Raw genomic sequence first — 216,748 nt, forward strand, 5'->3', positions numbered from 1 at the left:
GCCGGCGGTAATGGCGCGGCTGGCGATTGCGCCTTTCGTATGATCCGCCGCCGGTTTTTTGCTGCAATGCGTCAAATTGGCCATGGCCGACGCAATTTTGGGCTTGTCAACGCGCCGCGCGTCGACAAGATAGCGCTCCCGCCGCCTGGGATGGCCGGCGAGCATAAAAAGCGCCTGTGAAGCGGCGATGACGGGAGCCACCATAGAATGATCGGACTCGTGCTTGTAACGCACGGTCAACTGGCCGCCGAGTTCCGCCATGCCGTGGAACATGTCGTGGGGCCACAAGACAATTTCGAAACCGTGGCAATCGGCGCCGACGACGATATGGAGCAGCGTAGGCGCGATATCGTCGACGCCGTCGGCCGCGTCGACACCGGGACCGGCGTCATCGTTCTGACCGATATGTTCGGCGGCACGCCTTCCAACCTCGCCATTTCGGTGATGGAATCCGGTCGCACCGAGGTCATCGCCGGCATGAACCTGCCGATGCTGATCAAGCTGTCGTCGATCCGCAAGGGCGACAACATGGCGACCGCGCTCGACGAGGCGCAGGCCGCGGGGCGCAAATACATCAACGTCGCAAGTCAGCTGCTGAGCAGCAAATGAACGCGCTGTCGCCCGGTGAGATCGTGCGCGAGTTCCCGATCGTCAACCAGCGCGGCCTGCATGCGCGCGCCTCGGCGAAGTTCGTCCAGGTCGCCAGCGGCTTCGACGCCACCGTCCATGTCGAGAAGGATGGTCTCAAGGTCGGCGGCACCTCGATCATGGGGCTGATGATGCTGGCGGCGAGCCCCGGTTATTCGATCCGCGTCACCGCCAGCGGCGCTGAAGCCGCAGCGGCGATGGACGCGCTGGAGCAGCTGGTCGCCTCGCGCTTCGGCGAAGAGTGCTGAAGTTTTTGCTTTGGACGCCGTTGTCCCAAAACCGCCGGATACTTTTGGGCGGCATGCATCCCCGTAAACACATACGCGCATAAAGATTTCTTTATATCCCATTGTCGTCTTGGCGGCGATCTGCTAGTCAGGCCGGCATTCCGCGCCCTTCGACGCGCCGTGTGGCGCAGGCGCATTCTGAAGACAAATCACACCGGAGCACTGCCATGACAGGTAGCAAGGACTATGTGGTCGCCGACATCTCGCTTGCCGGCTGGGGCCGCAAGGAACTCGATATCGCCGAAACCGAAATGCCGGGCCTGATGGCCTGCCGCGAGGAATTCGGCGACAAGAAACCGTTGAAAGGTGCGCGCATCACCGGATCGCTGCACATGACCATCCAGACGGCGGTGCTGATCGAGACGCTGAAGGCGCTTGGCGCCGATATCCGCTGGGCCTCGTGCAACATCTTCTCGACCCAGGACCATGCGGCCGCGGCCATCGCCGAGGCCGGCATCCCGGTGTTCGCCGTCAAGGGCGAGTCGCTCGAGGAGTACTGGGACTACACCGACAGGATCTTCCAGTGGGCCGATGGCGGCCTCTCCAACATGATCCTCGATGATGGCGGCGACGCCACGATGTACATACTGATCGGCGCCCGCGCCGAAGCCGGCGAGGACGTGCTGTCCAACCCGCAGAGCGAGGAAGAGGAATACTTCTACGCCCAGGTCAAGAAGCGCCTGAAGGCTTCGCCCGGCTTTTTCAGCAAGCAGAAGGAAGCCATCCGCGGCGTCACCGAAGAGACGACGACGGGCGTCAACCGGCTCTACCAGTTGCAGAAGAAGGGCCTGCTGCCCTTCCCGGCGATCAACGTCAACGACTCGGTCACCAAGTCGAAGTTCGACAACAAATATGGCTGCAAGGAATCGCTGGTCGACGGCATCCGCCGCGGCACCGACACCATGATGGCCGGCAAGGTTGCGGTCGTCTGCGGCTATGGCGACGTCGGCAAGGGCTCGTCGGCTTCGCTCAAGGGCGCCGGCGCCCGCGTCAAGGTCACGGAAGTCGATCCGATCTGCGCGCTGCAGGCGGCGATGGACGGCTTTGAAGTCGTCACGCTGGAAGATGCCGCACCAACCGCCGACATCGTCATCACCACCACCGGCAACAAGGATGTCGTCACCCTCGACCACATGCGCTCGATGAAGGACATGGTGATCGTCGGCAATATCGGCCACTTCGACAATGAGATCCAGGTCGCGTCGCTGCGCAACCTGCAATGGACCAACGTCAAGCCGCAGGTCGACATGATAACCTTCCCGGACGGCAAGCGGATGATCCTGCTGTCCGAGGGGCGCCTGCTCAACCTCGGCAACGCGACCGGTCATCCGAGCTTCGTGATGTCGGCCTCGTTCACCAATCAGGTGCTGGCGCAGATCGAACTCTACACCAAGCCCGGCCAGTACCAGAACCAGGTCTATGTGCTGCCCAAGCACCTCGACGAGAAGGTGGCGCGTCTGCATCTCGACAAGCTTGGAGCCCGCTTGACCGAACTTTCCGGCGAACAGGCCGCCTATATCGGCGTGACCCCGCAGGGTCCGTTCAAGCCGGAACACTACCGCTATTAGCCAAAGCGGCGTTTACCACTAGATATTGAAGCCGGGCGATTGACTTTTCGCCCGGCTTCTTTTTTGCGCGGATGATTCTTCACGCCGATTCCAGCACGCGCTATTGTGCTGATTCGTGGGCCGGGGACGAGGCCGGCGTACGCATCGAGAGCATGATTCGAACCGAAGGACCGCGTCAGCGAAAAGTGGGAAGCGGTTTTCGGAAAAGATCATGCTCTTTAGAAAAGAGTTAGGTCAGAAGGGCGTTTCCATCAAACGTGATCCTGATCTAGGCGGTCTTGCATTCAGGCGGCGAAGAGGACCAAGGCATGCCGGGGGAAAACCCGCCTCGCGCGGGATCGGCCGTTTCCGGCGGCCATGACGATTCCGATAGCAATGGCTCCGTCACGACAGGCGGTGGCCTGAAGAGGCGCGTTGGCGCCCGCACCGCCGGCTTTCTTGCCACCTCAGCTCTTGCCGGCCCGCTTACCTCGTTTGCCGCCCATGCCGAGCCGGCCATTGCGCAGAAGGCCGGACTGTCGGTCAGCGCGGTCGAAGTCATCCAGCTCGCCATGTTCGTCGGCGTCATGGGCGCGGCACTGGTCTCGGCCATCTTCCTGATCCGCGAAAGAGCCCGCACCTCGGCGCAGAATGTCGAACTCAGAGCCCGCATTGCCGACATCAATGCGGCGCTGCAGCGCTCCGAGGCGCTGCTCAATCTGCGTGACCAGCGCGTCATCGTCTGGGCGTCGGAGAACAAGAAGCCGGAGCTGATCGGCACGCTGCCGCTGGAAAGCGGTGCGCCGGACGACCGTGCAGCCTTCCTCGCCTTCGGCCGCTGGCTGATGCCGCGCTCGGCGGCGGCGCTCGAAAATGCCGTCGCTGGTCTGCGCGAGAAAGCGAAACCCTTTGATCTCGTGATCGAATCGCAGGCCGGGGCGCCGCTTGAAGTGCATGGCCGCAAGAGCGCCGCGCATGTGCTGGTGCGCTTCGTCTCGCTGTCGGAAACTCAGAGGAGCCAAGCCAGGCTGAAGATCGAGAACCAGCGTCTGGCCGCCGACTACGAGACCATGATCGGCCTGCTCGACGCCTTGCCGATGCCGGCCTGGCTGCGCGCCACCGACGGGCGGCTGAAATGGGTCAACCGTGCCTATGCCGGAGCGGTCGAGGCACCGAACGCCGAGACCGCCGTGCGCGAAGCCAAGGAATTCCTCGGCGGCCAAGCGCGCGAACAGATCGCCGCGCAGCACAAATCGCGCCCAATCTTCGAACAAACGCTGTCGACAGTGATCGAGGGCGACCGCCGCGTGTTCGCCGTCACCGACTTCGCCGGTGCGGACGGCTCGGCCGGCCTTGCCTGCGACACCAGCGCCACCGAAACCATTCGCGGCGAATATGAGCGCACGGTGCGCAGCCATGCCGACACGCTCGACCAGCTCAACACGGCGGTGGCGATCTTCGATGCCAACGAGAAGTTGCGCTTCTTCAACCAGGCGTTCCAGAAACTGTGGGGGCTGGACCCGGGCTTCCTGCACAGCGCGCCCGACAATGCGCTGCTGCTCGACCGGCTGCGCAGCGAAGGCAAGATCGCCGAGCAGCCGGAATGGCGGCGCTGGAAAGAAGGCCTGCTTGGCGCCTACCGCGCGGTGGAATCGCAAGAGCATTGGTGGCATCTGCCCGACGGCAAGACCATCCGCGTGGTGGCCAACCCGCAGCCGAAGGGCGGCGTGACCTGGGTGTTCGAGAACCTGACCGAGAAGATGGACCTGGAAAGCCGCTACCAGACGGCGGTGCGGGTCCAGGGCGAAACGCTCGACAATCTGGCCGAAGGCGTCGCGGTGTTCGGCCCCGATGGGCGGCTGCGCCTGTCGAACCCGGCCTTTGTCGCGCTGTGGGGACTGAGCCAGGATGTGATCAAGCCCAACGTCCATGTCTCGGCGATCCGCGATCTCAGCGACCAGCGCGCCGTCGACAGCCCGTGGGGCGGGTTCGTCGCCGCCATCACCGGTTTCGACGACGAGCGCCGCGACCGCCATGGCCAGACCGAACTGAAGAACGGCACAGTGCTCAGCTACGCCGTCATCCCGCTGCCCAACGGCCAGGTGATGATGACCTTTGTGGACGTCACCGACAGCGTCAATGTCGAGCGCGCGCTGAAGGACAAGAACGAAGCGCTGCAGAAATCCGACCAGCTGAAGAACGAGTTCGTGCAGCACGTCTCCTACGAGCTGCGCTCGCCGCTGACCAACATTATCGGCTTTACCGAGCTTCTGTCGCTGCCGGCGACCGGGCCGCTCAGCCCAAAGCAGCGCGAATATGTCGAGCATGTCGGCTCGTCATCCTCGGTGCTACTCACCATCGTCAACGACATACTCGACCTCGCCACCGTCGACGCCGGCATCATGCAGCTCGACATTTCGGAAGTAAGCGTCGAGCGCACCATCGAGGCCGCGGCCGAACTGGTCGCCGACCGGCTGCAAGAACATTCGATCAAGCTCCGGATCGACGCCGCTGCGGCGCCGAAGAGTTTTCACGGCGACGAGACCCGGGTTCGCCAGATCCTCTACAATCTGCTCAGCAACGCCGCCAATTACGCGCCGGAGGCGAGCACTATCACGCTTGCCTGCCGGCATTTGGAGCAAGGTGTGGAATTCTCCGTCCATGACAACGGCCCCGGCATGCCGCCGGACCTGCTCGATTCGGTGTTCCGCCGCTTCGAGCCGCGCACCAATGGCGGGCGCCGGCGCGGTGCGGGCTTAGGCCTGTCGATCGTCAAGAGCTTTGTCGAGCTGCACGGCGGCAGCGTGCGCATCGAGACCGGCAAGGACAAGGGCACCACCGTCATCTGCACCTTCCCCGATGCACCGTCGGGCATCCGCGCCGCGGCCGAGTAGCGCGCTCGATGACTGTTGTTGTGCTGGAGCGTTTTCTCGCCGACGAGGCTGCGACCGCAAGGCTCGGCGAGGACCTGGCCATGGCGCTGCGGCCGGGCGACGTGCTGGCGCTCAAGGGCGATCTCGGCGCCGGCAAGTCGACGCTGGCGCGGGCCCTGATCAGGGCGCTGGCCGATGATGCCGGCCTCGATGTGCCGAGCCCTACCTTCACCTTGGTGCAAAGCTACGACACGCGCATCCCCGTGCACCATTTCGATCTCTATCGCCTGTCCTCGGCCGGCGAGATGGACGAGCTGGGTTTCGACGAGGCGCTGCTGCAGGGCGCTGCCCTTGTCGAGTGGCCGGAACGGGCGGAGGCCGCTCTTCCGAGAACGTCGATCTGGATCGAACTCGTCCATCAGGACGAAGGACGATTGGCGAAACTATCGGGCCAAGGCGTTGCCTTCGAACGCGTGGCGCGATCGCTGGCGATGCGCGATTTCCTCAAAACGGCCGGTTGGGGCGACGCCGCGCGGCGCCATTTCGTCGGCGACGCCTCGGCGCGCTCTTACGAGATTGTTTCGCTCGCCGGCCTTGCGCCGCGCGTGCTGATGAATTCGCCGCGGCTGGTGCTGGGGCCGCCGGTGCGCGACGGCAAGCCCTATGCCGTGATCGCCCACACGGCGCAGTCGGTCACCGCTTTCGTCGCCATCGACAAGGCGCTGCTGGCGCAAGGTGTCAGTGTCCCAAGAATCCATGCCGAGGATCTCGAACGGGGCTTTCTGCTGCTGGAGCATCTGGGCTCGGAAGGTTTTCTCGACGGCAATGATGAGCCGGTGGCCGAGCGCTACGCGGCAGCGGCCGAATTGCTGGCGATGATGCATGGGAAGACCTGGCCGCAGCGCATGGAGGCCGTGCCGGGCGTCTTCCACGAGGTGCCGCCCTTCGATCGCGCCGCCATGCTGATCGAAGCCGATCTCTTGGTCGATTGGTATGTGCCGATGGTGACCGGCAGCCCGGCAAGCGAGGCTTTACGCGCCGGCTATCACAGGGAATGGAACGCGGTTCTCGACCGGCTGGACACACAGGAATACACGCTGATGCTGCGCGACTTCCATTCGCCCAACATCATCTGGCGCGGTGACCGCAAAGGCCACGACCGCCTCGGCATCGTCGACGTCCAGGACGCGCTGATGGGTCCGGCGGCCTATGATGTTGCGTCGCTGGCCATGGATGCCCGCGTCACCGTTTCGCCCGATATCGAGCAGCGGACCGTGGACGCCTATGTCGCTGCGCGCCACGCCGCCGTCGGCTTCGATGAGGACGCCTTCCGCGCGGCCTATGCGATCATGGCGGCGCAGCGCAATTCAAAGATCCTCGGCATTTTCGTGCGGCTCGAAAAGCGCGACGGCAAGCCCTATTATCTCCGACACCTGCCGCGCATCCGCGATTATCTCAGGCGGGCGCTGGCGCACCCGGCGCTGGCTCAGCTGAAGGAGTTTTACATGGCACATGGCCTGCTGGAGGAACGGCTCCCGTGACCTTGACCACAGCGATGGTGCTGGCGGCTGGTCTTGGCAAGCGCATGCGGCCGATCACCGACACCATGCCGAAGCCGCTGGTGCGGATAGCCGGCAGGACCTTGCTCGACTGGGGGCTGGACAGTCTCGAAGCGGCCGGCGTCGAGAAAGCCATCGTCAACGTGCACTATCTGCCGGACCAGATCGTCGCCCATATCGCCCACAGGCGGGCGCCAAAGATCGTCATTTCCGACGAGCGCGACGCGCTGCTGAATTCGGCGGGTGGCATCGTCAAGGCATTGCCGCTGCTGGGTGCCGGACCCTTCTACATCATCAACGCCGATACGTTCTGGATCGACAGCGGCCAGCCCAGCCTCGAGCGCCTTGCCCTTGCATGGGACGGCGCGAAAATGGATATTCTGCTGATGCTTACCGATCTCGACTCGGCCACCGGACACGGTGTCGGCACGGATTTCCTGATGGCGCCGGATGGCGGCCTGCGGCGCTCGAAAGGCGATCCGGCCGGGTTGATCTATGCCGGAGCGGCAATCGTCAATCCCGCCATCTTCAGGGATGCGCCGGCCGGGGCGCATTCGCTCAACACCTATTTCGACAAGGCAATCGCCTCTGGCCGTCTGTTCGGCATGCAGATGCGCGGAAGCTGGATCACCGTCGGCACTCCCGACGCCATTCCGCAGGCGGAAGCGGCGGTCGCCGACGCTCTCGCGAAGGTGGTATGAGCGGCGCGCGCCGCGTTCTTTCGATCCCGCCCGGAGCGCCATTCCTGCCGACTCTGGCCGAGGCCTTGCTGGCCGGACGGCTGGTGCCCGGCTTCCGGTTCGACGGCGATCCGCTGGCGCTGGCTGATGTCACCATCTATGTGCCGACACGGCGCGCGGCCCGTGCGCTGCGCGGCGCTTTTGTCGACGCGCTTTCGGGACCGGGAGGGAGCCGCCGTTCGGCGATCCTGCCGGTCATCCGCCCGCTCGGAGAGTTCGACGAGGACGAAGCCGCCTTCGACGCCGGCACGCCGACCGAGCTTGAAATGGCGCCGCCGATCGCAGCCATCGAACGCCTGCTGCTGCTGGCGCCGCTGGTGCGGGCCTGGAAGCGCACCTTGCCGGCGCATGTCCTTGATATGTTCAACGAAGAGATCGTCGTGCCGGCCTCCGCCGCCGATGCGATCTGGCTGGCGCGCGACCTCGCCCGGCTGATGGACGAGATCGAAACCGAAGGCACGGACTGGACCAGGCTTGCCGATCTGGTCACCGGCAATCTTGCCGGATGGTGGCTTGTGACGCTCGATTTCCTCCGTATCGTCACCGAGGCCTGGCCGAAATTGCTGGAGGAGCGCGACCGCTCCAACCCGGCCGCGCACCGCAATGCGCTGATCCGGCGCGAGGCGAAGCGGCTGGAACGCAACCCGCCCAAAGGCCCGGTGATCGCCGCCGGCTCGACGGGCTCTATTCCCGCCACGGCCGAACTGCTTGCCACGGTCGCCAGCCTGCCCAACGGCGCCGTGGTGCTGCCCGGGCTCGATGGGATGCTGGACGAACCGTCTTTTGCCGCGATTGGGGCGCCCGGTGCGCGGCCGGCACTGCTTGGCCACCCGCAATACGGCATGGCCAAGCTGATCGGCAAGATTGGCGTGCTGCGTGGCGATGTCGAGGAAGTGGTCTCCGCCGAGCCCGCACTGGCGCTCCGCGCGGCCCTTGTCGGCGAGGCGCTGCGGCCGGCCGAGACCACGGAATTATGGGCCGAGACCCGCATATGCTTCAACGCCGTAGACATCGCCGAGGCCTTCGCCCACGTGACGCTGGTCGAAGCCGCCAGCGAACGCGACGAGGCGGCGGCGATCGCCATCGCGCTGAAAACCGCCGTGGAACAGCCGGGGCACAGGGCAGCGCTCGTTACCGGCGACCGCGGGCTGGCGCGGCGCGTCTCGGCCGAGCTGTTGCGCTTCGGTGTGATCGCTGACGATTCCGGCGGCACGCCGCTCGCCAACACGCCTGCAGCCAGCCTGCTGCGGCTCACACTTCACGCGGTATTCCGGCCCGGCGATCCCGTCGACCTTTTGTCGCTGCTCAAGCATCCGCTGCTCGGGCTCGGACTTGAGCGCACCGGCGTGCGCCATGCCGCCGAGCTCATCGAACTCGTGGCGCTGCGCGGCGGCACCGGACGCCCCGACATCGCCGCCTTGCCAGCACTGTTCGAGGAGCGTCTCGCCGGGCTGAGCGGGGACAAGCGCCAGCCCTTCTGGTTTTCGCGCCTGAGCGTGCGCGGCATCGACGATGCCCGCGATATGCTGAGCCGGCTTGTGGCGGCGCTGGCGCCGCTGACTGCCTTTCGCGGTGAAGAGAATGCCGATCTCGTCGCGTTGACCAGAGCGAGCGTCGCCGCACTGGAAAATCTCGGCCGCACGGCGGAGGGCAGCCTGGCTGAATTTTATGCCGGCGACGCCGGCGAGAAACTCGCCGAGCTGCTGCGCGGTGTGGTCGCCGCGTCTGCATCGTTAGACTTCCCGGCCGACGAATGGCCTGATGTGATGGACGCGCTGGTAGCACCGGAAACGGTCAAGCCGGGGCAAGGCACAGACCGCAACATCGCGATATGGGGCGCGCTGGAGGCACGGCTGCAGAGCGTCGACACGCTTGTCATTGGCGGGCTGAACGAAGGCGTGTGGCCACGCAAGCCGGAAAGCGATCGCTTCATGTCGCGGTTGATGAAGACCGGCATCGATCTCGAGCCGCCGGAGCGGCGCATCGGCCTTGCCGCCCACGACTTCCAGATGGCGATGGGGGCGAAAAAGGTGGTGCTGACGCGCTCCGCCCGCGCCAGCGACGCACCGGCGGTGCCGTCGCGCTGGTTGCAGCGCATCCTCACCTTCATCGGCAAGGATCCTGCAGCCGCACTGCGCGGACGCGGCGACGAATTGCTTGCCTGGGCGCGCGCGCTCGATGCCGGCGAGCGGCAGCATTTCGCGCCGCGACCGCAGCCGAAACCGCCGCTGAGCATGCGGCCCACCCACTTCTCGGTGACCGAGATCGAGACGCTGCGCCGCGACCCCTATGCGGTCTATGCAAGGCGTATTCTGAGCCTTCTGCCGCTCGAACCGGTGATCCGCGATCCCGGTGCGGCCGAGCGCGGCACGCTGTTTCATGACATCCTGCATCTGTTCTCGACAGAGGTTGCCGACCCGCGCGCGCCGGAAGCTCTGGAGAGACTCATCTCGGCTGGCCGCAGGTGCTTTGCCGACATTGCCCTACCCGCCGATGTCGAGGCGGTGTGGTGGCCGCGCTTCGAAAAGCTCGCCGCCAACATCATCGAATGGGAGCGCGGCCGCGCCCCTGCCGTCGCCCGGCGGCATGCCGAGGAGCGCGCCGAAAAGACGGCTGTCGGCCGTACCGGTGTGACGCTGTCCGGCTATGCCGACCGCGTCGACCTTTTGGCCGGTGGCATGGCCGACATTCTCGATTACAAGACCGGCTCCTCGCCATCCAAGGCGCAGGCGCACACGCTGCTGGCGCCACAGCTGGCGCTCGAAGGGGCGCTGCTCCGGCGCGGCGCCTTCAAGGGGCTTGGCGCGCGCGAACCCTCGCAGCTTGCATTCGTGCGGCTGAAGCCGAATGGCGAAGTGTTCGAGGAATCCATCCTCGACTACAACCGCCAGCCCCGGACCGCCGAAGACCTCGCCGAGGAGGCCTGGGCGCGGCTGGAAAAGCTGCTGGTCCATTATGCCGATCCGACGACCGGCTACCTGTCGCGGGCGCTGCCGTTTCGCGAGGGCGAGAGCGATGGCGATTACGACCATCTGGCGCGCGTGCTCGAATGGTCGGCCGGTGGCGACAGCGATGACGAGGCGGGGGAGGCATGAAAAAAGCCTATCCCGTCCCGAGCGAAACCGCCGCCAACCAGGCGCGCGCTTCCGACCCGAAGAACTCGGCCTGGGTGTCGGCCAATGCCGGCTCGGGCAAGACGCATGTGCTGGCCCAGCGCGTCGTCCGGCTGCTGCTCAACGGCACCGATCCGTCGAAGATCCTGTGCCTGACTTATACGCGGGCGGCCGCCGCCAACATGTCGAACCGCGTGTTCTCGACCCTGTCGGAATGGACAGCGCTCGGCGATGCCGAGCTTGCCACAAAGATTGAGGCGGTGGACGGCCGCCGGCCCGACCGCGACACGATGCGGCGGGCGCGCCGGCTGTTTGCCGAAGCGCTGGAAACGCCGGGCGGGCTGAAAATCCAGACCATCCACGCCTTTTGCGAATCGGTGTTGCACCAGTTCCCGCTGGAGGCCAACATCCCGGCGCATTTCGAAATGCTCGATCCGCAGATGGAGGCCTCGCTGTTCGCCGCGGCGCGACGCGACATGATTTCGGGCACGTCAGCCGGAGACACCGGACTGGCCGAGGCCTTTGCCACCGTGCTGGAGCGCGGCGGCGAACACGGGCTCGACGCGCTGCTCGCCGAAATCGTGCGCAAGCGCGACGGCTTACGCGGCTTCATCGATGCGGTCCGGCGCGACGGCGCCGGCTTTCGGGCCCTGTTCGACGAATTCCATTTTCGCCCCGGGCAGAACGCCGAAGACATAGCGGCATCGGTATGGCCGCTGCCGGGTTTCCTGCTGGACTTCTTTGCAGTGTTCGCCAGTGCCGCCGAGGCCGCCGACGCCCGCACCGTGCTCAACAATCTCTTGCCCTATGCCCGCTTGGCCTTTGCCGAGACGGACCCGACCCGCCGGCTGCAGATGCTCGGCAAAGCCTTTCTCAAGGCCGATGGCGACCCCTATGATCCCTCAAAGTTGTTCAAGAAGGCGCTGCTCGGCCGGCTGCCCGACCTTCCCGAGCGCTATCTGGCGGCCGTCAAGGCGATAACAGAGGTCTCCGACCGGCTGGCGCTGTTCCGGATGCTGGAAGGCACGGTCGCGGCGTTGACCATAGCCGACTGGCTGATCGTGCGGTACGAGCGCCTGAAGCGCAGCCGCGGCTTTCTCGACTTCAACGACCTCATCACCCGCACCGTCAACCTTCTGGCGCGGCCGGATGCCGGACCCTGGGTGCAGTACAAGCTCGACCAGGGTATCGACCACATCCTGCTGGACGAGGCGCAGGACACCAGCCCCGACCAATGGGAGGTGGTGAAGCGGCTGGCGGAGGAGTTCTTTGCCGGCCACGGCCAGCGCGGCACGACCAATCGCACGGTGTTCGCCGTCGGCGACGAAAAGCAGTCGATCTATTCCTTTCAGGGTGCCGCGCCGGATTCCTTCGCCGACAGCCGGCTCTTGTTTTCCGGACGCGTGAACGCCGCCAATGCTTCGTTTGCCGACCTGAAACTGACCTGGTCGTTCCGGTCGACCGACGACGTGCTTGCCGCCGTCGACCGCGTCTTTGCCGATCCGGGCGTGCGGCGCGGCATCAGCCATGACCCCGATCCGCTCGACCATAAGGCGATCCGCAACGACGCGCCTGGCTATGTCGAGGTCTGGCCGTCGCTCGGCTCTGACGCCGTCGAGGAGCCCGACGACTGGACGTTGCCGGTCAACCATGCCAGCGCGCCGGCTGTGCGGGTGGCCGAGCACGTGGCTGCGACCATCCAGGCCTGGCTCAAGGACCGCGAGATCATCGAGGGCAAGGGACGCAGGCTGAGGGCCGGCGACATTCTTGTGCTGGTGCGCAAGCGCGACCGCTTCGTCCATGCGCTGTCGCGCGCGCTGAAGGACCGCGATATTCCCGTCGCCGGCGCCGACCGGCTGAGCCTGCCCGGCCACATCGCGGTCAAGGACCTGATCGCACTCGGCCATTTCCTCATCCAGCCGCAGGATGACATGTCGCTCGCCGCCGTGCTGCGCAGCCCGGTTTTCGACGTGTCGGAGGAGACGCTTTTTACGCTTGGCGCCGGACGGCCAGCCGGAACATCGCTGATCGCCTCATTACGCCAGCATGCTGGCGACAATACCGCGCTGACCGATGTCGTTGCCCGGCTCGACGGCTGGGCCAACGAGGCGGCGTTCCGGCCGGTGTTCGAATTCTACGCCGGGGTGCTGGCGCGCGACGGCCTGCGCAAGAAGATGATCGCCCGGCTTGGACCGGAAGCCGGCGATATTCTCGACGAGTTCCTGAGTTTCTGTCTGGCCGAAGAACGCACCGGCTTGCCGGGGCTGGAGGCTTTCCTGGCGACGCTGGAAAACACCGGCCCGGAGATCAAGCGCGAGATGGACCAGACGCGCGACGAGGTCCGCGTCATGACCGTGCATGCCGCCAAGGGCCTGGAAGCGCCTGTTGTCTTCCTGGTCGATGGCGGTTCGGCGCCGTTCAGCGACCAGCATCTGCCGCGGCTCATGCCGTTCGACGCTTCGGGCCGCAATTTCGACGGCAAGGGCTATCTCTGGCGCTCGGCCGCCGATGTCGCCAACGGCTTCTCCAAGGCGGCCTCGGCCAGGGCGCGGGAGCTTGCCGACGACGAATACCGGCGGCTGCTCTATGTCGGCATGACGCGCGCCGAGGACCGGCTGATCGTCTGCGGCTATCACGGCAAGCGTCAGCCCAGCACCGGCACCTGGCATTCGATCGTCAGCCGCGCGCTGACAGGTGCACCCGAAAGCACCGAGCGCCGCCACCCCGCCAGCAGCGAGCCGGTGCACCGTTTCGTCATGACCAAGCTTCCGCCGGTGGCGCAAGCGGCAGCCGACGAGTCGCGGCTGCCGCAACAGGTGCCGCCGCTGCCGGTGGGCTTGTTCCGGCCCTTGCCGCCTTATGAGGAGCTGCCGCGCCCGCTGTCGCCTTCCGGCGCGTCGGCGCTGATCGACGAGGGCAAGGAGGCGGTCGTCGATACGCGTTCGCCGGTGCTGGACAGCGAAGCGGAGCCCGGTTTTGCCGTGATGCGCGGGCTGGCGCTGCACAAGCTGCTGCAGATGCTGCCCGGTTTTGCCGAAGACGAACGGCAAGGCGCGGCGGCGCAGTATCTCATTCGAGCCGGCGCCGACTGGCCGGAGGCCGAGCGCAACAAGGCGCTGGCTTCGGTGATGGCGATCCTCAGAGATTCGCGTTTTGCCGGGCTGTTTTCGCGCTCGTCCCGCGCCGAAGTGGCCGTCATGGGCAGTATCGAGGTCAAGGGCAGGCTGCGCTCGATCTCCGGCAAGATCGACCGGCTGGCGGTGACGCCCGGGCGCGTATCGATCGTCGACTACAAGACCAACCGGCCGGCGCCCGCAGGCCTGGCCCAGGTGCCGCCGGCCTATATACTGCAGCTGGCGCTCTACCGCGCGCTGCTCAAGCCGCTTTACCCCGGCCGCGCAGTGACGGCGGCGCTGCTGTTTACCGAGGCGCCGAGGCTGATCGAACTGCCGGCGCAGGCGATGGATGACGCCCTTGCCCGACTCACGGGAGCGTGACACAAGTTCTGCTTGAAGAAGGGCTGCTCAACCACCACATTTGGTGCGAGATAAATTTCGAAAGGATTTCGCATGGCCACCGTCAAGGTCGACAAGAGCAATTTCCAGGCCGATGTGCTCAACGCCTCGCAGCCCGTCGTCGTGGATTTCTGGGCCGAATGGTGCGGCCCCTGCAAGATGATCGGTCCGTCGCTGGAAGAGATCGCCAACGAACTCGGCGACAAGATCAAGATCGCCAAGCTGAACATCGACGAGAACCCCGAGCTTGCCGCCCAGTTCGGCGTGCGCTCGATCCCGACGCTGATGATCTTCAAGGGCGGCGAAGTCGCCGACATGAAGGTCGGCGCCGCCCCGAAGACCGCGCTGTCGCATTGGATCAACGGCAGCCTCGCCTGAGCTGACTGATTTCCGAGATCCGAAGCCCGGCCCTCGCGCCGGGCTTTTTCTTTGGCGTCATCGCCCGACCGCCTCTGGCCCTCGCATCGGCGCACTCCATGTCATCTGCTTGTTGCAGGACAGGAGAGACAAATGACCGGATCCGCCAAGGCCACCGTCTTCATCGACAATGAGCGCGTCATCGTCACCGAATATCGCTTCCAGCCCGGCGACAACACCGGCTGGCACCGGCATGGCCATGACTACGTCGTGGTGCCGCTGATGGACGGCAAGGTGAAGCTGGTGACCAAGGACGGCGAGAGTTTTGCTGAAATGAAGAAGGGCGCGCCCTACTTCCGCAAGGAAGGCGTCGAGCACGACGTCATCAGCGCCAATGACGGCGAGTATGCCTTCATCGAGATTGAGCTAAGGTGATGGCTTGCCATCCTCTGCCATCTTGATGGCTCGTCCTAAATGGGGGATATATTTTCTCGAAGGCATTTTTGAAATGGCCGAACCCCGGCTTTCCGTCCGCAGCGCAAAAGCACGAGATCTTGCGCATCGTCTTGCTCATCGCGAAAACCGCTCGATAGCGGATATCGTCGAACGCGCGCTTGAATCCTATGAGATTCGGGAGGCGGGGCGAGAACCGGCGTCCACCTTCTACTCCCGCCTGACGGCAAGCAGTGGCGCGGATATCGATCTGGAAGAAATCATCCGGAAAAGCCGCAAGGTCCATACAGGGCCGGAGCTTTGATCCTCGTCGACACCAACACAGCTCACCAGTCGGCGATGCGGTCGCCTCCGGTAAATTGCGCGCTTTTGGCGGTGTATTCGAACAGCTCTATCTTCACGCCGTTGGGATCGCGGATCCAGGCCTGAAAAGTGTCGTCGCAGGCGTGCTTCTTGGCGGTAACGTCGATGCTCTTCGATTTAATGTGGGCGATCGCCGCGTCTAGATCTTCGACCTCAAGGCAGAAATGATTGATCTGGTTCTGCTCGCTATATGCAGTGCCGTCCTTCTGGAACACCTCGACATGGCTGCGGCCGCCGCAATTGAGGTAGAAGCCGAAGACCTTGTCGTCGCGCAGGAAATTGAACTGCGTGTCGAGGCCAAGCACGTCGCGGTAGAAGCTTCGCGTCGCCTCCAGATCATGCGCGAAGATGCAGACATGGGCGAGTTGCTTGACCTTGATCATGATGGGCTCCTCGCAGTGAAATGGCTTCAGGTTGGCGGCGTGCCGTTTTCGGCCAGCACCGCGCCGGCGAGATATAACGACCCCCCGATCAGGATGCGTGGCGCCGGCCCGTCCCAGGTGTCGCGCAGCAGCATCAGCGCACTGGCGACGGAACTGACCGGTTCGGCCGTGAGGCCGGCTTCGGTCGCCCGCACCGCCAGCTCGTCATTCGGCACGCCGGCATCGCTCATGCTCACCGGCACGGTGTAGACGTGCCGAGCCAGGCCCTTGAAGGCGTGGAAGTAGCCGCTCTGGTCCTTGGTGTTGATCATGCCGGAGATCAGAAACAGCGGCCGCGGGTTCTTTTCCTCCTGCTCGGCCAGCGCCTCGGCAATGACCATGCCGGCGCCCGGATTGTGGCCGCCGTCGAGCCAGATGTCGGCGCCCTTGGGCGCCAGCTCCATCAGCCGGCCCTGTACCAGTTTCTGCATGCGGCCCGGCCATGCGACGCTCGCCATCGCCTTCTCAGTGGCGCGATGACTGATTTCGAAACCGGTGGCCTTGACGGCGGCAATCGCTGCCGCCGCATTGGCGAACTGGTGGCGCCCGGGCAGGCGCGGTGGCGGCAGGTCCATCAGCCCGTCCTCATCCTGATAGACCATGCGGCCGTTTTCCTCGAAGGCGAGAAAATCCTGGCCGTAGACGAAGGTCGGGCAATCCAGCCGCTCGGCGGTTTCGATCAGCACTTGCAGCGCCGTCTCGCTCTCCTGCGCGCCGATGACCACCGGGCAGCCGCGCTTCATGATGCCGGCCTTTTCGGCGGCGATCAGTTCGACCCGGTCGCCGAGATAGGCTTCGTGATCCATCGACACCGGCATGATCACCGACACCGCCGGCCGGGCAACGACATTGGTGGCGTCGAAGCGGCCGCCAAGGCCGACCTCGATGATGGCGGCGGCAGCCGGATGCTCGGAAAACAGGATGAAGGTGACGGCGGTTAGGATTTCGAAGACGGTGATCTTCTGGCCGGCATTGGCCCGGGCGACGCGGGCGATGGCCTCGGCGAAGGTCTCGTCGTCGACCAGCCGGCCGCCGCCCTCGGCCGCCAGCCGGTAGCGCTCGGCCCAGTTCACCAGATGCGGCGAAGTGTGGACATGGACAAGGTGGCCGCCGGCTTCGAGCAGCGCGCGCGAAAAGGCCGCGCACGAGCCCTTACCGTTGGTGCCGGCGATATGGATGACCGGCGGCAGCCGCTCCTGCGGATTGCCGAGGCGTTCGAGCAGCCTTGTGATGCGGTCGAGCGAAAGGTCGAAGCCTTTCGGATGCAGCGCCATCAGGGCTTCGATTTCACGATCTGCGGCAAGCGTTGTCATGAGCGAATCCTACGCATGCGCGCAGGTGCACGCAATCGCGGTTTGCGGCCAGAAATGTCGCGTCAGGCCTGCGGGCGGGCTTCCGTCGGGATGACCGACGGCGGCAGGATTTCCGGCTCCAGCGGCTTTTGCTCCTGCGGCAGTTTGAGCAGGATTTTCAACAGCCGTGAAATCGTCTCGCGCAGTTCCAGCCGCGACACCACCATATCGACCATGCCGTGCTCCATCAGATATTCGGAGCGCTGGAAACCGTCCGGCAGTTTCTCCCGGATGGTCTGCTCGATGACGCGCGGGCCGGCAAAGCCGATCAGCGCGCCGGGCTCGGCAATGTGGACGTCTCCCAGCATGGCGTAGGAGGCGGTAACGCCGCCGGTGGTCGGGTTGGTCAAGACGACGATGTATGGCAGGCCGGCTTCCTTCAGCCGGTCGACGCCGATCGTGGTGCGCGGTAACTGCATCAGGGACAGAATGCCTTCCTGCATGCGCGCGCCACCGGAGGCGGCAAACAGGATCAGCGGCCGCTTGCGCTGCAAGGCGACCTCGAAACCGTGCACAATGGCGTCACCCGCGGCCATGCCGAGCGAGCCGCCCATGAAGGCGAAATCCTGCACCGTCACCACAACCGGCAGGCCTTTGACCGTGCCCAGCGCGTTGATGATGGCGTCTTCCAGGCCGGTCTTGGCCTTGGCGTCCTTCAGCCGGTCCGTGTAGCGCTTCTCGTCGCGGAACTTGAGCGGGTCCTGCATGACCTTGGGGTTCTCAAGCTGCTCGTATTTGCCGTCGTCGAGGAAGAATTTCAGCCGTTCCTTGGCCGAAATCTTCATGTGATGGCCCGATGACGGGATGACGAACTGGTTGGATTCCAGGTCCTTGTGAAACACCATCTCGCCGGTCTCGGGATCCTTGATCCAGAGATTCTCGGGCATGTCGGTGCGCCGACCGAGCATCGAATTGATCCTCGGGCGAACGTAATTGGTGATCCAGTTCATCGCTTCGGCTCCTGTCCTGACGAAGAGTTGGCTCGTGCATGTCGCCCAAAAGTGGGAACCGGTTTTGGGATAACGACTTGCACAAGGCCTAAGTAGGGAAACTATTCGGCAGCAGCAAGGCGGGCCGAACGCACGCCCTGAGACAGTCCGCTGACCAGGGTGGCGACGGCCTCGGCCGGGTCGGCGGTCTTCTCGCCCTTCGGTCCCAACACATTGGCGACCGCGTTGACGATCGCGGTGCCGACGACGACGCCATCGGCATTGGCGCCGATAATGCGCGCCTGCTCGGCGGTCTTGACGCCGAAGCCGACGCAGACCGGCAGATTGGTGTGGCCCTTGATGCGCTTGACCGCGGCGGCAACCTTGCCGGTGTCGGCCAAAGCCGAGCCGGTGATGCCGGTCATCGACACGTAATAGACGAAGCCCGACGTATTCTGCAGCACCTTGGGCAGGCGCTTGTCGTCGGTGGTCGGCGTTGCCAAGCGGATGAAGTTGATGCCGGCCTTCAGCGCCGGAATGCAGAGTTCTTCGTCCATCTCCGGTGGCAGGTCGACGACGATCAGCCCGTCAATGCCGCTGGCGATGGCGTCCTTGAGGAAGCGATCGACACCGTAGATGTAGATCGGGTTGTAGTAGCCCATCAGCACGATCGGCGTTTCATTGTCGGTGGCGCGGAAATCAGCCGCCGTCTTCAGCGTCTTGACCAGGGTCTGGCCACCTTTCAGCGCCCGCAGGCCAGCGGCCTGGATCGCCGGGCCGTCGGCCATCGGATCGGAAAACGGCATGCCCATTTCAATGATGTCGGCGCCGGCCTTGGGCAGCGCCTTCATGATCGACAAAGCGGTGTCATAGTCGGGGTCGCCGCTCATGAAATAGGTGACGAGCGCCGGGCGGCCCTCGGCTTTCAGTTTTGCCATGCGGCGGTCGATGCGGGTCACCATGATCAGATCTCCATGCCCAGCATCGAGGCCACTGTGTGCACATCCTTGTCGCCGCGTCCCGACAGGTTGACGATGACGATCTGGTCCTTGTCCATATCAGGCACGATCTTCACCGCATGCGCGATGGCGTGGGCGGATTCCAGCGCCGGGATGATGCCTTCGACGCGCGTCGTCAGCTTGAAGGCTTCCAGCGCCTCGTCGTCGAGGATCGGCACATATTCGACGCGGCCGGAATCGCGCAGCCAGGAATGTTCGGGGCCGACGCCGGGATAGTCGAGGCCGGCTGAGATCGAATGGCCGTCGAGGATCTGGCCGTCGGCGTTCTGCAAGAGATAGGTGCGGTTGCCGTGCAGCACGCCGGGCGCGCCGGCATTCATCGAGGCGCAATGCTCGATGCCGTCAAGGCCGCGGCCGCCGGCTTCGATGCCGATGATGCGGACTTCTTTGTCATCCAGGAACGGATGGAACAGGCCGATGGCGTTCGAGCCGCCGCCGACAGCCGCGATGATGGTGTCGGGTAGCCGGCCTTCCTGTTCGAGGATCTGGGCGCGCGCCTCGATGCCGATCACCGACTGGAAGTCGCGCACCAGCTCCGGATAGGGATGCGGGCCGGCGGCAGTGCCGATCAGGTAATAAGTGTCCTCGACATTGGTGACCCAGTCGCGCAACGCTTCGTTCATGGCGTCCTTCAGCGTGCCGTGACCGGCGGTCACCGGCCGCACTTCGGCGCCGAGCAGCTTCATGCGGAAGACGTTGGGGCTTTGGCGGGCGACATCGGTGGCGCCCATATAAACGACGCAGGGAAAGCCGAAGCGCGCCGCGACCGTGGCCGCGGCAACGCCGTGCTGACCAGCGCCCGTCTCGGCGATGATGCGCTTCTTGCCCATGCGCTTGGCCAGCAGGATCTGGCCGAGGCAGTTGTTGATCTTGTGCGAACCGGTGTGGTTCAAATCCTCGCGCTTGAAGTAGACTTTGGCGCCGCCCCCGAGGCCCTTCGCCGAGGAAACCTCACGAAGGTGTTTTGTGAGCCCTTCGGCGAAATACAGCTTTGATGGCCGACCGGCATAATGGGTCGACAGGTCGGTCAGTTCGGCCTTGAAGTCCGGATCGTTCTTGACCTCGTTCCAGTGCCGTTCGAGGTCGAGGATCAGCGGCATCAGCGTCTCGGCCACGAAGCGGCCCCCGAAGATGCCGAACATGCCCTGTTCGTCGGGTCCCGTGCGGAAGGAATTGGGTGTCGCCGGCTTGTTCATCGCCGATCTCCTGGTCTTGGTTCTGAGCATGTCTTATCGGAAAACCGGTTCCCACTTCTCCGGAACATGCTCGGGTTCGAAAGAAGTGCCTCAGGCAGCGCGGTCGTCGCGCGCGGCCCTGACGGCCCGGAAGAACTGCTCGATCAGCGCCGGATCCTTGACGCCCGGGCCGCTTTCCACCCCCGACGAAATGTCTATCGCGGGCGGATTGGCTGATATCAGGGCGTCGCCGATATTGGCGGCGTTGAGCCCACCGGAAAGCATGTAATCGAGCCCGGCGTCAAGGCCGGCCAGGATGCGCCAGTCAAAGGCGACGCCATTGCCGCCCGGAAGTTGCGAGCCCTTTGGTGGCTTGGCATCGAACATGAAGCGATCGGCAACGCCGATGAACGGCTTTAGCCGCTCGAGATCGGCTACCTCACTGACGGAGAACACCTTCATGACAGGCAGGCCGTAGCGAGCTTTCACCTCGGCCACCCGCTCGGGCGTCTCCGTGCCGTGCAACTGCAGCATGTCGGGGCGCATCTTTGCGACGATCTCATCCAGGAACGCGTCATCGGCATCGACCGTCACGGCGACCGCCCTGGCCTTGCCGATTGCCGCCTCGCGCAGGCGGCCGGCTGCCGCAGGCTCGACATAGCGCGGGCTTTTAGCAAAGAAGATGAAGCCGACATGGCTGGCGCCGCCGGCCAGGGCCGCGGCCATTGCCTCATCGGTCTTCAATCCACAGATCTTGATATCGAGCGCCATGGCGCGGGGCTTGGCACGAAACCGGCCAAGAGTCGAGAAAAAGCATGCTGTTTGCCGGCAACGCCAAAGGCGCTACCTATTGATGGGAGAAGCAAGGCGGAGCAGACGAATGGCCGACCAGAGCATAGCCGAACTCAGGCAGAAGATCGCGCAAGCGCGCGACGTCATCGCCCATCTGATGCAAAAGGCCGCCTTCGACGGGGCGGAAGCGCACCGGGTCCTGGATTATTTCGGCAGCGATGCGTTCGAGCAGAATTTCCTGCCATGGCCGCGCCATGGCGACGAAGGGCTGCGGCCTGAAGAGCTTAATGCGGCCAATGATGATTGAGCGCGCCGCCGGCGAAGGCTAATCGAACACAATCGCCTGCAATGCCCCACCATTCCGCTTCAGCCAGTCCTTGCAGCGGTCGGTGTCGGGGCAGAGCTGCTCGCACAGTTTCCAGAATTTCGGGCCGTGGTTCATCTCCTTGAGATGCGCCACCTCATGCGCGACCAAGTAGTTTATCACCGGCGTCGGCGCCATCATGATGCGCCATGAGAAGGACAAATTGCCGTCGGAAGTGCAGGAGCCCCAGCGGCTCGACGTGTCCTTGAAGCGGATAGCCTTGGCGCGCTTGCCGATGGCCTCGGTATGCTTGACCACCAGCTTCTCGATGTCCTTCTTGGCCTCGCGCCTGAGGAAATCGGCGATGCGGCGCGGCAAATGTATGCGCTCGCCATGGACGATCAGCAGCGGACCGCGCTCGTCGCGCGACACGGTGACGGTGCCGCGTTTCGACGGTTCGTGGACGATGCGATGCGCGACGCCGCGTATCGGGATCTTGATGCCGGGGCGCACTTGCGGCCGTGTCGGTACCTTGGCCAGACGCTGCTCCAGCCAGCCCTGATGGCGGTGAAGGAATTTCTCCACCTCGCCGCGGCGCAGGCCCGGCGGCACGGTGATGCGCAGCCCCTGGCCGCCCGAATCGATGCGCAGCGTCAGCCGCCGTGCGCGGGCGCTCTCGACGATCCTGAGCGGCAGTGTGCGGCCGGCAACGACGTGCTCTCGCTCTTCGACAGGCGAGGGTTTTGGTTTGGTCAGGTTGCGGAAAAAGCCGAAGGACATGGCTGAACGATACGCGATTCGAGGAAAACGACCAGAACAAAAAAGAAACGGCGCCGCTCGCGCGACGCCGTCCATCATGCCAAGGCCTGTCTTAGAGCGCCGCGCGTCTCTGACGCGCAAAGGACGCTGTAGCACTCTAATTCGGCGCATGAACCTTTCCGAAAATCGGTTTCGATTTTCGGGGTCATGCGCGCAGCCTCAGTCGTCAAGCAGGTTCGGGCCCTTGCGCTTGGGCGTCGCGGGCTTGGCCGTTTCGGCCGAGCCTGTCTTCGCAGGCGCTGTCGACTTGTTGCGGTTGGCCATGAAGCGGTCGAACTCGTCCTGGTCCTTGGCGCGGCGCAATTCGCGGGCGTACTCGTCGAACTCGCTCAGCATCTCATCGAGCTTGCGACGCTCTTCGGCGAGGCGTTCGAGTTCCTTCTCGCGCCAGTCGTCGAAAGCGACATTGCCGGTGCGGGCCGAACCGTGGCCCCAGCGCGCGGCCTTGTCGGAACCGCGACGGCAGCCGGCGAAGATGCCGTCGGTGGCCCGGTTGACGTCGCGCTTGAAGCCGTCAAGCCGGTCGCCCCAGATGATGTAGGCGAGCATGGCGAAGCCAAGCGGCCAGAACACCATGAAGCCGATCACCATCAGCGCGATGGTCGCCGGCGTCCAGGCCGGGCGGATCAATGCGGATGTGTTCATTTTCTCCCATTCCTTCGGTTGGAGACAGCCAAGAGCGGCTGCGTGGATTCGAAATGGGATGAGAAAAACGGCGATTCAAGACAACGTCCGCCAAAACCGGATAAGGTCCTGAATTGATTATCGCTTTTTGACCGCTTCGAGGAAAAGCACGACCAGGCCGGCGACCAAGCCCCAGAAGGCGGCGCCAACGCCGAACAAAGTCAGCCCCGACGCGGTGACAACGAAGGTGACAGTAGCCGCCATGCGCTGGTCCTCGTCCTTGAGCGCGATCGCCAGCGCGTTGGCCAGCGACCCCATCAACGCCAGGCCGGCCACCAGCACGATCAGGCTTTGCGGCAGCACTGCGAAGATCGCCACCAGCGAGGCGCCGAAAACCGCGAAGATCAGATAGGCAAGTGCATAGAAGGGTCCGGTCTTCCAGCGCTCGGCCGGGTCGGGATGGACGTCCGGCCCGGTGCAGATCGCCGCAGAGATCGCGGCCAGATTGGTGGTCGAGCCGCCAAACGGCGCCGACAGCAGCGAGAACAGGCCGGTGACGCCGATCAGCGGGCCGGGTTCGGGGTGATAGCCGGCGGCGCGCAAGACGGCGAGACCCGACAGGTTCTGCGACGCCATGGTGACGAGGTAGAGCGGCAGCGCCAGGCCGATGACAGCTGCGGCGCTGAAATGCGGAGCAATCAGCGTCAGCGTCGACAGTTCCGGTGCCGGCAGTCCGCCGACGCGGCCTGTCAGGAAGGCGGCGATGCCGCCGCCGATCAGCACCGCCAGCACCGACAGCGCCGGGTTGAACAGGCGAATGACGAAGAAGGCCGCGATCAGCGGCAGGATCAACCAGGGGTCGACCGGAATGGTCTTGACGGCATTGAGCGCGAAGGTGACGACGATGCCCGCCAGCATGCCGGACGCGACTGACGCCGGTATCCTTGATATCAGCTGGGTCAGCGGCTTGAACAGGCCGGTGGCGATCAACATTAGGCCGGTGACGATGAAGGCGCCGACCGCATCGGCCATGGTAAACCCGCTCGATGCCGCCATCAGCGCCAGGCCCGGTGTCGACCAGGCGGTGATGATGGGTATTTTCGTGCGCCAGGACAGCCACAAGCATTCGATCGCCATCGCCACGCACACTGCCGTCACCCAGCTCGCGGTTTCGGCTTGCGTGGCGCCAACCGCCTTGGCGGCGGCAATGACGACGGCCAGCGTGCCGCCGAAGCCGACGATTGCCGCGACAAAGGCGGATATCGGGATGGAAATGCGCATTCTCGCCTACCCCGCCCGCTGAACCATGTCGCCCACCGCCCTCAGCAGCATGTCGAGATCCTGCGGCCGCGACAGGCGGTGGTCGCCGTCGGGAATGAGCGACAAGGTGACGTCGTCGGCCGGCAGCAGCGAGACCAGCTTCAGCGCATGGCTTGCCGGCACATCGGCATCGGCCAGGCCCTGCAGGATGTGGACGGGGCAATGGGTATCGATCGGCCCGGTCATGACCCGGTTCGCCCTGCCGTCCTCGATCAGCGCGCTTGTGTAGATGTAAGGCTCGGCGGAATAGTCCGAAGGTTCTTCGAAAAAGCCTTTCTCCCGGAGGTCGCGCCTCTGTTCCTCCGTCAGAGCCGGCTCGACCAGCTCGGCGGTGAAATCCGGCGCCGGCGCGAGCAGCACCAGGCCAACCACATTGCTGTCGCCCGCCTTGCGCAGTTCCTGCACCATGCGCAGCGCGATCCAGGCGCCCATCGACGAGCCGACCAGGATTTGCTTGCCCTCGGTGAAACGCCGGAAGACGGCGAGGCTCTCGCCAAGCCATTTCGAAATGGTGCCGTCGGCAAAGGCGCCGCCGGATTCGCCATGGCCGGAATAATCGTGGCGCAGATACGCGCGGCCTTCCCTTGCCGCCCAATCCGACAACGTCTGCGCCTTCGTGCCCAGCATGTCGGATTTATAGCCGCCGAGCCAGACGATGCCGGGCGTTGCGCCCGAGGAATGGCGAACCGCGATATCAATGCCGTCGACATCCAGCAGGGTTGGGGTGGTCGCGGTCATGGCTGTGGATCAATCCTGGTTCTGGGGGCCTGATTGCGGGAGCCTGATTTTACTCGCCGGTCTTTTGACACAGGCACAGGCGAGGCGGAAAGTGCTCGCGACATCCTTTGTTTGGTGCAGGCCTGCGATCAGGGTGATTTTCTGTCAGCGCTGTGCTATTGACTCCGCCCGCGCGCTCACCACATTGGCGCGTCCTGAACATTTCTAGATTGAAACCCTGAACGAAACGGCCAAGGAGACCACGACCATTCGCAGACCTTTCAAAGCAGCGGCGCCCACCAAAGATGGCCCGCGCTCCAACCGTGATATCCGGGTTCCCCGGGTCCAACTGATCGACGCCGATGGCCAGAACCGCGGCGATATTTCCATCAACGACGCATTGCTGCTCGCCGAAGAGGCAGGGCTCGATCTGGTCGAGATCTCGCCCAATGCGGTGCCGCCTGTCGTCAAAATTCTCGATCTCGGCAAATTGAAATACGCCAACCAGAAGAAGGCGGCCGAGGCGCGCAAGAACCAGAAGGTCATCGAGATCAAGGAGATCAAGATGCGCCCGAACATCGACAGCCATGACTACGAAACCAAGATGAAGGCCGTGCGGCGCTTCTTCGAGGAAGGTGACAAGGTCAAGCTGACGCTGCGCTTCCGCGGCCGCGAGATGGCGCATATGGAACTCGGCATGCAGCTCCTGAACAAGGTGCGCGAGGAGACGGCTACCATCGCCAAGGTCGAAGCCGAGCCGAAGCTGGAAGGCCGCCAGATGATGATGGTGCTGGCCCCGCGCTAGATCAGTTCGGGCGTTGCGCTCTAAATCCGCCTGAATCCTGTCTCATGGCGTCCCGGCGATCGGCGGGACGCCGATTCTCCTGTCCAGACGCCGCGATCGCCGGCAAAGCTTCTCGACGATCGGATTCCCGACATGGCCAATGAAATCAACCCTGCGCCCATCAAGGAGCTGGGCGGCTACCAGCACATGCGCCGGATGGTGCTTGCGGTGCTGGTGGTGGTGCTGTTTGCGGCACTGCTGTTCGGCCAGTCGACCTTCCCGCCCGATACCCCGGTGCATGAAACGATCGAGATGGTCGGCGTGCTGCTGATCTTCCTTGGCGTCGTCGGCCGCTTGTGGTCGACACTCTATATCGGGGGGCGCAAATCCTCCGAAGTGGTCACCGGCGGACCCTATTCGATCACCCGCAATCCTCTCTACGTGTTCTCGACCGTTGCCGCCGCCGGCGTCGGGGCGCAGATCGGCTCGTTCTCCGGCATCGTCCTGTTTGCGCTTTTGTGCGCCGGCGCCTTCCACATCGTCATCCTGCGCGAGGAACGGTATCTCAAGGAGGTTCTCGGCGCGCCCTACACAGCCTATCTGGCGCGGGTGCCGCGTTTCTTCCCCCAGCTGTCGCTCTACCAGGAAGGCGACACCGGCAGCTTCAAGCCGCGCCTCTTGCTGACCACCTTGCTCGACGGGCTGGTGTTTCTGGTGGCGTTGCCGGTGTTCGAGACCATCGATGGTGCCCAGCAATCGGGCATTCTGCCGGTGCTGTTCAGGCTGCCCTGATCGCGGAGAGAGCGTCGCAGCCGCTCGGGTGTTGCGCGCCAGCCCGCTTTGACGTATAGGACCGCCGTTCCAAGAAAACCGCCCGGCAGGGCATGCCGTGGCGGTTTCATTTGCTTTTCGGGCTTTTGGTCCGCCCGAAGCGAACAAGAAGCGCGATTGTGCGCCACCAATACGGAGTAGCAAAATGCCCAAGATGAAGACCAAATCGGCCGCCAAGAAGCGGTTCAAGATCACAGGTACGGGTAAAGTCCTGTCGGCTGCGGCCGGCAAGCGTCACGGCATGATCAAGCGTTCCAACAAGTTCATTCGAAATGCCCGCGGCACGATGGTTCTGGCTGAACCGGATGGCAAGAAGGTCATCAAGAATTTTCTGCCGAACGGCCTCTGAGCATTCGGTTTCAGGAACAGCGTTTAAGGAGATCATGACATGGCACGCGTAAAAAGAGGCGTCACCTCGCACGCCAAGCACAAGAAGGTCCTGAAAGCCGCGAAAGGCTTCTACGGCCGCCGCAAGAACACCATTCGCATCGCCAAGCAGGCGGTCGAAAAGTCGATGCAGTATGCGTATCGCGACCGCAAGAACCGCAAGCGCTCGTTCCGCGCGCTGTGGATCCAGCGCATCAACGCCGCGACGCACGAGCATGGCCTGACCTATGGCCGCTTCATCGACGGCCTCAACAAGTCCGGTATCGAGATCGATCGCAAGATCCTGTCCGACATGGCCATCCATGAACCGCAGGCGTTCGCCGCACTCGTGGCCAAGGCCAAGGTCGCGCTCGAATATCTGAAGAACACCACCCCGAATGCTTTTGAAAGCGCTGTCGCCTAGAGCATGATGCCAAAAAGTTGCTGACTTTTTGGACAACATCATGCTCAGGGAAATTTAGCGAGGAGCGCGATCTTTCCGAAAAGTCTGCAACTTTTCGGGATCGGCCTCCGAGCCCAGCGCTTCCCAGCATTCGCAATTCTGATTGGGGAACCCGCGCTGGCACGGCTGGCGCGGGTTTTTCTTATGGCTGAACTTTCAACTTGAAAGTGACTTTCACCTCAAAGTTGACTCCCAACACAGCGAGTTTGACCGTGAACGACATAGCTACCGGCTTGGATACTCTCGAAAACTCCCTGATGGCCGACGTCGCGTCGGCCGCCGATGAGGCTGCTATCGAAGCCGTGCGCGTCGCGGCTCTCGGCAAAAAGGGGTCGATCTCGGAATTGCTGAAGACACTGGGCGCGATGAGCGCCGAGGAGCGCCAGGTCAAGGGCCCCGCGATCAACGGCCTGAAGAACCGCGTCACCGAAGCGCTGACGACACGCAAGGCCGAGCTGAAGGATGTGGCGGTCACGGCGCGCCTTGCCGCCGAGACGGTCGACGTGACGCTGCCGGTGCGGCAATCGCCGGCCGAGCGCGGCCGCATCCATCCGATCAGCCAGGTCATCGACGAGATCGCGGCGATCTTCGGCGATCTCGGCTTTGCCATCGCAGAAGGTCCCGATGTCGAGAGCGACTATTACAATTTCACCGCGCTGAATTTCCCCGAAGGGCATCCGGCGCGCGAGATGCACGATACCTTCTTTTTCCAGCCGGACGAAAAGGGCGAGCGCAAGCTGTTGCGCACGCACACCTCGCCGGTACAGATCCGCACCATGGAGAAGCAGAAGCCGCCGATCCGCATCGTCATTCCCGGCAAGACCTACCGGCAGGATTCCGACGCTACCCACTCGCCGATGTTCCATCAGGTCGAGGGGCTGGTGATCGACAAATCGGCCAATGTCGCCAACATGAAGTGGGTGCTGGAAGAATTCTGCAAGGCTTTCTTCGAGGTGCCGCAGGTCAAGATGCGCTTCCGGCCGTCGTTCTTCCCGTTCACCGAGCCAAGCCTCGAGGTCGACATCCAATGCGACCGCTCGCGGCCCGGCGAAGTGCGCTTCGGCGAAGGCTCCGACTGGATGGAGATCCTCGGCTGCGGCATGGTCCACCCCAATGTGCTGCGCGCCGGCGGGCTCGATCCCGACGAATATCAGGGCTTTGCCTGGGGCATGGGAATCGACCGCATCGCCATGCTGAAATACGGCATGCCGGACCTGCGCGCCTTCTTCGACGCCGATGTCCGCTGGCTGTCGCATTACGGTTTCCGGCCGCTCGACATGCCGACGCTGTTCGGAGGTCTTTCCGCATGACGGCGCCGCACGCCGGTGGCTGCCGCTGCGGCGCGGTACGGTTCGAGGCCTCGGTCGAACCGCACCATGTCAGCTATTGCCATTGCGGCGATTGCCGGCGCGCCAGCGGCGCGCCGGTGTCGGCCTTTGTCGGCTTCCTTACCGAGCAGGTGGCTTTCACCGGCAAGGCACTGAAGATGTACGAGAACGGCCCGGTTACACGCTCGTTCTGCGGCATTTGCGGCTCGCCTATCGCCTATGTCGACGAGCGGCTGGAAGACCACATCTATTTCATGCTGGGCGCCATGGACATGCCGGCTTATTTCCGGCCGACGCACCATGCCTATGTGCGCGAGCAGCTGCCCTTCGTGCATATGCCCGACGACTTGCCGCGCCATTTGAAGACAAGCGTGCCCAGACCCGATGGACAAGGTCCGGGCGGGTACAGACAAAACGGAACATAGTGATGAAACTCACCCTTTCCTGGCTCAAGGATCATCTCGACACCGACGCCACGCTCGACGAGATCGTCGAGAGGCTGACCTCGATCGGCCTCGAAGTCGAGCATGTCGACGACAAGGCCGGCCTGAAGCCGTTCGTCATCGCCAAGGTGCTGACGGCGGTGCAGCATCCCGACGCCGACCGGCTGCGGGTGCTGACCGTCGACACCGGCAATGGCGCAGCCCCTGTCCAGGTGGTGTGCGGTGCGCCGAATGCCCGCGCCGGCTTGATCGGCGCCTTCGCCGCGCCCGGCGCCTATGTGCCCGGTATCGACGTGACGCTGACCGTCGGCAAGATCCGGGGCGTCGAGAGCCATGGCATGATGTGTTCCGAGCGCGAGCTGGAGCTGTCGGATGAGCACAATGGCATTATCGACCTGCCGGCCGATGCGCCTGTCGGCACCAGCTTCGCGGCTTACGCGCATCTCGACGATCCGGTGATCGAGATCAATCTGACGCCGAACCGGCCGGATGCGACCAGCATTTACGGCGTCGCCCGGGACCTGGCGGCCAGCGGGCTTGGCCGGCTCAAGACCGCGCCGGTCGAAGCGGTCCTTGGCAAAGGTGAAACGCCGGTCAAGGTGACCATCGAGGCGCCGGAGCTCTGCCCCGGTTTCGCGCTGCGCCTGGTGAAAGGCGTGAAGAACGGGCCGTCGCCGAAATGGCTGCAGCAAAGGCTGATCGCCATCGGCTTGCGCCCGATCAGCGCGCTGGTCGACATCACCAACTACGTCACCTTCGACCGTGGCCGGCCGCTGCATGTGTTCGATGCCAAGAAGGTCGCCGGCAATCTCGTCGTGCGCCGCGCACGCGACGGCGAGAAGGTGCTGGCGCTTGACGGGCGCGAATACACGCTGACGCCGCAGATGTGCGTGATCGCCGACGACAATGGCGTCGAATCGATCGCCGGTGTCATGGGCGGCGAGCATTCCGGCTGCGACGAGAACACCACGGACGTGCTGATCGAATCCGCTCTTTGGGATCCGATCACCACGGCCCGCACCGGCCGTACGCTCGGCATCATCACCGATGCCCGTTACCGTTTCGAGCGTGGCGTCGACCCGGAATTCATTGTGCCCGGCGTCGAGCTGGCGACAAAGCTGGTGCTGGAGTTCTGCGGCGGAGAGCCGACCGAGACGGAGGTGGTCGGCTATGCCGGCTACAAGCCGAAGATCGTTTCCTTCCCGATCTCGGAAGTGAAGCGGCTGACCGGCATCGAGGTGCCGAAGGCGGAAAGCCTCGACATCCTGACCCGCCTCGGCTTCAAGCCGTCAGGCTCGGGCGACGTCGTCGATGTCGCTGTGCCGTCCTGGCGTCCTGACGTCGACGGCAAGGCCGACCTGGTCGAGGAAGTGATGCGCATCCACGGCGTCGACAACATCGCGCCGCAGCCGCTCGGCGCGCATGACGCGGTCAACTCCAAGATACTGACGACGCTGCAGGTTCGCACCCGCACTGCCAAGCGCTCGCTCGCCGTGCGGGGCATGCTGGAGGTTCTCACCTGGTCGTTCATCCCGGCCAAACACGCCGAACTGTTCGGCGGCGGCCAGACGGCGCTGAAGCTCGCTAATCCGATTGCAGCCGACATGTCCGATATGCGGCCCTCGTTGTTGCCCGGCCTGATCGTCGCCGCGCAGCGCAATGCCGACAAGGGCATCGGCGATGTCGCGCTGTTCGAGGTCTCCGGTACCTATGAGGGCGACGGCCCCGACCAGCAGCGGCGCGTTGCCGCCGGTGTGCGCCGCGGCACCGCCAAGCTCGACGGTTCCGGCCGCAGTTGGGCCGGCAATTCCGGTCCGGTCGGCGTGTTCGACGCCAAAGCCGACGCGATTGCAGCGCTGGAAGCCTGCGGCGCGCCGGTCGACAGGCTGCAGATCGAGCCAGGCGGTCCGGCCTGGTATCATCCCGGCCGCTCCGGCACGATCAAGCTCGGCCCGAAGACAGTGCTCGGCACGTTCGGCGAGTTCCACCCGAAGACGCTGGAGGGGTTGGACGTTTCCGGACCGATCTGCGGTTTCGAGGTCTATATCGACGCCGTGCCCGAGCCGAAGGCCAAGCCGACGAAAACCAAGCCAAAGCTGGAGCTGTCCGCCTTCCAGGCGGTGAAGCGCGACTTTGCTTTCGTCGTCGACAAGACGGTGGAGGCCGGCGCGCTGGTGCGCGCGGCGCTCGCCGCCGACAAGAAGCTGGTCACCGGCGTTTCGGTGTTCGATGTGTTCGAGGGGGCATCTCTCGGGACCGCCAAGAAGTCGATTGCCATCGAAGTATCTATCCAGCCGGTTGAAAAGACGCTCACCGACGAGGATTTCGAGGCGCTGGCCAAGCGCATCGTCGACAATGTTGGCAAGCAAACGGGCGGCATGCTGAGAACGTAGAGCGGCTAACGCCGCCCTACGTATTTCGACTTCACGCAATTCTTAGGGAAAGCGCGTCTTAGGGAAAGCGCGGCGCGCTTTCCCAGTAAAACCGCTACACACCTTTCCTGGAATTGCTTCTGAGGATTGCCGGCAGTTGCGAATCGCTCTCCAAAGGGCGATGGACCATCTGCGCTATTCCGGTCTGCCGTTCGAAGCCCAGCGCGAAGCGTTTCTCGCCATGGTGTTGGCGGATGCGCTCGTCAGCGACGCGCTGGAGCGGGCCCGCACGCTGGCGTTGCCGGACTGGCTGGTGGTGTCCGGTGCGCTCTACAACAGCGTCTGGAACCACCTGACCGGCAAGGCGCCGGGCTACGGCATCAAGGATGTCGATCTCTTCTACTTCGATGACAGCGACCTGTCCTACGAGGCCGAGGACGCGGTCATCCGTCGAGCCGCGCAGCATTTCGAGGGGCTGGCTCTGCCGGCCGAGGTGCGCAACCAGGCACGGGTGCATCTGTGGTATCCGCAGAAATTCGGCCAGCCCTGCCCGCGCTATACGAGTTCCAGCGAGTCGGTGAGCTATTTTGCTTCGAAGACGCATGCGGTCGGGGTGCGATACGATGCAGATGGGCAGCTTGAGGTCGTGGCGCCGTTCGAGCTGGATGACCTCTTCGCGTTTCGCATCACGCCCAACCGGCTGATGGATAACAGGCGCACGCATGAGGCCAAGGGGGCGAGGGCGAAGGCGTGCTGGCCGGAGATTACGGTGGTGCCGTGGTGAGACTTACCCTCCCCGTTGTGGGGAGGGTCGGCTCGCTGTCGCAGCGAGGCGGAGACAGAGAGACGGGGTGGGGGTGCGCCTCACGAGGACCCCCACCCCGATCCGCTTCGCGGATCGACCCTCCCCACAAGGGGGAGGGTAAAGGCACTCACCCATTCACCAGCGCCAACAGCTCCTCCGTATAGCGCTTGCCAACCACCTTGTCCGGCGACAGCGCATCGCCGATCGCCGCGACCTCAGCCGCGCTCAGCTCGATCCCGACCGCCGCCGTGTTCTGCTCGAGATGGCGTATCTTTCTTGCGCCGGGGATCGGCACGATGAAGTCGCCCTGGTGCAGCACCCAGGCCAGCGCCAGCTGGGCCGAGGTGACGCCTTTTTCCACCGCCAGCTTTTCCAGCGTCGCAACGACCTTGGCATTAGCGGCCATGGCGTCGGCCTGGAAACGCGGCAAGGTCCGGCGCCAGTCGTCGTCGCTGAGGGCCTCGGGCTTGGCGATGGTGCCGGTGAGCAGGCCGCGACCGAGCGGGCTGTAGGGGACGAAGCCGATGCCGAGTTCGCGGCAGACATCGAACACTTCGTCTTCGGGGTCGCGGCTCCAGAGCGAATATTCACTCTGCACGGCAGCGATCGGATGCACGGCGTGCGCCCGGCGGATGGTGGTGGCACTGACCTCCGACAGGCCCAGCGCCCGCACCTTGCCGTCGCGCACCAGTTCCGCCATGGCGCCGACCGTGTCCTCTATCGGCACGCCGGGATCGACGCGGTGCTGGTAGTAGAGGTCGATGACATCGGTATCGAGCCGTTTCAGCGAGGCTTCCGCCACTGCCTTGACGTGCTCCGGGCGGCTATCGACGCCAACCATACGTTCGAGGCCTGAGCCTTCCTCGGAAATCTTGAAGCCGAATTTGGTGGCGATCGTCACCCTGTCGCGCACCGGCTTCAACGCCTTGCCGAGAAGGATCTCGTTCTCAAAGGGACCATAGACTTCGGCGGTGTCGAAAAACGTCACGCCGATCTCGACAGCGCGGCGCAGCGTGGCGATTGCGTCCGCCTCGGCCTGACCGCCATAGGCGAAGCTCATGCCCATGCAGCCGAGGCCGACGGGGAAGACTTCGAGTTCAGTACCAAGTTTGCGGGTTTTCATGGCGCGTCTCCTTGTTGCGATGAAAGAGAGATAGCGCTTGGCTTTACGTTCGATAATTGGCTGTCATTCGCACGGGCTGTTCTATAAAATAGAGCAATGAACCGAGCGCATCTTTCTCAACTCGCTGTACTGGCAACAGTCGCCCAATGCGGTAGTTTTCGTGGCGCGGCGCGCGAACTGGCCATCGCGCCCTCGGCAGTGAGCCATGCCGTGTCCAGCCTGGAGGCGCGGCTCGGCGTGCGGCTTTTGGCGCGCAGCACCCGCAGCGTGGCACCAACGGAGGAGGGCGCGCAGCTGCTCGAACGGCTGCGGCCGGCGCTGTCCGAGATCGATCTGGCGCTGGAAACGGCGATCGAGGCGCGCGACCGGCCGGCCGGCAACCTGCGGCTGACCGTGCCGCGCACCGCGGCCCACCTGGCATTGACGCCCAGGCTCGGCGGCTTTGCCGCGGCCTATCCCGACATCGTGCTGGAAATCGTCATCGAGGATCGCTTCACCGACGTCGTCGAAGGCGGCTTCGATGCCGGCGTGCGGCTCGGTGAGAGCTTGCAGCGCGACATGATCGCGGTGCGCATCGGACCGGACCTTCGCGGCGCCGTGGTCGGCGCGCCATCCTATTTCGCGACCATGCCAAGACCCCGCCATCCGCGCGATCTTGCCGACCACCGCTGCATCCGCTTCCGTTTTTCCAGCGGCATTCTTTACCGCTGGGAATTAGAGAAGGATGGCGAAGAGATCGAGATCGCGGCGCAAGGGCCGCTGATCCTCGACGAAGACCATCTGATCGCCCAGGCGGCGGTCGACGGCGCAGGGCTCGCCTTCGTCTTCGACGATTATGTGCGCGCACCGCTCGCCGACGGCCGCTTGATCCGCGTGCTGGAAGACTGGTGTCCGCCCTTCGACGGTTTCTTCGCCTACTACCCCAGCCGCCGCCAGATGCGCCCGGCGCTGCGGGCGTTTGTGGATTTCTTCAAGGCCGGTGCTTAGCCACCTCCCCCTTGTGGGGAGGGTCGATCCGCGTAGCGGATCGGGGTGGGGGTCTTCGTAGGGCGCTACCCCCCACCCCGTCGCTTCGCGCCGACCCTCCCCACAAGGGGGAGGGTGGAAGAAAGCCCAGCTGCCATTCGTTCACCAGCCATGCCGGCATTCATCACCAACAACTCAACCCGCTACGGCTGGGCGGCGATCGTCCTCCACTGGCTGATCGGCATCCTGTTCATCGGCCAGTTCATGCTCGGCTTCATCATGGTGCGGTTGACCAGCCAGCGCACCGCCTTCGAGCTGATCCAGCTGCACAAATCCTTCGGCTTCCTGCTGCTCGGCCTCCTCATCCTGCGCTTTGCCTGGCGGCTCGGCAATGCGGCCCCGGCCTTGCCGGCCTCGGTCGGAGGCCTGGAGCGTCGGATGGCGCCGCTGGCACATCTGGCACTTTATGGCTTCCAGCTCGCGCTGCCGCTGTCCGGCTGGGCACTGGTTTCGGTGTCGATGCTGGAGATCCCCAGCATGCCGTTCAACCTTTTCGTGATGCCGAACCTGCCGCTCGGCGTGTCCGATGCGGCGGAAAACTTCTGGGCGGTAGCACACTGGTATCTCGCCTATGCCGGCATTGCCTTGGTTGCGCTGCATGCACTGGCGGCGCTGCGCCATCATTTCTGGCTGCGCGACAGCGTGCTCACGCGCATGATCACGCCTTCGTCAGATCAGGACATGGAATAGCGCGCGCCGCGCATTCGTTCATTGGAGTGAGGGCGCAACACTTCGCCTGCCCCAGAAGGACAAAACCCATGTATGCGCGCATCTTCGGATTGGCGGCTGTTGCCGCTTGCCTTGCCATGCCTGTCTCCGCCGCTGTGGACCTCGGCGACGCTGCCGGCAGCTACACGGTCAACCCGGCCAGCTCCAGCATTCGCTTCTCCATCGGCAAGGTCGGTGGCGGCGGCCTCGACGGCGCCTTTGGCCGCTTCAAGGGCTCCATCCGCATCGACAACAGCGATGTCGGCCGTTCCGCGGTCAACTTCACCATCTATCCCGAAAGCGTCGGCACCGGCCAGGGCCGCATCGACGCCTTCCTGCGCTCCGATGCGGTGTTCGACGTGGCCAACAGCCCCGAAATCCAGTTCCGCTCGACCAGCGTAACCCGAACCAGCGACACCACGGCGCTGGTCAGCGGCCGGCTGACGGCGCGCGGCAAGACGTTTGCGGAAAAGTTCACTGCCGAGCTCGGCGGGCTGAAGGGTGGCGTCATTAAATTCCACGTCACCGGCAAGGTGCTGCGCTCCCGGTACGGCATGGATGTCGGCACGCCGATCTATTCGAATATCGTCAATTTCGACATGACGCTGACGGGCAAGCGAGGCTAGCAGGACCAGCGATCCGCATTGGCTTTTCCCGCAATTTCGGGCAAACCTCCTCGCCTGTAAATCGATAGGAGAAGCCTGATGTTCCGATGGGGTGTTTTGTCGACGGCCAAGATCGGCCGCGAGCAATTGTTGCCGGCAATCGTCGAGGCCGAGAATGGCGTTTTGTCCGCGATCGCCAGCCGCGACCTGTCGAAGGCCGAGGCCCTGGGCGAGCGGTTCGGCGCCAGACATGCCTTTGGTTCGTATGAGGAGCTGCTCGCTTCGAAAGACGTCGACGGCGTCTACATCCCGCTGCCGACCTCGCAGCATGTCGAATGGACGGCCAAGGCCATCGAAGCGGGAAAACATGTGCTGGTGGAGAAGCCGCTGGCGCTCGACGCCAAGGACATCGCGCCGCTGATCAAGCTGCGCGACAGCAAGAAGGTGCTGGTCTGCGAGGCCTTCATGGTCATCTACCACCCGCAATGGATCAAGGTGCGCGATCTCATCGCCTATGGCGCCATCGGCCGGCTGCGCCATGTGCAGGGCGCCTTCTCCTATTACAATGTCGATCCCACCAACATGCGCAACCAGCTCGATCTCGGCGGCGGCGCGCTGCCTGATATCGGCGTCTATCCGACGGTGTCGACGCGGTTTTCAACCGGCAAGGAGCCGCTCCGCGTGCAGGCGACGATCGAGCGCGACAAGAAATTCGGCACCGACATCTACTCCTCGATCCGCGCCGATTTCGGCGACTTCGAACTGTCCTTCTACCTCTCGACGCAGATGGCGGCGCGGCAGGTGATGGTGTTTCACGGCGAGAAGGGTTTCATCGAGGTGTTCTCGCCGTTCAATGCCGGGCTCTACGACCATCACCGCATCGAACTGCACAACCAGAACCATACGGAGGCGCAGGTGTTCCGCTTTCCCGGCACGCAGCAATACCGGCGCGAGGTCGAGACGTTTGCCAGGGCGGCACAGGGCGGCAAGGAGCGTATCTTCACGCTGGAGGAGTCCGTACTCAACCAGAAGGTCATCGACGCCATCTTCCGCGCCGGTGCCAAGGAAGGCTGGGAGGCCGTCTGATACACCAATCTTAGCCGGTAATTTCATGGGAGAAGGGCATTGTGCATGCGGACGCCCTTCCTGTTGAACTGACGATCTCACGCGCCTCTGAGCGTCAGGTGCAAGGTCTCGGCGAAGCGGTCGGGATAGGGCGCAAAGCCCATATGGTCGCCGGGGAAGGCGGCGCGCTTGCTGCCGAGCCTGTCGGCCAGCGCCTTGCCCATGCCGTCGATCGGCTGGCCGATGGACTCTTCGCCGATGCCGACCACGACCGGGCGGCCGCGCAGCGCCTCGATATCAGGACGGTAGAGCGACAGCGGCATGACGCCATGCGCCAGCCAGTATTCGAAATTGCCGCTGACCCTGGCAAACGTCTCGGCCTCCTCGGGCGACGGTTCGAACGAAGGCGGTCCGTCCTGCGGCCCGGCTTCATCCTGACCCGGCCCTTCCGACAGGCTGTTCTCGCTGAAGAATTTCTGCATCGCCGCCTCGACACCCTGGCTGCGATAGGTGTCGTGCAGGTCGCGCATGCCGGCCAGTGACGGCGACGGGTCGTCGAGCAGCATCATGCTGGGCGGCTCATGCGCGACCAGCGCACGAACCCGGCCGGGATGGCGGGCGGCGAGGTTGAGCCCGATCTGGGCGCCGCCGCTGGTGCCGAACACATAGGCCGGCCGGCGCCAAGCGCCTCGATCAATCGCGCGGCATCGTCGCCATGGACATCGAGGTCCTGCTCTTGCGGCTCTCCGTCAAAGGTGCTGCGCGAACTGCCGCGCGGATCATAGGCGACCACCGTGTAGCGGTCGGCGAGGTGGCCCGCGACATCGGCGAAGACGCCGGCGTCCTGCGGTCCGCCGGGGATTATCAACAGTACGGGGCCGGAACCGCGCATCTCATAATAGAGGCTGGCGCCCGGTACTTTCAGCGTCGACGTTTGGGGGGTCATGTCCATCTCTCCTGTTGTTCTCATGTCAAAGTTCGGGTTTGCGCCGGGTCCGATCATTTGCCGGTCACAACCATGAGGTTGCCCTCGCTGTCGCGGAATTCGGCGACCGTGCGGCCCGGCTGCCAAGGCGCTTCCTGCGGCTCGGTGATGATTTCGACGCCGCGCGCCTTCAGGCCCGCGACCGTTGCCTCGACATCGCCATCAACGAGCACCAGCACGGGCTCAGTGCCCGGCGTGTCATCGGGGCGTTTGACGAAATGCAAATTGGTGACGGCGCCGGGAAATGTCAGCTCGATCCAGCGCCAGCCGGTGTCGCCCATCAGCTGGTCCGCCGACACCTGGCAAGCAAGATGGCCGGTGTAGAAGGCCTTGGCGCGGTCCTGGTCGAACACCGGCAATTCGGCAAACTGGATGTGCATGATGGGTCTCTCCTGCTCCTGGACGGCTGCCGCGCAGCCGTCGACGGGAAAGACGATCCGGACGATCGAAAAGATTCGCCGGGCGACGAATCTTTTCGAGGCCGCGAAACGTCTTCTCCGTGCAGAGTTGAAAAACAGGAGACGACAATGGGCTACAATCTCATCCGCTACGGCGTGAAGGACGAAAGCATCGCCGAGAACCGTATGCTGGTTGCACAGGTGTTCGAGGCACTCGACGACACGAAGCCGCAATCCGTGCGCTACCTCGTCCTGGAACTGGAGAATGGCGAGTTCATCCATCTTGTCAGCCAGGATGGCGACGGCCTGACGGGGCTCGCAGCCTTCAAGGCCTTCAGCGCCGATCATGCCGGGCGCCGCTCGACGCCGCTTGCCAGATCGCCGGCAAAGATCGTCGGCAATTATCGTATGCTGGCCGGCGAGGTCGTGCCGGCTTGAATGCGAAGACCGGCATTTAGGGAACGGACAGGATGAACACAGCAAAACTCGACCGCGTTGCCCTGGAGGCGATGCTCGGCTCCTTGCGACCGAAGCTGCACCGCTACTGCGCCCGCATGGCCGGCTCGGTGATCGATGGCGAGGACATCGTCCAGGAGACACTGATCAAGGCACTGCAGGCCATCGACGGCGACGCCGCCGTCGAGCATCCGGAGCAATGGCTGTTCCGCATAGCCCACAATGCCGCGCAGGATCATCTGCGCCGGCGCCAGCGGGAGCAGGCGCGCATGAGCGAGACCGACATGACGACGATCGAAGACCCCTCCGCCAGCGCCGATGCGAGGCTCGCCACCGCCGCCAGCCTGCGAAGCTTCATGCAGCTGGCAACAGTGCAGCGCAGCGCCGTGATCCTTATCGACGTGCTTGGCCTCAGCCTGCACGAAACCTGCGAAGTGTCCGGCGCGACGCTGGCCGCGACCAAGGCAGCGCTGCATCGCGGGCGGTCGCAGCTGCGCCTACTGGCGTCACAGGACGAGCAGGCGCCTGCCCCAAAGCTCGACGCCGGTGACGAGCGGCGCCTGCGCCGCTATGTCGACCTGTTCAACGCGCGCGACTTCGACGCCGTGCGCGCGTTGATCGCCGAGGATATCCAGCTTGAAGTCGTCAACCGCACCCGCATGCGCGGCAAGGCGCAGGTTTCCAACTATTTCGGCAATTACGACCGTGTCCAGGACTGGGCGCTGTCGCTCGGCTTCGTCGACCGCAGGCCGGCCATCCTGATCCGCAACCCGCAAACGGGAGATGACGCCGTGCGCGGCTTCATGCTGGTCGACTGGCAGGATGGAAAGGTCAGCCATATCCGCGATTTCCGCTACGCGCCCTATTGCCTTGCCGATGCGGACATCCGCTTCATCGACGAGTAAGCATCGGCCAGAGAGCGCGGACTTCGCGCCTCAGGCGAAGCTTTGCAAATTGGCGTCCTGCAGCTTGGAGCCGGCGAGCAAGGCCTCGAGCACCTGCTTCTTGAGCGACAGGCACTGCGAGCGGGCAAGCTTTGCGATGGCCGAGACTTCGGCCAGCTCGCAGGCAAGCACCAACTCCTTCTGCTGGCCGATGATCGCTTGCGTGAAGTCGCGCGATTTGAAGCCGAGATGGAGGACACGCTCCGACTGGTCGAGCGTTTGGTCGAGCAGGCGAACCAGCCGCAGATTGCCGGAGAGTTCAGCCAGGGCCAGGCGAAAGGCGCGGTCGGCCGCCAGAAAGGCGACATGGCTGCGCAGCGTCTCCGGCTTCAGCACCTTCTGCGCCGCCAGCCTGATGTCGTCGAGCCCGCGTTCGGTGAGGTTTGCCGCGGCCACCCGGAACACTTCCGGTTCGATCAGGCTGCGGAGGTCGAAGATCTCGTTGACGTCGCGCAGGCTAAGCGGTGCGATGACATAACCGCGGCGCGGCTCGCTCTTGATCAGCCCTTCCTGCGTCAGGCGGGCCAAAGCCGAGCGGATCGTCGCCTTCCTGATCTGGTAGCGGTCGCCGATCTGCTTTTCGGTCAGGCTTTCGCCGGGTTGCAGGACGCAGGCGACGATGTCGCTCTTCAGCTGCTCATAAGCTTCCTCGCTGCGCAATATGTCGGCGGTCGACGGCGCCTTGACGGCGGACGGTGACACTGATTTCGGAAGAGCCATATCTGCCTGCCCGTTTGGTCTGCCCGTTTGGTCTGCCCGCGTGGTCTGCCCGCGTAGTCTGCTTGCCCGTTTCGACCATCCGGTTGACGGGTCTGTCGGCATTCGCTAGACTGAGCATCTCAGCTGTATTGGTTGAGCTTCCCAATGGAGATGACGACAAATGTCTCTTGCCGCCAACTCGCCTCTCTACGCCGTAACCGCCGGTATCGTCAACGCAGCCAAAGGTGCTCATGCCATCGAACGGGTCAAGGCGGTGCTGCGCGAACACACCGACCGCTTCCATGCATCAGGCGTGCTCGCGCATGAGGAAGACGACGATGAGGTGCTGCTGCATGCCAGCCCTGACTTGACCATCTACCACATCACGCTGTCGCCCGGCCTGCGGTACCCGCCGCACAACCATCTGATGGATGCGCTGATCGGCATCTACAAGGGTAGCGAGACCAACTTCATCTATCCCGTCGACGGCAGCGAGATCGATGCGCCGGAACGCCACGACATCGCGGCGCCCGCGGTGGTGCACATGACCCCTGATACTGTGCACGCGGTGGCCAACACCGGCAGCGCCCGCTCAGGCGCACTGCATGTCTATCTCGGCAATCTGACGGAGACCCACCGCCACATGTGGAGCCCGGACAGCACCCACGCCGAGCCGTTCGACAATGAGCGGTATCTGGCTGGGGCGAGGCCGATTGGGCCCTGACCGGGAAAGCGGAAGAAAAGTGAGCCTGCTGCGCAGCGGCGCGAGCGAGCGTTCTGCGTCGCCGCGCCCAGATAACAGTCCCCGCGTACCGGCCATTTCAAGACATCGCAGCGAGTTTATAGCGCAGTCAGGCTGACGACTGGGGTAATAAATGAAGAAGCCCGGAGGCGGCGTCCAGTTCTCCAGCACTCGAATGAGGCGGTGCTCGGCAACGTGTTCCGCGACCTGCTCTTCATATGTGAGGCCAAGACCGGCTAGCGGATCGCAGGAAATCACAGTTTCGGCGGAAATGGCGCGCCCGAAGAGATTCGAACTCCTGACCCCCAGATTCGTAGTCTGGTGCTCTATCCAGCTGAGCTACGGGCGCGCAACAGGCCATGCTTTACATAGCCCCGCTAACCGATCCTGACGACCGGCCGCGACAAGACGTGTTCCCTAGCGACTGAATTTCCGAAAAGCAAGCCAATCCGGCAAAAGTTTTGTCGCAGCTGCTTTCGACGGTGCCGATCAAGGTGTGCTGAGATTCAGCTCAGTCCGGCTTCGGCTGAATATCAAATACAGCTCAGGCCGGGCGGCGCAGGCCGCTGCGGGCCTGGTCGAGGCGGACCGGCTGGTCGGGGATGGTGACGGCGAAGGTGGTGCGTCCGCCGATCGATTCGACCAGCTCCACCGTGCCGCCATGGGCGCGGATCAGTTCGTGCGCGATGGCCAGGCCAAGGCCGGTGCCGCCGCTGCGGGCCGAGCCGCGAAACGCCGCGAACAGATTTTCTCGAGCCTTCGCCGGCAGGCCGGGACCGGTGTCGGTGACAATGATGCGGCTTACGCTGCCTATGCGCTCGGCCGATACGGCGAGCCGGCGCACCAGCGCGCTCTCGGCGTCGGCCGCCATCGCCTGGACCGCGTTGCGACAGAGATTGGTGAGCACGCGAAACAGCTGGTCGGAATCGGCATCGACCTCGAAAGCGAGCTCGACGGCATTGACGAACTCGATGCCGTCCTCGATGTCGAGCAGGCCGTGGACGTCGTCGACCAGCTGGCGCAGCCGCAAGCGGCGGCGTGAGGGCGCCGGCTCCTGCGTGCGACCATAGTGGAGCACGCCTTCGGAATAGGAAACGGCTCGGTCGAGCGCGCGCAACAGCTTTGGCGCGAAGGCCTGCACCGTCGGGTCCTTGACCAGGCGCAAGCGGTCCGACATCAGCTGCGCCGAGGCCAGGATGTTGCGCATGTCGTGGTTGATCTTGGAGACGGCGAGGCCAAGGTCGGCAAGGTGCTTCTGCTCCGACAGCATCTTTTGCAGCCGTTCCTGCATCTGCGACAGTTCGCGCTCGGCAACGCCGATCTCGTCGGCACGGGCGGCCGGGTGGATGATGCGCCCTGGATCGTCGGGCGCCTCGGAAAAGGACAGCATCGAGCGCGTCATGGTGCGGATCGGGCCGATCATGATCAGGTCGATCGCGGCATAGACCAGCATTGCGGTGAACAGCGAGATCAGCAGCGAGACGAAGGCGACGTTGCGCGAATAGCGCAGCATGGCGTTGCGCAGGGAATAGTCGGGCATGATCAGCTCGAATTCCTTGTCGCTGTCGCCGACCGGGCCGAACACCCGCAGCATGCGCTTGCCGCCGAAGAACAGCGTATCCAGCGCCCCGGTCATGCCCTTGATCATGCCGACATTGGCGATATCGATATGCTCGTCGACCTGCGGCGGCATCTCGGCCACCACCAGCAGGCGCGACACGCCGCCGTCGCGCACCGCGATCGCCTTGGCGCCGATTGCCATCAGCACGTCGTTCTGGGCGGCGCGGGAGAGCGAATTGGGCTCGCCCTGCACCAGCACGATCGACACCGCGGCAGCGGTGCTTAGCCTCTCCTTCAGCCAGGCCAGGCGGTAGCTGGCGATCCAGGGCAGGAAAATGAGGACTTCGGCCAGGAGCACGAAGACAATGGTGAGCAAGAGCAGCTTGGTCGACAGGCCGCGCGCCAAGGGCACTGAACGATTGGGCACCGAACGGCTCGCAACCGGGCGAACGGTCGCCGGGCTGGCATCGGCTGTCGACGGGCCGCTCCCTTCATCCGCTGATGCAACTTCGCTCATTAAGGCCTGTCTTCACAAACGCTTGATCGGTTGAGATTAGGCGATTGCGGCTTTTTTGCCAATTTCATCCTTCGTTGGACAATGGTACCAGCAATAAAGATCGCCTCGAATTGGGTTTTCGCGCTGCGACGAACTGGCGTTCGCGCTGCGACGAACTCATAGTTCGCGCTGGATTGACTCCCAAAACCCTTCTTTCTATAAGCCGCTCACGCTCGGGCCATTCGTCCCGGCGCGGTTTCGATCGCGCCAATGCCGGCCCGGCAAAGCTCCTGTTACACAGTGACAGAATCAAGAAGGGCCGCACCCCGCGGTATTAAAACAAATGAAGCGTACCTACCAACCGTCCAAACTCGTCCGCAAACGCCGGCACGGTTTCCGTGCTCGCATGGCCACCAAGGGTGGTCGCGGCGTCGTCGCAGCTCGCCGCAACCGCGGCCGCAAGCGGCTCAGCGCCTGAACGGAAGACGAGATCGTTGCCCGCAACCGGCAAGCCAGTGGGACCAAACCCCAAGCGGCTTCTGAAACGTGCGGAATTCCTGGCCGTCCGCCGCGGTGAAAAGCGGCGCGGGCGGCTTTTTCTCGTTGAAGTTCTCGATCGCAATGACGGCCTGCCGCCGCGCGTCGGCTTCACCGTCACCAAGAAGGTCGGCAATGCGGTTGTCCGCAACCGCGTCAGGCGGCGGCTGAAAGAAGCCGTGCGCACCCATGCCGCAAGTGACATGGCGCCCGGCAATGACTATGTCATCGTCGGGCGTGAAGACGTGCTCACCATTCCGTTCGGCCAGTTGAAGGCCGAACTCTCCCGCCGTCTCAGCGGAACACGATAGGCCAAGGGCTTTCGATGGAAAACAACCGGAACTTCTACATCACCATCGTCTTGTCGGTGCTGATCCTCGGGCTGTGGCAATATTTCTATGTGCTGCCGCGCAGCGAACAGCAGCGCGAGGCGGCCCGCATCGAAGAGCAGCGGGCGGCGGAGCAGAAGAAGGCGGCCGAGGCCGCCAACCCCGGCGGCACGCCGGCGCCCGCAGCGCCCGGCGCCATTCCAAACGCGCCCGGCACCTATGTCACGACGCCGGAAGGCCGCGCGCAGGAAGTGGCCAAGACGGCCCGCGTCAACATCGACACGCCGAGCCTGTCGGGCTCGATCAACCTCACCGGCGCCCGCCTCGACGACCTAAAGCTCAAGCACTACACCGAGACGGTCGACAAGACATCGCCGCAGATCCAGCTGCTCAATCCGCAGGCGCTGCCCACCGGCTATTATGCCGAGATCGGCTTTGTCGGCAGCGACACGACCGGCACGGTGCCGGGCCCGGAAACGGTCTGGAGCGTCGACGGCAATGCGACGCTGACGCCGGCGACGCCAGTGACGCTGACCTTCACCAACGACAAGGGCCTGACCTTCAAGCGCACGATCTCCGTCGACGGCGACTACATGTTCACCGTTTCCGATGCGGTGCAGAATTCAGGCTCGGCCCCCGTCACGCTGTCCAATTACGGCCGCGTCATCCGTTTCGACAAGCCAGCCATTGCCAGCTCCTATGTGCTGCATGAAGGCCTGATCGGCGTCACCGGCACGGAAGGCCTGCAGGAGCACAAATACGCCGACATCGAGAAGAACAAGCTGTATACGCCGAGCAAATCGACCGATGGCTGGCTTGGCATCACCGACAAATACTGGGCGGTCACCCTGGTGCCGACCGAGAAGCAGCCGTTCCAGCCGCACTATGCCTATTACGACAATGGTCGCCCGCGCTACCAGTCGGACTTCCTCACCGACCCGATCACCATTGCCGCCGGGCAGTCGGCGACGGTCGAGACCGAGATCTTCGCCGGCGCCAAGGAAGTCAACAAGATCAACGCCTACGCCCAGGACCGGCAGATCAGGCTGTTCGACCGGCTGATCGATTGGGGGTGGTTCATCTGGATCACCAAGCCGATGTTCTACCTGATCGACACGCTGTACAAATTCTTCGGCAATTTCGGTCTGGCCATCCTTGCCACCACCGTCGTCGTCAAAACCCTCTTCTTCCCGCTCGCCAACAAATCCTATGCGTCGATGGCGAACATGAAGAAGGTGCAGCCCAAGATGCTCGAGATCCGCGAGAAATACGCGGACGACAAGATGAAGCAGCAACAGGCGATGATGGAGCTGTACAAGACCGAGAAGATCAATCCGCTCGCCGGCTGCTGGCCGGTGGCGCTGCAGATCCCGGTGTTCTTCTCGCTCTACAAGGTGCTCTACATCACCATCGAGATGCGGCACGCGCCGTTCTTCGGCTGGATCCAGGATTTGGCCGCGCCCGATCCGACCTCGGTCTTCAACCTGTTCGGCCTGCTGCCCTTCGCGCCACCGGCATTCCTGCCGCATATGGGCGCCTGGGCGGTGGTCATGGGCATCACCATGTTCCTGCAGATGCGCATGAACCCGACGCCGCCGGATCCGACGCAGGCGCAGATCTTCACCTGGATGCCGGTGATCTTCACCTTCATGATGGGCAGCTTCCCGGCCGGCCTCGTCATCTACTGGGCCTGGAACAACACGCTGTCGATCCTGCAGCAGGGCGTGATCATGAAGCGCCAGGGCGCCAAGATCGAATTGTGGGACAATCTGACGGCATTGTTCCGAAAGAAACCCTCGCCGGCTGAATAAAAGGCGTGGCAATCAAAGCCCCGGCTCGTCCGGTGTTTTTGTGGACGAGGCGCGCATCACGTTCCCGTGAGGCGCGAAACTTGCGGCGTGCAACCGGCGTGGCTGCTGCTTGTACCGCCAAGGCCGATCAACACCGATCAGCCCTAATCCGAAGACCATTGTTTTGGATCCGTGACCCCGTCATGTCCACCGCGGGGATGCGGCGCGTGGAATGGGCATTCGCCTTTAAGTATTTGTTATCATTATCATTTTTTACTCACCGAAACTTTCCCGCAATTGCCGCGTAACTCTTCCCGACAATCGAATCAACAATTGTCGCACCAGAAGGGTTCTCCAATGGCAAAGTCCATCCTCAAGGCATTATGCTTTTCCGCCGGCCTGGCTCTATCGGGCCTCGCAGCTACGACGGCCTATACGCTCGCCAATCCCGCCGTTGGCGGCGCTGCGATGCTGACCTCCAAGAACATCGTCGAGAACGCCCTCAACTCGCCGATCCACAAGACGCTGGTTGCCGCCGTCAAGGCCGCCGGCCTGGTCGACACGCTGGAAAGCGCGGGACCCTTCACGGTGTTTGCGCCGACCGATTCCGCCTTCAAGAAACTGCCGGCCGGCACCGTCGCCACGCTGGTGAAGCCCGAAAACAAGGACAAGCTGACCAAGATCCTGACCGCCCATGTCGTGGCCGGCAAGATCTCGGCCAAGGAGATGATGACCAAGGCCAAGGCGATGGGCGGCAAGTATGAGATGAAGACCGTTAGCGGCGACACGCTGATCGCCGAGGTCAAGGGCGGCTCGCTCTACATCGTCGACGAGTCCGGCGGCGCCGCCAAGGTGACGGTCGCCGACGTCAACCAGTCGAACGGCGTCATCCACGTCGTCAACAAGGTGCTGTTGCCGAAGTAACGGTTTTAGGGAACGGCGGATGACGGCGGGCTGCGACTGGCTTTCTCGGTCTGCCTTCCCCACCTCACGGCGAGGTGCCATTCTTTTGAAGCCGCCTTCGCCACCACGGGGTCCTGCTTGTCCTTCGCAGGGCCCCGTTTTTCGTTTCAGGGCGCCTTAGCCGACGGCGCTGCGGTCGACCTGATCGCGATCTGCCGCGGCACCAAGTGAACATCGAAGCCCAGCAGGGCTCGCTCATCGGGCGATTGGTGCTATAGGGCGGATCACGCCATCTAGAATGGCGGCTTTAATTTGCGCCACTCTCGACGGATCTCGCCATGGACGGACCCAACCCAGACATCAAACACCCCATCCCGATGCACACCCGCGTCGGCTTCCTCAAGCCCCTGGTCACCGCGCCGAATATCGAGATCGGCGAGTTCACCTACTATGACGATCCTGACGGACCGGACAAATTCGCCGAGCGATGCGTGCTGCATCATTATCCCTTCATCGGCGACAAGCTGATCATCGGCAAGTTCTGCGCCATCGCGGAGGGCGCGCGCTTCATCATGAACGGCGCCAACCATGCCATGTCCGGCTTTTCCACCTATCCGTTCAACATTTTCGGTCATGGCTGGGAGCAAGGCTTCGACCCGAAGACGTGGTCGCAGGAAGTGCGCGGCGACACGGTGGTCGGCAATGATGTATGGATCGGCATGGATGCGGTGATCATGCCCGGCGTGTCGGTCGGCAATGGCGCCATCGTGGCGGCGAAATCGGTGGTGACGCATGACGTGCCGGCCTATGCGATCGTCGCCGGCAATGCGGCAAAGGTGGTGAAGATGCGTTTCGACGACAGGACGGTGCGGCGGTTGCTGGCTGTGGCGTGGTGGAATTGGCCGGTGGACAAGATCGGCCGCAACCTCAACGCCATCCGGGGCGCCGATATTTCGAGGCTGGAGGCAGCAATTTGAACGCGCTGGGCAACACCGTCATCGGCACCGACCTGTTCACCAAGGGGTGGATCTTCATCCGCGGCGTGCCGGCGATGAAGTTCCTGCCGCCGGAGGGGCCGCCTGAGATCGCCTTTGCCGGCCGCTCCAATGTCGGCAAGTCGTCGCTGATCAATGCGCTCGTCGGCCATAACGGGCTGGCGCGCACCTCCAACACGCCGGGGCGCACGCAGGAGCTCAACTATTTCGTGCCGGGCGGGTTTTCCGGCGAAGGCGCCGACCTGCCGCCAATGGCGCTGGTCGACATGCCGGGCTACGGCTATGCCAGCGCGCCGAAGGAAAAGGTGGACGACTGGACCAAGCTGGTCTTCGATTATCTCAAGGGCCGCGTGACGCTGAAGCGGGTCTATGTACTGATCGATTCCCGGCATGGCATCAAAGCCAAGGACGACGAGGTGCTGTCGCTGCTCGACAAGGCGGCGGTGTCCTACCAGATCGTGCTGACCAAGACCGACAAGATCAAGGCCGCCGGCGTGCCGCGGCTGATCGAAGAGACATTACTGAAGATCAAGAAGCGACCGGCGGCGTTTCCGTTCGTGCTCGCCACGTCGTCGGAAAAGGGCGAGGGTCTGGACGAACTGCGCGCGGCGATCGTGCTGGCCGCCAATGGCGGCTGAGCAAACCAGCTAGGCCTTTCCCTTCGCCTCCACGGCGATCATCTAGTGGCTTTCTTCCTCGGCAAGCTTTTCGGTGCCGTAGGACTTCAGGAACAGGCTGACGCCCGACCGCACGATGTGGTCGATTTCATCCTGGCTCGGCGCCGTGGTGCGGTAGGCGAAGATGCACTGGCGAAACAGGCCGGCGAGGCACAGTTCGGTGAATTGATAGGCGGCAAGATCGACATCATCGATCTTGAGCAGGCCGCGTTCGATGGCTGCATTGAGGAACTTGACCACCTTGTCGTGGCCGCGTTTGGGGCCACGTTCGTAAAACCGCGCGCCCATGTCCGGTATCCTGTCGGAGGCGCCGATCACGGTGCGTTGCGCCTGGATGACCTTGGCCGAGGTGATCTTCATCGACAGCACCTTGCCGAATTTCACCAGCGTCTGGCGCAGATCGTCGGCGCGGTCGAGCATGTCGTACATGTTCTTGAAGATGGTGCCGCGCTCTTCCTCGATCAGCGCCTCGAACAGCTCTTCCTTGTTGGCGAAGTAGACATAGATCGTGCCCTTGGAGACGCCGGCCTCGCGGGTAATGTCGTTCATCGACGCCGCTTCGAAGCCCTTGTCGATGAACACGCGCCGCGCGCCCTCGATGATCTGGCTGCGCTTGACCGGATCCTGGCCCGCCGCCGGGCGGCCGCGACGCGCACTATCCAGCACATCGCACCGATCATTTTCGACGTCGGGTAACGTGTCGGCCATTAAAGTCACACCTCGCGAAATAATTCGAACCGAGCGGTTCGATTGCTCTTGATATGGGCCTGCTTTAGCGCTATGTCAACGTTCGCATCGAACCGAACGGTTCAGTATAACACATTTTCCTTATGTAGCTACGGTAGCGAGATATCATGTCCTCGAACACGCCAACCACCGCCGAAGTCCGCCCCTTTCCCAACGCCAAGGTCTCGCCGGTTATCGAAGCGCCGGAAGCGCCCATCAAGCCTGCCGCCGAAGTTTTGGCCGAGGTGCCGGCCAAGAAGAAGCGGTCGGCTCGCTCGTTCATGCTGCCGATCGTCGGCCTCGCTCTGCTCAGCGCCGGCGCCTGGTATGGCTATGATTACTGGACCGACGGCCGGTTCCTGATCTCGACCGACGATGCCTATGTCCAGGCCGACATGTCGTTCGTCTCGCCGAAGATTTCCGGCTATGTCGATCAAGTCAAGGTCTCGGAGAACCAGCAGGTCAAGGCCGGCGATCCGCTGCTGACGATCGACGACGGCGACTACAGAATAGCCGTTGCCCAGGCGGAGGCGCAGATCGCCACGCTGGCCAAGACGCTCGACCGTATCGACGCGCAGACCAAGGCGGCGCACGCTTCGCTGCAACAGGCGCAGGCGCAGAAGGTCGCCGACCAGGCGGCAGCCGACAATGCCGCTCGTGCCCAGCAGCGCGCCGCGCAACTGGTCAAGACGCATGTCGGCACGCAGGCGCAACTGGACGACGCCCAGACCGCTCTCGACCAGGCCAATGCAGCCCTTGTCGGCGCCGACGCGCAGATTGCAGCCGCACAGGCCAATATCGGCGTGTTCGAAGCGCAGCGCGCCGAATCGGCCAGCACGCTGGCTTCGCTGCGGCTGAACCGCGACAAGGCCGCGCGCGATCTGTCCTTCACCGTGCTCAAGGCGCCTTATGACGGCGTCGTCGGCAACCGCTCGGTCGAGCAGGGCGACCTCGTCAGCCCCGGCCAGAAGCTCGCCGTCGTGGTGCCGCTGGACAAGCTCTACATCGTTGCCAACTTCAAGGAGACGCAGCTGGCCAAGCTGGTGCCCGGCGAGAAGGTGCGGGTCTCGGTCGACGCCACGGACGGCCATGATTTCGAAGGCACGGTGTCGTCGCTGGCGCCGGCTTCGGGTGCGGTGTTCTCGCTGCTGCCGCCGGAAAATGCCACCGGCAACTTCACCAAGGTGGTGCAGCGCATCCCGGTTCGCATCGACGTTCCGGCCGATGTGCTGAAGGCAGGCAGGCTGCGCGCCGGCCTGAGCGTCGTTGTCGCCGTCGACAGCCGCACGGCTCCGGCCGCGGCGAACTGAGCGAACGCCGGGAGCAATGCCATGGCAACCGCAACCATAACAGCAGGAGCGGCGCCGGTGCCTGCCATGCCGGCGGTACCGACGACCATCTCGACGCGCCGCCTCATCGCCTTCCTGGCGATGGTGTTCGGCATGTTCATGGCGATCCTCGACATCCAGATCGTCTCAGCCTCGCTGGCCGAGATCCAGGCCGGCCTCAGCGCCAGTTCCGATGAAATCCCATGGGTGCAGACCGCCTATCTGATCGCCGAAGTGGTGATGATCCCGCTGTCGGGCTTCCTCAGCCGGATGCTGTCGACGCGCGTGCTGTTTGCAGGCGCCGCGGCCGGCTTCACGGCGGCCAGCGCGCTGGCCGCGACCGCCACCAACATCGACCAGATGATCGTCTACCGCGCCATCCAGGGCTTTATCGGCGGCGGCATGATCCCGAGCGTTTTCGCCGCCGCCTTCACCATCTTCCCGCCGTCGCGCCGCGCCATGGTGTCGCCGATGATCGGCCTGGTGGCGACGCTGGCGCCGACCATCGGCCCGACCGTCGGCGGCTATATCAGCCATGCCATGTCGTGGCACTGGCTGTTCCTCATCAATGTCATTCCAGGCATTCTGGTGACGGTCACGACCTGGACCCTGATCGATTTCGACAAGCCCAATCTCGGCCTGTTCAGCAAGTTCGACTGGTGGGGCCTTGCCGGCATGGCGGCGTTTCTCGGCTGCATGGAATATGTGCTCGAGGAAGGTCCGAACCATGACTGGCTGCAGGAACAGGCCGTGTTCATCTGCGCCATCATCATGGTTGTCGGTGCGGCGCTGTTCTTCTGGCGTGCCTTCACCGCCGAGGAGCCTATCGTCGATCTCAGGGCCTTCACCAACGTCAATTTCGCCTTCGGTTCGCTGTTCTCCTTCGTCATAGGCATCGGCCTGTACGGTCTGACCTATCTCTACCCGGTGTTCCTCGGACGCATCCGCGGCTACGATTCCTTGATGATCGGCGAAGCCCTGTTCGTCAGTGGCCTGGCGATGTTCGTCACTGCGCCGATTTCCGGCATCCTGTCGAGCAAGATGGATTTGCGCATCATGATGATGATCGGGCTGTTCGGCTTCGCTGCCGGCACATGGTGGATGACGCATCTGACCGCCGACTGGGATTTCTGGGAATTGCTGATCCCGCAGATCCTGCGCGGCAGCTCGATGATGCTGTGCATGGTGCCGATCAACAACATTGCGCTCGGCACCTTGCCGCCGGACCGGCTGAAGAACGCGTCGGGCCTGTTCAACCTGACCCGCAACCTCGGCGGTGCGGTCGGCCTTGCCGTCATCAACACCGTGCTGATCGATCGCAGCGCCTTCCACTACGCCAGGCTGGCCGAGCATGTGGAATGGGGCAGTGCGGCGGCGCAGACCAAGCTGCAGAACATGACGCTCGACTTCCAGCAGACTCCCGGCCTCGACGCCACCAAGGCGGCGATCTCCAAACTGTCGGGCATGGTCCAGCAGCAGGCGTCGCTGCTGTCGTTCATGGATGTGTTCACCATGCTGACCGTGCTGTTCGCGACCATGGCGGTCTTCACCCTGGTCATCGCCAAGCCGGCGCCGCCCGCGGGCAGCGGTGGCGGAGGCCATTGAGCGCGCCGGACCCCCCGCCTGGCGCCCTCGTGTGTGACCCCGGAAATCACCCCCGATTTCCGGGGTCACGCTTAAGCATCGATCGTTATCAAGCTCCTTGGTCGAACACCCGGCGCGCTATGCTGCGGCAGGCGGCCCAAACCATTTGGTCAGCGAGTCGGTTAGCCCGGCTGCTTCAGGGCCGCCGACCCAGGCCACATAACCGTCAGGCCGGACCAGCACTGCGCGTGGGGCTTCGACTGCCCCCAGCACCGGAAGCTCCCATGCGCCATCGTAGCTGGCGTCGACCAGCTGAATCCGCTCCACCCACGGGCCGATACCAAAAGCGCCGGGCTCACCAAGATTAAGCAGCAGCGGCCGAGCGTCGTGCAGCAGGGCGAAAACCGGCAGCGGACCGGCAGCGGTGACGAGGTCGAGATCCGGCATGCGACGCCCCAGCAGCGGATGCCCCTCGCCAAGATCGTAGTGGATGTCCAGGCCGGATAACATGCCGGCAAAACGCTTGCGCGGTTCTTCCATGCCGAGAAGTTCCGACACTGTATCGCGCAGCGCTTTGGTGCGCTCGTCTTCGCGACGGAGCACGACCGACGCCATGGTGTTTTTCATCACACGCGCGGCAATCGGGTGGCGCTCTGCCTGGTAGCTGTCGAGCAGGCTTTCGGGCGCAGTTTTCCTGACCACCTGGGCAAGTTTCCAGCCCAGATTGACCGCGTCCTGCACGCCGGTCTGCAGCCCCTGTCCACCGTCCGGTGGATGCACATGCGCGGCGTCGCCGGCCAGCAGCACCCGCCCCTTGCGGTATGCGGCTGCCTGCCGGGTCATGTCGGTGAAGCGGGCCAGCGATGTCGGATTGTGGACGCCATAATCGGTGCCGTAGACGGCAATGAGCGCCTCGCTGAGATCGCGCAAAGTTGGCTCGCCGCCAGCCCCGACCTCGCGCTCGGTCACCAGCACCCGTACCGTATCGTCTTCCAGTCTGCTGAGGCCGTGAATTCCGATGGCATCGCGGTGGATACCCCATTGCGGCTCTTCTGTTACCTCGATCTCGGCGATCAAATTGCTGGTTGTCGGCTCGGAACCGGGGAACTCTATGCCCCCCGCCTTGCGCACGAGGCTTCTGCCGCCGTCGCAGCCGACGAGATAATCGGCACGAAGCGACCCGCCATCGCTCAGCGCGACATCGACGCCGCCGCCATCCTGCACGAAGCCTGTCACCTCGCGGCCACGGTAGACCGTGACGCCAAGTTCATCGACCCAGCAGGCAAGGATGCGCTCTGTGTGCTTTTGCCACAGCGCCAGCCCGTAATTGTGGCGGGTGGGGAAGTCGCTGATATCAAGCGAAACGCCGGCGAAGCCTGCGACCTGTGCGGTCTGGCCTTGCGACAGGAACCGATCGGCAATGCCGCGCTGGTCGAAGATCTCGATGGTGCGCGAATGCAGGCCGCCCGAGCGCGCGCCGGCGAGGTCCTGGTTCTCGCGCCGCTCGACGATGGCGACATCGATGCCGGCCAGGGAAAGCTCGCCGCCCAGCATCAACCCGGTCGGGCCGCCGCCGGTGATCACCACGGAATGGGATATTCGCGGCCGGTCCGCATCAACACCGTCGGTCGATTTGGCGCTCGATTTGGGCTCGCCGTCGCGAGCCCGTGCTTTGGTTGGTTGCATAGGTTCTGGCCCTCTCGTTGGGGCTGCGGAATCTACGCATAAAAAGCCGTCTGCCAATTCTTGAAGTTGACTGTTTTCGCCCCAGTTCAAGAGATAAGAGGCGGTCGTCACGCCGGCTCCAAATCCCCACCCCGCTAAAGACGCCGAACGGTCAGGCAGTGGCCGGCTTGAAGCTGAGCGCAACGCCGTTGATGCAATGGCGCAGGCCGGTGGGTGCGGGACCGTCATCGAAGACATGGCCGAGATGACCGCCGCAGCGGCGGCAATGGACCTCGGTGCGGGTCATGCCCAGCGAACGGTCCTCGGTCTTGCCGACGGCGTTGGCAATCTCCTGCCAGAAGCTCGGCCAGCCGGTGCCGGACTCGAACTTGGTGTCTGAGGGGTAGACCGGCAGGTCGCAACCGGCGCAGGCGAAAATGCCCTTGCGATGCTCGTTCAGCAGCGGGCTGGTGCCGGGATACTCGGTGCCTTCCTTGCGCAGCACGTTGAAGGCTTCGTCGGACAGGATGGCGTGCCATTCGGTGTCGGTCTTGGTGACCTCGAAGGTTTCGGCAGCCTTAGCGGGCCCGCCCATGCGCAACGTTGCCGCCGCGCCGGCCACGGCAGCGAGGGCGGCGCCGCTCAAAAGCAAATCTCGACGGTTCATGACAGAAATCCTCCTGCGGGTTGTTTTGCCAAATTTGGCCGCCACTGGAAAATCAAAAGCCGGTGACGGTTGTCCTGCAAACGAACGCTCCACACCGGCTCCGCGCTTGTTGCGGACGGGATGGAGCGCTCGGTCGTTTGCTCGGCCCACGGGGGCGGGGCCGCGCAATCTGCAGGAGCTTACCGCCTGTTCGTCGGCGGCAGGGGCTTTGTTACATCTTCGGCAGCAGGACCTTGTCGATGACGTGGATGACGCCGTTCGACTGCTCGACGTCGGCGATCGTCACATTGGCGACATTGCCGTTCTCGTCGGTCACGGTGACCTTGCCGCCATCAGCCTTGAGCGACAGCTCGCAGCCGCCGACCGTCTTGACCTTGTGGGTGCCGCCATCGGCCTTGGCCATCGAGGCGACATCGGCGCCCATCGCCTTGGCGCCGATGACATGGCAGGTCAGGATCTTGGTGAGCTTGTCCTTGTTCTCGGGCTTGAGCAGCGACTCGACCGTGCCAGCCGGAAGCGCGGCGAAGGCCTCATTGGTCGGCGCGAACACGGTGAACGGGCCGGCGCCCTGCAGTGTCTCGACCAGGCCGGCAGCCTTGACGGCGGCGACCAGTGTCGTGTGATCCTTCGAATTGACGGCGTTCTCAACGATGTTCTTGTTGGCGTACATGGCGGCGCCGCCAACCATCGGATTCTCGGCATAGGCGATTGTGGCGAGGGCGGAGACGGCAATGGTACCGGCGAGCAAAAGGGTGGCGATTCTACGCATAGTGTTCGAACTCCTCGGGGTTATTGTTTCCTCTTTCGGGAACATGAGGAGATACGGAATAGAACTGCCTGAGTTTCCGCGCGCCGGGAAAAATTTATCCTTTATTTTGTCGCCGAATTATCTCCGGAGATCGAATCCGTAATCTCCAGCAGCGTATCCAAAACGAAAACAGCGGAAGATGTACTTCCGCTGTCTTCATTGTCACGTCATGATCTTACGATTTATCAGATGCCCTTCAGGTCGCCCGCGGCAACGACCGGTCCGGTCGGCTGTCCCGTCGTCGAACCGCCCGTCGGCTCGACGCTGACAGCAAGCACGGCGCCTTGCGCCAGCTTCTGCTGCACGGCCGGGGTAACCGGGATATGGGCGACCTGGCCGGCGGGGATGACGCCCATCGAGACCGGAGCATTCTTGCCTTCGATCATCCACAGTTCGAAGTCCTTGCCGGCGGCGCGTTCGCCCGAAACCAGCGACAGGCCGACATCGCGGCGGGAAGCGTCGTAGACGACAAGGTATTTGACATCGCTGCCTTCGGCAGCCAGCGAGGCGACGAGGCGCTCCTGCGGCACGACGACCGGCGACCTGACGTAAGGCACGGCGACATAGAGCACCAGGGCCGCGAGAGCCGCTGCGGTGAGGCCGCGCCAGAAGCTAAGGCTGGACCACAGGCTGCCGCTCGGGGCCGTCATCGACGCCGCGGTGGAGGAGAACAGCCGGCGATCGATAGCCGGCTTGATGGTGGCCGGCGGCTCTACCTCAGCATAAGCGGCAGCCATCGGCGAGAGGTTTACTTCCCAGGAATCGACGAGACGGGCAAAGCCGGTCTCCGCGTCGATGCGTCCGGAGGCTATCTGGCGCTCATCCGCCGGCAGCACGCCGAGAACGTATTCGGCTGCGAGCAGGTCGTCGCCTCCACGTTCCGGTCCATTTTCTTCTGCCAGGGTCATCTTTCCAGACATTCTCTAAGTTTCAACAGGCTGCGGCGCAGCCATGTCCGCATCGTGTTGAGCGGAACCTTGTGACGTTCCGCGAGCTCGGCGTAACTTTCGCCGTTCAAATAAGCACCCCGAACGGCTTGCGCCCGGTCTTGTTCCAACTCTTCAAGGCACTGATAGATGCGCTCGGATTCACCGCCCGCAACAACCATAGCCTCTGGCCCCGGACCGGGGTCAGCCACGTCGAGCGCGGCATCGATATCGGCAGCAGGCTTGCGTCGCGACCGGATGCGATCAATCGCATGATTGCGTGCTATGGCCACCAGCCAGGAGATTGGGCTGAGATCAGAAACAGCGAAACGATCCGCCTTCGTCCACACTTTGACGAAGACCTCTTGCAGCGCTTCTTCCGCATCTCCGCGATCCTTCAATACACGAAGGCACACGCCGAAAAGTTTCGCACTGGTTTGCCGGTAAAGCAGATCGAACGCAGTCCGATCCTTCATCGAGGTCCGGACAATCAGGGTGGAGATATCCTGCGGCGTCATACGGACAAGCTAAGCGATCACAATTTATTTGCAAAGGCAGAAATCTTGTTGTCCACGCAAACGATGTCCGCGCCCGATCGCCAGTAATCGCCGGTCGGTGCCAAGGAAATCGGCTGTCGTTAGCCTCCCGCAGAAAGGGGAACAGCAATGTCGGCCGAACGGATGCTGTGGGAGAACGATGCGACCGGCTTGGCGGAGCTGGTGCATAGAGGCGAATCTCGCCGCCGGACCTTGTCGATGCTGCGAGCGCGCGCGCCGAGGCAACCCGATCATTGTGCATCCGCCGCTTGCCTGAGGCGCCATGGGCCCGAAGGGGGCCGACGAGCTCCTCGAAAACCTGCTCGACAAATTGCATCTGACCCGTCTCTTGGAGATCAGATCCCTGTTTGGGCAATTGATGGACAAGAGCCTGTGGTTCACCCACCGGCCGGCGATCCAGAATGTCAGCGGCCAGCCGTCGATCGCGCTGCCGGTCCATGTCACCGATGCCGGCCTGCCGCTTGGCATCCAGGCCGTCGGCCGCCCCGGCGACGAGCAGGACGCTTTTGTCGCTTGCCGCGCAGATGGAGAAGGTTTCCGGGTGGCTGACGCGGCGGGCGCCGCTCAAGGTGCCGGCCTGATCCGGCAGATTTCATCATCGTGATAGCAAAGCTGTTTGCGGCCTGGGCCAATTCCCGCTAAGACGCCGCCGTCCTTACCCACATCCAGGGAACCATGCCGATGACGGAGATCACCGCCACCGCCGAAATGCAGGCCGCCCTGCTCTCGCGGGCCCTGCCCTATATGCAGCGCTACGAGCACAAGACGGTGGTGGTGAAATATGGCGGTCATGCCATGGGCGATATCGAGCTCGGCAAGGCTTTCGCCCGTGACATCGCGCTGCTGAAGCAGTCCGGCGTCAACCCGATCGTCGTCCATGGCGGCGGGCCGCAGATCGGCGCCATGCTGGCCAAGATGGGCATCGAATCCAAGTTCGAAGGCGGACTGCGCGTCACGGATCAGAAGACGGTCGAAATCGTCGAGATGGTGCTGGCCGGTTCGATCAACAAGGAGATCGTCGCGCTGATCAACGCCGAGGGCGAATGGGCGATCGGCCTGTGCGGCAAGGACGGCAACATGGTGTTCGCCGAAAAGGCGCGCAAGACCATGATCGACCCGGATTCCAACATCGAGCGTGTGCTCGATCTCGGTTTCGTCGGCGAACCGGTCGAAGTCGACCGCACCCTGCTCGACCTGCTGGCGCGCTCCGAAATGATCCCGGTGCTGGCGCCGGTGGCGCCCGGCCGCGATGGCCATACCTACAACATCAATGCCGACACCTTCGCCGGCGCCATCGCCGGCGCCTGCCAGGCGACGCGCCTTTTGTTCCTGACCGACGTGCCCGGCGTGCTCGACAAGAACAAGAAGCTGATCGACGAGCTGACGGTGGCCGAAGCCAAGGCGCTGATCAAGGACGGCACGGTGTCGGGCGGCATGATCCCCAAAGTCGAGACCTGCATCGAGGCGATCGAGCGCGGCGTCGAAGGCGTCGTCATCCTCAACGGCAAGACGCCGCATGCGGTGCTTCTGGAACTGTTCACCGAACACGGCGCCGGCACGCTAATCGTGCCCTGATCGGCAACTGGCTTGGCGGCCAGTTGGTCGGCTGGCCAGCCCTTAGGCAGGCTGGGGCAGGCGCGCGATGACCTTTATCTCGAAGTCGAAGCCGGCTAACCAGTTGACGCCGACCGCCGTCCAATTGGTGTAGGGCGGTTCACCGAACACCTTCAGCCGAACGGCATCGATCACGGGCCATTGCGTTGCCGGATCGGTGTGGAAGGTGGTCACGTCGACTATATCGTCGAACGTGGCGCCCGCTGCTTTCAGCACTGCCGCGAGATTGTCGAAGGCAAGCTGGACCTGCTTTTCGAAGACAGGTTCGGGCGACCCGTCCTCGCGGCTGCCGACCTGGCCCGAGACAAACAAAAGATCGCCCGATCGGATTGCAGCAGAATAGCGATTGATCTCGTAGAGAGCCTGCCTGCCGGCAGGAAAGATCGCGTCACGTTTGGTCATTTTCACTCCATTGTCCGGGGCACTCACATACGTCCCGTATGCATGAGGTGGGTACATACGCCGCGTATGTCAATACGCATACGGTACGTATCTATGAATGGCAGCGAGCCGGTCAGGTGCCGGCCGAGATCGCGACAGCCGCTTCGGCCGGCTTGAGCGGCGGGCGCATGACGACCATGGATTCCTCATCGGCATCCTGCGGCGCGCCCCAGAACTCAGCCAGCGTCGGACCATCCTTGAGGCGGCGGTCGCGGGCCAGGAAACCCCAGACCTCGCGGAACCACACGCGGCGGCCCATTTGGGTGTACCAGCGCATCGAATGGCGCTGTTCGGGATCGGGGTGGAAGAGAATGCGCGCCAGCGCCTTCGGCCGCGACTGCACCGCGACCTCGATCAGCTTGACCGAGAAGAACAGCATCCACGGTTTCAGCCGGGTCATCTGCAGCACCTGGTGCTTGTAGTCCCACAGCCGGGCATCCGTCTGGATCACCTTGCGGTCCTTGGCGATGCGGAAGAACGGCGTCCAGCGGTGCGGCGTGACATAGAGCGCCTGGATCTGGTCGGGGTCGTAGGCAAGCAGCTGGCGAAAGCCGCGCCACAGATCGCGAAAGGTCTCATCCTCGAACCCCGCCACCCAGGTCGCCATGGACAGTATGCCATGCTGGCGGAGCAGCCGGATCGCCTCGCGGTCGGATGAGGTGCTGCCGCCCTTGCGGATCAGTTGAAGCGTCTGCTGGTCGGTGTTTTCCATGCCGAGCAGCCAGCGGATGACGCCGGCCTTGCGATAGAGGTGCAGGATGTCGGCATCGCGCACGATGTCGTCGGCCCGGGTCGAGCCGACGATCAGCACCGGCACGTTCTCGGCGATCAGCGCATCGAGAAAGGCGCGCCAAACCTTCTTCGATACGGTCGGGTTTTCGTCGGCGAGGTTGATCAGTTCGACGCCGTGCTGGCGGTGCAGCCAGGCAATCTCCTGCGCAAATTTTTTGGGGTCGCGGTGCCGCCAGCGGGTCCAGAAACCGCGCTGGCCGCAATAGTTGCACAGATGCGGACAGCCCCGCGAAAACTGCATGACCACGGCGCGCTTGCCGCCCCAATAGCTGTAGCGGCGGTGATCGATCAGCTCCCAGCCGACGCGGTACTCGTCCAGATTGGCAGTGGTCCCGGCCGGCCGCGTCGCGAAGGGGCGGCCGAGATCGTCGCGATAGGCGATACCCGCGACATCGCCCAGCGGCCGGCGATTGTCCAGTGCCACGACCAGGGCAAGGATGGTTGCCTCGCCCTCGCCGCGCACGATGAAGTCGAAGACATCGCTCGCCGCCAATATGTCGCGCCAGTGATAGGTCGGGAACACGCCGCCATAGATCACCAGCGTCGCCGGCTCGAGCGCCTTGACCATGCGGGCGATCGCGAGCGCGGTGGGATGCGCCGAGGTCGAGCCGGAGTGGCCGATCAGGATGCAATCGGGCTGGCCGCTGAGCGCATCGCGCACCAGAGTTTCCAACGGCATCGGCCCGAATTCGGCATCGACCAGCCGGACTTTATGGCCGGCGTCGATAAGCGGGCCGCCCAGTGCCAGCAGGCCGAGCGGTGGCAGATGGTCATCGGGCACGCGGCTGCCGATGGCGGTGTGCGGCGGATTGATCAGCACGATGTTCATGACGGACCTTTGAGCGACGGTCCGCATGGCGTAGCCGGCGTTTCAGTTTCGCATTTGGGCTCCGTTCAGCAGTTTGCGTGCAGCTTTTCCGCAGAAATGGCGGTGCGTGTCCTACCGCCTGAGGTGGGCGAGCGGCACGTGGCCCGGGCCCTTGATGTTCTGCAGCACCAGCTGGGTGTGAACGTCGCGCACGCCGGCAAGGCGCATCAGGCGGTGCATGACGAAGGCGTTGAGTTCGTCGACCGACGGCACCATGACGTGCAGCAGGAAATCGTGGTCGCCGGTCATCGTCCAGCATGACGACACTTCGTCCATGCGTTGCACGGCGGCGATGAAGGTTTCGGGCGAACCGTCGCTGTGGCTGGTGAGCCGCACCTGGATGAACACCTCGACCATCAGGCCGACGGCGCGGCGGTTGAGCACGGCGGCAAAGCCCTTGATGATGCCGGCCTCCTGCAGCGCCTCGAAGCGGCGGGCGCAAGGCGTCGTCGACAGGCCGATCTCCTGCGCCAGTTCGGACACGGGCTTGCGTCCATCGCGCTGAAGCACATCCAGCATCTTGATCTCGAAATCGTCGAACTGAGGCATTTTCACTCTCTTTCAGCTTCTGCTTGGTGATTTTTACCTCAAATCATGGACCCAAGCCATCATCAAAGCTGAATTGCCTCGCCGGCCGCCGCTAGACTCTGCGGACAGATTCAAGTGTCACGATCAGGGGAGAAGAACCATGACGACGATGAGCGTTGCCGAATATGCCCGTGATTGCGCGGCGCAAGGCCTGCGTGGCGACTATTCAGTGTGCCGTTCCGATTTCACCGTGGCGCAGGGCTATGATTACAGCGCCGACGAACAGGCGGTGTGGCGCACGCTGTGCGACCGGCAGACCAAGCTGACGCAGAAGCTGGCGCACCATTCCTATCTCGATGGCGTCGCCGCACTCGGCCTGCTCGACAAGATCCCGGATTTCGGCGCGGTCTCAGACAGGCTGCGCAAGCTGACCGGCTGGGAAATCGTCGCCGTGCCTGGCCTCATCCCGGCCGCGCCCTTCTTCGACCATCTCGCCAACCGGCGCTTTCCGGTGACCAACTGGCTGCGCACCAAGGACGAGCTCGACTACATCGTCGAACCCGACATGTTCCACGACTTCTTCGGCCATGTGCCCATCCTGACACAGCCGGTGTTTGCCGACTTCATGCAGATGTATGGCGAAAAGGCTGAGAGCGTGATTGCGCTGGGCGGTGACGAGATGATCACCCGGCTCTACTGGTACACCGCCGAATACGGGCTGATACAGGAGGAGGGCCAGAAGCTGAAAGCTTTCGGCGCCGGGCTGATGTCGTCGTTCACCGAATTGCAGTTCGCCGTCGCGAGCCCGGACGCGCACCACGTGCCCTTCGACCTCGAAACGGTAATGCGCACCGGTTACGAGATCGACAAGTTCCAGCGCGCTTATTTCGTGCTGCCGTCCTTCGACGTGCTGCGCGATGCGTTCCGGACCGCCGATTTCAAGGCGATCGTTGCCCGCCGCAAGGGGCAGCCGACCCTGGATCCAGCGACGGTTTAGCAAATCCTGAAGGGTTTGCGCGGCACCTATCCCCACCCTTAATCCTCCCCACAAGGGGGAGGGAGATCTCGTTGGCGCTGATTTCCGAGGGTTTCGACACCAAGGCATGGGTAGCGCCGGCAGCAATCCTGTCGCGCCGTTCGCTTTTTTGACATCAGACGGTAATGACTTCGTCACACCGTGGATGACTTCGTCACACCGTGATTACTTTGGTCAGATGGTCGCCTAGCCGGCAGGCAAGTGCGGTGATTGTCGTCGTCGGGTTGCATTCGCCCGACGTGCAGAACACCGACGAGCCGCCGACATAGAGATTGTCCATGCCGTGCACCTTGCAGTTGGCGTCGACCACGCTCTTGGTGATATCGGTGCCCATGCGCGTGCCGCCCATGTGGTGGTGGCCGGCCAGTTCCTCATCCGTCGGGTAGTCCTCGCCATTGGTCAGCCAGTCCATGATGCGGACGCGGCCGAGGTCCTTCTCGATCAGCGTCGTTCCGAACAGCTTGAGCCCCTCGAGGATGGTGCGGCGCTCCAACGGCGACTTCTTCCAGTGCAGCTCGATGCGCGGCACGCCGGCACGGTCGACATCGGTCTTCGACAATTCGATATGGTTCGAGGCCAGCGGCGCCTGTTCCCAGGCGACGTAGAGCTGGGCGGCGCAGCGCAGGTTCTGGCTGAGCTGGTAGGCGATCCATTCGGCGGCCTCGGGCGCGGTGCAGGCGAGGTCGGCAATCAGGCTCTTGACGCCGGCATAGGGCGTCTCGATCAGGCGTATGCCGAAATTCATGATCTGCAGCCGCTCCATGGCGGCGAGCGTCGGCGAGAAGAACGCCTCGTTGACGGCATCAACCTCGAACTCCCTGTAATCGGCCAGGATGGCATTGCCGCCCTCGAAGGTCGGGTGCTCCATCCAGTAGCGGCCAAGTGCCGTGGCGTTCGGCACCACGCCGCCATTCGAGCGCTGGTTCGACCATAGAAGCAGCCGCGAATTCTCCAGCCCGCCGGCGCAGACGATGAAACAATCGGCGCTGAAGGCGCCGGCATCCTTGCCGTTCGACCACAGCCTGGCGCCGGTCACTCGTTTGCCGTCCCCGGCAAGTTCGGTGGCATAGGTGTTGAGCACGAGCGCTATGTTCTTGCTCTTGTCGAGCTCGTCGGAGAATTTCTCGCCAAAGCGCACGGCCGGGCTCTTGATCAGCTGCACCCAGCGTATGTCGTCTGAAATCGGCACATCGGGCTTGAAGTCGGGAAGCTCGAGTATGTCGTGCATCTCGGACAGATAGGGCTCGATGTCGGTCCGGGCGATTGGCCAGCCGGTGTCCGGCGCCCATGCCTTGGGCTCAAAGTCCTGCTTGTCGAGCACGCGGCACCAGCCGGCCCAGTGGTTCGACGACCCGCCCATGAAGCGCAGCCGGGTGATGTCGAGATCGAAATATTGATCGCCGACCGTGGAGCCGCGGTAGAAATCCTGCGACTCGTCGCTGAATTCGCGTGCGCCGGCCTCCAGCACCACGACCGGAATGCCGGCGGCGCCGAGCTTTCTGGCAATGGTGGTGCCGGCCGGCCCGGAGCCGAGAATGCAGACCTTGGGCTTGAAATCCGAGGCTCGAAACGCCTCATAGCTGTCGAAGATCATGCCAGGTCGCTCCGCTTCAGGATCCAGCCATTGACCACGACGATCTCGTCGGGATCGGACGGGGGGCGGTCGCTGTCAGGCTGCTTGCGAAAAAGCTGTAGCGCCGGCATCGCAATCAGCGCCTGCACGATGGTGCGGCGCGATATTTTCCTGATGAAGAAACTCATGACACGTCTCTGGATGGGGGCTTCGATCCACGCATGGCGTTCCCTGAACGGCACACGTACCGGCCAGACATGCCATTCCCGTGCCAAGCCTTGCCTGTAAACGAGTTACAACCCGGTAAACGGCGCAGTTGCGTGGAAACAATGTTGGCGATCCGTTAACAGCCCCACCACCAACACCTCAGGCAGCTTCGGAAATATCCCGGTCTAGGATCGACAAATTGCGGCCGCGGTGCTTCGCCTCGTAGAGCCGGCGGTCGGCGGCGCGCATCAGGTCCGAGACATCGGCATCTTGCGCACAGGTGATGCCGCCGATCGAGACGGTCAGCGGCACCGTGCGCTCGTCGACCGGACGAAAGCGGACCAGCTCGACTTCACGGCGGATGCGCTCGGCCACGCGCCGGGCTTCGGCTTCCGTAGCGCCGACCAGGAAGGCGCCGAACTCCTCACCGCCAATGCGGCCGAGCACGTCGCCGCTGCGGACGCCGCGCTCGATGGCGCTGGCGATCAACACCAGTGCGTCATCGCCGGTCAGATGGCCGAAACTGTCGTTGATCGCCTTGAAATGGTCGGCGTCGATGATCAGCAGCGCGCCGCGATCGGATTTGCGCCGCGAGCCGTCCAACGCGGCAAAGAAGCTCTCGCGGTTGAGCATGCCGGTCATGTCGTCGCGGCTCGCCTTCGCCGACAGGCGCCGATGCGCGGCGGCGAGCTGGGCATGCGCGCGGGCGAGATCGCGATGCGCGTTTTTCAGTCGGTCGCTCTGCCAGAAGGTGCTGGCGCAGGCGATCCAGGCGAGCGCCAGCGGGCACACCGTCGATGTCAGCCAGACAGTGCGGTCGACCGGAAAACCCATGGCGGGAACGATGATCAGCGTCAGCAAAAGCGAGATGGCTACCGAGCCGAATGCGACCGCGGCGGACTTTAAGACTATGCGACTCATCGCTGGCTCCCACTGAACCGTCTCTGTGCCAGCAAGCCCTGAAGGCCACCTTTCCGTGATGGCTAAAATTTGAATGGTGAGCCCATTTTTTACAACTCTAGATGCACATAGGTTGTGGATAAGCTCTACATCAGAAAGGGGTTCGAACGGCAGATATTTCATGCCATAAGGACGCCATGACCACGCTGCCCGATCCCGCCCGCTTCGCCCATGTCACCGACTGGGTGTTCGACCTCGACAACACGCTTTATCCGCACCATTCGAATCTGTTTTCGCAGATCGACGTCAAGATGACGGCCTATGTCGGAGAACTGCTCACGCTACCGCGCGAGGAAGCGCGCAAGCTGCAGAAGGAACTCTATCTCGAATATGGCACGACGCTGAACGGGCTGATGACGCGCCACGGCATCGACCCCGACGATTTTCTCGAAAAGGTGCACGACATCGACTATTCGTGGCTGGTGCCGGATCCGGTGCTGGGCACCGCCATCCGCCAGCTGCCCGGCCGCAAGTTCATCTTCACCAATGGCGACCGCAGGCACGCCGAGCGCACCGCGCGCCAGCTCGGCATACTCGACCATTTCGACGACATTTTCGATATCGTCGCCGCCGGGCTGACGCCGAAGCCGTCGCGGCAGACCTATGAGAAGTTTGCCGAACTGCACGCCGTCACCGGACACAATGCGGTGATGTTCGAGGATCTCGCCCGCAACCTGGAGGTGCCGAAATCACTGGGCATGACCACGGTGCTGGTGGTGCCGCGCAATTTCGAGCCGACCTTTGCCGAGATCTGGGAACGCGATCCGGCCAATGAGGACGACGTCGATTTCGTCACCGACGATCTCGCGACGTTTCTGACGGGGATAGTGGAGGGGGTAGAGGAATTGAGGAGCTGAAGAATTGAAGAACTGGTGAAAGGGAGACCGATCCGGACCTCCTTTTCCTCAATTCTTCAGTTCTTCAATTCCCGGTTCCCCTACTCCCCCAACTTGTAGAAGCGGCTGATGATCCCCCAGGCCTCGTCGGCGGCGTCGACAAAGTCGATGATATCCTGGTCGCCGGGCGTGATGGTGCCTTGTTCGGCCAGGAAATCGAGGTCGATCGCGCGCTGCCAGAACGCCTTGCCGAACAGGATCACCGGCACGCGTTCCATGCGGCCGGTCTGGATCAGCGTCAGCGTCTCGAAGAACTCGTCCATGGTGCCGAAGCCGCCCGGAAACACCGCGACGGCCTTGGCGCGCATCACGAAATGCATCTTGCGGATGGCGAAATAGTGGAAGTTGAAGCACAGCTCCGGGGTCACATAGGCGTTCGGCGCCTGCTCGTGCGGCAGGACGATGTTGAGGCCGATCGACGGCGCGCCGACATCGTCGGCGCCGCGATTTCCCGCCTCCATCACGCCTGGGCCGCCACCGGTGACGACGACGAATTCGCGGTAGTAGGACGTGGCCGATTGCTGTGAGCAGAGGCGGGCGAATTTGCGCGCCTCCTCGTAGTATTTGCTGTTTTCCTCGAGGTTTTTCTTCTGCGTCTCGTTCTTGGCGGCCCAGGCCTCGCCGCCGGGCTCGGGAATACGCGCGCCGCCGAACAGGATGACCGTCGAGCGGATGCCGCGCTCGGCAAGGATCATTTCGGGTTTCAAGAGCTCAAGCTGCAAGCGCACAGCGCGCAACTCCCGGCGCGTCATGAAGTCGGGATCGTTCCAGGCCAGCCGGTAGGTTTCGGCGCGAGTCTGCGGCGTGTCGGGAACGCTTTTCGAGCGCTCCAGATCCTCGTCCGAATGCGGCAGCGGCGTCCATCCCGCCTTTTCCATAGGAGTCATATGCTTTCTACCCGTCCCAACAGTTCACTTGCGCCGTTCCATGGCGCACGCGCGATTGACCCCCAATACGCCTTAACATAGGGTCCGCGCGACTTTCAAAACAAGGTTAAGGCCGTCGGCCTTAACAGCGTGGTAACGGAGCGAATTCATGTCGAAGCCTGATCTGGCCAGCCTCGAAAAGACCATCGAGAAGGCCTTCGAGGAGCGCGACACGATTTCGACCGCGACCCGCGGCGAAACGCGCGACGCCATCCAGTCCTCACTTGACCTGCTCGACCGTGGCACCGTGCGCGTCGCCGAGCGCCAGGCCGATGGCAAATGGCATGTCAACCAATGGCTGAAGAAGGCGGTGCTGCTCTCGTTCCGGCTCTATCCGATGGAGATCATCAAGGGCGGCCCCGGCCAGGCAGTCTGGTGGGACAAGGTGGCGTCGAAGTTCGACGGCTGGAGCGCGGTCGATTTCGAGAAGGCAGGCTTCCGCGCCGTGCCGTCTTCGATCGTGCGCCGCTCGGCCTATGTCGCGCCGGGCGCGGTGCTGATGCCGTCCTTCGTCAATGTCGGCGCCTATGTCGATAGCGGCACCATGGTCGACACCTGGGCCTCGGTCGGCTCCTGCGCCCAGATCGGCAAGAATGTGCACCTCTCGGGCGGCGTCGGCATCGGCGGGGTGCTGGAGCCGATGCAGGCCGGCCCGACCATCATCGAGGACAATTGCTTCATCGGCGCGCGCTCCGAAGTGGTCGAGGGCTGCATCGTGCGCGAAGGCTCGGTGCTCGGAATGGGTGTGTTCATCGGCCAGTCGACCAAGATCGTCGACCGCGCCACCGGCGAAGTGTTTTATGGCGAGGTGCCGCCTAATTCGGTCGTCGTCGCCGGCTCGATGCCGGGCAAGGCCTTTCCGAACAACGAGCCGGGCCCTGGCCTCTACTGCGCCGTCATCGTCAAGCGCGTCGATGCCAAGACCCGGTCGAAAACCTCGATCAACGAACTGCTGCGTGATTGATCCTGTCCGAGCAACCAGAGCGCTCCAGATTGCCCAACACACCACCACTTCCCTGGCTTTTCTTCAGCCTCTCAGGGCGCGTCAGCCCAAGTGCCTACGTGCTCGCCGGGCTGCTGCTGGTGCTTGCACAGTTTTTCCCGCTCTACCAGTTGTCGAGACTGGAACCCGGCACCGCAACCAGCCAGAACTGGGCACTTGTGTTCTGGGTCGTTTTGCTGATCTCGACATGGTCGAGCTTTGCGGTAACCGCAAAGCGGTTTCATGATTTCGGCAAGCCGACTTATTACGCGTTGATCTCTCTTGTCATCGGCCCCATTCTTCTCATCGTTCTAGCGTGTTTCCGCGGTGACCCCGGTCCGAACCGCTACGGCAAACGCAGCAACGCGCCGGCTGAACCATGAGCGCCGACCGGATATCTCGCCATGCGCTACCGCACGCTTGATCCGAAACTGATCATCGACACCGCCGAGCGGCTGGAAGAGCGCGTCGCCGAGCGTTTTCCCGATGCCGGCCTGCGCGGCGTCGCCGCCGAACTGGTGTCGCTGTCGCGCGACCTGGCCAAGGCGGCGCAGGCGCTGGAAGCGCCGATCTGGTGGCTGCGCGGCGCCATCGTCGCCGCTGTTGCCGCCGGCGCGCTGACCTTCCTATTCGTCGGCACCATCCTGCCGCTCATCCATATCTCGCAGGCCGACGATGCGGTGCAGTCGGTGCAAGGCATCGAAGCCACGATCAACATGATGATCCTTGCCGTGCTCGGCCTGCTGGCGCTGATCCGCACCGAGGAGCGCATCAAGCGCAAGCGGGTGTTTCGCCAGCTGCATGGGTTGAGATCGCTGATCCATGTCATCGACATGCACCAGCTGACCAAGGATCCGGCAGCATTGTCCGCCAATTTCAGGCCGACCGCGCATTCGCCGGCTCGCATCACCAATGCCGCCGACCTGGCGCGCTACCTCGACTATTGCTCGGAAATGCTGTCGATCACCGGCAAGATCGCGGCGCTGTTTGCGCAGTCCGTCAATGACGATGTGGTCATCGACGGCGTCAACGACGTCGAGAACCTGGCGTCCAACCTGTCGCGCAAGATCTGGCAGAAGATCACGCTGATCGAGAACCACCCGGCGGCGCAGCCCGTGCCGGCGCCAGGCCCGGCGAGCAAAGCGCCGGCTCCGAGGCGCGCACCAAAGCTGTGACGCGGCGGGCCCACGCGCCTGTTTTCGGGCTATGCGGGCCAAGGCCCGAGGCTCGCGGCAAGTAGACTATCCAGTGACGGCTTCCGGCGTCAGCCCGGGTGAGCCGCGCGTTTCCCGCTCGGCCTGCCGCACCAGCGCGGTGACCCGCTTCAGCAGAGGCGCCGGCGTGCCGGCCTTTTCGGCGAGGCTCAGGACGGCCCCCTGCAGGTCACCGATCTCGGTCGGCCGACCGCGCTGGAGGTCGTCCCACATCGACGAGCGCGCCTGCGGGTCGATGGCGAGCATGCGGCGGGCGACCAGCCGGAACAGCCAGTCCGGCAGCCGGAGCAGCTTCGGCAGCAGGCCGGGACGCAAGCCGCCGATCCGCGCCGGCGCGATATGTAACGCCTTCATCGCCGCCAAGGCCTCGTCGATCTGACCGGCCAGGATCCGCCGCCAGCGGCGGTCGGCAAGTTCGCTCGCCAGCGGCAGGCCGGACAAGGCGACAAGCGCGTTGTTGAGGTTGATCAGCAGCTTGCCCCACTGAACGGCTTTCATGTCGGGATGGGTTTCCACGCCAAGCCCTTCGACATCGAGAAGGCCGGCAAGGCCGGTCACGCCATCTTCGATCATGACCTTGCCGTTGCTGGCGCGATGCACGTGAAGCGGCAAATTGCCTATGGCCGACTGGACGACATTGAACGGCACCATGCCGGCGAGCACAGTCCGTCCACCGAGCCCGGCGCGTAACCGGTCGGCATTGCCGACGCCGTTCTGGAGGCTGACCACCACGACTTCGCCGCGCGCATGTCCGGCAACAAGCGACGCCATCTCCTCGGTAGCGCCGTTCTTGACCGTCACCAGCACCACGTCGGCACTGGCCAGGGCAGCGGCGGGATCGGTGGTGACGGACTCCGGCCGGATGGATCGGTCGCGATTATCGAGATCGGTGATGCGCAGGCCGCCGTCCAGCAAGACCGTCGCGATGCTTGGCCGCGCCAAAAACACCACCTTGCGTCCGGCCAGCGCCAGGCAGCCGCCGACATAGCAGCCTATGCTGCCGGCGCCGGCAATGACGATGGTCTTTTCGGCGTTGGCCATGCGATTATCTCGTGTTGGCCTGCACTATACGACAGGAAAACCATAATGTCGGCGGCAGGACCGGTCATCATCTCTGGCCGTGACAGGCCTTTCGCTTTCGACTATCGCTTTGCCCATGAAACTGCCGACCGATCCCGCCGCCAACCTCGCGACCCTCATACGCTGCGCCTCCGTAACGCCCGCCGAGGGCGGCGCGCTGGCTGCCCTGGAAGGCATGCTGAAGCCGCTCGGCTTTTCCGTCGAACGCCCGGTGTTTTCCGAAGACGGCACCCCCGACATCGAGAACCTCTACGCGCGTCGCTCCGGCAATGGGCCGCATCTGATGTTTGCCGGCCATACCGACGTGGTGCCGGCGGGCGACGAGGCGTCGTGGACGCATCCGCCCTTCGCCGCCGAGATCGCCAAGGGCGAGATGTATGGCCGCGGCGCCGTCGACATGAAGGGCGGCATCGCCTGTTTCATCGCCGCCGTGGCGCGCCATGTCGAGAAAAAGGGTGGTCCGAAAGGCTCGGTCTCGCTGCTGATTACCGGCGACGAGGAGGGGCCGGCGATCAACGGGACGACAAAACTGCTCGACTGGGCGGCGGCCAGGGGCGAGAGATGGGACGCCGCGATCGTTGGCGAGCCGACCAATCCGGACACGCTCGGCGACATGATCAAGATCGGCCGGCGTGGCTCGATGTCGGGCAGTGTCACGGTCAACGGCCGCCAGGGCCATGTCGCCTATCCATTGCTCGCCGACAATCCGGTGCGCGGCCTGATCAGCCTGGTCGACGCCTTGCTGTCGCCCGTCTTCGACAAGGGCACGAAGGATTTTCAGCCGACCAATCTGGAAGTGACCTCGATCGATGTCGGCAACCCGGCGACCAATGTTATTCCGGCCAAGGCGACAGCCACCTTCAACATCCGCTTCAACGACACATGGACTGCCGAGACGGTGCAGGCCGAGATCCATAACCGCCTCGACCAGGCGGCGAAGCGCAAGAAATACCGGACCGGCAAGACGCCGGTCGACTACGAGCTGATCTGGCGCGACCGGCCGAGCCATGTCTTCCTGACGCGCGACGACAAGCTGATCGAGACGCTGCGCGGGTCGATCAAGGCGACAGTCGGCAAGGAGCCGGCGCTGTCCACCTCGGGCGGAACCTCGGATGCGCGTTTCATCAAGGACTATTGCCCGGTGGTCGAGTTCGGCCTCGTCGGCAAGACCATGCACATGGTCGACGAGCGCGTCGCACTGGCCGACCTCGAGACGCTGACCCAAATCTACCAGCGCTTCATCGATGACTGGTTCGAGCAGGGCTGATCATGCTTTCGGTTGACGAGACCTCTTCATCGCTTAACGGCGCCTGGCGGCTGATGCTCGGAAAGGCCGACGGCTTGCGGCTGCTCGACCTTTCGGCGGACGGCTTCTGGAATTCCTTCTTCGCCATCGTCGTCGCCGCGCCGGCGATGATCGTCGGCTGGGTCGGCACGGCCAACGAGATCGGCGATCCCAATGCGTTCGCCGGCCGGCTGGGCATGTTGATTCGCCTGGCGACCGTCGACCTCGGCTCGTGGCTGCTGCCCCTGGTTGTGCTTGCCCTGGTCGCATCGCGCGCCGGCATCGGCGACCGCTTCGTCCACTATGTCGTCGCCAGCAACTGGGCGTCGGCGATCACTGCCTGGATGCTGCTGCCTTCAGCGCTGATCAGGCTTTTCCTGCCTTCTGGCAACCCGGTTGCCGAATTGGTGTGGCTGGTTCTGGTGGTGCTTTCGCTGGTATTCTCCTGGCGGATGACCAACGCCGCGATCGGCAAGGGCGCGGCTGTCGGCAGCGCCGTGTTCGCAGGCATGTTGGTGGTGTCTCTGGCCGTGTTGTTCGGCCTGGTGGCGCTGCTCGGCATCACTGTGCCGACCGCCGCTCCGGCCTAGAACTTTTCCGGATAGTCTACACCGACGAGAAAAAGCCCGTCGGGCGGCGCCACCTGGCCGCAGGCGGCGCGGTCTTGTGCAGCGAGCGCGGCCTTGAGGTCGGCGGCGGTCCAGCCGCCGTCGCCGACGCGTTTCAGCGAACCGACCATGGAGCGCACCTGGTTGTGCAGGAAAGAGCGCGCCGAGGCCCTGACTTCGATCAGGTCGCCCTGGCGGCTTACATCGAGCCGCTCCAGCGTCCGCACCGGACTATTGGCCTGGCATTGCGTCGAGCGGAAGGTGGTAAAGTCATGTCGGCCGAGCAGGACTTTCGCCGCTTCGTGCATGGCGTCCGCATCGAGCCGCTTCGGCACCCACCAGACCTTGCCCTTTTCCATCGCTGCAGGCGCGCGCCGGTTGAGGATGCGGTAGAGATAGTGCCGTCCGGTGGCCGAGAAACGGGCGTCGAACTCATTGGGGACAACCGTGGCCTGCAGGATGGCGATGCGCGCGCCTGCCGCCTGCAGGTGCGCGTTGACGGCGTCGCGCACCTTGTCGTTTGGCCATGCCTTGGCGAGGTCGACATGCGCCACCTGGGCGGTCGCATGCACGCCGGCGTCGGTGCGGCCGGCGGCGCGTATCCGCACCGCCTCACCGCAAAATTTCTCGATCGCCTGCTCTATCGCCTGCTGCACCGAAGGCTGATCCGCCTGGTGTTGCCAGCCGGCGAAGAGGCTGCCGTCATATTCGATATCGAGACGAAAACGCGGCATACACCCTTCGTTCAGGCGGCGAGTGCGGTAAAGGCCTGGGCGTAGACCAGTTTGCCTTTTTCGGGTGCGTCACCCCAGGCCAGCGCCTGCAGCGCTTCGCCCTGATATTCGCTCTCGAACTTTTCGGCGCGCGCATGGCTGTAGCCGAAGCGGCCGTAATAGGCCGGATCGCCCAACACAACGGCGAGCGTCTCGCCGCCATCCCTGAGGCGGATATGCGCCTCGCGGATCAGCGCACCGCCAATGCCCGAGCCGTGGAACGAAGGTTCCACCGCCAACGGCGCCAGCGCCACGGCTGCAAACTGCTTGCCGCCGTTCTGGACGAACAGCCTGGAAAACAGGATGTGGCCGACCACCTGGCCGTCTTCTTCCGCCACCAGTTCGACAACGGCGTCGCCGCCGGTGACCAGAGCGTCGACCAGCCCGGCCTCCGCCTGCTGGCCGAATGCGTGTTCCTCGACCAGGCGTATGGCCTCGCGGTCCCGCGGCGTCGCGCCGCGTATCGACATCATGCTCATGAGAACTTCATTCCTTTTTCGATCTTGGCCCCGCGCAGAAACTCCTGCGCGGCAGCGGGCTTTCCGCCCGCCCGTTGAACTTCGACCAGCCTGACCGCGCCCGACCCGCAGGCGACCGTCAGCCGGTCATCGAGAATTCCTCCCGACTCGCCCATGCTTTCAGAAAGCGTGCCTTCCAAAAGCGTCGAGCGAAGCAGTTTCAGCCGTTCCGTGCGCCCGCCGATGTCGGCCTCGCACCAGGCGCCGGGAAATGGCGACAGGCCGCGAATGTGATTGTGGACCTCCGCAGCCGGGCGCGTCCAGTCCACACGTGTCTCCGACTTATCGATTTTCCTGGCGTAGGTCACCCCGTCAGCCGCCTGCAAAGTCGATGCCAGGGTATTTGTCTCCAATCGGGACAGCGCTTCCACCATCAGCGTGGCAGCAATATTCATCAAGCGGTCGTGCAGATCGCCGGCCGTCATGTCGGGCTCTATGGCGCATTTTTCAACCAGTGCCACCGGACCGGTGTCCAGGCCCTCTTCCATGCGCATCACCATCATGCCGGTTTCGACGTCGCCGGCCATAATGGCTCGCTGGATGGGAGCTGCACCACGCCAACGCGGCAAAAGCGAGGCGTGGCCATTGAGGCAGCCGAGGCGCGGAGCCTCCAGAATAGCCTTCGGCAACAGCAAACCATACGCGACGACGACTGCGACATCGGCACGCAACGCATGGAAAGCAGCTTGCTCGCCCTCGCCCTTCAGCGACAGCGGCGTGCGCACTTCGATGCCCAGCCGCTCAGCCTCGCGCTGCACCGGCGACGGTGTCAGCTCCAGACCGCGGCGGCCGGCGGCGCGCGGCGGCTGGGTGTAGACGGCTGCTATCTCGTGCTCGGCCTCGGCAATCGCGCGCAGCACCGGCACCGAAAACTCCGGCGTGCCCATGAAGATGACGCGAAGCGGCATTTTCGTCCAGTATCCTGTTCTGCGCGCGGCAGTCCGCTCAAGCGTCTGCTTCAAACGGGTTTACGATCTTGAGGTCAAGCTCTTCGAAGTCCCTGATATTGCGCGTCGCCAGCATAGCGTCGTGCGACAGGCAGATGGCAGCGATCATGGCATCGGAAAGGCTGATCGGCCGGCCGATAGTTTCCCGCATTGCCCGGAGCTTGCCCGCCAGACGGGGAATGGGACCGGCAAATTCGACGACACGTCCCGAAAACTGCTTCGAAACCAGGTGGTCAAGTGCACGGACGTGGCGGTCCGAGCCGGTCTTGTTTAGAAACCTTTCGGCTCCAAAGGACTGCTCCATGACAACAGGACCGCAGAGATAGAGGTCGAGCAGGTCCTGTCTGCGAAACCACTTAGCGACGTTTGGATCGGGCGCGGGCCGGCTCGCTTCCGAGACGACATTGGTATCGAGGATTATCACTCGAAATTCTCAATGGTGCGGCCAAAGTCGCGTTTCCGTTCCGCTTCGATCTCATCCATCATCTGCGCAAATTCGTCGCTGATTGCATTTTCCGAGGCGAAGGCAGCGCGAATCGCATCCCAAGCCGTGAGTCCAGGCTCGGCCTTGCCTTCTTTTTCCGCAACCATGCCTTTTCGCAATAAATCGATCGCCTTGATCGAGAGGCTTTGGCCGCCCTTGCGTGCCGCATGCTCGATTTCACGCTTCAATGGCTCGGGAATATCTCTGATCAACATATCGCCCATCGGAGTCTCCAGTCTGATATCAATGATATCACGCAAGGAAGCGTCTCTCAATAGGGGCGGGTCGAGAGGGATGTTGTGCGATGCGCCGAAAGCAGGGCTATCCCACCAGCTTGCCCGGCGCCTTGTCCTTGGCGAGCTTCTTGAACTTCTTGACCACCATGTCGCGCTTCAGCTTCGAGATGTGGTCGATGAACAGCACACCGTTGAGATGGTCGATCTCGTGCTGCAGGCAGGTCGCCATCAGGCCTTCGGCCTCGATCTCCTGCAGCTTGCCGTCGCGGTCGAGATATTTCACGCGCACCGAGGCGGGACGCTCGACCTCGGCGTAATAGTCCGGGATCGACAGGCAGCCTTCCTCGTAGACGGAGCGAGCGTCGGCGCTTTCGAGGATTTCGGGATTGATGAAGACATGCGGCGCCGGCGGCTCGTCTTCCTTGGCGAGGTCGATGACCAGCATGCGCAGCGGCTCGCCGATCTGGATTGCGGCCAAGCCGATGCCCGGCGCATCATACATCGTCGCCAGCATGTCGTCGGCCAGTTTGCGCAAAGGCGCGTCGACGCGTTCGACCGGTTTGGAAACCTGGCGCAGGATAGGATCGGGAAGGATGATGAGCGGCTTGATCGACATGGCGCCTCACCTAAAACGTCGCAGGAGAAGCGTCAACCGGTGCGAATCGGTCTCGTTCACGTTTTGATCTGTGCCAGGTCTGCGAATCGGCTATGCTGGCGGGATGAACGACCTGAGCACCATCCTTTCCGAACCCGTTGCCCGGCTTGGCGCTACGACGATCACGCTCGGCCATGCACTGGCCATCGGCGCGCTGGTGTTTCTCGGCCTGTTCCTGGCGCTTGTCGTGGCGCTGTGGCGATCGGCCAAGGCGCGCACCATCGCCGCGGCGGAAGCTGCCGACCACGCCCGCGACGCCGAGGCGCGGATGGCCGGCATTTTGCAAAGCCAGGCCGAGATGCAGGGCCGCATGGGCGCCATCGCCGACGTGTTCGGCGCAAGGCAGGCCGAACTCAACCAGTCGATCGGCCAGCGCCTCGACGCCATGACCGGCAGGCTCGGTCAAACCATGACCGAACAGACCAAATCGACGCATGAGAGCCTCGCCAAACTGCAGGAACGGCTGGCGGTCATCGACACCGCGCAAGGCAACATTCAGTCGCTGGCCGGCCAGGTCGTGCAATTGCAGGCGATCCTGTCCAACAAGCAGACGCGCGGCGCCTTCGGCCAGTCGCGCATGGAGGCGATCGTCGCCGACGGCCTTCCGATGGGCGCCTACGAGTTCCAGGCAACGCTGTCAAACGGCAGCCGTCCCGACTGCCTGGTCAGGATGCCGAACGGTGCGCCGCAGCTTGCCATCGACGCCAAGTTTCCGCTGGAAGCCTGGAACGCCATCCGCGCCGCCGATGGCGCCGAACAACAGAAGATCGCGGCCCAGGCTTTCCGCCGCGACATCGAAATTCACGTCCGCGATATCTCGGAAAAATACCTGATCCAGGGCGAGACGCAGGACACCGCCTTCATGTTCGTGCCGTCGGAATCGGTGTTCGCCGAAATCCACGAGAATTTTGACGCCGTGGTCCAGAAGGCGCACCGGGCGCGTGTCATCATCGTCTCGCCGTCGCTTTTGATGCTGTCGATCCAGGTCATCCAGGCCATCCTCAAGGACGCCCGCATGCGCGAACAGGCGCATCTGATCCAGGGCGAGGTGATCCGGCTGATGGAAGACGTCGCGCGCGTCGACGAACGCGTGCGCCGGTTGCAGACGCATTTTGGCCAGTCGGCCAAGGATATCGACGAGATACTGGTGTCGACGTCGAAGGTGACCAAGCGCGGCCAAAAGATCGAAGCGCTGGAGTTTGGCGAAAGCGAAGCCGAAGTGCGCGGTGGCGGACCCGCCAAGGCCGAAGCCGGGGTGCGGGTGGCGGATTCCAAGACGGGGCAGCTCAGGCTGCGTGTCGTCGAAGGCGACGATTAAAGCGCATCGCGCTGAACGGATTCATACGACGCGCTTTAAAAGTCTTTGTTTTGATGCATGTCGTTGTCCCAGAACCGCGGCACACTTCTGGGCGCCATGCATTAGACCGTAGCCACGATCACGTGCGCCTGGATCTTGGCCGCAACCTCGCCGCTGCCGTGTCTGGCTGCAATCACGGACGCGGCGTGATCGGTTGCGGCTTCCAGTTTTCCTCTAGCCTCGATTTCGTTGCGAAGCGGAGTTCCCTGGCAATAGGCAACCGCCGGAAGGCGCGGCGAGGAGGCACGGCTTTGTTCGGCCCTCGTGTCGATCACCACACGGGAGAAACCTGCGGCTTCCAACTCGCCGCGGATCAATGCAATGTCATTGTAGCCGTGCGGCGTGCGGGCGAGAAAGCGGGGCGGATCGTTCGGAAAAATCTCCGCAAGAGCATTCGTCACATCATTGGCGAATACATTCTCTTCGATGCGATCCCACACGTTGAACAGGAAATGGCCGCCGGTCTTCAGGACCCGCTTTGCTTCGCGATAGCCGGCGGCTCGGTCGGGAAAGAACATCGCGCCGAACTGACAGCAAACGAGATCGAAAGCCGCATCTTCGAACGGCAGCGCCAGAGCATCCGCCTGACGCCATTGTATACGACTGTCGGGAGCTTGTCGCGAGGCCGCGTAGTCGAGCATAGGCTGGTTGAGGTCGGTCACGACATAGCTTGCGCCGGGAGACAGTTTTGGAGCCAATGCGCGGGTGACAACGCCGGTGCCGGCGGCGACTTCCAGGACGGCGCCGGGCGACAAGGACGCTGCCCGTCGTGCCAAATCCGCGGCGAACGGCTCGAAGATCAGCGGCACCATGTAGCGGTCGTAGTTTTCCGGAATCGAGCCGGCAAACACTTTGTCCGTTTCCGACATTGCTATCCCCCGCCATCCGTTTGATGGCTAGCCTAGCACATTATTGGCTGGTTTGGGCCGCGTTTAACCGGGAGGCAGGTGCTACTGCGCCTCTACGATGCTTACGCCCTCGAATTCCGGAAGCCAGTGCAGGGCCGATCGGTGCCATTTCTGTTGGGTCGGAACGAGATCCTCGCGTTGCCGCGCGGTCCCCGCCCTGATCCCATAGACCTTCGGCCCGTCGCCAACCGACGTTGCGTAAAGATGCGAACCGCAGTCGCCGCAGAACGCCTGGGCACGCTTGGCGCCGCTCGATCCCGTCTTGATATAAACCTTCGGTGTTCCCTTGGTGATCCTATAATGATCCTCAGGCGCGGGAACAGTGACACGAAAGGCGGTGCCGGTCAGTTGCTGGCAGTCGGTGCAATGACAGATAGAGGTCTTTTCCGGGTCGACCTCTGCTTCATAAGCTATGGCGCCGCAATGACACCCACCATCGATTTTCATGGTTGATTCTCCGAATTCCGTCGAGTGATCTTAGCGGGACCAGGCGATGGGGCCAACGGTGGACTGCTGGTCCAGAACTAGTCCGACGCCGCCTCGACCTGCTTGCGCCGGTGCTCCCAGGTTCCGGTCGTCTGCGGCTTGACGAACAGCCTGGTGATCTCCGGCATTTCTTTTTTCAAGAGCGCCTCGATGCGCTCGACACAGGCTTCGATCTCAGGCGCCGTCAGATGGTCCTCGAATTCGATGCTCAGCCCAGCGACGATCTGTCGAGGGCCGAGATGGACGGTGAGAACGCCGTTGGCCCGCTGCACTGCCGGATCCTGCTGGGCGATGGTCAGCACCTTGGCCTGCACTTCCGGCGAGGCCGGCTCACCGATGAGCAATCCCTTGCTTTCGCGCGCCAGAAAGATGGCGGTGGCGCCGAGGATCATCGCGATGCCGATCGAGGCGACGCCGTCGAGTTCGGGCATGTCGAGGAGTTCGGCCGCCAATATGCCGGCGAAGGCGACGAACAGACCGAGCAGGGCGGCGCTGTCCTCGAACAGGATCGTGTAGACGCTCGGATCCTTGCTCGATTGCACGGCCTGCAGCCAGCCTTGCTTGCCCTTCTGCTGGCGGAACTCCTTCAGCGCCACGTACCAGGAGCTGCCCTCGAACAGCATTGAGAGGCCCAGCACGATGTAGTTGATTTTGGGATTGGCGACCGGCTCAGGCGCCATGATGTGGACGACGCCTTCATAGAAGGACACGCCGGCGCCGAGCGCGAATACGAGCAGGGCGACAATGAAGCTCCAGAAATACAGCTCGCGGCCATGGCCGAGCGGATGCGTGCGGTCCGGCGGGCGGGCGGCGCGGTGCATGCCGTAGAGCAGCAGCCCGCCATTGCCGGTATCCACCAGCGAGTGCACGCCTTCCGACAGCATCGCCGAGCTGCCGGTGAAGAAGGCGGCGACGAATTTGGTCACAGCAATAGCGAGATTACCGGCGAGCGCCGCGTAGATGACCGTCTTCGACCCGCCATGTGCTGCCATGCTGTCCCTCTAAGGAACCTGATGTAACGCCCCTGCCGCCGAGCTCCACAGGCATCACAACGCACGAATCGCCCGGTCGTTCAGGGTCTTGTAGGCCAGCTTGCGGAAAGACGCCCCTATTCGATGATCTCGTCCGTCCACACCTTGAAACCAGCCAGCGTGCCCGGTCCGAAGATGTGGGTGAGCGGCACGTCGGCGGCGTCGCGGCCCGACGCGATCAGGATGCGGCCGATGCGCGGCGAATTGTTGCGTGGATCGAAGACATGCCAGCGGCCGCCGAGATAGACCTCCATCCAGGCTGCGAAATCCATGCTCGCCCAAGGTTTGGGCAGGCCGATGTCGCTGATGTAGCCGGTGCAGTAGCGGGTCGGGATGTTTAGCGCACGGCAGAAGGTGACCGCGAGGTGGGCAAAGTCGCGGCAGACGCCGCTTTGCTCGCGATAGGCTTCGGCCGCGGTGCGCGTCGGTCGGGCATTGCCGTAGCTGAAGACGATGTGGTTGTGAACGAAATCACAGACCGCCTGGACGCGGGCAATACCGAGCGGAGTGTGCCCGAACAGCCGCCAGGCTTCGCTGGCCAGCAGATCGCTCTCGCAAAAGCGGCTGGGCAACAGGAACAGCAATGTGTCCGACGGCAGGTCGCGCACCTCATGCTGCCAGGCCATCAGGTCGCCCATCTCGAAGGTACCGGGGTCGCGGATTACCGAATCGGTGCCGAAGGTGAAGCGTCCGGGCGGGGCGACGAAACGGTTGCACCAATTGCCGAAACTGTCGCGGTAGCTCTGGATCGGCACCGGCGGGTTGGAGGTCAGGAAATCCGGGCGCTCGAGATCGGAGGCCCTGGAGTAGTGGACGTTGAGCATCGCGATCAGCGGCGTTTCCTGCGGAAAATCGAAACTCATCTCGCTGCCGATGCGGATTCGCATTGTCGTCCTGACCGCACTGCCTGATCATCGCCGGGCGAAGGCATGGCCGATGCTGCAGTGCGAAGGCAACCATGGCACGGACCGGAATGGTTTACGAGCAAATTAGAAACCGGTTGAAAGCGGCCCGACGGCGCCGGCGACAGACGCCCGCCCCCTTGCAGTCCGGCGTTTCTCTTGTTTCACTTGGCCTCCCAGCAACTGGAGGAACGAATCATGGCTAAAGGTGCGATGAAGGCGGGCAAGGAAGCTCGGAAGCCGAAAAAAGACGCCAAGAAGCCCGCAGCGGCTCCGGCACTCAAGGCGCCGCCCGTCAAGGCGATGAGGCTCAAGGAAAAGTAAGCCCGCCTCGGAAGATCTTGGACGGTTGAAATCCGGACAAACCGTTTCGGCGCAGATTTTGACACCGGCGGCATGAACGATGCGGCCGGTGTTTTTGTTGATCGCACCGGCGCAGCCGCTTGTGTCGAAGCGGCGAGGACGACCTCGCGCCTTCCCATAAATCGGCCGGGACGGCCCGCCATGCTCATGGAATGGAGTGCATCCCGATGTCGTGGATTTTTCTGTTTTTCGCCGGCCTGTTCGAAATTGGCTGGGCGATCGGCCTCAAATACACCGACGGCTTCTCGAAGCCGCTGCCGACGGTGCTCACCGTCGCCTCGATGATCATCAGCCTGGGCCTGCTTGGCCTGGCGCTGAAGACGCTGCCCGTCGGCACGGCCTATGCGGTGTGGACCGGCATCGGCACGGTCGGCACGGCGCTGCTTGGCATCTGGCTGCTGGGCGAGCCTGCGACGGCCATCCGGCTCGCCTGCATTGCGCTCATCGTCTGCGGCATTATGGGGCTGAAGCTCGCCGCCTGAGCTCCGAGGCATCAAATCCTTAAGTTAGGCAAACGCCTTCAGGGCCGCTGCAAGGCGACCCTGATGTCGATCGTTTCGATCGAAGCGTTAGCGGGCGGAGAAGCCCGGAGGCGTCCTGCCGGTACGCTGCTTGCGCGCCGCATAGCGTGCGTCGCGCTTGGCCTTGCGTTCGGCTTCGTCGGCCAGCAAACGGGCAATGCGCTCGTTTTCTTCGGCTTCCTTGATCTTCGCTTCAGCCTGCGCTGCCTCTTCGGCCGCAATACGCGCCGCTTCGGCTGCTGCCTCGCGCTCGGCCTTCTCGACCGCCTCGCGTGCCAGCTTTTCCTGCTTCAGCCTGGCCTTTTCGGCCTCGCGTATTTCGCGAGCCTCAAGAATCGCCTTGCGTTCGGCCTGTTTGGCCAGAACCGCAGGATCATCAGCCGCCGGCTTTGACTTGAAGCGCTCCAGAAGCGCCTTCTTTGCCTCGTTCGCGGCATTGCGCCGCTCGAAAATGTCTTTTTCCCTGTAGATAGCCAAGTCCACTTCCCTGAAGTCAATTCGCGACGCTTACATACGCGCGAAAACCGAGAGTTCAAGCGCCAAAACGGTATGCCAGCCATGAAAGTTTATGCTGTTGCAGCCGGGAGACGCGTTTTCCCTGAAACAAAGCCGGCCGAAACCGACATGCACTGTTCACTATCCGCCCCTCTGGCGGCCGGGGCGGCTCGCCGCTACCTCTAGCGGCAAATCAGAACATTTGGATGACATGCCATGGAACTCGGTCTCTACACTTTCGCCGACGTCAGCCCGGAGCCCGGCCCCGGCGCGATCGGCCCGCATCAGCGACTGCGCAATCTGATCGAGGAGGTCGAGCTGGCCGACCAGGTCGGCCTCGACGTCTTTGGTCTGGGCGAACATCACCGCCCCGACTATGCCGCGTCCGCGCCGGTGGTGGCGCTGGCCGCTGCCGCCGAACGCACCAAGCGCATCAAGCTGACCAGCGCGGTCACCGTGCTGTCCTCCGACGATCCGGTGCGCGTCTTCCAGCAGTTCGCAACGCTCGACCTTTTGTCGGGCGGCCGGGCCGAGATCATGGCCGGGCGCGGCTCGTTCATCGAATCCTTCCCGCTGTTCGGCTACAATCTCGAGGACTATGACGAGCTGTTCGCCGAAAAGCTCGACCTGCTGCTGGCCATCCGCGATAATGTGAATGTCACCTGGTCCGGCAATCTGCGCGCGCCGATCAACGACCGCGGCGTCTATCCGCGACCGCTGCAGGACAAATTGCCGATCTGGATCGCAATAGGTGGAACGCCGCAATCTGCTGCCCGCGCGGGCGTGCTCGGTTTGCCGCTGGCACTGGCCATCATCGGCGGCGAGCCGGCGCGGTTTGCACCGCTGTTCGACATTTATCGCGATGCCGCCAGGCGGGCCGGTACCGACCCCTCGGGCCTTGCCACCAGCATCAATGTGCACCGCTTCATCGCCGGCACCACTGAACAGGCGGCCGACGATTTCTATGGCCCGCAGGCCGAAGTGATGAACCGCATCGGCCGCGAGCGCGGCTGGGGCCCGACCTCGCGGGCGCTTTTCGATCGGTCGCGTGGTCCGAACGGCGCGCTGTTCGTCGGCGATCCGGAGCAGGTGGCGGAAAAGATCGTCGCCCAGCACAAAATCTTCAACAATGACCGCTTCCTGCTGCAGATGGCGATCGGCGCCATGCCGCACGCCAAGATCATGAAGGCGATCGAACTGTACGGCACCAAGGTGGCGCCGATCGTGCGCAAGGAGACCGCCAAGCCCGGCGTCGCCGTCGCAGCGCCAGCCGCCTGAGCGACGGGCGGCCCGGATTGAGGGCCTTGCCGGCTAACGGAACCTTGGGCTTGCAGAGGCGTTTCCGTCGTCGGAATGCACCAATTGCGGTGCGCCGCTGAGGGAAAATCATGAAAGCCGAACCCGCCGCTTTGGGTGCTGGCCTTGCCGAAACCGAAGAGGCGAGAGTTGTGGCGCGTGCCGACACGCATCTGATGCGTTCGCTGCTCATCGGGATCTTCCTGTTCATGGCCATCTACGCGCTGTATTTCGCGCGTGCTTTCTTCATGCCGGTCATCCTCGCCTTCCTGCTGACGCTGACGCTGACACCAATCGTGCGCTTCCTGCGCAAGCGCGGCATTCCGGAAGTGGTTTCGGCGACAATGTTGGTCGTGCTGTCGATCTGCGTCTTCGGCGTTGCCGGCTATCTGCTCAGCGGCCCGGTCATCGACCTTCTCAACAACACCTCGTCGATCGGCCAACAACTTACCGAACGGCTGGCGCAATTACGGCGTCCGCTCGAGAGGATCATGCAGATCTCGCATCAGATCGAACAGATGACGGAGACCTCGCAGGAGCCGGGCATCCAGAAGGTGGCGATGGCGCAGTCCGGCGTCCTGTCGGCCGCCGCCAGCAACGTCCTGTCGGCGGGGACAAGCCTGACCATCATCTTCGTGCTGTCGCTGTTCCTGCTGGCGTCAGGCACGATGTTCTATGAGAAGATCATCCAGTCCTTCGCCAGCCTCAGCGAGAAGAAGCGGGCCTTGCGCGTCGTCTATGACGTCGAGCGCGAAATCTCGCATTATCTGCTCACCGTCACCGTCATCAATGCCGGTCTCGGCGCGGTTATCGGCCTTGGCCTGTGGGCGCTCGGCATGCCCAACCCGCTGGTCTGGGGAACGATGGCGGCGCTGCTCAACTTCCTGCCATATGTCGGCGCGCTGATCACCATCGTGCTGGTCAGCGTCATTGCGATGATCAGCTTCGACTCGATCTCCTACGCCCTTTTGGCGCCGGGCTTCGTGCTTTTGTGCGACATCGTCGAAGGCCAGTTCGTTACGCCGATGGTTGTCGGCCGACGCCTCGAGATCAACGCCGTGGCGATCTTCATCGCCATCGCTTTCTGGTCCTGGCTTTGGGGCTTTGTCGGCGCGCTGATGGCGGTGCCGCTGCTGGTCGTCGTCAAAGTGTTCTGCGATCATTTCGATGGCCTCAGCCATGTCGGCAATTTTCTCGCCGCACAGCAGACGGCCGTGGTGGAGGAAGAAGCGGCCGAAGAGAACGGAAAGGCAGCGGCATAAGCTTGCCGCGCCTGTCCGTCATCGCGCATTTGTTGTCTTCAGGCGGAGTGCCTATATCGAGCCGGTCAAGCCGGACCCTGCGATGAACGATGCCTCCTTCGACCTCGATTCCTATTTCGACCGCATCGGCTATCGCGGCCCGATCGATGCTCCGCTCGGCACGCTGAGCGCGTCGCATCGCCAGCGTCCGCAGGCGATCCCGTTCGAGAATATGGACCCGTTGCTTGGCACCAGCTCGACATCGTCATTCCCGACCGCGCCTTCGAAACCAGGGTCAGGCAGTTGAACATCGTAAAGGCTTGAGGCCCATGACCGCACTTTCCGTTCTCGACCTGTCGCCGATCGTCGAAGGCAGCGACGCCTCGCAATCGCTGGCAAATTCGCTCGACCTGGCCCGCCATGCCGAGCGGCTCGGCTACAAGCGCTACTGGCTGGCCGAGCACCACAACATGCCGGGCATCGCCAGCGCGGCGACCGCCGTCGTCATCGCCCATGTCGCCGACGGCACCAAGACCATCCGCGTCGGCGCCGGCGGCATCATGCTGCCCAACCATGCGCCGCTGGTGATTGCCGAGCAGTTCGGCACGCTGGCGGCACTGCACCCCGGCCGCATCGACCTCGGCCTCGGCCGGGCGCCCGGCACCGATATGGGAACAGCGCGCGCGCTGCGCCGCAATCTCGAGGCGTCAGACAATTTCCCCCAGGACGTCGTCGAGCTGATGGGCTATTTCCAGCCGGCCGCGGAAGGCCAGCGTATCCACGCCGTGCCCGGCGAAGGCCAGAAGGTGCCGGTCTGGATCCTCGGTTCCAGCCTCTATGGCGCGCAGCTCGCCGCCATGCTCGGCCTGCCCTATGCGTTTGCCTCGCATTTCGCGCCGGCCGAACTCGACCATGCGCTGGAGATCTACCGTTCGCGCTTCCAGCCTTCGGAACAGCTGGACAAGCCCTATGTCATGCTCGGCCTCAACGTTTTCGCCGCACCGACCGATGGAGAGGCCAAACTGCTGTTCACCTCGTTGCAGCAGGCCTTCGTCAATCTGCGCACGGGGCGGGCCGGCCGCCTGCCGCCGCCGGTCGAGGGCTATGACCAGACGCTCGAGCCGATGGCAAAAACCATGATTTCGCAGGCGCTGTCCTGCGCCGTCGTCGGCTCTCCCGAAACCGTCCGGCAAGGCATAGACGCGTTCGTGCGCCGCACCGGCGCAGACGAGCTGATGGTGACCGCGCAGATCTTCGACCATGCGGCACGCGTGCGCTCGTTCGAAATCCTGGCCGAGGCGCATAAATCGCTGTCGCAGGCCGCGTGACGCTTTTGCCTGTGTCTGCTGTGGGCAGGCGCCTTCCTCAGCCAGGAGCCGCCTCTCTCACGCATAGGTGACGTTTTCTTGTGGTTTCGAAGCCCTGACTGGGCGCTTCGCCGGGGGATCGCGCAGATCCTGGGGTTTTGAGCGCGGTTTGAGCACATCCGGGCCGCCGGGCGGCTGTTCAAAGGCGCCAAGCGCGGCGCGGTGGATGCCATGCGCAGAATGCTTGCGCCCGATGCCGCCTGTTCTTATATACGCGCCAAGCCGCCCAGTGCCGGAATGCCGGTTGCCGGAGCGGAATTTCTTGTGAACAGGGGCTTTCGTCGGAACGCCTTACGGGTCCTGAGAGCCTGCTTAGCGGAGAGACTAGAAAAATGGCAAAAGTAATCGGTATCGATCTCGGCACCACCAACTCCTGCATCGCCATCATGGATGGCAAGGAGCCCAAGGTCATTGAAAATGCGGAAGGCGCGCGCACGACGCCTTCCATCGTCGCCATCTCGGGCGACGGCGAACGTCTCGTCGGCCAGCCGGCCAAGCGCCAGGCGGTCACCAATCCTGAAAACACCATCTTCGCGGTCAAGCGCCTGATCGGCCGCCGCTATGACGACCCGGTGACGGAGAAGGACAAGAAGCTTGTCCCCTACAAGATCGTCAAGGGCGACAATGGCGATGCCTGGGTCGAGGCCGGCGGCAAGAAGCAGTCGCCCAGCCAGATCTCGGCCATGATCCTGCAGAAGATGAAGGAAACGGCGGAGGCCTATCTCGGCGAGAAGGTCGAGAAGGCGGTCATCACCGTTCCGGCCTATTTCAATGACGCCCAGCGCCAGGCCACCAAGGACGCCGGCAAGATCGCCGGCCTTGAGGTGCTGCGCATCATCAACGAGCCGACGGCTGCAGCACTTGCCTACGGCCTCGACAAGAAGGATGGCAAGACCATTGCCGTCTATGACCTTGGCGGCGGCACGTTCGACATTTCGGTGCTCGAAATCGGCGACGGCGTGTTCGAAGTGAAGTCGACCAATGGCGACACCTTCCTCGGCGGCGAGGATTTCGACATGCGTCTCGTCGAATACCTGGCGGCCGAGTTCAAGAAGGAACAGGGCATCGACCTGAAGAACGACAAGCTTGCGCTGCAGCGCCTCAAGGAGGCGGCTGAAAAGGCCAAGATCGAGCTGTCGTCGACGACGCAGACGGAAATCAACCTGCCCTTCATCACCGCCGACGCGACCGGCCCCAAGCACCTGACGCTGAAGCTGACCCGTGCCAAGTTCGAGCAGCTGGTCGACGATCTCGTCCAGCGCACCATCGAGCCCTGCAAGGCAGCGCTCAAGGATGCCGGGCTGAAGGCTGGCGAGATCGACGAAGTGGTCCTGGTCGGCGGCATGACCCGCATGCCCAAGATCCAGGAGATCGTGAAGCAGTTCTTCGGCAAGGAGCCGCACAAGGGCGTCAACCCGGATGAGGTCGTCGCACTCGGCGCCGCAATCCAGGCCGGCGTGCTGCAGGGCGACGTGAAGGACGTGCTGCTGCTCGACGTGACGCCGCTGTCGCTCGGCATCGAGACGCTGGGTGGCGTGTTTACCCGCCTGATCGAACGCAACACGACCATCCCGACCAAGAAGAGCCAGGTGTTCTCGACCGCTGAAGACAGTCAGTCGGCCGTGACCATCCGCGTCTTCCAGGGCGAGCGTGAAATGGCTGCCGACAACAAGGCGCTCGGCCAGTTCGACCTGGTCGGCATTCCGCCGGCGCCGCGCGGCGTGCCGCAGATCGAGGTCACTTTCGACATCGACGCCAACGGCATCGTCAACGTTTCGGCCAAGGACAAGGGCACCGGCAAGGAGCACCAGATCCGCATCCAGGCCTCTGGTGGCCTTTCGGACGCCGACATCGAGAAGATGGTCAAGGACGCCGAAGCCAATGCCGAGACCGACAAGCAGCGGCGCGCCTTGGTCGAGGCCCGCAACCAGGCCGAGGCGCTGGTGCACTCCTCCGAGAAGTCGCTGAAAGAATATGGCGACAAGGTTTCGGAAACCGAGCGCACGGCGATATCGGAGGCTATCACGGCGCTGAAGGCTGCTGCCGAAGGCGACGATGCCGCCGACATCGAGGCCAAGTCGCAGACGCTTGCCGAAGCATCCATGAAGCTCGGCCAGGCCATGTACGAAGCTTCGCAGAAGGAAGCGGCGGAAGCCGACGCCAAGGCGGACGCGGCCAAGGATAGCGATGTGGTCGACGCCGATTTCGAGGAAATCGACGAAAACGACGAGAAGAAGAAGTCGGCCTGACCGGTTGACGGCAAATAAAGCGGAAAGCCCGGCGCAAAGCCGGGCTTTTTTGCAACCCTCGCTGAAAAATGCGGGCCTTGCCGAAAAAGTCACTGAAAAACACAGGCACAAGCGCGCCGGCCCTAGCATCCGGGCAGCACCGCTCCTAAATCGAGACAACGTGCCGGCAAACGACGCAACATGCATCAAGACGTTGAGCATCCGGACTGCGGGAAAAGATGAAAGCTGATTTCTACGAGACGCTGGGCGTGCAAAAGGGCGCCGACGAGAAGGAGCTCAAGAGCGCTTTCCGCAAGCTGGCCATGCAGTTCCATCCCGACCGCAATCCCGGCGATCACTCATGCGAGCATAAGTTCAAGGAAATCAACGAAGCCTACGAAACGCTGAAGGACCCGCAGAAGCGCGCGGCCTATGACCGTTTCGGTCACGCCGCCTTCGAGCAGGGCGGCATGAATGGCGGCGCGCAAGGTTTTGGCGCCGGCGGCTTCGCCGACATTTTCGAAGACATTTTCGGCGACATGATGGGCGGGCGCCAGCGCCGCTCGTCGGGCGGCCGCGAACGCGGCGCCGATTTGCGCTACAATATGGAAATCACGCTGGAAGAAGCGTTTGCCGGCAAGACCGCGCAAATCCGCGTGCCGGCCTCGATCTCATGCACGGAATGCTCCGGGACCGGCGCCAAGCCCGGCACCCAGCCGGTGACCTGCTCGATGTGCCATGGCCACGGCAAGGTACGAGCGACGCAAGGCTTCTTCTCGATCGAGCGTACCTGCCCGCAATGCCAAGGCCGCGGCCAGACGATCAAGGACCCGTGCCCGAAATGCGCCGGCCAGGGCCGCGTCACCGAGGAACGCTCGCTGTCGGTCAATATCCCGGCCGGCATCGAGGACGGCACCCGCATCCGGCTTGCCAATGAGGGCGAGGCGGGCCTGCGCGGCGGCCCATCGGGCGACCTCTATATTTTCCTGGCGGTGAAGCCGCATGAATTCTTCCAGCGCGACGGCGCCGATCTCTACTGCAAGGTGCCGATATCGATGACGACGGCCGCCCTTGGCGGCTCGTTCGAGGTGACGACGCTGGACGGCAGTCAGACCAAGGTGAAAGTGACCGAAGGCACGCAGAACGGCCGCCAGTTCCGCCTCAAGGGCAAGGGCATGCCGGTGCTGCGCCAGCCCAATGTCGGCGACCTCTATATCCAGACCGCGGTCGAAACGCCGCAAAACCTGTCGCGCCGCCAGCGCGAGTTGCTGGAAGAGTTCGAGCAGCTGTCGTCGAAGGACAATTCGCCCCAGTCGAGCGGCTTTTTCGCCCGCATGAAGGACTTTTTCGAATCCTTCGGCGAGCACTGAACCCAAGCCAAGGCCGCCACGCTTCCCAAACGTCATCAACATCTTATGCCAGATCGCGCCTTGCCTTGGACCTGTTAGCTGCTAAGTAGCGTTCGGGGAGTGTTGAGGAGAACTTGCATGGCACGTGGTCCGGGATTGCGGAAGGCGCTGGCGGAAAAGTTCGACGACGAACTCAAATTCTTCAAAGGCTGGATCGACAAGCCGAAGTCGGTCGGTTCGATCGTGCCGACAAGCTCCGTCACCGCCCGCAAGATGGCTTCCATCGTCAATCCGAAGTCCGGCCTGCCGGTGCTTGAAGTCGGCCCCGGCACAGGCGTCATCACGCGTGCAATCCTCGCCCAGGGCGTTAAGCCCGAAAACCTCTACGCGGTCGAATATTCCACCGATTTCGTGCGCCATCTGCGCCAGCTCTATCCCGGCGTCAACGTCATCGAGGGCGATGCCTTCAATCTCAACGCCACGCTTGGCGAGAAGAGCGGTATGGTTTTCGATTCCGTCGTCTCCGGCGTGCCGCTGCTCAATTTCCCGGTCGCACAGCGGATCGCCTATATTGAAAGCCTGCTAGACCGCATCCCGGTTGGACGGCCGATCGTGCAGCTGACCTATGGGCCGTTGTCGCCGATCCCGCCCGGCCGCGGCAATTACACGGTCAAGCATTTCGACTTCATCTTCCGCAACATCCCGCCGACGCAGCTGTGGATCTACCGGCGCGAAGCGCATTAGCTGGTATTGGGGGCGGGAGAAGTCTCTGGCGCCTTGTAGAGGATCGCCGTCTCCCGAAGGAAGCTCGATTGAGGGTCGATCCACATCCTTGACTGTTATCCGCCTCGCAAACTCGTGGCGACCTCTCTGATCGCCGCGCACATGGCCCGCACGGCCGTTGCTTCGGCGCTGCTGGAGAACAGAAGCAGCAGAGGCCGACGCGCACGCGGCTCAAGAGGACGCCTCGCAACGATTCGCTGCCAATCGGCCGGAAACGCCAGGCCTGGCGCAATCGACAAACCGCGCCCGGCCCCAACCAGAGCAAGCAGCGCCGCCATATCGCTCGCCGACAGGATGACAACTGGCGCAACGCCAAAATCCTGGAACAATTCGGCAAGCATTGGTCCGCAGCCGCCGCTCGACATAATGAATGGCTGGCCGTCGAGAGCGCGGATCGGAAATGACCCGCCTTGGACTGAGTTCTTTTGCGATGACGCCACAAAGAGTTCGTCGTCGACAAGTTCCTCGGCTTGGCAATTGCCGGCGATGTAGGACAGTCCAATATCGGCGGCACCGCGATCGACCCACTCCGCCACCTCGGTATCCGTGCCCAAGAGCAGTTCGACAGCAAGCTCCGGGTGCCGGACGGAAGTAATGTTCAACGCATATGGAGCAATCTTTACCGAGGCGCTGCTGACCAGCGCGAGCCGTACTCTGTCTTTGATGGAGTGTTCCCGTAGGCCGACAAGACGGCCTAAAGCATGCAAAGCGGCGCGCGCCGCGTCCAAAGCCGCCTCGCCGGTTGCGGTGAAAGCGACACCGCGCCGATCACGTATGACGAGGGGCGCGCCAACGATCTCCTCCAGCGCCTTCATTGCATGGCTTATGGCCGATTGAGAAAGACAGAGCCGCTCGGCGGTTTTGGTGAAGCTGCGCGTCTCGCTGAGCGATGTCAGGACGCGCACCATCGTGATGTTGATATTAGCTTTGTTCATGGCTGCCGAAATATCTTTCATTTCGCTCATATTAAAGAGCGCTGTAGGTTTTGTGAAGGTGAGGGAAACGACCCTCGAAATCGGCGAGCGGCTTTCCTGGCCTCTCCGGCATGCAGGCGTGCGGTACGACGAGACTGAAATTGGAGTATCGCATGAGCTACCTTCCGCAATTCCTGACCCTTGCTTCGGTCTTCCTGCTCGGCGCCATGAGCCCAGGACCCGATTTTGTAGCCGTGACTTCCCATGCGCTGATCAGCCGTCGCGCGGGGTTCCATGTGGCGCTTGGCATTGCCGCAGCGATCATGGTGTGGGCGGCTCTCGCGATGTGTGGCCTGGGCCTCGTACTGACGCAGATTGCATGGGCTCACCTTGCCGTCCGGATCGCCGGCGCCGTGTATCTCGGTTACCTGGGCAGCAAGATCCTTTTGTCGGCTTGGCAGGCGCGGCCACCGCTGGCCGTCAGTGGCGCAGAGACTACGGCTCCCTGGCGAAGCGGCTTCGTTGTCGGAATTACAAATCCGAAGACAGCCGCCTTCTTCGCGAGCCTGTTCATATCGGTATTGCCGATGCAGGCTCCGATCTGGGTCCAGGCAGTGTCGCTGGCCATAATTGGGCTGGTCGCGATGGCGTGGTTTGGGCTTGTCGCGCTGATGTTCTCCACAAGAAGGGTTCGGGCGGTATATGGCAGCGTCCGCAGGCCGATAGATGCCTTGCTCGGAGTTGCACTCATCGCGCTGAGTGCAAGAATTGCGGTCACCCACTAGCATAGCCCAGCTGCTCGGCACACCCTTCACGCGCTTGCCCCCCGATCGTTTCCGTTTTTTGAGCCAGTGCGTTGATTTGCGCAGCCTCTGGCTGTACCTGTCCGGGAACAAGAGTGGCCAATGGCTGTGATCGCGAAAATCCTCGTCTTCGCCGGCTCGGTGCGCAGCGGCGCCTTCAGCGGCAGGACCGCCGATGTGGCGCAGAAGGAGCTGGCCATGCAAGGCGCCGAGGTGACGCGCATTTCGCTGGCCGACTATCCGCTGCCGATCATCGACGAGGACCTCGAAAAGGAAAAAGGCGTTCCCGACAACGCCGTGAAGCTCGGCCGGCTGATCGCCGCCCATGACGGGCTGCTGATCGCGACGCCGGAATATAATGGCTCGATCCCGCCATTGCTCAAGAACACGATCGACTGGGTAAGCCGGGTGCGCCTGGATGGCGGCCGGCCGGTGAGGCCATTTGTCGGCAAGGTCGCCGGCCTGTGCTCGTCTTCCAACGGACATTTCGCCGGGATCCGCTGCATCAACCATCTGCGCGCCGTGCTGGTGCGCTGCCAGCTGGAGATGGTGACGCCGGAATGCTCGGTATCCGATGGCGGCAATGCCTTCGACGGCGACGGCAATTTCAGGGATGATAGACTGACCAAATCGATGGAGCACCTATGCCGCACGCTGATCGAAACCTCGCGCATGCTGTCGACCCGGACCGGGGCATGATTTCCACAGCCATGCAGGCCCACACCATGAGAGACAGGCTGATCGTCGGCCTCGACGTGCCGACGGTGAAAGAGGCCGAACAGGCGGTGCGCGAACTCGACGGCGTCGTCTCCTTCTACAAGATCGGCTATCAGCTGGCCTTCGCCGGCGGGCTCGACTTCGCCAGGGAGTTGGCCAGCGGCGGCACCAGAATCTTCCTCGACATGAAGCTGCTCGACATCGACCACACGGTGGCCAAGGGTGTCGAGAACATCGTGCGCATGGGCATGACCATGCTGACCATCCACGCCTATCCCAAGGCGATGCGGGCCGCGGTGGAGGCCGCCAGGGGCAGCGACCTGTGCCTGCTGGCGGTCAGCGTGCTGACCTCGATGGACGAGCAGGACGTGATCGACGCCGGCTATGAATATGACCCGCACACGCTGGTGCTGAGGCGCGCCGAACAGGCGCTGCATGCAGGCATGGGCGGCGTCGTCTGCTCGGCCGAGGAGGCGGAAGCGGTGCGCCGCATCGTCGGACCCGACCTGGCGGTGGTGACGCCGGGGATACGGCCCAAGGGCAGCGACCATGGTGACCAGAAACGCGTGGTGACGCCCGGCCAGGCGATCCGCAACGGCTCCAGCCATCTTGTTGTGGGCCGGCCAATCGTGGCGGCAAGCGACAGGCGCGCGGCGGCGGAAGCCATACTGGAAGAGATGCGCGCCGCGTAACGAGGAGAAGAAAATGCGCAAGGGATACTGGATAGCCCGCGTCGATGTGCGCGACGCTGAAGGCTACAAGGACTATGTCGCTGCCGCCAAGCTCGCTTTCGACCGTTTCGACGTGAAGTTCCTTGCCCGTGGCGGTGAGCATGAAAAGGCCGAGGGGCCTGGCCGCGCCCGCAATGTCATTATCGAGTTCGAATCGCTCAGCGCGGCGCATGACTGCTACCACTCGCCGGAATACCAACGCGCCGTCGCCATCCGTCAGAAAGTGGCCGATGGCGAGATCGTGCTGGTCGAGGGTATCTGACGCGCGAAGCTGCTCTGCTCAGTGCGGCGCTTCCTCCTGCGCCAGCACCTCCAGTTGATGGCGGTGCCCCGACAGCTCATAGCCGACAACGGTGACGGCCGGCGCTAGCGTCAGTAAGATGAGGCAGACCGCCATGTCGACGCCGGCAAGGGCGGCGATGATGGCAAGTGCGACGACCGCAGCCGTTCCCGCCAGCAGCCAGACGTGGAGGGGATCGAAGCGCTGGACGAGATAATAATACAGCGCATAGATCGCCCCCAGGAACACGCCTAGCGGAATGGCGACTGACAGCAGGGTCGCTACCGGGCCGTTATGGGTCTTGTGCTCGATGAAATAGGCCGCGACATGCAGCCCGGCGCCGGTGGCGACGATGGCAGCGACGATCACCATCTGGCCATAGCCCCAGACGAAGGAACGGCTGCGGTGCTGGTGCAGCACCGTCCCCGAGGGCAGCATGTAATAGACCCACCACATGCCGAAGGTGAGACCCATTCCGGCAATGCCGATCAAGGCGGCATCGAGGTTCCAGCCCTGCTCCTCGACCGCGGCCGACAGCGTCGCCAGCGTGCCGACCACCCCTTCGCCCAGCGCGATGATGGCGAACAGGCTGTAGCGCTCGGCGACGTGGTGCGCGTGCCAGGGCGTGCCGCCATCCCGGCGTTCGGCGATGACCGGTCCGGCAAGCTCGATGAGAAGCAGGACCGTGCCGAAAGCCAGGCTGGTCTCCAGCGAGAAATCGACCAGGATCTGCACCACCCAGCCGATCTGGGCGATCGCGATGGCGATGGCATAGGTGAGACAGGCACGCCGCCGCCCAGGGTCCTGCCGCGCCGCGCGCAGCCATTGGAAGATCATGGCGACGCGCATGATGACGTAACCCAGCACCATGACCGAATTGTTGAGGTGTTCGCCATGCTCGATCGAGGCGAACATGCGCGGCAGGCCGATGGCCAGCACCAGCACGCCGATCATCTGCACCATGGTGACGAGGCGGAAGATCCAATCGTCGGTGTCATAGGCGGAGGAAAACCAGGAGAAATTGATCCACGCCCAGCAGATCGCGAAGCTGGCAAAGCCGAAGCCGATCAGCGCCGCCGCGTAGTGGCCCTCGGCCAAGGCATGCGCCAGTTGCGACGAGGCAAGGCTGAAGGCGGTGACGAAGGTCAGATCGAACAGCAGCTCGAGCGGCGTGGCGACGCGATGCGCCTCATGCGGATCGCGCCCGGCCATGCGCCTTATGTGATGATGGAGGGAGCTTGCTGGTGTGCTCATAGCGCGGCCTTGCCTGAGGACTGTCCCGCGACACTAAAGGTGGAGCAAAAGCCGTCAAGGCGCGGTAGGTCGCGCTGGTCCCTCGACCGTTCAGATCGCCTGTCGGTTCAGTCGGTTCGCCGCCGTCTCGGCAACCGCATCGGCCAGCGTCATGCCCCATTGCATCAGGCAATAGGCGCGGAAATCGAAGCAGGGCAGGCCGGGACAGACCTCGAACTCGATGAGGTGGACATGGTCGTTAGCCTCGACCCTGAAATCGAGGGAAAACACGTCTCGCAGGCCGAGCCCGCTGACCAGCCGCTCGGCGATGCGGCGGATGGTTGCCGCGGCTGCCGGCTGGGTGTCGGCAACCGCCTCCAGCACCGGCTCGCTGTATAGTCCAGCCGCCTTGGCGGCCTCGCCGGTGTCGCCGTAAAGCGCCATCGAGTCCGCCATGGTCTGGAAATCGCCGCCGGAGTCGACGAATGCAACGCCGAGCGCTTCCGCCCCGGCATCCGTTTGCAGCCCAAGGAAGCTGGCGCGGACATTGCGACCGCCGACATAGGGCTGGACGACGACATCGTCGCGATAAGCGGCATAGACCCGCCGGCTAAGCTCCAGCGCATGGGCCAGGTCGTTGCAGCGTGAATCCGGCCAGATGCCTACCTTGGAGCCGAGCCGGTTCGGCTTGACGAACCAGCCGGCTTCCGAAGCTGGCGGGTCGGCCAGCCAGCGGCCGTCGCGGGCCAGGCCTGCCTGCGGCGCCGGCAGGCCGAGCGCGCAAAGCACGGCGCCGGAACGGAACTTGTCCTGGCAAAGCGCGAACAGCGCATCGTCGGCTCCGATGGTTCTAAGCCCATTCAGCCTGGCAAGTGCGGGCGCTGCAGCACCGCGGAAATAGGCAATGCCGTCGGTCAGCGTCCAGACCAGCGTGGTTGCGGGATCGGCCTTCGCCAGCGCGCTTGCCGCATCGTCGAGTGCAACCGGCATAAAGGCGAGGCCGCGCTTTTCACAAGCGGTCGCCAGTTGATCGAACTCAGGAGCGAGATCGGTCGACTGCGCCAGATAAGACGAGATTTCCAGGGCGCGCTCGGCGGGAAAGCCGTCGGCGACCAGCCTGTCGAAACAGGCCTTTTCCGGCTCGTGGACGAGGATCAAGGTCGGGCGCGGCATGGGTCAAAGCTTCTCGGTGATGCAGCCACACCATCGCACGGCCAATGCGATCGGCTTGCGCGAAATCGACCCGCGCCCGCCGCCTGCACGACAACCGGTACGCTCAGGCGATGACCACGCGCGGCTCGAAGCGGCCGTTGACGGGGATGTCGAGCAGGAAGGTCATGCCGGCCTGTGGGTCGAGCTTGCGCTGCTTGTCGTCCTTGCCTTTCCAGGCCGAGGTCACCGCCAGCCGATCGGCCTTGGCCCCGACAAAGGCCGGGCACGAGGACTGCCCCGCCGGCACGGCAATTTCGCGCAACAATGTGCCATCTGGCGAATAGGCCTTGACCGCCTTGCCGCCCCAGACGGCGTTCCACAGCACGCCGTCGCGATCAACGACCGAGCCGTCGACAAAGCCCTTGGACGAGCGATGGTCGACGAACACTTTGGACTCGCCGATCGGCAGACCCGTTGCCGGATCGCAGGCGACGCGCATCAACAGGCCGGTCGAGGTATCGGTGTAGTAGGCGATCGTTCCATCCTGCGAGAAACAGATCGAGTTCGACACGGTGATGCCGGTGTAAAGCGTGCGCAATTCTCCCTTGAAGAACCAGTAGATGGCACCCGCGCCCTTCTCCTCACCCTTGCCCATCGTGCCGACCCAGAAGGCGCCACAAGGGTGGACGCGCGAATCGTTGGAGCGGGTCAGCGCATTGTCGGCCTCGATAGGCGTATGCAGCGTCAGCTTGCCGGTCGAGACGTCGCGGACATGCAGGCCGGTCTCGGTGGCGATGAGCTGGCGATTGTCATCGATAATGGCGATGGCGCTGGCCATCTGGGCGAGCTCATGGACCTTCCGCGCGCCGGACGTGACACCCTGCTCCAGCAAAAGCCCGTTGACGATGTCGAACCAGAACAGCGTATCGGTGGCGGGATCGTAGCTCGGCCCCTCGCCGAGTTCGCAGACATGGTCCGAAAAAACCGAAACGTTTCCCATCATGCCGCTCCGCCGAAGGCCGCGTCCCAGGCCGTCACCGCCGCCCGGGCGCGCGTGGCCACTTCATCGACGCTCATGCCGGGTTTGAACAGGCTGGAGCCAAGACCAAAAGCAGTTACCCCAGCGGCTTTGTAGCCGGCAAAGTCTTTGTCGGAAACGCCGCCTACGGCGCCGACCACGGTATCGGCCGGCAGCACGGCCCGCATCGCCGAAATGCCGCTGGGCCCGAGCACGCTTGCCGGGAAGAATTTGAGCGCCGAAGCCCCAAGCCTAATCGCCTGAAAAGCTTCGGTGGGGGTGAACACGCCTGGCATCGTCACCATGCCATGGTGCATGGCGCGGGCCATGACGTCGGCATCGATGTTGGGGCTGACCAGCAGCCGCCCGCCGGCCTTGGCGAGGGCGTCGACATCGGCTGAAGTCAACACCGTGCCGGCGCCGACCAGCGCTGTCTTGGGCAAAGCGGTGACAATGCTGGCGATCGATGAAAACGGCTCCGGCGAATTGAGCGGCACCTCGATGGCTTCGATGCCGGCGTCAAACAGCGCCTGGCCGATGGCAACCGCCTCGCTGGGTTTGAGGCCGCGCAGAATGGCGACAAGACCACGCTTGAGCTTCGGGAAGGGGGCGGTCTGGGTCACGCTGTCACTCCACTCTGGTGAGTCATTTGGCGATCATGCCATTTTCCCGCGCTGCCTCGATAAGGCCGGCACGCACCGCCTCGTCGGCGTCGACCGTCCTGACGGCAAGCCCTGCAAGGTCTAGCGCCTGGCGGTAGAGGGCTGCTAGCGAGCCGGACGCAACCAGCACGATTGCGGTGGTGCTTTCGCCATAGCGGCGGCCCGCCGAGGCGATCTCGCCGCCGATCAGCAGGCCGGACAGGCAAGCGGCGGCATCGTCGGCCTTGAGGTTCTGCAGCAGGCCGGCGGCGCGGATCGAGAACAGCCGCGAGGTGACATCGCCGCCCTCCGCCAAAGCCTTGCGGCACCATTCCTGGAAGAACGGATTGTCCGGAGTGACCGGCTTCGGGCTCTCGCCCAGCGAATGGCGCAGGATAGAGTGAGTGGCCAGCACCGAAAACAGCTCGCCGGTCGGCCAGGTGCAGAAGCCGTCGACCGCGCCGTCTGCGACCAGAACCCATTTCGAATGGGTGCCGGGCATGCAGACGAGATGGCGACCTTTTGCCGGCAAACCGGCGCCGGCAAGCTGGGTTTCCTCGCCGCGCATTACGTCCGGCGCATCTTCCAGGCGCTGCGCCAGGCCAGGCACGATGCGGATGTCGCGGCGCTGGCCGGGAATGCGGGCGGCCCCCGCGAGAATGGCACTGAGCGGCGCCGGCACGGTGACGTAAGGCGCTTCCAGCCAACCCTGGCGCGAGCCGGCCATGCCGCAGATGATGACCGGCAGTGTGTCAGGTGCGCCGAGCGCCGCCAGATGGCCCTCGAGGATGGTCGAAAAGCCTTTTTGCTGCGCGGTGATCAACCCATCATCGCCGCGACGCTCGGCAAGCACCCCGCCCGCCCCGTCGACCAGCCAGACCCGCATGCGGGTCGTGCCCCAGTCGACGGCGGCGACTGCCGGCGTGCCTTTTGCCGGATTTTGATTCACCGGACTCACAGGAAACCCCCGTCGACGATCAACATCTGCGCCGTCAGCATACGCGCGGCGTCGGAGGCCAGGAACAGCACTGTGCCGACGATGTCGTCGGGCTGCATGACCTGCTTGATGCATTGCTTGGCGACATGGGCGGCGAGCTTCTCCTCGGTGACCCAGAGTTCCCGCTGCCGCTCGGTGATCACCCAGCCCGGCGCAATCGCATTGACGCGGATGCCGTCGACCCCAAGCTTGCCCGCGAGACCTTTGGTGAGGCCGAGTATGCCGGCCTTGGCGGCGGTGTAGGCCGGCATATCGGGGTGGTTGATGAGATAGGAGGTTGAGGTGAAGTTGATGATCGAACCGCCGCCGGCCCGCTTCATGCCCGGCGCGACCGCCTGTGCGGTGAAGAAATGCGGGCGCAGATTGACGGCGAGATTGTTGTCCCAGAACTCGACGGTAACGTCAGCGACGTCGTGGCGTTCGTCCCAGGCGGCATTGTTGACCAGCACGGTGACGTCGCCATGTGCCTCAGCCGCTTTGGCGGCCGAAGCGCGCAACGCCTCGACGTCGCGCAAATCGGTCTTGAGGTAGAGCGGTCGCCGGCCAAGTTCTTTTTCGACGCGGTCGGCAAGCAGCGTGCTTGGGCCATCGGCGATGTCGATGAAGGCGACATGGGCGCCCTGGCGAACGAAGCCCTCGGTCAGTGCCGCACCAATTCCGGAACCGCCGCCGGTGATCAGCACCGAGGCTCCCCTGAGGTCGGCAAAATCGGCCGATGGCATCATATCTTCATCTCCCGGTCCGGTCGGCGCGCATCCTATCCAGCCAAGTCCGGGGAGCAAGGGCGAAAACGGCGATTTGATTGGCTTATGTCAGACAAAAGGCCGCAAGATGGCGGCCACAGTCGATCTTGGCTCGCGCCGCTGACTTGCTCGACGCAGGCCAGACCGCCGGTCAGACTGCCTTGGCGTAGAGGGCGCCGCGATAGGAATCGCGGAGGTAGCCGAGCGTGGCGTCGGCGTCGACCGGTTTGCCGAAGAGATAGCCCTGGCCGCCGGCGCAGCCGAACTGGACGAGGCGGTCGGCCTGCGCCTCCTCCTCGATGCCTTCGGCGACGACATCCATGCCGAGCCCTTCACACATGGCCAGAATGGCGCGGATGATGTGTTCCGACGGTCGGTCGTCGAGGATCGAGGAGACGAAGGCGCGGTCGATCTTGAGCTTGTCGAAATGGAATTCGCGCAAGCGGCCGAGCGAGGACTGGCCGGTGCCGAAATCGTCGAGCGAGACGCGGATGCCGACGCGACGCAGGTCCTCGACGATCTTCTCGGCCGAGGCCGGATCGTTCATCAGGCCGGTTTCGGTGATCTCGATCTCCAGCCGTCGCGGATCGAAGCCGGTGCGGTCGAGGATCGACAATATGTGCAGGCCAGTGTTCTGGTCGACGAGCTGCGAGGGCGACAGGTTGAAGGACAGGAACAGGTCCTTCGGCCAGCTGCGCGCCGCTTCGGTCGCCTTGCGCAGCACCAGCTGCGATAGCGGGCCGATGATGCCGCGCTCTTCGGCGATGGGGATGAACACGGTCGGCGGGACGACGCCGAGGTCGCGATCGGTCCAGCGCGCCAGCGTCTCGAAGCCGATGGTGCGGCGGGTGGTCAGATCGACGATGGGCTGGAAATGCGGCTCGACCTCACCGGCCGAGACGGCGCGGCGCAGCGCCTGTTCGATGCGGGTGACGCGCTTGGCCGCCTCTTCCATTTCGCGGGTGTAGACGACGACGCGGCCACGGCCCGAACGCTTGGCGTGGTAGAGCGCCGTTTCGGCCTTGTTGACGAGGATTTCCGTGGTTTCGTCGCCGGAATAAAAGAGCGAGCAGCCGACCGAGGCCGAAAGCCTGGCGGTGCGTTCGCCGACATCGTAGGGCGCCGACAGGATTTCGATCATCATGCGCGACTTCTCGGCCGCCGCCTCCTCCGAGAACACCATCGGGTAGAGGAAGGCGAATTCGTCGGCGCCGATGCGGCAGACAGTAGAGTGGCTGTCCATCGAGGCGCGCAGCCGCATCGCCACCTGGATCAATATGTCGTCGCCGGCCTTGTGGCCGAACAGATCGTTGATCGGCTTGAAGCCGTCGAGGTCGAGAATGCCGACCGTGAACGGCGCGGGATCGTCTGCACGGTCGCTGATCAGGCGATCGACCTTGTCGAAGAAGCGGCGATGGTTGCCGAGCCCGGTCAGCGCATCGGTGAACGCCAGATCCGAGTTTTCCCTGCTTGCCTGCCCGGTGCCAAACGTCGTTTGCATCGGTATCCCTGTTTGTGACGCCCGAAATTTAGGCTGAGACTGGCAGCAAAGCGTTTAGGAAGCGTATCGCGAAATCGATTTTTCGCTGGCGAATGATGCTTTAGCGGACGCGGTAGAGTTCGACCGGGGTTCCGCGCGTTTCGGCCACCGGTTCGAGCCAATCGGGGACGCTTCCCTGCATCAGCCTGGCCAGGAAGCCTTGCGGCGCCTTGGCGGCAAGCATCTTGCTTTCGGCGCTGCCGCGGCAGAGCGCCATCAGGCCGACGTGGTGAGCCGCCGCGATCGTCCTCGCCTGGTCCGCCGATCCGAGGAAGGCATCGAGCGCAAGCAGGTCGCCGGCGATGTTGCGATGATAGGGGCCGGCAAAGACGCGGTGCCCGGAATAGGCCAGGATGGGCGAGCCGAGATTGGAGATGGCAAGCACCGTGGTGTGCGGCAGCCGGGCCAACGCCGCGAAGGAGGCCTTGCGCTCGCAGGACGGATCGCTGTCGGTGTCCTGTGCCTCGACCGAGACCTTGTTGGCCTCGAATACGCTCGACGTCGCGGCGGCAGCACCGGCCCAGACGGCATTCACCGACACCACCCAGACCGCCGCCATGCGCAGCGATACGCTGCGCGCAGGGCTGATCCTCGCCCGTTCGCGCCAGCTTGCGATCCAGGCCGACAGCGGGATGACGGCAAAGGCGATCGAGAATGTCGAGCCGCGGACCTGCCAGGCGCTGACGATGAAGGCGCCGACCAGCAAGGCGCCGACGAGGCTGTCCTGGCGGCGCCATGGCCCACGCAGGCGAAGCGCCATCAGCGCGATCGCCACCAGCGGCGTGACATAGCGCGCCGCCAGCGAGGCCGGCTCGCTGGCGGCAATACTGAACAGCGACTGCGCCTCGTCGATGTGATCGAGCCACAATTCCTTGAGGCGCGGATCGAGATTTGCGTAGGGAGCCGCAAGGCATTGCGGAAACAGCGCCGCGACAACGGCGCCCAGCACAAGCGCGAGCAGGCCGAGCGAAATCAGGCGGCGTCCGGCCGTGCCGTTGGACACCTTGAGCGACGTCACGGCGGCAAGGCCCAGTCCGGCGATTGCCGCGACGACGAATTGCACGGCCGAGAAGGCATCGCACTGCGCCTGGCCCCAGGCCGATGGCGGGATGGTGCTGACGAAGACGAGGGCTGAAACGCCGGCAAAGCCGAGACCGAAATCCCTGGCGATCCGGTGTTCGCCGCCGGGATCGACGACGAACAGCAAAGCGATGCAGGCGCCGATGGTGGCGACATAGGGCGCGGTTTCCATGCCGACGGCCAGCGTCAGGGCCGCACACAGCCCGGAAATCAGCGCCGCCCAGCGACGCGCCGGCGCCTCGAGCAGCAGGCTGAGGCTGGCCATGGTCAGCGTCAGCTGGACATTGTGATGATCGAGCGCACCCGGCAAGAAAATGCCGATGAAATGCAGCGCCGCCGCGCCGATGACGATAGCGGGCAGCACGGCGCCGACGCCGGCGAAGCTTCGTGCCGCACGGGCTGTAAAAAACACCGCCAGGCAAAACAGCAGCGACGGCCACAGCACCTGTGCGATCGCTTCGGCCATGGCCATGCTGCCGGTCAGCGCCGAGGCGGCGAGGATGATGGCGGCGAGCGGTGCGTCGACCAGCCGCGACCAGTGCATGACGAAACCGCCTTCCGGCCCCATCCTGTACTGATGCAGGTCGAACCAGCCCTGGCCGGCCAGCATGTCGCGAACCTCGACCAGCCGCAGCAGGCTGTCATTGTCGCCGCCGGCATTGCTCAATTCGCGAAAGCCCGTGGCGGCATTGACGGCCAGCACCACCAGCATGGCAAGCAGCGCCAGCGTCATATCGGACTTCCAGGAGGAAGCACCCGCCTTGGCTGCGTTCATCATCATGACCTTCGTCGGAAAGACTGCGGCCTTAAACCTAGCCTTAACAGCTTCAATAAATAGTAAAGTCGCCTGAGCGAGGCCGCATATGAGCGCGGCCGGAGGCTCCGCCGGGCGTCGGGAGACGGAAATGCCGCACGAAGTCCGCCATGAGCCGGCCATTGCCGTGCTCCTGCCTTGTTACAATGAGGAACTGACCATCGCCGAGGTGGTGCGGCGCTTTCGCGAGACGCTGCCATCGGCCGACATCTATGTCTATGACAACAATTCCAGGGATTTGACCGCGCTCAAGGCGCGCGCAGCGGGCGCCATCGTCGTCCGCGAGCCGCGCCAGGGCAAGGGCAATGTCGTGCGGCGCATGTTCGCCGACATCGATGCGGACATCTATCTGATGGCCGATGGCGACGGCACCTATGCGCCGGAAGATGCCTCGCTGCTGATCAACATCCTGCAGACCGAGCGCTGCGACATGGTGGTGGGCACCAGGCGCGGCGTCACCGACGATGCCGGCCGTTCCGGCCATGCCTTCGGCAACCGCATCTTCAATAGCCTCTACAAGCGGCTGTTCGGCGCCGACTTCACCGACATCTTCTCCGGCTACCGCGTCTTCTCGAGGCGCTTCGTCAAGAGCTTTCCCGCCGTTTCCGGCGGCTTCGAGATCGAGACCGAAATGTCGGTGCATGCCTCGCAGCTGAAACTGCCGGTGAGCGAGATCGCGCTCGATTATGGCCGCCGGCCTGAGGGATCGTCGTCGAAGCTGTCGACCTATCGCGACGGCGCCAGGATCCTGTGGATGTTCGCCATGCTGATGAAGGAGACGCAGCCGCTGCGCTTCTTCGGCGCCTTCGCGATTTTCTTCCTGGCATCGAGCCTTACCCTGATGACGCCGGTGCTGATCGAATTCGCCCAGACCGGCCTCGTGCCGCGCATGCCGACCTGGGTGCTGTCGGTCGGCCTGCTGCTCTTGTCGATGCTTGCGATGGTGACCGGACTGATCCTCGATTCGGTATCGCGCGGACGCGCCGAGCAGAAGCGCATTTTCTATCTCTCCGTCCCGTCGGGCCGGGTCGAACGGCGCGAACGCACGAGCGAAACAGCGAAGGCCGAACCGGGCAAGACGCCCCGGGCCGCCTGAGGCCGTGAGCCGGCTCGCCCGCTTCGTCCTGGCCGGCGGCGTTGGTTTCGTCGCCGATGCCGCGGCGCTCTGGCTGTTCTTGGCGGTGACGCCGCTCGGTCCCTTCGTCGCCCGTGTCCTGTCGATCGGCTTTGCGCTGTGCGTCACCTGGCAGATCAACCGGCACCTGACCTTTTCGCCGTCGAGCCGCGGCGTGGCGCAGGAGGGCGCGCGCTATGGCGGCGTCGGCATCGCCACCAGCATTGTCAACTATCTCGTCTACTGCGCCATCCTGTTCGCGCTGCCGGCAATGCCGCCGCTGGCGGCACTTGCCGTCGCCTCGCCGGTCGCCATGGCGCTGTCCTTCCTCGGTTACTCCCGGCTGGTCTTCGACCGGTAAAGGTCTGGGCCAAGCAAGCGCGATTGGCAGAAGCCGCCAAGTTCCGTATATCGGCGACAGAGCCTGCTGGAGACCGGAAGATGCCCCTGAAAATCGCCGTCCAGATGGACCATGTCTCCACCGTCTCGATCGCCGGCGACACGTCGTTTGCGCTGTCGCTGGAGGCGCAGCGGCGCGGCCACCAACTGTTCCACTATACGCCCGACCGGCTGTCGATGCTGGGCGGCAAGGTGTTTGCCCGCATCGAAGAGATGAAGCTCCGCGACGAGAAGGGCAATCATTATACGCTGGGTGACAAAGTGCGCACCGACCTGTCGGAGATGGATGTTATCCTGCTGCGCCAGGATCCGCCCTTCGACATGAATTACATCACCACGACGCATATTCTGGAGCGCATCCACCCGAAGACACTGGTCGTCAACGACCCGGCCTGGGTGCGCAACAGTCCGGAAAAGATCTTCGTCACCGAATTCCCCGATCTGATGCCCGAAACGCTGATCACCAAGGATCCCCAGGAGGTCGCCGCCTTCCGCAAGGAGTTCGGCGACATCATCGTCAAGCCGCTCTACGGAAATGGCGGCGCCGGCATCTTCCATCTCAAGGAGGATGACCGCAACCTCGCCTCGCTGCTCGAAATGTTCGCCCAGCTGTCACGCGAGCCGTATATCGTCCAGCGCTATCTGAAGGATGTGCGCAAGGGCGACAAGCGCATCATCCTGATCGACGGCGAGGCGGTCGGCGCCATCAACCGCGTGCCGGCCGACCACGATTCTCGCTCCAACATGCATGTCGGCGGCCGCGCCGAAAAGACCGAGCTGACGGAGCGCGAACGCGAGATTTGCGCCCGCATCGGCCCGTCGCTGAAAGAGCGCGGCTTCATCCTGGTCGGCATCGACGTGATCGGCGACTACATGACCGAGATCAACGTGACCTCGCCGACCGGCGTGCGCGAAGTGCAACGCTTTGGTGGCGCGGATATCGCCAGCCTGTTCTGGGACGCGGTGGAGGAAATGCGGCGCAATTCGGCCGCGTAGTGTGCGTTGCTACGGAGGACTTTGGTGGGTCCAGAGAAGCATCGAAAGATGCTCTTTATCGGGTAAGACTGCCGAGCAAGCGGCTCATCAAATCAAACTATGTCCCGGAAGCGCCGAGGCCTCAGTTTCGGAGGAAGGAGACCGATAAGTCTGGTCTGCAATTTTCGCTGTGGTGTTGCCCAATCTTTCAGCAGAAAACCCGCATCGGAGTTCTTTTCCAGCAATGCAAAAGCCGCAGACAGTCCGATCAGGTCGACCAAGGTCCTGCGCATTGATTGGCGGGAGATTAAATGCTCCAGTCCCGGCGCCACTTCGCACCAACGATTGGCCAGTGCCCGCCGTATCGCTATTTCAGTATCGGGCGACATCCTGCCGAGGCCAACTCCGGTACCCAGGATGCGCCCGTCCGCCCAGCCATTGCCGCCGTGAAGCCGATAACTGCCAAGAGCCCGCCCAATCCTCACGGTTCCGCCGATCATATGGGCGGCACGAGCCATATAACCATCGGCACATATCCTTATTTCGTCCGGATCGGATGGACGCATGATTTCAAGCGGAGCTCGACGAAACATCATCCCCGATGTGGTCGACCAAAACCAACCCACGGTACCCCGATCAATAAATAATAATGTCGGGTCAGCTTCGGTGTCGACATGCAGGTAGCCGCTCATTTTCGGCATCGATCGCGGGTCGTTCAGGTGGAATACGGGATGACCGCCCGCAAGCAGGTTGCCGGCCGTGTCTATCACCACCTCATCGGAGCTCGACATTGCCGCGATACGGGTGTGGCTGAGATGCGCTCTCACATGGCATTCTATGAAGTCAGGATGCCAAGCATCGTCACCGTCAAGAAAGGAGATCAGGGGTCCGGCCGTCGCGTCAAGCCCGGTCATCATTGTTGCCAACTGCCCGCCATTTTGCAGTCGGGGCAGAAAGCGGAAACGACTGTCGCCAAGCTGGGACAGACACTCTTCAATCCTTCGGCGGGAACCGTCAGTCGAAAAATCATCGACCACCACGCACTCGAACGCAGTGTATGTCTGCGCCGCTACGGATCGGATCGCAGTGTCGATGAATGCCTCTTGATTGAAACAGCCTACGCAAACGGATACGGTTGGTAGCGCGATGTGAGAACCAGCTCCGCTTGGGACGATGTTTTCTTTCAAGAGGCGCTTCTCCGTACACCAGATTTGATCGCCTGAGATATTCCGTCGATCAAATGGCGGTGTTTCTTTGCCAAATTTCTCTCTATCGAAGCGAGTTTTTCTCCGCACTCAAGATCGCAATTGCCGCATGTTGACCCTACAGCACGGGTATCGCCCTCCTACCAAATTCGAGATTGTCAGAGCCATGCTGCGTCATGGCCACAACCTCAGAAAAGGGCACCCTTCCGCGAAGTCGCAACCTGCTCTTCAGGCCAGTTTGCTGTCGGACGATCCGTTCATATCCTATTCGGGAATGTCCGGTACGCCGCTCGGATTAGCAAGTCATATGCCTTTCCGTCCACGCAGCCACCGCGCCTGGTTTCTCATCTCGCCAACCTGGTCCATCGAAAACAGTGCTAGCGTCAAAACCATCCGGACCTATGCCGTTCTGCATAGACTCAAGAACCCCCGTCACTCGCTAATCTTCCTATCCAACACTCAGGCAGAGGCTGATCTGTTGAACCAGTCCGGCGAGGCCGCCGTCCTGCACAACAAGACGTCAACAACCTCCGAACACATATTCAGGCCTCTCGATGACGTCCCTGTAGAATTTGATGCAATCTACAATGCGCAGCTGGCTCCGTGGAAGCGCCATGACTTGTCGCTTGGCATCCAGCGTTGCGCATTTGTCTTCTATCGAGATTCAAGCGGATCCTCCACGACGGAGTCGGAAAGAGCGCGAATAAATCGGCATAGGGAGCTCGCACCGCATCACGTCTTTATCAACGAGTTTGACGGCACCGGCAAGCCTGTCCGATTGGCACCGGCTCAGGTGAACACGCATCTAAATCGTGCAGCCGTGGGAATCTGTCTCTCTCACCTGGAAGGACCAATGTTCGCCAGCACGGAATATCTTCTCGCGGGCCTTCCAGTGGTCACGACGCCGAACCGTGGTGGCCGAGACCTTTATCTGGATGCCGACTATTCGCTTACAGTTCCACCCGATCCTCGATCCATCGCGGAGGCTGTCTTGGCACTGAAGGAGCGGCGAATACCCCGGGCTCATATTCGTACGCAAACTTTGAAACGAGTTGAACGGGACCGCGGGCGGTTCATAGACCTTGTAAATGAGATTTTTCTGGAAAGCGGCTCTTCGCGCCGGATCGCCATGCCCTGGCCTTTCCGATATCCTGTCATGGAGTGGCTTCCACCCCAAATCGCAATCGATCGATCCCTTTCAGGTGCGGTCGATGCCTTCGTCACCGCTTAGACGGCAACAGCCTCGGATTGCCGGAGGAACTCTGTCGCCCTTGTTAAACGCGGTCGAGGAGGCGGAGCAGCCGTTCCATTTTGCTTGACCATCTTCCTTTTTTGCAACCGGCACAGCGCGCTGCAGCCACCACGAATGCATGTTCCTGTAATGTTCTTGCCTTGGCCTGAAATCTATGGTTGTCTTGTCCTGACGTCGCTCGCGGTCTGAACCACAAGGCCGAGGCGAGCCGATATCCGGGGGCAGAGCAAGATGGTGGCGCGGGTTCGCACGGTTGCTTTCCAGGGCATCGAGGCCGTACCGGTCGATGTCCAGGTGATGATCGCGCCGGGCAAGGTCGGCATGCAGATCGTCGGGCTGGCCGACAAGGCGGTGGCCGAAAGCCGCGAGCGCGTGCAGGCGGCACTGCATGCGTCGGGGCTGTCGATGCCGTCGAAGAAGGTGACGGTCAACCTGGCGCCTGCCGATCTTCCCAAGGAAGGGAGCCATTACGACCTGCCGATCGCGCTCGGCCTGATGGCTGCACTCGGCGCCATTCCGGGCGACATGCTGGCCTCCTATGTCGTGCTCGGAGAATTGTCGCTCGACGGCACCATTGCCACGGTGGCCGGCGCGCTGCCGGCGGCGATCGGCGCCAATGCCGAGGGAAAGGGCCTGATCTGCCCGTTCGGCTGCGGGCCGGAAGCGGCCTGGGCGGGCAAGGATTTCGACATATTGGCGCCGCGCAGCCTGATTGCCATCGCCAATCATTTTCGCGGCACGCAGGTGCTGTCGCGGCCCGAGCCCGGCATCCATGTCTCGGCCCGCGACCTGCCCGACCTTTCAGACATCAAGGGCCAGGAAAGCGCCAAGCGGGCGCTGGAAGTGGCGGCGGCCGGCGGCCACAATCTGTTGATGGTCGGGCCTCCCGGCTCGGGAAAATCGATGCTGGCGCAGAGGCTGCCTTCAATTCTGCCGCCACTGGCACCGAAGGAACTTCTTGAAGTCTCGATGATCGCCTCGGTGGCCGGCGAGCTCGGCGAAGGCAAGCTCACCGACCGGCGGCCGTTCCGCGCCCCGCACCATTCGGCCTCGATGGCGGCAATGGTCGGCGGCGGCATCAGGGCGCGGCCGGGCGAAGTATCGCTTGCCCATAACGGCGTCCTGTTCCTCGACGAGTTTCCCGAATTCACGCCGCAGACCTTGGATGCACTGCGCCAGCCGCTGGAGACCGGCGACTGCATGATCGCGCGCGCCAACCACCGCGTCACCTATCCGGCGCGCATCCAGCTGGTGGCGGCGATGAACCCGTGCCGTTGCGGCATGGCCGGCGAGCCCGGCTATCGCTGCCTGCGCGGCGAGCGCTGCCGCACCGACTACCAGGCGCGCATTTCCGGCCCGCTGCTCGACCGCATCGATCTCAGGATCGAGGTGCCTGCGGTCTCGGCCGCCGACCTGATCCGGCCGGATCGGGCGGAGAAAAGTGCCGCCGTTGCGCAGCGCGTCGCGCGCGCCCGCACCATCCAGCGCGAACGGTTCGAGCGGCTCGGCGTGACCAGCGCGACCACCAACGCGCATTGCTCGCCGTCTGTTATCGAAGACATCGCCGCGCCGGACGCAGCCGGCCTGTCGCTGCTTAAAGACGCCAGCGAGAAACTCGGCTTTTCGGCGCGCGCCTATCACCGCGTGCTTAAAGTGGCGCGCACACTGGCCGACCTCGACGCCAGCGAAACCGTCGGCCGCATTCACCTGGCCGAGGCGATTTCCTACCGCATGATGTCGGAGCGGGTGGCGCAGGCGGCTTAACCCTCCCCCCTTGAGGGGAAGGTGACCGCGAAGCGGCCGGGTGGGATCGCCGAAGAATGCTCGATTTTTGAAGCCGAGCCGAGAAAGGGCCTCTGCGCTGACATTGCTTGTAGTGTCGTCCGAAGGGAGTCGCCGCACTTCACGCAGGACCCCACCCGGCCCTTCGGGCCACCCTCCCCTCAAGGGGGAGGGAAATGCAGGCGCTAATTCGCCCGCGCTTTCGCCTTCAGCTCCAGCCTCCGCCTGTGCAGCACCGGCTCGGTGTAGCCATTCGGCTGTTCGCGGCCCTTGAACACCAGATCGCAGGCGGCCTGGAAGGCGATTGAAGCGTCGAAGTCGGTGGCCATCGGGCGGTAGAGCGGGTCGCCGACATTTTGGAGGTCGACGATCGCCGCCATGCGCCGCAGCGAATCCATCACTTGGATCTGCGAGCACACCTTGTGGTGCAGCCAGTTGGCGATGTGCTGGGAGGAGATGCGCAGCGTGGCGCGGTCTTCCATCAGGCCGACATCGTTGATGTCGGGCACTTTCGAGCAGCCGACGCCCTGGTCGATCCAGCGCACGACATAGCCCAGAATGCCTTGCGCATTGTTGTCGAGCTCGCGCTGGATCTCGTCGGGGGTCCAGTTCGGCCGCACCGCCACCGGCACCGACAATATATCATCGAGCCTGGCCTTCGGCCGGCTCTTCAGCGCCGCCTGGACGGCATGGACATCGACCTTGTGATAGTGCGTGGCGTGCAACGTCGCCGCTGTCGGCGACGGCACCCAGGCGGTGTTGGCGCCGGCCTTGGGATGGGCGATCTTCTGTTCCAGCATCGCCGCCATCAGATCCGGCATCGCCCACATGCCCTTGCCGATCTGGGCATGACCGGCGAGCCCGCATTCGAGCCCGATGTCGACATTCCACGCCTCATAGGCGGAGATCCAGGCGGCCTGCTTCATGTCGCCCTTGCGGATCATCGGCCCGGCTTCCATCGAGGTGTGGATCTCGTCGCCGGTGCGGTCGAGGAAGCCGGTGTTGATGAACACGACGCGTTCCTTGGCGGCGCGGATCGCCTCCTTGAGGTTGACGGTGGTGCGCCGCTCCTCGTCCATGATGCCCATCTTGATGGTGTTTGCCGCCATACCGAGCAGCGCTTCGACGCGGTCGAAAATCTCGACTGCGAAGGCGACTTCCTCCGGCCCATGCATCTTCGGCTTCACCACATACATCGAGCCCGCGCGGGAATTCATCCGACGCCCGTTGGCGCCGACATCGTGCAGCGCGATCAGCGCCGTCATCGCCGCATCCAAGATGCCTTCCGGCACCTCGTTGCCATCGCGGTCGAGGATGGCCGGATTGGTCATGAGGTGACCGACGTTTCGCACCAGCATCAGCGAGCGGCCAGGCAAGCTCAGCGCGCCACCACTGGGCGCGGTCCAGGCGCGGTCCGGATTGAGCTTGCGCGTGAAGGTTTTGCCGCCCTTGCTGATTTCCTCCGCCAGATCGCCCTTCATCAGGCCGAGCCAGTTGCGGTAGACGATGACCTTGTCCTCGGCATCCACTGCCGCGACCGAATCCTCGCAGTCCTGGATGGTGGTCAGCGCCGATTCCAGGATCACGTCGGCAATGCCGGCCGGGTCGGTGCGGCCGATCTGGTTGGTGCGGTCGATGAGGATCTCGATGTGCAGGCCGTTCTGGACCAGCAGGATGGCTTCCGGGTTGGCGTCGTCGCCGCGATAGCCGGCAAATTGTTTCGGGTTGGCCAGCGTGGTGCCGCCGGCGCCGGCGCCGAGCCGCAAGGTGCCACCCGAAACCGTCAGCCCGTTCACGCCGGCCCATTTGCCCGAGGTGAGCGGCACGGACTCGTCCAGAAAACTCTTCGCCCAGGCAACCACCTTGGCGCCGCGCACGGGGTTGAAGCTTTTGCCCTTCTCGGCGCCACCGGTCTCGGCAATGGCGTCGGTTCCGTAGAGCGCATCGTAGAGCGAGCCCCAGCGAGCATTGGCGGCGTTGATCGCATAACGCGCATTCATCACCGGTACCACCAGCTGCGGCCCGGCAACGCTGGCGATCTCGGGGTCGACATTGTCGGTCGACACGGAAAAGGCCGGCCCTTCGGGCACGAGATAGCCGATCTCACGCAAGAGGCTTTTGTAGGCCTCCATATCGATGGGCGCGCCATTGGCGCGGTGCCAGGCGTCGATCTGTTCCTGCATGGCGTCGCGTTTGGCCAACAGCGCTCGGTTCTTCGGCGCCAGATCATGCACGATGGCCGAAAAGCCGTTCCAGAAAACGTCCGCGGCAATACCGGTACCCGGCAGCGCTTCGCCGACAAAGTCATGCAGTTCGCGGGCAATCCGCAATCCGGCGATCTCGACGCGATCGGTCATCAGGGCTTCTCCAGATGAAGGCTTTGCGGCCTTTGGCATGTCAGGGGCGAAGGGTCAATTCAGCTTAGGGTGAAGCCGGGGATTTTGAAGCTGCTGATCTCCCCCTCGTGGGGGAGATTACCCTAAACCGCGATCCTCGGCCGACCCGATGCAACCGCCACCACATGCGCTTCGATAAACATCCGTTGGGCCTCAACCGTAGACACCTTGAACTCGGTCGAAACGTCGATCTCGGCATTATCCGTGCCGGCATCCTTCGCGCGCGCGGCTACGATCGCCCGCACATCAGCCTCCGCTGCCGCGATCGCCTTGGCCTCGTCGGTGAAGTCGCGCACCGTTTGCCCCGACGCGACCCGGAACAAACCTTCCTTGGGCTGGCTGACGCGGGCTTCGGCCGAGACGCGGACCTGGCCGACGACGGCGCCGAGCGCGTTGGCGACGTCGGTATCCTCCGGCACCACGCACTCATTACCGACCAGCTCGGCCAAGCCGGCATAGTGCAGCGGCGCCGAGGCGCCGAGGCCAATGACCGGACGATCGAGCGCGACGCTGAGCCTTGCGATGCCGGGATGGGAATCGACGGCGCGCTGCACCAGCGCGTGCGCGACGGTGGCGGCGCCATCCAGCCCATCCTCGGCAAAGGCTGTCTCCAGAATGTATTCGGCCGACCAGCGCGTCAGCGTCAGCAGCACGCGTTCGGAAATCACCTCCGGAGACGGCGCGATGTACTGGCCTCGCCCATCACGCTTGCGGGCAAACAGTTCGGCGCCGAGCCGGGCCGCAAGCGGGTCCCAGTTGGCCTGCTTGCCGAGCACATGGGCGGCGTCCGAGGGGGTGAAGCCCGAGATATGCACAAGACCGCGCGAGACCAGCCGGTTCAGCGTGGCGTTCTGGGCGTTCGAGGTGAGCAGCCTGTCGATGGCGAGCGGCACGGCACCAATCAGTTCATACAGTTTCGCCTCGGGCGCGGTCAGGCCGGCGGCGAGCCTGTCCGGCACGCCGGTGCGCAACGCAAAGCGGCCGTCCATGCGGCCGGGGTTGGGCGCCCTGAGCTGGCGCTCGAGCTCCGATGTCACTGAAGCACCATGCATCATGCCGGCCAGCGCCAGCGGCACCAGGCGGCGCGGCCCGAGCAGGATTTTCGGGTTGAGCGCGCCATCTTCCAGTGCCACTTCGGAATCGCCGCCGAGGCCGAAGGTGCGCATGGCGACCGCCTCGACCATGGTGCGGAAGCCGCCGACAGTGGCGCCTTCGGGATCGAGCCGAGGACGGCCGCCGTCGAGCACGGCGACATCGGTGGTGGTGCCGCCAATGTCGGACACCATGGCGTTGTCCAGGCCCGTCATGTGGCGGGCGCCGACCAGGCTGGCGGCCGGGCCGGAGAGGATGGTCTCGATCGGCCGCTGGCGGGCAAACGCCGCCGAAACCAGCGCGCCATCGCCGCGCACCACCATCAGGGGCGCTGCGATGTTGCGGGCTTCCAAAAATCCTTCGGTTGCCGCCACCAGCCGGTCGATCATCGAGATCAGCCTGGCGTTGAGCAAGGTGGTGAGCGCGCGACGCGGACCGCCGAGCTTGGCCGACAATTCATGGCTGGCGGTCACCGGCAGGCCGGTCTTTTCGCGGATGAGGTCGCGCGCGGCGAGTTCATGCTCCGGGTTGCGGGTGGCGAAATAGGCGCACACGGCAAAGCCCGACACCGAGGCGCCGAGTTCAGGGAGTGCTGCTTCCAGCCCCGACAGATCGAGCTTGGCCGCATTGCCGTGCACGTCATGGCCGCCCGGACAAAACACCACCGGATCGGTGCCGAGCGCCGTCTTCAGCCCGTCGCGCGCAAGGTCGGCCCCGGCAAAGCCGATCATGATGAGCGCCACACGCCCACCCTGGCCCTCGACCAGCGCATTGGTGGCGAGCGTCGTCGACATCGACACGAGTTTGATCGCGGCCGGATCGGTGGCCGATTTTCCCAGCACCGCATCCACCGCGCCGGAAATGCCGACGGCAAGATCGTGCCGCGTGGTCAGCGCCTTGGCCTTGGCCAGCACCTTGCCTTTTGGCCCGCCCTGTTCCGACCACAGCACGGCATCGGTATAGGTGCCACCGGTGTCGATACCGAGAAACAGGGGTTTTGGCTTGGCGGTCATGTCTGGCGGTCCGGGATTCTGCTCCCCCGCCCTTAGCCGATACGGCCCGGCTGATAAAGGCGGGAGAGGTGGGCCAGTTTGACCCTCGTCGCCGCTCATGCCCGCCAAACTTTGTAACGGTCACATTTTTTCATTGGTGCGTGGCCTGCCTTTGCGTGCACCATGCGCCGATCTCATCCCTTTCAGGACTTCGCCATGACCACGCTTCCCGGCATCGCCGACATCCATGCCGCCGCCGCGCGGCTCTCCGGCCTGATCGCCGAAACGACCTTGATCGAATCGCTGGAACTCAACAAACGCTTCGGCGGCCGCATCCTGTTCAAGCCGGAGACGCTGCAGCGCACCGGCTCGTTCAAGTTCCGCGGCGCCTACAACAAACTGTCTTCGCTGAGCGAAGAAGAGCGCAGCCGCGGCGTCGTCGCCTTCTCCTCCGGCAACCATGCTCAGGGCGTCGCCGCGGCGGCTGCCATGTTCGGCGTCAAGGCGGTCATTGCCATGCCGGCCGACGCGCCGGCGATGAAGATCGCCAATGTCCGCAAGATGGGGGCCGAAGTGGTGCCGTTCGACCGCTTTCGCGACGACCGCATGACGGTGGTGCGACCCTACATGGACAAGGGCATGGCGCTGGTGCCTCCTTTCGACGATCCGGCCATCATCGCCGGCCAGGGCACGATCGGTCTCGAACTGATGCGCCAGGCAAAAGCGCTCGGCGTCAGCCTCGATGCGGTCGTCATTCCCTGTGGAGGCGGCGGCCTGACGAGCGGCATTTCGATCGCCGTCAAGGATGCCTCGCCGGCCACAGCAGTCTGGGCCGTTGAGCCCGAGCATTTCGACGACACCCGCCGCTCGCTGATCGAAGGAAAAAGGGTTTCCAACGAGCCCGGCCACAGTTCGATCTGCGATGCCATCCTCACCGCAGAGCCCGGTGCCATCACCTTCGAGATCAACCGCAAGAACCTCGCCGGCGCCATCGCCGTCTCCGACAAGGCGGCCGCACAGGCGGTGCGCGACGCCATGGCCCATCTCAAGCTGGTGGTCGAACCCGGCGGCTGCGTGGCGCTGGCGGCGCTCTCGTCAGGCGAGATCGAACTGTCGGGCAAATGCGTCGCCGTCGTGCTGTCAGGCGGCAATGTCGATTTCACCACCTATGCCGAGATCATGGCCGCGGGCTGAGAACCGATATGGCAGACGCTGAGATAAGGGCGGCTCTCGATCGCCATTGGGCTGCCTCCGATGCCAATGATCTCGAGACGGAGCATCAGATCTATCGCGAGGACGCGGTGCTCGATTATCCGCAATCAGGCGAGCGCATCAGCGGACGGCACAACATCCAGTCGTCGCGCGCCACGCAGCCCAACCGGAAGCGCTTTGCCGTGCGGCGGATCACCGGGTCAGGCGACCTCTGGATCACCGAATATGTCCTGACCTATGACGGGATTCCGTCCTATACGGTGAGCATCATGGAGTTCGTCGATGGCAAGGTGGTTCGCGAGACACAGTATTTCGGCGATCCGTTCGAGCCGGGGCAGTCGCGCGCGCAATGGGTCGAACGGATACCTTGAAACACGGCGGCGGTAGCATGACCGGCCACCATCCGCTCGATCGTGCCGAACTGCCTGATGATACGGCCGATCTCGCCCGCTATCTCATCGGCAAGCTCGTGGTGCGGGAGCTGCCGGAAGGCATCGTCAGCGGCCGTATCGTCGAGACCGAGGCCTATGTCACCGGCGACGCCGCCGGGCACGGCTATCGCGGCATGACGCCGCGCAACCGTTCGCTGTTCCTCGGGCCCGGACACGCCTACGTCTACCTCGCCTATGGGGTCTCCTGGATGCTCAATGTCTCGAGCGAGGGGCCGGGCACCGGCACCGGCGTGCTGATCCGGGCGCTGGAGCCGCTCGAAGGCATCGCCATCATGCGGCTGAACCGGGGCGTGGAGCGCCTGCGCGACCTGGCGCGCGGGCCGGGCGGCTCGCCCAGGCATTGCGGATCGACCGTTCGCTGGACGGCCTCGATCTGTGCCGCCAAGGCCCGCTATGGCTGGCAGCCGACGAGCACGAGCCCGGCGACATCGGCCAAGGCATCCGCATCGGCATCACGAAGGATGCGGACCGCCCGCTGCGGTTCTATGTCAGGGGCAGTCCGTTCGTCAGCGGTCCGCCATCGCTCAATTCCTGAACGCTCAGTCGAGCGTGCGCCTGAACCGCACCAATGCGACGCCGGCAAACAAGGCCACGAACCCGACCAGCCAGGCGATCTCGCCCGCAACCGCCGGCAGTTCGGCGCCCTTCAGCATCACCGCGCGGGTGATGCGCAGAAAATGCGTAAGCGGAAAAATCTCGCCGAAGGTCTGCGCCCAGCCCGGCATGCCGCGATAGGGGAACATGAAGCCGGACAAAAGGATCGACGGCAGGAAGAAGAAGAAGGTCAGCTGCAGCGCCTGCATCTGCGTGCGGGCGATGGTCGAGATGGTGTAGCCAAGCAGCACCAGCGCCAGCACGAACACCAGCACGGCGGTAAGCAGCAGCGACATCGAGCCGGTGAAAGGAATGGCGAACAGAAGCTTGGACGCCGCCAGCACCACCACCACCTGGACGCCGCCGACCACCAGATAGGGCAGCACCTTGCCCAGCATGATCTCGAACGGACTGGACGGCATGGCGAGCAGGTTTTCCATCGTGCCGCGCTCCGTCTCGCGCGTCAGCGCGATCGATGTCATCATCACCAGGGTCATCTGCAGGATGACGCCGAGCAGGCCGGGGACGATGTTGTATTGCGAGATGCCTTCGGGATTGTAGCGCTGGTGCACCACCACATCGAGCTGGCCCCTGGCGGTCTCAGTCGCCGCCTCCTGCATGCCTTGCGCCCGAAGCAGCGCCTGGCTGGCCACTTTGCTCAGCGTCGAGATGGCGCCGCTGGCGGCGGCCGGGTCGGTGGCGTCGGCCTCGATCAGGATCTGCGGGTTGTCGCCGCGCTCCACCCGGCGGCCGAAATCGGCCGGGATGGTGACGACGAAGGCGACATCGCCGCGCGCCATCAGGAATTCGGCAGCCTCGGCACTTTGCGCAACATGGTCGAAGCGGTAGTAGCCGGTCGTCTGCAGGGCCGCGACAATGGCGCGGGTGTAGGGGTCGTTGCTGGTCGCCACCAGTGCGGCAGGCAGGCTTTTGGGATCGTTGTTGATGGCGTAGCCGAACAGCACCAGCTGTAAAAGCGGCACGCCCAGCATCATGGCGAAGGTGATGCGGTCGCGCCGCATCTGGATGAATTCCTTGACCAGCAGCGCACCGAGCCTGGCGAAGGAGAAGACGCTGTTCATGCCATATTGTCCTTCGAGCCGGACATGAACTGGATGAACACATCCTCGAGGCTGGTCTCGCCGGGTTTTACGCTGACGCCCTTGTGCTCCTTCTCGACATCGGCAAGCGCCTTTTCGAGCTTTGCCTTGTCGGAGCCGACGACATGCAGCGTGGCGCCGAACGGCGCCACCTGGTCGACGCCCGGCCGCCCCTTCAGTGCATCGGCGACCTGATCGAGGTGCGGCCCCTGCAGCACGAAAGTGGTCAACCCGGCGTTCTTCACCACCTCATCCACCGTGCCGGTGGCCAGCATCTTGCCGTAGGAGATGTAGCTGATGCGGTGGCAGCGCTCGGCTTCGTCCATGTAGTGGGTGGACACCAGCACGGTCAGACCGCCGCTCGCCAGCCGGTGGATCTCGTCCCAGAATTCGCGCCGCGCCTTCGGATCGACGCCGGCGGTCGGCTCGTCGAGCAGCAGCAGCTTCGGCTTGTGCATGATGCAGGCGGCCAGTGCCAGCCGCTGCTTCCAGCCGCCCGACAGCGTGCCGGCGAGCTGGTTGCGGCGGCTCGTCAGGCCAAGCTCTTCCAGCGTTTTCGACACATGCTCCTCGACCGGCTTCAGCCGGTAGAGCCGCGCCACGAATTCGAGATTCTCGCCGATCGTCAAATCCTCGTAGAACGAGAATTTCTGCGTCATGTAGCCGACTTCGCGCTTGATGCGGAGCGACTCGGTGCGGATGTTGAAACCCAGCACCGTACCTTCGCCCTCGTCGGGCGTCAGCAGGCCGCACATGATGCGGATGGTCGTCGTCTTGCCGGACCCGTTGGGCCCGAGAAAGCCGACGATCTCGCCCTCGGCCACCGTCATCGTCACATGGTCGACGACAGTCTTGTCGCCGAAGCGCTTGACCAGGCCATGAACGTCGATGGCGTTCATTTTGCGGAGGCCGCCAGCTCGACATCGACGATCTGTCCCGGCTGCAGCGCTTGCGCCTTGCCCTCAGGCCGCGCCTCGACGAGGTAGACCAGCTTCTGCCGGTTCTCGAGCGAGTAGATCACCGGCGGGGTGAATTCCGGGTCGGGCGAGACATAGCTGACGCGCGCCTTCACCTCCGGCCCGCAGCCGTCGCAATGGACGACAAGCAGCGTGCCGACCTTGATCGACGAGAACGCACTTTCCGGGACATAGACGCTGAGCTTTACCGCACCGTCCGGCAACATCGAAATGACAGGCGCGGTCGGACCGGCGGTGTCGCCGGGATTGCGGATGACGTCATTGATGCGGCCGGGCGAGGGTGCCGCCAGCACGCGCTTCGACAGCCGCCACTCAGACTGCTTCAACGCCGACTGCGCCTGTTTGACCTGATTGTCTGCCGCCTTGATCGTTTCGGGACGCGCAGGCAGACCGCCGACGGCAAGGTTGGCCTGCGCCTGGCCGACCTGCGCATTGGCGGTCTCCAGCGTCGCGGCGGCGGTGTCGTAGTCGGCCTGCGTGCCGGCGCCACGCTTGAACAGGTCGGCGGCGCGGTCGTATTTGCGCTTGGCATCCGTGGCCTGGGCCTTGGCCATGTCGACCTCGGCCTTCAGCACCGCGATCTCCTCCGGCCGCTTGCCGATCTGCAGGTCGGCAAGCTGCGCCTGCGCCTGGGCGAGCGCGGCCCCTGCCTGGGCGACGGCGATTTTTGCGTCGGCGCTTTCGAGAGTCACCACCGGCGTGCCTGATACAACACGGTCGCCGCGCTTGACCGCGACGGTCTCGACCTGCGCCACTTCGATCGGCGCCAGCAACACATAGTCGCCCTCGACATAGCCGACGGCAAGCGGCGCTGCCGGCGCGCAGGCGCCGAACAGCTGGGCCGCGAGCGGCAGGGAACAGAGAAAACTCATCGCTTGCCCTCCTTGCGGGCGACCGGATTTCGGGCCGCCAGTATGGCGCCAAGATTGCTTGTGACCGCCGCCACCACCTTGGCGGCTTCGGTGTTACCGATCTCGCGCCAGCCCATACGACGCATCACTGCTTCGCGGCCGATGCGGAAATAGATGACCTGGCCGATCAGCGTGAAGACCACGAGCTTGGTGGCCTCGCTTTCGGCCGGCTCGCCCGTCGCCTGTTCCCAGATCTGGCAGAGGCGGCGATGCGTCGGTTCGAACACCCCGTCATAGATGCGGTCGAGGGCGGCCGTCGGATGCGTCAATTCCCTAAGTACAAATTGTACGATATCGCCAGCTTCCGGCCGGGCGACGATAAATCCTACCATCCGCTCCAATGCGGTCGAGAGCTGCGCCCGCGCCGTCTCTGAACTGGCTTGACCTTGCAGCTGCATGCCGCCGAGCGCCTGGCCGGCAACCGCCTGGATGGTCTTTACGATGTGGTCGGCGGCGGCCCCGCGGAGCCCTTCCTTGCCGCCGAAATGATAGGCGATGGAGCCGATGTTGGCCTTCGCCTCCGCCGCGATCTCGCGCGTCGAGGTGCCGTCGAAGCCCTGCCGCCCGAACAGTTTGAGCGCGGCCAGCACCAGTGCGGCGCGCGTCTGCTCGGCGGGCGATGTCTCCTGGCGGGGCATTTTGTCGGGCGCGGATTTGATCATGTCGGCCTGTTTAATCAATCGATTGATTAAAGTCAAATTGATTATCTACGGCCGCTTGCCATGTCGAGCCGCAGACGCTTTAGTGCGCGGCCATGGGCAAGGAAGTCGAACGCAAGTTCCTGGTCTCCAGCGCCGAATGGCTAGAAATGGCCGAGGCGAATATACGCATTCGCCAGTTCTATCTTGCCGCAGCACCTGGCCGCACCGTGCGCGTGCGCATCAGCGACGGCAGTTCGGCGAAGCTGACGCTTAAATTCGGCAGCAAGATCCGCGAGCGCGACGAATACGAATATGAAATTCCTCTGACTGATGCCGAGGAGATGCTGGCCTTCGCCATCGGACATGTCATCGAGAAGACACGCCACCATGTTAGGCATCGCGGCTATCTCTACGAAGTCGATGTTTTCGGCGGGATCCTAGCCGGCCTTGTGGTGGCCGAACTGGAGACGCCGGAGGATGTACCTGACGAAATGCTGCCCGATTGGCTCGGCCGCGAAGTGACCGGCGAGCAGAGATTTTACAACGCGTCGCTCGCCCTAGAGCCGGATGATTTTAGGTCGGGTCGACCTAAAATCGGAATCCGGCTCTAATCAAAAGAGATGGAGCATGATGTCGTCCGAAAACCGCTTCACACTTTTCGGCATCATGCTCTAGGGGGATTCCGGAGATCGCCGCATGAGCTTTCGCATCGATCCGCGCCTGCCGCTGACCGGCGAGGTCAGGCGTATCCTTGGCGAGGAGATCGGCAAGGCGCTTGCCCATCTGGCCGTCGCGCGCGACCAGCCGGAGCAGGCATTGCACAAATGCCGCAAGCGGCTGAAGAGCGCGCGCGCCTTGCTGCGGCTGGTCCGTTCCGGAAATGAAACATTCTGTCGGACTGAGAACCAATGCTACCGTCAGGTGGCGGCGCTGCTTGCCGGGCCGCGCGAGGCGACCGCGCTGGTCGAGACCGTCGACCGGCTGGCAGCCGCCTTTCCCGAGCAGGTTGCCGGCGGCGGCCTCGACAGCGTGCGCGACCGGCTGATTGCCCGCCAGCATGAAATGCATGCCGGCGCCGGCCTCGACGCCGCCATAGGCGCGGCCACCGCCGCCTGCGAGGAAGGCCTCATCAGGATAGAGCGGCTGCTGCTCCCCGATCTGCCTGAGCATGCAGCCGATGTGCTTGCGGAAGGCGCTCGCAAGACCTTGCGCCGTGCCAGGAAGGCGCTGGACCGGGCGGGATCGCGCGGCGAAGCAGAGGATTTCCACGATCTGCGCAAGGCTGCCAAGACCCACTCGATGCATTTGTCGCTGCTCGGCCGGCTGTGGCCGACGCCGATCAAGGTGCGGCGCAAGGCGGTCGACGAACTGGGCGAAAGGCTCGGCGAACTGCACGACGTCTTCGTCATGCGCGTGTTGCTCGAGGCCGACGGTGAGCCGCTCGGCGATGCGCAGGACACAAGGCTTCTTGGCAAGCTTTTGAAGCGCTCGGAAAAAAGCCTGAAGAAGAGCTGCCTCGCCGGAGCGGCCGAGCTGTTCGGCGACAGCCCCAAGCGCTCGACAAAGAAACTCGCGCGCAATGTGCGCGACGACCTCGCCGGCCCGGTATTGTCGAAAGAGGTCCCGGTCGGTTGATCATGGCCGAGGACGTCACCTCGTGCTAGTCACACTTTACCATGACCGCGCCGCGCGACACGCTTCTCGACCGACTTGGCCGCTGGCTTGCCGGCCGGCTGCAGGACGAATCCTCGGGCTATGAGCCCTACACGCCGTCCGACGCCGAGACGTTGCGGCGCACGCTCGAACCCGGCGACATCCTGCTCATCGAAGGCAACCAGAAGATCTCCGCGGCCATCAAATACCTGACACAGTCGACCTGGTCGCATGCGGCCTTCTATATCGGCGATGCGTTGTCCGAACCGGAGGACGGATCGGAACGGCGTCGGCTGATCGAAGTCACGCTAGGCGAAGGCTGTGTCGCCGTGCCGCTGTCGCGCTACCGCACCTACAACACCCGTATCTGCCGGGCGAGCGGGCTGGCGCCGGAAGACCGCGACCATGTCGTCGCCTTCATGATCGGCAAGCTCGGCCTGAAATACGATCTCAAGAACATCTTCGACATGCTGCGCTTTTTCCTGCCGACGCCACCGGTGCCGGTGCGCTGGCGCCGCCGCATGCTGGCTTTCGGTTCCGGCGATCCGACGCGCGCCATTTGCTCGACGCTGATCGCCGAAGCCTATGGTGAGATCCGCTACCCGATCCTGCCCGAGATCACCCGCGCGCCCGGCCGCGCCTCGGCGCAGTCGAACTATTCGCGCCGCGAAATCCTGCACATCCGCCACCACTCGCTCTACACGCCGCGCGACTTCGACCTGTCGCCCTTCTTCCGCATCGTGAAACCGACGCTGGAATTTGGTTTCGACTACCGGGCGGTGACCTGGGAAGATAGGGCCGCTGAGGCGAAGGCCGCCGAATAGCAACCATTCAAACCGGCGCCGATGGCGAGTGGCGCCATATGAGATCATTCGAGACAGTGTCGATGATCTCAGCGGAAAGCGTCGGATCGGGCACGACGCGGGAGAGGATCACCGATCCGACCATTTCCGCTAGGAATGCGATCGCGGCACTCCGCTTCGCGGCCGGGTCGCTTCCAGGCAGGAGTGAAATGATCAACGCGATATAATTGCTGACGATGCTTCCGAAGAACGATCGAAGCGCTGGATCGTCGTGCCGGGCGGCATCGGCCGCCAGTGCGGTGAGGCTGCATCCGTGCCCCGGATTGTCGCGATGATGGTCCGAGATGTAGTGGCGCACGAGCGTCTCAAACGGAGTATCGGTCGAAGCGAGCCGGGCGGATAGATCGGCGCTCATGTCACTGAAGGCCCGCTGCATGGCCTGAACGATGAGGTCGTCCTTCGACTTGAATTGTCGGTAGAAGCCTCCGTGGGTAAGCCCGGCCGCGCTCATCAGATCGGCAATGCCGATCCCGTCGATCCCTTGTTCGCGGAAGAGCTTTGCGGCGGTATCGATGACCCGCTCTCGATTTAACTCGACCATCTCCTTGCTCACCTTCACGACCGCATCCTCTCCTATTGATGATGATCGACATATAAGACGTGGCGGAGGCGCTTGACAATGATTATGGCGGTCATTATCACCCAATGATTACGATCATAATCATTACGCAGGAAAGTTGAGATGACACAAGTTCAGTCGCGCGCCGAGAAGATCGCGCTGATCACCGGCGCTTCGGGTGGCATCGGGCATGCGGCCGGACTTGCGCTCATCCGGGCGGGGTATCGCGTGTTCGGCACCAGCCGCCGAGCTGCGCCCAACGAAGTGCGTCAGGGCATTCACATGGTCCCTTGCGACGTCACCGATGATGGGTCCGTCAGAGACGCCATCAAGCAAGTTGTCGCCCTCGCCGGCCGGATCGACGTACTGGTAAACAATGCGGGCCGCAGCCTGATCGGCGGCGCCGAGGAATCATCGGTCGCTCAAGCCCAAAGCCTGTTCGACATAAATGTCTTCGGCATCGTTCGCATGACCAATGAAGTGCTGCCCATCATGCGCAGACAGGGCGAGGGCCGGATCATCAACATCAGTTCGGTGTCCGGTTTCCTGCCGGGGCCATTCACCGCCCTCTACACCGCCACCAAACACGCAGTCGAAGGATATTCCGAGTCGCTCGATCACGAACTTCGAACGTTCGGCATCAGGGTTTCCCTTGTCGAGCCCGCCTTCACCCGCACCGGACTGGAAGAGAACGCCGAACAGCCTGACCGGATTTCCGGCGTCTACGAACAGGGGCGCTCAGCCATGAATTCGACCTGGCGCAACAGAATCGCGAGCGGCGATCCGGTGGAAGCCGTGGCCGACAAAGTGGTACAGGCAGCCACCGAAAAGACGCCGAGCATGCGCTATACGCCTGGCAGAACGGCAGGCCGTCTTCGCTTCATGCGGCGCTTCGTGCCCGAAAACATGTTCGACAAGAGCTTCCGCAAGCAGATGGGCGTGGCCGATTGATCTAAAATCACGGCATCGCCAGGCCAGTCCGGCAGGCGAGCCTCCTTTCGCCGAGGAGCGACGAATGAAGTCCTATTTGTGCAAATATATTCCGCCGCGTTCCGACTTTCTGGCAACGATGACCACCGATGAGGAAGAGTGGATGAAGCAGCACGGAGCATTCCTGGATGACCTGCTTGAAAAGAGGCTTATCGTCGCGCACGGCCCCGTGATGGACCCGGCTGGCGGTTATGGGGTGTCGCTCTATCGGATTGCCGATGATCTGGACATAGAGGCGATCACCTCGGAGGACCCGATCGTGAAGAATGGCGCCGGGCACTACGAACACCATCCGATGCTGCATTTGAAAACGCACGGCTAACCATTTCGACCAAACCGCATCGATGCGGCAGCGAAAGTCGCTCTCGAACGGGCCAGCTTTGCGCACGCTGGCGGGCGCGATCCTGTCGAGGTTTCTGGCGTCCATCCTGCCGAGGTGCAGGCGTCTCACATGGCGGCCTGCATCACGCCGAAACCGCAATAGCGCCCTGGTTTTCGGCTCTGTGTTCGACCCAGACATGGACCGGTTCGTCCCGGCCGCGGATGCTAACCGGTCCATGATCGCGCGCATTCAGCTGTGTCCCGAGCGATTCCGCCTTCGCGGCCTCAATCAGTCGTGACCCAAAGCAAATATTCGCCTGAAGCTCCCGGCAGAGCGCCTGCAAACGGCTGGCGACGTTGACGGTGTCGCCCACCACCGCGAAGGACAGGTTGCGCTCGCTGCCGACCGCGCCGAGGACGACGGCGCCATATTGTGCACCGATCCGAACGTCCAGCGGCGGATATCCTCTGGACACACGCTGGACATTCCAGTCTTCGATAGCGGCGATCATCGCTTCAGCGCACCGGATGGCCCGGGTTGCGTCGTCATGGCTGGCTTGCGGAACCCCGAAGGTCGCCATGATGCAATCGCCGATATAGTTGTCGACGGTGCCATGGTGGTCGAAAACGACCTGCTCCATGCGACGGTGGAACTGACGCAGTAGTTCGAACACTGCTTCGGCCGGATGATCCTCGGAATAGTGTGTGAAGCCGACGATGTCGGCGAACAGCACCGCGATATCCTGCCGGCGGACCGGGCCGAAGGGCTCGTCATCCGTGGCGAGCTGGTCGACGACATTGGGCGAAAAATGCCGGGCGAGATTGGCGCGGGCGCGCTCCGCCTTGACATAGTCTTCCGACAGATGTCGGGAACGAGAGACGACCAGCGCCATGATCGCGCCGATAATCAGCACAACCAACACATTGGTCGCCTGCGCGAACGTATCGACGAAATTGGGGTTGAGATAGAGATTCAGTCGCTCTGTCAGCGGCAGCGAATAGAGGTTCGTTGCCGGAATGACGGTTCCCGCATGAAAAACCACCCATCCCACCCCGATCGTCCACGTCAAGGCCGCGAGCGCGCCGAGATAGAGCGCCAATCGTGTCGAAAGGGTCAGCGCGCCAAGGCATACGAAAATCAGCAGGAATTTGAAGCTGCCCTCGCGCAGTTGCATCGCGGCCGGCGCGACCTCGAGGGAAAACGGGTTGGGCGTTACCAGCAGAACGGTCAACAGAATGATGTCCAGCGTACCGACGAGGTAACCGATCCACCATGGCGCGTTGCGACGGCGCGCAAAGCGAAACTGGATCAGGCCGACGAGTTGGAACAGCGCGAGGCCCGCCAGCACGAAGAGCAGCGAGGCATCCCAGCGGCTGATCAATGAAAAGAAGCAGGAGATCACGGCGAGCGATGCCGTGCGCGCCCAGAACTGCAATGCAGCACCCTGGCGTTCTGCGCGCTCCCGCAAATTTTTCAGGCGCGAATAGCGGCGAAGTTCAAGTGTTGGCGCGGTCGGCATAGGATCACTTCGATTTTGCGGGGACGGTCACGCATTCGGCAAACCCGCCCCGTACAGTCTGGCAAATCAGCGCGCGAACTCTATCATGAATGTGGCTTCATTTTTGAAGCACCTCCGGACTGGAGCGCGACAAGCTCAGCCGCCAGATGCAATCCTGCTCGGATGATGGCCCACTCAAGCCGGCAAAGGACGGCGTCCTTTTGCAGCAGCGGCGGGCCGGTCGGACGCACCGGCATCCCTGGGGTGCGGGCCGATCGGCATGATCGCCGGAAACGGGGTTGCGCCAAAAGCAAACGTCCATTTGTAGCCGGTCAGCCCGTCTTCCGGCGTCGTGTGCTGGTCGTGATGGGCGAGCAGTTTGGCGCGCTCGGCCAGTTCCTCCGCCTCGCGCTTCACCATCTCCGCCGTCTCCGGCCGCATCCGCCTGGAGAAAGAGACGAAGGTCGCTTCCCGCTCCAGATGGGTGATCGCCCAGCCGATGAAATTCTTGTTTGTCATCTCGAACAGCGGCCTGAGCGGCCCTTCGAAGTTCCACTGGATCGGTGTGTCGACCAGCAGCCGTGCCGACAGCCCGCTGCCCAATGCGATCAGGCCGAGCGCTTCGAGATCGCGCAGATAAAGGAACATCGACGCTTCGCTCAAGCCTTGCGAGCGCATGACGCCCTCGGGCGTGAATTTCTCCGACAGCATGACGAAGATGAACAGCAACGCCGGCCGGCCGGCAAGCTTGCGCTCGACCTCTGGCGCGATGCGGTTGACCGGTCCCGGCCCCCTGTTCATCGATCCGAGCACGTTTTCCAGCTCGACGCCGGCGGCGGCGCAGATCCCGACGAGACGGTCGAGCTTGCAGTTGCGCTCGTGGAAGATGCGCTTCACCGTCGGCTCGGAAATGCCCATACGCCCGGCTAGCTCACGATAGGTGACGCCCTTGGCCTTCATCGTCCGCTTCAGCGCCTCGAAGATCAGGCCGTTCATGGAATGCACCTCTTTTGCGCCATTTCGTATCGAATTTCGATACTAGCTCGAATCGTCCTTCCGGAAAAGTATCGAAACTCCTAGCTCTCCGCTATCCATCACAGGAGACCTGGCCATGAAAACCCTCATCACCTCGATTTGCGTCGCCGCCTTCGCTATCGCGCTCGCACCTGCGGCCGAGGCCGCCGAACTCTGGCGCGCCTCGGGCTTCGAGCAACCGGAAGCGGCGCTGTTCGACGCCGCCAACAATCGCATCATCGTCTCCAACATCGTCGGCAATCCCGGCGAGGCCGACGGCAACGGCTATCTCTCGGTGCTGTCGCTGGACGGCAAGGTCGTTAGCCGGCACTGGACCGCCGGCATGGATGCACCGAAGGGCTCGGCGATCTCCGGCGGCAAGCTCTACGTCGCCGACATCACCAAGGTGCGCATCGTCGATCTCGCCAGCGGCAAGCTGGTCTCGACCATCGATGTGCCCGGCGCCGTGTTCCTCAATGACGTGACATCGGACAGTTCGGGCAAGGTCTATGTCACCGACATGCTGGCCGATGCGATCTATCGTATCGACGGCAACAAGCCGGACCTGTTCGTGAAGGATGCGAAGCTCGCCGCGCCCAACGGCATCTTTGCCGATGGAGGTCGGCTGATCGTGGCGTCCTGGGGCAAGGGCATCAAGCCTGATTTCAGCACCGTCGAACCCGGCGGCCTGCTGTCGGTCGATCTCGCCAGCAAGGCAATCACACCGCTGCCCGGCGCGCAAAACTTCGCCGACCTCGATGGCGTCGTCGCCATCGGCGACAGCATCTACGCCACCGCCTACATGACCGGCAGGCTCTATCGCTACAAGGTTGGCGGCACGCCGGAGGCTGTGGCGCAGTTCAAGCCGGGCAGCGCCGACATCGGCACCGACGGCAAATCCGTGATCTATGTGCCGCTGATGAACGAAGGCAAGATCGAGGTGCTCAGTCTGGACTGACGGCGCACATTTGCCGGCTCAGCCAACGGGCGCGGTTTTGAGTTGCGCCCGCGAATCCTTGATCGAGGCGGCAAAGGTCACCAGCGGCCGCTTGACGCCGTGGTTGATCAGCATGCGCCGTGTCTGCGGCGAGGCACCGGCGATGATGAAACGCACCCCTGCGCGCTTCGCCTTGTGCGCCGCGCCCTCGATGACATTGGCCGCGGTGGAATCGAAGAACGGCACCGCCGAGCAATCGAGGATGAAGTTCTTGCGCTGGTCGGCGATGCGGTCGAGCACCGTGCCGACAGTCGAGGCGGCGCCGAAGAAGAAGGCGCCGGAGATGCGATAGACGACGGTGTCGGCGTCGCTTGCCTCGCTTGCATCGTAGGCGCGGCCGCTGCTGTCGGCGACATCGTCCTGCACCAGCGGCAAATCCGCCTCCACGGCGATCGACTTGGCCATGCGGTCGATGAACAGGATCGAGCCTAGCGCGAAGCCGACGACGATGCCTTCGGTGAGATCGCGGAAGACGACGATCAGGAAGGTTGCCATCAGCACCAGGGCGTCGCCGCGCGAAGCGCGCAGCAACGTGGCGAAGGCCTGCTTCTCGAACATGTTCCAGCAGACAACCGCCAGCACCCCGGCAAGGGCGGCAAGCGGGATGTAGCTCGCCATTGGTGCGGCCACCAGCATGAAGACCAGCAGGAAAAGCGAATGCAGCATGCCGGAAACCGGCCCATGCGCGCCGGCCCGCACATTGGTGGCGGTGCGGGCGATGGTGCCGGTGGTGCAGATGCCACCGAACAGGGCAGACGCGATGTTGGCAAAGCCTTGCGCGACAAGCTCGCAATTGGAACGGTGCCGCCGCCCGGTCATGCCGTCGGCGACCACGGCCGACAGCAGCGATTCGATGGCGCCGAGCAGCGCAAAGGCCACCGCATCCGGCAGCACCGCAAGCGCCTTGTTGAGGCTGAGCGCCGGCAGCGCCGGAAATTGCAGGCTGCGCGGAATGCCGCCATAGCGGGTGCCGATCGTTTCCGCCGGCAGCGAAAGCAGCGCCACGACAAGGGAGGCCAGTCCGACGGCGATCAGCATGCCCGGCCAGCCGGGCCGCCAGCGCTTCACCCCGACGATGGTGGCGATGGTCAGCGCCGCCACCAGCGTTGCCGAGATATTGAGCGTGCCGGCCGCGTGGCCGATCGCCATCAGCTTCGGCAGCAGCGGCCCGGGCTCCGGCCCGGCAAGCCTCAGCCCGAACAGTTCGACGATCTGGCCGGAGAAGATGATGATCGAGATGCCGGCGGTGAAGCCGACCGTCACCGGGTAAGGGATGAATTTGATATAGGTTCCGAGCCGGAGATAGCCGATGGCGAGCAGGAAGATGCCGGCCATCATCGTCGCCAGCAGCAGTCCGTCGACGCCTTCGCGCTGCACCGTCGCCGCCACCAGCACGATGAAGGCGCCGGCCGGGCCGCCGATCTGGAAGCGGCTGCCGCCGAGCGCCGAGACGATGAAGCCGCCGACAATGGCGGTGAACAGGCCGCGCTCCGGCGTCACGCCCGAAGCAATCGCAATCGCCATCGACAGCGGCAACGCGACAATAGCGACGGTCAGCCCGGCCATGAAGTCGGCCTTGAACTGCGGCAGGCGGTAACCTTCGCGCCAGACCGTCACCAGCTTGGGCGTGAACAGCTCTGAAAATGTCGGCTTTGCCGACTTCTGGGCCGGTTGATGCACTGCCCGCCGGATCTGATCCATGGACTGCCTTCCGCTTGCGTGAAGGCGGCGGGATCGTCGGCAGGACTGTCGGCGGTCGCCGTCGCGACTATATGCCGGCTCAGCCTTGCGGGTTCGGCGGCGCGACCGGCTTGAGGCGCACGCCCCGGCCGCCGCGCTCGCTGGTCTGGTTCTCGCCGATGAGCTCCACCCCGGCCTCGTCGAGAGCCTGGATAACCTTCATCAGCGTATCGACCACACCCCTGACCACGCCGTCACTCGCTTCCATGCGCTGGATTGTCGGAAGCGAAACGCCGGCACGCTCGGCGAGCGTCTTCTGATCGATGCCGGCCAGCGCCCTCGCGGCGCGCATCTGCGCGGCAGTGATCATCGGTCGGAACCCCCGTCTGAGTCTGCGGAGACGACGTGTAATACAATCATAGTGATGTTTCAACCATCATAAAGCATACATGAAACATGATCTCTCCACAAAGCCGGATGGCGGGATACGGGATGAGCATGCTACGTTAACCGCCTTGGCTCTTATGGCGGGGAAATATCAGTTGAAGATTTTCAGGACCTTGACGACGTCGGCAGCCTTGCTGTCGGCGGTTTTTCTGCTGGCAGGCTGCGGACACGGGCTGATCAACCGGCTGATTTGAATGTCGCTCCGGATCGTCAGTCTTCGGGCTCGTTGCCATCGGCCACCGCCTTGTTCCGCTGCAGCATTCGCGCCGCCAGCCAGCACAGCGTCGCCCAGGTGAAGCCGGCGCACCATCCCGCCAGCACGTCGGAAGGCCAGTGGACGCCGAGATAGACGCGGCTGACGCCGACCAGCAGCGTTACCAGCACCGCCAGGCTGAGGACATAGATTTTCGTCGTTCGTCCCGGCAGGAAGCGCGCTGCCAGCGAGCCCAGCGTGAGATAGGTCACCGCCGACAGCATGGCGTGGCCGCTGGGAAACGACAGCGACGTCTCGTTGGCCAGGTGCGAGACAAGATCGGGGCGCGGCCGGTCGACGCCGGCCTTGAGCAAGGTCGACAGCAGCTGCCCGCCGGCCACCGCGACAAAGATCAGCAGCGCCGTCCTCGGCCTGCGGATCAGCAGGAGGTAGACGATCACCGCCGTTACGATCAGCACCAGCACGCTGGAGCTGCCGAGGCTGGTGATGTCGCGCATAGCGCCTTCCAGCCATGCCGGGCCGACGGGAACATCCGGCTGACCCACTTTTCGGAAAGCGAGCAGGATCTCAGTATCGAAAGCGTGCGGCGTGGTGGCCCGCGCCACCTCCATCAGTTCCTCGAAGCCCCACAGCCCGGCGGCTATCACCAGCCCGGCCAGCAGCACCGGAAATTCAAGCCAGTTGGTGAACGCACGCGGGGTCTTCATCGGATTACAGTCGCCCCTGCAGGTAAGGCCCGAGCGAGATCAGCACCACCGCCGCGATGGCCAGCACGATGCCGGTCGCCTGCAAGGCATTGACGCGTTCGCCGAAGAACACCAGCGCCACCACATTGACCGCCACCAACTGGATCACCGCCGACAGGCTGAACGACACCGACATGCCGAACTCACGAACCAGCCGCAGCATCATCAGATTGCCCGCCGTATAGAGCGCCAGTGTCAGCACGATCTTGCCAAGGCTTGGCGCCAGCCCCCATTGCTTGGCCGCGATGGCCGCCAGCAGGAAGATCACCGTCGAAATGACGAGCTGCGCCAGTCCCCAGAAACTCACTTTTGTGCCTCGCTGTCGTTTGTGGCAGCCCTTGTTTCGCAAGCGCGCCGACACGTCAAGCAGACTGCGGCGAGACAGGCCCGACGATGACGAGAGGTGGCTGAATGAATGGCAGCACGATCGCGGTCTGATTGCAACGCTCGGGCCGGATTAACGCAAACCCAGGCAGCTGCCCACCCAAACCCCGGAAAAGAATGGACATTTAAACATGGCGCCCTACGTCTTCTGGAGGAGACTGCGATGCCAAAGTCCATCTATGACCGTGGCCTGCTGAAACCCGACGACATCGCCAGGCTGCAACGCGTGTTCGACGAAGGCTGCCGCAGGCGCGACGTGCATCCCGATTCCGCGGATGCGCGGGAGATCGCGCTGAACCTGCTTGCGCTGCACAATGCCGGCATGGTCGAGGAAGATATGCTTATGGAAACCGTGGGTTTCCGCCGGTTGGAGCCGAAATCAGCCTGAGGCCTGCAAGGCGGCCTGGAGCAATTCCAGGAAAAGTGTGAAGCGGTTTTCCGTCCGGAATTGCGTAAAAATAGAGGCCTAGGAGCGGTTCGCCGTTTCCGTGAAACGGTGAAACGCTCTAGCCGGCGCGCTGCACGACGGCCACATTCATCTCTGCCCGCAGCCTGAAGCCGATGGATTCGTACAACCCAACCGCGCCGGCATTGCTGGCATAGGCATGCAGGTAGGGAACTTCGCCGCGCGCAAAAATTCGGTTGGCCACGAACACCGACAGCAGCCGGCCGAGGCCGCTGCCGCGAAATTCGGGATGCGAGCAGACGCCGCTGAGTTCGCTGTAGCCGGGCTGCTTCATGCGCTCGCCGGCCATCGCCGCCAGCCGGCCGTCGATCTTCACGCCCCAGAACTCGCCGAGGCTCAGCGCCTTGAGCGTGAACGGGCCGGGCTTGGTCAGTGACGCCAAAGCAAGCATCTCGGCCGCGTCGTCCTGCGTCAGCTGCTGTACACGCTCGTCCGACACGGAAGGCAATGGCGCCTCGGCAACCATCTGAACGCCGAAGGCGGTCACGGTCGCGGTCAGTTCCGGCGGCAAGGCAATGGGGTCCGCCTGGAGCATGAACACGCTCTCACCTGCAGGAATGAGGCTTGCGAGCGCCTGCAGGCTCTCAGCGTCGTCTGCCCCGGAAGCCGCGAAGGGGACGATCGAGGAGGGATAGCGCCTGGCGAGCCTGTCGCCATACGCAAAGATCCGATGCCGCGTGTCGAGCGCGCTCCAGACCGGACGATCGAGGACATGGCTCATGGCGCGACATCCTGTTTCACACGACGGTCGAGCGGGGCCGCCGCCAGGCCGTCCTCTATTGCCGAGAGTTGTTCGAGAAGCGGCCCTGCAAGGTCTTTGCACAAGTCGGCAACGGCGTTCTCGATGCGCGGCCAAACGTCTCGCTTCGCCTTATCGACCAGGCGCTGGCCGTTCGCGGTCAGCGAGATCATCCTGCGGCGCTGGTCGTCGTTCGATGGCGCGGCCTCGACCAGCCCCAACTCGGCCAGCAGCGCCACGCTGCGCGTCACCCCCGGCTGGGTGATCCCCAGTGACTGCGCCAGTTCGCCGACAGGCAGCGGCCCAAGCCGGTCGAGCGCGGCCAGCAGAGGATACTGGCTGGACTGCACCGGCACCTCCAGCCCATCGAGCATGCGCTGCGTATCGGCCTGCAACTGCTCGCCGATGCGCTTCAGCCTGCTGCCGAGGGTGAGGTAGCCAAGGGATCGAATGATGTCTTCCATGGGTGGTCCGTCTCCTGGATAAGTATAACATGTTATATAATGATGCAATGAACGAGTTCAAGCGCCTGCTTTGGAGGTTGGCCGCAAGCATCTCAACTTCGTCGTCCTTGGGCGAAGCAGGAGCGAAGCTCCGTCGCGGAGATCCAGGGATCATGCCTTGGCCGTGGAAGCAGCGGAGCAGAACCTGCAACGCAGCGTAGTTCAGAAGTCACGGCATGGATCCTCGGGTCTGCGCCGTCGCTACGCTCCTTGCTTCGCCCGTGGATGACGACGGGATCGGCGTTTCAGCCAATCGCCAGGATATTCGATCCGTCTTGCAGATGCGTTGAACCACTAGTCCGCGCCATAGCAGCAGCCCGAAGTGCGCGGTGGTTCTCCGTCCAGAAGCGCTCGTCTACAACCCCTTGGCGATCTGACGGGCAATCGCTTCGGCCTGCAGGCCGGCGCTGTGAAAATAGCTGGTCAGGCTTGGCCGCATGCCGATGAACCACAGGCCGGGCTGGCCGCTCGGGGTGCCGCCATTGGCCTTCGGCACGCCCTTGGCGTCGAGCACGCCGAGATCGCCCAGCATGGCCTCCAGGCCGGTGCGATAGCCGGTTGCCGCGATCACCACATCCGGCTCGAGCACCGTGCCGTCGTTCAGCCGCACGCCGGCGCCTTCGAAAGCCGCCACCGGCGCCACCACCGAAATCCGTCCGGCCTTCAGCGCTGCGACGGCGCCGTCGTCGACGGCGATAGCGATCTGCTCGACGCCGAGCCGGCTGGCGCCGCCTTTCGGCGCCGGCGGCAGGCCGAAGCGGGCGAGGTCGCCGAACACCAGCCGCTGCGTCGCGGCAATCGCGGCATCGGCAATCCACGTCGGCAGCATCGCCATGAAACCGCCGAAGCGCGCCACGGCGACCTTGCCGATCCGTTTCGGCATCAGCGACGGACCCTGCCTGGCTGACAAGCAGATGGCCTTGGTGTCGGCGCGGGCGAGGTGGTTGAGCACGTCGAAGCCGGAATTTCCGGCTCCGACCACCAGCACGCTTTTGCCCACATAGTCCTGTGCTGTGCCGAAATCGGCGGCGTGGACAAGTTTGCCGGTGAAAGTCGCCTTGCCTTGCCAGTCCGGCGTCCATGGCAAGCGGTCGCGGCCGGTGGCGACGATGACATTGCGGGCGCTCAGCGTTTCCCGGCCCGTATGGACGAGCCAGCCATTGCCTCTGCGTTCGATCCGCTCGACGGCGGTGCCGAATTCGACCCTTATGCCGCGCGCGCGGGCAAAATCCTCGAGATAACCGACGATGGCATCCTTGTTCGGAAAGGCGGCGGTGCGTGGCGGATAGGCAAGGCCGGGCAGGGCCGATAGCGCGCGATGCGTGTTGAGGGTCAGCTTCTCGTGCCGCCGTCGCCACGGTTCGGCGATCCGCGGCTCCTTTTCAAGCACGACGACCCGCACGCCGCGCCGGCCAAGCGCGTCGGCGGCCGCCAGCCCCGCCGCTCCGGCGCCGATGACGATAACCGTATAGTCGGGTCCTTTCGGCCCCAGGACGATAGGCATCGTTTCGCTTGTCGTAGCCGCCATTCGGTCGAGATTTCCTTTCAGGTGCGCCATGGGGACCCGTCCTATATGGCACGTCCCATATGGCACAGGGGCGATATGATCGATAATGAGGTCGCGTCAATGCGACTGATTCGAGGCCTTGGGGGCAAGCCTCTGTTTATCATCGGCACGCGGAAGCTCGACCATGCCCTCCTTGCGCATCTTTCTCGACAGACTGCTGGAGGGCGCCGCAGCCAAGGTGCCGCGCCAGGATTTTTCGCATGTCGAGCGGCTGGCGCTTGTCCGCCAGCACGGCGACTTCTCGCTGGCCTATTCGACCGCCGTGCAGCAAAAACTGTCCTATTTCGGCGACGCCGACGGCTACATCGCCTTCGGCACCAAGATGAAGCACCATTTCGCGCTCGGTGACCCGGTGGCCCATCCGGCCGATCGGCCCGACTATATCAGGCGCTTTGTCGAAGCCGCCGACAGCCCGTGGTTCGTGCAGATCGGCGAACCGACGGCGCGCGTTCTGGCCGGGCTCGGCTACCAGGTCAACCGTCTCGGCGTCGACACGCGGCTGGAACTGCCGGCTCACGATTTTTCCGGCAAGCGCAACGAAACCGTGCGGTATTCCGAACGCTGGCTGTTGAAGAAGGGGTTTTCCTTTGGCGAAGGAGCGGTCTATCTCGACGAGGTCCAGCGCCTGTCACAGAACTGGCGGGCCGACCGCATCGTCAAGCGGTGGGAGATGGCGTTCCTCAACCGCCCCTTTGCCGATCATCTCGGCATCGATATGCGCCGTTTCGTGCTCTACAGCCCGGAAGGCGAGCTCGTCGCTCTGCTCGATTTCGATCCGATGTTCCGGGATGGCAAGGTGATCGGCTACACCACCTCGTTCAAGCGCAAGCACATCGATGCCTCGCCGCATGCCGAAATCGGGCTGACCAAATTCGCCGTCGACCGGTTTCGCAATGAGGGCATTTCGGTCGTCACGCTCGGCCTGTCGCCGATGCTCGAGGTCGGAGCCAACGGCTTTGCCGAATCGAGCTTCTGGCGCAACGCCTTCGCGCGGGCCTATGAGTCGCCCTGGGTCAACCGCAGCAAGTTCAACCTCAAGGGCCAGGCGGCGTTCAAGCGCCGCTTCCACGGCATCGAGGAACCGACCTACATCGCCTTCCGCCAAGGCAGGCTGATCGAGATGCTGGGGTTGCTGCGCCTCATCAAGGCGATCTAGCAAGAACCGTGGCGGCCAACGTGGCCAATTTGCCCTCAGCAAAACTGTTGATTTGACCGGCGCACGGGCGATCGCCTATTTGCATGTCGCTCAAAAGTGGTCCCGATTTGAGCAAACGACATGCATAAAAACAAAGACCTAATGCGCGTCGCCTGAGTCCGTTCAAACGCGACGCGCTTTAGAGCGGCAGGGTCAGTTGCGCAGCCGGTAGCCGGTGCGGAAGATCCAGGCGACGATGGCGATGCAGATGGCGAGGAACACCGTCGTCATGCCCAGGCTGACGGCGACCGAGACATCGGACTTGCCGTAAAAGCTCCAGCGGAAACCGCTGATCAGGTAGACGACCGGGTTGAACAGCGTCACCGTGCGCCAGGTCTCGGGCAGCATGTTGATCGAATAGAAGCTGCCGCCGAGGAAGGTCAGCGGCGTGATGATCAACAGCGGCACCAGCTGCAATTGCTCGAAGCTTTTCGCCCAGATGCCGATGATGAAGCCGAACAGGCTGAAGGTCACCGCCGTCAAGACAAGGAAGGCCAGCATCCAGAACGGATGCTGGATGGTGAGCGGCACGAACAGCGAGGCCGTCGCCAGGATGATCAAGCCGAGGATGATCGACTTGGTCGCGGCGCCGCCGACATAGGCGATGACGATCTCCAGATACGACACCGGCGCCGACAAGAGCTCGTAGATGGAGCCGACGAATTTCGGGAAATAGATGGCAAAGGAGGCGTTGGAGATCGACTGCGTCAACAGCGACAGCATGATCAGGCCGGGCACGATGAAGGCGCCGTAGCTGATGCCGTCAATCTCGGTGATGCGCGAGCCGATGGCCGAGCCGAAGACGACGAAATAAAGCGATGTCGAGATCACCGGCGAGACGATGCTCTGCAGCACGGTGCGGAACGCACGCGCCATCTCGACCCGGTAGATCGCCCATACTGCTCGCCAATTCATGGCTCTTGCCTCAACAGATTGACGAAGATCTCCTCGAGCGAGCTGTTTTGCGTGTCCATGTCGCGAAACTGGATGCCGGCCGTCTCGAGTTCGCGCAGCAGCGATGCGACGCCGGGGCGTTCGCTCTGGTTGTCATAGGTGTAGGTCAGCTGTGTGCCATCGCCCGACAGCTCCAAGGCGTAGTGCGAGAATGCATCGGGAATGGCGGCGAGCGGGTTGCGCAATTCGACGATCAGGCGCTTGCGGCCGAGCTTGCGCATCAGTTCGGCCTTGCCCTCGACCAGGATGATCTCGCCGCGGTTGATGACACCGACACGGTCGGCCATCGCCTCGGCCTCTTCGATATAGTGCGTGGTGAGGATGATGGTGACGCCATCGTCGCGCAGCCGCCGCACCATCGCCCACATGTCCTGGCGCAGTTCGACGTCGACGCCGGCCGTGGGTTCGTCGAGGAACAGGATGCGCGGCTCATGCGACAGCGCCTTTGCAATCATCAGCCGCCGCTTCATGCCGCCCGACAGCGTGATCGCCTTGGCGTCCTTCTTGTCCCACAACGACAGGTCGCGCAGCACCTTTTCGACGAAGCCCGGATTGGGCGGCTTGCCAAACAGGCCGCGACTGTAGGTGACGGTTGCCCAGACGCTCTCGAACGCGTCGATGGTCAGCTCCTGCGGCACCAGCCCGATCAGGCTGCGCGCGGCGCGGTAGTCTCGGTTGATGTCGTGGCCGTCGACGGTCACCGTTCCCGACGAACGGTTGACGATGCCGCAGACGATCGAGATGAGCGTCGTCTTGCCGGCGCCGTTCGGCCCCAGCAGCGCGAAAATCTCGCCGCGTTCGATGTCGAGGTTGATTTCCTTCAGCGCCTTGAAGCCGGTGGCGTAGGTCTTGGTGACCCCGGAAATCGAAATGATGGAAGGCAAATTAGTGGAAGGCATGAGGCCGGAAACGACTGTTTGCAAGAGGCGAGGATTATTATTGCGCTGAATGTCGGTGCGCAGGCTCGGAAGTCAATGCCGCTGCTGACAATTGTGGACAAACGTACCCTTTGCCGTTTCGTTTCAAGAGTGCTGCGGGGCACTGACGGATTGGTCCCGTCTGCTGCGACAACGCGCCCCGCGTGACGCCAAGCCGCTTTGACCGGACCGCATCCGCCGCCTATTCTGCGCCAACAACAGCAGCCGGAGCCCGCATGGACCCGCTCATCCTGTCGCGAATGCAGTTCGGGGCGAATATCTCGTTCCACATCCTGTTTCCGACCATCACGATTGCGCTTGGCTGGGTGCTGCTGTTCTTCAAGCTCCGCTACAACGCCACCAATGATTCCGCCTGGATGCGCGCCTATTTCACCTGGGTGAAGGTGTTCGCGCTGTCCTTCGCCATGGGCGTGGTCTCGGGCGTCACCATGAGCTTCCAGTTCGGCACCAACTGGCCGGGCTATATGGAAAGGGTCGGCAACATCGCCGGGCCGCTGCTTGCCTACGAGATCCTCACCGCCTTCTTCCTCGAAGCGGCCTTCCTCGGCATCATGCTGTTCGGCTTCCGCCGCGTCTCCAACCGCGTCCACACGCTGGCGACGGTGTTGGTCGCCGGCGGCACCACGCTGTCGGCCTTCTGGATCATTGCGCTGAACTCCTGGATGCAGACGCCGGCCGGCTTCGAGATGATCGACGGCAAGGCGCATCCCGTCGACTGGTGGGCGATCGTCTTCAACCCGTCCATGCCCTACCGTCTGACGCATATGCTGCTTGCCTCCGGCCTGACGGTGTCGTTCCTGATCGCCGGCCTCTCGGCGCTGCGCTATCTCACCGGCGACCGGTCGGAATCGATGTGGAAGGCGCTGCGCACCGGCGTCTTCACCGCCGCCATCCTGATCCCGATCCAGATCTTCGCCGGCGACCAGCACGGGCTGAATACGCTGGAGCACCAGCCGCAGAAGATCGCGGCCATGGAGGCCAACTGGAACACCGGCCCCAACGTGCCGCTGGTGCTGTTTGCGCTGCCCGACGAGGCCGCCAAGGAAAACAAATTCGAGATCGCCATTCCCGACGGCGCCAGCATGGTGCTGCGCCATTCCACCAGCGGCATCGTGCCGGGGCTGAACGACTATCCCGGCCTGCATCCGCCGGTTTTCCCGGTGTTCTGGGGCTTCCGCATCATGGTCGGCACCGGCATTTTAATGCTCATCGTCTCGTGGTCGGCGACCTTCTTCCTCAAACGCCGCCACAGCCTGCCGAGGCCGCTCGCCATTCTGATGGTGCCGATGGCGCTGTCGGGCTGGCTGGCGACGCTCGCCGGCTGGTACACCACCGAAATCGGCCGCCAGCCCTGGCTGGTCACCGGCGTGCTGAAAACCGCCGACGCTATCGGCCCGGTCGCCGGCAGCCATGTCGCGCTGACGCTCTCCATCTATCTCATCCTCTATGTGCTTTTGCTGATCGCCTATCTCGGCGTGCTGGTGCACCTGGCGCTGAAGGCCGCCAAGGACGGCGATACCTCTCCGCTGCCGGGGGTGATGAAGACGGCGATGTCGCAACCGGTCGCGGGAGAGTGAAAAAATGACCTTCGACTGGCCAACCGCGCTCCCCCTCATCTTCGCCGGCCTGATGGGCCTCGCCATCCTGATCTACGTCATTCTCGACGGTTTCGACCTCGGCATCGGCATCCTGTTCTCGGTCGCCGAAGATGCCGAGCAGGACACGATGATCGCGGCAATAGGCCCTTTCTGGGACGCCAACGAGACCTGGCTGGTGCTGGCCGTCGGCCTGCTCCTGGTCGCCTTTCCGCTGGCGCATGGCGTCATCCTCACCGCGCTCTACATTCCGGTCTTCGTGCTTTTGGTCGGCCTCATCCTGCGCGGCGTCGCCTTCGATTTCCGCGCCAAAGTGCCTGCCGGCAAGAAGCATCGCTGGAACCGCATTTTCTTCCTCGGTTCCGTCATCGCCTCGCTGGCGCAAGGCTATATGCTCGGCGTCTATGTGCTTGGCCTCGATGTCGGCTTTGGCGGTATCGCTTTCGGGGCGCTGGTGGCGCTCTGCCTGTCGGCGGCCTATGCAGCGATGGGCGCTGCCTGGGTCATCTACAAGACCGAGGGCGAATTGCAGAGGAAGGCGGTGGCCTGGCTGAGCACGGCCCTTGTGCTGACCGCGCTCGGCATGGCGGCGGTGTCGCTGGCGACCCCATTCGCCAGCCCGCGCATCTTCGCCAAATGGTTCGTCTGGCCCGAAATGCTCTATCTGTCGCCGCTGCCGATCCTGTCGGCGCTGCTGTTCATGTGGCTGTGGCGGCAGACCTTCCACCTGCCCAAGCCCGACGACCGCCATGCGCTGCGGCCGTTCCTGACGCTCGCCACCATCTTCGCGCTCGGCTTTGCCGGGCTTGCCTGGTCGTTCTACCCCTTCGTGGTGCCCGACAGGCTGACCATCTGGCAGGCGGCGTCGGCGACGGAAAGCCTCGCCATCATCCTCGCCGGCACGGTGGTCGTGCTGCCGGTGATCATCTTCTATTCGTTCTATGCGTATCGGGTGTTCGGCGGGAAGGCGACGGATCTGACGTATGATTGAGGGGAGCTGATCTCCCCCCTTGAGGGGGAGATGGCCGGCAGGCCAGAGGGGGTCGCCGCGCGTGGAGCGCTAACCTTCTTCTGCCGCAGGAGGTCGCGTCCGGTCGGACCGACCCCCTCTGTCGCCTCCGGCGACATCTCCCCCTCGAGGGGGGAGATTAGGTGCTCAGCTCTTCCCCGCCAGCACGAGCACCGGCTTCTCGCTATACAACCCCGGGAACAGCGCCTTCAAATTCGCCACCTTGGGCAGATCGTTGTAGACGATGTAGGGGTAGGTCGGGTTCAGCGTCAGAAAGTCCTGGTGATATTCCTCGGCCGGATAGAAGGTTTTGCCCGTCTCCAGCGTGGTGACGATGGGTTTTGAAAACACCTTGGCCTGGTCGAGCTGGGCGATGTAGCTCTGGGCGATCTTCTGCTGCTCGCCATTCTCGGCAAAGATGGTCGAGCGGTACTGGGTGCCCGAGTCCGGCCCTTGATAGTTCAGCTGCGTCGGGTTGTGGGCGACCGAGAAATAGACCTGCAGCAGCTGGCCGTAGGTCACCTTGGACGGATCGTAGGTGATCTCGACCGATTCGGCGTGGCCGGTGCGGCCGCTGCCGACCGTTTCGTAGACGGCGTCATCCTTGGCGCCGCCGGTGTAGCCGGAGACGGCCTTGGTCACGCCCTTGACGTGCTGGAACACGCCCTGCACGCCCCAGAAGCAGCCGCCGGCGAAGATAGCCTTCTCGCTGCCGCTGGCGGCCTTCTCGTCCACTGCCGGCGGCGGGATCACCACCGCGTCCTCGGCCGAACGCGCCGGGCTCTGCCAGAAGGCAGCCGCCGCGGCGGCGACGATGAGCGCGGCAAGCGCGCTCTTGAAGATCGGCGTTCTCGTCCTTGCAATCCCGGTCATGTCTGATCTCCTTGATGGTGGCGAAGACTATACGACAGAACGTCCCGCCTGGTTTCTCAAATTGCCGTGCGCCGGCCCGGCCATTGTGCGGCCGGGCCATGGGACCAAGCCTTATTGCGCGGGCGCCATGGCGTCCGCCGGCTTCATCGCATCCGTTGCGGGTTTCATGGCATCGGCCGGCTTCATGGCGTCGGTGGCGGGTTTCATCGCATTCGTCGCCATTGGGTCGGCGGGCTTCATGGCACCGGTCGCCGGCGCCATGGCATCGGTCGCGGGCTTCATCGCCTCGGTGGCCATCGCCGGCTTCATGGCGTTGGCCGCTTCGTCGGCACGGGCGCCGGCGGCGAAGGTGGTCATCGAAAGCGCAAAGGCGAGCGCGGTCAGGGTCTTGTTCATGATGGTATTTCCTCCTTGAAGAGGGCGCGCGGATGCGAGCCCGGTTATGCCGCGCTAGCGGCGTTGGGTAGAAAAAGAATCAGTCGGCTGCTGCAGCCAGGATCGGCCCACCGCCCTGCGCCTGCACCAACACCGCGGTGCTCAGCCCGCCGTTCGCCGCTGGCAGCGGCAGCGTGGTGGCGTCGCCGCTCCAGCTGCCGAGTTTCTCCAGCGAGTGCATGACATTGGCATGCGGCAGCGTGCGGCCGGTGTTCTCGCCGCGCGCCACCGGCACTTCGATGACGCCCTTGTTGTAGCGGACCAGCCAGACATCGGCGCTGCCGGCCGGCGCGGAACCGGCGCCGATGCTGATCTTGCCGCCGTCGAGCGACAGCGTCGGCCCGTTCGTGCGGCCACTTGCGGAAATCAGCTGCTCGATCTCGCCTGATGCCGCGCCCACCGCATCGGCACCGCCATTGACCACGACCTGCGGCGTGAACGGGCCGGAGCGGCCGAGCGACGGCTCATAGCGCACCTGGCGCTGGGTGAATTCCTCGCGGCCGAAAATGTCCTTCCAGCCGAGATAGTCCCAGTAGGTGACGTTGAACGACAGCGCCAGAACGCCCGGCTGGTCCTTGACCTTGATCAGATTGGCATTGGCCGGCGGGCAAGACGAACAGCCCTGGCTGGTGAACAATTCGACCACGGTGAGCGGCTGGGCAAAGGCGGTGCCGCCAAGCATCATCAGCGCCGCGCCTGCGGCAGCCAGCATCGCGCTGCGTTTTGGGTTAAGTCCAGTCATCGGGGGTCTCCGTTGCGGCGGGTTCTTCCCACACTTCGCCGCTGCCAGAGGCTTCGTTACATGGTTCACCGCTTCGTGATTGGGGGCGGACGCGTCGTTGCCTTCTCCCCTTGTGGGAGAAGGTGGATCGGCGCGAAGCGCCGAGACGGATGAGGGGTGTTCCAGCGGAGTGAGACGTTGGTTAATCTAACGTCATGCCACATCAGCCCGTCGCTCCTGCCAAACGAAACTTTGCCCGTTCGCTCCGACGTGAAATGACGGAGGCGGAAGACAAACTGTGGCACGAACTACGTGACCGCAGGCTCGATCGGATCAAATTTCGGCGCCAAGTTCCTGTTGGAAAATACGTCGCCGATTTCGCTTGTCTTGAATCACTCCTCATCATCGAGATCGATGGGAGTCAGCATGCGGACTCAGAGTCAGACCACGCCCGTAGAACGGAACTGGAGGCGAGAGGCTTTCGTGTGTTGCGCTTTTGGAACGACGATGTCCTGAAAGACATGGACAGCGTCTGCACCACGATAATCGCTTATGTAAGGGATGTCAGTTTGCAGCCATGGCGGTGAAAGAACGCCGGCGTCAAGCTGGAACACCCCTCATCCGTCTCGGCGCTGCGCGCCGATCCACCTTCTCCCACAAGGGGAGAAGGCAAGGGCACCGCCACCCCGCTTGCCCCTGCAACCCGCCCCTGCTAAAGCGCGCGCCATGAGCACGCCTCTCGACCACATCCGCAATTTCTCCATCGTCGCCCATATCGACCATGGCAAATCCACGCTTGCCGACCGGCTGATCCAGTCCACCGGCGGGCTGGAGCTGCGCGACATGAAGGAGCAGGTGCTGGACTCGATGGACATCGAGCGCGAGCGCGGCATCACCATCAAGGCGCAGACGGTGCGGCTGAAATACCGCGCCAACAATGGCGAGGACTATATCCTCAACCTGATCGACACGCCCGGCCATGTCGACTTCGCCTATGAAGTGTCGCGCTCGCTCGCCGCCTGCGAGGGTTCGCTGCTGGTCGTCGACGCCTCACAGGGCGTCGAGGCGCAGACGCTGGCCAATGTCTACCAGGCCATCGACAACAACCACGAGATCGTCGTGGTGCTGAACAAGGTCGACCTGCCGGCCGCCGAGCCCGAGCGCATCCGCGAGCAGGTCGAAGAGGTCATCGGCATCGACGCCTCCAACGCCGTGCTGATCTCGGCCAAGACCGGCCTCGGCATTCCCGATGTGCTGGAGGCCATCGTCCACCAATTGCCGCCGCCGCGCGAAGGCGATGCGTCAGCACCCTTGAAAGCCATGCTGGTCGACAGCTGGTACGACGCCTATCTCGGCGTCATCGTTCTGGTGCGCATCATCGACGGCGTTTTGAAAAAGGGCGCGACCATCCGCATGATGGGCACCGGCGCAAAACATCTGGTCGAGCGCACCGGCGTGTTCACGCCCGCCCGTATCAATGTCGACGAGCTCGGCCCCGGCGAGTTCGGTTTCTTCACCGGCTCGATCAAGGAAGTGGCCGACACCCGCGTCGGCGACACCATCACCGAGGACAAGCGCCAGACCGCGCACGCTTTGCCCGGCTTCAAGCCGGCGCAGCCGGTGGTGTTCTGCGGCCTGTTCCCGGTCGACGCCGCCGATTTCGAGGATCTGCGCGCCGCCGTCGGCAAATTGCGCCTCAACGACGCCAGCTTCTCCTATGAAATGGAAACCAGTGCTGCGCTCGGCTTCGGCTATCGCTGCGGCTTCCTCGGCCTTTTGCATCTCGAAATCATCCAGGAGCGGTTGGAGCGCGAGTTCAACCTCGACCTGATCGCCACGGCGCCGAGCGTCGTCTACCGGCTGCTGCTTACCGACGGCTCGACGAAGGAGCTGCACAACCCGGCCGACATGCCCGACGTGGTGAAAATCTCAGCGATCGAGGAGCCGTGGATTCGCGCCACGATCCTGACGCCGGACGACTATCTCGGCGGCATATTGAAGCTCTGCCAGGACCGGCGCGGCATCCAGGCCGACCTGTCCTATGTCGGCAAGCGCGCCATGCTGATCTACGATCTACCGCTCAACGAAGTCGTCTTCGACTTCTACGACCGGCTGAAGTCGATCTCCAAGGGCTACGCCTCTTTCGACTATCATCTGACCGACTATAGGGAAGGCGACCTGGTGAAGATGTCGATCCTGGTCAATGAGGAGCCGGTCGACGCGCTGTCCATGCTGGTCCACCGCACGGCGGCGGAAAAGCGCGGCCGCCAGATGTGCGAGAAGCTGAAGGAGCTGATCCCGAACCACCTGTTCAAGATCCCGATCCAGGCCGCGATCGGCGGCAAGGTCATCGCCCGCGAAACCATCTCGGCCCTGCGCAAGGACGTGACCGCGAAGTGCTACGGCGGCGACGTAAGCCGCAAGCGCAAGCTGCTCGACAAGCAGAAAGAGGGCAAGAAGCGGATGCGGCAATTCGGCAAGGTGGATATCCCGCAGGAGGCGTTTATTCAGGCGCTGAAGATGGGGGATTGAGAAGTCGGCCGGCAGCCCTGACGGCTCAGCTACCCGATCGTTGCAATTTAATCGTCTCTTTACCATATGTTAGGGGGAGGGACTTTCAATGGCTACATCGCAACAAACAAAGTTAGAGTTTGATCCAGCGCCGGCCTTGGACGTTGGGGGTACCATCATGCCAAATGGCTCTCTTAAGTTCGTCAAGACCATTCGAATTGCGGTAAGTGGAGACGTCCGGTTAACTTATGGCGAATGGAGGGTCGTCGACAGCATTGCTTTCCAGAGGCTAAGACGTGTCAAGCAATTGGGAGCCTCATGCTATGTTTATCCGACCGCCCTCCATACGCGATTTGACCATTCCCTTGGTGTGCTCCACGAAGTTGATCAGTTGATTCTTAAAATTAACGACAATATATCCCAGGGATACAGTATCTCTCAACCCATCGAAATCACGCCACGCCAGAGGATCATAGCCCGCCTCTACGCTCTCCTTCACGACATAACGCATGTTCCATTCGGACATACTCTAGAAGATGAGCTGAAGATTTTTCCGTCGCATGATGAATTTCAAAAGAGTGATGATAGCGATCTGTCCAGATTTGAAGAGACATTGGGGCCCAACACTGAGATTGGACGGATCATAGTCGAGGTCTATGGCGCGGAGATTTATGACCGCTTCAGAAATGTCTTCCTAATCGGCGGGAGAAAGCGGATACCTGTAGAGGAAAGTACCGGGAATGCTGTAAACGACGAAGTCACCTTCTTTCTCGTGAGCAATACCGTATGCGCCGATCTATTTGATTATATTAAACGAGATAGTTACTTTACAAATTTGAATATAAACGTATCCGAAAGAATACAAAACTACATGTATGTTTCGGTAATATCAGAGGACGGAATCGAAAAAACGCTCCCTGTAATAAGGCTATGGAAAAAGAATGAAGGCCGAGCTCGCGCCGATCTTCTGACGGATCTCACGAGTTTGCTCGAAGCTCGGTATATGATTGGCGAACGAGTTTACTTCCATCATGCAAAAATCATTGTCGACGCGATGATTGGAAGAGCTGTTTATGAAGCCGTTCGCAATGGGAAGTTAAATTCGCTTGCAATGCTAAAATATTCTGATGATAGCCTTTTGGATTACCTTTCTGGATTGAAGGCTCCCAAGCTCGAAGTAGCTCAACGACTTGCATCTGACATCATGTCGCGCCGTCTGTACAAAAGGATCGAAAAGTACGGCATAGATAAGTTTGGAGACGGCGGCGATAGGTCCGATCTAGCTGAAGAGGCGCTAAGCGTCCTTAAGAAGCCCGAACTGCGGACCAAGATTGAGGACGACATCAGTTTTTGGGCTGGGGGCGCTCCGGGGGACGTGCTGATTTTCCCGCCATCTCGTAAAATGAATTCCAAAGTCGCTCGAGCGATCGTTGATTGGCGCGGTCGTCAAATTCCATTGAGCGAAATCGACGATGCAATAGTTAAGCCGAGGCTCGATTTGCTTAAAGAGTCACATAAAAGGCTCTGGGGCATTCACCTCCTTGCATCCCCGAATTTCAGCGAAGATCAGAGAGACGCGGCGCGGCGCGCTTTTGACGGGTACTTTTTGGGTAAAGTGCGGGCGATTGATTCCTTCGAGGTGCTCTTCAGGGAAAAGGTCGACGATCTGGAGAAGATGTCAAACCGGTCAACCAAGGACAGGAAAGCCGTCAGCAAGCACGCGGCGAAGGCGTTTGTCGGGAACAACCTGAGCTTCCATGGAGCTGCTGGTGAGAAGATTGGGATCGTTATACAGAATTACATAGATCAGGCGATTGATGCTGTGCTGTAGATAGATGGAAGCTGGTCACCACCCAATATTATCAGCGGAGTTCTCGGAGCGAGTTGAAGAATTAATCAAGAGGACCTTTTATAAGTATACATATGGATACTACACCGACGTCTTCAGATTTATTGAAGAGTCGCCTGAATTGACGTTTCACTTCGCGAGCAGCTTGGCCGGAGTTACTGCAAGGATTGCGCGTGAGGGGAAGTTAAACAATATTACGCTTGCCCCTATGTCTAGTCGCGACGCGAGGTATATACTATGCCATGAATACGCTCATCTGGTATACGACAAAATCGCAGGGAGGCTTGACCGAGTGCCACGCACCTCGAGAGAGGTAGAGGAGGCGGTTGTTCGGAGCATAGCCGATAGAATATTTGTGCGGCGCAGTTGGGTCGATAAGTTAGAACGAAGTTACTTAGAATCACCAAAGGAGTTTTCGGCAGTAGGCGCTGAAGTAATACGACAGGGGAACATCCCGCATAGAGTCTTTTGCAGGGCAAGCCTTCTTCTTGGGACCGGTGCTTTCGGCGGATTCGTCAAGATGTCATCGGACAACCAACTGTCGCTCTTTGATGGCCCAACGAAGCCAATGTTTCATTGGTTTATGCGCTTCGCAGGAAAGAGGGCGGAGGACGGCTCAATTGAATGCAGATATCACGAGACGAGATCTGAGAATAAGGCGTTTCAGATTGTAAGCACGTCCTTGGCGCGAGCAGGACGCGCGATGCCCGGCAACAATGCAGTGAGGCTGCTTTCGGAGGTCCGAGTAATGGCTGGCGTTATACATCTAGAGGAGGAAGGCAGGGAGGTGCATCTGGTGCCTGTTTTCGATTAAGGCAGGTCCACCGATCTTCAGGGAATTGACGCCGTCCTTCAACGAAGCCGCATTTGGGGGTACTCTTCCGCTGATAGGGAGCACCAAATGCGCACATCCGACACCGTCGCCGCGACCGGCCTCGCCATAGGCGGCGCCTTCGGCCTGGCCGGCACCTTCGTCGCCAGCGTGCCGTTGCGCGAAACGCTGTGGGCGATCGATGGCGCAGCGCTCGTGGTGGCCACCGCGCTGCTGACCATGAAATACCAGCGGCTGGGCAATGACTGTGTCGCGGCCGGGTTCCTCACCTTCCTCGCCGGCGAGAGCTTGATCATTTCAAGCAATGCGGCGGGGCTGGAGGCCAGCGTGCCATCCTATGTCGGCGGCATCTCGCTGTGGGCGGCAGCGCTCGTCCTGATCAGCGCGGCGAACACCTTTGCACTCTGGATGCGGCTCACCGGCCTCATCGCCGCCGTGCTGTTTGTGGTGACGGTGGCCATGGTGCTGTGGGGCTCTCCCTTGCTGCCAACCTCGGCGCCGCTGCCCGCCGCCGGCTATCGTTCCTGGTGCTGACTTTTGCCGGCTGGATATGGACGTTGCTGAAGTCGCCGAGGTGATTGACGCGATCCGACGGCTGGCGCCGCATGTGAAGTGGGGCAGTAGGGGGCGTAGGGTATCACGAGGCCGCCCCCTCATCCGGCCGCTTCGCGGCCACCTTCTCCCCGCTGGGGAGAAGAGGCGAGCACCAGCGCCGAGCGAGCTCCTCTCCCCTCGGGGAGAGGTCGGATTGCCCCGAATTGCCTTTCGCAATTCGGCTGGCAGTCCGGGTGAGGGGGACTTGCCTAGCCGTGGCTCTAGGCCCGGCCCTCGCGGCGTGCGACCCTCGCATCTCCGATTCGGGACCGCCCATCATGCTCCGCCTCACCCTTGCCGCCCTCCTCATCGCCACGCCGGCGCATGCCGCCGATATGGCGTTCTTCGTCAAGAATTTGCGCAGCCAAGCGGTGGCGGTGGAGTTGTTCAGCCGGGATCGCAAAATGTCGTGGCCGGGCGGCGACCAGGTGTTCCTGATCGAGCCGAGCTCGCAGAAATCGGTGCCGATCTCGTGCAATTCGGGAGAAAACATCTGCTACGGCGCCTGGGTGAACGGCAATGATGCGGTCTCGGCCGGGGTCGGGCCGGATAATGACCAGCCGTGCGATACGTGCTGTTTCATCTGCGTGGAGAAGACGACCGAGACGATCGATCTGGTGGAGTGAGGGGCGGGGCGCCGAAGCTGCTGATCTCCCCCCTCGTGGGGGAGATGTCCGGCAGGACAGAGGGGGGCGCGAAGGATCGCCAGCGTATGGATCAGCAAGCCTAAAATTGAAATGACGCGGCTGCAGGAATGAGAGGTCGGCGGGACAGCGCCCCCCTCTGCCTTGCCAGGCATCTCCCCCACGAGGGGGGAGATCAGCAGTTCCGCCCTGGTAGTGTGCTGAGAGTTCTGCAAATTCGCTGAGAGAGGGCGGTCATGGCAGGCTGGTGATGTTCAACGTCACCGATTCCTGGAAGGAACGCCACCATGACCAAGACAGAAGGTAAATCGACCAGCGCTGCCGTCAAAGACATTCTGCTTTCGAACCCGGAGGGGCTGCACGAAGTGATCCGTGCGGTAATGCAGGAGGTTCTCGAGGCCGAGATGGAGGAGGCGCTGGGTGCTTCGAAGGGCGAACGCACGCCTGAGCGCCTTGGGTATCGCTCGGGTTACTACGGCCGCACCCTGGTCACCCGGGTGGGCAAGCTTGAGCTGCGGGTTCCACAGGACCGGGCGGGTCACTTCTCCACCGAGCTGTTCGAGCGCTACCAGCGTTCCGAGCGGGCCTTGGTGGCGACGCTTGCGGAGATGTATGTGCAGGGCGTGTCGACCCGCAAGGTCAAGGCGATCACGGAAGAGCTGTGCGGTCATGCGTTCTCGGCTTCGTCGATCTCGGCCATCAACAAGCGCTTGGACGAGAGCCTGAAGGCGTTTGCCGAACGACCGCTTCAGGAGCCATTCCCCTACCTCATTCTCGATGCCCGCTACGAGAAAGTGCGCGAAGCCGGCATCGTGATGAGCCAGGCGGTGCTGATCGCGGTCGGCATCGACTGGGACGGGCGCCGGCAGATCCTGGCCGTGGAGATGGCCAATCGCGAGAGCCGCTCGGCCTGGAAGGACTTCCTCGTCGGCTTGAAACGACGCGGTCTCAAGGGCGTCGAACTGGCCGTGTCCGACGACCATGCCGGCCTGGTCGCGGCGATCGGCGAGGTGATCCCGGAAGCAGCATGGCAGCGCTGCTACGTCCACTTCCTCAGGAACGCGCTCGATCACCTGCCCAGGAAGCACGGCGACGATTGTCTGCAGGAACTGCGCTGGCTCTACGACCGGCGCGATCTCGCCGAGGCCAAGGCCGATCTCGCCGCGTGGCTGTCCAAATGGTCCGCCCGCTACCCGCGGCTGACCACCTGGGCGGAAGAAGCCATAGAACAGACGCTGACTTTCTTCCGGCTGCCGCGTCAGCATCACAAGCACCTCAAGTCCACCAACATGCTTGAACGGCTCAACGAGGAAATCCGCCGGCGCACCTATGTCGTGCGCATCTTCCCGAACGCCGAAAGCTGCCTGCGCCTGGTCAGGGCGCTGGCCGTCGAAACCAACGAAAACTGGATGGAGGCCAACCGCTATATCAACATGGATGATCTGCGCGAGCACAAGAAGCTCGCTCTACGCCAAGCCGCATGACCAGTTTCATGATCGCCCATTTTGCAGAACTTGACGCACACAACCTCCGCCCTCCACCAATCACCCCAAAATCAGTCAGCCGCTCCCCTTCAATGTCAGCCGCCATCATGCGATGCTGGCCCCCTCGGCCGGGGGGCCGATTTGCCTCGGGGGAACACCATGTCTTTCACTTGTCTGCGCCGCGTCGTCGTCGCGCTGTCGCTTGCGGCGCTGTTTGCGCCGGCGGCTCACGCCGCCGACATCACCTTCGCCGTCAAGAACAGCCATCCCAACGCCATGCGCCTCGAGCTCTACAGCCAGGACCGCGACTATGTCTGGCCGGGCAATGACAAGGATTTCTATCTCGACGATGGCGAGACCAAGCAGATCCCGGTGTCCTGCGACGAAGGCGAGTCCATCTGCTACGGCGCCTGGGTCGACGGCGACGAGGGAACCTATTGGGGCGTCGGCCCCAACAACAAGGAAAAATGCGAGGATTGCTGCTACACCTGCAATGGCGGCGAGACGGAAGAGATTGAACTGACGCCGTAGGAAGTACAGCCAATCTCCCCCCAAGTGGGGGAGATGTCCGGCAGGACAGAGGGGGGCGCCATAGAGCGCAAGCCTCTGCAACCACCGAGCATCGTAATGCCGCACACGCCTTACCGCCTCGACATCGCGCAAACGCCAGATCGATGCGCAAAGTCCTGACGCCAGCCGAACTCAAGCTCTGGAAGGAACTTCGTGCCCACCGGCTGATGGGGCTTGGCTTCCGGTGACAATTTCCGATTGCCGCCTACATCGTCGATTTCGCTTGCCCGGAGAAGAAGCTGGTCATCGAAGTCGATGGCGCCCAGCATGCGGACGCCGGCGCGGCTGCCGGTGATACGCGGACATCGCACCTCGAACAAGATGGCTGGACCGTCCTGCGGTTCTGGAATGACGACGTCATCCGCGACGTCGACAATGTCTGCCAGCATATTGTGATTGCGGCTGGGCTTGGACGCGCATCCTGAGCGGTGCCGGTGCTGGGCTTTAGGCAGGGAAAGGTCGGCGGGACAGCCCTGGCCTGCCGGCCATCTCCCCCACGAGGGGGGAGATCGCCTTGGCTTTCGCGAATTATCCCAGCAATGCCCTCTGCCGCTTCGGCCCGCCCGCCTTGCGCCAGGAGTTGAACCTGTGCGTCGCGGCGGCAAACGAGATCTTCATCTGCTGGGCGACCGAGTAGCGCGACTTGCCTTCGTCGAACAGGCGGTAGCAGCACTCGACGCCCTCCTCGGTCAGCTTGCCGTCGGGCGCCTTGTTGTGCGGATTGGCGGGGTCGAATTTCTCGACCTGCTGTTCGACCAGGCCTTTCAGCCGCTGCAAATCGGCCTCGATGCTGGCGATGAGATCGAGGACGGGTTTCGGATCGAAGTGGTCATGCGGCTTTGCCGTCATCTTGCTCATGCCTTTCGCTTGCGTATCGCGACCGATATAGGTGAACATTTGCCGATAATGAAGGGCGCGTTGCAATCCGGCGCTTCAACATTTTTTGACTGGTGATTGACCGCAGAGATTGCAGCGCCTAGTTTAGAATTGTTCTAAACTGGGGTGAATTTCTCATGCTTTCCCGTGTCTTCGGTTTCGGCCGCCGTCCTTTCGAAACGCTGTCGGAACAGGAGATCCTGGCCCTGGCAATTTCATCCGAAGAGGATGACGGGCGCATCTACCGCGCCTATGCCGACGGGCTGGCGGACAGTTTTCCGCAATCGGCGAAAGTGTTCGAGGCGATGGCGGCGGAGGAAGACGGCCATCGCGATTCGCTGATCGAGCTTTACCGCAAACGTTTCGGCGAGCGCATTCCGTTGCTGCGCCGCGAGCACGTGAAAGGCTATTACGAGCGCAAGCCCGACTGGCTGGTGCGGCCGCTCGGCATCGAGCATGTGCGGCGCCAAGCCGAAGAGATGGAGCGGCAGGCCTATCGCTTCTATGTCGAGGCGGCCAAGCGCACCGGCGATGCCTCGACGCGGAAACTGCTCGGCGACCTGGCCGCGGCCGAGCAAAGCCATGAGAATTCGGCGCACCGGCTGGAGCAGAAACTTGTGCCGGGCGAGGTCAAGGCCGAGGAAGCCAGCGCCGAGCAGCGCCAGTTCATCCTGACCTATGTCCAGCCGGGACTGGCCGGGCTGATGGATGGCTCGGTGTCGACACTGGCGCCGATCTTTGCCGCAGCGTTTGCCACGCACGACACCTGGCAGACGCTGCTGGTCGGCCTCGCCGCCTCGATCGGCGCCGGCATCTCGATGGGGTTTACCGAAGTCGCTTCGGACGACGGCAAGCTGTCGGGGCGTGGCTCGCCGATCAAGCGCGGACTGACGGTCGGCATCATGACGACGCTGGGAGGGCTCGGCCACGCGCTGCCTTACATCATCCCGCATTTCTGGACGGCGACGGCGGTTGCGGCCGTGGTGGTGTTCTTCGAATTATGGGCGATCGCCTTCGTGCAGAACCGCTACATGCAAACCCCGTTCCTGCGCGCGGCGTTTCAGGTGGTGCTGGGTGGGGCGCTGGTGTTTGCGGCCGGGGTGCTGATCGGGAATGCGTGAGCGCCAAGCGCCCCTCACCCAGCCTCCGCTACGCTCGGCTGACCTCTCCCCGAGGGGAGAGGAGATTTTCGACGCCTGCGCCAGTCTCTTCTCCCCAGCGGGGAGAAGGTGGCCGCGAAGCGGCCGGATGAGGGGGCCTGGCGCGACGCCGATACCTAGTCACCCATTCACCGCCCTGCTATCCTCTGGCGCCTCGTCCCTCTCCGTCAGCCCGTAATCCCGCACCACATGCGCAATCCGCAACCGATAGCCGGCAAATATTCCGCCGCGGCCCGCATGCTGCGCCTGCCGGTGCTCTTCCGTGTTGCGCCAGGCTTTCACCGCTTCCTCATCGCGCCAGAAGGACAGTGACAGGACCCGGTTGGGATCGCCCAGGCTCTGGAAGCGCTCGATCGAGATGAAACCGTCTATGCCGTCGAGCAGCGGCCGCAGTTCCGCGGCGATGCCGAGATAGGCATCGCGCTTTCCCTGCGCCGGTTGCACCTCGAAGATGACAGCGATCATATCTCCTCCTTGACCGCGGTCTGGAACAGCTGCCGCGGTCCATGCGGCCCCGACACCAGCTTCAGGAAGATGCGGTCCTCTTTCAAGATGAACTTTTCGCGGCGGGCGAATTCGTAATTGGCCTTGCCCGCCGGATCGGCGGCGAGACGAGCGCGGTAGGCCTCGTAGGCAGCGAGGCTGTCGATGCTGTAGGCGGCGTAGGCCGTAGTGGCCGAGCCCTCATGCGGGGCGTAGTAGCCGATCAGATCGGCGCCGCAGCGCGGGATCGCCTGGCCCCAGGCCTTGGCATATTGCTCGAAGGCCGGCTTGCCGAACGGGTCGATCTCATAGCGGATGAAGCAGGCGATGGTCATCGTGAACTCCTTGGGTTTCGCGTGGATAGTTCGAGCGGCGTCGAAACGTTGTGCCGCAGGGTCTGCTAAGCAAAAGCGCTGGCGGTCAGGCCTGCCAGAAGGATTTTGCGCATTCGCGGCGCACATCCTCACGGGTCAGGCCGAGATCGCGCAGCAGATGGTCGTCGACCGCCGCGAGGTCGAGCCGCTGCACATGGCGGTCGTACCAGCGGGCGAGCAGCCGCCGTTGCAGCCAGGTGACGAACGGGAACGGCCGGCGGCTGGCGAGTGGGGCGGAAGCGGTTGGCATCGGCGTTCTCCTTGATCCCGCCCGACAATAATGCTTATCTGACGAGAATGCTTCGATGGAGACCTAACTATGCGTGAAGGACCCGACATTGCCCGCATCGCCAGCCTGGTCGGCGATCCGGCGCGGGCAAACATGCTGAATGCGCTGATGGGCGGCACGGCTTTGACGGCCAGCGAACTGGCGCTGGAGGCCGGCGTGTCGCTGCCCACCGCGTCCTCGCATCTGTCGAAACTGATGGAGGGCGGGCTTTTAACTTTGGCCAGCCAGGGACGGCATCGCTATTACGGCCTCGCAGGGCCGCAGGTGGCCGGCATGATCGAGGCGATCACCGGGGTGGCCGAAGCGGTCGGCCCCAAGCGGGTGCGGCCCGGCCCGCGCGACGGCGCCATGCGCGTCGCCCGTGTCTGCTACGACCACCTCGCCGGCGAACATGCGGTGGCGATGCTCGACCGCCTCGTCGCGCGCGGCATCCTGTTGCGCGACGACAATGAGATGAGGCTGGGGCCAGCAGCAGCCTCGCATTTTTCGGCCATCGGCATCGACGTCGGCGCCAAGCCGCGCCGGCCGGTCTGCCGCGCCTGCCTCGACTGGAGCGTGCGCCGCTCGCACCTTGCGGGAACGCTGGGCGCGGCTATTCTGGACAAGATCCTGGCGGAGAAATGGGCAAGGCGGGAGAAGGACAGCCGCGCGGTGGTGTTTTCACCGCCGGGGAAGCAGGCGTTCGAGCGGGTGTTTTTGGCGTAGAGGTTCGGCAGCGCTAATTGGGCGACGCTGGCGGGACAGCACCCCCCCTCTGGCCTGCCGGCCATCTCCCCCTCAAGGGGGAGATTACGCGCTCAACAGCTTTCGCCAATCTCGAACATCGTAAAGGTGAGCTGCGCCTCGAAGCTGCCAATCTCCCCCCTTGAGGACAGAGGGGGGTGTGACGGAACGCTTGCGTAGCAGGTGAGGCGCGCGACGCTCACCCCCGCTTCAGCACCTTCGCATGCTCGAAGAAATCCGCCCACGGATCGGCCTTCTCCAATTCCTTCAGCGTCGTCTTGTCGCCGATCGGGAAGGAATTCGGCGCTAGCCCCTTCTCAACCTCCGCCCACGTCACCGGTACCGAGACCGTCGCGCCCTTCTTGGCGCGGGAAGAGTAGGGCGCGACGGTGGTCGAGCCCCTGCCATTGCGCAGATAGTCGACGAAGATTTTTCCGGTGCGCGCCTTTTTCGACAGCGTCGCCGTGTAGCGGTCGGGCGCGGCCTGCTCCAGCGCCTTGGCGAAATCATGCGAGAAGGTTTTGACCGCCTCCCAATCCGCCGACGGCTTCAGCGGCACCAGCACGTGATAGCCCTTGCCGCCTGACGGCTTGACGAAATTCGGCAGCGACAGATCGTCGAGCTTGCCTCTGATGTCGAGCGCGGCCTCGCGCACCGCCTTGACGTCGACGCCTTCGTCGGGATCGAGATCGAAGATGATCTGATCCGGCTTTTCCAGCTCATCGATCTTGCAGCCCCAGATGTGGACCTCGACCACGCCGTACTGGACCAGAGCGGCAAGGCCGTCGAAATCGCGGATGAACAGGATTTCCTCGCCATCGGTCGGGTCCTTCATGCGGGCAATCTTGTCGCTCATGCCGGCCGAAGCATGTTTCTGGAAGAAGCGCGGACCGCCGATGCCATCCGGCGCCCTGACCAGGCTGAGCGGCCGGTTGACGATGAACTGCTCCATGCGCGGCCAGACCAGCGCGTAGTGTTCGAGCAAGTCCTGCTTGGATATTTTTTCCTCGGGCCACAGCAGCTTGTCGGGATGGGATAGTTTTACGCTGGTCGTGATCGTCGCGGGCGCCTTAGCCCCGGCGGCCTTGCCGGCGCCGCCTGCCGCCGGCTTTGCCTTGTTTGCCGCCTTCGATGGCTTTTCCTGCACGACTTCCTCCGCCGGCTTGTCCTCGCGCAGTCCCTGGAACGACGCGTGGCGTATTATACGGTCCGAGGTCCAGCTGCGGAACTCCACTTCGCCGACAAGTTCGGGCCTGACCCAGACCAAACCCTTGCCCTTTGGCACCGCGGCGGCAAACGGCGAGGCGTCTGCCTTCAGCGCATCGAGTTTTTTCTTCAAATCGGTGGCGCTCCTGGCTGTGAAGCCCGTGCCGACGCGGCCGGCATAGTGGAGCTTGCCGCCCTCGTGGTAGCCGACCAGCAGCGAACGCAGGCCGCGGCCGGTCTTGTCCGAGGGCAGATACCCGCCGATGACGAATTCCTGGCGGGCCGTGCATTTCGACTTCACCCAGCTTGGGCCACGGCCGCTGCGGTAGGGCGCATCGGCGCGCTTGGAGACGATGCCTTCAAGGCCCATGCGGCAGGCGTGCTGCAGCATGATCTTGCCGGGCTCGGCGAAATGGTCGCTGAAGCGGACGGGGGCATTTTCGGCCGTCTCGCCGAGCAGCTCCTGCAGCGCCTGCTTGCGCTCGACCAGCGGCTCGCGGCGCAAATCGTTGCCGTCAAGCCGCATAAGGTCGAACACATAGTAGGTGAAGCGGTCGGTTCGATTGGCGGAGAGATCCTGCTGAAGCAGCGAGAAAGACGAAACGCCGCTGTCGGCGAGCACGACGATCTCGCCGTCGATGATGGCGTCGCTGCATTTCAGCTGGGCCAGTTCCGCGACGATCTCAGGGCCGAATTTCTCCGTCCAGTCGAGGCCGGTGCGGGTCAGCAGCCGCACCTCCGTGCCGGCGATCTGCGCCTGCATGCGGTACCCGTCGAACTTGACCTCATGCAGCCAGTCCTCGCCGGGCGGCGCCTCGCGCTCCAGCGTCGCCAGTTGCGGCTCGACGAAGTCGAGGCGCTTGCCGGCTTTCGCCTTGCTGGATGCCGCAGGCTTGTTGGAGTGCGAGACCTTCGGCTTCTTGCCGTCGGCGGTCTTGCCTTCCGCGACCTCTTCGATGGTCAGGCCGGACTTCACCGATTTCGGTGCGTCCTTCAGGATATCCTCGCCGGGGCGGGCGGCGGCATCGTCGGATTTGATCAGCAGCCAGTTGTCGCGCTTTTCGCCCGGGCGGGGTCTTAATCTGACCAGATGCCACCGCCCATTCAGCTTCTGGCCGTTGAGTTCGAAGTCGATATGGCCCTTCTTCATCGCCTTGGCCGGGTCGATCTCGGGCGTCCATGTGCCTTCGTCCCAGACGATGACGGTGCCGCCGCCATACTCGCCCTTGGGAATGGTGCCCTCGAAGCCGGCATAGTCGATCGGGTGGTCCTCGACATGCACGGCCAGCCGCTTTTCGTGCGGGTCGAGGCTCGGGCCCCGCGTCACCGCCCAGCTCCACAACACGCCCTCATGCTCGAGGCGGAAATCATAGTGCAGCCTGGTCGCGTCGTGCTTCTGGACGACGAAGATGCCGCCGGGCTGCTTGCCGCGCGCGACCTTGCCCGCCGGCTCGGCCGTCTTCTTGAAATCGCGCTTGGACTGATATTGTTCGAGGCTGGCCACGGCGCCGACCCTCAAGCCGACTTGCGCTTGGGCGCAGAAGCTTTCGCCTTGCCGCTTTTTGCCGCCGGCTTGGCCTTCTTCGCCGGGCCTTCCGCCTGGCCGCCATCGGACAGGCTCTTCTTCAGCGCGTCGAACAGATTGACGACATTGGACGGCTTGGGCGCGGCCTGCGCTTTCGGAGCCTTCTTGCCGGCCTTCTTGGCGCGGATCAGTTCGAGCAGCGCGTCCTCATACTTGTCCTCGAATGTCGACGGATCGAACTTCCCCTTCTTCTTGTCGATGATGCGTTCGGCCATATCGGTCATCTCCTGGTCGGTCTTCACCGCCTTGATGTCGCCGAAGATGCTCTCCGGCTCCCGCACCGTGTTGCCGTACCGCAAGGTGGTCAGCACCATGCCTTTGCCGCGCGGCTCGATCACCACGGGCCGCTCGCGGCTATAGAGCACGACGCGCGCCAGCCCGGCCATCTTCTTGTCCGCCATGGCATCGCGAATGACGGCAAAGGCCTCCTCCGACACCTTGTCGGCGGGCGTGACATAATAGGGCGTGTCGAGATAGATCTGCTCTATCGAGGCTTTGTCGACGAAGCCGTCCAGCGCCATCGTGTGCGAGGACTCGATCTGCACCGCTTCGATCTCTTCGTCCTCGATATGGACGAACTCACCGGGGCTCACCTCATAGCCCCTGATCTCGTCGCCATCGCCCAGCGGCTTGCCGGTTTCAGAATCGACATAGATGCGCTTGACCGTGTTGCCGGTCTTGCGGTTGAGCACCCGGAACGAAACTTTTTCGGCGTGGGTGACGACGTTGGTCAGTTCGACAGCGCAGGTGACCAGCGACAGTTTCAGATAGCCCTTCCAGGCGGGGCGAGGTGCCATGGCGAACTCCTGCGCGATGCGGTTCAAGCGAGAACGGGCAAGGCCCGTTCCGGTTCCGGGCGCGCAACCAGGGGCATTTCGGCAGCGAGCGTGGAAATTTCGAGAGGCTCGCCAAATCTGAAACAGAACCGCGCTCAAGCGACATCCAGACGAAACATATGTGATGCAAAAGTCACAATGCCGGAAATGGCGACGAACCACACCGAAAGACCCCCAAACAGCCGCATTCCGGCCACGAAGCATGGGGTTTTCGACCAAAGATTAACATCGTGTTCACCGACTATTCACGCCTCGACGCTATGATCCCCGCAATCGGACGGGACATCCGAAAATCGGGACAGGGACTTGAGTAAAATGAAATTCTGGGGCCACATCGCCGGCTATGCCGCCGCCATCCGCGAGTTCATCGCGCCGACCTATCGACCGGAGCGCTACTACATGCGCGGCCCGGGTCCGGCCTGCGCCCGTCGCGGCAGCTCGCTCGGCGCGCATTGATCATGACATTCGAAACGCGTCACGACAGCCGGATCTGCAGACCGGAGGCCGATCCCCGCGCAACCACCTATCGCGCCGAGCGCCCCGCGCTGGCCGCGAGAAGCCGTGCGACAACGCCGCGACTTTGATCCCGCTGCCGGCGGGCTTAGTGTCTGAAGACACAAGCTGCCGGACGTCCCGTGACTTCTTCTCCTGAACCCTTCGATGCCAGCCAGCCATTGATCGTTTTCGACGGCGTCTGCGTGCTGTGCTCGGGCTTCGTACGCACGGTGGTCGGGCTCGACCGCAAAAACCGCTTCCGCTTCGCCACGGCGCAGTCGCCCTTCGGCGAGGCGCTGTTCCAGAGATACGGGCTGCGCACCGACAGCTACGAGACCAATCTGGTCCTTGTCGGCGGCGCTCCCTTCATGCGGCTGGACAGTTTCATCGCGGTGATGGCCGAACTCGGCTGGCCGTGGCGGGCGGCGAAAGCGCTGCTGCTCATCCCGCGCCCCTTGCGTGACTGGCTCTACGAACGCATCGCCAAAAACCGCTACGCCATGTTCGGCCGCAAGGACAGTTGCGAGATCCCGTCCGCCGCGATACGTGCGCGCATGATCGGCTAGTCGCATGTCACCCAAAACTGACCTCGGTTCTGGGGAAAACGACATACGCAAAAAGAGCGGCGATGAGGCTTCTGGTCGTTGGCGGCTATGGCATTTTCGGCGGCCGCATCGTGCAATTGCTGGAGAGCGAGCCACGCCTGATCCTGCTCGTCGCCGGGCGCTCACTGGGCAAGGCCGAGGCCTGGTGCAAAACCCGCACCGGCGCGGCGGCGCCGCTCGTGCCGGCGCGCTTCGGTCGCAACGGCGACGTCGCGCAAGGCCGGCCTGTTCGTTCGCGCCTCAGTCCGGCAGCGCCGCGACGGCGACGATCTCGATGACGATGTCTGCCTGGGCAAGCGCTGCGACGCCGATTACCTCCGAAGGCGGCGGATTGTTGTCGCTACAATGCTTCGGACAATGCTCGGCGAAAAACGCGTCCAGCACGTCGAGACGAAAATTAGGCGAGCTGAGGACGCCGCCGTCGGGAAATGGCCCTTTGACGAAAAAGGTCAGCCTGATGAGATGGTCGAGCCCGCTGCCAAGTTCTTCCAGATCCGATTTGATGTTGCCGAGAACTTCCCGCCACTGCGCCGCGGCATCGCCAGCGAAGCCGCCACCCTTCTTGCCGGCCGGATCGTAGTCAGCCGATGTCGCGGTGTTGCCGCAGAGATAGACGGTGCCTTTCGCACCGCTGACGACCGTGCCTTTGCCCCATGGCATCAACCGGCCGTTCTTGAATTTCTTGTGGGTCACGAGTTCCATTCTCTTCTCCCATGCCTCGTGTGACGTGCCCGCCAACGACCGAGGATAGTGCTGTGCGGAGCCACGGCCAGTCCGCTGCCGGTCATCCGCCAGCAGACGGAGGAACATCTGGTCCTTGCGAAATCTCCTGGCGGAGGCGAAAGTTTTTTCTGAAGCCCGTCGAAATCGGCCGCCGCCGCGCGACATACGTCTGGCCCCGCTAGGACGCGGCCTTCGAAACCACGGGAGAAGACCCATGCGATACATGCTTTTGATCAACAGCGACGAAGCCGCGCAGGCGAACACGCCAATCGAGAAGGCTCAGCAGATGAGCGCAGCATATGCCGCCTATACCGAAGCGTTGAAGAAATCCGGCGCATGGCTCGCCGGCGAACGGTTGCGCCCGACCCAGGCGACCACCTCGGTGCGAATCACAGACGGCAAGACCAACGTGATCGACGGCCCCTATGCCGACACCAAGGAGCAGCTTGCCGGCTTCTACATGATCGAGGCGGCCGATATCGATACCGCCATCGACTGGGCGGCGCGCTGTCCGGCGGCGAGCGCCGGCACGGTCGAGTTGCGGCCGATCTGGGAAATGGCCGACTACATGCCCAAGAAATGACACCGTGATGGACAATCGCCCGGAGATCGCGCGGGCGGCGGCCGAAGCGGCCGCCCGGCAGAGTTACGGCAAGCTGGTCGCCTGGCTAGCGGCGCGCACCCGCGACGTGGCCGGCGCCGAGGACGCGCTGGCCGAGGCCTTCGCCGCGGCGCTGGAGCGCTGGCCACAGACCGGCGTGCCCGACAAGCCGGAAGCATGGCTGCTGGCCGTGGCGCGCCGGCGGCGCGTCGACGCGGTGCGCCGTCGGCTGACCAGCGAGGCGAGCCGCGACCATCTCAAGCTGATGGCCGAGGAGATGGAGGCGAGCATGGAAGACGAAGACCTTCCCGACGAACGTCTCAGGCTGATGTTTGCCTGTGCGCATCCGGCGATCGAAGCCAGCGTGCGGGCGCCGCTGATCCTGCAGACCATTCTGGGTTTCGACGCGGCGACGATCGCCTCGGCCTTCCTGGTTTCGCCGGCGACGATGGGCCAGCGTCTGGTGCGCGCCAAGAGCCGCATCCGCGAGATCGGCATTCCGTTCCGCGTGCCGGATCGCGCCGAACTCGGCGAGCGGCTGGGAACGGTGCTGGAAGCGATCTACGCGGCTTTCGCCGAAGGCTGGACCGACCCGGCAGGGACCGAGACGAGAGCGCGCAATCTGGCGACCGAAGGCATCTGGCTCGGGCGGCTGGTGGCATCGCTGATGCCGGACGAACCGGAAGCGCTCGGCCTGCTGGCGCTGATGCTGTTTGCCGAGGCGCGCCGCCCGGCGCGGCGCGATGCGGCTGGAGATTATGTGCCGCTCGCCGGCCAGGATTGCCGTCTTTGGGATCACGCGCTGATCGACGAAGCCGAGGCGCTGCTGGGCCACGCCGCCACCATGGGCGTCATCGGCCGCTACCAGCTCGAAGCGGCGGTACAATCGGTGCATGCGACGCGGCGACGGACCGGCCAAACCGATTGGGCGGCGATCCGTAACTTCTACGATGCGCTGTCGGCGATATCAGGCTCGCCGGTGATTTCGATCAACCGCGCCGTGGCGATTGCCGAGGCCGAAGGGGCGGCGGCAGGACTGGCGGCGCTCTACGTGCTGGGCGACGACAAGCGGCTCAACGACTATCAGCCCTATTGGGCCGCTCGCGCCGGCCTGCTGGCCAGGCTCGGCAATGCGGCGCAAGCGGTCGAAGCCTATGACCGGGCGATCGGCCTTGAACGCGACCCCGCCGTGCGCCGCTTCCTGCAGGCGAAACGGGCGATCCTGCGAAATTGAAGCGTCCGTTCAGGCCGGCCACATTTCATGCGTGGTGTTGAGCCGTTTCATCAGCGGATGCGCGCGCAGCGCCGACCATAAGCGTTCGATGTTCGGCCAGTCGGCTCGCGCCTTGTCCATATCGGGGTGCCAGGCCACCAGCATGACGAGGTAGATGTCGGCCAGCGACATCGCGTCGCCGACCAGCCAGCCGCGCCCCTCGAGGGCTGCATCGACAATGGCGAAGCCGCGGTCCATCTCGGCAATGGCTGCCTGCTTGACGGCTTTCTTGCCGTCGGCATCGGTGGTGTAGCGATGGGCATAGTAGAGGCGCAGGATGGCGGGGTAGAGCACCGATGACATGAACGCCATCCAGCGCAGGAAACCGGCGCGATCCGGCGATCCGGCGGCCGGCGCCAGACCCGCCTCCGGATGGCGCTCGGCAAGCAGGATGCAGATCGCCGCCGATTCGGTTATCGATTGACCGTTGGGCAAGGTCAGCACCGGAACCTGGTTCAACGGGCTGATGTCGAGGAAAGCCGGGTCCGGCGGATCCTTCTTCGGCACATCGATCTGGTCGAATTGCGCGTTTGCCAGCGCCAATGCGGCCTCGACGACAAAACCGCCGCTGCCTGGGCGCGTGTAAAGCTTGTACATGTGATTCTCCCCCTGCCCGCGCGAAGCAGGCCGGGGCGATTTGACCCTGAAGCCGCCTCCCGCTCAAGCCGGTGGCGGACGCCACGGCCGGGTTTTCTGCGGTCCAGCCATGAGACTTCCGATGTCGGAGGGACAGCACCCCCGATGCCCGGCAGGGCAGAGGGGGGTGCGAAGGATCGCCGCCTATCCAGTTAAGACGTTAAGCCCCCAGCCCGTCGAACAGGATCGTCGACAGATAGCGCTCGGCGAAGGACGGGATGATCACCACCAGGTTCTTGCCCTTGTTCTCCGGCCGCGACCCGACGGCGATGGCGGCCTGCAGGGCAGCGCCCGACGAGATGCCGACCGGCACGCCTTCAAGGCGGGCGACGAGGCGGGCGTTGGCGACCGAATCCTCGTTGGAGACCTTGACGATCTCGTCATAGATCGAGGTGTCGAGGATCTTGGGCGCAAAGCCGGCGCCGATGCCTTGGATCTTGTGCGGGCCGGGCTGGCCGCCCGACAGCACCGGCGAGGCCTCCGGCTCGACGGCGACGACATGCACCGAGGGCTTGCGTTGCTTCAGCACCTGGCCGACGCCGGTGATCGTGCCGCCGGTACCGATGCCGGCGACGAAGATGTCGACCCCGCCATCGGTGTCGTTCCAGATCTCCTCGGCGGTGGTGCGGCGGTGGATCTCCGGGTTGGCCGGGTTTTCGAACTGCTGCGGGATGACGGCGTCAGGCAGGGTGGCGGCCAATTCGTCGGCCTTGGCGATGGCGCCCTTCATGCCTTTCGGCCCTTCCGTCAGCACCAGTTCGGCGCCGAGCAGCGCCAGCATCTTGCGGCGCTCCACCGACATGGTTTCGGGCATGGTCAGGATCAGCTTGTAGCCCTTGGCGGCGGCGGCGAAGGCGAGCGCGATGCCGGTATTCCCCGAGGTCGGCTCGATCAGCGTCGTCTTGCCGGGTTTGATCCGGCCCGACGCTTCCAGCGCCTCGATCATGGAAACGCCGATGCGGTCCTTGACCGAGGCGATCGGATTGAAGAATTCGAGCTTGGCAAGAAGGTTGGCAACGACGCCCTTCTCCTTGGCGAACTTGTCGAGCCGCACCAGCGGCGTGTCGCCGATCGTCTCGGTGATCGAGTTGTAGACACGGCCGCGGCCGGGCACGCGCGCGGAAGGCTTGTTCATTGGTTTCGCTCCCAAATCAGATCAGGCAATTGGCGTCGGCGGACAGAATAGGGCTTTCGCCCGCGCAAGATAGGCTGCCGGCCGAAAATATCGAGTGGGCCGCTTGCTGAAAACGCTTGTCCCCTCAAGCCGCATTTTCCGGATGGACCGATCGGCGGAATGGATGGGCCTGAACCGATCTACTGACGTGCGGCAATGGCAGCGGCCGCGCCCACCATGAAGCCGGCGGCGGTGCGGTTCAGCGCCTTCAGCGCGCGTGGCGATTTCAGGAACCAGCGCGCCTTGGCGGCCAGCGCAAGATATGGCACCAGCACCACGAAGAGCACAATGACGGTGAGCGCGACCAGGATGCCGTAGTCGGCGAGCGTGATGGTCTTCAGGTCGACGATGGTCGGCGTGATGGCGAGGTAGAAGATCATCGTTTTCGGGTTGCCCAGCGTGACGGCGAGGCCGGCAAGGAAGCTCGATACCAGGCCGCCCTTGCCTTTCCTGGCCTCGACAGTCTCGGGCGTGATCCCGGCCGTCCAGAAACGCCAGCCGAGGAAGGCGAGATAGGAGACGCCCAGCCATTTGATGGCGAGAAACACCATGCCGAAGCTTTGCGCGACAAAGGCAAGGCCGAGCACCACCGCGGTGAGATAAATGAGGTCGCCGAGCATCAGGCCGAACGACATCGCCAGCGATGAGCGGAAGCCGGATCCGAGCGCCCGCGCCACAAGCGCGGTGACGCCGGGCCCGGGAATGGCGGCGGCGATGCCCAGCGCAGCACTATAGGCAAGGAAGCCGGCGAGGGTCATGACGGTCGCACCTCGTGAAACGACTCTGATGCCATGAAAGCCTGCAACGGCAAAACGGATTCGATTGCGCCAAGCAGGGCATGAAAGCCGGTCATCCTCGCCTGAAAGCGAGAGATGGTTCACTTACGCCCCGAAGGCGGTCGGCTATCTCGCATGGCTCCGAACGGCAGGAGCACCCATGTTAGCCAAAAGACTTCACATCCAGCTCATGAAGTGGATGCCCAACAACTATTCCGAAGCACGCGGTCACGTCCACGAGCTGGAATGGTATCTGTGGTTCGAGGGGCGTCAGGCTTTCAGCCTGTTCGACAAGGGCGATAGCGATGTCGTTCCGCAGACTGGATATTTTACCGACAGCCGGAACCCTGGCGCCTACCCCGTTCGTCCGATGATCTATCCGCTGGTCGTCAACAACCGCTTCAAGGTGCGGCTGGTGGCGATCGAGCGTGACGGACCGCAAAAGATAGACCCCGACGACACCGCCAAAGGCGAATTCTACATCGACCTCGACACCAAATATCCGCCGGTCTCGGACTGGCGCATCATTGCTGCCGATCCGCGCAATACCGACCTCAACGTGGAAGCGTCGTTCCAGCTGCAATGGCTGGACTATGTCGATACCGCCGAGATTGCCGAGGATGGCCCGCCACGCATCATCGACAAGTCCAACTATCCCTATCCCTGGGGCGCCAATGTGATGGTGTTCGAGCACTGGCTCGGGCTTGGCCGCAAGGCGCCGCTCAAACTCATCGACCCGAACCGCGCATCGCGCCGCGAATACTGGATGATCAATGGCAATGCGGCCCGGCGCATGGTGCAGGACCTCTATCGCTTCAACGTCAACCAGCTTGGCGTCGCCAACGACACCATCAGCAGTGTTTACGTGCCGAAGCTCAATGCCGGCCACGTCACGGTGACGCTTTACGAACACGATTTCAGCGACGGCCGCTTCGCGCAAGGGGCGAAGAAGTCCTTCGGCTCGGTCGGCCTCTTCAATCTCAGGGATACCGGTTTCGATGACCGCGTCTCATCGGCCGAGGTGATCCATACCTATCCCAAGGTGATCCATCGGGACGTGCATTAGGGCCGGATTGCGCTGTTCGCCGGCTCAGGATGGGCCATCGACATGGGTGATGCGCCAGATGGTGCCGTTGCCATCCTCGGTGACGATAAGCGCGCCGTCCCTGGCCACCGCGACGCCGACCGGCCGGCCCCAGACGGCGTCGTCGGAGAGGACGAAGCCGGTGATGAAATCCTGGTACTCGCCGGTCGGCTTGCCGTGGCTGAATCTCAGCCGCACCACCTTGTAGCCGGTCCTCATACCACGGTTCCAGGAGCCGTGCAGGGCGACGAAGGCGTCACCCTTGTACTCTGCCGGGAAATTGCCGCCGCCATAGAAGGCGATGTTGAGCGGCGCCGAATGCGCCTGCATCAGCACGTCGGGCACGGTGACCGAGCCGGCGAGGTCTGGGCGCGCGCCCTCGTGACGCGGGTCCTCGTTGGCGCCGATATAATACCAGGGCCAGCCATAGAAGGCGCCGTCCTTGACTGAGGTGGCATATTCGAACGGCACATCGTCGCCGAGACCGTCGCGCTCGTTGACGACACACCACAGCGCGCCGGTGGCCGGTTGCACGGTCATGCCCGAACAATTGCGCAGGCCGGTGGCGAGGATGCGGCCATTCTTGCCGTCGGGGCCGAAGGCCAGCACGTCGGCACGGCCATCCTCGGAACCCCAGGTGGCGCCGAGTGGCTGTGATTTTGCCCAGGCGTCAAGGCCGCTATTCGGTGCCTTCCCCATGCCCTCCGCGACGTTAGAACCGGAGCCGACCGAGAGATACAGCGTCTTCCCGTCCGGCGAGAAGGCGATATCGCGGGTCCAGTGGCCGCCGGTAGGGATGTCGGAGACAATCGTCTCCGGTTCGCCGGAGGCTTTAAGGTCGCCGTCGCGATAGGCGTAGCGGACCACGCTGTCGTTGTTGGCGACGTAGACCCATTGCGGCTTGTCGCCAGGCGGGTAGAAGGCGATGCCATAGGGCTGGTTGAGATTGTCGGCAAAAATGCCCTCTTCGGCCGGCTTCGCGCTACCCTTGGCCAGCCGATAGACGCGGATCTGGTTGGCGTCACTGTCGGCGACGAACAGGTCGCCGTTCGGCGCCACGCGCACGACCCGCGGATTGGAAATGCCGGAAGCAACCAGTTCGGCCGAAAACCCAGGCAGCAGGACGGGCTTCGCGCCCTCGGGCCGATCGCCAAGGCCGGCGCTGTTGGAGGCGGATTCGGTGATGTTGGGCTTTTGCAGATCATCCGGCTTGATCAGCCGGCGCACACCTGGCTTGTCGGCCGTCCAGTCGCCGAAAGCGTCCTTGCCGGTCAGCAGCGGTTGATCGGCCTCCTGGGCGAAGGTGCTGGTGGCCAGAAGCAGGGCAAGGCCTGCCAAGCCGGCAATCCGGATCATGCTGTTCTCCTCGAACTCGCGCCGGTCGGCGCGTCATGCACAAGGGAGATATTGTGCGGCCGCCGCAAAAGAGAAGCGTGCGCGCGCGCAGATTCGACGAGAGAACCGCTCAACTTTCCTCTTCGACGTCGAGATCGTCGTCGAGACGCTTTTCCAATGCGACGAGATCTTCCGGCAGCGGCAAGCCCATGGCGCGCATTTCGCGCAGTTTTTCGCGCAGCTGCTCCTGGATTTCGTGCTCGTCCTCCGGCTGGTTGACCATTTCTTCGAGCAGCATGCTGATCTGGGCCTTGAACGATTCAAGCGCCATTCTGCGCCCTCCTTTACGGTGATCCCGGCTTCGGAATTATCTTAACATCCGGGTAATCAATTGCGCAGTGTAGTCGACCATAGGCACGATGCGGGCATAATTCAGCCTGGTCGGGCCGATGACGCCGAGCGCGCCGACGACGCGGGCGTCCTTGTCGCGGTAAGGCGCCACGACCAGCGACGAGCCGGAGAGCGAGAACAGCTTGTTTTCCGAGCCGATGAAGATCCGCACGCCGGGGCCGTCCTCGGCGAGGTCGAGCAGCTGGATCAGCCCGTCCTGCGTCTCCAGATCCTCGAACAGGTGGCGCAGCAATTCGATATCGGCCTGGGCGGTGACGTTTTCGAGCAAATTGGCGCGGCCGCGCACGATAAGGCGCGCCGGCAGGCCGCTATCGGCGCCGGCCCACACCGCCAGGCCTTTCTCGACCAGGTCCTGCGACAGCGTGTCCAGCGCTGCCCGGGTCTCATCCTTGATACGGGCGATCTCGATGCGCGCCTCGGCGAGCGTGCGGCCCCTGATATGGGCGTTGAGGAAGTTGGAGGCCTCGTGCAGCTGCGAGACGGTGATGCCGGCCGGCAGGTCGACGACGCGGTTCTCGACATCGCCATTCTGCGACACCATCACCGCCAGCGCCTTGGTCGGCTCGAGCTGGATGAACTCGATGTGCTTCAGCGCCACTTCGTTCTTGGTGGCGAGCACCAGGCCGGCGCCGCGCGACATGCCCGACAGCATCTGGCTGGCCTCGGTCAGCATGTGTTCCAGCGTCGCGCCCGAGCCGGAGGCGCGCACCTGCGCCTCGATGACGCGGCGTTCCTCGTCGGAGAGATCGCCAAGCTCCATGAAGGCATCGACGAAGAAGCGCAGGCCGGTCTGCGTCGGCAGGCGCCCGGCCGAGATGTGCGGGGCATAGATCAGGCCGAGATGCTCGAGGTCGCTCATCACGTTGCGGATGGTGGCCGGCGACAGCGACGACGGCAGGATGCGCGACAGGCTGCGCGATCCCACAGGCTCACCGTCCTTCAGATAGGATTCGACGATGCGCCGAAAGATGTCGCGCGAACGCATGTCGAGCGACTGCAGCGCGGGCGCCAGCAAACTGGGTTCGGTGACTGCCTTGGTCATTCGAGCCAAAAACCTCCGGCTCAAGGATATAGACTTCCATCGCCCCCGCGCAACCCGGCGTCTATCTGGGGGCCTTTTCCTTTGCGCCATGGGCTGCATGCGTCTACAAGCCGCCGACGCAACCATAAAAGAACAGAAAGAGGCCTCGATGCGCCCTTCCAAACGCCAAGCCGACGAAATGCGCGCCATCTCCTTCGAGCGCGGCGTCTCCAAACACGCCGAAGGCTCGTGCCTGGTGAAATTCGGCGACACGCATGTGTTGTGCACGGCGAGCCTGGAGGAAAAGGTGCCGGGCTGGATGCGCAATTCCGGCAAGGGCTGGGTGACGGCGGAATACGGCATGCTGCCGCGTTCGACCGGCGAGCGCATGCGCCGTGAAGCCTCGGCCGGCAAGCAAGGCGGCCGCACGCTGGAAATCCAGCGGCTGATCGGCCGCTCCTTGCGCGCCGTCGTCGACCTGCAGGCGCTGGGCGAACAGCAGATCACCGTCGACTGCGACGTCATCCAGGCCGATGGCGGCACCCGCACGGCTTCGATCACCGGCGGCTGGGTGGCGCTCTACGATTGCCTGCGCTGGATGGAAGCGCGGCAGATGGCCAGTGTTGCCAAGGTGCTGAAGGACCATGTCGCGGCAATTTCCTGCGGCATCCATGACGGCCAGCCGGTCATCGACCTCGACTACATCGAGGATTCATCTGCCGGCACCGACGCCAATTTCGTCATGACCGGCAAGGGCGGCATCGTCGAGATCCAGGGCACCGCCGAGGGCGAGCCGTTCTCGGAAGGGCAGTTCGCGGAGCTGATGGGCCTGGCAAAGAAGGGCATTCAGCGGCTGGTGAGCTTGCAGCAGATGGCTGTGGCCTGATTGAATTTAACGTGATGACGTCGGCGATCCTTCATACCCCCCTCTGGCCTGCCGGCCATCTCCCCCGCAAGGGGGAGATCAGAGGTCGCAACCGTTTTCGCCAACCATCAACGTTGAGACGCCGCCAGCGGAACTGCCGATCTCCCCCCTTGAGGGGGAGATGCCCGGCAGGGTAGAGGGGGGCGCCTCGTGACGCCCTCCGCTATTCTTGAGTCAGCGCTTTACGTCACGGATCTCGCCGCCGCCGAAGCCTTCTACTCCGACGTGCTTGGACTCGGCCTGCTCGGCAAGGTCGACGGCCGCCATCTCTTCTTCCGCTGCGGCCCGGGCGTACTGCTCATCTTCAACGCCGAAGCCACAAAAATCCCGCCGGCACCGGATGCGCGGCTGAAAGTGCCGCCGCATGGCACGGTCGGCGAGGGCCATCTCTGCTTTGCCGCAAGTGCGGATGAACTCGCACAGTGGAAGGCGCAACTTGAGGCGAAAAACATCGCCATCGAAAGCGAATTCGAATGGCCGCAGGGCGGGCGTTCGATCTACATACGCGACCCCTCGTGCAATTCGATCGAATTCGCCGAGCCAAGGATCTGGGGCCTTTGATGCATTCTCTCGATGGAAAGAAGATCGTCGTTGCCAGCCACAATGCGGGCAAGCTGCGCGAATTCGCCGATTTGATGGGTCCGTTCGGCTTCGAGGCGAAGTCGGCCAAGGACTACGGCCTGCCGGAACCGGAGGAGACCGGCACCACCTTCGAGGAAAACGCCTACATCAAGGCCTTCGCCGCGGCTAAGGCGACCGGCTTGCCGGCGCTGTCGGACGATTCGGGCCTGTGCGTCGACGCGCTCGACGGCGCCCCCGGCGTCTACACCGCCAATTGGGCCGAAGCTCCCGATGGCAGCCGCGACTTCAGCATGGCCATGCAGCGCACCGAAGTGGCCTTGCAGGAGGTCGGCGCCGCCAAGCCAGCGCAGCGCAAGGGGCGGTTCGTCGCCGTCATCTGCCTGGCCTTCCCCAATGGCGAGGCTGAATATTATCGCGACGAGGCTGAGGGAACGCTGGTGTGGCCGCCGCGCGGCGAACTGGGCTTCGGCTACGACCCGGTGTTTTTGCCGGACGGTTTCGACAAGACGTTCGGCGAGATGAGCGCTGAGGAAAAACACGGCTGGAAGCCCGGGCAGCCGACGGCGCTGTCGCACCGCGCCCGCGCCTTCCAGAAATTCGCCCGCGCCAGGTTAGGCTCAGCCTAATGTCGCTGGACCGCAGCCCGGGCTTCGGCGTCTACATCCATTGGCCGTTCTGCGCGGCCAAATGCCCGTATTGCGACTTCAATAGCCATGTCCGTCACCAGCCGGTCGACCAGGAGCGCTTTGCCCGCGCCTTCGAGACCGAGCTGAAGACCATGCGCGAGCGCACCGGGCCGCGCGAAGTGACCAGCATCTTTCTCGGCGGCGGCACACCGTCGCTAATGCAGCCGCAGACGGTGGCGGCGGTGCTGGACGCCGTGGCGAAGAACTGGACGGTGCCCGACGGCATCGAGGTGACGCTGGAAGCCAATCCATCTTCGGTCGAGGCCGAGCGCTTTCGCGGCTACCGCGCCGCCGGCGTCAACCGCGTGTCGCTCGGCGTGCAGGCGCTGAACGACAAGGATCTGCGCTTCCTCGGCCGGCTGCACAATGTCGACGAGGCGCTGCATGCAATTGGCCTGGCACGGGACATATTCCCAAGACTTTCCTTCGACCTGATCTACGCCCGCCCCGGCCAGACGCTGGACGACTGGCAGGTGGAGCTCGAACAGGCGATCGGCCATGCCGCCGACCATCTGTCGCTCTACCAGCTGACCATCGAGGAAGGCACGCCGTTCCATGCGCTGCATGCGGCGCACAAGTTTACCGTTCCCGACAATGACCGGGCCGCCGATCTCTATGCGCTGACTCAGGAGGTCACCGCGGCGCATGGCCTGCCGGCCTATGAGATTTCCAACCACGCCAGGCCGGGCGCCGAGAGCCGGCACAATCTGACCTATTGGCGGTATGGCGAATATGTCGGCGTCGGACCGGGCGCGCATGGCCGCTTTATCGAGAACGGCCACCGTGTTGTGACGATCGCCGAGCGGATGCCGGAGACCTGGGCCAATCTGGTGGAGGCCAGGGGCCATGGCGTCACCGGCGGCGAGATCCTGACGCGCTCCGAAGAGGCCGACGAGTTCCTGCTGATGGGGCTGAGGTTGGCCGAAGGCATCGACCTTTCCCGCTACGAGGCGTTTTCCGGGCGCGGCCTGTCGAGCGCCCGGCTGACCGTGCTGCAGGATGAGGGGCTGGTGGCGCCGATCGGCAATGCCAGGCTACGCGCCACGCCAGCCGGCATGATCGTGCTCGATGCCGTGGTGGCGGATTTGGCGCGGTAGATCGCGATGAAGAACGTGCTGTTCGTCTGCAGCCAGAACCGCTTGCGCAGCCCGACCGCCGAGCAGGTGTTCTCCAAACGTAGGGATATCGAGGTCGCGTCGGCCGGCACCAACCACGACGCCCACACGCCGCTGACGCATGAGCTGGTCGCCTGGGCCGACATCGTCTTCGTGATGGAAAAGGCGCACCGCACCAAGCTGCAGAAGAAATTCAAGGAGAGCCTGAAGAAGGCCCGCGTCATCTGCCTCGACATCCCGGATGATTACGGATTCATGGATCCGGAGTTGGTGCGATTGCTGGAGGTGAGGGTGACGCGATACCTGGGCTGACTGATGTGGTTGGGGCGTTCCACGCCCGCGTTCGCCATCCTCGGGCTTCACCCGGGATTTGCCGCGAGGTTAAGGCGCTGCAGCGGTTCAGAATTCTGCGCCGCTGCATCCTTCGGCAGAGGTCACGGAATGGATCATAGGGTCTGCGCCGCGTCACTTCGCTCCTTGCTTCGCCCTAGGATGACGATGTTGCACCGATCGACAAACTAAGCGTCGTGCTTGAAGCGGCGCTTGCCGCGGTGTTTCTCGGCATGCGCCTCTCCGGTCCGGGCCGGCTTGGCGTCGCTCTTGTCCCGGCGGACGCTGTTCTGGTCGTTCATCGGATGCGGCGGCGCGCCTTCGCGGGCGCTCTTCGTTTCAAGACGGGTGATGAAGATATCGAAACGATTGGGCATCGTACGGTCAGTGCTCCGTCGTGCTGTCCGGTTTGTTGTCCGAAAGCCTGACATTCGTCGGCAAGGCGGTGGCCGCCCGACTGGCCAGGCCGGTGTCGCTTTCGGCGAGCGCACGCTTGCCCTTTCGCGCAGTGAAGCGCTTGCGCTCGGCATAATAGGGCTCGAAAACGTCCTGCAATTCCAGGCTGTCCATCCTGTCCTCCTCCTCAAGAGACTCAGGTATTCAATCCGCCAGCCACGCTTTCGTTCCCCACTGTGGCAAAGACATGGCCGCCGGGTTACATCGGCGTCAGGTTTGGCTCGACGTTCGGGATTTTGCAACCCGGCGCGCGCCGTGCCAAACAGGGCGAAATGGAGAGACCCCGGTGACCGGCGAGAAGCGCAGCTATGTGATTGGGCAGACCGAGGTCGCAGTCCGGCCGCTGGCGCCGGCGCTGTATCTGGTGGCGACGCCGATCGGCAACCTCTCCGACATCACGCTGCGCGCCTTGGAAACGCTGGCTGCCGCCGACATAGTCGCCTGCGAGGACACCCGCGTCTCACGCGTGCTGCTCGACCGCTACGGCATCCGCAGGCGCACAACCGCCTATCACGAACACAATGCCGGCGAGGCGGGACCGAAGCTGATCGCGGCACTCGAGGCCGGGCAGAGCGTGGCGCTGATTTCGGATGCCGGCACGCCGCTGATCTCCGACCCAGGCTACCGGCTGGTCGGCGAAGCGCTGGAGCGCGGCCTGCGCGTGGTGCCGATCCCCGGCCCATCGGCGCCGCTGGCGGCGCTGACGGCGTCGGGCCTGCCGTCCGACGCCTTCCTGTTTGCCGGGTTTCTGCCGGTGAAATCAGGGCAGCGGATGACAAAGCTGGAAACGTTCAGGGCGGTGCCGGCAACGCTGATCTTCTTCGAGTCGCCACGCCGGCTGGCCGAAACGCTGGTCGCCATGGTCGAGGCGTTGGGCGGCGCGCGCAAGGCCGCCATCGGCCGCGAGCTGACCAAGACTTTCGAAGAGATGCGGACGGGAACGCTGCAGGCGCTGGCCGATCATTATGCGGCGGCCGATACGCCGAAGGGCGAAATCGTCATCTGCGTCGGGCCCGCCGAGATCAAGGCCGACCAACCCGCCGACATCGACAGGCTGCTGCTGTCGCTGGCCGCCGAAATGCCGGCGTCCAAGGCGGCGGCGGAGGCGGCGAAGATGACCGGCGGGCAGAAGCAGGCGCTTTACCGGCGGCTGCTGGAACTCAGGGATGCGGTTGGAGAAGGTGAAGGTGGCTGAGCGCCCGGCCGCCAGCCGCCAAAAAGCCTATCGGCGCGGCCATCGCGGCGAGTGGCTGGCGGCAGCGGCGCTGATGCTGAAAGGTTATCGCATCCTCGCCCGCCGGCATCGCACCCGCTTCGGCGAGATCGACCTGATCGCCAGGCGCGGCGACCTGGTGCTGTTCGTCGAGGTCAAGGCGCGGCGCACGCTGATGGAAGCGATGGAGGCGATCGGCCACGAATCGGAGCGCCGCATCGAGGGCGCCGCCGACATCTGGCTGTCGCGGCAGCCGGACTACGGCAGATTGTCGATGCGCTTCGACATGATCGCGGTGCTGCCCTGGCGCTGGCCGGTGCATGTCGAGAACGCGTTTTTTGGGAGGAGTTAGCGGCCTTTACCCTCCCCCTTGTGGGGAGGGTCGGTGAGCAAGCGACGCGACGCGTCGTTGGCGAAACGGGGCGAGGGTGTGGCGCCCCCACCCCGATCCGCTTTGCGGATCGACTGACCGGGGCGAGCCGCCTGTCTCGCCCGTCCTTCGGACCCCCACAAGGGGGAGGGTAAAGCTCACCCCCAGATCATCAGCGCCACCAACCCCACAGTGCCCACCACCAGGCGCCACCAGCCGAAGAGCGAGTAGCCGTTGCGCGAGACGTAATCGAGCAGGAAGCGCACGACGATCAGCGCGGTAACGAAGGCGGCGATGAAGCCGATGGCGATGATCGGCAGGTCGGCGCTGCTCAGCACGTTGCGGTTCTTGAACAGGTCGAAGGCGAAGGCGCCGACCATGGTCGGGATGGCGAGGAAGAAGGAGAATTCCGCCGCCGCGCGCTTGTCGACGCCCAGCAGCAGCGCGCCGACGATGGTCGAGCCGGAGCGCGACGTCCCGGGGATCAGCGACAGGCACTGGAACAGGCCGATCTGCAGGTAAAGCCTTGTCGGGAAGCGCTCGACGTCGCGGTAGACCGGCTGCAGCTTCATGCGGTCGACGACCAGCAGCACGACGCCGCCGACGATCAGCATGATGCAGATCAGCCTTGGCGATTCGAACAGCACCGTCTTGATGAAATCATGCGCCAGCGCGCCGATGATGGCGGCCGGCAGGAAGGCAATCAGGATGCCGAGGACGAAATGCCGCGTCAGCCGGTCATGCGGCAGGTCGAGCAGCATCTGCCACAGGCGGCGGAAATAGACGCTGAGGATCGCCAGGATGGCGCCCAGCTGGATCAGGATCTCAAAAGCCTTGCCGGTGGAATGGAAGCCGAGGAAATGGCCGGCGAGCAGGATATGGCCGGTCGAGGAGACCGGGATGAACTCGGTCAGCCCCTCCAGCAGGCCGAGCAGCAGGGCTTCGACAATGGTATGGCTATCCATATGGCAACCTCGGCATTCAAGGGACGGAAGGAAACGGCTGGCAAAAGGGCTTGCTTGTCACGGCGCGGAAGTCCCCCTATAGGTCGCAGCACCGTGACGGCCGCATGACGGGCCGCCAAGACTTACCGGTGCGGACGGCGATTCGCCAGTGCGCCTTAATATCGCGGAATCATGCTGACGCTTTTCCATCACCCGATGTTCGCCACCTGCCGCTTCGTGCGCCTCGCCTTCGGCGAATATGGCGAGGAGCTGGCGCTGATCGAGGAAAAACCGTGGACGCGGCGCAAGGAGTTTTTGGCGCTGAACCCGGCCGGCACCTTGCCTATCCTGCTGGCCGAAGGCGACGTGCCGATCGTCGGCGCCATGGTGATCGCTGAATATCTCGACGAAACACGTGGTGTCCTGAAGCGCGACAAGCGCCTGTTTGCGGAAGACCCGATGCAGCGCGCCGAAATCCGCCGCCTGACCGACTGGTATCTCAACAAGGCCGAGAGCGAAGTGACCCGGCATCTGGTGCGCGAGCGCGTGCTGAAGCCGGTGATGCCGGAAACGGCGGGCGGCGGTTCCCCCGATTCGGCGGCGATCCGCGCAGCGCGCGCCAACATTCGCCAGCACATGAAGTACACCAACTGGCTGGCCGGCACCCGTCATTGGCTGGCCGGCAGCAAGGTCACCTATGCCGACCTGGCGGCAGCGGCGACGCTGTCGGTGCTGGATTATCTCGGCGAGATCGATTGGCGCGAGCATGCCGCGGCGCGCGAATGGTACACGCGGGTGAAATCGCGGCCGTCGTTCCGGCCGCTGCTCTCCGACCGGGTGCGCGGCCTGTCGCCGGTGTCGCATTATGCGGACCTCGACTTCTAGAAGCCAAACCCTGCGCGCGCTAGTCGACGCCGAGGCGCGGCGCGCCGGCTTCGATGCGGTTGCCGTCACCACGCCCGATGCGATCCCGCTGGCGCCAGCCAGATTGGCCGAATTCGTCGCCGATGGTTTTCACGGTTCGATGGCGTGGATTGCGGAGACGCTTCAACGCCGTAGCGAGCCTTCGACGCTGTGGCCCGAGGTGCGCTCGATCATCGTGCTGGCAATGAATTACGGCCCCGACCACGATCCGCGTGCGCTGCAGGCAAGGCGCGATCGCGGCGCGATCTCGGTCTATGCGCAAAACCGCGACTATCACGAGGTGATGAAGGGCCGGCTGAAGGAGATCGCCGGCAAGATCGTCGCGCGGGCCGGCGGCGACGTGAAGGTTTTCGTCGATACGGCGCCCGTGATGGAAAAGCCGCTGGCTGAGGCCGCCGGGCTCGGCTGGCAAGGCAAGCATACCAATCTGGTCAGCCGCGAGCACGGCTCCTGGCTGTTTCTCGGCACCATCTTCACCACGGCTGAGCTCACGCCCGATGCGACCGAGGTAGACCATTGCGGTTCCTGCCGCGCCTGTCTCGACGCCTGCCCGACCGATGCCTTTCCGGCGCCCTATCGGCTCGATGCCAGGCGCTGCATCTCCTACCTGACCATCGAGAACAAGGGGCCGATCCCGCAAGAATTCCGCGAAAAGATCGGCAACCGCATCTATGGCTGCGACGATTGTCTCGCCGCCTGCCCGTGGAACAAGTTTGCCCGCGCCGCTTCGGAAGCCAAGCTTGCTGCCCGCGACGAACTGCGCGAGCCGCCGCTGGGCGAGCTGTTGCAGCTGGACGACACGGCGTTCCGGTCTTTCTTCTCGGGCTCGCCGATCAAACGCATCGGCCGCGACCGCTTTGTCCGCAACGTGCTGACCGCCGCCGGCAATTCCGGCGATGTTTCGCTGGCCGGCCCGGTGCGCGCCCTCCTTGGCGACGCCTCGCCGCTGGTGCGCGGCGCGGCGATCTGGGCGCTGGCGCGGCTGGTGCCGGCCGCCGAATTCAACAGGCAGGCGGCGATCTACTCGAACACTGAAACCGACACGACAGTGCGGGGCGAATGGCTGTCCGTATTGCCAATTGAGGCGCACGCATGAGCGAAAAACAGGTTTTTATCTTTGGCGCCGGCTATTCGGGCAAAGCCTTTGCACGGGCCAATGCGGGCTGGCACGGTTTGCGCACTACGAATACCCCCACCCCTAACCCCTCCCCACAAGGGGGAGGGGAACTCGCGGAAGCGCCTACCTTCGCAGACCCAGCGACTGGGATCGGTAAGAGCGCGCGGCAACGTTCCCTCCCCCTTGTGGGGAGGGGTAGTGTGGGCGCCCCTCTTCACAAGAATCTCATTTTTGGCACCACGCGCTCATTGGAAAAATTCGACGCGCTGCGGCAGGTCGGCATCGCGCCGCTGCTGTTCGACGGCGCCCTGACCCCTGAAATCGGCGATGCGCTGGAAAAGACCACCCATCTCGTCGTCTCGGTGGCACCGGAGGAGGCCGGCGACCCTGTGCTTCTCGCCGCGCGCAAGGCGATCGAGGCGATGCCGGCGCTTCGCTGGATCGGCTATCTCTCGACCGTCGGCGTCTATGGCAATTATGACGGTGCCTGGGTCGATGAAACGGCCGAATGCCGGCCGGTGTCGAAACGCTCGTCGATGCGAGTGGCGGCCGAGCGGGGCTGGCTGCAGCTTGGACTCGAGACTGGCAAGCCGGTGGCCATCCTGCGGCTTTCCGGCATTTACGGGCCGGGTCGCAACGCGCTGGTCAATCTGGAAAACGGCACGGCCAGGCGGCTGGTCAAGCCCGACCAGGTGTTCAACCGCATCCATTGCGACGACATCGCCGGCGCGCTCTGGCACCTCATCGGTGGCAATAGAGGCGGCATTTTCAACATCACCGATGACGAGCCGGCGCCGCCGCAGGATGTCGTCACCTATGCCGCTTCGCTGATGGGCGTCGAGCCGCCGCCGGAGATTCCTTTCGAGACCGCCCAACTTTCGCCCATGGCGCGGTCCTTCTATGGCGAGAACAAGCGCGTCGCCAACGCCGCGATCAAGGCAGCGGGCTACCGGTTCCGCTATCCGGACTACCGCCAGGCGTTCGATCGGATGTGGGCCGACGGCAGCTGGCGCGACGGCGAGCCGCGCAGCCCGATGAAGGTAGATAATCGAAACGCGAGCCCGAGGGTGATATGATTCGATTGTGTTGCGGACTTTTGCAGTGGGGTTCATGACGATTTCGATGCGATCCTTGACCGGCAGACGGCCGTTCCTGACGGCGGCGCTGGCGGTCGTGGCGCTGGCCGGGCTGGTGGCGGGCGCAATCACGGCCGAGCCACGGGCAAAAGACCTGTTCGGCGCCAAGAAGCTGCCGGCGGTGGCTGCGGCGCAATCCTTCGGCTTCTATTCAAAGGGCTGCTTCACCGGCGGCGTCGCCATTCCGATGGACGGCCAGAACTGGGAGGTGATGCGTCCCTCGCGCAACCGGCGCTGGGGTCATCCAACGATGATCGCGCTGATCGAGAAACTGTCGCGCGATGCCGCCGCCGACGGCTGGCCGGGGCTTCTGATCGGCGACATTTCGCAGCCGCGCGGCGGCCCGATGCTGACCGGGCACGCCTCGCACCAGATCGGCCTCGACGCCGACATCTGGCTGACGCCGATGCCCGACCGCAAGCTTACGACCCAGGAGCGCGAAAACATCAGCGCCACGCTGATGGTCGACGACAAGACGCATCTGGTGAAGGACAGGCTGTGGAAGCCGATACATACCAAGCTGTTGAAGCGCGCCGCGAGCTATCCGGAAGTCGAGCGCATCCTGGTCAATCCAGGCATCAAGAAGAAGCTGTGCGACACCGTCACCGGCGACCGTACCTGGCTGAGAAAAATCCGGCCGTTCTGGGGCCATGACTATCATTTCCACATCCGCATCGGCTGCCAGCCGGGTTCGCCCAACTGCAAGGGACAGGAAGCGACGCCCGACGATGACGGCTGCGGCAAGCCGCTGGCCTGGTGGTTTACCGAGGAGCCGTGGCGGCCCAACAAGAACCCGGACGCGCCCAAGGCGCGCGACCTGATGACGATGGCGAACCTGCCGAAACAATGCCAGTTCGTGCTCGACCAGCCCGATGCCGACTCGGCCGAAGCCGTCACCTATCGCGGCGGCGGCGTGCCGATCGCCGCCAGGGCGCCGGAACCCGACGCGCCTCCGCCTATTGCGGGCAATGCGGGCGGGTTGCCAAACGCAGCCAACGCATTCACCGCCACGCCGGAGATCGGCATTCCCCTGCCAAGGCGACGGCCGCCGGCAAACGTCGGACAGTGATGGCGAACTGACGCTTTCCCTTTCCGGGGCCATGCGCTAGTCAATCGATTGAACACCGGGCGATTGAACACCGGGCGATTGAAAAACCGGGCGATTGAAACGGTCGCAACGGCGCCGCAAAGGGGACGAGCAAGAGCATGTCAGGCGACGACGACACCGCGTTGCGGTTTCCAGTGCTGATCGGCGACATCGGCGGCACCAATGCGCGCTTTTCGATCGTGCTCGACGCAAATTCGGAAGCCGGTGAGCCGCATATCGTGCAAACCGCCAATTTCGCCACCATAGACGAGGCGATCCAGGCGGCGGTGCTCGACCGGTCGTCCATCCGGCCGAATTCGGCAGTGCTGGCGATCGCCGGACCAGTCGATGGCGACGAGATCCCGCTTACCAACTGTCCCTGGGTGGTGAAGCCGAAGCAGATGTTTGCCAATCTGGGCCTGGGCGACATCGTCGTGCTCAACGATTTCGAGGCGCAGGCGCTGGCCGTCGTGGCGCTCGGCGAAGAGCATATGGAAAAGATCGGCGGCGGCGCGCCGGAGGAGAATGCCGGGCGTGTCGTGCTCGGCCCCGGCACCGGCCTCGGCGTCGCCGGGTTGGTTCATGCCCTCCACCACTGGATCCCGGTGCCTGGCGAAGGCGGCCATATGGATATCGGTCCGCGGACGCCGCGCGATTTCGAGGTGTTCCCGCATATCGAAAAGCTGGACGGCCGCATTTCGGGCGAGCAGATCCTGTGCGGGCGCGGTCTGGTCAATGTCTACCGGGCGGTCGCCAAGGCCGACGGCAAGCCGGCGCCGTTCACCACGCCGGCCGAAATCACCGGGGCGGCGCTGGCCAAGACCGACCCGGTTGCCGAGGAAGCGCTGGCGCTGTTCGTCACCTGCCTCGGCCGCACCGCCGGCGACCTCGCGCTGGTGTTCATGAGCCGCGGCGGCGTGTTTTTGACCGGCGGCATCGCGCAAAAGATCGTTCCGGCACTGAAGGAAGGCAATTTCCGTGCCGCCTTCGAGGACAAAGCGCCGCACAGCGCGCTGATGGCCTCAATGCCGGTCTATGTCATCACCCACCCGCTGGCAGCACTTCTGGGCCTTGCCGCCTATGCCCGCAACCCTTCGCTGTTCGGCGTCCAGACCGCGGGGCGGCGCTGGCGGGCATGATCCATTTCGTCCCGAAAACGGGTATTTTCCTGGAAATGGCTGCCGCTTTCGTGACCCCAACCTCGGGCCGCGACGAAGTTTCGCCATAGGCAAGCCGTAGCCGGGGCGCTAAGAGGGGGCCGAATTCCAGCCTGGCATCCCTAGGGCCGGATGATTTCAGATCGAATCGACCTGAAATCTGAATCCGGCTCTAAATCAAAGAGATAGAGCATGATGTCGTCCGAAAACCGCTTCACACTTTTCGGCATCATGCTCTAGCAAACCACGAAGCGCCCGCGATTTGACCGCTCAAAGTCCACTCAAACTGAAAGTCCAGCCAGCTGAGGTCACTGCGGTGCTGCGCCGCATCCTGGCCGAAAACGGTAGTGAATATCGCTGGACCTATGTCGTTGCCGTCGGCTGCCTGCTGATTGTTTCCGCCACCACCGCCTTCACGGCGTGGATCATGGCCCCGATGATCAACGAGATCTTCTACGAACGACGCGGCGACATGATCGTCTGGATCTGCGCCGGGTTCATGGCCGCCTCCGTGCTGCGCGGCTTCGCCGGTTACGGCCAGGCGGTCGCGTTGGCCAAGATCGGCAACAATCTGGTCGCCCGCTACCAGAAGCGCAGCTTCGACCATCTGATGAAGCTCGGCGTCGACTTCTTCAACGATACGCGTTCCGGTCGGCTGGCGGCACAGGTCAACGAGAATGTCGGCGGCGTTCGCGATCTGCTGTCGCTGACGCTGACCTCCATCAGCCGCGACGCGGTCTCGCTGATCGCCCTCGTTGGCGTCATGATCTACCAGGATCCGGTGTTGTCGCTCAGCTCGCTGCTGATCGGGCCGCCGCTGATCTGGGCCGTCGTCTACATCACCCGCCGATTGCGGCGCATCAACCGGGAATCGGTGCTGATCAACTCGCGGCTGAACGGGTCCGTACAGGAGGCCACGCAAGGCATCGCCATCGTCAAGGCCTTCACCCTGGAAGCCGAGCTGGCGCGCCGGATCGGCATCATGGCCGATACGGCCGAGCAGCGTAACAACAAGATCGCCCGGGTCGCGGAGCGGCTGTCGCCGATTTCCGAGATTTTGGGCGGTTTCGCCATTACCTCCGTCCTTGCCTATTCCGGCTACCGGGCGCTGGTGCTCGGACAACCACCAGGCGCTGTGTTTTCCTTCATCACCGCGCTGATCATGGCCTACGATCCGGCACGGCGCCTGGCTCGTACGCAGGTCGGTATGGAACGTGCCCTGGTCAACGCCCGGATGATTTACGAGCTGCTCGACCTGGAGCCTAAACAGGGCGATGCGCCCGACGCGGTCGAAGCCAGGATCACCACCGGCGAGGTTCGCTTCGACAATGTGACGTTCGGCTACAGCGCCGACATGCCGGTGATCAGGAACCTGAGTTTCACCGCCGCGGCCGGCAAGGTTACGGCGGTGGTCGGGGCCTCGGGTGCCGGCAAGACGACGCTCGTGGCGCTGCTGCAGCGCTTCTACGATGTCGACAAGGGTTCGATCGAGATCGATGGCCAGGACATTTCCAAAGTCACCAAGCACTCGCTGCGCGGCTCGATCGCCTATGTCTCGCAGGCGCCCTATCTGTTCGAAGGCAGCATACGCGACAACATCCGTTTTGGCCGACTTTCGGCGACCGACGCCGAGATCGAGCGGGCGGCGGTGCTGGCGGCGGCCGACGAGTTCATCCGTCAGCAGCCGCAGGGCTACGACACGCCCGTCGGCGAGGGCGGCTCGACCCTTTCCGGCGGCCAGCGCCAGCGCGTCTCGATTGCGCGGGCGATCGTGCGCAATGCGCCGATCCTTTTGCTCGACGAGGCGACCTCGGCGCTGGACAACGAGGCCGAGGCGCGCGTCCAGGAGGCGCTGACCCATGTGATGGAAGGGCGCACCACCATCGTGATAGCGCATCGCCTGTCGACGGTCGTCAACGCCGACCACATTATCGTGCTTGAAGAGGGGCGCCTGGTCGAGGAAGGCACCCATGCCGCGCTGATGGCCGATCCAAACAGTGTCTACGCCCGCTTCCACCGCATTCAAGGCAAGAACGGGTTGGGGCTTGTCGACGACTCCAAGCCCGTCCAAACTCCGGTCCGGCGCAACCGCGCCAAGAAGGCGGTGGGGAGAACAGCATGAGCGAATCCGGCGAAATGGGCCTGGTGGTGGTGGGGGCGGCCGGCCGCATGGGCCAGACGCTGATCCGCGCCATCCACTCGATCCCCGGCGCCCGCGTCGTCGGCGCGGTCGAACGAACCGGATCGCCCTATCTCGGCAGGGATGCGGGCGAGCTTGCCGGCATCGGCATCATCAATGTGACGGTCGGCGACGATCCGCTGCCGGTGTTCGCCAAGGCCGACGGCGTGCTCGATTTCACCATGCCGGCAGCCACCGTCGAATTCGCAGGCTATGCCGCGCAGGCACGCATTGCCCATGTCATCGGCACCACCGGCTGCTCGGCGGAAGACGACGCCAGGATCGAGGCCGCGGCCCGCCACGCTACGATCGTCAAATCCGGCAATATGAGCCTCGGCGTCAATCTTCTGGCGGTGCTGGTCGAGCAGGCCGCGCGCGTGCTCGGTCCAGAGGATTTCGACATCGAGATCCTCGAAATGCATCACAAGCACAAGGTCGACGCGCCGTCGGGCACCGCCTTGCTGCTCGGCGAAGCGGCGGCGGCGGGACGCGGCATTTCCCTTGCCGGCAACGATGTGCGGTCACGCGACGGCCATACCGGCGTGCGCAAGCCAGGAACGATCGGCTTTGCCAGCTTGCGCGGTGGCTCGGTGGTCGGCGACCACAGCGTCATCCTGGCCGGGACCGGCGAGCGCATCACGCTGTCGCACCATGCCGAGGACCGCGCCATCTTTGCCCGCGGCGCGGTCAAGGCCGCGCTCTGGGCGCGCGGTAAAAAGCCTGGACTTTATTCCATGCGGGACGTGCTCGGCTTGAGCTAAACTATCCATAATTTTGAAGGAGCAAACATGTCGGGAACTCTCGTGCTCGTGCGCCACGGCCAGAGCGAATGGAACCTGAAGAACCTGTTCACCGGCTGGCGCGATGTCGACCTTACCGAGCAGGGCCACAAGGAGGCCAAGGAAGCCGGCCAGAAGCTCAAGGCACGCGGCTTGAAATTCGACATTGCCTTCACCTCGGCGCTGATCCGGGCGCAGAAGACCTGCCAGCACATTCTCGACGCGGTCGGCCAGAGCGATTTGAAGACGATCCGCGACCAGGCGCTGAACGAGCGCGACTATGGCGATCTCTCCGGCCTCAACAAGGACGACGCGCGCCAGAAGTGGGGCGAGGAGCAGGTGCACATCTGGCGCCGCTCCTACGACGTGCCGCCGCCCGGCGGCGAAAGCCTGAAGGACACCGGCGCCCGCGTCTGGCCCTATTACCTGCACGACATGCAGTCGCATGTTCTGAAAGGCGGCACCGTGCTGGTCGCCGCGCATGGCAATTCGCTGCGCGCGCTGATCATGGCGCTGGACGGCAAGAGCGGCGAGGAGATCGTCAAGCTCGAGCTCGGCACCGGCGTGCCGGTGATCTACAAGCTCAACGCCGATTCCACTGTGGCGTCGAAGGACGTGCTGGAGGGGTGAGGTTTTCGGCCAGCGCATTCGCCAAGTCGGCGCTGCCCCTCATTGCCCTGCCGGGCAGTTCTCCCGGTATAGTGACGGGGAGAAAGGGCTGGCCGCAGCCTCGGCGCTCTTCTTGTGACGCAGGTGACCGGCGAAAATCATCGATGAGAGCGCCCCTATCCCCGTCACTGTACGGGGAGAGGATGCCGGCAGGCAGGTGAGGGGCGGCGCTGACCCCCGGGAAACTAAGCCGGCAGGCAGCGGCCCTCGAAAAAGCGCGTTGACACATATCGTTTGCCCGCTTACATGAGCCCGCACCAGCCCAGATGGCGGAATTGGTAGACGCGCACGGTTCAGGTCCGTGTTCCGCAAGGAGTGGAGGTTCGAGTCCTCTTCTGGGCACCAAATTCCCGTTTCGGATAAGTCCGAAATGATTTAGACGCGAAGCAAAAAAGCCCGGTTCCCGGGCTTTTTTGCTGATGGATGACAGATAGTCCGGCGGAGGGTCAATGCGGCGGGCGAACCGCTTTCATTGCTTCTTCTTCGAGTGTCTGGAGCTTCTCCCGAATCTCCTCCGGCTCGGCATGCTCCAAGCCGACGACATCGTTTCTGGTCTCATTCAGCGAAACGATAATCTCATCAAGCTTGGCGTGAATGGCGGCCGTGTCGCGGTAACCCTGGATCAGCACAACGCCGGTGATCACGATGGCCGCTACCGACAATGCGTAGGTGACCACATTCGTCAGGCCGAATGGCACCAACGCAGTACAGAGCAGCATGGCTACAAGAAGGACATAGAAGCCCGGTGGCCGGGATAGAAAGTCGCCCATCACAAACAGGAAGCGATTCATATCAAGGCCGCGGTCAAAAATGCCACGAGTGCGGTGACGGCTACGCAAATTGGAATTGCCGCGAGTAAGGCAGCTTCCAGGACCCAAGTTTCCTTGTCGCTAAACATCAGACATCCTCCCGTTGAGAAAAGGCTGCCCGTAGACTTTCACAGGGCAGCCACAGCCCGCCGCTCCAGACCGGAGCGGCGGGCTCGCGCGTTATTCGATGATCTGCACGACCTTGCGCGTGTCGGGATCGACGAGAACCGCATGATCTCCGACAACCGTATACTTGTAGCGGACATCCGGAACGTCGATTGCGTGGAGCTCGACAGTGTCGGGAAGTGCCGTGCCGACGTTGAGTTCGACGCCGAGCAAACTGACTGAGGCCAGCTTCTGCTTATGGATATATTCGCGAACGACCGTCTGTTGTTCGGGCTTGAGAACAATAACATCCTCGGCAAACGAGGTGCCGATGCCCGCCATAAGGACGAGGGCGCCGGCGGCGCTGACGAAATACCTGGTCATGGGAATTTCCCTTTCATAGGTCAGTTTGAAGGCGTGGATACGAGCAGATCAGCCGCCACTCGCAGGGGCTGGGGCAGGTGCCGCAGGCTTTGCAGGTGCAGCCGGAGCTTCCACCTTTGGCGCTTCAACCTTGACGTTGATATCCTTGCCGCCGTCGCCGCGGATATTGATGACGCCGGTAAAAATAAGCAACACTACGACCGCAACAAGTGCAAGAACAACAGCAATCGCAGTGCCGCCGCCACCCCCAGAATTAACAACAGTTGGGCCGTCTGCCATGTGTTCCTCTCCTGTTTTATTTAGTTGCATTTGGGAAACGCCTGCCCCGCTTGAACGTTCCGCCTCGGGACTTGGGTCTTAGCTGATATCCGACTTTGGTCTGGTTCGCCGCGGACTGAAGTCACAGGAACAATCTGGCTGATCTCAAGTTCGGTCCCTCGGCGAACAGGCGTGGTGCCGTCGCCGGATTACGCGAGGAGAAAACCATGAAAATCCACTTTGCAAGTGCCGCTGCAGGCTTGTTGCTTTTGGCTGGGGTCGGCGCCGCCGCAGCTCAGGATGTCGTCATCACACCGGAGCAGGATACGGTCGTCCGCGAATACGTGAAAAAGCAGCCGCTGGCTTCGGTGAAGATCCCGGGCGTGGAGCTGAACGTCGGCAGTGCCTTGCCTGATACGGTCGAGCTGCACGAAGTTCCCAACGTCAAATACCGCTACGTCGTGGTCGACAACCGCACCGTCCTGGTCGATCCCAGCACCCGGAAAATTGTGAAGGTCTACGACTGATCGAATAGCTGCCGCCCGCCGCCGGCCATGGCGGCGGGCAGCGGATTTCACATTGCGCTCCAGGATGATCGAAGATGATCGATGACGTCGAGACATCGCCAGCCCTTGATACCCGCCTGGGTTCTCTCAGGGCGAGAATGCGCGATGCGCGCATAACAGAGGCCGACATGAAGACCTTTCAGAAAGTCGCATCCATCATGGTTGGCGGCAGTGGCCGCATCAGTGGCGATGACCTGATTGCAGCTTCGTTCGTCCTCGAGGACCAGCCGGAAGGCTTGTAAGGGCGAAGTACTCACGTGTGCAGGCTCCCGCAACGCTGATCCCAAGTGTTCTGGTGCTGAACACATTCCTGCTGCGGGCCGGCGTCGAAGGCGTGCCCGCTGGCGAGGTCGCGTCGCGCTCAAGCATCGTCCAGAACACCATGTCGCCGCATGTGAAGATACCCGGCCATGCGAGCCGATGCCGGCGCCGTATCAGCGCGGCCGGCAGAACCGGCAGGCCGGTCCAGAGCGTCGCCACGCCTATGGTCACAAATGTCACCGAGGCCAGTTTGGTCCAGATCGGATGATGGTAGCGGGCGATCGCCATCTCGACCGTACGGGCGCCGGCCTGGGAAGGACCCACCAGCGCGCCGAGGCCGACCGCCGGCCCAGCGTGGTCGGCGCGCTGTTTACCCTGCAACGCGCGGCTATGCGGCGTGCTCGCACAAGTTAGCTCCAACTTGAGGCACGGCGTGAAGTCTCGGTGCTTGCCCCCACGATGGCGAGGTACGAAGTCAAAGGCGGTCACGCTCCGCAATCACGAGATTTGTCGATAATAAGCGATATTAGGCTGTATTCGCGACTATTCGATCGCTCTTCCATAGTGGGCGATTAGATAAAATTGGAAATGATATCCCGGATCGGAGGAGATCGAGCCATTCGGACCGGCATCAGCATGATTGAACCGCAGCCACCGTAAGTTGACAGTGATCACCAGCGGGATCGGATTTGGTACGAAGTCTTAATACGTCTCACCTAAGGTCCAACTTTGACTTCGGGAGCGCGACGTTCGACAGAAATATCTCCGCAGGTTACATTCGCCAGTCAGACAGCGCTCCGCACTCGAATGGATGTCTCTGAATGCCGGGCCTCACGCCTTCACGACCGCACCCGAGAACCTTGGGATGGATGGGCACGACAGCGCTCGCCATGGGTGGCAGCAATCAAAGCCTGTTTCTGATTGCCGCCCTTTTTGTCGGCCAGGGGAATATTCCCGGTCAAGGAAGCGCTGCTGTTCCTTTGCTCGTTGTTGGTCTGCTTCTAGGCTGGGCCGCCGCGCCGGCTTGGACCGAGTTGGTTCTCATGTGGCCAAACCGCGTCGGCGGTATCTCTGCAGCGTGCGCCGAAGCCTTCCGACCTTACAGTCCCGTTCTCTCCGCTCTGACCGGCACCTGCTATTGGTGGGGTTGGGTGCCTACCTGCGGACTGACAGCGGTTCTTTCAGCGTCTGCAATCCAGCAATGGTACCTGCCGGGCCTCCCCGTGGAGGCGGTCGCCTGCGGGCTTATCGCATTCTTTACGGCGGTCAACCTGTGTGGAATCAAGTGGGTGGTCCAACTGGCGATCCCGATCGCCACTGCCTCCGCGACGCTTGCGTTTCTCTCATCCCTCGTTCCGGTCATCAGTGGCTCGGTCGACTGGCGGCAGGCGACGGATTTTGCCCTGACCAGCCCGTTTACCGGCCTGTTCGGCGACATCACGTCGGTGATGGCGGGACTGTACCTGATCGGGTTTGCCGCACCGGCATTTGAGGCTGCAGCCTGCCATGTTGGCGAAACCATCGATCCCAACCGCAACATTCCTCTGGCGATGTGGGCCAGCGCCGCAATGGCCGGCGTCTATTTCCTGGTCCTGCCGGTTGTCTGGCTGGGTGTGCTCGGACCGGAGCCGCTCGGCACCGACCTCGCCATAGCTCTTGGGCCTACCTTTGCGCCCTTGTTGGGGAGTTTCGGCAAGGCGGCCGCCATCTGGCTCATCATGCTGAACATGTTCCATGGAACGTTGCAGCCATTGGCAGGCGCCGCGCGGACCCTTGCGCAACTGAGCGAAGACGGCCTGCTGCCGAGCTTCCTGGCCAGGCGCACCTCAACAGATTGTCCCTGGGCGGCAACGCTGCTCACAGCTGCCGCGGCAATCGGCTTCATGCTGTGCGGGTATCCGCTCTGGATGATCGCCGCGGCCAATTTTACGTACCTGATCAGCATCTGCATGCCAAACATCGCAGTCTGGCTCTTGCGCCGTGACAGTCCCGAAGCCGAGCGACCCTTCCGGGCTCCCAGGGGAACGATCATCCTTGGCGTAGGCGCGGCTGCAATATGGCTGTTGACCGCCATACTGGGATTTCAGCAATTTGGCCTTCCTACCGTCCTGTTCGGTCTGGCTTTGGCATATTCGGGTGCTGCGCTCTACGCCTGGCGCGCTATGGAGGATCGATACGCACTCGGTCTACCCTTGCTGCCACATACGCTTCACCTGAAGCTTACCGGAGCCATGCTTTTTGTGCTCGTGCTTGACGGTGCCGGCTATTTCCTGGCGATCGGCAGCGTTCCCCAAGGCGACACTTCATTGGTCGCCGCGCTGGAGGACATTTTTGTCGTTGTCGCGCTGCTGACCATCAGCGTTGGCCTGATCTTGCCGGGAATGATCACCCATTCGGCGACCGAGGTGAGCAACGCGGCAAAGCGTCTGACATCCGGAACGCTGAAGGATTTCTCTCTTGCCATGGTCGCCCTGGGGCGGGGAGACCTCGCTGCGGCCCATGCCTCCGTGAATATCATGCCGGTTACGGTAAACTCTCGTGACGAACTTGGAGAGATGGCCGAAAGCTTCAACCTGCTCCAGGACAAGGTGAGGGAAGCCGCCCACGGCCTGGACGACGCGCGCGAGAACATGAACGTAGCGCGCACCGAACTGATGGCACGGCACGAGGAAATCGCGCATCTCGCGCACCACGATCCGCTTACCGGCCTGGCGAACCGAGCCGCGCTTGCAGCACACCTGGCCACGACGCTCGAGCGCGCAAAAGCAACGCACGCCAGTTTTGCCGTCTTCAGCATCGACCTTGACCATTTTAAAGAGGCGAACGACGTTTTCGGGCACGCCGCCGGCGACGATCTGCTTTGCACCATCTCCCGGCGTCTCCAAACCGCGGCGCCTGAGGCCTTTATCGCGCGCATGGGCGGCGACGAGTTCACGGTTGTCCTGGCCATGGATCACCGGTCCGCGAGTGCCAAGGACGTTGCGGACCGTCTGTTCGAATCGGCGGCAGGCAAATTCGAAATCCGGGGCCAGCACATTTCGATCGGGGTGAGCATCGGGGCGGCGATCTATCCGAAAGACGGTGAGAATGCCGCGGCGCTGATGGCAAATGCCGACGCAGCGCTCTACCGGGCCAAGGCGGACGGCCGTCGAATGGTGCAATTCTTCGATCCTGAGATGGATAAGCGGCTAAGAGAGCGCTACGCCTTGCAGCGAGATTTGCGCTCTGCGGTCGCCCATGGCGAACTTGTGCTTCATTATCAGCCGCAAGCCAGGATGGACGGCGAAATCTTCGGCTTCGAGGCACTCGCCCGATGGCACCATCCAAAGCATGGGCTCATCTCCCCAAACGCGTTTGTCTCGCTTGCCGAACAGGATGGCACGATCGTTGAGATAGGTGAATGGACGCTCAGGCAGGCGTGCAGAGACGCGGCCTCCTGGCCCTCACCGCTGCAGATCGCCGTCAACCTCTCTCCCGTGCAATTCCGTTTCGGGGACCTGGTAGGCCTCGTTCATTCTATCCTCTACGAGACCGGCCTTGCTCCGGGGCGGCTGGAACTGGAAATCACGGAAGGGGTTCTCATCCGCGACCGGGCAACTGCCTTGTCGGTTTTGCGGAGGTTGAAGGCGTTGGGCGTCAGGGTCTCGATGGATGATTTTGGCACGGGGTATGCCTCACTGTCCTCGTTGCAGGCGTTTCCCTTCGACAAGATCAAGATCGATCGCAGTTTTGTTTCGGGTGTCGGCTCGAATGTCCAATCGGCCGCCATCGTGCGCACGATACTCAGCCTGGGGAATGCGCTGGCCTTGCCTGTCATCGCGGAGGGTGTCGAAACAGAGGACGAGCGTGCCTTCCTGATGAAGGAAGGATGTCCCGAAATCCAAGGATATCTGGTGGGGCGCCCGCATCCGATAGCGCTCTACAAAGATGTGACGAATGGGCTTTCGCCGGGATCTGCCTTCGGGGAGCCCGAGGATACCACCGCACCCCAGGCGCTTGGCGTAACGCGATAGCCCGGCGCCGACCGTCGGCGCGCTGCTCTTGCAGCATCCCGGTGAGCGAGGACTGCTGGCGGTACTGCTCGGGCTCGCCCTTATAAAGGTCGCACTGGTCGGCGCGCTGTTTGCCTTGCAGCGCGGGGCCATCCGAAGCATCCGCACGAGTTGGTGCGGGAACCAACCTGCCCTCCCGGCCAGGCGCTTAACAAACCACTTCAAACCCGGCCGTCTCGGCGCTACGCTCGCACCTATGGCCCCACCCACCCAGCCGATCACCGTCACCCGCCGCGACCAGATGTTTCCCATCCTGGGCGACACCGATATCGAGCGCATGCGCCGGTTCGGCGAGGCGAGTTCCTATGCCGCCGGCGAGCACATCGTCACCGCCGGCACCGTGGCGCCGGGGCTGATCGTCATCCTGTCGGGCACGGTCGATATCACCCAGGATGTCAGGCCCGGTCGGCGCGAGACCATCGTCACTCATGGTCCCGGCAATTTCATCGGCGAGCTGGCGCAGCTTTCCAGCCGGCCGTCGCTGGTCAATGCGGAGGCTGCCGAGCCGGTCGAGGCCTTCGTCATCCCCTCGCAGCGGCTGCGCGACCTGATGGTGCAGGAGGCAAGCCTTGGCGAGCGGATCATGCGGGCGCTGATCCTGCGCCGCGTCGGGCTCCTGGAAAGCGGCAGCAGCGGACCGATCGTCGTAGGCCCGGCCGGCAATGGCGACATGCTGCGGCTGCAGGGGTTTCTGCGCCGCAGCGGCCAGCCGCACCGCGCGCTCGATTCCGACAGCGACCCGTGCGCCAAGACGCTGATTGAGCATTTTCATGTCGACCCGCACCATCTGCCGATCGTGCTCTGCCCCAACGGCAAGCTGATGCACAATCCCGGCGAAACCGAACTTGCCCGCTGCATCGGCCTGCTGCGGCCGATCGATCCCGACATGGTCTATGACGTCGCCATTGTCGGCGCCGGGCCGGCGGGGCTGGCGGCCGCGGTCTATGCGGCATCCGAAGGGCTGTCGACCATCGTGCTCGATTGCCGCGCCTTCGGCGGCCAGGCCGGCGCCTCCGCGCGCATCGAGAACTATCTGGGTTTCCCCACCGGCATTTCCGGCATGGCGCTGATGGCGCGCGCCTACAACCAGGCGCAGAAATTCGGCGTCGAAATAGTCATCCCCGACGAGGCCAAGCTGCTCGGTGCAGCAGGCGAGGGCTACACGCTTACCGTCGGCGACGGTGAAAGCCTGCGCGCACGCACGGTGGTGATCGCCAGCGGCGCGCGCTACCGCCGCCTCGACGTCGCCAAGCTGGCCGAGTTCGAGGGCACGTCGGTGCATTACTGGGCCTCGCCGATCGAGGCGCGGCTATGCACAGGGCAAGAAGTGGCGCTGGTCGGCGCCGGCAATTCGGCGGGGCAGGCGGCGGTCTATCTCGCCAGCCAGGTCCGCAAGGTGACGATGCTGGCGCGCCGCGGCGGCCTCAGGGAAACCATGTCGCGCTATCTGGTCGAGCGTATCGAGGCGCAACCCAACATCGAGGTGCTTGGCGAGACCGAGATCGAGGCGCTGGAAGGCGAAGGCGGCAATCTCACCCAGTTGCGCTGGCGCAACCCCGGCGGCGTCGAGATGCGGCCGATCCAGCATCTCTTCCTGTTCATCGGCGCCGACCCCAACACCGATTGGCTGGCTGGGTGCGATATCGCGCTCGACGCCAGGGGTTTCGTGCGCACCGGCGCCGACATAGGGGCGGGCCAGATGGAGACCAGCCGCAGCGGCGTGTTCGCCATCGGCGACGTGCGCTCCGGCTCGGTCAAGCGGGTCGCCGCCGCCGTCGGCGAAGGCGCCCAGGTGGTGGCTGCCTTGCACGCCTATCTCGCGCGACCCGACGCAGCAGCGCCCGAACTGGCCAGGAGAGCATAATGAATGAATGCAAACACACGCGCGACATCAAGACGGTGACGCCGAGCGCGCTCGGCTGCGAGGAGTGCCTGAAGAGCGGCTCCATGTGGGTGCATCTCAGGCTCTGCCGCACCTGCGGCCATGTCGGCTGCTGCGACGACTCGCCCAACCGCCACGCCACCAAGCATTTCCACGCCACCAAGCACCCTATCATCGAAGGCTACGACCCGCCGGAAGGCTGGGCCTGGTGCTTTGTCGACGAGGCGTTCATCGACCTGGAAGGCGACGTGACGCCGCAGAACGGCCCGATCCCGAAGTTTTTCTGAGGCGGCCGACTGTCGGCCGACCGCTGCGCCTATTTCACCGAGCCAGTAACCGTGCGGTCTATGGCATTGGGATTGTGGTCGTTGCCGGCAAGTGCGGCAATGATCAGAAGACTGGCGACGACCGGGACGAACAGGATGGCCACGCGGGCCTGCACATAAAAAATGGCGCGCCATTCGCTGCGCTTTTCCGGGTTGTTGTCCATCACACTCACTCTTGCCGCCTCCCCGGGGCGGGACATAGCGGCGAAGAGTTAAGCAAAAGCTGCTGAATGTGTTAACGCGCGGCGGATTGGGATTTAATCTCGACGGTCAGCGCCGCCCCTCATTGTCATCGGTACGCATCCGGTACGCCTACCCCCGCAGCGCCTGGTCCAGGTCGGCGATCAGATCATCGCCATCCTCTATCCCCGCCGACAACCGCACCAGCGAATCCGAAATGCCGATTTCCGCGCGCTTTTCCGCCGGGATCGAGCCGTGCGTCATCAGCGCCGGGTGTTCGATCAGGCTTTCGACGCCGCCGAGGCTTTCAGCCAGCGTGAACAGTTGCGTCCGTTCGAGGAAGCGTTTGGTGCCGGCGAGGTCGCGGTCGAGGTCGACCGAGATCATGCCGCCGAAGGCATGCATCTGTTGGACGGCGATGGCGTGCTGCGGATGGCTGGCCAGGCCGGGATAGACGACGCGGCGCACATCTTTTCGCGCCTCCAGCCACTGCGCAATCTTCAGGCCGTTCGTGGAATGCCGCTCCATCCTGAGCGCCAGTGTCTTGATGCCGCGCAGCGCGAGAAAACTGTCGAAGGGACCGGAGATGGCGCCGATGGCGTTCTGCAGGAATTTCAGCTGGGCGGCGAGGTCCTTGTTGTCGCCCACGATGGCGACGCCGCCGACCATGTCGGAATGGCCGTTGAGATATTTCGTCGTCGAATGCACGACGATGTCGATGCCGAGTTCCAGCGGCCGCTGGATGTAGGGGCTGCAGAACGTGTTGTCGGCGACCGTCAATACGCCCTTGCGCCTGGCGAGTGCCGCAACGCCTTCGAGGTCGACGATGCGCAGGAGCGGATTGGTCGGGGTTTCAACCCAGAGCAGTTTTGTCTCCGGACGGATCGCTGCTTCCACCGCCGCCAGATCAGTGAAGTCCACAAAACTCACCTGCAGATTGGCCGAGCGCTTGCGCACCCGCTCCATCAGCCGGAACGAGCCGCCATAGATGTCGTCGGTTGCAACGATATGGGCGCCGCTGTCGAGCAGCTCGAGCACGGTCGAGATCGCCGCCAGGCCGGAAGCAAAGGCAAAGGCGGCCGAGCCGCTCTCGAGATCGGCCACCGCGCGCTCGAAGGCGAAGCGGGTCGGGTTTTGGCTGCGGGCGTACTCAAACCCCTTGTGCACGCCGGGCGACTGCTGGCCATAGGTCGAGGTCGCGTAGATCGGCACCATCACCGCGCCGGTCAGCGGGTCATGGCTCTGGCCGCCATGGATGGTGCGCGTGGAAAAAGCCAGGCGGTTCTTGCCCGATGGGGATGTTTCAGCAGTCATCGTGCGCGCCTCAAATGGTTGATCAGGTCGATACGGGTTATCAGGCCGACGAACTCGTCGCCATCGAAGATGATGGCGACCTCGTTGCGGTCGAACACCGGCAGCAGCGCATCCAGCGTCTGGCTGGCCTGCAGCGTGTGCAGATTGGAGGTCATGGCGGTGCGCACCGGGGCGTTGAAGCGGTCCCAGCGGCCGTCATAGGGGCCGTCGACCTTGGCCAATATATCGCCCTCATCGATAATGCCGACCAGCTTGCCATTGTCCAGCACCGGCAGCTGCGAGACATCGGAGCGGCGCATGCGGCCATAGGCGTTGAGCAGGCTTTCGTCGGGGCCGACATAAACGGTGTCGCCGGTGCGGTGCGAGCGCATGACGAGGTCGCGCAGATCGCCATGCTGTTCCTGTTCGGCCAGCCCCTGCTCGGCCAGCCAGAAATCGTCGAACACCTTGGACAGATATTTGTTGCCGCTGTCGCAGACGAAGGTGACGACGCGTTTTGCTGTCGTCTGCTCGCGGCAATAGCGAAGCGCGGCCGACAGCAGCGTGCCGGAAGACGAGCCGGCGAGAATGCCTTCCTTCGAAAGCAGGTCCCGCACGGCCAGCATGCTCTGCTTGTCTGGGATGGAATAGGCTTTCCTGACCAGCGACAGATCGGCATTGGGCGGCACAAAATCCTCGCCGATGCCTTCGACGGTCCAGCTGCCGGCCTCTTCCATCTTGCCGGTCTTGATCAGCGGCGCCAGCACCGATCCGACGGGATCGGCCAGCACCATTTCGGTCTTCGGCGATGTTCTGGCGAAGTAGCGGCCAAGCCCGGTCAGCGTACCGCCGGAGCCGACGCCGACGACCACGGCGTCGAGGTCGCCATCGAGCTGGGCAAGGATTTCCGGTCCGGTGGTGGTCTCATGCGCCTCGGGGTTGGCCGGGTTGGCGAACTGGTTGGCGTAGAAGGCGCCGGGCGTTTCCGATGCGATCTTCTCGGCCATGTCCTGGTAATATTCGGCATGGCCCTTGCCGACATCGGAGCGGGTCATGCGCACTTCGGCGCCGAGCGCGCGCAGATGCTGGATCTTTTCGCGCGACATCTTGTCGGGCACGACGAGGATGATGCGGTAGCCCTTGGGGATGCCGACCTGGGCGAGGCCGAGGCCGGTATTCCCGGCGGTCGCCTCGACGATGGTGCCGCCGCGCTTCAGCTTGCCTTCCTTCTCGGCCGCGGCAATCATCGACAGCGCAATGCGGTCCTTGATCGAGCCGCCGGGATTCTGGCTTTCGAGCTTGATGAACAGCCGGCACTTGCCGGTGTCGAATTTGGTCAGTTCGACCACCGGCGTCTGGCCGATGAGGTCGAGCACCGAGGCGTAGGGCGGACGCAGGCGGGATAACGCGCCGTCCGAACTGCCTGGCGCAGCTTTTCCGTGCTCGCTCATATCGATGTGCTCCCTTGGACAAGCGACCGCCTCGGGGGCAGAGCGGCAGCGTAGCTTCTTTTCCGGCCGTTTGCAGTCGGAAAGAAGGTAGATCGTGCCAATCAACCGGCGAGAGGGGGAATGGAATTCCAGTTTGACGCCGGCTTTGGACTCAAGCCAAACACCCTCCGTAGCCATCCTTCCCACCCCCCTCTGAGGGGCGTGCTATCCCGCCGACGTCAACAGCTTTACCCCAGCAGCTGCTTGCTCAGCCTAGCGCATTGCACGCGGATGTCGGGGATGGCGTCGATCTCGAAGAAGGTGCCGCGGGTCAGCGGCCCGACGGCGAGGATCTTGGCCGATGCGGTGCCGTCGCCGGCGATGATTTCGCATTTGGCTGTGACATCGAGACCAAGCCGCAGCGGGTCGGGCCGCGCCAGGCCTCGGTCGACCAGCGAACGCACGACGCTGTTCGACGTCGTCGAGATGTCGCGGGCGATGCCGGTGCAATCATAGATGCGGGCGACCTGCAGCGTTTCCAGCGCCTTTGTGTGGCGAGACTGGATGCCGACGGTGAATCCATCGCCAGCCTCGATGCCGTCGACACGGCCGGCGACCGGGCGGATGCGGCCGGTGCGCACCGCTTCGGTGACGCGGGCATGCACCTCGGGCGCCAGCCGATGGCGATGGATGTCCCACCAGGCCTTGGTGTGCTCAACGAAGCGGCGCTTGGCAGAGGACGGCCAGTTCTGCCAGATCTTCTGATTGAAGGGTCGCAGCCCATCGACGACGTCGCGCCAGTCGATGCCGGCCTTCTGGTTTTCGCGGATCAGGTCGCGAAACCAGCCGACCAAATAGGAGAGCTGCGTGCCAAGCGGAATGTCGGCGACGTCGAGCTTGATCGGGTTGCCCTTGCGGTGCGGCGACGGCAGCAGGCCGCGCCGCGACACGGCGACGATCTCGCCGCGATGGCCGCGCTGCTCGAGCGACAGGAAGGCATCGACCATGCTGAGCCCGGTGCCCAGCACCAGCACGCGGGCTTCAGGATCGAGCGCGGTGTCGGCCTCGGTGCCCATACGGATGGCGTGGCCCTGGCCGGCGCCGGGCTGCTCGTCATGGCCGGTGGCAAGCACCGCCAGATGCGCGACGACGCTGGTGCCGTTGGCCAGCACCACTTCGACACCGGACGATGTCGGCGAGATCGACAGGCTTTCCTCGCGAATCAGCCTGAGACGGCCGGTTTCCTTTTCGCGCGCTTCGAGCTCGTCGAGCACTTCCTTGAGGTAGCGGGCATAGACGCTGCGCGGTGCATAGAAGGGTGTCTGCGGCGTCTGTTCCTGGCTTATCAGGCCGCGCCCCTGCAACCAGCGCCAGAAATTCAGGGGATCGTCGGCATAGGCGCTCATCCCCGCAGCGCTGACATTCAGCACGTGCGCCGACAAAAGCGTCGAATAGGCGATGCCCTGGCCGAAATGCGGACGCTTTTCGATCAGCGTGACGCGAAGGTCCGGGTTGGGCGACTTCAGCAGATGCGCGGCCAACACGACGCCGCTGGCGCCGCCACCGACGATGATGATCGAGCTGCGGATGATCGAATTGGCGCGCGCGACGCTCATGCGAGCACGCTCAGGATCAGGCGGGGACCTTTTGCGCCGGCGCAAGCTCGTCGATGTCCCTCGCGACCGGAAGGTCGTCGAGGACGATGTCGCGCATCTCGGCCAGCGTGCGCTGGTCGAGCACCTCGGCGATCGCCTGCCGGACCTCGAGCATCAGATGTCGGACTTGGCATGTCGCCTCATTGCAGTCTTCACAGCGCTGATACTGAGTGCGGCTGGCGCAGGGGATGGGCGCCAGCGGTCCGTCGAGGACGCGCACGACATGGCCGACCTTGATCTCGTCGGCCGGGCGCGCCAAGCGATAGCCGCCATCCTTGCCCTTGCGGCTCTGGACGAAACCGGCATTGCGCAATTCGCCCAGAATGGCGTCGAGGAATTTCTTCGGAATGTTGTTGCCGCTGGCGATGTCGCCGACAAAGGCGAGCTGTCCCGTCGGCAGTTGCGCCAGATGGACCAGCGCCTTGAGGCCGTACTTGCCTTTTTTGGTGAGCATAGACCGAATGTTTCTCTGTCAGGCGATGGCCCAAAACCATCGGTTGCGAAACGCCTGACGTGCCTCCCCGCCGCGTGCAAGCTGCTTCGACACATAAATTCTACTGACATGATATACAAGCCGAGAAACCTTGATTTTGCTTCGTTTTCACGCCGCAGGGGCCACTTTAGCAAGGCTTTGTGCCGTTACGGTCACAGCCAGCCGCGAGCGATTGCGGCGATGAACGGCGGCTCCTGCTCCCAATGTCGATAAGATTACTATACTTACCCTCGAACACGCGGAACGTGTTTTCAAATCAACCGTCTTTTACAGCATGGATTTGCGCCATTTGGGGCTTTGCCGGGAATTTTGGGTCGCAGCCCGCGGATCGGCGAACATGACTCCCGACAACTCGGGCGCCGCCCTGCGCCCGATATCAGGACGCCGCCTTGCCGCTCTGAGACCGGGCGGCCTTGGCGGCCACCGGCACGCCGCTTGACCGCAGCATCCAGCGGTGGCCGTCGCTGCGGAAGTCGGTGAGGCTCAACGGCTCGACATCGATCCTGCGGCAGGCCGCAAGCGGCGCGCCGAGCACCAAATCAGGCCTCTTCCGTAGCGAGGGTTGGCAGGACCACCAACTCTTCAGCACCTTTGGGGCGCCGTTTGCGTTTGTGCACGGTCCGACACGGGCCGGTCACCGCGCCCGCATCAGCCGTTGGTTTTTTTCTAACAAGTGCTTTTTCCTTGGAACGATTTAACTCTACAAGAATGATAGAATTAGCTGACTATGAACAGGCATCCGGTTTTTCTCATTTTTCATGGAGCCTTTCATGTCCAGCATTTCGCGACGCATTGTCCTCCTGTCGTCGGCAGCTTTGGCGGGTGCGGCCTTCCTCGGCCCGGCCCAGGCGCAGGACCTCAACATCACCATTGGCTACCAAACGGTGGTCGAACCTTCGAAAGTAGCACAGGCCGACGGCGCCTATGAAAAGGCGACCAAGGCAACGATCGACTGGCGTAAGTTCGATTCCGGTGCCGATGTCATCGCCGCCGTCGCATCCGGTTCGGTCGATATCGGCTATGTCGGCTCGAGTCCGCTGGCCGCGGCCGCCAGCCGCGAACTGCCGATCCAGACCATCTTTGTCGTCGGCCTGATCGGCCAGTCCGAGGCGCTGGTCGCCCGCAATGGATCCGGCATCGAGAAGATCGCCGACCTCGCCGGCAAGAAGGTGGCGGTGCCGTTCGTGTCGACCACGCATTACAGCCTGCTTGCCGCGCTGAAGCACGAAAACGTCGACCCGAAGTCGGTCGAAATCCTTAATCTCAGGCCACCGGAAATAGCCGCCGCGTTCGCTCGCGGCGACATAGACGCGGCCTATGTCTGGGATCCGGCGCTCGGCCAGATCAAGACGACAGGCAAGGTGGTGCTGGATTCCTCGCAGGTTGCCGCCTGGGGCGCGCCGACCTTCGACGCCTGGATCGTGCGCACCGACTTCGCCGAAAAGAACCCGGACGCCGTGCGCGATTTCGTCAAGGTGACCGGCGAATCCTATGCCCAGTTCCTGGCCAAGCCCGAGGCATGGTCGGTTTCGTCGCCGGAAGCGGCCAAGATCGCCAAGATCACCGGCGCCAAACTGGAAGAGGTGCCGCAGCTCCTCAAGGGTTACGTCTTCCCGACATTGGAGGAGCAGGCTTCCGACAAATTCCTCGGCGGCGGCACGGTCAAGGCGATGGAGGCAGCTTCGGCCTTCCTCAAGGAGCAGGGCAAGATCGACGCCGTGCTGCCCGACTATTCGAAATACGTGTCGTCGAAATACGTGACCGAGGCTCTGGCCTCGAACTGATCTTCAGTTTTACGCAATTCCGGACGGAAAACCGCTTCACACTTTTCCTGGAATTGCTCTGAACACGCGCGGTTTCCTCTTCCCTGACGCCGCGTGCTGCCTGTCCCGGATCCGCTTAACGAGGGCCGGGGCAGGCTGATTTTCTTCCGGAGCCCCTTTTCATGCCGCATCTCGTACTCGACCCGCATCTCGTACTCGACAAGGCCTCGGTTCACTATGACGGCCAAGCAGCGCCGGCGGTCGACCGAGTTTCCATCGATGTCGCCAAGGGCGATTTCGTCGTGCTGGTCGGCCGCTCCGGCTGCGGCAAGACCTCGCTGCTCAATGTCGCCGCCGGCCTGGTCGAACCCGCGCGCGGGGTCGCCACGATCGGCGGCAGACCGATCACCGGCCCAGGCTCCGACCGGGCGGTCGTGTTCCAGAACGATGCGCTGTTTCCCTGGCTGACGGCTCGTGAAAACGTCGGCTTTGCGCTCAGGCTGCGCGGCGTGCCGCAAGCCGAGCGGGCGCGCCGCGCCGACCAGTTGCTGGCGCTGGTCAAGCTTGACGGCGTCGGCGACAAACGCATCTGGGAATTGTCCGGCGGCATGCGCCAGCGCGTCGGCCTCGCCCGAGCGCTCGCGGCCGAGCCGGAATTCCTGCTGCTCGACGAACCGCTCGGCGCACTCGATGCGCTGACGCGCGAGCGCATGCAGACGACGCTGCTCGACCTGTGGACCGCAAGCCGGGTCGGCGTGCTGATGGTCACGCATGGCATCGAGGAGGCGCTGGTGCTGGCCACAAGCATCGTCGTTTTGGCGCCCGGACCGGGCCGCGTGGTGCGGACATTCGAGACCGGTTTCAGCCGGCGCTATGCCGCAGGCGAGCCGATCCGCACCATCAAGGCCGATCCGGCCTTTGCCGCGGCGCGCGGCGAGCTGACCGATGCGATCTTCGAAGGAGAGGTGGCATGAGCGTCACCTCCTACAGCGAGCGGCCGGCCACCGGGACCGGCGAGGCCGATGCCATTTCGGTGCCGTGGTCGCGGCCGGTGCGGAAGCGGCGCGGGGTTTCCTCGCGGGCGATCAGCGCCGTCACCATCCTGGTCGTGCTGGCGGCATGGGCGCTGTCTGCGCGCCTGCAACTGGTGTCGCCGGTGTTCCTGCCGTCGCCCGCCGCCGTGTGGACCAAGTTCATCGTGGTGATCAAGGACGGCTTCGTCGACGCGACTTTGCTGCAGCATATCGTCGCCAGCCTCGGCCGCGTGTTCGCGGCGCTGCTCGCGGCCATCGTCATCGGCGTTCCGGTTGGGCTGGCTATCGGCATTTCGACGGTCGGGCGCGGCATCTTCGATCCCTTGCTCGAATTTTTGCGGCCGATCCCGCCGCTCGCCTATCTGCCGCTGGTCATCATCTGGTTCGGCATCGGCGAGCCGTCAAAGATCCTGGTGATCGCCATTGCCATGCTGGCGCCGGTGGCGCTGTCGACGGCCTCGGGCGTGCGCGGTGTCTCAAAGGAGCGCATCGATGCGGCGCGTTCGCTTGGTGCGACGCAGCGCCAAGTGGTGCGCCATGTCATCCTGCCCAGCGCGCTGCCGTCGATCCTCACCGGCCTGCGCATCGCGCTCGGCGCCGGCTGGTCGACGCTGGTTGCAGCCGAGCTGGTGGCGGCAACGCGCGGCCTCGGCTTCATGATCCAGTCGGCCGCCCAGTTCCTGGTCACCGATGTCGTGGTGATGGGAATAGTGGTGATCGCGACAATAGCCTTCGTGCTGGAATTCATCATCCGCCGAATCGAGCGTCAGCTGGTTCCGTGGGCGGGAAAGGAATGACAACAAGTTCTGCCGGTTTGACCGGCTGCTTCCCTTCGCAGCACGGCGACCGCCGACCCCGGAACAGAAGGAGTGATGTCATGACCCAGTCCACCGCGGTGCTGTTCGCCCATCTCGGCAACTGGCTGCTCGCCTGGCGGGAGAACTCGTCGTCGCAGCCGCAGCCGAAATCGCCGGCCCCCGTGCAACTCGACGCCGAACGCGACCGCCTGCCGCCGCGCGACGAGGGATTTTACTGGGCCTGGCAGTATTGGTCGCAGTGAGGTGATGGAGATTAGCGCCAGCCTTCGCGATTTCGTCATCCTAGGGCGAAGCAAGGAGCGAAGCGACGCGGCGCAGACCCTAGGATCCATGCCGAGACGCTGATGCTACGCTCCAGGGGAGCAACAAACCGGGCGCCTACCACCCGGTTCCGCGAAACAGCTCAAACCACTCCGGATTGGCCTTCTCTATCAGTTCGATCTTCCACTGTCTCGGCCATCGCTTCAGCGACTTCTCGCGTTGAATGGCATCGGTGATGTCGAAGAATTCCTCATACCAGACCAGCCGTTGAACACCATAGCGGCTGGTGAAGCCTGCGCCCTGGCCGGATTTGTGTTCAGGCATGCGGCGGGAGAGATCGTTGGTGACGCCGATGTAGATCGTGCCGCGTTTTTGGCTTGCAGTCATGTAGACGTCGCCGGTCATGGTTTCAGGGTATCGAGCCTCGGTTCGCGCACAAGCGACATTCTGATCCGTTCCACTCTACGGCAAACGTCACGGCATGGATCCCTAGGGTCTGCGCCGCGTCGCTTCGCTCCTTGCTTCGCCCTAGGATGACGAGTGCTGGGATCTGAAGAAAATATTTCCACGTCAAGCAGCCAACTCGCAAAATCGTTTCTCTACTAAATTTATAGACCTACCTAGCCTTGTCTCTCATCCACGGCAGGGAGCCCTTCCCGGCGCCGGTTCGCAGCGAAGGAAGAGGGATCATGTTCAGCCTGACCAGACGCGTTTTCGGCCTTGGCCTTTTGGCGGCGGGCATTGCTGCCTCGCTCAGTGCCTCGGCGCAAGAGTTGAAGCAGCTCAACATCGGCTATCAGAAGACCGGCCTGCCGGTCATCGCCCGGCAGCAGCAGGTGATCGAGAAGGCGCTGAGCGACAAGGGTGTCGCGGTGAAATGGGTCGAATTCACCGCCGGCCCGCCGTTGGTCGAGGCGCTCAATGTCGGCGCCATCGATGTCGGCTGGACCGGCGACGCACCGCCAATCTTCGGCCAGTCGGCCGGCGCCAACATCGTCTATGCGGCGGCACTGCCGGCCAATGGCGACGGCGAAGCGATCTTCGTCAAGCCGGCATCGCCGATCCAGTCGCTCGCCGGCCTCAAGGGAAAGCGCATCGGCGTCGGCAAAGGCACCAGCGCGCACAATCTGCTGGTCGCGGCGCTCGAAAAAGCAAACATCCCCTTCGACCAGATCACCCCGGTCTATCTCAGCCCGGCCGATGCCGCGGCGGCTTTCGCCAGCGACCAGATCGATGCTTGGGCGGTCTGGGACCCGTTCTACGCCATCGCCGAGACGCGCTACCAGCCGCGCGTGCTGGCGCGCTCCAGCGAGGTGCTGAAGGTGAACACCTATTTCCTCGCCAACAAGGATTTTGCCAAGGCGCATCCGGAGACGATCACCACGACGATAGCGGCGCTCGGCGTGGCGGCGAAATGGGCGGACCAGAATCGCGACAAGGTCGCCGCCGCCCTGCATGAGGTGACCGGCGTGCCGCTCGACGCGCAGACCATCGCCGCCAATCGCACCAAATTCGGCATCTTCCCGATCACCGACGAGATCATCGCCGGCCAGCAGGCGACCGCCGATCGCTTCTACAAGCTCAAACTGATCCCGAATGCGGTGCGCATCTCCGACGCCGTGTGGACCGCACCGGGCAATTGAACTTTCACGTGCGGCGCCGGGCGGAAAACGCCCGGCGCCTTTTTGCCGTTTCCGCTTCAGGGATTTCGCCATGACCGCTCCAGCCAATCCGCAAGCCAGCCCGCTCGATTTCTTCTGGTTCATTCCAACGCATGGCGACGGCTCCTATCTCGGCTCCGAACAGCAGCAGCGGCCGCCGGAGTTCGCTTCCTTCAAGGAGATCGCACAGGCCGTCGACCGGCTCGGCTTTCCCGGCGTGCTTTTGCCGACCGGGCAGAATTGCGAGGATTCCTGGATCACCGCCTCCGGCCTTGCAGCGCTGACAGAAAAGCTAAAATTCCTGGTGGCGCTACGGCCCGGCGTGACGTTGCCGACCTTCGCGGCGCGCCAGACGGCGGCGCTCGACCGGCTGAGCAATGGCCGCCTGCTGCTCAATGTCGTGGTCGGCGGCAACCCGACCGAGCTTGCCGGCGATGGCGTGTTCCTGCCGCATGATGAGCGCTATGCGCAAGCGCAAGAGTTCCTGACCATCTGGCGCGCGCTGGTGTCGGGCGAGAGCGTCAACTTCAACGGCAAATATTACCGCGTCGACAATGGCCGCCTTGACCTTCTGCCGCAACAGGAGCGGCCGCCGCTCTATTTCGGCGGCTCGTCCGATGCCGGCCAGGAGCTCGCCGCCGATCTCGTCGATATGTACCTGACCTGGGGCGAGCCGCCGGCGCAGGTGGCGGAAAAACTCAGCGCGGCGCGCAAAAAGGCTGAACGGCGCGGCCGCAAACTGCGTTTCGGCATCAGGCTTCATTTCATCGTGCGCGAGACCGAGGAAGAGGCCTGGCGCGCCGCCGACCGGCTGATCAGCCACGTCACCGATGCCCAGATCGAAAATGCCCAGGCCCGCTTCACCAGGGAGATGGACTCTGTGGGACAGCGGCGCATGGCCGAACTGCATGGCGGCCGCCGCGACAGGCTGGTGGTTTCGCCCAATCTGTGGGCCGGCGTCGGCCTGGTGCGCGGCGGCGCCGGCACAGCTTTGGTCGGCTCGCCCGAGCAGATCGTCGAGCGCATCCGCGAGTATCAGGCGATCGGCATCGACACCATCATCGGCTCCGGCTACCCGCATCTCGAGGAAGCCTACCGCGTCGCCGAGCTTCTGTTCCCGCGTCTCGGCCTGGGCACCAGGCGGGCACGGGCGCATGAGAACATCGCCAATGAATTCGCCGTCGGCTTCCACGGCGCCAACCGCCTTCAGGCGTCGTCATGAGCCTGGCTCAACGGGTCAAACAGAACGGCATCGGCTGGCTGCTGCCGGCGTTGGTCATAATTGGCTGGGAAGCCGCCAGCCGCGCCGGCGTGATGCCGGCCAATGTACTGCCGGCGCCGAGCGCGGTGGCCGAGGCCTTCTGGCGGCTGACGCTGTCGGGCGAGCTGATACAGAACATCGGCGTCAGCACGCTGCGCGCGCTGGCCGGCTTTGCCATCGGCGGCTCGATCGGCTTTGCACTCGGCCTTGCCAACGGGCTGTCGGCGCTCAGCCGCGGCCTGACCGACACGACGCTGCAGATGATCCGCAACATCCCGCATCTGGCGCTGATCCCGCTGGTCATCCTGTGGTTCGGCATCGACGAGGAAGCAAAACTGTTCCTGGTGGCGCTCGGCGTGTTCTTCCCGATCTACGTCAACACGCTGCTCGGCATCCAGAGCGTCGACCCGCATCTGGTCGAGATGGGCCGGGTCTACGGCATGGACCGCCGCGCGTTGTTTTTTCAGGTGATCCTGCCCGGCGCGCTGCCGGCGATCTTCGTCGGCCTGCGCTATGCGCTGGGCATCATGTGGCTGACGCTGATCGTTGCCGAAACCATCTCGGCCAGTTCCGGCCTCGGCTACATGGCCATGCAGGCACGCGAATTCCTGCTGATCGATGTGGTCGTGCTGTCGATCCTGATCTATGCGCTGCTCGGCAAGCTTGCCGACAGCTTCGCCCGCCTGCTCGAGCGGCTGTCGCTCGGCTGGCATCCCGCCTTCCAGAACGCCTGAGGGTTCGATGCCAACCGCCAGCCTGACCGCCATCCGTTCCTTCGTCGCCGCGCCGGAACCGTCACGGCCGGAGGAGGCCGTCGAAAGGCAGCGCGCCTTTGCCTTCAAGGGCGTGGAAAAGCGCTTTGGCGACAAGGTCGTGCTCGACGGCATCGATCTCGACGTGCCGGTCGGGCAGTTCGTTGCCGTCATCGGCAAGAGCGGCTGCGGCAAGAGCACGCTTTTGCGGCTGCTGGCCGGGCTCGACCGGCCGACGGCAGGATCGCTGACATTCGGGCCGGAAGCCAAGGCCGGCGCTGGCGAAGAGAGCCGCTTCATGTTCCAGGAGCCGCGGCTGTTGCCCTGGGCCAGCGTGGTGAAAAACGTCGAGGTCGGGCTGACCGGGCTTGCCACCGGTGCGGAAGCCAGGCGGCGCGCGCTCGCCATCCTGGGTGAAGTCGGCCTCGCCGACCGCGCCGACGAATGGCCCTCGGTGCTGTCGGGCGGCCAGAAGCAGCGCGTGGCGCTGGCGCGCGCCCTGATCGGCCAGCCTCGGATCCTGGCGCTCGACGAGCCGCTCGGCGCGCTCGATGCGCTGACCCGCATCGAAATGCAGCAGCTTCTGGAACGCATCTGGCTGGAGCAAAAATTCACCGCCGTGCTGGTCACGCATGACGTCGCCGAGGCGGTTGCGCTCGCCGACCGGGTGGTGGTGATCGACGAGGGCCGCATCGCGCTCGATCTCGACGTGTCGGTGGCGCGGCCGCGCCGGCGTGGTTCCGTCGAGCTTGCCAGGCTGGAGGGCAGGATTCTGGATCAGCTGTTCGGGTAGTGCTGTCGCGGGCAGGGCATTCTATCCGAACCGGATAGATAGGTAACAGAATGGACCGGCAATATGGGGTGGCTGTTTTCTTGCTCGCCGGGTTGGCTCTGTTTGCGACTGCGGGTTTGACCAGCGCCTTCCCCCACTCCGTCACCGCTTCGCGGCGCCACCTCTCCCCCCTCCGGAGGGAGAGGAAGGGAGCCAGCCCGCATAAGTTCGCGCCCTTGCATAGGCTCGCGCCTTTCCTCTCCCCCGTCGATCGGGGGAGAGGTGTCGAGCGAAGCTCGACGGAGTGGGAGTCGATCTGTGGCGGTCGACTTTCGTCGCAACTCACCCCCGCGAACGGCTCGCCCATACCAGCCCGGCGAAACCGACCAGCATGGTCACGATACCGATATAGAGCCATTGCGACTGGCCGGTCATGAAGCTGCCGCCGACCACGCCAATGCCTTGCAGCGACCACAGCGCGCCGATGGCCAGTACGATCAGAGCCAGCAGATATTTGAACAGTCTCATCGTTGGAATCCCTTTTCAAAGTCGATCGTCAACTGCGCCATGACCGTGATGACAGAGCGAAAGGACGGCGCCCAATCGCGCTCTCTTCTACTTGTACTATAACGTCCTGCCTTGCTCACGGAATCTGTGAAACAGCTCGCAATATCGCCGGCGATACGGCCGCGCCACACGAAAGATGCCTGACAAACTGTTTCCCAGCGACTCCAAACGTGTGCCGGTGCCACGGAACTGCCCGATGCTTGCCGCATTTCCCGCCTTATTCGGCACTTAACGGCTGGGGTCTGTCGAAAACGGAGCCAATCCCCCCAACATGAAGAAAACAAACCAGACCGCGCTTGTCGCGGTAACGATCGCGGCTGGCCTAATGGTCGGTGCATCCGCCTCCTCCGCCGCTGGCCAGTGCGGCCGCGCCTCCTGGTACGCACTGCATTCCAGGACCGCCAATGGCGAACGCATGAACCCGTCGGCGCTGACCGCCGCGCACCGCAGCCTGCCTTTCGGCACCAAGTTGAAAGTGACCAACCAGAATAATGGCCGCAGCGTCATCGTGCGCATCAACGACCGCGGCCCGTTCATCAAAGGGCGCGTGCTCGATCTGTCCAAGGGCGCCGCCGGCCAACTCGGCTTCATCGGCTCGGGCCATACCTCGGTGTGCATGGCGCGCGTCTAGATCTGTCCAAGTCCGGCCCGATCGGGCCGGACGCATCCTGCCCCGTTGTCCAACAGCCTTGCATTTTGCAGTGCACATTCAGCCGGCTCCAGCCGCCCACGCGGTTTCTCAAGGCCTTGGACGAAAGACTGGCATATGTCACGCCACGTGACGTATTGCATCGCAGCAATATCTTGTTAACCTCCGCGCGAGACATTCAAGGCTCGGCGCTGTCCGTCGTCCCTTCGGTCACGGCAGCTGCGGAGTACCTGATGTTCTACCAGCTCTACGAAATGAACCATGCCGCCCTGCAGCCCGCGCGGCTTTATGCCGATGCAGTGCGGCTGTTCTACACCAACCCGCTCAATCCGTTTTCGCATACGCCGTGGGGCCGCTCGGTCGCTGCCACCGCCGAACTGTTCGAGCGCACGACGCGCCGCTACAGCAAGCCGCATTTCGGCCTGAGCAAGACCGTGGTCGACTGGAAAAGCGTCGAGGTCAGCGAAAAGACGGTGTGGTCGCGGCCGTTCTGCAATCTCACCCGCTTCGAGCGGTCGGTGCCCGCCGGGCGCAAGGCCGACCCCAAGCTTCTCATCGTGGCGCCGATGTCGGGCCATTATGCGACGCTGCTGCGCGGCACGGTCGAGGCGATGCTGCCCTATGCCGACGTGCACATCACCGACTGGGTCGATGCCCGCATGGTGCCGGTGACCGACGGCCATTTCGACCTCGACGATTATATCGACTACATCATCGACATGCTGCATGCGCTGGGGCCGGACACCCATGTGATGGCGGTGTGCCAGCCTTCGGTGCCGGTGCTGGCGGCGGTGGCGCTGATGGAAAAGCGCGGCGATCCCTTCGTGCCCTCGACCATGACGTTGATGGGCGGGCCGATCGACACCCGCCGCAATCCGACCGCGGTCAATCTTCTGGCCAAGGAAAAGGGCATCGACTGGTTCCGCGACAACGTCATCATGCACGCGCCCTGGCCGGTGCCGGGCTTCGGCCGCGAAGTCTATCCGGGCTTCCTGCAGTTGTCGGGCTTCATGAGCATGAACCTCGACCGGCACATCACCGCCCACAAGGACTTCTTCATGCACCTGGTCAAGCATGACGGCGACAATGCCGAGAAGCACCGCGATTTCTACGACGAATATCTGGCGGTGATGGACCTGACGGCGGAATTCTATCTGCAGACCGTCGACACGGTGTTCGTGCGCCATGCGCTGCCCAAGGGCGAGATGACGCATCGCGGCGAGGTGGTCGACACCAAGGCGATCCGCAATGTCGCGCTGTTCACGGTCGAAGGCGAGAACGACGACATTTCCGGTCTCGGCCAGACCCAGGCCGCCCACGATCTCTGCCCCAACATCCCGGCTGACCGGCATGCGCATTACATGCAGCCGGCCGTCGGCCATTACGGCGTCTTCAACGGGTCGCGATTCCGCTCGGAAATCGTGCCGCGCATCGTCGATTTCATCACCAGCTACGGCCGCCAAACACGCGTAGCGGTGAAACCCAAGCTGGTCCGCTCCGCCAAAGGCTGAGGCTCGATCCGGCTGCAGCGTGCATTGCCCGCAAAAGCGGGGCGATTTTGCGCGCCACAGGCGTTCTGTTGCACAATAGACGCTGTTGGGCGGGCGCGGGTAACCATGCCGAAGAATCTGGCTCCCCCGATAATTGACACGGAGTGTAAATCCCCTTTAACCTTTCGTTAAGAACAAGGGCGAACGGGGACAATGACTTCCTCACCGATGGCACGGACGCTGCGCTTGTGGGCGGCAGCAGGGCTGGCGATCTCTGTGTGCTGGGCAGTGCCGGCACTTGCAGGCGGCGCCATGGCGACGGGCGGCATGACCTCGCAGCCGATCGGCCACTATGATTTCTGTAAAACCCAGCCCGGCGAATGCTCGATCCGGCCGAGCAACCTCAACCCCGCCGCGATGACCGACGCCTTCATGCGCAAGCTGATCAACGTGACGTCAAGGGTCAACGCCGCCGTCAAGCCGATGAGCGACTACGACATCTATGGCAAGGACGAGGTCTGGGCCTATCCCGACAAGGGCGTCGGCGATTGCGAAGACTATGTGCTGGAAAAGCGCCGCCAGCTCTCGCGCTCTGGCGTGTCGCTGGCCGATCTCTTGATCACCGTCGTGCGCAAGCCGGACGGCGAAGGCCATGCCGTGCTGACCGTGCGCACCGACAAGGGCGACTACGTCCTCGACAATCTGACCGACAAGGTGAAGATCTGGGACGCCACCGGCTATCGCTTCCTCAAGCGGCAGGCCATCGACAACACCGGCCGCTGGGTCTCGATCCGCGGCGGCCAGCAGGTACTGGTCGGCGCGGTTCAGTAAATAAGGACGATGCATGTGAGCGCGTCGCTGCGAACAGCTTCGTCGGAAGCCCGCGGCTAATAACTTTCACGAGATAACCGCAAGTCGGCGCTGCCCCTCATTGCCCTGCCGGGCATTTCTCCCCGTATATGACGGGGAGAAAGATGCTGCCATCGGTGATTTCGCCAATCGTCAACGTTGCAAAATAGTCGCCGGCAGGCGGATGAGGGCAGCGCTGCCCTCGAAATCTTATCTCTCGAAACGCCTCCTCAAAAAATTTCGCTACCTGCGTGAACCAAACCGTCTCCAGCGGCGACACACAGCCGTAAACAGAAACCCAACCATGGAGACTTCAAATGACTGCTTTCCTGCGTAATGCTTTCCTCGCCGCCATCGCGGTATCGTCCCTGGCCGGATCCGCTATGGCCGACCAGACCGGCTGCGCCAAGAACAACCAGTGGGGCAATCGCTGTTGCGATCTCACCTCGGACTGCCTGGGTGGCGGTCGCGGCGGCGATCATGACAGCAATGGCGGCCGTGGCGGCCAGGCCGGCGCGAAGTAATCTCGCTATATGCCCGCTGGCTAACGGCCGGCGGGCATCGCCTTCAGGATGAAATGCCGGCGCTATTGATGAGCATTCGTGGCCTTGGCGCCGCCCTACTTACGCCGCTCCAGTGCGGCCCGGATCGAGCCGGTGATGCGGGCAAGCTCGGCTTCGTCCAGCTTCTCGATGTTTTCGGCCAGGAGATTGGCCAACTCGGTGGCGGCAGGACTGAGGCCGGACGTATCGAGTCTCACCCGCGGATGTGAGGCCTCGGCCAGACGCGCCAGCTCTTCGGCATCGTCCCAGATGACGTTGAAATAGCCGATGATCTTCTGGATCAGCGTCCAGGTCGGCGCGCCGCGGCGGCCATGTTCCAGCGCCGACAAATAGGCGGCGCTGACTCCGATCGCCTGCGCCATGTCCTTCTGGCGCAAGCCGCGCTCGGCTCGAAGCGCCCGCAGTTTTTCGCCGAACGGCGTCATCAGCGGGTTCGCCTGAGTCGAACGTAGAGCGCGCCCGAACCGCCGTGGTTGCGGGCGGCGTGATCGTGGCTGGAGACCAGCGGCCGGAAGGCAGGCGTCGACAGCCAGGCAGGCACGGCGCGCCGCAAGACGCCGTCGCCGCCCGACGACGACCCCTTTCCCGTAATGACGAGGACATAGCGGATGCCGCCGGCATGGGCCCGGTGCAGGAACGAAAACAGCAGCGAATAGGCCTCGTCCTGGGTCATGCCATGCAGATCGACGCGGCCTTCGATCGGCAGCCGGCCCTTCTTCAGCTTGTCCAATGTCGGCTCGTCCAGCGCGTGCGATACATGCTGCGCCTTCGGCTTGGCGGCGAGGACCGGACCGACAGCGACCGGCGTCTGTGCCGGCTTGGGGTCGACGACGATGTCGGGAATCTCGACCGCGGTCCGGCCCTTCAGCGGTCGGGCGGTGCGCGCCACCAGGTTCCACAGCACCCGGTCGTCTTCGTTGAGTTTATCGGGGCGCTTGCTCATCGATTCGATTCCGAAACGAGAGCGCGTGGAACCAAGGCATAGAAATCGGCCGCATTGCGAACGACGCCGGCGATCTCGCCGGCCGCATCGCCGGAGCCGGCGAACAGATCGCCCCGCGCCGGTCCGGTGATGGCCGAGCCGGTGTCCTGCGCAATCATCAGCCGCCGGAACGGTTTTCCGTCGAAGGCGGTCAGCGACGGAGCGTCGATGTAGAAGGGGGTACCGAATGTGTGCCGCAGCCGGTCGACCGCGAGCGAACGGCCCGGCGTCAACGGCACCTTGGCGGCGGCGATAGGACCGAGTGCGGCATCGTCGACATCGGCTTCGCGAAAGAAGATATAGGAGCGGTTCTGCCAGAGGATCTCGTCGACGCGATCCGGATGCGCCCTGAACCAGGCGCGGATAGACTGCATCGTCACTTTTTCCAGTGGGATTTCGCCGAGTTCGGCGAGAATCTTCCCCGGACCGCTGAAACGTTGGCCGGATTTGGCGGCGTAGGTGACGCGGCAAAGCCGGCCGTCGGTCATCTTCAGCCTGGCCGCACCTTGCACATGGATGAAGAAGACGTCGACCTTGTCGGCAAGCCAGGCGATTTCCAGGCCTTGGCCGGCCAGCGCGCCTCTCTCGATCTCACTGCGGTCGAAATACTCCACCAGGCCCTGCGGCGTATCGCGGGCGAAGGCGAGATAGTCGTCCATCCCTCGAGGACGGTTGGCATCATCGATGTCGACGAGATCGGAAGGCCGCGCCAGCAGCGGCACCGTGAATTCATCCGTGCGCACTGGTGAGGCCTCGGCCTCGGGCTCGTAGAAGCCGGTGACCAGGCCGGGGTTTTCGGATCGAATCTGGACCGAGGCGAAATGGCGCTCGAAAAAAGCCTTGGCCGCCGACCGATTCGCCGGCGAAACGGTGCGCGCCTCGTCATAAGCGCCGGCAAACGCGTCGAACCGTACGCCCAACGAACCGGTGCGGTAGGGCTTGTTCAGGACATGAAAGGCCGAACGGCGGAAGGCTTCGAAAGCGGGCAGATGGTCATCGGAATTCCAACCGGGAAGATCATCGAAGGACTTTTCCACGAAAAGCGGCGAGAGCGACACCTCAGCCTCGCCACTGCCCATGTTTGCCTGCATGTCGCTATCCCAAAAAAGCTGCCCGCACCGGGCGACATGCATAGGCTCAGTCTTCTTCCTCGGTGGCGACCAGCTTCCAGTTCGGATCTCGCGAGCGTGTGTCGCGGGCGAAGGTCCAGACATCCTTGACCTCGGCCACCGTCTCGGGATCGCCATCGATGACCGCACCCGCCTTGTCGCGGGTCGCCGAAATCAGTTCGCTCACGATACGCAGCGTGATGTGGGCCTCGCCGCCCTTCATCTCGGCCGAGACGATGTCGGCCTTGTCGATGCCGACGAAGGAGGACTGGATCTTTTCGGCTTTCGCCTCGCGGTCGCCAATCGCGGCAACGAAGCCGTCAAAAACCTCGCGCGACAACAGGTTCTTCAGCGTTTTTCGGTCGCCATCGGCATAGGCCATGACAATCATCTCGTAGGCCATCTTGGCGCCGTCGACGAAGACTTTGGGGTCGAAGGAGGGATCATTGTCCTTGATCGCGCGCAGGCCCTTGTTGAGGTCGGTGTCGGGCTTGGCGAAGGCATCGATGGCCGCGTAGGTCTCGGCAGCCGTCTCGCCCGGCATGCGCTTGCGTGGCAGCGAAACCACATTTTCGGGCTTCTGGGTCGCGTCCTTCTCGGTGCGGCTGGCCGTGTACGGATCGAAGGGCGGGCGCTCGCTGCCCGTGCGGCGGCCAAGCACGTTGCGCAGCTGGAAAAAGATCACCACCGCCGCAATCAGAAAGAAAATGGTGCCGAAGTCGAAGAATCCCATATCTTTCGCCAATCAATCCCTGACCTGGCCGGGACCGCCAGCCAATCCGGGCGGCGGTCGCATGGCGTTAAACATGCAAAGCATATAGAACGCATGGCGCAATCATTCAAATCAAAGGCAGGCATACCTATCTAACGGCCTCAGTGCCAGCGGCGATTATGCGCCGCCCGGCAAACATGGAAACGATCGGTCAAGATTTGCGCATTTCCTTCCGTCCTCTGTTCCTGCTTGCGCTGCCGCTGCTGGAAATCGCCGGTTTCGTCATTGTCGGCCGCGAGGTCGGGGCGCTGGCGACGGTCGGTCTGGTGCTGGCTTCAAGCATTGCCGGCGTGCTTCTGCTCCGGCACCAGGGTTTTGGTGTCATGGCGCGGGTCCGCGCCGAGATGGCCGGCGGCGGCGACCCCAGCCGCCAGCTCGCGCATGGCGCCATGATCGTGGTCGCCGCCATCCTGTTGATCATCCCCGGCTTCATTACCGATATTGTCGGCCTGCTGCTGTTCCTGCCGCCGGTGCGCGACCTTGCCTGGCGCAGGCTCAAGGGCCGCATCGTCGTCGCGACCGATTTCACCGCCGGCGGTTTTCGCGGCAGGTCGCGCGACAAGGTCATCGACCTCGACGACCGCGACTATTCGCGCGAGGACGATTTCAAGCGCGGTCCCGACCATAACTCGCCGTGGCGCCGCCTGAAGGACGACTGAACGTCACCTTGCCAACGACTGACTATTGACCCCTTTCGGCCTGAAGGCGGCAAACCTTGTCTTGTCTTGCCGACCATGCTAGCCAACGCCCGATTTCAATTCGGTCAGCGCTGCTGTCCAGGCAAAAGGAACAAGGCTCATGGCCAGCAAAGATGACGCGCCGGTCGGCGCCGCCAACGGCAACGGCGAAACGGCGCAGCCGTCGCTCAACGTGCTTGCCCAGTATGTGAAGGACCTGTCCTTCGAAAGCCCCGGCGCGCCGAACTCGCTGCGCGGCCGCGACAAGGCCCCAGGCATTGCGATCAACGTCAATGTCAATGCCAACCCGCTCTCCGACAAGCAGTTCGACGTCAATCTGACCTTGAACGCCAAGGCGTCCTTCGACCAGGAAGTGCTGTTCAATGTCGAACTGGTCTATGGCGGCGTCTTCGCCATCGCCGGCTTCCCGCAGGAGCACATGCTGCCGATCCTGTTCATCGAATGCCCGCGGCTTTTGTTCCCGTTCGCCCGCCAGATCATCGCCGAAGCCACCCGCAATGGCGGCTTCCCGCCGTTGATGCTCGACCCGATCGATTTTGCACAGATGTTCCAGCAGAAGCTGGCCGAGGACCAGGCGGCATCGAAGGTCAAGGTGAGCTGAAGGCAAGCGTCACGCGCATGAGTTGAAAGCCCGGCTTCGTGCCGGGCTTTTAGTATACTGAGATGCTGGCGGGACAGCACCCCCCTCTGCCTTGCCAGGCATCTCCCCCTCAAGGGGGGAGATTGGCCGTCATCGCGACCTTCGCCAACTTTAGACGTTGCAGGAATGGGCTGGAGCGGCGAAGCTGCTGATCTCCCCCCTTGAGGGGGAGATGGCCGGCAGGCCAGAGAGGGGTGTGACGGAACGCTACCTCCGCGATCCGTTCACCCCGCCGCCACCTTCAGCCACAGCGCCTTTTCACCGAGCGTCGCCACCAGCCCCGCATGCGCCGCTCGCTCGCCCTCGGTCAGGCGCGGCGGCAGGGCGATTGGCCTGGCGGCGATCGAGATGTCGATATCGGCAACGTCGCCATTGCTGTTGAGCTGCACCACGACGGCGTCGAGGACAAGTGCGGCCTGCTTGCCGCCGATGAGTTCGATGTAGACTTCGGCCAGGAGCTCGGAATCGAGCAGCGCGCCGTGCTTGGTGCGGTGGCCGTTGTCGATGCCGTAGCGGCGGCAGAGCGCGTCGAGCGAATTGGGTCCCATAGGGTGCTTGCGCCGCGCCAGCGCCAGCGTGTCGACGACGCGCCCGGTGTCTATGGCCGGCTGGCCGAGCCGCCCGAATTCCGTGTTGAGGAAGCCGATGTCGAAATTGGCGTTGTGGGCGACGAGCTTGGCGCCGTCGGTGAAGGCGAGCCATTCCTCGGCGATTTCGGCAAAGGTCGGCTTGCCGACGAGGTCGGCGGCGCTGATGCCGTGCACGGCTTGCGCCTCGACATGGACGGCGCGCCCCTGCGGATTGATGAATTTGTGGAAGGTGCGGCCGGTCGGGAAGCGGTTGACCAGCTCGACGCCACCAAGCTCGATGATGCGGTCGTCGCGCATGTCGAGTCCGGTGGTTTCGGTATCGAAAATGATCTCACGCATAGAATCAACCCACTCCTGGAGGAGTAGAATCATGGAGCGGAACAAAATGGCAATGGGCAATGCCGACAGCCTGCCGTCAGGAGCCTGATGGGCGCGACTTATCCCCCAGGAGTTAGCAGGCAAGCTCAGCGTCCTGAGAGCTCGGCAATGATCGCGCCGACCGCGGCGCGGGCGGCGTCCATGCCTTCACCGGTGTCGATGACGAAATCGGCCTGCCGGCGTTTTTCGGCATCGGGCACCTGCTTGGCCAGGATGGCCGCCAGCTTTTCCTCGCTCATATCAGGACGCGCCAGCACGCGGGCGCGCTGGATATCGGCCGGCGCGGTCACGACAACGACCTTGTCGACACGGTTGCGGCCGCCGGTTTCGAACAGCAGCGGTATGTCGAGCACGACGAGCGGCGCGGCGGCGGCGCGGTGCCTTGCCAGAAAGGCGTCGGCATCGGCCCGCACCAGCGGATGAACGATCGCCTCCAATGTCTTCAGCGCGGCGGCGTTGCCGATCACGCGGCGCGCCAACTCGGTGCGGTCGACCGAACCGGCAATCACGGTGCCGGGAAAGGCCGCCTCGACGAGAGGTGCTGCCTTGCCGGCATAGAGGCGATGCACGGTCTCGTCGGAATCATGCACCGGCACGCCGGCGTCGACGAACATCTTCGCCGTGGTCGACTTGCCCATGCCGATCGATCCGGTGAGGCCAAGCACGATCATCATTTGGCGCCCATCATTTGCAACCCATCATTTGGCGAGGATGTCGGCGACGATCATCTGCCGCAGTTCGGCAGTGACCTGCGGCATCTTGCCGAACCAGCGTTCGAAACCGGGCACAGCCTGGTGCAACAGCATGCCGAGCCCGTCGACCGTCTTCAAATTTCTCGCGCGGGCAGCGGCAAGCAGCGGTGTTTCCAGCGGCACATAGACGATGTCTGCGACAATGGCGTGAGCTGGCAGGCCGGCCGGATCGGCGGCCAGCGTCGCATCGCCATGCATGCCAAGTGCCGTCGTGTTGATCAGCAAGCCGGCATCGCCAAGCAAGTCGCCGACCGCGCCATGCGCCGAGACGCCGGCCCCGAAGCGGTCGGCGAGTTCCTGCGCCCGCGCCAATGTGCGGTTGACGATGCGGATATCTTTGATGCCGCGCACTTTAAGCGCGTGGATGACCGCGCGCGACGCGCCACCGGCGCCGAGCACCACGGCCGGAGCGTTTCTCTCCCAGCCCGGGGCATGCTCGTCGAGATTGCCGGCAAAGCCGATCCAGTCCGAATTGCCGCCCCACAGCACGCCGTCGTCCAGCCACAGCATGTTGACCGCGCCGATCATCTCCGCCGCCTCGTCGCGGCGCTCGACCCGGGCAAAGGCGACTTCCTTGTGTGGAATGGTGACGTTGCCGCCCTGATAGCCATTGGCCGGGAGGGAAGAGAGGAACTCGGGAAAATCGGCCGGCGCGACATCGATCGCATGATAGCTGCCGTCGATGCCGTATGTGTTCAGCCAATAGCCGTGGATCTTCGGCGAGCGCGAATGCGCGATCGGATGGCCGGTGACGAAAGCTTTTTTCTCAACCATCGATGGCTCCGAGCGCACGCAATTCCGCCAGCACCGGTAACAGCGGCAGGCCGACAATGGTGAAATAATCGCCTTCGATCTTTTCGAACAGCTGGATGCCTTCGCCCTCGATCTGGTAGGCGCCGACGCTCGACAACGCCTTGGCGCCGACGCGGGCCAGATGCCGGCCGATGAAGGCCGGATCGAGCTTGCGCATGGTAAGGCTGGCGATGCCGACGTGACGCCACAGCACCTTGCCGTTGCGGCAGAGCACGGCGGCGCTGTTCAGCTGATGCGTCTTGCCCGACAGCGCCAACAGATGGCGGCGGGCGCCTTCCATGTCGGCCGGCTTGTGGAACACTTCATCTTCCAGTGACAAAGTCTGGTCGCAGCCGAGCACCAGGGCGCCCGGTCTGCGTTCGCTGACCTCGGT

The 216,748-nt window shown here is 63.5% G+C and carries 232 protein-coding genes, 2 tRNA genes and 5 pseudogenes (2 of these 239 running past the window's edge); 132 read left to right on the plus strand and 107 right to left on the minus strand.

What is annotated here, in order from left to right; genetic code table 11:
• The 12 genes from NLY33_RS04505 to NLY33_RS04560 form a co-directional block, all read left to right on the plus strand.
• On the plus strand, positions 1-43 hold the 3' end of the coding sequence (locus tag NLY33_RS04505; RefSeq protein ID WP_023687429.1) for an HPr kinase/phosphorylase. The gene continues 419 nt to the left of window position 1, outside the view; 43 of the gene's 462 nt are visible here — the last part of the coding sequence; the start codon falls outside the window, past its left edge; the stop codon is at positions 41-43.
• 164 nt (positions 44-207) lie between these two features.
• Positions 208-609, plus strand: coding sequence for a PTS sugar transporter subunit IIA (locus NLY33_RS04510; RefSeq protein WP_023672304.1), 402 nt, complete (start codon positions 208-210; stop codon positions 607-609).
• Positions 606-896: an HPr family phosphocarrier protein gene (locus NLY33_RS04515; protein WP_023672303.1), complete on the plus strand. Its 291-nt coding sequence runs from the start codon at positions 606-608 to the stop codon at positions 894-896. The genes NLY33_RS04510 and NLY33_RS04515 overlap by 4 nt, the downstream gene beginning before the upstream one ends.
• Before the next feature lie 206 nt (positions 897-1,102).
• The gene (gene ahcY / locus NLY33_RS04520) at positions 1,103-2,503 is read left to right on the plus strand and encodes an adenosylhomocysteinase (protein WP_023703767.1); all 1,401 of its coding nucleotides are present in this window, start codon (positions 1,103-1,105) and stop codon (positions 2,501-2,503) included.
• Positions 2,504-2,811: 308 nt separating this feature from the next.
• On the plus strand, positions 2,812-5,376 hold the full coding sequence (locus NLY33_RS04525) for a sensor histidine kinase (protein ID WP_023703768.1): 2,565 nt from the start codon (positions 2,812-2,814) through the stop codon (positions 5,374-5,376).
• 8 nt (positions 5,377-5,384) lie between these two features.
• Positions 5,385-6,896: a tRNA (adenosine(37)-N6)-threonylcarbamoyltransferase complex ATPase subunit type 1 TsaE gene (gene tsaE / locus NLY33_RS04530; protein WP_023703769.1), complete on the plus strand. Its 1,512-nt coding sequence runs from the start codon at positions 5,385-5,387 to the stop codon at positions 6,894-6,896.
• A 14-nt stretch (positions 6,897-6,910) separates the two neighbouring features.
• Positions 6,911-7,615 carry a nucleotidyltransferase family protein gene (locus NLY33_RS04535; RefSeq protein ID WP_031196410.1) on the plus strand — a complete coding sequence of 235 codons (705 nt, stop codon included), beginning with the start codon at positions 6,911-6,913 and terminating at the stop codon, positions 7,613-7,615.
• On the plus strand, positions 7,612-10,749 hold the full coding sequence (gene addB, locus NLY33_RS04540) for a double-strand break repair protein AddB (RefSeq protein WP_023703771.1): 3,138 nt from the start codon (positions 7,612-7,614) through the stop codon (positions 10,747-10,749). Before NLY33_RS04535 ends, addB begins: the two co-directional genes overlap by 4 nt.
• Positions 10,746-14,264, plus strand: coding sequence for a double-strand break repair helicase AddA (addA, locus tag NLY33_RS04545; protein ID WP_023703772.1), 3,519 nt, complete (start codon positions 10,746-10,748; stop codon positions 14,262-14,264). The genes addB and addA overlap by 4 nt, the downstream gene beginning before the upstream one ends.
• 72 nt (positions 14,265-14,336) lie before the next feature.
• Positions 14,337-14,660, plus strand: coding sequence for a thioredoxin (gene trxA / locus NLY33_RS04550; protein ID WP_023672297.1), 324 nt, complete (start codon positions 14,337-14,339; stop codon positions 14,658-14,660).
• Positions 14,661-14,792: 132 nt separating this feature from the next.
• A complete protein-coding gene (locus NLY33_RS04555) occupies positions 14,793-15,074 on the plus strand; it encodes a cupin domain-containing protein (RefSeq protein WP_023696001.1) in 282 nt (93 codons plus the stop codon).
• A 73-nt stretch (positions 15,075-15,147) separates the two neighbouring features.
• Complete coding sequence (locus tag NLY33_RS04560; RefSeq protein WP_023696002.1) at positions 15,148-15,396, plus strand: hypothetical protein; 249 nt, start codon at positions 15,148-15,150, stop codon at positions 15,394-15,396.
• A gap of 22 nt (positions 15,397-15,418) precedes the next feature.
• On the opposite strand, the gene NLY33_RS04565 is transcribed toward NLY33_RS04560, so the two are convergent.
• The 6 genes from NLY33_RS04565 to NLY33_RS04590 all read right to left on the minus strand — a co-directional run bounded on the left by NLY33_RS04565 (position 15,419) and on the right by NLY33_RS04590 (position 21,123).
• Complete coding sequence (locus NLY33_RS04565; RefSeq protein ID WP_023703773.1) at positions 15,419-15,838, minus strand: VOC family protein; 420 nt, start codon at positions 15,836-15,838, stop codon at positions 15,419-15,421.
• A 26-nt stretch (positions 15,839-15,864) separates the two neighbouring features.
• Entirely contained in the window at positions 15,865-17,190 is a 1,326-nt protein-coding gene (locus NLY33_RS04570; RefSeq protein WP_023672293.1) for a bifunctional folylpolyglutamate synthase/dihydrofolate synthase, read from the minus strand.
• Between the two features lie 62 nt (positions 17,191-17,252).
• Positions 17,253-18,179: an acetyl-CoA carboxylase, carboxyltransferase subunit beta gene (gene accD, locus NLY33_RS04575; RefSeq protein WP_023672292.1), complete on the minus strand. Its 927-nt coding sequence runs from the start codon at positions 18,177-18,179 to the stop codon at positions 17,253-17,255.
• A gap of 101 nt (positions 18,180-18,280) precedes the next feature.
• Positions 18,281-19,120, minus strand: a complete 840-nt coding sequence (gene trpA, locus NLY33_RS04580) for a tryptophan synthase subunit alpha (RefSeq protein WP_023693067.1) — start codon at positions 19,118-19,120, stop codon at positions 18,281-18,283.
• Positions 19,121-19,122: 2 nt separating this feature from the next.
• Positions 19,123-20,373, minus strand: a complete 1,251-nt coding sequence (gene trpB / locus NLY33_RS04585; protein WP_023681393.1) for a tryptophan synthase subunit beta — start codon at positions 20,371-20,373, stop codon at positions 19,123-19,125.
• A gap of 90 nt (positions 20,374-20,463) precedes the next feature.
• Positions 20,464-21,123 carry a phosphoribosylanthranilate isomerase gene (locus NLY33_RS04590; protein WP_023681392.1) on the minus strand — a complete coding sequence of 220 codons (660 nt, stop codon included), beginning with the start codon at positions 21,121-21,123 and terminating at the stop codon, positions 20,464-20,466.
• A gap of 109 nt (positions 21,124-21,232) precedes the next feature.
• On the opposite strand from NLY33_RS04590, the gene NLY33_RS04595 reads away from it, so the two are divergent.
• The gene (locus tag NLY33_RS04595; protein WP_023672288.1) at positions 21,233-21,451 is read left to right on the plus strand and encodes a hypothetical protein; all 219 of its coding nucleotides are present in this window, start codon (positions 21,233-21,235) and stop codon (positions 21,449-21,451) included.
• 18 nt (positions 21,452-21,469) lie between these two features.
• Here the strand turns inward: NLY33_RS04595 and NLY33_RS04600 are convergent, their stop codons facing one another.
• The 4 genes from NLY33_RS04600 to NLY33_RS04615 form a co-directional block, all read right to left on the minus strand.
• The gene (locus NLY33_RS04600; RefSeq protein WP_023681391.1) at positions 21,470-22,228 is read right to left on the minus strand and encodes a M48 family metallopeptidase; all 759 of its coding nucleotides are present in this window, start codon (positions 22,226-22,228) and stop codon (positions 21,470-21,472) included.
• Positions 22,229-22,426: 198 nt separating this feature from the next.
• Complete coding sequence (locus tag NLY33_RS04605) at positions 22,427-22,912, minus strand: DUF2852 domain-containing protein (protein WP_023672286.1); 486 nt, start codon at positions 22,910-22,912, stop codon at positions 22,427-22,429.
• A gap of 117 nt (positions 22,913-23,029) precedes the next feature.
• Positions 23,030-24,172 carry a benzoate/H(+) symporter BenE family transporter gene (locus tag NLY33_RS04610; protein ID WP_023681390.1) on the minus strand — a complete coding sequence of 381 codons (1,143 nt, stop codon included), beginning with the start codon at positions 24,170-24,172 and terminating at the stop codon, positions 23,030-23,032.
• A 6-nt stretch (positions 24,173-24,178) separates the two neighbouring features.
• Positions 24,179-24,949 (minus strand): alpha/beta hydrolase, encoded by a 771-nt coding sequence (locus tag NLY33_RS04615; RefSeq protein WP_023681389.1) that lies wholly within the window; start codon positions 24,947-24,949, stop codon positions 24,179-24,181.
• Positions 24,950-25,196: 247 nt separating this feature from the next.
• Between NLY33_RS04615 and infC the strand changes: the two genes are divergently transcribed.
• The 8 genes from infC to NLY33_RS04655 all read left to right on the plus strand — a co-directional run bounded on the left by infC (position 25,197) and on the right by NLY33_RS04655 (position 32,299).
• Positions 25,197-25,733 carry a translation initiation factor IF-3 gene (gene infC / locus NLY33_RS04620; protein WP_023744911.1) on the plus strand — a complete coding sequence of 179 codons (537 nt, stop codon included), beginning with the start codon at positions 25,197-25,199 and terminating at the stop codon, positions 25,731-25,733.
• 132 nt (positions 25,734-25,865) lie between these two features.
• Entirely contained in the window at positions 25,866-26,504 is a 639-nt protein-coding gene (locus NLY33_RS04625; RefSeq protein ID WP_023681388.1) for a methyltransferase family protein, read from the plus strand.
• Between the two features lie 184 nt (positions 26,505-26,688).
• Positions 26,689-26,892, plus strand: coding sequence for a 50S ribosomal protein L35 (gene rpmI / locus NLY33_RS04630; RefSeq protein ID WP_006201248.1), 204 nt, complete (start codon positions 26,689-26,691; stop codon positions 26,890-26,892).
• A gap of 39 nt (positions 26,893-26,931) precedes the next feature.
• On the plus strand, positions 26,932-27,333 hold the full coding sequence (gene rplT, locus NLY33_RS04635; protein WP_023672281.1) for a 50S ribosomal protein L20: 402 nt from the start codon (positions 26,932-26,934) through the stop codon (positions 27,331-27,333).
• A 296-nt stretch (positions 27,334-27,629) separates the two neighbouring features.
• Entirely contained in the window at positions 27,630-28,682 is a 1,053-nt protein-coding gene (gene pheS / locus NLY33_RS04640; protein ID WP_032891898.1) for a phenylalanine--tRNA ligase subunit alpha, read from the plus strand.
• Positions 28,679-29,125, plus strand: coding sequence for a GFA family protein (locus tag NLY33_RS04645; protein ID WP_023681387.1), 447 nt, complete (start codon positions 28,679-28,681; stop codon positions 29,123-29,125). The genes pheS and NLY33_RS04645 overlap by 4 nt, the downstream gene beginning before the upstream one ends.
• A gap of 2 nt (positions 29,126-29,127) precedes the next feature.
• Entirely contained in the window at positions 29,128-31,536 is a 2,409-nt protein-coding gene (gene pheT, locus NLY33_RS04650; RefSeq protein ID WP_023703775.1) for a phenylalanine--tRNA ligase subunit beta, read from the plus strand.
• Positions 31,537-31,696: 160 nt separating this feature from the next.
• Positions 31,697-32,299: a nucleotidyltransferase family protein gene (locus NLY33_RS04655; protein ID WP_023703776.1), complete on the plus strand. Its 603-nt coding sequence runs from the start codon at positions 31,697-31,699 to the stop codon at positions 32,297-32,299.
• Positions 32,300-32,447: 148 nt separating this feature from the next.
• Here NLY33_RS04655 and NLY33_RS04660 read toward each other — a convergent pair whose 3' ends face one another.
• Complete coding sequence (locus NLY33_RS04660) at positions 32,448-33,443, minus strand: aldo/keto reductase (RefSeq protein WP_023703777.1); 996 nt, start codon at positions 33,441-33,443, stop codon at positions 32,448-32,450.
• A 96-nt stretch (positions 33,444-33,539) separates the two neighbouring features.
• On the opposite strand from NLY33_RS04660, the gene NLY33_RS04665 reads away from it, so the two are divergent.
• The 4 genes from NLY33_RS04665 to NLY33_RS04680 all read left to right on the plus strand — a co-directional run bounded on the left by NLY33_RS04665 (position 33,540) and on the right by NLY33_RS04680 (position 36,868).
• Positions 33,540-34,430, plus strand: a complete 891-nt coding sequence (locus tag NLY33_RS04665; RefSeq protein ID WP_023703778.1) for a LysR family transcriptional regulator — start codon at positions 33,540-33,542, stop codon at positions 34,428-34,430.
• A gap of 150 nt (positions 34,431-34,580) precedes the next feature.
• Complete coding sequence (locus NLY33_RS04670) at positions 34,581-35,159, plus strand: cytochrome b (protein ID WP_023703779.1); 579 nt, start codon at positions 34,581-34,583, stop codon at positions 35,157-35,159.
• A gap of 68 nt (positions 35,160-35,227) precedes the next feature.
• Positions 35,228-35,803, plus strand: coding sequence for a YceI family protein (locus tag NLY33_RS04675; protein ID WP_023681381.1), 576 nt, complete (start codon positions 35,228-35,230; stop codon positions 35,801-35,803).
• A gap of 78 nt (positions 35,804-35,881) precedes the next feature.
• Positions 35,882-36,868: a Gfo/Idh/MocA family protein gene (locus NLY33_RS04680; protein WP_023703780.1), complete on the plus strand. Its 987-nt coding sequence runs from the start codon at positions 35,882-35,884 to the stop codon at positions 36,866-36,868.
• Between the two features lie 77 nt (positions 36,869-36,945).
• Here NLY33_RS04680 and NLY33_RS29460 read toward each other — a convergent pair.
• Positions 36,946-37,850, minus strand: a pseudogene (locus NLY33_RS29460) (alpha/beta hydrolase).
• A complete protein-coding gene (locus NLY33_RS04695) occupies positions 37,847-38,212 on the minus strand; it encodes a VOC family protein (RefSeq protein WP_023703781.1) in 366 nt (121 codons plus the stop codon). Before NLY33_RS04695 ends, NLY33_RS29460 begins: the two are co-directional and overlap by 4 nt.
• A gap of 147 nt (positions 38,213-38,359) precedes the next feature.
• Here NLY33_RS04695 and NLY33_RS04700 point away from each other — a divergent pair, with 147 nt between their 5' ends.
• Positions 38,360-38,668, plus strand: a complete 309-nt coding sequence (locus NLY33_RS04700) for a hypothetical protein (RefSeq protein WP_023681378.1) — start codon at positions 38,360-38,362, stop codon at positions 38,666-38,668.
• A gap of 32 nt (positions 38,669-38,700) precedes the next feature.
• On the plus strand, positions 38,701-39,591 hold the full coding sequence (locus NLY33_RS04705; protein ID WP_023703782.1) for a sigma-70 family RNA polymerase sigma factor: 891 nt from the start codon (positions 38,701-38,703) through the stop codon (positions 39,589-39,591).
• 30 nt (positions 39,592-39,621) lie between these two features.
• Here NLY33_RS04705 and NLY33_RS04710 read toward each other — a convergent pair whose 3' ends face one another.
• Positions 39,622-40,350, minus strand: a complete 729-nt coding sequence (locus NLY33_RS04710) for a GntR family transcriptional regulator (RefSeq protein ID WP_023672267.1) — start codon at positions 40,348-40,350, stop codon at positions 39,622-39,624.
• 160 nt (positions 40,351-40,510) lie between these two features.
• Here NLY33_RS04710 and NLY33_RS04715 point away from each other — a divergent pair, with 160 nt between their 5' ends.
• On the plus strand, positions 40,511-41,053 hold the full coding sequence (locus tag NLY33_RS04715; protein ID WP_023703783.1) for an autotransporter: 543 nt from the start codon (positions 40,511-40,513) through the stop codon (positions 41,051-41,053).
• Between the two features lie 132 nt (positions 41,054-41,185).
• Here NLY33_RS04715 and NLY33_RS04720 read toward each other — a convergent pair.
• The 3 genes and pseudogenes from NLY33_RS04720 to NLY33_RS04730 all read right to left on the minus strand — a co-directional run.
• Positions 41,186-41,311: pseudogene (locus NLY33_RS04720) on the minus strand (LysR family transcriptional regulator); the annotation flags it as partial.
• 32 nt (positions 41,312-41,343) lie between these two features.
• A tRNA-Arg gene (locus NLY33_RS04725) sits at positions 41,344-41,420 on the minus strand.
• 195 nt (positions 41,421-41,615) lie between these two features.
• Positions 41,616-43,148, minus strand: coding sequence for an ATP-binding protein (locus NLY33_RS04730; protein WP_023703784.1), 1,533 nt, complete (start codon positions 43,146-43,148; stop codon positions 41,616-41,618).
• A gap of 322 nt (positions 43,149-43,470) precedes the next feature.
• On the opposite strand from NLY33_RS04730, the gene rpmH reads away from it, so the two are divergent.
• From rpmH to yihA, 6 genes are all read left to right on the plus strand, one after another.
• Complete coding sequence (gene rpmH / locus NLY33_RS04735; protein ID WP_008833937.1) at positions 43,471-43,605, plus strand: 50S ribosomal protein L34; 135 nt, start codon at positions 43,471-43,473, stop codon at positions 43,603-43,605.
• A 16-nt stretch (positions 43,606-43,621) separates the two neighbouring features.
• The gene (gene rnpA, locus NLY33_RS04740) at positions 43,622-43,975 is read left to right on the plus strand and encodes a ribonuclease P protein component (protein WP_023672264.1); all 354 of its coding nucleotides are present in this window, start codon (positions 43,622-43,624) and stop codon (positions 43,973-43,975) included.
• Between the two features lie 14 nt (positions 43,976-43,989).
• Positions 43,990-45,804 carry a membrane protein insertase YidC gene (gene yidC, locus NLY33_RS04745; RefSeq protein WP_023709266.1) on the plus strand — a complete coding sequence of 605 codons (1,815 nt, stop codon included), beginning with the start codon at positions 43,990-43,992 and terminating at the stop codon, positions 45,802-45,804.
• 336 nt (positions 45,805-46,140) lie between these two features.
• The gene (locus NLY33_RS04750) at positions 46,141-46,707 is read left to right on the plus strand and encodes a fasciclin domain-containing protein (RefSeq protein ID WP_023696020.1); all 567 of its coding nucleotides are present in this window, start codon (positions 46,141-46,143) and stop codon (positions 46,705-46,707) included.
• Between the two features lie 317 nt (positions 46,708-47,024).
• Positions 47,025-47,663: a CatB-related O-acetyltransferase gene (locus NLY33_RS04755; RefSeq protein ID WP_023673243.1), complete on the plus strand. Its 639-nt coding sequence runs from the start codon at positions 47,025-47,027 to the stop codon at positions 47,661-47,663.
• Positions 47,660-48,319, plus strand: a complete 660-nt coding sequence (gene yihA / locus NLY33_RS04760; protein ID WP_023703785.1) for a ribosome biogenesis GTP-binding protein YihA/YsxC — start codon at positions 47,660-47,662, stop codon at positions 48,317-48,319. Before NLY33_RS04755 ends, yihA begins: the two co-directional genes overlap by 4 nt.
• Before the next feature lie 42 nt (positions 48,320-48,361).
• Here the strand turns inward: yihA and NLY33_RS04765 are convergent, their stop codons facing one another.
• Entirely contained in the window at positions 48,362-49,066 is a 705-nt protein-coding gene (locus tag NLY33_RS04765) for a TetR/AcrR family transcriptional regulator (RefSeq protein ID WP_023750784.1), read from the minus strand.
• A gap of 146 nt (positions 49,067-49,212) precedes the next feature.
• Here NLY33_RS04765 and NLY33_RS04770 point away from each other — a divergent pair, with 146 nt between their 5' ends.
• Both NLY33_RS04770 and NLY33_RS04775 read left to right on the plus strand, forming a co-directional pair.
• Positions 49,213-50,394, plus strand: coding sequence for an HlyD family secretion protein (locus tag NLY33_RS04770; protein WP_023703787.1), 1,182 nt, complete (start codon positions 49,213-49,215; stop codon positions 50,392-50,394).
• 21 nt (positions 50,395-50,415) lie between these two features.
• Complete coding sequence (locus tag NLY33_RS04775; protein ID WP_023696025.1) at positions 50,416-52,017, plus strand: DHA2 family efflux MFS transporter permease subunit; 1,602 nt, start codon at positions 50,416-50,418, stop codon at positions 52,015-52,017.
• A gap of 117 nt (positions 52,018-52,134) precedes the next feature.
• On the opposite strand, the gene NLY33_RS04780 is transcribed toward NLY33_RS04775, so the two are convergent.
• From NLY33_RS04780 to NLY33_RS04800, 5 genes are all read right to left on the minus strand, one after another.
• Entirely contained in the window at positions 52,135-53,682 is a 1,548-nt protein-coding gene (locus NLY33_RS04780; RefSeq protein WP_023750785.1) for an FAD-dependent monooxygenase, read from the minus strand.
• A gap of 151 nt (positions 53,683-53,833) precedes the next feature.
• On the minus strand, positions 53,834-54,328 hold the full coding sequence (msrB, locus tag NLY33_RS04785; protein WP_023703789.1) for a peptide-methionine (R)-S-oxide reductase MsrB: 495 nt from the start codon (positions 54,326-54,328) through the stop codon (positions 53,834-53,836).
• Between the two features lie 211 nt (positions 54,329-54,539).
• Positions 54,540-55,097, minus strand: a complete 558-nt coding sequence (locus tag NLY33_RS04790) for a fasciclin domain-containing protein (RefSeq protein ID WP_023693011.1) — start codon at positions 55,095-55,097, stop codon at positions 54,540-54,542.
• 224 nt (positions 55,098-55,321) lie between these two features.
• Positions 55,322-56,044 carry an anti-sigma factor gene (locus NLY33_RS04795; RefSeq protein WP_023703790.1) on the minus strand — a complete coding sequence of 241 codons (723 nt, stop codon included), beginning with the start codon at positions 56,042-56,044 and terminating at the stop codon, positions 55,322-55,324.
• Positions 56,041-56,580 (minus strand): sigma-70 family RNA polymerase sigma factor, encoded by a 540-nt coding sequence (locus tag NLY33_RS04800; protein ID WP_023673234.1) that lies wholly within the window; start codon positions 56,578-56,580, stop codon positions 56,041-56,043. Before NLY33_RS04800 ends, NLY33_RS04795 begins: the two co-directional genes overlap by 4 nt.
• A gap of 301 nt (positions 56,581-56,881) precedes the next feature.
• Here NLY33_RS04800 and NLY33_RS04805 point away from each other — a divergent pair, with 301 nt between their 5' ends.
• Entirely contained in the window at positions 56,882-57,223 is a 342-nt protein-coding gene (locus tag NLY33_RS04805) for an amidase family protein (RefSeq protein WP_023707751.1), read from the plus strand.
• Positions 57,224-57,300: 77 nt separating this feature from the next.
• Positions 57,301-58,194 (plus strand): acetylglutamate kinase, encoded by an 894-nt coding sequence (gene argB / locus NLY33_RS04810; RefSeq protein WP_013528489.1) that lies wholly within the window; start codon positions 57,301-57,303, stop codon positions 58,192-58,194.
• Positions 58,195-58,236: 42 nt separating this feature from the next.
• On the opposite strand, the gene NLY33_RS04815 is transcribed toward argB, so the two are convergent.
• The 3 genes from NLY33_RS04815 to NLY33_RS04825 form a co-directional block, all read right to left on the minus strand.
• On the minus strand, positions 58,237-58,635 hold the full coding sequence (locus NLY33_RS04815) for a RidA family protein (protein ID WP_023687463.1): 399 nt from the start codon (positions 58,633-58,635) through the stop codon (positions 58,237-58,239).
• 112 nt (positions 58,636-58,747) lie between these two features.
• On the minus strand, positions 58,748-60,295 hold the full coding sequence (gene bchE, locus NLY33_RS04820) for a magnesium-protoporphyrin IX monomethyl ester anaerobic oxidative cyclase (RefSeq protein ID WP_023703792.1): 1,548 nt from the start codon (positions 60,293-60,295) through the stop codon (positions 58,748-58,750).
• A gap of 111 nt (positions 60,296-60,406) precedes the next feature.
• Positions 60,407-60,883, minus strand: a complete 477-nt coding sequence (locus NLY33_RS04825) for an Lrp/AsnC family transcriptional regulator (protein WP_023687465.1) — start codon at positions 60,881-60,883, stop codon at positions 60,407-60,409.
• A gap of 139 nt (positions 60,884-61,022) precedes the next feature.
• Here NLY33_RS04825 and phhA point away from each other — a divergent pair, with 139 nt between their 5' ends.
• Positions 61,023-61,859, plus strand: coding sequence for a phenylalanine 4-monooxygenase (gene phhA / locus NLY33_RS04830; protein WP_023687466.1), 837 nt, complete (start codon positions 61,023-61,025; stop codon positions 61,857-61,859).
• 193 nt (positions 61,860-62,052) lie between these two features.
• Here the strand turns inward: phhA and NLY33_RS04835 are convergent, their stop codons facing one another.
• The 3 genes from NLY33_RS04835 to NLY33_RS04845 all read right to left on the minus strand — a co-directional run bounded on the left by NLY33_RS04835 (position 62,053) and on the right by NLY33_RS04845 (position 64,599).
• Positions 62,053-63,492, minus strand: coding sequence for a GMC oxidoreductase (locus NLY33_RS04835; protein WP_023707749.1), 1,440 nt, complete (start codon positions 63,490-63,492; stop codon positions 62,053-62,055).
• Positions 63,489-63,659: a hypothetical protein gene (locus tag NLY33_RS04840; protein WP_023687468.1), complete on the minus strand. Its 171-nt coding sequence runs from the start codon at positions 63,657-63,659 to the stop codon at positions 63,489-63,491. Before NLY33_RS04840 ends, NLY33_RS04835 begins: the two co-directional genes overlap by 4 nt.
• A 178-nt stretch (positions 63,660-63,837) precedes the next feature.
• Positions 63,838-64,599: a GGDEF domain-containing protein gene (locus NLY33_RS04845; RefSeq protein WP_023681345.1), complete on the minus strand. Its 762-nt coding sequence runs from the start codon at positions 64,597-64,599 to the stop codon at positions 63,838-63,840.
• Between the two features lie 176 nt (positions 64,600-64,775).
• Between NLY33_RS04845 and NLY33_RS04850 the strand changes: the two genes are divergently transcribed.
• Positions 64,776-65,495: a pyrimidine 5'-nucleotidase gene (locus NLY33_RS04850; protein ID WP_023687469.1), complete on the plus strand. Its 720-nt coding sequence runs from the start codon at positions 64,776-64,778 to the stop codon at positions 65,493-65,495.
• 80 nt (positions 65,496-65,575) lie between these two features.
• On the opposite strand, the gene NLY33_RS04855 is transcribed toward NLY33_RS04850, so the two are convergent.
• Complete coding sequence (locus NLY33_RS04855; RefSeq protein WP_023707748.1) at positions 65,576-66,421, minus strand: LOG family protein; 846 nt, start codon at positions 66,419-66,421, stop codon at positions 65,576-65,578.
• Positions 66,422-66,569: 148 nt separating this feature from the next.
• On the opposite strand from NLY33_RS04855, the gene dapD reads away from it, so the two are divergent.
• The 3 genes from dapD to NLY33_RS04870 are packed head-to-tail and all read left to right on the plus strand — an operon-like array spanning position 66,570 to position 68,617.
• A complete protein-coding gene (gene dapD, locus NLY33_RS04860) occupies positions 66,570-67,424 on the plus strand; it encodes a 2,3,4,5-tetrahydropyridine-2,6-dicarboxylate N-succinyltransferase (protein ID WP_023673222.1) in 855 nt (284 codons plus the stop codon).
• Positions 67,421-67,825: a DUF805 domain-containing protein gene (locus NLY33_RS04865; RefSeq protein WP_084013651.1), complete on the plus strand. Its 405-nt coding sequence runs from the start codon at positions 67,421-67,423 to the stop codon at positions 67,823-67,825. Before dapD ends, NLY33_RS04865 begins: the two co-directional genes overlap by 4 nt.
• Positions 67,826-67,846: 21 nt before the next feature.
• Positions 67,847-68,617: a hypothetical protein gene (locus NLY33_RS04870; RefSeq protein WP_023703796.1), complete on the plus strand. Its 771-nt coding sequence runs from the start codon at positions 67,847-67,849 to the stop codon at positions 68,615-68,617.
• Positions 68,618-68,683: 66 nt separating this feature from the next.
• On the opposite strand, the gene NLY33_RS04875 is transcribed toward NLY33_RS04870, so the two are convergent.
• Positions 68,684-69,697, minus strand: a complete 1,014-nt coding sequence (locus tag NLY33_RS04875) for a 2-dehydropantoate 2-reductase (protein ID WP_023703797.1) — start codon at positions 69,695-69,697, stop codon at positions 68,684-68,686.
• A gap of 115 nt (positions 69,698-69,812) precedes the next feature.
• Between NLY33_RS04875 and dapE the strand changes: the two genes are divergently transcribed.
• A complete protein-coding gene (dapE, locus tag NLY33_RS04880; protein WP_023673218.1) occupies positions 69,813-71,003 on the plus strand; it encodes a succinyl-diaminopimelate desuccinylase in 1,191 nt (396 codons plus the stop codon).
• Positions 71,004-71,005: 2 nt separating this feature from the next.
• Positions 71,006-71,611 carry a hypothetical protein gene (locus tag NLY33_RS04885; RefSeq protein WP_023703798.1) on the plus strand — a complete coding sequence of 202 codons (606 nt, stop codon included), beginning with the start codon at positions 71,006-71,008 and terminating at the stop codon, positions 71,609-71,611.
• Here NLY33_RS04885 and truA read toward each other — a convergent pair.
• From truA to def, 6 genes are all read right to left on the minus strand, one after another.
• Positions 71,608-72,363 (minus strand): tRNA pseudouridine(38-40) synthase TruA, encoded by a 756-nt coding sequence (gene truA / locus NLY33_RS04890; protein ID WP_023681338.1) that lies wholly within the window; start codon positions 72,361-72,363, stop codon positions 71,608-71,610. The genes NLY33_RS04885 and truA overlap by 4 nt on opposite strands.
• 11 nt (positions 72,364-72,374) lie before the next feature.
• Positions 72,375-72,881, minus strand: a complete 507-nt coding sequence (locus NLY33_RS04895; protein WP_023673215.1) for a GNAT family N-acetyltransferase — start codon at positions 72,879-72,881, stop codon at positions 72,375-72,377.
• Positions 72,878-73,828, minus strand: a complete 951-nt coding sequence (gene fmt, locus NLY33_RS04900) for a methionyl-tRNA formyltransferase (RefSeq protein ID WP_023703799.1) — start codon at positions 73,826-73,828, stop codon at positions 72,878-72,880. The genes NLY33_RS04895 and fmt overlap by 4 nt, the downstream gene beginning before the upstream one ends.
• 37 nt (positions 73,829-73,865) lie before the next feature.
• Complete coding sequence (locus tag NLY33_RS04905; protein ID WP_023703800.1) at positions 73,866-74,291, minus strand: type II toxin-antitoxin system VapC family toxin; 426 nt, start codon at positions 74,289-74,291, stop codon at positions 73,866-73,868.
• Positions 74,288-74,575, minus strand: coding sequence for a hypothetical protein (locus tag NLY33_RS04910; RefSeq protein WP_023696043.1), 288 nt, complete (start codon positions 74,573-74,575; stop codon positions 74,288-74,290). Before NLY33_RS04910 ends, NLY33_RS04905 begins: the two co-directional genes overlap by 4 nt.
• Before the next feature lie 97 nt (positions 74,576-74,672).
• Entirely contained in the window at positions 74,673-75,203 is a 531-nt protein-coding gene (gene def, locus NLY33_RS04915; RefSeq protein ID WP_023673213.1) for a peptide deformylase, read from the minus strand.
• A 103-nt stretch (positions 75,204-75,306) separates the two neighbouring features.
• Here def and NLY33_RS04920 point away from each other — a divergent pair, with 103 nt between their 5' ends.
• Positions 75,307-76,560, plus strand: coding sequence for a DNA recombination protein RmuC (locus NLY33_RS04920; protein WP_023673212.1), 1,254 nt, complete (start codon positions 75,307-75,309; stop codon positions 76,558-76,560).
• Positions 76,561-76,661: 101 nt separating this feature from the next.
• On the opposite strand, the gene NLY33_RS04925 is transcribed toward NLY33_RS04920, so the two are convergent.
• The 4 genes from NLY33_RS04925 to NLY33_RS04940 form a co-directional block, all read right to left on the minus strand.
• Positions 76,662-77,468, minus strand: coding sequence for a class I SAM-dependent methyltransferase (locus NLY33_RS04925; protein ID WP_023703801.1), 807 nt, complete (start codon positions 77,466-77,468; stop codon positions 76,662-76,664).
• An 81-nt stretch (positions 77,469-77,549) separates the two neighbouring features.
• Positions 77,550-77,954: a GFA family protein gene (locus tag NLY33_RS04930; protein WP_023703802.1), complete on the minus strand. Its 405-nt coding sequence runs from the start codon at positions 77,952-77,954 to the stop codon at positions 77,550-77,552.
• Between the two features lie 77 nt (positions 77,955-78,031).
• Positions 78,032-78,985 carry a cation diffusion facilitator family transporter gene (locus NLY33_RS04935; protein ID WP_023703803.1) on the minus strand — a complete coding sequence of 318 codons (954 nt, stop codon included), beginning with the start codon at positions 78,983-78,985 and terminating at the stop codon, positions 78,032-78,034.
• Between the two features lie 116 nt (positions 78,986-79,101).
• The gene (locus tag NLY33_RS04940; RefSeq protein ID WP_023687480.1) at positions 79,102-79,911 is read right to left on the minus strand and encodes a transglutaminase-like domain-containing protein; all 810 of its coding nucleotides are present in this window, start codon (positions 79,909-79,911) and stop codon (positions 79,102-79,104) included.
• A gap of 213 nt (positions 79,912-80,124) precedes the next feature.
• Between NLY33_RS04940 and NLY33_RS04945 the strand changes: the two genes are divergently transcribed.
• Complete coding sequence (locus NLY33_RS04945; RefSeq protein WP_006200611.1) at positions 80,125-80,250, plus strand: hypothetical protein; 126 nt, start codon at positions 80,125-80,127, stop codon at positions 80,248-80,250.
• Between the two features lie 206 nt (positions 80,251-80,456).
• Positions 80,457-80,771: a quaternary ammonium compound efflux SMR transporter SugE gene (gene sugE / locus NLY33_RS04950; protein WP_023681326.1), complete on the plus strand. Its 315-nt coding sequence runs from the start codon at positions 80,457-80,459 to the stop codon at positions 80,769-80,771.
• 87 nt (positions 80,772-80,858) lie between these two features.
• Here sugE and NLY33_RS04955 read toward each other — a convergent pair whose 3' ends face one another.
• The gene (locus NLY33_RS04955; protein ID WP_023673205.1) at positions 80,859-81,287 is read right to left on the minus strand and encodes a DUF6481 family protein; all 429 of its coding nucleotides are present in this window, start codon (positions 81,285-81,287) and stop codon (positions 80,859-80,861) included.
• Between the two features lie 234 nt (positions 81,288-81,521).
• On the opposite strand from NLY33_RS04955, the gene NLY33_RS04960 reads away from it, so the two are divergent.
• The 7 genes from NLY33_RS04960 to pmtA all read left to right on the plus strand — a co-directional run bounded on the left by NLY33_RS04960 (position 81,522) and on the right by pmtA (position 89,530).
• On the plus strand, positions 81,522-82,583 hold the full coding sequence (locus NLY33_RS04960; protein WP_023707747.1) for an LLM class flavin-dependent oxidoreductase: 1,062 nt from the start codon (positions 81,522-81,524) through the stop codon (positions 82,581-82,583).
• A gap of 110 nt (positions 82,584-82,693) precedes the next feature.
• Positions 82,694-83,863: an AI-2E family transporter gene (locus tag NLY33_RS04965; RefSeq protein WP_023703805.1), complete on the plus strand. Its 1,170-nt coding sequence runs from the start codon at positions 82,694-82,696 to the stop codon at positions 83,861-83,863.
• A gap of 82 nt (positions 83,864-83,945) precedes the next feature.
• A complete protein-coding gene (locus NLY33_RS04970; protein ID WP_023703806.1) occupies positions 83,946-84,149 on the plus strand; it encodes an arylamine N-acetyltransferase in 204 nt (67 codons plus the stop codon).
• 22 nt (positions 84,150-84,171) lie between these two features.
• A complete protein-coding gene (locus NLY33_RS04975) occupies positions 84,172-85,170 on the plus strand; it encodes an LLM class flavin-dependent oxidoreductase (protein WP_023703807.1) in 999 nt (332 codons plus the stop codon).
• 371 nt (positions 85,171-85,541) lie between these two features.
• Positions 85,542-87,458: a molecular chaperone DnaK gene (gene dnaK, locus NLY33_RS04980; RefSeq protein ID WP_023673200.1), complete on the plus strand. Its 1,917-nt coding sequence runs from the start codon at positions 85,542-85,544 to the stop codon at positions 87,456-87,458.
• A 218-nt stretch (positions 87,459-87,676) separates the two neighbouring features.
• A complete protein-coding gene (gene dnaJ, locus NLY33_RS04985; protein WP_023681322.1) occupies positions 87,677-88,807 on the plus strand; it encodes a molecular chaperone DnaJ in 1,131 nt (376 codons plus the stop codon).
• Positions 88,808-88,924: 117 nt separating this feature from the next.
• On the plus strand, positions 88,925-89,530 hold the full coding sequence (gene pmtA / locus NLY33_RS04990; protein WP_023681321.1) for a phospholipid N-methyltransferase PmtA: 606 nt from the start codon (positions 88,925-88,927) through the stop codon (positions 89,528-89,530).
• A 95-nt stretch (positions 89,531-89,625) separates the two neighbouring features.
• On the opposite strand, the gene NLY33_RS04995 is transcribed toward pmtA, so the two are convergent.
• Positions 89,626-90,534, minus strand: coding sequence for a LysR family transcriptional regulator (locus NLY33_RS04995; RefSeq protein WP_023707746.1), 909 nt, complete (start codon positions 90,532-90,534; stop codon positions 89,626-89,628).
• 122 nt (positions 90,535-90,656) lie between these two features.
• Between NLY33_RS04995 and NLY33_RS05000 the strand changes: the two genes are divergently transcribed.
• From NLY33_RS05000 to NLY33_RS05015, 4 genes are all read left to right on the plus strand, one after another.
• A complete protein-coding gene (locus NLY33_RS05000; RefSeq protein ID WP_023703809.1) occupies positions 90,657-91,268 on the plus strand; it encodes a LysE family translocator in 612 nt (203 codons plus the stop codon).
• Positions 91,269-91,388: 120 nt separating this feature from the next.
• Positions 91,389-91,985 carry an NADPH-dependent FMN reductase gene (locus tag NLY33_RS05005; protein WP_023703810.1) on the plus strand — a complete coding sequence of 199 codons (597 nt, stop codon included), beginning with the start codon at positions 91,389-91,391 and terminating at the stop codon, positions 91,983-91,985.
• Positions 91,982-92,695 carry an orotidine-5'-phosphate decarboxylase gene (gene pyrF / locus NLY33_RS05010; RefSeq protein ID WP_023701963.1) on the plus strand — a complete coding sequence of 238 codons (714 nt, stop codon included), beginning with the start codon at positions 91,982-91,984 and terminating at the stop codon, positions 92,693-92,695. The genes NLY33_RS05005 and pyrF overlap by 4 nt, the downstream gene beginning before the upstream one ends.
• Positions 92,696-92,708: 13 nt before the next feature.
• Positions 92,709-92,996 (plus strand): DUF1330 domain-containing protein, encoded by a 288-nt coding sequence (locus NLY33_RS05015; protein ID WP_023701962.1) that lies wholly within the window; start codon positions 92,709-92,711, stop codon positions 92,994-92,996.
• Positions 92,997-93,014: 18 nt separating this feature from the next.
• On the opposite strand, the gene NLY33_RS05020 is transcribed toward NLY33_RS05015, so the two are convergent.
• The 8 genes from NLY33_RS05020 to NLY33_RS05055 all read right to left on the minus strand — a co-directional run bounded on the left by NLY33_RS05020 (position 93,015) and on the right by NLY33_RS05055 (position 102,199).
• A complete protein-coding gene (locus tag NLY33_RS05020) occupies positions 93,015-94,268 on the minus strand; it encodes a low temperature requirement protein A (protein ID WP_031196416.1) in 1,254 nt (417 codons plus the stop codon).
• A 90-nt stretch (positions 94,269-94,358) separates the two neighbouring features.
• Positions 94,359-95,420 (minus strand): D-alanine--D-alanine ligase family protein, encoded by a 1,062-nt coding sequence (locus NLY33_RS05025; protein ID WP_023703813.1) that lies wholly within the window; start codon positions 95,418-95,420, stop codon positions 94,359-94,361.
• A gap of 103 nt (positions 95,421-95,523) precedes the next feature.
• Complete coding sequence (locus tag NLY33_RS05030) at positions 95,524-96,399, minus strand: SMP-30/gluconolactonase/LRE family protein (RefSeq protein ID WP_023703814.1); 876 nt, start codon at positions 96,397-96,399, stop codon at positions 95,524-95,526.
• Complete coding sequence (locus NLY33_RS05035; RefSeq protein WP_023703815.1) at positions 96,399-97,040, minus strand: 2-dehydro-3-deoxy-6-phosphogalactonate aldolase; 642 nt, start codon at positions 97,038-97,040, stop codon at positions 96,399-96,401. The genes NLY33_RS05030 and NLY33_RS05035 overlap by 1 nt, the downstream gene beginning before the upstream one ends.
• 22 nt (positions 97,041-97,062) lie before the next feature.
• Complete coding sequence (locus NLY33_RS05040; protein ID WP_023707745.1) at positions 97,063-98,007, minus strand: 2-dehydro-3-deoxygalactonokinase; 945 nt, start codon at positions 98,005-98,007, stop codon at positions 97,063-97,065.
• A 5-nt stretch (positions 98,008-98,012) separates the two neighbouring features.
• Positions 98,013-98,780 (minus strand): SDR family NAD(P)-dependent oxidoreductase, encoded by a 768-nt coding sequence (locus NLY33_RS05045; RefSeq protein ID WP_023703817.1) that lies wholly within the window; start codon positions 98,778-98,780, stop codon positions 98,013-98,015.
• Positions 98,781-98,949: 169 nt separating this feature from the next.
• The gene (locus tag NLY33_RS05050; RefSeq protein WP_023681311.1) at positions 98,950-100,299 is read right to left on the minus strand and encodes a putative bifunctional diguanylate cyclase/phosphodiesterase; all 1,350 of its coding nucleotides are present in this window, start codon (positions 100,297-100,299) and stop codon (positions 98,950-98,952) included.
• 100 nt (positions 100,300-100,399) lie between these two features.
• The gene (locus NLY33_RS05055; RefSeq protein WP_023703818.1) at positions 100,400-102,199 is read right to left on the minus strand and encodes a hypothetical protein; all 1,800 of its coding nucleotides are present in this window, start codon (positions 102,197-102,199) and stop codon (positions 100,400-100,402) included.
• 124 nt (positions 102,200-102,323) lie between these two features.
• Between NLY33_RS05055 and NLY33_RS05060 the strand changes: the two genes are divergently transcribed.
• The 3 genes from NLY33_RS05060 (at position 102,324) to gshB (ending at position 104,741) form a co-directional block, all read left to right on the plus strand.
• Entirely contained in the window at positions 102,324-103,328 is a 1,005-nt protein-coding gene (locus NLY33_RS05060; RefSeq protein WP_023673183.1) for a glycosyltransferase, read from the plus strand.
• A gap of 4 nt (positions 103,329-103,332) precedes the next feature.
• Positions 103,333-103,707 (plus strand): GtrA family protein, encoded by a 375-nt coding sequence (locus tag NLY33_RS05065; protein ID WP_023703819.1) that lies wholly within the window; start codon positions 103,333-103,335, stop codon positions 103,705-103,707.
• Between the two features lie 80 nt (positions 103,708-103,787).
• Positions 103,788-104,741: a glutathione synthase gene (gene gshB, locus NLY33_RS05070; protein ID WP_023687497.1), complete on the plus strand. Its 954-nt coding sequence runs from the start codon at positions 103,788-103,790 to the stop codon at positions 104,739-104,741.
• 92 nt (positions 104,742-104,833) lie between these two features.
• On the opposite strand, the gene NLY33_RS05075 is transcribed toward gshB, so the two are convergent.
• On the minus strand, positions 104,834-105,907 hold the full coding sequence (locus tag NLY33_RS05075) for a glycosyltransferase family 2 protein (protein WP_023703820.1): 1,074 nt from the start codon (positions 105,905-105,907) through the stop codon (positions 104,834-104,836).
• Between the two features lie 127 nt (positions 105,908-106,034).
• On the opposite strand from NLY33_RS05075, the gene NLY33_RS05080 reads away from it, so the two are divergent.
• Complete coding sequence (locus NLY33_RS05080) at positions 106,035-107,156, plus strand: glycosyltransferase (protein ID WP_023703821.1); 1,122 nt, start codon at positions 106,035-106,037, stop codon at positions 107,154-107,156.
• Between the two features lie 252 nt (positions 107,157-107,408).
• Positions 107,409-108,941 (plus strand): YifB family Mg chelatase-like AAA ATPase, encoded by a 1,533-nt coding sequence (locus tag NLY33_RS05085; protein ID WP_023687500.1) that lies wholly within the window; start codon positions 107,409-107,411, stop codon positions 108,939-108,941.
• A gap of 203 nt (positions 108,942-109,144) precedes the next feature.
• Here NLY33_RS05085 and NLY33_RS05090 read toward each other — a convergent pair whose 3' ends face one another.
• Entirely contained in the window at positions 109,145-111,316 is a 2,172-nt protein-coding gene (locus NLY33_RS05090; protein ID WP_023687501.1) for a malate synthase G, read from the minus strand.
• 122 nt (positions 111,317-111,438) lie between these two features.
• Positions 111,439-113,460: a hydantoinase/oxoprolinase N-terminal domain-containing protein gene (locus tag NLY33_RS05095; protein ID WP_023703844.1), complete on the minus strand. Its 2,022-nt coding sequence runs from the start codon at positions 113,458-113,460 to the stop codon at positions 111,439-111,441.
• 195 nt (positions 113,461-113,655) lie between these two features.
• On the opposite strand from NLY33_RS05095, the gene NLY33_RS05100 reads away from it, so the two are divergent.
• The 3 genes and pseudogenes from NLY33_RS05100 to NLY33_RS05110 all read left to right on the plus strand — a co-directional run bounded on the left by NLY33_RS05100 (position 113,656) and on the right by NLY33_RS05110 (position 115,638).
• The gene (locus NLY33_RS05100) at positions 113,656-114,633 is read left to right on the plus strand and encodes a threonine ammonia-lyase (protein WP_023681285.1); all 978 of its coding nucleotides are present in this window, start codon (positions 113,656-113,658) and stop codon (positions 114,631-114,633) included.
• Positions 114,634-114,641: 8 nt separating this feature from the next.
• A complete protein-coding gene (locus NLY33_RS05105; protein ID WP_023681284.1) occupies positions 114,642-115,022 on the plus strand; it encodes a nuclear transport factor 2 family protein in 381 nt (126 codons plus the stop codon).
• A gap of 17 nt (positions 115,023-115,039) precedes the next feature.
• Positions 115,040-115,638, plus strand: a pseudogene (locus tag NLY33_RS05110) (DNA-3-methyladenine glycosylase).
• Between the two features lie 4 nt (positions 115,639-115,642).
• On the opposite strand, the gene NLY33_RS05115 reads toward NLY33_RS05110, so the two are convergent.
• From NLY33_RS05115 to NLY33_RS05130, 4 genes are read right to left on the minus strand one after another with little or no spacing between them, the layout of a single operon-like run.
• Entirely contained in the window at positions 115,643-116,779 is a 1,137-nt protein-coding gene (locus tag NLY33_RS05115; RefSeq protein ID WP_023703845.1) for an ABC transporter permease, read from the minus strand.
• Complete coding sequence (locus NLY33_RS05120) at positions 116,776-117,696, minus strand: ABC transporter ATP-binding protein (protein ID WP_023703846.1); 921 nt, start codon at positions 117,694-117,696, stop codon at positions 116,776-116,778. Before NLY33_RS05120 ends, NLY33_RS05115 begins: the two co-directional genes overlap by 4 nt.
• Complete coding sequence (locus tag NLY33_RS05125; protein WP_023703847.1) at positions 117,693-118,646, minus strand: HlyD family secretion protein; 954 nt, start codon at positions 118,644-118,646, stop codon at positions 117,693-117,695. The genes NLY33_RS05120 and NLY33_RS05125 overlap by 4 nt, the downstream gene beginning before the upstream one ends.
• Entirely contained in the window at positions 118,643-119,347 is a 705-nt protein-coding gene (locus tag NLY33_RS05130) for a DUF1956 domain-containing protein (RefSeq protein ID WP_023707743.1), read from the minus strand. The genes NLY33_RS05125 and NLY33_RS05130 overlap by 4 nt, the downstream gene beginning before the upstream one ends.
• Positions 119,348-119,439: 92 nt before the next feature.
• On the opposite strand from NLY33_RS05130, the gene NLY33_RS05135 reads away from it, so the two are divergent.
• The 3 genes from NLY33_RS05135 to NLY33_RS05145 all read left to right on the plus strand — a co-directional run bounded on the left by NLY33_RS05135 (position 119,440) and on the right by NLY33_RS05145 (position 121,803).
• Positions 119,440-119,937 (plus strand): CYTH domain-containing protein, encoded by a 498-nt coding sequence (locus NLY33_RS05135; protein WP_023681278.1) that lies wholly within the window; start codon positions 119,440-119,442, stop codon positions 119,935-119,937.
• 85 nt (positions 119,938-120,022) lie between these two features.
• Positions 120,023-120,961 carry a CHAD domain-containing protein gene (locus NLY33_RS05140; protein ID WP_023703849.1) on the plus strand — a complete coding sequence of 313 codons (939 nt, stop codon included), beginning with the start codon at positions 120,023-120,025 and terminating at the stop codon, positions 120,959-120,961.
• Between the two features lie 41 nt (positions 120,962-121,002).
• Entirely contained in the window at positions 121,003-121,803 is an 801-nt protein-coding gene (locus NLY33_RS05145; RefSeq protein ID WP_023681276.1) for a C40 family peptidase, read from the plus strand.
• Positions 121,804-121,810: 7 nt separating this feature from the next.
• Here the strand turns inward: NLY33_RS05145 and NLY33_RS05150 are convergent, their stop codons facing one another.
• Entirely contained in the window at positions 121,811-122,401 is a 591-nt protein-coding gene (locus NLY33_RS05150; RefSeq protein WP_023703850.1) for a TetR/AcrR family transcriptional regulator, read from the minus strand.
• Between the two features lie 123 nt (positions 122,402-122,524).
• Between NLY33_RS05150 and NLY33_RS05155 the strand changes: the two genes are divergently transcribed.
• Both NLY33_RS05155 and NLY33_RS05160 read left to right on the plus strand, forming a co-directional pair.
• A complete protein-coding gene (locus tag NLY33_RS05155; protein WP_023750797.1) occupies positions 122,525-123,352 on the plus strand; it encodes an oxidoreductase in 828 nt (275 codons plus the stop codon).
• Between the two features lie 64 nt (positions 123,353-123,416).
• Positions 123,417-123,713, plus strand: coding sequence for a YciI family protein (locus NLY33_RS05160; protein WP_023703852.1), 297 nt, complete (start codon positions 123,417-123,419; stop codon positions 123,711-123,713).
• Positions 123,714-123,855: 142 nt separating this feature from the next.
• On the opposite strand, the gene NLY33_RS05165 is transcribed toward NLY33_RS05160, so the two are convergent.
• The gene (locus NLY33_RS05165; protein WP_023681273.1) at positions 123,856-125,232 is read right to left on the minus strand and encodes an adenylate/guanylate cyclase domain-containing protein; all 1,377 of its coding nucleotides are present in this window, start codon (positions 125,230-125,232) and stop codon (positions 123,856-123,858) included.
• Between the two features lie 174 nt (positions 125,233-125,406).
• The gene (locus NLY33_RS05170) at positions 125,407-126,207 is read right to left on the minus strand and encodes a helix-turn-helix domain-containing protein (protein WP_023703853.1); all 801 of its coding nucleotides are present in this window, start codon (positions 126,205-126,207) and stop codon (positions 125,407-125,409) included.
• 115 nt (positions 126,208-126,322) lie between these two features.
• Here NLY33_RS05170 and NLY33_RS05175 point away from each other — a divergent pair, with 115 nt between their 5' ends.
• Positions 126,323-127,183: an SMP-30/gluconolactonase/LRE family protein gene (locus NLY33_RS05175; protein WP_023703854.1), complete on the plus strand. Its 861-nt coding sequence runs from the start codon at positions 126,323-126,325 to the stop codon at positions 127,181-127,183.
• Positions 127,184-127,201: 18 nt separating this feature from the next.
• On the opposite strand, the gene NLY33_RS05180 is transcribed toward NLY33_RS05175, so the two are convergent.
• Positions 127,202-128,923, minus strand: a complete 1,722-nt coding sequence (locus NLY33_RS05180; RefSeq protein ID WP_023703855.1) for a SulP family inorganic anion transporter — start codon at positions 128,921-128,923, stop codon at positions 127,202-127,204.
• A 79-nt stretch (positions 128,924-129,002) separates the two neighbouring features.
• Positions 129,003-129,272, minus strand: coding sequence for a helix-turn-helix domain-containing protein (locus tag NLY33_RS05185; RefSeq protein WP_023673276.1), 270 nt, complete (start codon positions 129,270-129,272; stop codon positions 129,003-129,005).
• A 79-nt stretch (positions 129,273-129,351) separates the two neighbouring features.
• Here NLY33_RS05185 and NLY33_RS05190 point away from each other — a divergent pair, with 79 nt between their 5' ends.
• Positions 129,352-129,543, plus strand: a complete 192-nt coding sequence (locus NLY33_RS05190) for a hypothetical protein (protein WP_023687515.1) — start codon at positions 129,352-129,354, stop codon at positions 129,541-129,543.
• A 16-nt stretch (positions 129,544-129,559) separates the two neighbouring features.
• Here the strand turns inward: NLY33_RS05190 and NLY33_RS05195 are convergent, their stop codons facing one another.
• Complete coding sequence (locus NLY33_RS05195; protein WP_023703857.1) at positions 129,560-130,270, minus strand: phosphatase PAP2 family protein; 711 nt, start codon at positions 130,268-130,270, stop codon at positions 129,560-129,562.
• Positions 130,271-130,274: 4 nt separating this feature from the next.
• Positions 130,275-130,616 (minus strand): hypothetical protein, encoded by a 342-nt coding sequence (locus NLY33_RS05200; protein WP_023681268.1) that lies wholly within the window; start codon positions 130,614-130,616, stop codon positions 130,275-130,277.
• Positions 130,617-130,856: 240 nt separating this feature from the next.
• Here NLY33_RS05200 and NLY33_RS05205 point away from each other — a divergent pair, with 240 nt between their 5' ends.
• A complete protein-coding gene (locus NLY33_RS05205; RefSeq protein WP_023703858.1) occupies positions 130,857-131,081 on the plus strand; it encodes a hypothetical protein in 225 nt (74 codons plus the stop codon).
• Positions 131,082-131,199: 118 nt separating this feature from the next.
• On the opposite strand, the gene NLY33_RS05210 is transcribed toward NLY33_RS05205, so the two are convergent.
• From NLY33_RS05210 to NLY33_RS05220, 3 genes are all read right to left on the minus strand, one after another.
• Positions 131,200-131,880 (minus strand): GNAT family N-acetyltransferase, encoded by a 681-nt coding sequence (locus tag NLY33_RS05210; protein ID WP_023703859.1) that lies wholly within the window; start codon positions 131,878-131,880, stop codon positions 131,200-131,202.
• Positions 131,877-132,362, minus strand: coding sequence for a MarR family winged helix-turn-helix transcriptional regulator (locus NLY33_RS05215; protein ID WP_023703860.1), 486 nt, complete (start codon positions 132,360-132,362; stop codon positions 131,877-131,879). The genes NLY33_RS05210 and NLY33_RS05215 overlap by 4 nt, the downstream gene beginning before the upstream one ends.
• 394 nt (positions 132,363-132,756) lie before the next feature.
• Complete coding sequence (locus NLY33_RS05220) at positions 132,757-133,959, minus strand: flavin-containing monooxygenase (protein WP_023750799.1); 1,203 nt, start codon at positions 133,957-133,959, stop codon at positions 132,757-132,759.
• Between the two features lie 133 nt (positions 133,960-134,092).
• Here NLY33_RS05220 and NLY33_RS05225 point away from each other — a divergent pair, with 133 nt between their 5' ends.
• Positions 134,093-135,124, plus strand: coding sequence for a phosphatidylglycerol lysyltransferase domain-containing protein (locus tag NLY33_RS05225; protein WP_023703862.1), 1,032 nt, complete (start codon positions 134,093-134,095; stop codon positions 135,122-135,124).
• Positions 135,125-135,316: 192 nt separating this feature from the next.
• Here NLY33_RS05225 and NLY33_RS05230 read toward each other — a convergent pair whose 3' ends face one another.
• Together NLY33_RS05230 and NLY33_RS05235 are read right to left on the minus strand one after the other, a co-directional pair.
• Positions 135,317-136,078, minus strand: coding sequence for an ABC transporter permease (locus NLY33_RS05230; protein ID WP_023703863.1), 762 nt, complete (start codon positions 136,076-136,078; stop codon positions 135,317-135,319).
• Positions 136,075-137,001: an ABC transporter ATP-binding protein gene (locus tag NLY33_RS05235; protein WP_023703864.1), complete on the minus strand. Its 927-nt coding sequence runs from the start codon at positions 136,999-137,001 to the stop codon at positions 136,075-136,077. Before NLY33_RS05235 ends, NLY33_RS05230 begins: the two co-directional genes overlap by 4 nt.
• A 269-nt stretch (positions 137,002-137,270) precedes the next feature.
• Here NLY33_RS05235 and NLY33_RS05240 point away from each other — a divergent pair, with 269 nt between their 5' ends.
• Positions 137,271-138,632, plus strand: a complete 1,362-nt coding sequence (locus tag NLY33_RS05240; protein ID WP_023703865.1) for a cytochrome ubiquinol oxidase subunit I — start codon at positions 137,271-137,273, stop codon at positions 138,630-138,632.
• A 4-nt stretch (positions 138,633-138,636) separates the two neighbouring features.
• Positions 138,637-139,641 (plus strand): cytochrome d ubiquinol oxidase subunit II, encoded by a 1,005-nt coding sequence (locus NLY33_RS05245; RefSeq protein WP_023703866.1) that lies wholly within the window; start codon positions 138,637-138,639, stop codon positions 139,639-139,641.
• 165 nt (positions 139,642-139,806) lie between these two features.
• On the opposite strand, the gene msrA is transcribed toward NLY33_RS05245, so the two are convergent.
• The 3 genes from msrA to NLY33_RS05260 all read right to left on the minus strand — a co-directional run bounded on the left by msrA (position 139,807) and on the right by NLY33_RS05260 (position 141,709).
• The gene (msrA, locus tag NLY33_RS05250) at positions 139,807-140,532 is read right to left on the minus strand and encodes a peptide-methionine (S)-S-oxide reductase MsrA (protein ID WP_023703867.1); all 726 of its coding nucleotides are present in this window, start codon (positions 140,530-140,532) and stop codon (positions 139,807-139,809) included.
• Between the two features lie 111 nt (positions 140,533-140,643).
• Complete coding sequence (locus NLY33_RS05255; RefSeq protein WP_023703868.1) at positions 140,644-140,928, minus strand: hypothetical protein; 285 nt, start codon at positions 140,926-140,928, stop codon at positions 140,644-140,646.
• Positions 140,929-141,007: 79 nt separating this feature from the next.
• Positions 141,008-141,709, minus strand: a complete 702-nt coding sequence (locus NLY33_RS05260; RefSeq protein ID WP_023707742.1) for a DUF1223 domain-containing protein — start codon at positions 141,707-141,709, stop codon at positions 141,008-141,010.
• A gap of 194 nt (positions 141,710-141,903) precedes the next feature.
• On the opposite strand from NLY33_RS05260, the gene NLY33_RS05265 reads away from it, so the two are divergent.
• From NLY33_RS05265 to NLY33_RS05305, 9 genes and pseudogenes are all read left to right on the plus strand, one after another.
• Positions 141,904-142,275, plus strand: coding sequence for an endonuclease domain-containing protein (locus NLY33_RS05265; protein ID WP_023703870.1), 372 nt, complete (start codon positions 141,904-141,906; stop codon positions 142,273-142,275).
• Between the two features lie 139 nt (positions 142,276-142,414).
• Entirely contained in the window at positions 142,415-144,220 is a 1,806-nt protein-coding gene (gene lepA, locus NLY33_RS05270; RefSeq protein ID WP_023707741.1) for a translation elongation factor 4, read from the plus strand.
• A gap of 88 nt (positions 144,221-144,308) precedes the next feature.
• On the plus strand, positions 144,309-146,030 hold the full coding sequence (locus tag NLY33_RS05275) for an HD domain-containing protein (RefSeq protein WP_023703871.1): 1,722 nt from the start codon (positions 144,309-144,311) through the stop codon (positions 146,028-146,030).
• A 4-nt stretch (positions 146,031-146,034) separates the two neighbouring features.
• A complete protein-coding gene (locus NLY33_RS05280) occupies positions 146,035-146,862 on the plus strand; it encodes a hypothetical protein (protein WP_023673257.1) in 828 nt (275 codons plus the stop codon).
• An 87-nt stretch (positions 146,863-146,949) separates the two neighbouring features.
• Positions 146,950-147,414 carry a hypothetical protein gene (locus tag NLY33_RS05285; protein WP_245261008.1) on the plus strand — a complete coding sequence of 155 codons (465 nt, stop codon included), beginning with the start codon at positions 146,950-146,952 and terminating at the stop codon, positions 147,412-147,414.
• Between the two features lie 338 nt (positions 147,415-147,752).
• A complete protein-coding gene (locus NLY33_RS05290; RefSeq protein WP_023703873.1) occupies positions 147,753-148,100 on the plus strand; it encodes a hypothetical protein in 348 nt (115 codons plus the stop codon).
• A 305-nt stretch (positions 148,101-148,405) separates the two neighbouring features.
• Positions 148,406-149,602 (plus strand): IS256 family transposase, encoded by a 1,197-nt coding sequence (locus NLY33_RS05295; protein ID WP_023700062.1) that lies wholly within the window; start codon positions 148,406-148,408, stop codon positions 149,600-149,602.
• 159 nt (positions 149,603-149,761) lie between these two features.
• A complete protein-coding gene (locus tag NLY33_RS05300; protein WP_023703874.1) occupies positions 149,762-150,133 on the plus strand; it encodes a hypothetical protein in 372 nt (123 codons plus the stop codon).
• A gap of 143 nt (positions 150,134-150,276) precedes the next feature.
• Positions 150,277-150,597: pseudogene (locus NLY33_RS05305) on the plus strand (endonuclease domain-containing protein).
• A gap of 103 nt (positions 150,598-150,700) precedes the next feature.
• On the opposite strand, the gene NLY33_RS05310 reads toward NLY33_RS05305, so the two are convergent.
• Positions 150,701-151,021: a hypothetical protein gene (locus NLY33_RS05310; RefSeq protein WP_023681249.1), complete on the minus strand. Its 321-nt coding sequence runs from the start codon at positions 151,019-151,021 to the stop codon at positions 150,701-150,703.
• A 164-nt stretch (positions 151,022-151,185) separates the two neighbouring features.
• Between NLY33_RS05310 and mbfA the strand changes: the two genes are divergently transcribed.
• Complete coding sequence (gene mbfA, locus NLY33_RS05315; RefSeq protein ID WP_023703876.1) at positions 151,186-152,169, plus strand: iron exporter MbfA; 984 nt, start codon at positions 151,186-151,188, stop codon at positions 152,167-152,169.
• Between the two features lie 159 nt (positions 152,170-152,328).
• Here the strand turns inward: mbfA and NLY33_RS05320 are convergent, their stop codons facing one another.
• The 3 genes from NLY33_RS05320 to NLY33_RS05330 all read right to left on the minus strand — a co-directional run bounded on the left by NLY33_RS05320 (position 152,329) and on the right by NLY33_RS05330 (position 153,315).
• The gene (locus NLY33_RS05320; protein ID WP_023703877.1) at positions 152,329-152,673 is read right to left on the minus strand and encodes an antibiotic biosynthesis monooxygenase family protein; all 345 of its coding nucleotides are present in this window, start codon (positions 152,671-152,673) and stop codon (positions 152,329-152,331) included.
• Entirely contained in the window at positions 152,670-153,026 is a 357-nt protein-coding gene (locus tag NLY33_RS05325; RefSeq protein ID WP_023703878.1) for an NIPSNAP family protein, read from the minus strand. Before NLY33_RS05325 ends, NLY33_RS05320 begins: the two co-directional genes overlap by 4 nt.
• Before the next feature lie 85 nt (positions 153,027-153,111).
• On the minus strand, positions 153,112-153,315 hold the full coding sequence (locus NLY33_RS05330; protein ID WP_023703879.1) for a DUF1127 domain-containing protein: 204 nt from the start codon (positions 153,313-153,315) through the stop codon (positions 153,112-153,114).
• Between the two features lie 69 nt (positions 153,316-153,384).
• Here NLY33_RS05330 and NLY33_RS05335 point away from each other — a divergent pair, with 69 nt between their 5' ends.
• Positions 153,385-154,059: an ArsR/SmtB family transcription factor gene (locus NLY33_RS05335; RefSeq protein ID WP_023687541.1), complete on the plus strand. Its 675-nt coding sequence runs from the start codon at positions 153,385-153,387 to the stop codon at positions 154,057-154,059.
• A 217-nt stretch (positions 154,060-154,276) separates the two neighbouring features.
• Here the strand turns inward: NLY33_RS05335 and ligD are convergent, their stop codons facing one another.
• Positions 154,277-156,787 (minus strand): DNA ligase D, encoded by a 2,511-nt coding sequence (gene ligD / locus NLY33_RS05340; protein WP_023703880.1) that lies wholly within the window; start codon positions 156,785-156,787, stop codon positions 154,277-154,279.
• Positions 156,788-156,798: 11 nt separating this feature from the next.
• On the minus strand, positions 156,799-157,665 hold the full coding sequence (ku, locus tag NLY33_RS05345) for a non-homologous end joining protein Ku (protein ID WP_023681243.1): 867 nt from the start codon (positions 157,663-157,665) through the stop codon (positions 156,799-156,801).
• 345 nt (positions 157,666-158,010) lie between these two features.
• Here ku and NLY33_RS05350 point away from each other — a divergent pair, with 345 nt between their 5' ends.
• From NLY33_RS05350 to NLY33_RS05360, 3 genes are all read left to right on the plus strand, one after another.
• On the plus strand, positions 158,011-158,160 hold the full coding sequence (locus NLY33_RS05350; RefSeq protein ID WP_196813601.1) for a hypothetical protein: 150 nt from the start codon (positions 158,011-158,013) through the stop codon (positions 158,158-158,160).
• Positions 158,161-158,339: 179 nt separating this feature from the next.
• Positions 158,340-158,765, plus strand: coding sequence for a thiol-disulfide oxidoreductase DCC family protein (locus NLY33_RS05355; RefSeq protein ID WP_031197023.1), 426 nt, complete (start codon positions 158,340-158,342; stop codon positions 158,763-158,765).
• A gap of 62 nt (positions 158,766-158,827) precedes the next feature.
• The gene (locus NLY33_RS05360; protein WP_023703882.1) at positions 158,828-159,082 is read left to right on the plus strand and encodes a hypothetical protein; all 255 of its coding nucleotides are present in this window, start codon (positions 158,828-158,830) and stop codon (positions 159,080-159,082) included.
• Here NLY33_RS05360 and NLY33_RS05365 read toward each other — a convergent pair.
• Positions 159,045-159,506, minus strand: coding sequence for a RidA family protein (locus tag NLY33_RS05365; protein ID WP_023687546.1), 462 nt, complete (start codon positions 159,504-159,506; stop codon positions 159,045-159,047). The genes NLY33_RS05360 and NLY33_RS05365 overlap by 38 nt on opposite strands.
• A 235-nt stretch (positions 159,507-159,741) precedes the next feature.
• On the opposite strand from NLY33_RS05365, the gene NLY33_RS05370 reads away from it, so the two are divergent.
• Together NLY33_RS05370 and NLY33_RS05375 are read left to right on the plus strand one after the other, a co-directional pair.
• Positions 159,742-160,110, plus strand: a complete 369-nt coding sequence (locus NLY33_RS05370; RefSeq protein WP_023681239.1) for a YciI family protein — start codon at positions 159,742-159,744, stop codon at positions 160,108-160,110.
• A 7-nt stretch (positions 160,111-160,117) separates the two neighbouring features.
• A complete protein-coding gene (locus tag NLY33_RS05375; RefSeq protein ID WP_286439500.1) occupies positions 160,118-161,362 on the plus strand; it encodes an RNA polymerase sigma factor in 1,245 nt (414 codons plus the stop codon).
• A gap of 9 nt (positions 161,363-161,371) precedes the next feature.
• Here the strand turns inward: NLY33_RS05375 and NLY33_RS05380 are convergent, their stop codons facing one another.
• The 3 genes from NLY33_RS05380 to NLY33_RS05390 all read right to left on the minus strand — a co-directional run bounded on the left by NLY33_RS05380 (position 161,372) and on the right by NLY33_RS05390 (position 163,969).
• Positions 161,372-161,998: a glutathione S-transferase family protein gene (locus NLY33_RS05380; RefSeq protein WP_023706962.1), complete on the minus strand. Its 627-nt coding sequence runs from the start codon at positions 161,996-161,998 to the stop codon at positions 161,372-161,374.
• 199 nt (positions 161,999-162,197) lie between these two features.
• Positions 162,198-163,172, minus strand: a complete 975-nt coding sequence (cysK, locus tag NLY33_RS05385; protein WP_023672045.1) for a cysteine synthase A — start codon at positions 163,170-163,172, stop codon at positions 162,198-162,200.
• 179 nt (positions 163,173-163,351) lie between these two features.
• Positions 163,352-163,969 (minus strand): LysE family translocator, encoded by a 618-nt coding sequence (locus NLY33_RS05390; protein WP_023706961.1) that lies wholly within the window; start codon positions 163,967-163,969, stop codon positions 163,352-163,354.
• 178 nt (positions 163,970-164,147) lie between these two features.
• Here NLY33_RS05390 and NLY33_RS05395 point away from each other — a divergent pair, with 178 nt between their 5' ends.
• Positions 164,148-165,053, plus strand: coding sequence for a hypothetical protein (locus NLY33_RS05395; RefSeq protein ID WP_023708796.1), 906 nt, complete (start codon positions 164,148-164,150; stop codon positions 165,051-165,053).
• Between the two features lie 24 nt (positions 165,054-165,077).
• Here NLY33_RS05395 and NLY33_RS05400 read toward each other — a convergent pair whose 3' ends face one another.
• The 3 genes from NLY33_RS05400 to hrcA all read right to left on the minus strand — a co-directional run bounded on the left by NLY33_RS05400 (position 165,078) and on the right by hrcA (position 167,859).
• Complete coding sequence (locus NLY33_RS05400; protein ID WP_023706959.1) at positions 165,078-166,427, minus strand: PQQ-dependent sugar dehydrogenase; 1,350 nt, start codon at positions 166,425-166,427, stop codon at positions 165,078-165,080.
• Positions 166,428-166,536: 109 nt separating this feature from the next.
• The gene (locus NLY33_RS05405) at positions 166,537-166,737 is read right to left on the minus strand and encodes a hypothetical protein (protein WP_023672050.1); all 201 of its coding nucleotides are present in this window, start codon (positions 166,735-166,737) and stop codon (positions 166,537-166,539) included.
• A 36-nt stretch (positions 166,738-166,773) separates the two neighbouring features.
• Positions 166,774-167,859, minus strand: a complete 1,086-nt coding sequence (gene hrcA / locus NLY33_RS05410) for a heat-inducible transcriptional repressor HrcA (RefSeq protein ID WP_023681233.1) — start codon at positions 167,857-167,859, stop codon at positions 166,774-166,776.
• Between the two features lie 148 nt (positions 167,860-168,007).
• On the opposite strand from hrcA, the gene rph reads away from it, so the two are divergent.
• From rph to NLY33_RS05440, 6 genes and pseudogenes are all read left to right on the plus strand, one after another.
• Entirely contained in the window at positions 168,008-168,724 is a 717-nt protein-coding gene (rph, locus tag NLY33_RS05415) for a ribonuclease PH (RefSeq protein ID WP_023672052.1), read from the plus strand.
• A 189-nt stretch (positions 168,725-168,913) separates the two neighbouring features.
• Positions 168,914-169,324 carry a VOC family protein gene (locus NLY33_RS05420; protein WP_023706958.1) on the plus strand — a complete coding sequence of 137 codons (411 nt, stop codon included), beginning with the start codon at positions 168,914-168,916 and terminating at the stop codon, positions 169,322-169,324.
• Positions 169,324-169,971 (plus strand): RdgB/HAM1 family non-canonical purine NTP pyrophosphatase, encoded by a 648-nt coding sequence (gene rdgB, locus NLY33_RS05425; RefSeq protein ID WP_023706957.1) that lies wholly within the window; start codon positions 169,324-169,326, stop codon positions 169,969-169,971. The genes NLY33_RS05420 and rdgB overlap by 1 nt, the downstream gene beginning before the upstream one ends.
• Positions 169,971-171,128 carry a radical SAM family heme chaperone HemW gene (gene hemW / locus NLY33_RS05430; RefSeq protein ID WP_023706956.1) on the plus strand — a complete coding sequence of 386 codons (1,158 nt, stop codon included), beginning with the start codon at positions 169,971-169,973 and terminating at the stop codon, positions 171,126-171,128. The genes rdgB and hemW overlap by 1 nt, the downstream gene beginning before the upstream one ends.
• 6 nt (positions 171,129-171,134) lie before the next feature.
• Positions 171,135-171,458, plus strand: coding sequence for a low molecular weight protein tyrosine phosphatase family protein (locus tag NLY33_RS05435; protein ID WP_023702417.1), 324 nt, complete (start codon positions 171,135-171,137; stop codon positions 171,456-171,458).
• Between the two features lie 188 nt (positions 171,459-171,646).
• A pseudogene (locus tag NLY33_RS05440) lies at positions 171,647-171,781 on the plus strand (EamA family transporter); the annotation flags it as partial.
• Between the two features lie 79 nt (positions 171,782-171,860).
• Here NLY33_RS05440 and NLY33_RS05445 read toward each other — a convergent pair.
• On the minus strand, positions 171,861-172,046 hold the full coding sequence (locus NLY33_RS05445) for a hypothetical protein (protein ID WP_023687558.1): 186 nt from the start codon (positions 172,044-172,046) through the stop codon (positions 171,861-171,863).
• 172 nt (positions 172,047-172,218) lie between these two features.
• On the opposite strand from NLY33_RS05445, the gene rsmI reads away from it, so the two are divergent.
• Both rsmI and NLY33_RS05455 read left to right on the plus strand, forming a co-directional pair.
• Positions 172,219-173,127, plus strand: coding sequence for a 16S rRNA (cytidine(1402)-2'-O)-methyltransferase (gene rsmI / locus NLY33_RS05450; protein ID WP_023706955.1), 909 nt, complete (start codon positions 172,219-172,221; stop codon positions 173,125-173,127).
• Positions 173,120-173,497 (plus strand): YraN family protein, encoded by a 378-nt coding sequence (locus tag NLY33_RS05455; protein WP_023698068.1) that lies wholly within the window; start codon positions 173,120-173,122, stop codon positions 173,495-173,497. Before rsmI ends, NLY33_RS05455 begins: the two co-directional genes overlap by 8 nt.
• Positions 173,498-173,673: 176 nt before the next feature.
• On the opposite strand, the gene NLY33_RS05460 is transcribed toward NLY33_RS05455, so the two are convergent.
• Positions 173,674-174,480: an undecaprenyl-diphosphate phosphatase gene (locus NLY33_RS05460; RefSeq protein ID WP_023702420.1), complete on the minus strand. Its 807-nt coding sequence runs from the start codon at positions 174,478-174,480 to the stop codon at positions 173,674-173,676.
• Positions 174,481-174,651: 171 nt separating this feature from the next.
• Between NLY33_RS05460 and NLY33_RS05465 the strand changes: the two genes are divergently transcribed.
• From NLY33_RS05465 to NLY33_RS05505, 9 genes are all read left to right on the plus strand, one after another.
• Complete coding sequence (locus NLY33_RS05465) at positions 174,652-175,344, plus strand: glutathione S-transferase family protein (protein ID WP_023672063.1); 693 nt, start codon at positions 174,652-174,654, stop codon at positions 175,342-175,344.
• Positions 175,325-176,479 carry a tRNA epoxyqueuosine(34) reductase QueG gene (gene queG / locus NLY33_RS05470; protein ID WP_023672064.1) on the plus strand — a complete coding sequence of 385 codons (1,155 nt, stop codon included), beginning with the start codon at positions 175,325-175,327 and terminating at the stop codon, positions 176,477-176,479. Before NLY33_RS05465 ends, queG begins: the two co-directional genes overlap by 20 nt.
• Positions 176,476-177,576 (plus strand): SDR family oxidoreductase, encoded by a 1,101-nt coding sequence (locus NLY33_RS05475; RefSeq protein WP_023672065.1) that lies wholly within the window; start codon positions 176,476-176,478, stop codon positions 177,574-177,576. Before queG ends, NLY33_RS05475 begins: the two co-directional genes overlap by 4 nt.
• Positions 177,577-177,622: 46 nt before the next feature.
• Positions 177,623-178,705, plus strand: a complete 1,083-nt coding sequence (mepA, locus tag NLY33_RS05480; RefSeq protein ID WP_488473627.1) for a penicillin-insensitive murein endopeptidase — start codon at positions 177,623-177,625, stop codon at positions 178,703-178,705.
• Between the two features lie 137 nt (positions 178,706-178,842).
• A complete protein-coding gene (locus NLY33_RS05485; RefSeq protein ID WP_023672067.1) occupies positions 178,843-179,862 on the plus strand; it encodes a glucokinase in 1,020 nt (339 codons plus the stop codon).
• 280 nt (positions 179,863-180,142) lie between these two features.
• The gene (locus NLY33_RS05490; protein WP_023708799.1) at positions 180,143-182,002 is read left to right on the plus strand and encodes an ABC transporter ATP-binding protein; all 1,860 of its coding nucleotides are present in this window, start codon (positions 180,143-180,145) and stop codon (positions 182,000-182,002) included.
• Entirely contained in the window at positions 181,999-182,820 is an 822-nt protein-coding gene (gene dapB, locus NLY33_RS05495; RefSeq protein ID WP_023708800.1) for a 4-hydroxy-tetrahydrodipicolinate reductase, read from the plus strand. Before NLY33_RS05490 ends, dapB begins: the two co-directional genes overlap by 4 nt.
• A gap of 27 nt (positions 182,821-182,847) precedes the next feature.
• Positions 182,848-183,468: a 2,3-bisphosphoglycerate-dependent phosphoglycerate mutase gene (locus NLY33_RS05500; RefSeq protein WP_023672068.1), complete on the plus strand. Its 621-nt coding sequence runs from the start codon at positions 182,848-182,850 to the stop codon at positions 183,466-183,468.
• A gap of 299 nt (positions 183,469-183,767) precedes the next feature.
• Positions 183,768-183,852: transfer RNA gene (locus NLY33_RS05505), tRNA-Leu, on the plus strand.
• Positions 183,853-183,953: 101 nt separating this feature from the next.
• Here the strand turns inward: NLY33_RS05505 and NLY33_RS05510 are convergent.
• The 3 genes from NLY33_RS05510 to NLY33_RS05520 form a co-directional block, all read right to left on the minus strand.
• The gene (locus tag NLY33_RS05510) at positions 183,954-184,298 is read right to left on the minus strand and encodes a low affinity iron permease family protein (RefSeq protein ID WP_023672069.1); all 345 of its coding nucleotides are present in this window, start codon (positions 184,296-184,298) and stop codon (positions 183,954-183,956) included.
• A gap of 198 nt (positions 184,299-184,496) precedes the next feature.
• Complete coding sequence (locus NLY33_RS05515) at positions 184,497-184,805, minus strand: DUF1236 domain-containing protein (RefSeq protein ID WP_023672071.1); 309 nt, start codon at positions 184,803-184,805, stop codon at positions 184,497-184,499.
• A 48-nt stretch (positions 184,806-184,853) separates the two neighbouring features.
• A complete protein-coding gene (locus NLY33_RS05520) occupies positions 184,854-185,114 on the minus strand; it encodes a hypothetical protein (protein ID WP_245261219.1) in 261 nt (86 codons plus the stop codon).
• Positions 185,115-185,290: 176 nt separating this feature from the next.
• Here NLY33_RS05520 and NLY33_RS05525 point away from each other — a divergent pair, with 176 nt between their 5' ends.
• The 6 genes from NLY33_RS05525 (at position 185,291) to NLY33_RS05550 (ending at position 192,111) form a co-directional block, all read left to right on the plus strand.
• Positions 185,291-185,590 carry a DUF1236 domain-containing protein gene (locus NLY33_RS05525; protein WP_023681215.1) on the plus strand — a complete coding sequence of 100 codons (300 nt, stop codon included), beginning with the start codon at positions 185,291-185,293 and terminating at the stop codon, positions 185,588-185,590.
• A gap of 74 nt (positions 185,591-185,664) precedes the next feature.
• Entirely contained in the window at positions 185,665-185,871 is a 207-nt protein-coding gene (locus tag NLY33_RS05530; RefSeq protein WP_023681214.1) for a hypothetical protein, read from the plus strand.
• Positions 185,872-185,888: 17 nt separating this feature from the next.
• A complete protein-coding gene (locus tag NLY33_RS05535) occupies positions 185,889-186,158 on the plus strand; it encodes a hypothetical protein (protein ID WP_031196666.1) in 270 nt (89 codons plus the stop codon).
• 553 nt (positions 186,159-186,711) lie between these two features.
• Complete coding sequence (locus NLY33_RS05540) at positions 186,712-189,903, plus strand: amino acid permease (protein WP_084565871.1); 3,192 nt, start codon at positions 186,712-186,714, stop codon at positions 189,901-189,903.
• 235 nt (positions 189,904-190,138) lie between these two features.
• A complete protein-coding gene (locus NLY33_RS05545) occupies positions 190,139-191,806 on the plus strand; it encodes an FAD-dependent oxidoreductase (RefSeq protein WP_023708803.1) in 1,668 nt (555 codons plus the stop codon).
• Positions 191,806-192,111: a UBP-type zinc finger domain-containing protein gene (locus NLY33_RS05550; protein WP_023708804.1), complete on the plus strand. Its 306-nt coding sequence runs from the start codon at positions 191,806-191,808 to the stop codon at positions 192,109-192,111. Before NLY33_RS05545 ends, NLY33_RS05550 begins: the two co-directional genes overlap by 1 nt.
• A gap of 29 nt (positions 192,112-192,140) precedes the next feature.
• Here the strand turns inward: NLY33_RS05550 and NLY33_RS05555 are convergent, their stop codons facing one another.
• From NLY33_RS05555 to NLY33_RS05580, 6 genes are all read right to left on the minus strand, one after another.
• A complete protein-coding gene (locus NLY33_RS05555; RefSeq protein WP_198020375.1) occupies positions 192,141-192,323 on the minus strand; it encodes a hypothetical protein in 183 nt (60 codons plus the stop codon).
• A gap of 139 nt (positions 192,324-192,462) precedes the next feature.
• Positions 192,463-193,644 carry a trans-sulfuration enzyme family protein gene (locus NLY33_RS05560; RefSeq protein WP_023706950.1) on the minus strand — a complete coding sequence of 394 codons (1,182 nt, stop codon included), beginning with the start codon at positions 193,642-193,644 and terminating at the stop codon, positions 192,463-192,465.
• Positions 193,641-195,074 carry a pyridoxal-phosphate dependent enzyme gene (locus NLY33_RS05565; RefSeq protein WP_023692936.1) on the minus strand — a complete coding sequence of 478 codons (1,434 nt, stop codon included), beginning with the start codon at positions 195,072-195,074 and terminating at the stop codon, positions 193,641-193,643. Before NLY33_RS05565 ends, NLY33_RS05560 begins: the two co-directional genes overlap by 4 nt.
• Positions 195,075-195,301: 227 nt before the next feature.
• Positions 195,302-196,669 carry an FAD/NAD(P)-binding protein gene (locus NLY33_RS05570; protein WP_023706949.1) on the minus strand — a complete coding sequence of 456 codons (1,368 nt, stop codon included), beginning with the start codon at positions 196,667-196,669 and terminating at the stop codon, positions 195,302-195,304.
• A gap of 16 nt (positions 196,670-196,685) precedes the next feature.
• Positions 196,686-197,162: an RrF2 family transcriptional regulator gene (locus NLY33_RS05575; protein WP_023692934.1), complete on the minus strand. Its 477-nt coding sequence runs from the start codon at positions 197,160-197,162 to the stop codon at positions 196,686-196,688.
• Between the two features lie 415 nt (positions 197,163-197,577).
• A complete protein-coding gene (locus tag NLY33_RS05580) occupies positions 197,578-197,739 on the minus strand; it encodes a hypothetical protein (RefSeq protein WP_023706948.1) in 162 nt (53 codons plus the stop codon).
• A 232-nt stretch (positions 197,740-197,971) separates the two neighbouring features.
• Between NLY33_RS05580 and tauA the strand changes: the two genes are divergently transcribed.
• The 4 genes from tauA to NLY33_RS05600 all read left to right on the plus strand — a co-directional run bounded on the left by tauA (position 197,972) and on the right by NLY33_RS05600 (position 201,058).
• Positions 197,972-198,985: a taurine ABC transporter substrate-binding protein gene (gene tauA / locus NLY33_RS05585; protein ID WP_023672086.1), complete on the plus strand. Its 1,014-nt coding sequence runs from the start codon at positions 197,972-197,974 to the stop codon at positions 198,983-198,985.
• A 161-nt stretch (positions 198,986-199,146) separates the two neighbouring features.
• Complete coding sequence (locus tag NLY33_RS05590) at positions 199,147-199,938, plus strand: taurine ABC transporter ATP-binding protein (RefSeq protein WP_023672087.1); 792 nt, start codon at positions 199,147-199,149, stop codon at positions 199,936-199,938.
• Complete coding sequence (locus tag NLY33_RS05595) at positions 199,935-200,795, plus strand: ABC transporter permease subunit (RefSeq protein WP_023672088.1); 861 nt, start codon at positions 199,935-199,937, stop codon at positions 200,793-200,795. The genes NLY33_RS05590 and NLY33_RS05595 overlap by 4 nt, the downstream gene beginning before the upstream one ends.
• A gap of 80 nt (positions 200,796-200,875) precedes the next feature.
• Positions 200,876-201,058, plus strand: a complete 183-nt coding sequence (locus NLY33_RS05600; RefSeq protein WP_023672089.1) for a hypothetical protein — start codon at positions 200,876-200,878, stop codon at positions 201,056-201,058.
• Between the two features lie 136 nt (positions 201,059-201,194).
• Here NLY33_RS05600 and NLY33_RS05605 read toward each other — a convergent pair whose 3' ends face one another.
• Entirely contained in the window at positions 201,195-201,482 is a 288-nt protein-coding gene (locus NLY33_RS05605; RefSeq protein ID WP_023672090.1) for a GIY-YIG nuclease family protein, read from the minus strand.
• A gap of 284 nt (positions 201,483-201,766) precedes the next feature.
• Between NLY33_RS05605 and NLY33_RS05610 the strand changes: the two genes are divergently transcribed.
• From NLY33_RS05610 to NLY33_RS05625, 4 genes are all read left to right on the plus strand, one after another.
• Entirely contained in the window at positions 201,767-202,720 is a 954-nt protein-coding gene (locus NLY33_RS05610) for a sulfonate ABC transporter substrate-binding protein (RefSeq protein ID WP_023706947.1), read from the plus strand.
• A gap of 70 nt (positions 202,721-202,790) precedes the next feature.
• The gene (gene ssuD, locus NLY33_RS05615; protein ID WP_023708805.1) at positions 202,791-203,960 is read left to right on the plus strand and encodes an FMNH2-dependent alkanesulfonate monooxygenase; all 1,170 of its coding nucleotides are present in this window, start codon (positions 202,791-202,793) and stop codon (positions 203,958-203,960) included.
• A complete protein-coding gene (locus NLY33_RS05620) occupies positions 203,957-204,733 on the plus strand; it encodes an ABC transporter permease subunit (RefSeq protein ID WP_023706945.1) in 777 nt (258 codons plus the stop codon). Before ssuD ends, NLY33_RS05620 begins: the two co-directional genes overlap by 4 nt.
• 7 nt (positions 204,734-204,740) lie before the next feature.
• Positions 204,741-205,544 (plus strand): ATP-binding cassette domain-containing protein, encoded by an 804-nt coding sequence (locus NLY33_RS05625; protein ID WP_023702437.1) that lies wholly within the window; start codon positions 204,741-204,743, stop codon positions 205,542-205,544.
• Positions 205,545-205,865: 321 nt separating this feature from the next.
• On the opposite strand, the gene NLY33_RS05630 is transcribed toward NLY33_RS05625, so the two are convergent.
• The gene (locus NLY33_RS05630; protein ID WP_023702438.1) at positions 205,866-206,051 is read right to left on the minus strand and encodes a hypothetical protein; all 186 of its coding nucleotides are present in this window, start codon (positions 206,049-206,051) and stop codon (positions 205,866-205,868) included.
• 310 nt (positions 206,052-206,361) lie between these two features.
• Here NLY33_RS05630 and NLY33_RS05635 point away from each other — a divergent pair, with 310 nt between their 5' ends.
• The 4 genes from NLY33_RS05635 to NLY33_RS05650 all read left to right on the plus strand — a co-directional run bounded on the left by NLY33_RS05635 (position 206,362) and on the right by NLY33_RS05650 (position 209,602).
• Complete coding sequence (locus NLY33_RS05635; protein WP_023672096.1) at positions 206,362-206,721, plus strand: septal ring lytic transglycosylase RlpA family protein; 360 nt, start codon at positions 206,362-206,364, stop codon at positions 206,719-206,721.
• A 251-nt stretch (positions 206,722-206,972) separates the two neighbouring features.
• Positions 206,973-208,250, plus strand: a complete 1,278-nt coding sequence (locus NLY33_RS05640; protein WP_023687587.1) for a polyhydroxyalkanoate depolymerase — start codon at positions 206,973-206,975, stop codon at positions 208,248-208,250.
• A gap of 192 nt (positions 208,251-208,442) precedes the next feature.
• Positions 208,443-209,060 (plus strand): transglutaminase-like cysteine peptidase, encoded by a 618-nt coding sequence (locus tag NLY33_RS05645; protein WP_023706944.1) that lies wholly within the window; start codon positions 208,443-208,445, stop codon positions 209,058-209,060.
• Between the two features lie 335 nt (positions 209,061-209,395).
• On the plus strand, positions 209,396-209,602 hold the full coding sequence (locus tag NLY33_RS05650; protein WP_023706943.1) for a hypothetical protein: 207 nt from the start codon (positions 209,396-209,398) through the stop codon (positions 209,600-209,602).
• A 95-nt stretch (positions 209,603-209,697) separates the two neighbouring features.
• Here the strand turns inward: NLY33_RS05650 and NLY33_RS05655 are convergent, their stop codons facing one another.
• The 4 genes from NLY33_RS05655 to NLY33_RS05670 form a co-directional block, all read right to left on the minus strand.
• Positions 209,698-210,066 carry a helix-turn-helix domain-containing protein gene (locus NLY33_RS05655; RefSeq protein ID WP_023672100.1) on the minus strand — a complete coding sequence of 123 codons (369 nt, stop codon included), beginning with the start codon at positions 210,064-210,066 and terminating at the stop codon, positions 209,698-209,700.
• A complete protein-coding gene (locus NLY33_RS05660) occupies positions 210,066-210,584 on the minus strand; it encodes a Smr/MutS family protein (RefSeq protein WP_023672101.1) in 519 nt (172 codons plus the stop codon). The genes NLY33_RS05655 and NLY33_RS05660 overlap by 1 nt, the downstream gene beginning before the upstream one ends.
• Positions 210,581-211,681 carry a murein transglycosylase A gene (gene mltA, locus NLY33_RS05665; RefSeq protein WP_023706942.1) on the minus strand — a complete coding sequence of 367 codons (1,101 nt, stop codon included), beginning with the start codon at positions 211,679-211,681 and terminating at the stop codon, positions 210,581-210,583. Before mltA ends, NLY33_RS05660 begins: the two co-directional genes overlap by 4 nt.
• Before the next feature lie 79 nt (positions 211,682-211,760).
• The gene (locus NLY33_RS05670; RefSeq protein ID WP_023672103.1) at positions 211,761-212,465 is read right to left on the minus strand and encodes a Tim44/TimA family putative adaptor protein; all 705 of its coding nucleotides are present in this window, start codon (positions 212,463-212,465) and stop codon (positions 211,761-211,763) included.
• A gap of 197 nt (positions 212,466-212,662) precedes the next feature.
• On the opposite strand from NLY33_RS05670, the gene NLY33_RS05675 reads away from it, so the two are divergent.
• Both NLY33_RS05675 and secB read left to right on the plus strand, forming a co-directional pair.
• Positions 212,663-213,163: an FxsA family protein gene (locus NLY33_RS05675; protein ID WP_023706941.1), complete on the plus strand. Its 501-nt coding sequence runs from the start codon at positions 212,663-212,665 to the stop codon at positions 213,161-213,163.
• A gap of 139 nt (positions 213,164-213,302) precedes the next feature.
• Entirely contained in the window at positions 213,303-213,803 is a 501-nt protein-coding gene (gene secB, locus NLY33_RS05680; protein ID WP_023672105.1) for a protein-export chaperone SecB, read from the plus strand.
• A gap of 263 nt (positions 213,804-214,066) precedes the next feature.
• On the opposite strand, the gene dnaQ is transcribed toward secB, so the two are convergent.
• From dnaQ to NLY33_RS05700, 4 genes are all read right to left on the minus strand, one after another.
• On the minus strand, positions 214,067-214,771 hold the full coding sequence (dnaQ, locus tag NLY33_RS05685) for a DNA polymerase III subunit epsilon (RefSeq protein WP_023672106.1): 705 nt from the start codon (positions 214,769-214,771) through the stop codon (positions 214,067-214,069).
• A 125-nt stretch (positions 214,772-214,896) separates the two neighbouring features.
• Positions 214,897-215,481, minus strand: coding sequence for a dephospho-CoA kinase (gene coaE, locus NLY33_RS05690; RefSeq protein ID WP_031196671.1), 585 nt, complete (start codon positions 215,479-215,481; stop codon positions 214,897-214,899).
• 27 nt (positions 215,482-215,508) lie between these two features.
• Complete coding sequence (locus NLY33_RS05695; protein WP_023706940.1) at positions 215,509-216,336, minus strand: shikimate dehydrogenase; 828 nt, start codon at positions 216,334-216,336, stop codon at positions 215,509-215,511.
• Positions 216,329-216,748 carry the 3' portion of a Maf-like protein gene (locus NLY33_RS05700; protein WP_023706939.1) on the minus strand. Its footprint extends 180 nt past the window's final position, so the window shows 420 of its 600 coding nt (coding positions 181-600); the start codon falls outside the window, past its right edge; the stop codon is at positions 216,329-216,331. Before NLY33_RS05700 ends, NLY33_RS05695 begins: the two co-directional genes overlap by 8 nt.

It is taken from the genome of Mesorhizobium sp. C432A (genome assembly GCF_030323145.1).
Lineage (GTDB): Bacteria > Pseudomonadota > Alphaproteobacteria > Rhizobiales > Rhizobiaceae > Mesorhizobium.

What these genes read in the sequence shown, in the direction of transcription:
- dnaJ (WP_023681322.1), top strand. Translation starts at nt 87,677, where the DNA reads ATGAAAGCTGATTTCTACGAGACGCTGGGCGTGCAAAAGGGCGCCGAC.
- NLY33_RS05265 (WP_023703870.1), top strand. Translation starts at nt 141,904, where the DNA reads ATGCCACATCAGCCCGTCGCTCCTGCCAAACGAAACTTTGCCCGTTCG.
- NLY33_RS05205 (WP_023703858.1), top strand. Translation starts at nt 130,857, where the DNA reads ATGCCAAAGTCCATCTATGACCGTGGCCTGCTGAAACCCGACGACATC.
- NLY33_RS05660 (WP_023672101.1), bottom strand. Translation starts at nt 210,584, where the DNA reads ATGAGCAAGCGCCCCGATAAACTCAACGAAGACGACCGGGTGCTGTGG.
- NLY33_RS04775 (WP_023696025.1), top strand. Translation starts at nt 50,416, where the DNA reads ATGGCAACCGCAACCATAACAGCAGGAGCGGCGCCGGTGCCTGCCATG.
- NLY33_RS05475 (WP_023672065.1), top strand. Translation starts at nt 176,476, where the DNA reads ATGAGCGAAAAACAGGTTTTTATCTTTGGCGCCGGCTATTCGGGCAAA.
- pmtA (WP_023681321.1), top strand. Translation starts at nt 88,925, where the DNA reads ATGGCACGTGGTCCGGGATTGCGGAAGGCGCTGGCGGAAAAGTTCGAC.
- pyrF (WP_023701963.1), top strand. Translation starts at nt 91,982, where the DNA reads ATGATTTCCACAGCCATGCAGGCCCACACCATGAGAGACAGGCTGATC.
- NLY33_RS04870 (WP_023703796.1), top strand. Translation starts at nt 67,847, where the DNA reads ATGCGCTACCGCACGCTTGATCCGAAACTGATCATCGACACCGCCGAG.
- NLY33_RS05645 (WP_023706944.1), top strand. Translation starts at nt 208,443, where the DNA reads ATGACTTCCTCACCGATGGCACGGACGCTGCGCTTGTGGGCGGCAGCA.
- NLY33_RS04945 (WP_006200611.1), top strand. Translation starts at nt 80,125, where the DNA reads ATGGCTAAAGGTGCGATGAAGGCGGGCAAGGAAGCTCGGAAGCCGAAA.
- NLY33_RS05135 (WP_023681278.1), top strand. Translation starts at nt 119,440, where the DNA reads ATGGGCAAGGAAGTCGAACGCAAGTTCCTGGTCTCCAGCGCCGAATGG.
- NLY33_RS05015 (WP_023701962.1), top strand. Translation starts at nt 92,709, where the DNA reads ATGCGCAAGGGATACTGGATAGCCCGCGTCGATGTGCGCGACGCTGAA.
- NLY33_RS05435 (WP_023702417.1), top strand. Translation starts at nt 171,135, where the DNA reads ATGAAGAACGTGCTGTTCGTCTGCAGCCAGAACCGCTTGCGCAGCCCG.
- NLY33_RS05125 (WP_023703847.1), bottom strand. Translation starts at nt 118,646, where the DNA reads ATGAGTTTTCTCTGTTCCCTGCCGCTCGCGGCCCAGCTGTTCGGCGCC.
- NLY33_RS05575 (WP_023692934.1), bottom strand. Translation starts at nt 197,162, where the DNA reads ATGCTCACCAAAAAAGGCAAGTACGGCCTCAAGGCGCTGGTCCATCTG.
- NLY33_RS05255 (WP_023703868.1), bottom strand. Translation starts at nt 140,928, where the DNA reads ATGAACAAGACCCTGACCGCGCTCGCCTTTGCGCTTTCGATGACCACC.
- dnaK (WP_023673200.1), top strand. Translation starts at nt 85,542, where the DNA reads ATGGCAAAAGTAATCGGTATCGATCTCGGCACCACCAACTCCTGCATC.
- NLY33_RS05445 (WP_023687558.1), bottom strand. Translation starts at nt 172,046, where the DNA reads ATGGACAGCCTGGAATTGCAGGACGTTTTCGAGCCCTATTATGCCGAG.
- NLY33_RS04975 (WP_023703807.1), top strand. Translation starts at nt 84,172, where the DNA reads ATGACCGCACTTTCCGTTCTCGACCTGTCGCCGATCGTCGAAGGCAGC.
- trpA (WP_023693067.1), bottom strand. Translation starts at nt 19,120, where the DNA reads ATGGTGACCCGCATCGACCGCCGCATGGCAAAACTGAAAGCCGAGGGC.
- NLY33_RS04995 (WP_023707746.1), bottom strand. Translation starts at nt 90,534, where the DNA reads ATGAGCGAAATGAAAGATATTTCGGCAGCCATGAACAAAGCTAATATC.
- NLY33_RS04965 (WP_023703805.1), top strand. Translation starts at nt 82,694, where the DNA reads ATGAAAGCCGAACCCGCCGCTTTGGGTGCTGGCCTTGCCGAAACCGAA.
- NLY33_RS05210 (WP_023703859.1), bottom strand. Translation starts at nt 131,880, where the DNA reads ATGAGCCATGTCCTCGATCGTCCGGTCTGGAGCGCGCTCGACACGCGG.
- NLY33_RS05395 (WP_023708796.1), top strand. Translation starts at nt 164,148, where the DNA reads ATGTTAGCCAAAAGACTTCACATCCAGCTCATGAAGTGGATGCCCAAC.
- NLY33_RS05570 (WP_023706949.1), bottom strand. Translation starts at nt 196,669, where the DNA reads ATGAGCGTCGCGCGCGCCAATTCGATCATCCGCAGCTCGATCATCATC.
- NLY33_RS05280 (WP_023673257.1), top strand. Translation starts at nt 146,035, where the DNA reads ATGGAAGCTGGTCACCACCCAATATTATCAGCGGAGTTCTCGGAGCGA.
- NLY33_RS05550 (WP_023708804.1), top strand. Translation starts at nt 191,806, where the DNA reads ATGAATGAATGCAAACACACGCGCGACATCAAGACGGTGACGCCGAGC.
- NLY33_RS05095 (WP_023703844.1), bottom strand. Translation starts at nt 113,460, where the DNA reads ATGACCGCCAAGCCAAAACCCCTGTTTCTCGGTATCGACACCGGTGGC.
- dnaQ (WP_023672106.1), bottom strand. Translation starts at nt 214,771, where the DNA reads ATGCGTGAGATCATTTTCGATACCGAAACCACCGGACTCGACATGCGC.
- NLY33_RS05080 (WP_023703821.1), top strand. Translation starts at nt 106,035, where the DNA reads ATGTTGACCCTACAGCACGGGTATCGCCCTCCTACCAAATTCGAGATT.
- NLY33_RS04805 (WP_023707751.1), top strand. Translation starts at nt 56,882, where the DNA reads ATGGGCCCGAAGGGGGCCGACGAGCTCCTCGAAAACCTGCTCGACAAA.
- NLY33_RS04595 (WP_023672288.1), top strand. Translation starts at nt 21,233, where the DNA reads ATGGCCGACCAGAGCATAGCCGAACTCAGGCAGAAGATCGCGCAAGCG.
- NLY33_RS05460 (WP_023702420.1), bottom strand. Translation starts at nt 174,480, where the DNA reads ATGGATAGCCATACCATTGTCGAAGCCCTGCTGCTCGGCCTGCTGGAG.
- NLY33_RS05625 (WP_023702437.1), top strand. Translation starts at nt 204,741, where the DNA reads ATGCCAACCGCCAGCCTGACCGCCATCCGTTCCTTCGTCGCCGCGCCG.
- trxA (WP_023672297.1), top strand. Translation starts at nt 14,337, where the DNA reads ATGGCCACCGTCAAGGTCGACAAGAGCAATTTCCAGGCCGATGTGCTC.
- NLY33_RS05320 (WP_023703877.1), bottom strand. Translation starts at nt 152,673, where the DNA reads ATGATCGCTGTCATCTTCGAGGTGCAACCGGCGCAGGGAAAGCGCGAT.
- NLY33_RS05630 (WP_023702438.1), bottom strand. Translation starts at nt 206,051, where the DNA reads ATGAGACTGTTCAAATATCTGCTGGCTCTGATCGTACTGGCCATCGGC.
- NLY33_RS05090 (WP_023687501.1), bottom strand. Translation starts at nt 111,316, where the DNA reads ATGACCGATCGCGTCGAGATCGCCGGATTGCGGATTGCCCGCGAACTG.
- NLY33_RS04710 (WP_023672267.1), bottom strand. Translation starts at nt 40,350, where the DNA reads ATGGCTCTTCCGAAATCAGTGTCACCGTCCGCCGTCAAGGCGCCGTCG.
- rplT (WP_023672281.1), top strand. Translation starts at nt 26,932, where the DNA reads ATGGCACGCGTAAAAAGAGGCGTCACCTCGCACGCCAAGCACAAGAAG.
- NLY33_RS05275 (WP_023703871.1), top strand. Translation starts at nt 144,309, where the DNA reads ATGGCTACATCGCAACAAACAAAGTTAGAGTTTGATCCAGCGCCGGCC.
- NLY33_RS05165 (WP_023681273.1), bottom strand. Translation starts at nt 125,232, where the DNA reads ATGCCGACCGCGCCAACACTTGAACTTCGCCGCTATTCGCGCCTGAAA.
- NLY33_RS05055 (WP_023703818.1), bottom strand. Translation starts at nt 102,199, where the DNA reads ATGATGATGAACGCAGCCAAGGCGGGTGCTTCCTCCTGGAAGTCCGAT.
- NLY33_RS04840 (WP_023687468.1), bottom strand. Translation starts at nt 63,659, where the DNA reads ATGAGTTTCTTCATCAGGAAAATATCGCGCCGCACCATCGTGCAGGCG.
- NLY33_RS04970 (WP_023703806.1), top strand. Translation starts at nt 83,946, where the DNA reads ATGAACGATGCCTCCTTCGACCTCGATTCCTATTTCGACCGCATCGGC.
- NLY33_RS04705 (WP_023703782.1), top strand. Translation starts at nt 38,701, where the DNA reads ATGAACACAGCAAAACTCGACCGCGTTGCCCTGGAGGCGATGCTCGGC.
- NLY33_RS05590 (WP_023672087.1), top strand. Translation starts at nt 199,147, where the DNA reads ATGCCGCATCTCGTACTCGACCCGCATCTCGTACTCGACAAGGCCTCG.
- NLY33_RS04910 (WP_023696043.1), bottom strand. Translation starts at nt 74,575, where the DNA reads ATGGGCGATATGTTGATCAGAGATATTCCCGAGCCATTGAAGCGTGAA.
- NLY33_RS05370 (WP_023681239.1), top strand. Translation starts at nt 159,742, where the DNA reads ATGCGATACATGCTTTTGATCAACAGCGACGAAGCCGCGCAGGCGAAC.
- NLY33_RS04960 (WP_023707747.1), top strand. Translation starts at nt 81,522, where the DNA reads ATGGAACTCGGTCTCTACACTTTCGCCGACGTCAGCCCGGAGCCCGGC.
- NLY33_RS05085 (WP_023687500.1), top strand. Translation starts at nt 107,409, where the DNA reads ATGGTGGCGCGGGTTCGCACGGTTGCTTTCCAGGGCATCGAGGCCGTA.
- accD (WP_023672292.1), bottom strand. Translation starts at nt 18,179, where the DNA reads ATGAACTGGATCACCAATTACGTTCGCCCGAGGATCAATTCGATGCTC.
- NLY33_RS05060 (WP_023673183.1), top strand. Translation starts at nt 102,324, where the DNA reads ATGCCGCACGAAGTCCGCCATGAGCCGGCCATTGCCGTGCTCCTGCCT.
- NLY33_RS05230 (WP_023703863.1), bottom strand. Translation starts at nt 136,078, where the DNA reads ATGAATTGGCGAGCAGTATGGGCGATCTACCGGGTCGAGATGGCGCGT.
- NLY33_RS04835 (WP_023707749.1), bottom strand. Translation starts at nt 63,492, where the DNA reads ATGATCTTCGACAGCTATGAGGCGTTTCGAGCCTCGGATTTCAAGCCC.
- NLY33_RS05155 (WP_023750797.1), top strand. Translation starts at nt 122,525, where the DNA reads ATGACACAAGTTCAGTCGCGCGCCGAGAAGATCGCGCTGATCACCGGC.
- NLY33_RS05130 (WP_023707743.1), bottom strand. Translation starts at nt 119,347, where the DNA reads ATGATCAAATCCGCGCCCGACAAAATGCCCCGCCAGGAGACATCGCCC.
- rpmI (WP_006201248.1), top strand. Translation starts at nt 26,689, where the DNA reads ATGCCCAAGATGAAGACCAAATCGGCCGCCAAGAAGCGGTTCAAGATC.
- NLY33_RS05390 (WP_023706961.1), bottom strand. Translation starts at nt 163,969, where the DNA reads ATGACCCTCGCCGGCTTCCTTGCCTATAGTGCTGCGCTGGGCATCGCC.
- addA (WP_023703772.1), top strand. Translation starts at nt 10,746, where the DNA reads ATGAAAAAAGCCTATCCCGTCCCGAGCGAAACCGCCGCCAACCAGGCG.
- NLY33_RS05465 (WP_023672063.1), top strand. Translation starts at nt 174,652, where the DNA reads ATGCTGACGCTTTTCCATCACCCGATGTTCGCCACCTGCCGCTTCGTG.
- tsaE (WP_023703769.1), top strand. Translation starts at nt 5,385, where the DNA reads ATGACTGTTGTTGTGCTGGAGCGTTTTCTCGCCGACGAGGCTGCGACC.
- NLY33_RS05670 (WP_023672103.1), bottom strand. Translation starts at nt 212,465, where the DNA reads ATGGGATTCTTCGACTTCGGCACCATTTTCTTTCTGATTGCGGCGGTG.
- NLY33_RS04525 (WP_023703768.1), top strand. Translation starts at nt 2,812, where the DNA reads ATGCCGGGGGAAAACCCGCCTCGCGCGGGATCGGCCGTTTCCGGCGGC.
- def (WP_023673213.1), bottom strand. Translation starts at nt 75,203, where the DNA reads ATGTCGATCAAGCCGCTCATCATCCTTCCCGATCCTATCCTGCGCCAG.
- NLY33_RS05190 (WP_023687515.1), top strand. Translation starts at nt 129,352, where the DNA reads ATGAAACATGATCTCTCCACAAAGCCGGATGGCGGGATACGGGATGAG.
- NLY33_RS04765 (WP_023750784.1), bottom strand. Translation starts at nt 49,066, where the DNA reads ATGGCCGACACGTTACCCGACGTCGAAAATGATCGGTGCGATGTGCTG.
- hrcA (WP_023681233.1), bottom strand. Translation starts at nt 167,859, where the DNA reads ATGACCAAGGCAGTCACCGAACCCAGTTTGCTGGCGCCCGCGCTGCAG.
- fmt (WP_023703799.1), bottom strand. Translation starts at nt 73,828, where the DNA reads ATGCCGCTTCGCGTCATCTTCATGGGCACGCCGGAGTTTTCGGTGCCG.
- NLY33_RS05170 (WP_023703853.1), bottom strand. Translation starts at nt 126,207, where the DNA reads ATGAACGGCCTGATCTTCGAGGCGCTGAAGCGGACGATGAAGGCCAAG.
- NLY33_RS05620 (WP_023706945.1), top strand. Translation starts at nt 203,957, where the DNA reads ATGAGCCTGGCTCAACGGGTCAAACAGAACGGCATCGGCTGGCTGCTG.
- NLY33_RS04660 (WP_023703777.1), bottom strand. Translation starts at nt 33,443, where the DNA reads ATGAAAACCCGCAAACTTGGTACTGAACTCGAAGTCTTCCCCGTCGGC.
- bchE (WP_023703792.1), bottom strand. Translation starts at nt 60,295, where the DNA reads ATGAACATCGTGCTGATCAATCCGCCGCACACCGCCATCGGCAGCCGC.
- NLY33_RS05160 (WP_023703852.1), top strand. Translation starts at nt 123,417, where the DNA reads ATGAAGTCCTATTTGTGCAAATATATTCCGCCGCGTTCCGACTTTCTG.
- queG (WP_023672064.1), top strand. Translation starts at nt 175,325, where the DNA reads ATGCGGACCTCGACTTCTAGAAGCCAAACCCTGCGCGCGCTAGTCGAC.
- NLY33_RS04790 (WP_023693011.1), bottom strand. Translation starts at nt 55,097, where the DNA reads ATGCGTAGAATCGCCACCCTTTTGCTCGCCGGTACCATTGCCGTCTCC.
- NLY33_RS05245 (WP_023703866.1), top strand. Translation starts at nt 138,637, where the DNA reads ATGACCTTCGACTGGCCAACCGCGCTCCCCCTCATCTTCGCCGGCCTG.
- NLY33_RS05405 (WP_023672050.1), bottom strand. Translation starts at nt 166,737, where the DNA reads ATGGCGCTTGAATCGTTCAAGGCCCAGATCAGCATGCTGCTCGAAGAA.
- NLY33_RS05360 (WP_023703882.1), top strand. Translation starts at nt 158,828, where the DNA reads ATGAGGCTTCTGGTCGTTGGCGGCTATGGCATTTTCGGCGGCCGCATC.
- NLY33_RS04940 (WP_023687480.1), bottom strand. Translation starts at nt 79,911, where the DNA reads ATGCGAATCCGCATCGGCAGCGAGATGAGTTTCGATTTTCCGCAGGAA.
- NLY33_RS05545 (WP_023708803.1), top strand. Translation starts at nt 190,139, where the DNA reads ATGGCCCCACCCACCCAGCCGATCACCGTCACCCGCCGCGACCAGATG.
- NLY33_RS05290 (WP_023703873.1), top strand. Translation starts at nt 147,753, where the DNA reads ATGCTCCGCCTCACCCTTGCCGCCCTCCTCATCGCCACGCCGGCGCAT.
- hemW (WP_023706956.1), top strand. Translation starts at nt 169,971, where the DNA reads ATGTCGCTGGACCGCAGCCCGGGCTTCGGCGTCTACATCCATTGGCCG.
- NLY33_RS04670 (WP_023703779.1), top strand. Translation starts at nt 34,581, where the DNA reads ATGCCGGCATTCATCACCAACAACTCAACCCGCTACGGCTGGGCGGCG.
- NLY33_RS05185 (WP_023673276.1), bottom strand. Translation starts at nt 129,272, where the DNA reads ATGATCACTGCCGCGCAGATGCGCGCCGCGAGGGCGCTGGCCGGCATC.
- argB (WP_013528489.1), top strand. Translation starts at nt 57,301, where the DNA reads ATGACGGAGATCACCGCCACCGCCGAAATGCAGGCCGCCCTGCTCTCG.
- NLY33_RS05600 (WP_023672089.1), top strand. Translation starts at nt 200,876, where the DNA reads ATGACCCAGTCCACCGCGGTGCTGTTCGCCCATCTCGGCAACTGGCTG.
- NLY33_RS04935 (WP_023703803.1), bottom strand. Translation starts at nt 78,985, where the DNA reads ATGGCAGCACATGGCGGGTCGAAGACGGTCATCTACGCGGCGCTCGCC.
- NLY33_RS05145 (WP_023681276.1), top strand. Translation starts at nt 121,003, where the DNA reads ATGACCGCGCCGCGCGACACGCTTCTCGACCGACTTGGCCGCTGGCTT.
- mbfA (WP_023703876.1), top strand. Translation starts at nt 151,186, where the DNA reads ATGCTTTCCCGTGTCTTCGGTTTCGGCCGCCGTCCTTTCGAAACGCTG.
- NLY33_RS04610 (WP_023681390.1), bottom strand. Translation starts at nt 24,172, where the DNA reads ATGCGCATTTCCATCCCGATATCCGCCTTTGTCGCGGCAATCGTCGGC.
- coaE (WP_031196671.1), bottom strand. Translation starts at nt 215,481, where the DNA reads ATGATCGTGCTTGGCCTCACCGGATCGATCGGCATGGGCAAGTCGACC.
- NLY33_RS05140 (WP_023703849.1), top strand. Translation starts at nt 120,023, where the DNA reads ATGAGCTTTCGCATCGATCCGCGCCTGCCGCTGACCGGCGAGGTCAGG.
- NLY33_RS05400 (WP_023706959.1), bottom strand. Translation starts at nt 166,427, where the DNA reads ATGATCCGGATTGCCGGCTTGGCAGGCCTTGCCCTGCTTCTGGCCACC.
- NLY33_RS05215 (WP_023703860.1), bottom strand. Translation starts at nt 132,362, where the DNA reads ATGGAAGACATCATTCGATCCCTTGGCTACCTCACCCTCGGCAGCAGG.
- msrB (WP_023703789.1), bottom strand. Translation starts at nt 54,328, where the DNA reads ATGAACCGTCGAGATTTGCTTTTGAGCGGCGCCGCCCTCGCTGCCGTG.
- NLY33_RS04825 (WP_023687465.1), bottom strand. Translation starts at nt 60,883, where the DNA reads ATGCCTCAGTTCGACGATTTCGAGATCAAGATGCTGGATGTGCTTCAG.
- ahcY (WP_023703767.1), top strand. Translation starts at nt 1,103, where the DNA reads ATGACAGGTAGCAAGGACTATGTGGTCGCCGACATCTCGCTTGCCGGC.
- NLY33_RS04645 (WP_023681387.1), top strand. Translation starts at nt 28,679, where the DNA reads ATGACGGCGCCGCACGCCGGTGGCTGCCGCTGCGGCGCGGTACGGTTC.
- NLY33_RS05045 (WP_023703817.1), bottom strand. Translation starts at nt 98,780, where the DNA reads ATGATGCCATCGGCCGATTTTGCCGACCTCAGGGGAGCCTCGGTGCTG.
- NLY33_RS04615 (WP_023681389.1), bottom strand. Translation starts at nt 24,949, where the DNA reads ATGACCGCGACCACCCCAACCCTGCTGGATGTCGACGGCATTGATATC.
- NLY33_RS05030 (WP_023703814.1), bottom strand. Translation starts at nt 96,399, where the DNA reads ATGGGAAACGTTTCGGTTTTTTCGGACCATGTCTGCGAACTCGGCGAG.
- NLY33_RS05020 (WP_031196416.1), bottom strand. Translation starts at nt 94,268, where the DNA reads ATGAGCACACCAGCAAGCTCCCTCCATCATCACATAAGGCGCATGGCC.
- rph (WP_023672052.1), top strand. Translation starts at nt 168,008, where the DNA reads ATGCGCCCTTCCAAACGCCAAGCCGACGAAATGCGCGCCATCTCCTTC.
- NLY33_RS05335 (WP_023687541.1), top strand. Translation starts at nt 153,385, where the DNA reads ATGCGTGAAGGACCCGACATTGCCCGCATCGCCAGCCTGGTCGGCGAT.
- NLY33_RS05695 (WP_023706940.1), bottom strand. Translation starts at nt 216,336, where the DNA reads ATGGTTGAGAAAAAAGCTTTCGTCACCGGCCATCCGATCGCGCATTCG.
- NLY33_RS04510 (WP_023672304.1), top strand. Translation starts at nt 208, where the DNA reads ATGATCGGACTCGTGCTTGTAACGCACGGTCAACTGGCCGCCGAGTTC.
- NLY33_RS05560 (WP_023706950.1), bottom strand. Translation starts at nt 193,644, where the DNA reads ATGACTGCTGAAACATCCCCATCGGGCAAGAACCGCCTGGCTTTTTCC.
- NLY33_RS04770 (WP_023703787.1), top strand. Translation starts at nt 49,213, where the DNA reads ATGTCCTCGAACACGCCAACCACCGCCGAAGTCCGCCCCTTTCCCAAC.
- ku (WP_023681243.1), bottom strand. Translation starts at nt 157,665, where the DNA reads ATGGCACCTCGCCCCGCCTGGAAGGGCTATCTGAAACTGTCGCTGGTC.
- trpB (WP_023681393.1), bottom strand. Translation starts at nt 20,373, where the DNA reads ATGAACAAGCCGGCGACACCCAATTCCTTCCGCACGGGACCCGACGAA.
- NLY33_RS05330 (WP_023703879.1), bottom strand. Translation starts at nt 153,315, where the DNA reads ATGCCAACCGCTTCCGCCCCACTCGCCAGCCGCCGGCCGTTCCCGTTC.
- rpmH (WP_008833937.1), top strand. Translation starts at nt 43,471, where the DNA reads ATGAAGCGTACCTACCAACCGTCCAAACTCGTCCGCAAACGCCGGCAC.
- msrA (WP_023703867.1), bottom strand. Translation starts at nt 140,532, where the DNA reads ATGACCGGGATTGCAAGGACGAGAACGCCGATCTTCAAGAGCGCGCTT.
- NLY33_RS05640 (WP_023687587.1), top strand. Translation starts at nt 206,973, where the DNA reads ATGTTCTACCAGCTCTACGAAATGAACCATGCCGCCCTGCAGCCCGCG.
- addB (WP_023703771.1), top strand. Translation starts at nt 7,612, where the DNA reads ATGAGCGGCGCGCGCCGCGTTCTTTCGATCCCGCCCGGAGCGCCATTC.
- NLY33_RS05310 (WP_023681249.1), bottom strand. Translation starts at nt 151,021, where the DNA reads ATGACGGCAAAGCCGCATGACCACTTCGATCCGAAACCCGTCCTCGAT.
- tauA (WP_023672086.1), top strand. Translation starts at nt 197,972, where the DNA reads ATGTCCAGCATTTCGCGACGCATTGTCCTCCTGTCGTCGGCAGCTTTG.
- yidC (WP_023709266.1), top strand. Translation starts at nt 43,990, where the DNA reads ATGGAAAACAACCGGAACTTCTACATCACCATCGTCTTGTCGGTGCTG.
- NLY33_RS04695 (WP_023703781.1), bottom strand. Translation starts at nt 38,212, where the DNA reads ATGCACATCCAGTTTGCCGAATTGCCGGTGTTCGACCAGGACCGCGCC.
- NLY33_RS05595 (WP_023672088.1), top strand. Translation starts at nt 199,935, where the DNA reads ATGAGCGTCACCTCCTACAGCGAGCGGCCGGCCACCGGGACCGGCGAG.
- NLY33_RS04925 (WP_023703801.1), bottom strand. Translation starts at nt 77,468, where the DNA reads ATGTCGGAAACGGACAAAGTGTTTGCCGGCTCGATTCCGGAAAACTAC.
- NLY33_RS04780 (WP_023750785.1), bottom strand. Translation starts at nt 53,682, where the DNA reads ATGCAACCAACCAAAGCACGGGCTCGCGACGGCGAGCCCAAATCGAGC.
- phhA (WP_023687466.1), top strand. Translation starts at nt 61,023, where the DNA reads ATGACGACGATGAGCGTTGCCGAATATGCCCGTGATTGCGCGGCGCAA.
- secB (WP_023672105.1), top strand. Translation starts at nt 213,303, where the DNA reads ATGGCCAGCAAAGATGACGCGCCGGTCGGCGCCGCCAACGGCAACGGC.
- NLY33_RS04815 (WP_023687463.1), bottom strand. Translation starts at nt 58,635, where the DNA reads ATGACCAAACGTGACGCGATCTTTCCTGCCGGCAGGCAGGCTCTCTAC.
- NLY33_RS05375 (WP_286439500.1), top strand. Translation starts at nt 160,118, where the DNA reads ATGGACAATCGCCCGGAGATCGCGCGGGCGGCGGCCGAAGCGGCCGCC.
- NLY33_RS05285 (WP_245261008.1), top strand. Translation starts at nt 146,950, where the DNA reads ATGCGCACATCCGACACCGTCGCCGCGACCGGCCTCGCCATAGGCGGC.
- NLY33_RS05050 (WP_023681311.1), bottom strand. Translation starts at nt 100,299, where the DNA reads ATGCAAACGACGTTTGGCACCGGGCAGGCAAGCAGGGAAAACTCGGAT.
- NLY33_RS04850 (WP_023687469.1), top strand. Translation starts at nt 64,776, where the DNA reads ATGACCACGCTGCCCGATCCCGCCCGCTTCGCCCATGTCACCGACTGG.
- NLY33_RS05180 (WP_023703855.1), bottom strand. Translation starts at nt 128,923, where the DNA reads ATGGATCAGATCCGGCGGGCAGTGCATCAACCGGCCCAGAAGTCGGCA.
- NLY33_RS05195 (WP_023703857.1), bottom strand. Translation starts at nt 130,270, where the DNA reads ATGAAGACCCCGCGTGCGTTCACCAACTGGCTTGAATTTCCGGTGCTG.
- NLY33_RS04700 (WP_023681378.1), top strand. Translation starts at nt 38,360, where the DNA reads ATGGGCTACAATCTCATCCGCTACGGCGTGAAGGACGAAAGCATCGCC.
- NLY33_RS04680 (WP_023703780.1), top strand. Translation starts at nt 35,882, where the DNA reads ATGTTCCGATGGGGTGTTTTGTCGACGGCCAAGATCGGCCGCGAGCAA.
- NLY33_RS04515 (WP_023672303.1), top strand. Translation starts at nt 606, where the DNA reads ATGAACGCGCTGTCGCCCGGTGAGATCGTGCGCGAGTTCCCGATCGTC.
- NLY33_RS04930 (WP_023703802.1), bottom strand. Translation starts at nt 77,954, where the DNA reads ATGAAAATCGATGGTGGGTGTCATTGCGGCGCCATAGCTTATGAAGCA.
- NLY33_RS04600 (WP_023681391.1), bottom strand. Translation starts at nt 22,228, where the DNA reads ATGTCCTTCGGCTTTTTCCGCAACCTGACCAAACCAAAACCCTCGCCT.
- NLY33_RS05540 (WP_084565871.1), top strand. Translation starts at nt 186,712, where the DNA reads ATGCCGGGCCTCACGCCTTCACGACCGCACCCGAGAACCTTGGGATGG.
- NLY33_RS04565 (WP_023703773.1), bottom strand. Translation starts at nt 15,838, where the DNA reads ATGATCAAGGTCAAGCAACTCGCCCATGTCTGCATCTTCGCGCATGAT.
- NLY33_RS04730 (WP_023703784.1), bottom strand. Translation starts at nt 43,148, where the DNA reads ATGAGCGAAGTTGCATCAGCGGATGAAGGGAGCGGCCCGTCGACAGCC.
- NLY33_RS04665 (WP_023703778.1), top strand. Translation starts at nt 33,540, where the DNA reads ATGAACCGAGCGCATCTTTCTCAACTCGCTGTACTGGCAACAGTCGCC.
- NLY33_RS04605 (WP_023672286.1), bottom strand. Translation starts at nt 22,912, where the DNA reads ATGAACACATCCGCATTGATCCGCCCGGCCTGGACGCCGGCGACCATC.
- NLY33_RS05605 (WP_023672090.1), bottom strand. Translation starts at nt 201,482, where the DNA reads ATGACCGGCGACGTCTACATGACTGCAAGCCAAAAACGCGGCACGATC.
- mepA (WP_488473627.1), top strand. Translation starts at nt 177,623, where the DNA reads ATGCGATCCTTGACCGGCAGACGGCCGTTCCTGACGGCGGCGCTGGCG.
- NLY33_RS04570 (WP_023672293.1), bottom strand. Translation starts at nt 17,190, where the DNA reads ATGACAACGCTTGCCGCAGATCGTGAAATCGAAGCCCTGATGGCGCTG.
- NLY33_RS05565 (WP_023692936.1), bottom strand. Translation starts at nt 195,074, where the DNA reads ATGAGCGAGCACGGAAAAGCTGCGCCAGGCAGTTCGGACGGCGCGTTA.
- NLY33_RS05300 (WP_023703874.1), top strand. Translation starts at nt 149,762, where the DNA reads ATGTCTTTCACTTGTCTGCGCCGCGTCGTCGTCGCGCTGTCGCTTGCG.
- lepA (WP_023707741.1), top strand. Translation starts at nt 142,415, where the DNA reads ATGAGCACGCCTCTCGACCACATCCGCAATTTCTCCATCGTCGCCCAT.
- NLY33_RS05525 (WP_023681215.1), top strand. Translation starts at nt 185,291, where the DNA reads ATGAAAATCCACTTTGCAAGTGCCGCTGCAGGCTTGTTGCTTTTGGCT.
- NLY33_RS04560 (WP_023696002.1), top strand. Translation starts at nt 15,148, where the DNA reads ATGGCCGAACCCCGGCTTTCCGTCCGCAGCGCAAAAGCACGAGATCTT.
- NLY33_RS05650 (WP_023706943.1), top strand. Translation starts at nt 209,396, where the DNA reads ATGACTGCTTTCCTGCGTAATGCTTTCCTCGCCGCCATCGCGGTATCG.
- dapE (WP_023673218.1), top strand. Translation starts at nt 69,813, where the DNA reads ATGAAACTGCCGACCGATCCCGCCGCCAACCTCGCGACCCTCATACGC.
- gshB (WP_023687497.1), top strand. Translation starts at nt 103,788, where the DNA reads ATGCCCCTGAAAATCGCCGTCCAGATGGACCATGTCTCCACCGTCTCG.
- sugE (WP_023681326.1), top strand. Translation starts at nt 80,457, where the DNA reads ATGTCGTGGATTTTTCTGTTTTTCGCCGGCCTGTTCGAAATTGGCTGG.
- NLY33_RS05100 (WP_023681285.1), top strand. Translation starts at nt 113,656, where the DNA reads ATGACCACGCTTCCCGGCATCGCCGACATCCATGCCGCCGCCGCGCGG.
- NLY33_RS05515 (WP_023672071.1), bottom strand. Translation starts at nt 184,805, where the DNA reads ATGACCAGGTATTTCGTCAGCGCCGCCGGCGCCCTCGTCCTTATGGCG.
- NLY33_RS04555 (WP_023696001.1), top strand. Translation starts at nt 14,793, where the DNA reads ATGACCGGATCCGCCAAGGCCACCGTCTTCATCGACAATGAGCGCGTC.
- NLY33_RS05220 (WP_023750799.1), bottom strand. Translation starts at nt 133,959, where the DNA reads ATGGCGCACCTGAAAGGAAATCTCGACCGAATGGCGGCTACGACAAGC.
- NLY33_RS05500 (WP_023672068.1), top strand. Translation starts at nt 182,848, where the DNA reads ATGTCGGGAACTCTCGTGCTCGTGCGCCACGGCCAGAGCGAATGGAAC.
- NLY33_RS05380 (WP_023706962.1), bottom strand. Translation starts at nt 161,998, where the DNA reads ATGTACAAGCTTTACACGCGCCCAGGCAGCGGCGGTTTTGTCGTCGAG.
- NLY33_RS05260 (WP_023707742.1), bottom strand. Translation starts at nt 141,709, where the DNA reads ATGACTGGACTTAACCCAAAACGCAGCGCGATGCTGGCTGCCGCAGGC.
- NLY33_RS05225 (WP_023703862.1), top strand. Translation starts at nt 134,093, where the DNA reads ATGCCCTCCTTGCGCATCTTTCTCGACAGACTGCTGGAGGGCGCCGCA.
- NLY33_RS04920 (WP_023673212.1), top strand. Translation starts at nt 75,307, where the DNA reads ATGAACGACCTGAGCACCATCCTTTCCGAACCCGTTGCCCGGCTTGGC.
- NLY33_RS04800 (WP_023673234.1), bottom strand. Translation starts at nt 56,580, where the DNA reads ATGACGCCGCAGGATATCTCCACCCTGATTGTCCGGACCTCGATGAAG.
- NLY33_RS05240 (WP_023703865.1), top strand. Translation starts at nt 137,271, where the DNA reads ATGGACCCGCTCATCCTGTCGCGAATGCAGTTCGGGGCGAATATCTCG.
- NLY33_RS05635 (WP_023672096.1), top strand. Translation starts at nt 206,362, where the DNA reads ATGAAGAAAACAAACCAGACCGCGCTTGTCGCGGTAACGATCGCGGCT.
- pheS (WP_032891898.1), top strand. Translation starts at nt 27,630, where the DNA reads ATGGCCGACGTCGCGTCGGCCGCCGATGAGGCTGCTATCGAAGCCGTG.
- NLY33_RS05325 (WP_023703878.1), bottom strand. Translation starts at nt 153,026, where the DNA reads ATGACCATCGCCTGCTTCATCCGCTATGAGATCGACCCGTTCGGCAAG.
- rdgB (WP_023706957.1), top strand. Translation starts at nt 169,324, where the DNA reads ATGCATTCTCTCGATGGAAAGAAGATCGTCGTTGCCAGCCACAATGCG.
- NLY33_RS04845 (WP_023681345.1), bottom strand. Translation starts at nt 64,599, where the DNA reads ATGAGTCGCATAGTCTTAAAGTCCGCCGCGGTCGCATTCGGCTCGGTA.
- NLY33_RS04535 (WP_031196410.1), top strand. Translation starts at nt 6,911, where the DNA reads ATGGTGCTGGCGGCTGGTCTTGGCAAGCGCATGCGGCCGATCACCGAC.
- NLY33_RS04655 (WP_023703776.1), top strand. Translation starts at nt 31,697, where the DNA reads ATGGACCATCTGCGCTATTCCGGTCTGCCGTTCGAAGCCCAGCGCGAA.
- NLY33_RS05000 (WP_023703809.1), top strand. Translation starts at nt 90,657, where the DNA reads ATGAGCTACCTTCCGCAATTCCTGACCCTTGCTTCGGTCTTCCTGCTC.
- NLY33_RS05610 (WP_023706947.1), top strand. Translation starts at nt 201,767, where the DNA reads ATGTTCAGCCTGACCAGACGCGTTTTCGGCCTTGGCCTTTTGGCGGCG.
- NLY33_RS04625 (WP_023681388.1), top strand. Translation starts at nt 25,866, where the DNA reads ATGGCCAATGAAATCAACCCTGCGCCCATCAAGGAGCTGGGCGGCTAC.
- ssuD (WP_023708805.1), top strand. Translation starts at nt 202,791, where the DNA reads ATGACCGCTCCAGCCAATCCGCAAGCCAGCCCGCTCGATTTCTTCTGG.
- NLY33_RS05530 (WP_023681214.1), top strand. Translation starts at nt 185,665, where the DNA reads ATGATCGATGACGTCGAGACATCGCCAGCCCTTGATACCCGCCTGGGT.
- NLY33_RS04795 (WP_023703790.1), bottom strand. Translation starts at nt 56,044, where the DNA reads ATGACCCTGGCAGAAGAAAATGGACCGGAACGTGGAGGCGACGACCTG.
- NLY33_RS05485 (WP_023672067.1), top strand. Translation starts at nt 178,843, where the DNA reads ATGTCAGGCGACGACGACACCGCGTTGCGGTTTCCAGTGCTGATCGGC.
- NLY33_RS04875 (WP_023703797.1), bottom strand. Translation starts at nt 69,697, where the DNA reads ATGGCCAACGCCGAAAAGACCATCGTCATTGCCGGCGCCGGCAGCATA.
- NLY33_RS04855 (WP_023707748.1), bottom strand. Translation starts at nt 66,421, where the DNA reads ATGACTCCTATGGAAAAGGCGGGATGGACGCCGCTGCCGCATTCGGAC.
- truA (WP_023681338.1), bottom strand. Translation starts at nt 72,363, where the DNA reads ATGCCGCGTTTTCGTCTCGATATCGAATATGACGGCAGCCTCTTCGCC.
- NLY33_RS05510 (WP_023672069.1), bottom strand. Translation starts at nt 184,298, where the DNA reads ATGAATCGCTTCCTGTTTGTGATGGGCGACTTTCTATCCCGGCCACCG.
- NLY33_RS05295 (WP_023700062.1), top strand. Translation starts at nt 148,406, where the DNA reads ATGACCAAGACAGAAGGTAAATCGACCAGCGCTGCCGTCAAAGACATT.
- NLY33_RS04590 (WP_023681392.1), bottom strand. Translation starts at nt 21,123, where the DNA reads ATGGCGCTCGATATCAAGATCTGTGGATTGAAGACCGATGAGGCAATG.
- NLY33_RS05120 (WP_023703846.1), bottom strand. Translation starts at nt 117,696, where the DNA reads ATGAACGCCATCGACGTTCATGGCCTGGTCAAGCGCTTCGGCGACAAG.
- NLY33_RS04675 (WP_023681381.1), top strand. Translation starts at nt 35,228, where the DNA reads ATGTATGCGCGCATCTTCGGATTGGCGGCTGTTGCCGCTTGCCTTGCC.
- NLY33_RS04755 (WP_023673243.1), top strand. Translation starts at nt 47,025, where the DNA reads ATGGACGGACCCAACCCAGACATCAAACACCCCATCCCGATGCACACC.
- NLY33_RS04885 (WP_023703798.1), top strand. Translation starts at nt 71,006, where the DNA reads ATGCTTTCGGTTGACGAGACCTCTTCATCGCTTAACGGCGCCTGGCGG.
- NLY33_RS05025 (WP_023703813.1), bottom strand. Translation starts at nt 95,420, where the DNA reads ATGCCGCGCCCGACCTTGATCCTCGTCCACGAGCCGGAAAAGGCCTGT.
- NLY33_RS05105 (WP_023681284.1), top strand. Translation starts at nt 114,642, where the DNA reads ATGGCAGACGCTGAGATAAGGGCGGCTCTCGATCGCCATTGGGCTGCC.
- NLY33_RS04715 (WP_023703783.1), top strand. Translation starts at nt 40,511, where the DNA reads ATGTCTCTTGCCGCCAACTCGCCTCTCTACGCCGTAACCGCCGGTATC.
- NLY33_RS04750 (WP_023696020.1), top strand. Translation starts at nt 46,141, where the DNA reads ATGGCAAAGTCCATCCTCAAGGCATTATGCTTTTCCGCCGGCCTGGCT.
- NLY33_RS05655 (WP_023672100.1), bottom strand. Translation starts at nt 210,066, where the DNA reads ATGACGCCGTTCGGCGAAAAACTGCGGGCGCTTCGAGCCGAGCGCGGC.
- NLY33_RS05175 (WP_023703854.1), top strand. Translation starts at nt 126,323, where the DNA reads ATGAAAACCCTCATCACCTCGATTTGCGTCGCCGCCTTCGCTATCGCG.
- NLY33_RS05115 (WP_023703845.1), bottom strand. Translation starts at nt 116,779, where the DNA reads ATGAACAGCGTCTTCTCCTTCGCCAGGCTCGGTGCGCTGCTGGTCAAG.
- NLY33_RS05520 (WP_245261219.1), bottom strand. Translation starts at nt 185,114, where the DNA reads ATGCAACTAAATAAAACAGGAGAGGAACACATGGCAGACGGCCCAACT.
- NLY33_RS05365 (WP_023687546.1), bottom strand. Translation starts at nt 159,506, where the DNA reads ATGGAACTCGTGACCCACAAGAAATTCAAGAACGGCCGGTTGATGCCA.
- pheT (WP_023703775.1), top strand. Translation starts at nt 29,128, where the DNA reads ATGAAACTCACCCTTTCCTGGCTCAAGGATCATCTCGACACCGACGCC.
- cysK (WP_023672045.1), bottom strand. Translation starts at nt 163,172, where the DNA reads ATGAACAAGCCTTCCGCGCGCGTGCCCGGCCGCGGCCGTGTCTACAAC.
- NLY33_RS05005 (WP_023703810.1), top strand. Translation starts at nt 91,389, where the DNA reads ATGGCTGTGATCGCGAAAATCCTCGTCTTCGCCGGCTCGGTGCGCAGC.
- dapD (WP_023673222.1), top strand. Translation starts at nt 66,570, where the DNA reads ATGTCGAAGCCTGATCTGGCCAGCCTCGAAAAGACCATCGAGAAGGCC.
- dapB (WP_023708800.1), top strand. Translation starts at nt 181,999, where the DNA reads ATGAGCGAATCCGGCGAAATGGGCCTGGTGGTGGTGGGGGCGGCCGGC.
- NLY33_RS04895 (WP_023673215.1), bottom strand. Translation starts at nt 72,881, where the DNA reads ATGAGCATGATGTCGATACGCGGCGCGACGCCGCGGGACCGCGAGGCC.